This window comes from Lottiidibacillus patelloidae (assembly GCF_002262935.1).
In the GTDB taxonomy this organism is placed as follows: Bacteria; Bacillota; Bacilli; order Bacillales; family SA5d-4; genus Lottiidibacillus; species Lottiidibacillus patelloidae.
In genome coordinates this window covers 1-230,686 of sequence record NZ_NPIA01000002.1, presented here as the reverse complement: position 1 = coordinate 230,686, position 230,686 = coordinate 1, and the positions used below count along the sequence as shown (strand labels likewise).

The following is a 230,686-nucleotide window of genomic DNA, read 5'->3' as shown; positions in this document are numbered from 1 at the left end:
GCCATTGGAATACCGACTGTTGTTGATGCTGTTTCAATTGCTAGTGACAGTATCGATTTTATATTAAAACATTTCGGTAGAGAACTTAGGGAAGGTGACAGACCATCACGTTCCTTAACTCCTGCAGGTATGACCTTTGGAGAAAAAAGAAAGTTGACGGAAGATGACCTACCAGGAGAAGAACAACGTGGTGCCTTTATGGGGATCGTTGGAAAGCTACCTGAGGACGAAAAGAGAAAACTAATTTCTGAAGTACTAGCACCTTTAGGTCATAACTTGATGGTTACACCAAAAGAAGTAGATGTATTCATTGAAGATATGGCAAATGTGATAGCTGAAGGATTAAATGCGGCTTTACACGAGGCAATAAACCAAGATAACACTGGAGCTTATACACATTAAAAAAGCTAAAAATCCCTGTTCTATGCTTGTCTTATTTACATATAAATGATGTAAGGGACAAGCATGAAGGGATGGAATTTACATGAAGAAAAAACGATTACATTTAAGAAATGGTCTACATAGATGGATTGCAATTTTTATTGTTGGAGTTATTTCACTGTTTTTAGTGATTGGTTCACTAACCTCGATAGATGGTAAGTATCGCCTTGGCTCAAGCTCGATCAAACAATGGGCAACAAATTTTTCAGGTGAAACATTAATGTACCTCTTTGGTGCTGAAAATCGATATTTTACACAAGTTTTAGCGGAGGAGACGAAACCACCAGCACTAACAACAGTTTTATTTGAACTTGCCACTAATATTAAGCCAAACGACCCTCGGAGCTTATTAGGAAGAGAACTTCCTGGATTTGCTTTTTTTGATAGTAAAATTATCGTCGCTGGACAAGGGACAGACTACACTACATTACCTATAGAATCTCCGCCACCAATAGAAGACATGCTAATTGAACGGGAAGCATCGATTGATGATGTGGAAGACCCTGAAGACACTCCTATAACACCTCCTAGTAAAACTACTGAAGGTAGAAAAGTTGTTTACATTTATCATACTCATTCACGGGAGTCGTTTTTACCGCATTTACCTGAAGTAAAGAACATTGATCAGGCATACCACTCTGAAGTAAACATTACGTTAGTTGGAGAGCGATTAGGAAAAGAATTTGAGCGCAGAGGAATTGGAGCAATTGTTGAAACGCGAGATATCCAACAAATTGTTAAAGATCAAGGGAAAAAATGGAATCAATCATATGACGTATCAAGATCAATTATTCAAGAAGCAGTGTCTCAAAATTCCGACATAAAATTTATTTTTGATTTACATCGAGATTCACACCGTCGGGACGTAACAACAGTGACGATTGATGGAGAAACATATGCAAGAACGTTTTTCGTTTTAGGTGGAGAAAACGCAAATTATGAAGAAAATGAGCAAATGGCCTTAAAGCTACATGAAATGTTGCAAAAAAAGTATCCAGGCTTAAGTCGTGGCTCTGTCGTTAGGAAAGGTACAGGTGTAAACGGGATATATAACCAAGATATTTCTGATTACTCAATATTAATTGAAATTGGCGGTGTAGATAATTCACTGGAAGAAACATACCGTACAGCAGAAGCGTTAGCAGACATTATTAGTGAGTATTATTGGGAAATTCAGGGTGCATCAAGACAATAAATCAATCCTTAACTGAGGTTATGAACCCTAAAGGGGGCCTTTGCATGACCAGATTTTTAATGAAATGCACATTGTTATTTGCAGTGCTAGTTACAGGAGTCGTTATTGGCTTGCAGCATGCGCAGTCTGGCATTGAAAGACTGCATGATACTGATCGGAACTACAAGATTAAATTGATCAATAATGACTTGAGCAATGAGGAGATGTCTTTCTTAACTGAAAAGCTTTCCTCTAGTGATTTAGAGAAAAAACATAAACAGCTTGAGGATGTAAAAGCATTTAACTTTTTCTCCACACTCGGAACATTCCTCTCAACTACACTAACAAAAATTTTAGACTATATCGTTTCGGCAATATTTAAAGTGGTTGAAAGTATCGTATGAGATAAACTTCCTTTTTCTTGCATTTTTCTTATTTTTCTTTGCCATAAAAGAGAAAAAGGTAGATACATATAGCTTTATTTTAGAAATTTAGTCGATATGTTTTTATCTAGACATTTGCTGTTTTGACAAGGTTTGTAAGCTGGCGGTGTTCTAATGAATAAGGATTTGCATAGGCAATACTGATTTAATGTTGTCTTTATTTTCCTATGCGCAAAATATCTAATGCCAATAATAAAGAACTTTTTCACTACAAAACTCACCGTTTGGTGAGTTTTGTCAACTAGACATCCTTCTTAGAAATTAGTTGAAAGTTTTTAAGGAGGAATAATGTCTTGGAGCCAAGAAAATCTAGAAAGAAAACGAAATCTAAATTAATTATTCGAATTTCTCTTTTAATAACTGCAGTGATTTTTATTTTATCAATTTCTATAGGTGGTTTCTTTTTATACAAAGCGAAAGAAACTTGGAATGAGGTTTATGAGGAGAGAATAAGTAAAGAAGATCCTATTGCACAATTAAGAAAAGAGAAAAATGGAAAAAAAGAGGCGGCAAAAGAAAAACAAAGAGAAAAGCAGCAAGAGACCGAAGATGGGGAGGGCAGTTCTTCTGGTGAAACAGGAGAGGATGCTGTGCCTGCAAGTACTGAAGTCCTTGAAAGGCAAGCATTTACAATCGCACTTTTAGGAGTAGATACGCGAGATAATAATAGCTTTAAAGGTAGAAGTGATACAATTATTGTAGCAGTTCTTAACCCAAGCACGAAGAAAGTGACGTTACTCTCCATTCCGAGGGATTCATATGTGTATATCCCACAAGTGGATAAATATGACAAAATTGCACATGCGCATGCATATGGTCGCGCACCTGGTGCAGTTGAAACATTGGAGAGATTTTTAGATATTCCGATAGATTACTATATATCGATTAACTTCCATGCATTTCGTAGCATAGTAGATGAACTTGGTGGAATTACAATTGATGTTGAAAAAGATATGATTGGGTTAAAGAAAGGTACACAAAAATTAAGTGCTGATCAAGCGCTAAATTACGTCCGGTTTAGATATGACAGTGAAGGCGATTTTGGCCGAAATCGTCGACAACAGCAAATGGTAAAAGCAATTATAGATCAAACGATAGAAGTTAGAAATCCAATGAAAATTTCCTCAATGCTAAACATACTAGGGAAAAACATTCGAACAGATATTAACTTAGATAATTTACTTTATCTCGCATCGGAATTTAATAGTGTACAAGGGCAAAATATTGACTCAATTCTTTTAACAGGAAAATCGTTTTACTACAATAACCGTTCATATGTAGGCATAGCAAATGAAGATCTTGTTAGAGTTAGAAACAAATTAAAAGAGTTGCTATATGTTAAAACTGCAAATTAATTTTTTAAAAAGAGAAAAGTTCACCTTCATGTTCTTATGGGCAAAGATGAATTTTTCTTCTTTTTTTTAGATTTTATTTAACATAAGCTTCCCTTCTGTTAAAATGATATAATGTTATAATACTTTAAATGTTCCCTAATGTAGTAGGAGTGAAAATGATGAATAGAGAAGAAAAGTTAGCACGTCAACAGAAGATTAGAAACTTTTCAATTATTGCCCATATCGATCATGGGAAATCAACGCTAGCTGACCGTATTTTAGAAAAAACAAGTGCATTAACGCAGCGTGAAATGAAGAACCAACTTTTAGATTCAATGGATTTAGAAAGAGAACGAGGAATTACGATTAAATTAAATTCCGTACAATTAAAATATACTGCCAAAAACGGTGAAGAGTACACTTTACATTTAATTGATACGCCTGGACATGTCGACTTTACGTATGAAGTTTCTCGTAGTTTAGCTGCGTGTGAAGGTGCTATTTTAGTTGTTGATGCTGCGCAAGGAATTGAAGCTCAAACGTTAGCAAATGTATATTTAGCACTAGACAATGATCTTGAAGTGATTCCTGTAATAAATAAAATTGACTTACCAAGTGCTGATCCTGAGCGCGTTCGTGGAGAAATTGAAGATGTAATTGGAATTGATGCTTCTGATGCAGTTCTAGCTTCAGCGAAAGCGGGAATCGGAATTGAAGAAATTCTTGAACAAGTTGTTGAATTAGTTCCTCCTCCTGAAGGAGATCCAGATGCACCGCTAAAGGCTCTTATTTTTGATTCACTTTATGATTCTTATCGTGGAGTAGTTACGTACATCCGAGTTGTAGAAGGGTCTGTAAAAGTAGGTCAAAAAATTAAGATGATGGCGACAGGTAAAGTATTTGAAGTAAACGAAATTGGGGTATTCACTCCGAAAGCAACACCACAGGATGTACTTACAGTAGGTGATGTAGGTTACTTAACAGCAGCGATTAAAAACGTTGGTGATACGAGAGTCGGGGATACAATTACATCAGCTAATACCCCTGCTACTGAAGCACTTCCAGGGTATCGTAAAATGAACCCAATGGTATACTGTGGGCTTTATCCAATTGATACAGCAAAATATAACGATCTTCGTGAAGCGTTAGAACGTTTACAGCTGAATGATGCAGCATTGCAATTTGAGCCAGAGACTTCTCAAGCATTAGGATTCGGATTCCGTTGTGGATTTTTAGGTTTACTTCACATGGAGATTATCCAAGAGCGTATCGAACGTGAATTTAATATTGATTTAATTACGACAGCACCGAGTGTAATTTACAATGTCGTCTTAACGAGTCAGGAAGAAGTTACGGTTGATAACCCGTCAAACATGCCTGACCCACAAAAGATTGAATATGTAGAAGAGCCATATGTAAAAGCTTCTGTAATGGTTCCTAACGATTATGTTGGAGCGGTGATGGAGCTTTGTCAAAATAAACGCGGTATCTTCATTGATATGCAATATATGGATGAGCGTCGCGTTAACATCACTTATGAAATTCCTTTAGCAGAAATTGTTTATGACTTCTTTGATCAACTGAAGTCAAGCACAAAAGGATATGCATCGTTTGATTATGAATTAATCGGTTATAAGCAATCTAAATTAGTGAAGATGGATATCTTATTAAATGCGGAACAAGTCGATGCCCTTTCATTTATTGTTCACCGTGATTCAGCATATGAGCGAGGGAAAGTAATTGTTGAAAAGTTGAAAGAGTTAATTCCTCGTCAGCAATTTGAAGTTCCAATTCAGGCTGCAATCGGTCAAAAAATCGTTGCCCGTTCAACAATAAAAGCAATGCGTAAAAATGTACTTGCAAAATGTTATGGTGGAGACATTTCACGTAAACGTAAGTTATTAGAGAAGCAAAAAGAAGGTAAGAAACGTATGAAGACAGTCGGTAGTGTAGAAGTTCCACAAGAAGCATTCATGGCTGTACTTAAAATGGATAATGATACGAAAAAATAAACCGCAAGATTTCTTGCGGTTTTTATCTATGGAAGGAGGAGAAAAAAAGTGCCAGAAGCGATTTATATTCATATCCCTTTTTGCGAACAAATTTGTCATTACTGTGACTTTAATAAAGTGTTTTTAGCTAACCAACCAGTTGAAGAGTATCTGGATGCATTAGAAAAAGAATTAATTGCAACACTGGAGAAAAACCCTCCACAAAAAATAAAGACAATTTTTGTTGGAGGTGGCACACCGACTTCTTTAAATGAACAACAATTAGAAAGATTTTTAAGTATGATTGAACGACACTTACTTCCTTTTGCCACTAGTGACCTAGAATTTACGTTTGAGGCCAATCCTAATAATGGGTTACATTCCAAGTTGAGCATATTAAAACAAGGAAGAGTAAACCGGATAAGCTATGGTGTACAAACGTTTGATAACGAGCTGCTGAAAACAATTGGAAGGACCCATAGGAAGAAAGATGTATTCGAAGCTGTTGAAGAAGCAAAAAAAATTGGCTTCACGAACATTTCAGTCGATTTAATGTTTAGTTTACCTGGACAATCATTTGCACAATTTGAAGAAACGTTAGACACGGCTTTCTCGTTGGATATACCTCATTTCTCTAGCTACTCGTTGCAAGTAGAACCGAAAACAGTGTTTTATAATATGCGCAGAAAAGGGAAACTTGCCTTACCAGCAGAGGATGAAAGTGCGACGATGTTCGAATTATTAATCGATCGCATGAAAGAGCAAGGGTACAAGCAGTATGAAATAAGTAACTTTGCAAAACCTGGCTTTGAAAGTATTCATAATTTAACGTACTGGAACAATGAAGAGTATTATGGCATTGGAGCAGGGGCGCATAGTTATGTAGCCAATAAGCGAAATGCTAATGCGGGGCCTTTAAATAAATATATAAACATGGTCGAGGAGACTGGGTTTGCATATATAGATGTTCACGAAGTGACGAAAAATGAAAGTATGGAAGAAGAGCTATTTCTCGGGCTTCGAAGAGCAAGTGGCGTTTCAAAGAAACATTTTTATAATCGTTATAAAGTTTCTATAGAGAACATTTTTGGTAAACAAATTAATGATTTAAAACAAAGAGGCTTATTACAAGAAACGGATGACTTTATTCAATTAACAAGAGCGGGTTTTCTGTTAGGAAATGAAGTTTTTCAAGAATTTATTGGAATAAGCTAACATGTTGACAAAGGAATATTGTTTTTGTTAATTTATATATAGAATTAGCACTCGCATTTAATGAGTGCTAACAGAGGAGATGAGGGGATGTTAACAGATCGTCAACTTTTTCTTCTCCAAGTAATAATTGATGACTATATCTCGAATGCTCAACCAGTAGGCTCAAGGTCTATTGCGAAAAGGGAAAATGTAAAGTTAAGTCCGGCGACAATCCGAAACGAGATGTCTGATCTAGAAGAATTAGGTTTTTTAGAAAAAACACACAGTTCTTCTGGAAGAGTACCATCTGAAAAAGGCTATCGTTTTTATGTAGACAACTTACTTTCCCCAAAAGCATTAGACAAAAGCGATGTAAAAAATATTAAGTCAGTATTTGCTGAACATATTTATGAGTTTGAACAAGTCATTCAGCAATCTGCACAAATACTATCATCTATTACGAGCTATACGTCAATTCTACTTGGACCAGAAGTGTTTGAAACAAAGCTAAAGCATATGCAAATAATACCTTTGTCGGATGCAACAGCTGTAACGATTTTTGTTACAGACACAGGTCATGTTGAAAAGAAAACCGTATCAATTCCAAAAGGGATTAAGCTTGAAGAGATTGAGAAAGTCGTAAATATTTTGAATCAAAAGTTAAAGGGAGTACCGATTGTTAATTTAAATAATATGATCTTTAAAGAAGTTGCCGAGGTGCTTAAAGTACATCTGCAAAATTACGAAGATATTATGAAATTAATAACAGGCTCTTTCGAAAGCAAAAAACCAGACAAAATATATTATGGCGGTAAAACAAACATTCTATCTCAGCCTGAATTCAATGATATTGAACAAGTTCGAACATTGCTAAATACGATTGAACAACAAGATTTAGTTTATGAATGGCTAAAGCCTAATGCAAACGGAATTATTGTAAATATTGGTCAGGAAAATCAGTTGAAAGAGATGCATAACTGCAGTGTAATAACGGCATCCTATTCGTTAGCAGATCAGCATATGGGAACGATAGCTATTTTAGGACCTACGAGAATGGAATATTCACGAGTTATAAGTTTACTTGAGCTATTTTCAAATGACCTTACAAAACTATTAACCAAAACATACTATCCTAAATAAGATGAGATGGAAGTTCTTTTTCCATCCCATTTCCTATGGTTACATGCTTTTTTAAGGAGGTGAAATTCGTGGAAAATGTAGATAAAACAACAACGAATGACGTGCAAAACAATGATACAGAAGAGGTCACGAATGAAGAGGTTGTTCAGGGTGAAGTAGTTACAGAAGATGAAACTACTGAAGAACTTACAACTGAACAAAAGAAAATAATCGACCTAGAAAGTAAAGTTGATGAACTTAATAATAGAGTTCTAAGAACACAAGCAGATTTTGATAATTATCGCCGCCGTGCCAAAATAGAACAAGAAACGGCTGCTAAATATAGAGCACAATCATTAGTTGAGGAAATTATTCCAGCTTTAGATAATTTTGAACGAGCACTAGCAGTTCAAATCGATAATGAGCAAGGGAAAACATTACTTCAAGGAATGGAAATGGTATATCGCCAGCTTGTTGAAGCTTTGTCAAAAGAAGGGGTAACTGAAATTGAAGCACTTGGGCAACAATTTGATCCCCATATGCATCAAGCAGTGATGCAAGTAGAAGACGAAAGTCATGAATCAAATAGTGTAGTTGAAGTTTTACAAAAAGGGTATAAGTTGAAAGATCGAGTAATTCGACCAGCAATGGTAAAAGTGAATGCATAAATAATAACTACATATAAAAAATGGAGGTAAGATATCATGGGTAAAATTATCGGTATTGACTTAGGAACAACTAACTCATGCGTAGCAGTAATGGAAGGAGGAGAAGCGAAAGTAATTCCTAACCCGGAAGGAAATCGCACGACACCATCTGTTGTTGCATTTAAAAATGGCGAACGTTCTGTAGGTGAAGTAGCAAAACGTCAAGCAATTACAAATCCAAACACAATTATGTCAGTTAAAAGACATATGGGAACTGATTTCAAAGTTGAAGCTGAAGGTAAAGAATATACACCGCAAGAAGTTTCAGCTATTATCCTACAATACTTAAAATCTTATGCAGAAGATTATTTAGGTGAAAAGGTAACAGAAGCTGTTATTACAGTTCCTGCTTACTTTAATGATGCTGAGCGTCAAGCGACTAAAGATGCAGGTAAAATTGCAGGTTTAGATGTAAAACGTATTATTAACGAACCTACTGCTGCAGCTTTAGCTTACGGTTTAGATAAAGAAGATGAAGATGCAACTATTCTTGTATATGACCTTGGTGGTGGTACGTTTGACGTATCTATCCTTGAACTAGGTGATGGATTATTCCAAGTTAAATCTACTGCAGGTGATAACCGCCTAGGTGGGGATGACTTTGACCAAGTTATTATCGATTATTTAGTAGAAGAGTTCAAAAAAGAAAACGGCATTGATTTAGCTAAAGATAAAATGGCGATGCAACGTTTAAAAGATGCAGCTGAAAAAGCGAAAAAAGATTTATCAGGTGTAACACAAACTCAAATCTCTTTACCATTCATCACTGCAGATGCAACTGGACCTAAGCATTTAGAGCTTTCTTTAAGCCGTGCGAAGTTTGAAGCGTTATCTGCTGACTTAGTAAACCGCACATTAGAGCCAACAAAACGCGCATTAAATGATGCTGGATTAAGTGCTAGTGAAATTGATAAAGTTATCTTAGTTGGTGGATCAACTCGTATCCCTGCTGTAGTAGAAGCAATTAAAAACTTATTAGGAAAAGACCCAAGTAAAGGTGTAAACCCTGATGAAGTAGTTGCTGTAGGTGCTGCAATTCAAGGTGGAGTATTAACTGGTGATGTTAAAGACGTAGTATTATTAGACGTTACACCACTTTCTTTAGGAATTGAAACAATGGGTGGCGTATTTACAAAACTTATTGAGCGTAATACAACAATTCCTACAAGTAAGTCTCAAGTGTTCTCTACTGCTGCTGACAATCAGCCTTCAGTAGACATTCATGTTCTTCAAGGTGAGCGTGAAATGGCTGCAGGAAATAAAACGTTAGGAAGATTCCAATTAAATGATATTCCTCCAGCACCACGTGGTGTTCCACAAATCGAAGTAACTTTTGACATTGATGCTAACGGAATCGTTAATGTTCGTGCGAAAGATTTAGGAACGAATAAAGAACAATCAATTACAATTACATCTTCTACTGGATTAAGTGAAGAAGATATCGAAAAAATGGTTCAAGATGCAGAAGCAAATGCTGAAGCAGATAAGAAGTTAAAAGAAGAAGCGGAACTTCGTAATGAAGCGGATCACTTAGTATTCACTACTGAAAAAACTCTAAAAGATTTAGAAGGTAAAGTAGATGAGGAGCAAGTGAACAAAGCTACAGAAGCGAAAGATAAAGTTAAAAAAGCATTAGAAGAAAATAACCTTGAAGAAGTGAAGGCAGCTAAAGAAGAATTACAAACAATTGTTCAAGAGCTTTCTACAAAGCTTTATGAAGAAGCTGCAAAGCAAGCTCAAGCTGCACAAGGTGATGCTCAAGGCGCTGACGCTCAAGCGAAAGATGACAATGTAGTCGACGCTGATTATGAAGAAGTAAACGATAATAAAGAGAAGTAAGATCAATAGATAGTAAAAAAAGTCAAAGTCAGGCCAGCCTTGGCTTTGACTTTTTTCGTTTGATAGTAATGTAAATTGCCGTAGGAAAGCATATGATCCAGCTTCGACTCCTAGCGACTAGTTAACTTCATACTTCTCATTTGCGATAAGTCAACATCAACTCTTTCCACTCGTTGTGTTTCCATTATCTCAATTGAAGTATTCCAGTTCATACGTCACTAAACAGGAGTCTCAGCTTTTCTAATATTGAACCAGCATCAGCAATCAGCGACTAGTAAGTTTCACACTTTTCTTTTACGATAAGTCAACATCGATCATTGAAGTGGTGTCCAGAAAAGGCTCCTATCAACTTGAGAACTTCATACTACTCACTTACGATAAGTCAACATCAAAACGCTATGCTTTTTGTGTTTCCTTTATCTCATTCGTAGTATTCCAGTTCCATCGTTGATGAACAGTCGCCTTTCCTTTTCGATGTTTCCTTTATCTCAATCAAAGTGTTCCAACTTATACGTCGCAAACCGATTGCCTCAGCTTTTCTATTTGTCCAGCTTCGGCAATCAACGGCTATTAATCTTCACACTCCTCATCAGCGATAAGTCTACATCGAATAGTTCCACTATTCGTGTATCCTATATCTCATTCGGAGTGCTCCAGATTATACGTCGTTAAACGATTGCCTCAGCTTTTCTATTTGTCCAGCTTCGGCAATCAACGGCTATTAATCTTCACACTCCTCATCTGCGATAAGTCTACATCGAATAGTTCCACTATTCGTGTATCCTATATCTCATTCGGAGTGCTCCAGATTATACGCCGTTAAACGATTGCCTCAGCTTTTCTATTTGTCCAGCTTCGGCAATCAACGGCTATTAATCTTCACACTCCTCATCTGCGATAAGTCTACATCGAATAGTTCCACTATTCGTGTATCCTATATCTCATTCGGAGTGCTCCAGATTATACGCCGTTAAACGATTGCCTCAGCTTTTCTATCGTGTTATTATAATTTTTATGTGAAGAGATCGGGAGGGAACGACTATATGAGTAAACGAGATTACTATGAGGTTCTCGGTGTAGATAAAAATGCCTCAAAAGATGAAGTGAAAAAGGCATATCGTAAGCTTGCTCGAAAATATCATCCAGATGTTAATAAAGAAGCAGATGCTTCAGATAAATTTAAAGAAGCAACAGAAGCATTTGAAGTGTTAAGCGATCCACAAAAAAAGGCGCAATATGATCAATTCGGTCATACAGATCCAAACCAAGGCTTTGGTGGAGGAGACTTTGGCGGCGGCGGATTCGGTGATATTTTTGATATGTTCTTTGGTGGTGGAGGGCGTCGTAACCCTAATGCACCTCGTCAAGGTTCTGATTTGCAATATACGATGTCCGTATCTTTTGAAGATGCAGTCTTTGGCAAGGAAGTTGAAATCGAAATTCCAAAAGAAGAAGAATGTAAAACGTGTCATGGTTCTGGAGCGAAAAAAGGAACTTCGCCAGAAACATGTTCACATTGTGGTGGCTCAGGTCAGCTAAATGTAGAACAAAATACACCATTTGGTCGTGTTGTAAATCGACGCGTATGTCATCACTGTCAAGGTACAGGGAAGTTTATTAAGGAAAAATGTAATGATTGCCGTGGGGCAGGTAAAGTTAAAGTTAATAAGAAAATCAATATTAAAGTTCCAGCAGGTATCGATGATGGACAACAATTACGAGTTTCTGGACATGGTGAGCCAGGCGTAAATGGTGGACCTGCAGGTGATTTATATGTCGTATTCCATGTAAAACCTCATGAGTTCTTTGAACGTCATGGTGATGATATCTATTGTGAAATGCCTTTAACATTCACTCAGGCAGCGCTTGGTGATGAAATAGAAGTACCTACTTTAACAGGAAAAGTTAAATTAAAAGTTCCGGCAGGTACCCAAACAGGAACTAGCTTCCGCTTAAAAGGGAAGGGTGTTCCAAATGTCCGTGGATATGGTCAAGGCGATCAACATGTTAAAGTAAGAGTGATTACTCCGAAAAAACTTTCAGACGAGCAGCGTGATTTATTAAGAAAGTTAGCAGAACTAAGTGGTAATGATATGCCAGATGAACAAAATGAAAGCATCTTTGCAAAAGTTAAACGTGCATTTAAAGGTTAAGATAGGATAGGAGTTGGTAGTATGAAATGGTCAGAAATTTGTATTCATACGACGCAAGAAGCGGTTGAGCCTGTTTCAAACATTCTTCATGAGGCAGGAGCTAGCGGAGTTGTAATTGAGGACCCGGATGATTTAGTAAAAGAAAGAGATACAACTTTTGGTGAAGTCTACCAACTTGATCCTGATGATTATCCTACAGAAGGTGTAATTTTAAAAGCCTACTTACCAGTCACTAGCTTTTTAGGAGAAACTGTGGAAGAAATCCGTCAATCAATCAACAACCTCATCACTTATAACATTGATATTGGTCGTAACACCGTCTCAATTAGTGAAGTAAATGAAGAAGAATGGGCAACAGCTTGGAAGAAATATTATAAACCTGTTAAGATTTCAGAACACATCACAATTACTCCTACTTGGGAAGATTATAAACCGGTCAAGACAGATGAGTTAATCATTGAATTAGATCCAGGAATGGCTTTTGGCACAGGAACCCATCCAACAACTGTAATGTGTTTACAAGCAATTGAAAAGAAAATATCCGCGGGTGACCATGTCATAGATGTTGGGACTGGCTCGGGTGTATTAAGTATTGCTGCTGCAAAATTAGGTGCACGTCAAGTAGATGCTTATGACTTAGACGAAGTTGCTGTTAAATCTGCAATTCTCAATACAAAACTTAACAAAGTAAAAGAAACTGTAAATGTGAAGCAAAACAATTTGCTAGATAATATTGAAGGCCCAGTAGATATGGTTGTTGCTAACATTTTAGCTGAAGTCATTGTTCGCTTTGTGTCAGATGCTGCATCAATATTAAAGCCAGGTGGAATCTTTATTACTTCTGGTATTATCCAAAGGAAAAAGCAAGAAGTAAAAGATTGTTTGCTTGAAAACGGTTTTAAAATTGAAGAAACAATTCAAATGGAAGATTGGGCAGCATTAATTGCTGTTAAAAAGTAAAATGCAAAGATACTTTGTTGAAAACCAATCTATTCAAAATGAAATAGTGACGATAACTGGCGACGATGTAAAGCATATAGCAAAAGTGATGAGAATGAATGAAGGTGACAAAATTATTTGTTGCAACGAATCAGCTCAAGCGGCAATTTGTGAAATTGAAGAAATTACTAATGCGCATATTACTGCTCGTATTGTAGAATGGGTAAAGGAATCGAGTGAATTACCTGTCAAAGTTACAATTGTTCAAGGACTGCCAAAAGGTGATAAATTAGATTATGTCATGCAAAAAGGAACCGAATTAGGTGCAGTTGCATTTCAACCTTTTTCCGCAAAGCGTTCAGTAGTGAAATGGGATGCTGCAAAAGTTAGTAAGAAAACAGCGCGTTTGCAAAAGATTGTAAAAGAAGCTGCCGAACAATCACATCGTTCAATAGTACCAAAAGTTATGGATGTCATTTCGTTAAAAGAATTATTACTTTTAAGTGAATCTTATGATTATAAATTAGTTGCTTATGAAGAAGAAGCCAAAGCGGGCGAAGTAAAAAAACTTGCGCAAGTTTTGCAAAACATGAAGCAAGGGGAAACTGTATTAGCAGTATTTGGACCAGAAGGTGGTCTTAGTGAAGAGGAAGTTGATCAATTAACTAAGAATGGCTTCACTTCTTGTAGTTTAGGTCCTAGAATCTTAAGGGCTGAAACTGCTCCTTTATATTTACTATCTGCAGTTTCATATCAAACAGAATTGTTGGGGTGATTATTATGCCGACGGTTGCCTTTCATACATTAGGTTGTAAAGTCAATCACTATGAAACAGAAGCAATCTGGCAGTTGTTTCAAAATGAAGGATATGAACGTTCTGATTTTGAAAAATCTGCCGATGTTTATGTTATCAATACATGCACAGTAACGAATACAGGAGATAAAAAAAGTCGTCAAGTAATTAGGCGTGCAATTCGTCGCAACCCTGATGCTGTTATTTGTGTTACAGGTTGTTATGCACAAACTTCTCCTGCTGAAATAATGGCAATACCAGGAGTAGACATTGTCGTTGGGACGCAAGATCGGACAAAGATGCTTGAATACATTGAACAATTTAAGCGTGAACGAGAGCCAATAAATGGTGTTGGCAATATTATGAAAACACGTGTTTACGAAGAGCTAGATGTCCCTTCTTTCACAGATCGTACAAGAGCTTCTCTTAAGATTCAAGAAGGCTGTAATAACTTTTGTACATTTTGTATTATTCCTTGGGCGCGTGGTTTAATGCGTTCACGTGACCCAGAAGATGTGTTAAAACAAGCTCAACAGCTTGTTGATGCAGGTTATAAAGAGATCGTTTTAACAGGTATTCATACAGGTGGTTATGGTGAAGACATGAAGGACTACAATTTAGCTCAATTGTTACGGGATATTGAGTCTAAAGTAGTCGGTTTAAAACGTTTGCGTATTTCATCAATTGAAGCAAGTCAAATTACTGATGAAGTCATTGAAGTATTAAAAGAATCAACGACTGTTGTACGTCATTTACACATACCGATTCAATCAGCTTCCAATAGTGTATTAAAACGTATGCGTCGTAAATATACGATGGAATTCTTTGGCGAAAGACTAGATCGTTTACGTGAAGCATTACCAGATTTAGCAATAACATCTGATGTTATCGTTGGTTTCCCTGGTGAGACGGATGAGGAATTCCAAGAAACGTACGACTTTATTAAAAAGTATAATTTTGCTGAATTACATGTATTCCCATATTCTAAGCGTACAGGAACTCCAGCTGCACGCATGGATGATCAAGTGGATGAGAATGTAAAAAATGACCGAGTTCATCGCTTAATTGAACTTTCAAATCAATTAGCGAAGCAGTATGCTTCAATGTTTGAAGATGAAGTATTGGAAGTAATCCCTGAGGAAAAACTTAAAGAAGGTAACGCTGGTCAGTTAGTCGGATACACTGATAACTATTTAAAAGTAGTATTTAAAGGTGATGAAGACTTAATTGGTGCACTTGTGAAAGTGAAAATAACAAAAGCGGGCTATCCTTACAATGAAGGGCTTTTCGTTCGTTTATTAGAAGACGAGAGAATTGAAAAGATTTCATAAAGTAAGAAATAAAATAGCTGAGACAATGCTCAGATATGTAATCCGAATCATTCTAACTAAAATGGATGTATTCGGATTTTTTATATATATAAAAAATTAACTAATTAAAAATATTTCCCTTTAGTATTATTATGCAATTATGGCAAGAATCAATATAGTGAAAAACGCTCTTCATGTAAAAAATAATAATGCTCGTGGACATTAAGACTTTTCCTTTACTTCAACTAGGCAAACTAAAGGAGATGTTGTAAGTGGCGACGTTAAATATTGAAAAATATATCGATCATACAGCTCTAAAGGCAGATATAAAACACGAAGATATTAAAAAACTTTGTGAAGAAGCTAAGACGTATGGGTTTTATTCTGTTTGTGTCAATCCAACATGGGTGGCTACTTGTCGCGAATTGTTAAAAGGATCCAATGTTGAAATATGTACAGTTATTGGCTTCCCTTTAGGCGCGACAACTCCTGAGACAAAAGCATTTGAAACGAAGAATGCTATTGAAAATGGAGCAACAGAAGTGGATATGGTTATCAATATAGGCGCGTTAAAAGATGGCAACGATCAATTAGTGCTAGACGATATACGAGCAGTTGTTGGAGAAGCGAGAGGAAAAGCGTTAATAAAAGTTATTATTGAGACTTCCCTTTTATCACAAGAAGAAAAAATTCGAGCGTGTCAGCTTTCCGTTCAAGCCGAAGCAGACTATGTAAAAACATCTACAGGATTTTCTACAGGTGGAGCAACTGTCGAGGATATTAAACTTATGCGTGAGGTTGTAGGGCCAGAGATAGGTGTTAAAGCCTCTGGTGGTGTCCGTGATAAGGAATCAGCAGAGGCAATGATAGCTGCTGGAGCAACGCGTATAGGGGCAAGTACAGGTGTTGCCATTATGGAAGGTAAAGTAGCTGTATCTCAATATTAACAAAAACCTTAGTCCAGATTAAAATGGGCTAAGGTTTTTATCGTTTGCACCGTGTAATTTGATAATAAATTTAGAAAATAAATGAATAAATGGAAGAGCTACTACCGTACAAATAACATTGAAAAGTAAACTAGCGTGAGCTAATTGAACATCTGGTATTGCCGTTAAGTATTCTGCTAAGTTTCCTAAAGAGGAAATGAAAGGGTAGAAAATGATTACACCTAGTAAATTTAACCAAATATGTGCATAAGCAACAAGTTTCGCCTCTTTTTTTGTGCCGATGCTAGCAATAAAAGCTGTAATACATGTGCCAATATTAGAGCCTAACATGATGGCAATACCAGCATCAACCGATAATGAATTTTGTTTCAAAAAGCTCATTATTATCCCCGTGGTTGCCGTGCTTGATTGAATTACTGCTGTTACGACAGTTCCAATTCCGATCCCCACATAATGAAGCTCATTGGCATAATTGAAAACAGATGTTACTAATGTTAGCTTTTCAATAGATGAAGCTAGTTGCTCAAACCCTGCCATCGCAACAAAGATGGAGCCAAGCCCAAACATCATACAACCAATGTTAAAAAATACTTGTTTTCTCAACAAAATGAAGAATGCGCCACCGACTAATAATGGAATTACACCATTTGAAATATCAAAAGTAATTATTTCTGTTGTAAATGTTGTACCGATATTTGCACCTAAAATAATCCCTAATGACCTTGGGAATGTTAATAAACCAGTCGCAACCAGTCCAATCGTAATGACCATTACTGCTGAACTGCTTTGTAAAATACCAGTTAATAGTGTACCTGCAACAACCCCCATAAATGGTGAACTAGTAAGGCGAAGTAAGATCTTTTTAATTTTATCTTTCGCTAACATTTCCATTCCGAGTCGCATTACAGTCATACCAAAGATAAAAACAGTTAAATACACAGCAAAAAATGATAGTATTTCGGGCACAATTGTTCACCTCGATACAGTTTATGGACAAGGAATGAAAAGCATGACATTATTTTCAAATAAAGCATTAGAAGGAAAAATAGTTGACCTTATGCCAAAGCATGTATTATAATTTCAAAAGACGTGTTTTGTAATAAAGCACGCTATGCAGTTGATTCGTCGGAGGGAGGGAAAGTAATGTCAAATGAAACGAAAGTACGTAAAAATGAATCGTTAGAAGACGCTCTTCGTCGCTTTAAACGCTCTGTTTCTAAATCCGGTACAATCGCAGAGGTTAGAAAACGTGAGTTCTATGAAAAGCCAAGTGTAAAGCGTAAAAAGAAATCTGAAGCGGCTAGGAAGCGTAAGTTCTAAGAGAGGGTGTTTTAATTGTCTCTTCTTGATAAGTTAAATCAAGATATGAAACAAGCAATGAGAAACAAAGATAAAGACACGTTGTCTGTCATCCGTATGGTAAAAGCTTCTTTGCAAAACGAAGCTTTAAAAAACGGAGCTGACAGTCTCTCAGCAGATGATGAGCTTACTGTCTTAAATCGAGAATTAAAACAAAGAAAAGACTCCCTCCAAGAGTTCCTAAATGCGAATCGTGAAGATTTGGCTGAAAAAGTAAAAACGGAAATTGCCGTTTTACAAGTTTACATGCCAGAGCAACTATCAGAAGAAGAATTATTATCTATAATAAATGATACAATTGCTGAAGTTGGTGCTTCAACTAAGTCTGACTTTGGTAAAGTAATGGGTGCGCTGATGCCGAAAGTTAAAGGTAAAGCAGACGGCTCATTAGTTAATCAGCTAGTAAAACAGCAATTATCGTAACTTATTACACCTTGTCCTAGGACAAGGTGTTTTTGCAATTTCTAAAATAATGGATGTTATTATCTAATCAACGTATAATTATATGTATAACGAAAAATGGAAACCGAGGAGGGGAAGCATGAGAAAAGTAAATCGCTTTTTTATGCTGATTGCATTATCACTTGCATGTTTTAGTGGTATTTCTCAAGTGTTTGGACAAGGGGAAGGCAAGTTAGTGTTTTTTATTCCCGTTGAACAGGAAGTTGAGAGAGGACTTGAAGCTTTTCTAAAGCGTTCGTTAGAAACAGCGAAAGAACGTGGGGCAGACCACATTGTGTTAAATATTGATACGCCAGGTGGTCGTGTAGATGCCGCAGGAAATATAGCTAAAATAATACAAAATAGTAATATACCGATTACCGCTTTTATTGAGAATAAGGCACTTTCTGCAGGAGCATACATAGCATTAAATGCAGATCAAATTGTGATGAAACCAGGTGCTACCATTGGTGCAGCTGGAGTAATTGACTCAGCAGGTAATGCCGCAGATAAAAAGGCGCAATCGGCATGGATTGCTAATATGGAAAGTGCAGCGCAATTAAATAATCGTGATGTTATTTATGCAAAAGCGATGGCAGACCCGGAAATTGATTTACCACAGTATGATGCTCCAAAAGGTAGATATTTAACATTAACTGCAAAAAAAGCATTGGAAGTCGGCTATGCCGAAGCTATTGTTAATGATAATACAGAGCTATTAGCTTTCTTAAAACTTCAAGAAGCAAAAGTAGAAAAGATGGAAGTTTCTTTTGCGGAGAAAATTGCTCGTTTCGTCACTAGCCCTATCGTTATTCCAATATTATTATCGATTGGAAGTTTAGGATTGATTGTTGAATTATATTCGCCAGGCTTTGGAATTCCGGGAACAATGGGATTAACATCATTAGGATTGTTCTTTTATGGTCATCTTGTAGCGGGGTTTGCAGGCTGGGAATCAATGGTATTTTTAGTTGGTGGGATAATATTAATATTACTTGAGTTGTTCCTTCCTGGTGGAATATTAGGGATATTAGGGTTAATTTCAATACTCGCAAGTTTCTTCTTTGCTTCTTATGATTTAGCACATATGGCTATATCATTAGCAATTGCAATAATTTTAACCGTCATTCTAGCTATTGTCCTTTATAAATTCGTCGGGTACAGAGGGACATTAGGAAGAATAATCCTAAAAGATGCGACTTCATCTGAAAAAGGGTATAATTCATATCATCAACGTGATGAACTACTTGGTTCTGTTGGAGTAGCTTTAACCGATTTGAGACCGTCTGGAACAGCTCAATTTGCTGATGAAAGAGTTGATGTTGTATCGGAAGGTACTTATATTTCCAGAGGATCAGAAGTGAAAATTATTAAGCTTGAAGGAGCTCGAATAATTGTTCGCGAAATAAGTAAGGGATAAAGAAAGAGGAGGTTTATTTATGGAAGGATTAGGATTAGGTTTTATTTTCTTAGTTGGAATTATCATCATTGGATTAGCAATTTTATTTACATTCGTTCCAGTGATGCTTTGGATTTCTGCACTAGCTGCTGGGGTTCGGGTTAGTATCTTTACTTTAGTAGGTATGCGCTTACGTCGTGTAATACCAAACCGTGTTATTAACCCATTAATTAAAGCTGTAAAAGCAGGGTTAAACTTAAGTACAAATCAATTAGAGAGTCACTATTTAGCAGGTGGTAATGTAGACCGCGTTGTTAATGCTTTAATCGCTGCTCAACGTGCAAACATTGAACTAAGCTTTGAGCGCTGTGCTGCTATTGATTTAGCTGGTCGTGACGTATTAGAAGCTGTACAAATGAGTGTAAATCCAAAAGTTATTGAAACTCCATTCATCGCTGGTGTTGCGATGGACGGAATTGAAGTAAAAGCAAAAGCTAGAATCACTGTACGTGCAAACATTGAGAGATTAGTCGGTGGTGCTGGTGAAGATACAGTAATCGCACGTGTAGGTGAGGGGATTGTATCGACAATCGGTTCGTCTGACAACCATAAAAAAGTATTAGAAAATCCGGATTTAATCTCTAAAACAGTTTTAGCAAAAGGATTAGATTCAGGAACTGCATTCGAAATTTTATCCATTGATATTGCTGATATTGATATCGGTAAAAATATCGGAGCTGTGTTACAAACAGATCAAGCGGAAGCAGATAAAAACATTGCTCAAGCTAAAGCTGAAGAGCGTCGTGCGATGGCCGTTGCACAAGAACAAGAAATGCGTGCTCGTGTTGAAGAAATGCGCGCAAAAGTTGTGGAAGCAGAGGCAGAAGTACCTCAGGCAATGGCAGAAGCATTGCGTACTGGTAAAATCGGTGTAATGGACTATATGAACATTCAGAACATTATGGCTGATACTGATATGCGTTCGTCAATTAGTAAGTCGACAGAAGACGAAGACGAATAAAAGCAAATAAGAAAGGAGCTTCAATATGGATGCTCTTTTAGAATTTATTTTTAGTAATATCTTCTTTGTCGTAATTATTATTTCTGCCATCTACAGTTTCATACAAAGGTCAGTTGCGGAGGAAGCAAAGCCGAGGCCAACGCCAAAGCGAAAACCGATGCAATTTGAACCTGAAATACCTCAGTATGAAAGAATGACTGAGATGGAAAAAGAGAATGAACGACTTAAAAGAGAGAGCAAGGCAGAAGAACAGGAAGAAAGATTAACACGTTATAACCAATCTAGCAACAACCATAAAATGCAAGGTGTTATTAAACTGAAGGATCCTGTGAAAGAACAAAAGAAAAAACAAATGAAGCAACAAAAACTACACATTTCTAAAAATGAAGTAGTAAAAGGGGTTATTTGGTCAAAGATTTTAGATGAACCCCGTTCAAAAAAACCATATAAATATCGTAATATTAGAGGCTGAACATTTATGTTCAGCTTCTTTTTTTATTTTCATCATCTAACTTTTTTCTAAATAGTGATACATAACAAGGAAACTTCATAGTATGAAAGAGAAGGAAGGAGGTTCTTCCATGCGAAAATGGAGACAAAATATAAAAAAATGGCTTACTAATAAACTTGAGCTTCCTGAAGACGTATTGATGGACTTGCCAAGAATTACAATGATTGGGCAATTACATATATATATTGAAAATCATTATGGTGTACTACAGTTTTCTGATCAAGTTTTACGATTACGTCTCAGACAAGGACATTTGCTAATTAAAGGTAATGGATTTGTGCTGAAAATATTACAACCGGAAGAACTGTTACTTGAAGGAAAAATAGATAACGTTTATTTTGTTGATACTGAATAGCTAAAATATCGGAGGGAGATTATGAAGAACTTTTGGACTCATAAAATGAATGGATACCTTCAACTAAAAGTTGAAGGTTATGGAATAGAGCGATTTATTAACTATTGTTCTCGGAACAATATAATTCTTTGGCACGTAAAGAGAATGGGTAAACAAACAATGATCTGCTTTATAGCGAAAGAAGATGCGTTAAAAATTCGCCCAATTGTTAGACAAGCAGAGTGCAAGGTGCGTTTTCAGAAGAAATTAGGCGCACCATTTTTTATTAAGCGATTGTTTAAACGTAGTGGTCTATTTGCAGGTTTACTTGCATGTATAGTCCTAATGTTTATATTCTCAAATATTATATGGAATATTAATGTACAAGGGGCAAGCCCTGAATTAAATCACCAAATAAGAGTCTCGCTTAATGAGTTAGGAATCAAAAAGGGGAAGTTTCAGTTTTTAATGCCATCTCCAGAAAGAATTCAACAGCTTCTAATGGAAAAAGTTGATGGAGTTACATGGATTGGTGTGAAATTAAATGGGACAACATATCAATTTCAAGTTGTAGAAAAAACGATTCCAAAAGAACAAGAAGAATATGGACCAAGACATATTGTTGCCACTAAAAAAGCAGTTATTTACGACTATTTTGTCGAAGAAGGTAAAATGCTTTTGAAAATAAATGAAGTCGTCGAAAAAGGTCAACGATTAATAACAGGAATTTTAGGGGAAGAGGAGAATACTAAAGTAGTATCGGCAAAAGGAAAGATTTATGGTTTAGTCTGGTACAAATCAGAAGTAACATTACCCCTACACTCGACCTTCACTCTTTTAACAGGAAATGAAGAACTGAAGCATGGGATCGCAGTTAAAGGTTTATATATACCTATCTGGGGTTTCGGGAAAAGTGAATTTGAAAATTATGATACTTTTCAAGAGGAAAAACCTTTCCGATTTTTGAAATGGCAATTGCCAATTTCATATGTGCAACACTCAGTCAAGGAAACGGAAACTGGAAAAAGAGAATACACAGAAGAAGAGGCAGTAAATGTTGCTTTAACAATGGCAAAAGAAGAACTGATGCAAAAATTACCACATGATTCAAAGATCAAGTCAGAGAAAATTTTGCGTCTCATAAATGAGAATGGTAAAGTAAAAGTACTATTTCACTTTACTGTCATCGAAGAAATCGGTAAAGCCCAACCAATTATTCAAGGAGAATGATTACTTTTGTCAGAACAACTTAAAGAAATAACACTCAAAATAGAAGACTCATCAGAAGCAATTGCGTTATTTGGTCCCAATGATGCATTTATAAAAAACATTGAAGAAGCACTTAATGTAGAACTCATTACAAGAGGATCAACTGTATTAGTGAAAACTACGGAAGAAAATGCGGAGGTTGTCGAGGCAATTCTCTCGTCACTTTTATCACTAATTAAAGATGGTATCACCATTACGGGACGCGATGTAATATCGGCTCTTCAATTAGCGAAGAAAGGACAACTGGATAACTTTCTCCAGCTTTACGAAGAAGAGTTAACTGTAACCTCAAAAGGGAAGCCAATTAGACCGAAAACATTAGGTCAACGTCGCTACATTTCTGCTTTAAAAGAGACAGACTTAGTTTTTGGAATTGGTCCTGCGGGTACTGGAAAGACATATTTAGCAGTTGTCATGGCAGTAATAGCTTTAAAAGCTGGCTCTGTCAAACGTATTGTGTTAACAAGACCTGCTGTTGAAGCTGGTGAAAGCTTAGGTTTTTTACCAGGAGACTTACAAGAAAAAGTTGATCCATATTTAAGACCGCTTTATGATGCTCTTCATGATTTATTAGGAGCAGAGCAAACGACAAGATTGATTGAAAGAGGAACAATTGAGATTGCTCCATTAGCATACATGCGTGGAAGAACATTAGATGACTCTTTTGTAATATTAGATGAAGCGCAGAATACTACAGTCGAGCAAATGAAGATGTTTTTAACTCGCTTAGGTTTTGGTTCGAAAATGGTTATTACAGGGGATGAAACACAGATTGACCTTCCTAAAGGGGTTAAATCAGGTTTAATATCTGCTAGCAATACATTGCAGAATGTTAAGGGGATTAACATAATCTACTTAGAAAAGACGGATGTCGTTCGGCACCCTCTTGTCCAAAAGATCATTCATGCTTACGAACAAATGAAAAACTAAAGTAGGTGGATGTATAGATGTTAAATAAATTAGCCTTAAAAAAATTTAAAAGTAAGTTTCAGAAAAAGCCAACTATCCCATACCTTAATTCTTTCTTGTTCTTACTATTAGGGCTTATTATGTATGCATCTATGCTTTCAAACATAATACCTAATTACATGAATGTTTCCATGTATGACAAAGCAACTGAGAATATTTGGTCAGAAATCACTATTGAGGATAAAGAAAAGACGCATGAAAAAAGGCAACTTGCGGCTGAAGAAGTGCCTAATCAATATAAGTTATGGGAAAATTATCGGGATAATCAATTAATAAAATTAACATCTTTATTTGATTATGCCATTGAAATTCGAAAAGATTATGAAACATCCCAATTTCGTACATATGAGGATTTTGTTGAAGAGTTAGCGGGATTTATTCGTAACCAGGTTGAGTTGGATATAAATAGAAGTAGTGTACATATGTTAGTTAACACTCCTGTTGAACAATTACAATTATCACGTGAAATTGCAGCGGCAACATTAAATGACGCAATGAGTGAAAACATAAAAATTGATGATGTAACAGGCGCTAAGCATGATGTTAAAAACAATATATTAAAAACTAATTTAAGTAATGATTTACGTGAAGTGGTCATCCACATTACACAAAGTGCAATTTTAGCCAACTATTATTTTGATTCCGAAAAAACATTATTTGAAAGACAAAAACAAAGGGATGCGGTGGAACCCGTTTTTATTCGAGAGGGTCAGTTAATCGTTGAAAAAGGACAAGTCATCGATGAAAATATTTATCGTCAATTGAAGTTAGTCGGCTTATTGGACAAGCAGTCAAACGCATTGCCTTTTATCGGACTGTTTTTCTTTATCTCATTCTTGCTTTTTGTCATCATTACATTTTACATTAGTGAAGATCAAAAACAAAAGACGCTCGGATTATATGTACTTATCTTTTTCTTATCATTTTTACTTATGAAAGTTACAAGCATTATAAGTTATGATAACGATTTTGGCATTGCCTATATCGTCCCTATAGCAATGGGGACAATGATTACGACAATGTTAATAAGTGAAAGATTAGCTTTAGTTTCTGCAATCATATTTGCCATTTGCGGAAGCATTATCTTTAATTTACAAGCTACTGGAACATTTAACTTTACGCATGGTGTATATATATTATGTAGTTCCCTTGCAGGAATTGTAGTTTTGAGTAAAAGTAATCCGAAAGGTAATATATTTAAAGCGGGGATTTTGATTGGTTTTATTAACGCTTTATTAGCACTTTCTTTTGATTTAATTAAAAATGGACAAACAATTTGGATGGAACTCGGAGCGACAATTACATTTTCATTTCTGTCTGGAATTATTGCCGCGGTCTTAACTATGGGGATATTACCATATTTGGAAGCTGGTTTTGGAATTTTATCCTCAATGAAGTTAATTGACTTGTCAAATCCAAATCACCCCTTATTAAGAAAGTTATTATTAGAAGCGCCAGGAACGTACCATCATAGTATTATGGTGGCAAACCTTTCTGAAAGCGCTAGTGAAGCAATTGGTGCAAATGGATTATTAGCTAGAGTTGGCGCATTTTATCATGACATTGGAAAGGCAAAATGGCCACAATACTTTATTGAAAATCAAATGAATATGGATAATCCTCATGACAAGTTAGCACCGCATCTAAGTAAAAATATTATTACAGGGCATCCAACTGACGGTGTTAAAATGTTACGCAAACATAAAATGCCACAAGAAATAATTGATATAGCCCTACAACACCATGGTACGACTTGTTTAAGGTATTTTTATATTAAGGCAAAAGAAAGCGATGAAACAGTTTTAGAAGCAGATTTTCGTTACCCAGGTCCAAAGCCCCAAGGTAAAGAAGCTGCAGTTATTATGATTTGTGATAGTATTGAAGCAGCGGTCCGCACATTAAAAGAACCGTCTTCAGAAAAAATAGAAACATTGGTGAGAAATATTATTCAGGCTAAGTTAGAAGATGGCCAATTTGATGAATGTAACATTACATTGAAAGAATTAAATATCATATCGCAGACAGTATGTGACCAATTAAAAGGAAATTTCCATTCTCGAATAGCCTATCCAGAAGAAAAAAATAAAAGGGTGAAACAAGCATGAGTACGGACATAAATCTTACAATTGACTTTAACGATGAAACTACTAGCCTTACAGATGATCATTTTAATTTACTACAAGAAGTAATTGAAAAAGCTGCGTTGGCTGAGGAACTTTCTGGCGAACTAGAGTTATCTTTAACGTTTGTTGATGAAAAAACGATTCAACAGTTAAACAAAGAATATCGAGACAAAGATATGCCAACGGATGTTCTTTCCTTTGCATTAGAAGAAATGGAAGAGGACGAAGTTGAAATTATCGGGATAGATCTGCCAAGAGCTTTAGGAGACATTATTATCTCTGTTTCTCATATCCATGATCAAGCGGAAAAATATAATCATTCATTTGAACGCGAATTAGGTTTTTTAGCTTTACATGGCTTCCTGCATTTATTAGGATACGACCACATGACTGAAGAAGATGAGAGAATAATGTTTGGAAAACAGAGAGAGATTTTGGACGAGTATGGACTTAAAAGATAAACAACTTTCTAATGTTCAAAAATTTATTAAAAGCTTTACTTATGCAGTTGCAGGAATAAAACTAGTAGTAAAAGATGAACAAAATATGCGAATCCATCTAGTGGTAAGTGTCGTTGTCTTTGCATTAGCTTACATATTAGCAATCCCTAAACAAGAAATAATTATATTGTTGATCTTAGTAGGCATAATGCTTAGCTTGGAAGCGATGAATACAGCCATTGAAAGAGTTGTTGACCTTGCTACACCTGAATATCATCCACTTGCAAAACAAGCAAAAGATGCCGCTGCTGGAGCGGTATTAATCTTTAGTTTTATAACAATTATTGTTGGGCTCTTGATTTTTTTAAAGCCACTGCTTACAATTATATTCCCTAGCTGAAACGGGATTGGATAAAAGAAAGGTGAATGAATATGAATCAACGACAACTAATAGAAGAAGCAATAAAAGCGAGAGAAAAAGCATATGTACCGTATTCAAAATTTCAAGTTGGTGCTGCATTGTTAGCGAAAGATGGAACCGTTTTCCACGGCTGTAACATTGAAAATGCTGCATACTCGATGTGTATTTGTGCTGAAAGAACAGCGCTAGTTAAAGCGTACTCAGAAGGTGTAAAAGATTTTATTGGTTTAGCAGTTGTAGCTGATGTAAAACGACCTGTACCTCCTTGTGGAGCATGTCGTCAAGTGATTTCAGAACTATGTTCACCAAAAATGGAAGTATATTTGACGAATATGAATGGTGAAGTTCAAACAATTACAGTTGAAGAGTTATTACCAGGAGCATTTTCAGCGGAGGATTTAAACGATGACAAATAAAGACCAATATAAATCTGGTTTTATTTCAATTATTGGGAGACCCAACGTTGGGAAGTCTACTCTTTTAAATAATGTAATCGGGCAAAAGATTGCAATTATGAGTGACAAAGCACAAACGACACGAAATAAAATTCAAGGTGTATATACTGATGATAATGCGCAAATGGTCTTTATCGATACACCAGGTATTCATAAACCTAAGCATAAACTAGGCGATTTTATGATGAAAACGGCATTGAATACTTTAAATGAAGTTGATGTCGTCTTATTTGTTGTTAATGCTACAGAAGGTTTTGGTAAAGGCGAAGAATTTATCGTTGAGCGACTAGCAAATATTAATAATCCAGTCTTTTTAGTAATTAATAAAATAGATCAAATTCACCCTGATAAAATATTATCAATTATTGATGATTACAAAGGGCACTATGATTTTGCTGAAATCATTCCAATTTCAGCATTACAAGGTAACAATGTTAATACATTGTTAACGCAAATACAAAAATATATTCCTGAAGGACCACAATATTATCCAGCTGATCAAGTAACCGATCATCCAGAGCGGTTTATTGTAGCGGAATTAATTCGTGAAAAGGTACTTCATATGACGAGAGAGGAAATTCCTCATTCCATTGCCGTTGTAACTGATTCAATGGAAAAACGTGACACAGGCAATGCTGTCTATATTCAAGCAACAATTATTGTTGAACGATCTTCTCAAAAGGGAATTATTATTGGGAAACAAGGTAGCATGCTTAAAGAAGTAGGGAAGAGAGCTCGTCACGACATTGAAAAGTTATTAGGTTCGAAAGTTTTCTTAGAACTATGGGTGAAAGTGCAAAAGGATTGGCGTAATAAAATGATTCATTTGCGTGATTATGGTTTTAATGAACAAGATTATTAATGGGTGAGGAAATTAGTAAATTTTCCTTAACATGATTTTGACAAACAAGGTCACAATATAAGTAAGGTATCTGCTATAACTTTATAAGAAAGGTGGACTGTAAAATGTTAGATTTCACCTGGAAAGTTTTCAGTATGACAGGGAATATCGATACGTATTTGTTACTGAAGGAATTAGAAACAGATAGTGATTACCAGTCAGAAGAAAGAGAGGAAGCTATAGCTATATCAGAAAATACAACCCATTGACGTTGTTTGCCGCAGTAATGGTGGTGGCGGAACATGATGCTAAAAGCTGAAGGTATCGTAATAAGATCTATTGATTATGGCGAATCAAATAAGATAATTACATTATTTACAAAAGAATTTGGGAAGGTCGGTGTGATGGCTAGAGGTGCTAAAAAACCAAAAAGTCGCCTTGCATCGACGACCCAACTATTTACATGTGGATACTTTTTATTTCAAAAAAGCACAAAATTAGGAACTTTACAACAAGCTGAAGTATTGACTCCTTTAAGAATGATTCAATCAGATATCATTAAAACTGCTTATGCAGCTTATTTTGTAGAGCTGCTTGATAAATGTACTGAAGAGAGAAAAAGCAGTACTGCAATATATGAGTTTCTGTATTACAGTTTAGTTTATTTGAACGAGGGTATCGATGAACAAGTGCTTAAATATATTTTCGAGATGAAAATGTTAATTTTATTAGGGATTCAGCCACATGTCAATGGTTGTAAATCATGTGGGGTACTAGATGAAAAATATTCCTTTTCAATTAAAGAAGGCGGGTTTCTTTGTAAAAGGTGTTCGAGAATTGATCCGCGTACGTTACATATTTCAGAACAAACGGCTAAACTGTTACGTGTTTTTTATTATATTGATATGAAGCGACTTGGCAATGTATCAGTGAAGCAAGAAACGAAGGATGAACTTGAGAAAGTTATCTCAAATTATTATGAAGAATATTCAGGTTTATATTTAAAATCAAAGAAGTTTCTAAATCACTTACACTCTTTTTAATATGAGACATATTGAAGCCTACTTTTGGTAGGCTTTTTATGATTTCAATTTTCAGAAAGTATTATTTAGTATATAATAAATATAGAAGTATTACATACTGTTTGTGTCAGATAGGTGGTGGGAACAATCGAACTTAATCAACGCCAAGAAAAAATTCTAGCAATTGTTAAAGAAAATGGTCCTATAACAGGGGAACATATTGCAGATCAATTAAATTTAACTCGAGCGACGTTACGTCCAGATTTAGCTATACTAACGATGGCAGGTTTTCTTGAAGCAAGACCTCGTGTAGGATATTTTTACACTGGGAAGAACGGGTCACAATTATTATCTGAAAAAGTAAAGAAAATTCGAGTACATGAATATGCTTCACTTCCAGTAGTGGTAAGTGCATCCAATTCAGTTTACGATGCAATATGCACAATGTTTTTAGAGGATGTAGGGACATTATTTGTAATTGATAAGCATAAACATTTAGTTGGTGTTTTATCTCGTAAAGACTTGTTAAGAGCAAGTATGGGAAAACAGGAAATTCATCAAATTCCTGTAAATATAATCATGACCAGAATGCCGAATATTACAGTGTGTAAAAAAGAGGACTTATTAATAGATGTTGCGCTAAAACTAATGGAAAAACAAATCGATTCCATTCCCGTAGTCAAGGAAACTTCTATGGACGATGTGTTCGAAGTAATTGGAAGAGTAACAAAAACAAACATGACAAAAGCATTAGTTGATATCGCTTGTGATAATCTCGATTTACAATAGGGGAGGCGAAAAAGATTAATAATATAGAACGTCCGGTTGTATTTGTATTGTCAGATTCAGTTGGGGAAACTGCTGAATTAGTTGTAAAAGCTGCTGCAAGTCAATTCCATGCAAGTGGAGTTGAGATTAGAAGAATACCTTATGTAGAAGATTTTGCAACGATCAATGAGGTCGTTGAGTTAGCTAAAGAACTACAAGCAATTGTTACATTTACATTAGTTGTACCTGAACTAAGAGAACACTTAATAAACATGTGTGAAAAACATAATATACTTTACGAAGATATCATTGGCCCAATGATTACAAAGATGGAACATGCTTTTCAAAAAAGACCTAAAAACGAGCCAGGGCTTGTCCATAAATTAGATGAAGATTACTTTAAGAAAATAGAAGCTATTGAGTTTGCAGTAAAATACGATGATGGTCGTGATCCTCGAGGAATATTAAAAGCAGATATTATATTAGTTGGTGTGTCACGGACATCGAAAACTCCACTTTCACAATACCTCGCACATAAGAGATTGAAAGTTGCAAATGTTCCTATTGTACCTGAAGTGGAGCCGCCAGAAGAATTATTTTTAGTTCCAAAGGAAAAGTGCTTTGGATTAAAGATAACACCTTCAAAACTAAATGATATACGCAAAGAACGTTTAAAAGCACTTGGTTTAGATGACCATGCTAACTATGCCAATATGAATAGAATTAAAAACGAGCTTGAATATTTTGAAAAAGTAATAGAACGAATTGGTTGTACAGTAGTTGATGTTTCAAATAAAGCGGTTGAAGAAACAGCAAATGTTATTTTAGGTAAATTAAAAAAGTGAATAATAGGAACGCACATATTTCATATGAAAATGTGTGTTTTTTTTTGTGAAAAATCATAGCCAAATGATAAAGATTGTACTATAATAAAAAATTGTGAATTAAAAATATAGTTATTGGGTTAAAATGTTTAAGGAACTCATTAATTCTTCGACATTTTTTTCGTATAATACGAAAGTGTTATTAATGTTTGCAGGGAATACATAAGGGGATGTAGAATAGATAAGTCATGAAAATATTTGTTGATGCAGATTCTTGTCCTGTAAAAGAGGAAATATTATCTATTGGAAAAATGAATAATATGGATGTGATTTTCGTATCATCTTACGCCCACATCTTAACTAATAAAATTGGTGGGAATTGGGTCACTGTTGATTCTGAAAAAGAGGAAGCTGATCTGTACATAGCAAATCACATCTCAAAAGGTGACGTTTTAGTTACACAAGATTATGGTCTATCTGCTTTAGTAATTTCAAAAGGTGTTTCCATTTTGACTCCAAGAGGTAAGAAGATAACCTCTAACAACATTGATCAAATACTTTTTGAAAGGTTTCTCTCAAGTAAACAAAGAAGAGCTGGAGGAAAAGTAAAAGGTCCAAAGGCATTTACTGAAGAGGATAAAAATAATTTTATTTATAATTTGAAAAAAATTGTCGAGATTTGAAGGAAATGATGCTCTAAGCCTAGAAATAATAAAAACCGAAAGAAAAAAGCGGTGAAATGAATTGGTAAATCGTCGTATTCCTGAGGAAGATATCGAAAAAATACGTACCTCAATAGACATTGTTGACATTGTAAGTGAATATGTTCAATTGAAGAAACAAGGAAGAAATTACTTCGGTTTATGTCCGTTTCATGGGGAAAAAAGTCCTTCATTTTCAGTTTCACCAGAAAAACAAATTTATCATTGTTTTGGATGTGGTGCTGGAGGGAATGCATTTTCTTTCATAATGGAACAAGAAGGGTTTTCCTTTACAGAAGCTGTTTTAAAGCTAGCTGATAAAGCACATATTGATATTAATGTGAATGCTAATGAGTTTGAGCAAAAGCCGAAAAAACAAAATAATATGATGGTTGCACATGACATGTTAACAAAATTATACCATCACCTTTTAATTAATACTGAGCAAGGAAAAGAAGCTTATGATTATTTAATTGAAAGAGGGTTTTCAGACGATATTATTAAAAATTTTCAAATCGGTTTTGCTCCAAATTCGTGGGACTTTGTTAGCAACTTCTTACAAAGGCGTGAATTCAACTTAGATGAAATGATAGATGCAGGGCTTTTATCACGAAGTGAAGAGGGAAAAGTTTTTGATCGCTTTAGAAATCGTATTATGTTCCCGATCTGGGATCGCCAAGGAAATACGATTGCATTTGGTGGAAGAACGATTTCCGATGACAAAGTGAAGTACTTAAATAGCCCAGAAACAAAATTATTTCATAAAGGTAATAATCTTTATGCTTTTCACTTGGCTCGGCCACACATACGAAAAAAAGAACAATTACTATTGTTTGAAGGGTATATCGATGTAATAGCAGCAACAAAAGCAGGTTGTGAAAATGCTGTCGCAACATTAGGTACAGCGATTACCCCAGAACAAGCAACTCTAATACGAAGAAATGCTGATAACGTAATCATTTGTTACGATGGCGATAATGCTGGAGTTAACGCAGCGTTTAAAGCAACACAGATGTTAGAGGAAAATGGTTGTTATGTCAAAATTGCTTTATTACCTGATAACCTTGACCCAGATGACTTTATTCGAAAGTATGGTGCTGAAAAATTTAAATCAGAGATTATAAATGCAGCTCGAACTGTAATGGCATTTAAAATGGAATACTTCCGTCGTAGAAAAAACCTTCAAGATGAAGGAGAACGCATGCGTTATATAGAAGAAGTATTAAAAGAGATCAGTAAACTCCCAAAAGCAATAGAGCGAGATCATTATCTTCGCCAAATAGCATCGGAGTTTTCTCTTTCCTTGGATGCATTAAAATCTCAGCAATTTCAAATTTTTAAACAGATGCGCCAAAACAAGGATAACAGGGATTGGAAAAGGAATAATAATGTTAAGACTGTCTTGACAACACAAAAAAAATTATTACCTGCATTTCATAATGCAGAAAGAGTGTTGCTGGCTCGTATGTTACGTGACGCTCATTTAGCATTTAAAGTGCAAGATGAAATTGGTGGAGCATTTAATATTGATGAACATAGTGCAATTGCTGCTAATTTATATGCCTATTTTGAAGAAGGAAATGAACCAGATTTAGGGAAATTTATAAGTAGGCTTGACAACCCAGCGTTACAGAAGATTGTTACTGAGCTCGGTATGTTAACTATTCAGGATGAAATCGATGATGATGAGTTAAATGATTATCTGAAAAAAGTGTTAGATTATCCAAAATGGTTAATGATAGAAGAGAAGGAAAAAGAAAAAAAAGAAGCAGAAAGACAACATAATTTCGTAGAAGCAGCAAAAATAGCCATGGAAGTTCTCGAAATGAGACAGCAACTTAAGAATAGACTCTAAAATACACGTGTAGATTGGAAGGAGGAGAACATATGGCTGAAAAACCGATTCGCTCCAAAGTGGACCCAGATTTAACAATAGATCAGGTGAAAGAACAGATTGTAGAACTTGGGAAAAAACGAACTGTTTTGACATATGAAGAAATTGCAGAAAAATTATCAGTATTCGAACAAGAAACTGATCAAATGGATGAGTTTTACGAATATTTAGGTGAACAGGGTGTTGAACTTATAAATGAAAATGAGGATACTGCACCTAATTTAAAGGAATTACAAAAGAATGAGGAAGAGTTTGATTTAAATGATCTAAGTGTTCCTCCAGGTGTCAAAATTAATGATCCGGTTCGTATGTACTTAAAAGAAATTGGTCGTGTTGATCTCTTATCAGCTAAAGAGGAAATTAGTTTAGCGAAAAGAATTGAAGAAGGTGACGAAGAAGCAAAACGCCGTCTTGCTGAAGCGAACCTTAGACTAGTTGTAAGTATCGCAAAACGATATGTTGGTCGAGGAATGTTATTTTTAGATTTAATTCAAGAAGGTAACATGGGACTAATTAAAGCTGTTGAAAAGTTCGATTATTCAAAAGGATATAAATTTAGTACGTATGCAACTTGGTGGATTCGCCAAGCAATTACACGTGCAATCGCTGACCAAGCAAGAACTATCCGTATTCCAGTTCATATGGTTGAAACGATCAATAAATTAATTCGTGTTCAACGTCAATTACTTCAGGATTTAGGTCGCGAGCCATCTCCAGAAGAAATCGGAAAAGAAATGGAATTAACACCTGAAAAGGTTAGAGAAATATTAAAAATTGCTCAAGAGCCTGTCTCACTTGAAACACCGATTGGTGAGGAAGATGATTCTCACTTAGGTGATTTTATTGAGGACCAAGATGCAACTTCACCTTCTGATGCTGCAGCTTACGAGCTATTAAAAGAGCAACTTGAAGATGTTTTAGATACATTAACAGATCGTGAAGAAAATGTTCTGCGCTTACGATTTGGCTTAGATGATGGTCGTACAAGAACTTTAGAAGAAGTAGGTAAAGTCTTCGGAGTAACTCGTGAACGTATTCGTCAAATTGAAGCAAAAGCATTACGGAAATTAAGACATCCTAGCCGTAGCAAACGCTTAAAAGACTTTTTAGATTGATAAAGGATAGTTTACTTCTTCTTGGAGTAAACTTTTTCTTTTGCTATTGTCATTTATTTTACAGATATAAAATTCCATTTGCAAATAAGCTTAGAAAATTTATTTTTCCTTACGTGAATATTCTGTTTATTTAATTGTAAACGATACTTGAAATGGAAACAACGAGGATATTTTGTCGAATTTTTGTTATTTTAAATAATGAATGATAAAATATATGACAAATATGTGAATTTGTATATTACTCTTTTCTCAACGGGTGTTTTCGAGTAAAATGTAATAGGACATGAATTATTTCTAGCTAGATTGTTTTTACATAAGGAGGAATGAATGATGAAGAACCCATTAGGTCCTTTTGCAATGATTGGTTTATTAGGTATATTATTAGCCATTTCATTATCTGGCGTTGGACTTTACTATGCAGGCCAAGATCATGAAGAAGTACCAGGTGAAAACTTAACTGATCCAGAAGAAATTTACGCAAGTAACTCTTGTATTGCTTGTCACGGTGGAAACTTAGAAGGAGTTTCTGGTCCTAACTTAACTCAAGTTGGAGCTAGTAAGTCAAAAGAAGAAATCCTTGCTATCATTAAAAATGGTGCAGTCGGAATGCCTCCAAATGTTATTGAAGGCGAACAAGCTGAGATTGTTGCTGAATGGTTATCTAATATGAAGTAAGAGAAAGTCTCCATTAACTGGAGACTTTTTTCATTTCATTCTTTTCGTGATAAGGTTAAACTAAAAGTAATTATAAAATATGAAAAATGGTGATATAAATGAATGAAAAAGAACTTTCCAATAGATTAAAACAAGTTGTTAATTACATACCTAAAGGGTCTAGGATAGCTGATATTGGATCAGATCACGCTTATTTACCTTGTTATGCCTACTTACAAGGAATTGCTTCTTTCGCAATCGCAGGGGAAGTAAATGAAGGACCTTTTCAATCAGCTCAAGAACAAGTAAATAAATTAAACTTACAAGATGTCATTTCCGTTCGGAAAGGAAATGGTCTTGAAGTAATTAATAATGGAGAAGTAGATGCTATTACCATTGCAGGAATGGGTGGACCATTAATAGCAAGTATCCTTGAGGAAGGAAAGGATAAGTTAGATTCTGTAAAGAGACTTATTTTACAACCAAATGTTGCAGCAATTTTCATCCGTAAATGGTTAGAAGAAAATAATTGGCGTCTAGTTGCTGAAGATATTCTTGAAGAAGATGGGAAAATTTATGAAATTTTAACTGCTGAACAAGGACAAGACTTAGAGTTATATAAAGAAAACAGAGAAGCCAAATTGCTGTTAGGTCCATTTTTAATGCAAGAGAAGAAGGATACCTTTATAAAAAAATGGAACCAGGAACTAAAGAAATATGAAAATGTAGCAAAACAAATAAAACAAGCTCAAAGTGGAACCGAAGTTGAAACAAAATATGAGGATGTAAGAAATAAAATTGATATGATAAAGGAGGTAATAAAAGAATGAAAAAAGCAAACGGGCATACGATTATTCAAGCCTTCGAAAGGTTTTCACCAAAGCATTTGGCTGAGGAAGGCGATCCGATTGGCCTGCAAATAGGTACTTTAAATAAAGAAATACATAAAGTGATGGTAACTTTAGATATGGTTGAAGATGTTATTGACGAAGCTGTCGAAAAAGAAGTTGATTTAATTATTGCACATCATCCATTAATTTACCGTCCATTAAAGAAAGTTACACCGGCGAATGCGCAAGGAAGAATGGTAGAAAAGTGTATTAAAAATGATATCGCAGTATATGCAGCACATACAAACTTAGACATTACCAATGGTGGTGTCAACGATTTACTAGCTGCTGAATTACAGTTACAACAACTAGAAGTTCTAAGTCCAACGTATGTTGAAAGGATAAAAAAGTTGGCTGTCTACGTACCCAAAGAAGATGCTGAAAAAGTTAGAGAGGCTTTAGGGAATAGTGGAGCTGGTCATATCGGTGATTACAGCCACTGTACGTTCAATTTAGAAGGTGTGGGTACATTCACTCCAAACGAAGGTAGTAATCCTTATATCGGGGAGACTGGCAAGCTTGAGAGCGTAAACGAAGTAAAGGTGGAGACAGTTTTTCCTGAAAGACTACAAAAGAAAGTTGTTAGTGCGATGTTAAAAGCACATCCATATGAAGAAGTTGCATATGATATTTACACCCTTGATATTCCTGGGAAAGAGTATGGTGTTGGTCGCATCGGGTACTTAAGTAATGAAATGACTTTAAAGGAATTTGCTTTATTCGTGAAAGAAAAACTAGCTGTTGATGGAGTTCGAGTAGTTGGTGATTACAACAAAAAGATAAAAAAGGTTGCTGTTTCAGGCGGAGATGGTAATAAGTTTATTTCCAGTGCCTTATTTAAAGGGGCCGACGTCTTCGTAACAGGAGATATTTATTATCACAATGCTCATGATGCGATGATGGAAGGGTTAGCATTGGTGGACCCAGGTCATAATGTTGAGAAAGTAATGAAAAAAGGTGTCAAAAAAGTACTAGACGCTTTTATTGAGGAGAAAAAATATACTACAGAGGTTATCATTTCTGAAGCTAAGACAGACCCATTTTCTTTTCTGTAAAATGAAGTATGCAAATGAAAATAATTTCTAAATTATGGTTCCATCGGGTTTAAATATTAATAAAGTTACATCTAGCTAGCAGAGTAATCCGTAGAGGGATTGGCTCTGCTTTTTTTATCTCAACCTTCTAAAGCCTTTCAAGTTCGTTAGCCTAATTTTTATTAGTAAGAAAATTTAGAAGATATGTTAAAATTAATTAAAGGAATATATTTACTATTCAGCTAAAGGGTACGAATAGTGCAATAAGAATAATAAACGAAAGCAGGAAAGTGGACAAGAGAGAGTGATAAATTACAGCTGGTGTTTTGATTCTAAAAAACAGCTAAATCGATAAACAGGAGGTGTATGATGAGAATTAATAGGGATACAGGTAGGAGCTTTGATTTAGAAAATTTTCTATCCATGCCATTAGTAGCTCATTTATCTACGGTGGCAGAAGATTCACCAAGGGATTCACCAGTATGGTTTTACTGGCAAGATAAAAAAATTTGGATAATTGGAACAGCTTCAGATACATTTCCAGATAGAATAAGGAAGAACTCAAAATGTGCAATTGGAATAGTAAATTTCAAGCCTCATACTGGTCTGTTTTTACATGCAGGATTTAGAGGGACAGCAATTGTCAAGCCTTTTAAAAAGATAATAGCTAATCAGCTACTTTCTCGATATATGGGACCAGAAATTGAAAAATGGGACCCACGCTTTAAAGATTTAGATGATAGTAATGTTTTAATATGTTTTTCACCTGAAACAGTAGTAGTTCGTGACCAATCATATGTTCTTCCTAAAAGTGAACAAAATTAGAATTTCTTATAAGGATATGTACCTTAATGAGCTAACGAGAGCAGTATTGTTGAACAACTGTGTATTACTTCTTTGTATTTTTTCAAGGTATTTAAGGGTTAGGGGAGCGGACATGTCTTGTTATCAAATTAAGAAATTAAAACCTGAAGACTATAATAAGTGCAGTAATATTTGGGATATGGAAAAGAAGCCGAAAATGGCTAAGAGGTTTTATGACGAATTAGTAAGCGGAAACAGAATTACTTTTATTTATTTAGATAATAACGAGTTTATAGGAGAAGGTTCGTTAGTTTTTCAAAACAATGACCCAGATTATACTATTGCAGGTAAACGTATTTATCTATCTCGTATGATTGTTAAAGAAGAATATCGAAATCGTGGAATAGGTAGCATAATTGTTGATTATTTGATTGATTATGCTCAACAACTTGGATATGAGGAAATGACACTTGGTGTAGATACAGATAACATAAATGCAAGACATCTATATAAAAAGAAGGGTTTTACAACTGTATTATATTTTGGCGAGGATGACTACGGTGAATATGTAAAACTTCTAAAGAAATTAAAATAGATTTTCGAAAGTATCGTGATTGCGTGAGTGCCTTGTTCCACTAATGGGGGCACTACTTTTAGAAGGAGTAGTGCTTATATTATTGAAATAATAGAGAAAAGATCTTGAACTATCAGAAGCAGTTTAGTGGAAGAAAAAATTTATTTTCGATTTAAATAGGAGTTGTTATTATTCCAAAAAAGTATATGGTTCTAATTACTATAACTCAACTGATAATATTTAGTGGCATTCCTTTGTTTATAGCAAATCAAGAAAAAAATGCACTTTTAGAGGATACGATTTCATATTTAACAGAAGATGGCTATGATGTAGAATCTGAAGTCGAGGAAATGTACGTTGTAAATGTAGGTCAAGATGAAAAAATATATGCTGTCGTAGCGACCTATAATGATGAACCAAAATTAAATTATTTTTATGCCTATAAGAAAGGTACAAACAAAATAATACAAATCGCTGTTGTCAATATAGGAACCCATCAACCGACAATACATCCAGAAAGTAAGTAGTTTATCTTTCACTAACTAAGTCAATGAGTTAAATGAAGATTAAGGGGATTTGTGTATGAATTGGAAAAAAATTTTCACTTCAAAATTACTGATAGCATTTATTGCTCTATTAATAGTGTTCTTAATAGTAGAAAGAATAGGGTTTTTCAATACAAATACAGGGACAGTTGTTACAGTTTTAGAAGTTAATGAAGATACTATGCTTGTTGAAAATATTCAAAATGAACAATTTATAGTGAAAGTCCCAAAGATTATTACACCGTTACTTATTGAAAATAATGAATATTTTATTGAATATGAGTATTCGAATTGGAGTAAACCTAACCTTGTTTATATACAATATTAGAATAAAGATGAATGAGCATATAGTTTTTCATGGAAATGGAGCGCTCTTTATCTGAAAGTGGAGGATAGACGTTGTTCAGCTAACGAAGCAGTTTGGTGGGAGATTGTAAATGGTATTATGGGAGGTTATTAGGTGAAATATACTTGTCCATGTTGTGGCTATAAAACATTAGATGAAGAACCTCCTGGAACTTATGACATATGTAGTATCTGCTTTTGGGAAGATGATGGAGTTCAATATAATGACCCTGATTATGGCGGTGGTGCAAACACTCCTTCTTTAAGGCAAGCACAGAAAAACTATAACTTATTGGGGGCTTGTGAAGAAAGGTGTATTGAATTTGTAAGGAAACCAAATCAAAATGATATGAAAGACCCTAATTGGAAACCCTTATAGCTTATAAAATTAGCGGGTTGCACTACTTTTAGAAGGAGAAGTGCTTTTTTTATTGAATTAATAGTGAAAGAGATCTTGAACTAACGAAGCAGTTTAGCGGAAGAAAAAATTTAATTTCAACTAAAACTTTCAATAAACGAGTGCAGAAGAGTTCAATAAAAGTTTTTTCTAAGCCAACTGTTCTCTTGATTAGCAAAGAAATAATCCACTCTTCAGAAATAATTGGATGGAAAGCTGAGGATATAGATTGAAAGTATTTGGATATCAAAAAGATAGTGAGAAGTTAATGGAATTAGAAGAGGTTACTTTTCAAACTGATATTAAAGAACTAGATAAAATAATCAAGTTCTTACAGGTTATAAAAGAACAGCATAGTAAAGTAAATGGAGAAGTAGAGTGTCATTCGCATTTTCGTGATTGGGACGACCAATGGAATGATAATTCAACAGATCTAATTGTTGTTACAACAAAAATATAGATAGGAAATCAAAGTATCTATGGAAAAATTAATCTTAAGCTATCGAAGGTAGTATAGTGCAATAATTAATGTAGTTAAAGTGGTGAGGAAATTTGACTCAGTATATTTATATAGCTTCACCAACTAGGTTGCCAAAAGGGTCATTTGGGTCAGAGCCCTCAAATCATGATAAAGACAACTGTTTTAAAAATGATTTGGATTACGAACATCTATTTTTTGAAAGTAACTACGAACCCCAATTAAAACAAAGATTTTCATATAGTTCACACTTCTCATTCGATCATCAAGTGGGAGCTGACGCAAGACAAATTCCTATTAGAGATACTATTAAAGGAACAATGGAAGAAGAAAAGTGCTTAGCTATTTTATATTCGTATCTAAGCGATGCTCTCCATTCAAATGGGGTCCTAGAATACTATACCTGTGTTAATGGTAGAGAGGATTTGCCAACTTCAAAAAGACGAAATGTTAGATGGACAGACATTAATAATCCTTATGATTTGGTCATTAGAGACCGAGAGTTTTGGGTGATTACCTTCTAGGAATATTCAGTTGCTCTTCTTACCTATAGTGAAGCATTATGAGAGGAGAAAAATTCTTTTTGAACTTTTAAGATCAGTTAATACAATAAGGTTAATAAGGAGAGAAAGTTTTGTCTGAAGAGAAGAATAAACTTTATTTAAATATGGTATTTGGATATATAGGAATTTTTTTATTGTCCATTGCTGCATTAAGATATATTTTGATTACAGAAGACGCTGTTGGGCTTTTCCTTATAACATTTAGTGTGATATGTCTTCAGGTTTTTTTTCGGTATGTAGAATCCAAATTGCTTTCTAACAAAAAAGAAAAGTTGGTATTTAATAGCTTTTTTTATTTCGGTATAATAATTATTTTTATAATTGGATTTCTATTAATCCAAAATTCATGAGGTCCACTTATTAAAGTGAAAGTGGCGATGTAACAAATAGACATCGCTTTTCTTCTTCAGCTAACGAAGCAGAATAGTTGAACAGGCTATATTGAGCGAATTTTGTTAGTGACAAGAAAACAGATTGAGTGACGTAAGGAATAATTGTTTTTTTCACTTTGCTACGGGGGTACTTATGAAAACTCACTATTATTTAGGCTGGTTTAACAATTTCTTTCCAGAGAATCTGGGAAGGCTGTTACAGGAGGATATTACTGATAGAAAATCGCTTGCTATGATTAGCTCGAATCCATCTATTTATGAGGATGATGGTTCTACTGAACGCTCGTGGCTTGACCAGGCTGGCATTATGTTTGATGAATATCATGTAATAAATTATCAAGTAAATAAGGAAGATGCCCAAACGAAAATTCAAAATGCTTCAGTCATTTTCTTGTTGGGTGGAAATACTCTTAAACAAAATAGTTTTTTGGTGGAATATGAATTATCGGATTCGATTAAAAAAAGCAGCGCCGTTGTAATGGGAGCAAGCGCTGGTGCAATTAACATGTCAGCTAAATGGTTATGCTCTAAAAACTTAGGATATAACGTTGAAATAAGCTCTGTTTACGACGGAATCGGTCTTGACAATTTTTCCGTCCTATCTCATTTTGATCTTGAAAATAATATTGCATTGGTTCAAAGCGAACTTTCTCTCCTATCGGAAGAAATAAATATTTATGCGTCGAACAAAGATTGCGCTGTACGTGTAAAAGGAGACAAAATTGACGTTTTTGGCGATGTTTTTTTAATTTCCCACTCAAAGATTCAGAAATTGAATGAGACGCTCTAAATGTAGTGAACGATCAGCACTATAAAAGCAACCTATGGAAAATTCGTAGTCGCCTTCAATTTTGGCCAGGTGTCAGTGTGTTAGCTTTTATTACAATTCCTATCGAACTAATACATACTGTCTCTATTTATGTCGGTTGGGGAACGGTAATCTTATACATTTTCAGTCCAACAATCACAGTTTATAATTTGAAGAATAAGAGACCTCAAACCCAACATTTTACTTCTTCCTAAAAGTAATACAAACAGCCATCATGGTCTTAATCAATACATTATTAAATTGCTTAAGGGTTATTTCATTACAGAGGACGTCTTGTTAATAATGAGACGTTTGCTTTTTTCTTATAAAGAGTCTTTGTGAACTAATGTAACTTAAACTAGCGGGTTTGCACTGCTTTATGAAGGAGTAAAGCTTATTTTATTGGGGAAATCGAGAAAAAATCATGAATTAATGAATGCAGTAGAGTTAAATAAAAAAAGGGGGTTATATAGTGTTTCAGCCGAAAACATTATTTTACGCAGGTTTAAAAATTATTGGTGTGCTTGCTATCATTTGGAGTTTAACTCTGATTTTTCCTGTACTTTTTCAATTTTATTCTGTTTATAATCAGCCAAATATGATGCCAGGAAATGATTTAAGCTATTTTCGTTTTTCTCTCATTTTTCAAGTGGTATACCCCATTTTGACATTTATAATTGGAATTTACTTGCTGAGTAACGGTGAAGCTATCGTAAAATTGGCATTTCGCGATTCAAATGAAAAAAGCACAAATGAAATTGGTGTGCTGTTTGTACTATTTATGAAACTTGCAGGGTTGACATTAATAATTTATGCCATTCCAAAAGCGTTTCAGATCTTATCCAATGTCTTATTTGTTTCATCTGTAAATGTCATAGACTCTAGTAATCAAATGAAGTTTATAGTTCAACATTTCGTTACAACAACTATTAGTTTAATTTTCGGATTTTATTTATTAAGAAGCGGGAAAATATTTTATAGACTTGGTTTTTCTAAACAGGAAGACGCTGATGAAGAAATGAAATGGTAATAGGTCTTTTTGTTATTTAGGGATTAACCTAGAAACGACCTTCTTCAAGTAAAAGGGGGGACGATGTATCAATAAGGCATCGCATCTCTTCTTCAACTAACGAATGTAGAGTGGTTAAATATGGAAACGCCAAAAGAAAACCCAAAAGATATATCTTAATGAGGTGTTTTATTGAAGAATTACTTGTATATACTCTTATTTCTTTTGTTATCAGCAGGATGTGCTTCTGAAATTGAAAAATCCTCCCTAAGAACAATTGCTGACTTTTATATTGGAGATTTTAATAATATTAACAGAGTTTTAATTATTGATCAGATATCAGGTGACAGATTAAATGTTACTGACAAAGAAAGTATTGAAGGTTTTCTTTATGCTATTAAGGATGTACAATTCAGTCCTGATAAGTCCCAAAATCAAGGGAAAGGCCTTTATAAAGTGGCATTTTTTGAAAATGATGAGCTGACCTTTACGTTTGAAACATTACGGTTATCACTTGGAATTATGGATGGTGACTATTATTATTCAGAACCAGATATTTTTTTACTAGTTGAAAATTTTTTAAAAGATGAAAGTGTTCAAATTGAAAACGAGAATATATTAATTTATGAAGATATAGAAAAGAGATCCAGGGAATATGATTGGTGGTATTCTTTAAGAAGTGAGCTGCCCCTTGAAAACAAAGAAAAATGGACAAAATAAATAAGAACAGAAAGTAAAACAATTGTAGTCATTTCTGGTGGCTATAAAGGTTGTATTTGTCACGATCTTAAAATCACTAAAATTAGTGAAAGTGAAAGTTTACTTATTATTGATGTTAAATTAGTTCCATTAAATCAAGGTGATGATGCAATGTATACACCTATATCAGTTGTAGAAATCAATGAAGCGAACTTTACTAAAAAAATAATAGTAAATTGGAATAATAATTGAAGAATGTATGAAAGGTTTTATTAAGCTAACGAAGGCAGATTAGTTGAAGGAAAATAATAACCATTAAAACACTTGTGGTAAAATAAGGATATAGTTTGGTGAAATTTTAAGGGAGGATAAGTAATGACTAAGAAGAGAAGCAAATCGTTTGAATGGGCTAAATCCATAATGATTGCAATTGTTTTAGCTTTTATTATTCGCACTTTTTTCTTTACCCCCATAGTTGTTGACGGTGAATCAATGAGTCCTACCCTCCAGGAAGATGACCGTATGATTGTAACCAAAATTAGTAAACCCCAAAGATTTGATATAGTTGTGTTTCAAGCACCAGACGGTAGGGATTACATAAAACGTGTAATCGGACTCCCAGGTGACAGAATTGAGTATAAAAATGATGTTTTATATATAAATGGTAAGGCATATAACGAGCCTTACTTAGAAGAATATAAGAAAAAAATTATTGATGGAACATTAACAGAATCCTTCACTTTAAAGGAAACAGCAGTAGGTAGTTATACTGTGCCTAAAGACTCTTTGTTTGTGATGGGAGATAACAGAAAGTATAGCAAAGACAGCCGTGATATTGGAGCGATACCAATGGAAAAAGTAATAGGGACCACCAATGTTGTTTATTATCCGATAAAAGAAATTAAAATTGTAAATAACTAATTAACGCTTATGCATGAATGATGGAATCAAAAATAATAAAAAGGAGCTTGGATATATCCAAACTCCTTTTTTGCTGTTTTCAAAGCTTGTTTTGCGGTCAAATACCGAAAACATAATACGAAAAAATTTTTTTTATTTAATTTAATTTCTCTTTTACTTTAGGTAAAATTTTATTTAATGCTACTTTTCTTTCAAGTTTCCAAGTGCTTTCATCTTTAGGATCATATTTTTCTAGGAATGCAATTACTTCTTTTGTAATTGGAGTAGGTGTAGATGCACCGGCCGTTACAGCCACCGTTTCGACACCTTTAAGCCACTCAAGGTTCAATTCACTAATATCTGATATTCGGTATGCTGGTCTTCCTGCGATATCAGAAGAAACTTGCGCCAAACGGTTTGAATTGTTACTTCGTGGATCACCCACAACAATTGTTAAGTCAGCATCGACCGCTTGAGTTGCTACTGCTTCTTGGCGAACTTGTGTTGCTAAACAAATTTCATTATGCACTTCTGCATGTGGGTATTTCTCTTTAACTTTATCAATAATGTGGGCTACATCCCACTGACTCATCGTTGTTTGGTTCGTAACAAGTATTTTTTCAGAAGGAATGTCTAATTCTGCTACTTCTTCTGGTGTTTGAATGAGATGAACGATATGAGGGGCAATTCCTATTGCACCTTCAGGCTCAGGGTGTCCCTTTTTTCCGATGTAAACAACATGGTAGCCCTCTTCTTCTTTGTCTCGGATTAGGTCGTGTGTTTTAGTAACATCCGGACAAGTTGCATCAACAACGGATAGGCCTTTTTCTTTAGCTATCCTGCGAACTTCAGGTGAAACTCCGTGAGCAGTGAAAATTACCGTTCCCTTATCAATCTTTTTCAGAAGCTCTACTCGGCTAGAACCGTCTAAGGTAATTATTCCATCTTCTTCAAATGCTTCCGTTACATGAGCGTTATGCACAATCATACCTAAAATGTATATAGGCCTTGGTAAATCTGGGTTTTTAGCAGCTTGTCGCGCTAAAACCATTGCATCAACTACACCGTAACAATATCCCCGTGGGGCAATTTTTACTACTTTCATCTAATACCCCCCAAAAAGAATTAACTAAAAAACTAAAAATATGGTATGGTGTTAATTATAATAGAGAAGGAAAAAGAAAACAATGAAAGTAACAGTTATTAAAAATATAGCTTTGGTGTAGATTCTTTTGTTCGATACCCAGAATGTTTCTTAATAGATTTTTTTTCTGTGTCAGTTACATCTACAGAATTAACTTTTGATTTACCTTTTTGTGAACTGTTTTTAGGATTGCTCCTTTTTGGAGATTTACTTTTGTTTTTATCCGAAGTATTCTCTGCACTGTTCAATTGTTTGAATACGGTAAATAATGCAGGTATATTTTTTACTATAGGCCCGTATTGCTGAACCATTGGTCCGACAGTTTGTGCTACTTTTAGAGCTCCTTGAACATTGTTTAACATACCTTGAATATTCGTAAGGCCACCACCAGCACCAGGCGCACCTCCAGGCAATCCGCCTTTTAAGAGGTTAGATAGAAATCCACCACCTCTAGCACCACCAGCGAATGGACCTCTTGTGGCTGCAGTAGTAGGAAATTGTCCAGGGAAATGTCCTCTCATTGGGATCTGACCTTGAGGAAATGGATTTCTCATTTGGTTTAGAGGAAAACTGGGAATATGGCTAGGTGGAAAATAAGGGTGGGACTGATTTTGGAACAAGATTATCACTCCTTTCGAGAAATTTTGCTTTTTTCTATTTATTAAATTATGCGCTCATATAAAAGCCCGTGTCGCATTAGTATAACAATGGGTTTATACCCAAAGAAAGGTCAGGGATCATATAAATGAAACAATCAAATTTTGAACGCTTTAACCTTAAGCCATTTATTATTGAATCAATTATGGAGCAAGGTTTTAAATTGCCGACAGAAATACAAGAACGCTTAATTCCTTCGATTATGAATGGAACTGACGCTATCGGTAAGTCGCAAACTGGAACAGGTAAGACGTTAGCGTATTTATTACCAATCGTTAATAATATCGACCCAACTATTGCAGAAGTACAAGCTGTAATTACAGCACCAACTAGAGAGTTAGCGAAACAAATTTATGCTGAAATTTTAAAGTTAACAGCTCATGCTCCAGAAGGTGAGAAAATTGAAGCAAGATGTATTGTTGGCGGAACAGATCGTAGTCGTACAATTGGTAAACTTGCTGTACCTCCGCATATTGTAGTAGCTACTCCTGGACGATTAATGGACATCGTTGTAAAAGAGCAAGCTCTTTCAATATTTAAAGCTTCAACATTAGTAGTTGATGAAGCTGATGTTATGTTAGATATGGGATTCATTAATGAAGTCGATCAATTAGCATCAAGAATGAAAGAAGACGTGCAAATGCTTGTCTTCTCTGCAACAATACCTGAAAAGCTACAACCGTTTTTGAAAAAATATATGCAAAATCCTAAGTTTATTGAAGCTAAAGGAGAACAAGCAACTAAACCTAAAATTGAACATGTTATCATTCCTGTTCGTCATAGAGAAAAAATAGACTTGCTTGAGCGCGTGACGAAATCAATTAATCCATATTTTGCTATCGTTTTTACAAACACAAAAAAACAAGCAGATGAAGTGGCAAATGCGTTACAAGAGCGAGGCATTAACGTTGGAAGATTACATGGAAGTTTAACACCGAGACAACGTAACAAGGTGATGAAAGATGTCTTAGATGTAAAAATGCAATACTTAGTTGCTACTGATATTGCTGCTCGTGGAATAGACATTAAAGGTGTTTCCCATATCATTAACTATGAACTACCTGAGGATTTAGATTTTTACATTCACCGTTCTGGTCGAACTGGAAGAGCTGGGGCTGAAGGTATTGCTATAACACTATATGAAATTTCGGACGAGGATGCATTAGCAAGGCTTACTTCTAAAGGAATTAATTTTGCCCATAAAGATATTAAAAATAACGAGTTTATCGAATTGGCTCCTCTTAGAAGAAAGCGTGTTAAGAAAGCTGATGAAAACCAAAAAACCTTTAGTAAATTAAAATCACAACATAAAGTAAAACCTGGTTATAAAAAGAAGCTTAAAAAACAAGCTGAACAAATGGGTCGTAGAAATAAACAAAGATAAACGAAGAAACAGCCTTTCAAAGTGAAAGGCTGTTTTTATATTTTTAGTCTAATGTGCAAAATGTTGTAAGGTTTTACGCCGGTAACCGATTGCTCCGACTTTTCTAGCTTCCGATTCGATGTTAAGATTAGATGGATAATGATAAGGGAGTGTAGGTTTATGTTAAAGTTAGGTTCACACGTATCTATGAGTGGAAAGAAAATGTTATTAGGTTCCAGTGAAGAAGCTGTTTCTTATGGTGCTAATACATTTATGATTTATACAGGAGCTCCTCAAAATACGCGAAGAAAGCCTATTGAGGAATTAAATATTGAAAACGGTATTGCGCATATGAAGGCTAATGGCATTAATGAAATCGTTGTACATGCCCCGTATATTATTAACATTGGGAATTCGATAAAGCCAGAAACGTACGAATTAGGTGTAAACTTCCTGCGAGCAGAAATTGAACGTACAGAAGCATTACAAGTTGCGAAGCAGATTGTTCTTCATCCTGGTGCTCATGTTACAGCTGGTGCTGATGCTGGGATTAAGCAAATTATTGAAGGGTTAAATGAAGTAGTCACAAAAGAGCAACAAGTTCAAATTGCTTTAGAGACAATGGCTGGTAAAGGCAGCGAATGTGGTCGCTCTTTTGAAGAACTTGCAAAGATCATTGATGGCGTAAAATATAATGAAAAAATCTCTGTTTGTTTTGATACTTGCCATACACATGATGCTGGCTATGATATTGTAAATGACTTTGATGGTGTCTTAAATGAGTTTGATAAACTTATTGGCTTAGACCGCTTAAAAGTATTGCATATAAACGACAGTAAAAATATTAAAGGTGCTAGAAAAGACCGTCATGAGAACATTGGCTTTGGTCACATTGGTTTTGATGCACTAAACTATATTGTTCATCATCCACAATTGCAAGATATTCCGAAGATTCTTGAAACACCGTTTGTAGGGGAGGACAAAAATAATAAAAAAGCTCCATATAAACTTGAGATTGAAATGTTGAAGGAAAAATCATTTAATGAAAAGTTACAGGAAACATTGCTAACAGTTTAATTAATTAATTGTTCTAAAATGTTGTTCATTTTTTTTGCAACCGTAGGATTTACTTTACGAGCAATTTCCTTTAGAATTTTCAACCTTTTATTGGTATCGAAAATATCAATGTTATTTTTTCGTAAAACATCTACAATTACTTGTGCTTCTTGTTTCGTTAATGAAACGTTATATTTACTTGCGTATTTTAGTAATTGTTCTAAAGTAGCATTTTGGATTTGATGATTTATTAGTTTTTGCATGATGGGGTTTACCAAATGAATACCTCCTTGAAACAAAAATTCGTTATTACAGGTTATTCACTAGGAAATAAAGAGTGCCCTTAAGGTATCTATTAGTTTGCAAAGAATATTATAGTAAAAAGAATGAACGGAGATGGGCCTATGGTAAGAAAAAAGAAAAAAGAACATAAAAAAGAGAGTACCTTTCATTTAATTTACCGACTATTTATGATTGTGCTAGGTTCTCTTTTAGCTGCTGTAAGTATTGAGTTGTTTTTAATGCCAAACAATATTATTGATGGTGGTATCATTGGTATTTCATTAATTTTAGATTATATTACACCTGAATCGATAACATTCATTAATTTTGGTACTTTAGTCGTCTTTATTAATTTACCATTTATGTATTCAGGTTATAAACAAATTGGGAAGACGTTTGCCTTTTCATCCTTATTTGCGATTGTTTGTTTAGCAATTATTGAAAGTCAATTACATCATTTTAGTCCGTTTGTCGATCAACCAATATTGGCTACTGTTTTTGGTGGGTTAGTATTAGGAACGGGTGTTGGTATTGTTATTCGCCATGGTGGATCATTAGATGGTACAGAAATTTTAAGTATTCTACTTACGAAAAGACTTCCGTTTTCAGTAGGTGAACTTGTTATGTTTATGAACATTTTCATCTTTGGGACGGCAGCATTTGTGTTTGGGGTAGAAGAAGCGATGTATTCTGTAATGACGTATTATATTGCCTTTAAAACAATTGATACTGTCATTCAAGGGTTAGATGAAACAAAAGCTGTTCTTATCGTATCGGATTATTATGAAGAAGTATCTCAGGACATATTGGACCGATTAGGGCGTGGAACAACGAAGTTAAAAGGAAAAGGCGGATATACAGACGCTGAAAAAGAAGTTATATATGCTGTTGTTACAAGACTTGAAGTAACAAAGTTAAAAAATATCGTTTATGATATAGACCCAAATGCTTTTATTACTATTATGAATACACAAGAAACACGTGGAGCAAAATTTAAGTCTTCTATTCATTAAAATATTTAGGACCACCTAGATTAATTATCTAGGTGGTTTTTCCTTTTTGTGGGAGAAAGGTTTGAAAATACTGGATTTTTCATCTTAATTAGTATAAAAAAGGGAGGGATTGGGAACAATGGGGCAATCGGGAAAGATAAAGCATTGTATTGAAGCAATACACTATTGCTTTTGCTTAAATTCCGATGAATATGCCGAAATACCATGTTTGCACTTGGACTGTTATTCATCTAACATAGGCAACGGTGCAAATATAGTTAAGGTTTTTAGAGGAGTGCAAATAAATTATGCTAATTGAAAATATGAAGCAATGGGGCTTAAAGTTAGCTTTATTAGCTGTAATTTTTTCTTTACTAGTTGTCATATCAGTGCAACAAATTAACTTAAATAAAACAGAGAAACAATTATATGTAGCAAAAGAACAAGTTGATTATTTAACTAGTGAAAACGAAATTTTCAAAAATTATCAAGAGATGTTAATTGTAGAACGTGATATGTCACTAATGCAAAATTACTTGGAAGAAAATGCAACAGAAGCTTCGGAGCCATTAAATGGCTATAAAGACTGGTTAAAAAGTCAAAAGCTTTCGGAACATTTTTATGAAGAAAGTGATGGAGAATTTAAGAAGAGCTGGGGGCTATTCTTAGCTCAGGAAGCCAAAAGATATGACATGGATCCATACATTGTTTATGAATTAATAAAAATTGAATCTGGAAATACTTTTGATCCACATTTAGTAGGTCCAGAAACAAAATATGGTCATGCTTATGGGATGACGCAATTTATGAAAAATACTGCACCTTGGATTGCTGGAATGGCTGATTTACCATACAAACACGAAATGCTTTTTGACCCTTATTATTCGATTCAACTAGCGATCGTGTATCTAGACTTCCTGCAAAATAGGTACGGAAACTGGGATAAGGCACTAACTGCTTATAACCGAGGAATTTATGGTTTAGAAGCATATATACAACAGTATGGACATGCAAAAAGCTCTTACGCTGTTAAGATACAAAATGGGGCTAACAAACAAAAATACGTAGCTTATAGCTCAAACTAACTCTTATCATGTGATAAGAGTTTTTCTGTTTTACATTTTTTTTGTTATTATGTATAGTTAGGATTAATTGAACGAGCGGAAACTTAGAATCGTTTCCAAGCGGAGGAATGAAAGTATGGATCAATCAACAAAAGTATTAGAAATATCTAATGTGACTTATCGGTATGATGACCGAAATGTTATCGAAGATGTTTCTTTAACTATTAATAGAGGGGATTTCTTAGGATTAGTGGGACCTAACGGCTCTGGGAAATCAACGTTAATAAAAATTATCCTCGGATTAATTAAGCCTGATAAAGGGACTGTTCTTCTATTTGGAGAAAATCAGGATAAGTTTAAACAATGGCAAAAGATAGGGTACGTATCACAAAAAGCAAACAGTTTTAACAGTGGATTCCCTGCTACAGTATTTGAAGTAGTAGCAATGGGGCTAGTAGGGAAAAAAGGCTTATTCTCTTTTCAAAGCAGTAAAGATAAAAAGTTAATTGATGAAGCAATAGAAACTGTGGGCATGAGTGCATTTAAAAAAAGAAATATTGGAGAACTTTCTGGTGGGCAACAGCAAAGGGTTTTTATTGCTCGAGCTTTAGTAAGTGATCCGGAATTATTAATATTAGATGAACCTACTGTTGGTGTAGACAATCAGCATGTTCAATCATTTTATAAACTTCTTACAAATCTTAATCGTAATAAAGGTATTACATTACTATTAGTATCACATGATGTAGGTGTAATTTCAGAAAAAGTTACTAATGTAGCTTGTATTAATAAAACATTACATTTTCACGGAGACCGAGAGGCATATAAGGAATATGAGAAATCTAATTTATCCTCCTTTTACGGGCACGATGTAAAAGTAATTACTCATGATCATGAGCATGGAGGAATAACAAAATGATTTCAGCATTTTTCACATATGATTTTTTACAAAATGCCTTTATAGTCGGAATCTTAATAGGCTTTTTAGCACCATTAATCGGGACTTTTATTGTTGTAAGACGACTTTCCTTAATCGCAGATGCATTATCACATATAACGTTAGCAGGAATTGCGGGGGGGATGCTTTTGCAGAAAACCTTTTTCCCTTTGCAAGGGATGCAATCACTTCCCCTTTACTTTGGAATGGCCTTTTCTGTAGTCGGATCTGTATTAATCGAAAAATTAAGGTCTATTTATAAGTTTTATCAGGAATTGGCAATACCAATTTTAATGTCTGGTGGTATAGGTTTAAGTGTTATTTTTATTTCTTTATCAGACGGCTTTAATTCTGAACTAATGAATTATTTATTTGGAAGTGTCAATGCCGTTAGTCGCTTAGATGTGTATGTAATATCTTGTATTACATTATTTGTAGTAATAATTATCATTTTACTTTATAAAGAATTAGTATTTTTATCTTTTGATGAAGAGCAAGCGAAAGTTTCGGGTGTTAAAGCAAAAACAATTCATTTCTTGTTTATTGTAATTGTTGCGTTAGTAATTTCTTCCTCCATGAGAATTGTAGGGATTTTACTTGTATCATCATTAATGACATTACCTGTAGCGGCAAGTATTAGAATTGCTAATGGTTTTAAACAATCCATACTATTTTCCATTATCTTTGGAGAGATTGCGGTTATAGGTGGACTTATCTCTGCTTACCACTTGTCTATATCACCAGGTGGAACAATTGTAGTAATCGCAGTATTAATATTACTAGGGTCAATTTTGTGGAGTAAAAGAAAAAAGAAATAAAGAGGGGATTCGAATGAACGTTGAATATGCTTTAGAACAATTGAAAAATAATGGTTTTAAATTAACTGATAAACGTGAATTCATCCTTAATTTATTTGCGGAAAATAAACGCTACATGTCTGCAAAAGAAGTAATGGAATTACTGAAAATGAATATCCCTGGACTAAGTTATGATACGATTTATAGAAACTTAGCACTTTTTACAACACTTAATATTCTTGAATCAACTGATCTTGAAGGGGAGAAGAAATTTCGTCTCACATGCTCCGGGTCTAAGCACCATCATCATTTAATATGTCTAAGTTGCAACAAGACAAAACATGTTGATGAGTGTCCGATGACATCAATTACGTTAAATAGTGATGATTTTGAAATTGTGGATCATAAGTTTGAAATTTATGGATATTGCAAAGAGTGTCAACATAATAGCAAATCTTAACAGGGTTACTCTTCCTCTAAATTGCTAAAAGTAATGATGAGGAGGAGATTACTAATGCCAATCGTAAAATGTAATGTTGCCAACTGCGCCTTTTGGGGTGAAGGGAACAATTGTCAGGCAGATTCAATCCTTGTTGAAATAGATGAGCATGCAAATAACCATGTCAGTATGGATGATAGTGGTAATTTATCTAGTTCAACTGCACATGAAGATGAAGCGGAACATAGTGCTGAAACATGTTGCCATACATTTAAACCAAAGCATTAAAGAAAGAGACACAATTATTGTGTCTCTTTTGCCTTCTTATCTAACCAATTATTAACCCATTCTTTAGCCTCTAGCCAGTTGTTTACCCTTATGACATTTTCCGGAATTGGATCTCGATTGTATGGAGTATCAAATAAAATAACCGGGATGCCGCATTCTTCAGCAATGTCACAGGCATTATCGTGCTTATCCTCAAAGAAAATATCACATTTAAGATTTTTAATAGCACTTACTTTATCATGTTTACCAATTAATTCGACGTGGGAATAAGGTACATTATGTTTTTCTAACCATTCGTGAGTTGCTTCTAATAAATATTTTCTTCGAGCGCTTACAAAGATGAATTCATGTTTATTACTCCACTCAGGGAATATTATTTCAAAATATTTAGCAACTGGAGATTGCCTGCAAATTGTTTCCTCATGCTCATCCATCCATTTCCAAAACTCTTCTTCTGTTATGTTTAAGAGGGGAAGTAATGAGTATTCTTTAATATCATCTAGCGATAAGTTCCTATCGAATGATTTATTTAAATAGGGGATATATGATGTAGGACATGTAACTGTTCCATCGATATCAAACCCAAATTTTACTCTCTTCATTTTTAGTCATTCCTTTCTTTTATCAAATTGTATCATATTAATTAAAATAGAGCTTATTTCCAGTATTAGCAATGTTTAATGAACATATGAACCGTCAGTTTCGTTAATGATAATAATGCTCCTCAAAATCGGAAGGTGAGTGATTCGCTTGAACAACGAGGAACGACGATTAAGACAAGATATTGGAATCGACGAAAGAGATAGTATTAATGAACTTGACGAGGAAATGGCTACAGAAATTGCACCATCTCCAGTCGCTTATAATCGCCCAGTACTACAAAACCCCGAAGAAGAGCGTCCATTGACTGAGAAGGCAGTTGAAACAGGTGATGATGAAGCAGTCGGTGGTAGAGGTATGGGGATATTAGCATTAGTACTTTCAATCCTTTCCCTATTTATGGCTCCAATCATTTTAGGAGCTGCAGGGATAATCATCGGATTTATCGCAAGAAGAAGAGGAGCAGCGGCGCTAGGAGCATGGTCCATTGGTTTAGGTATTCTTTCCATTGTGACAAGATTGTTAATTTCGCCGTTTATATAACAAAAAAAGGAAGCAGATTTGGTGCTGCTTCCTTTTTTGTAGTATTTTTTATTTGTTTTTTTGACTAGCAAAGTATTCTTCAGCAATTTTGTCTATTTCTTTTTTTAATTCTTCGACCATAATAGCTTCTGGTACTTTTCGTACTATTTCACCTTTACGGAATAATAAACCTTCGCCACGTGCGCCAGCTATCCCGATATCAGCTTCACGAGCTTCTCCAGGTCCATTCACAGCACAACCTAATACGGCTACTTTTATCGGCGCTTTGATATGTGCGATATATTCTTCTACTTCATTAGCGATTGACATTAAGTCAATCTCAATTCGTCCACATGTTGGACATGAGATTAATGTTGCGGCATTTGAGATTAAGCCAAATGACTTTAATAATTCGCGAGCAACTTTTACTTCCTCAACTGGATCTGCACTTAAAGAGATTCTTACAGTGTTTCCAATCCCTTTGCTTAAGATAGCTCCTAATCCAGCCGCACTTTTAACTGTACCAGCAAATAGTGTGCCAGATTCTGTAATCCCTAAGTGTAATGGGTAAGAAAATGCTTGTGCTGCCTTTGTATATGCTTCAATAGCTAAATTTACGTCTGAAGCTTTCATAGACACGATAATATCGTGAAAATCAAGGTCCTCTAAAATTTTAATATGATGTAAGGCACTTTCAACCATTCCATCAGCAGTTGGGTAACCGTACTTATCCAAAATTCTCTTTTCTAAGGATCCAGCATTTACACCAATGCGAATAGGGATTCCTTTTTCTTTTGCTGCATTTACTACAGCTTCAACTTTTTCTCTTCTCCCAATATTCCCGGGATTAATACGAATCTTATCTGCTCCACCTTCAATTGCCTTTAAAGCAAGTTTGTAGTCAAAATGAATATCTACAACCAATGGAATGTTTATTTGCTTTTTTATATCTGCGATAGCATTTGCAGCACGTTCATCTGGACATGCAACACGTACAACTTGGCACCCAGCTTCTTCTAAACGCTTAATCTCAGCTACAGTTGCTTCAACATCGTGTGTTTTTGTAGTTGTCATACTTTGGATGATAACTTGATCATTACCACCAATAGTTAAATCTCCAACTTTAACCGGTCTTGTTTTCGTACGGTGTACGATTTCTTTCATGGACAATCGCTCCTTAAAAAAATTCATAGCCTTATTTTATCAACCGGTTCGTTCCTTTAGCAAGAATTATTATTCAACTTTCTTATATATTGGAAATAAATATTTACTGCCAGATTTAATAACGTGAGCTTTTACATTTGGATTCAGAGACTCAAAATCATTAATAACTTGAGACATTGAAGTTGGAAGGGTTCCGTCGTTTAACTTTTCGACTATGGAAAGTACAGTGTCACCATTCAATACAGTAACTTCAACAGAAGGTATTTCGCTTATATTATCAGCATGTACTGGGACTGCATCGTCACTTGCTCTAGCAGGTAATGTACCGACCTTCCAATCAAAGTAACATGAATAGACAATTCCGCAAACGGTTAAAAAAATTAAAAAACGTTTTAACATAATAATTCTCCCTTCAAATAAAGCACAGTTAATAAATCATATGCTTGTCCATAAAAAAAAGAACTAGAAAGGAGAATAAAAATTACTTATGTTGAATATTTATTTCCGAAATGATAAATAGACCATTAAATTACTTAGTAACAAAATTAAAAAAGAAATGAAAGGTGGCAATGCCATTTGTAAAAGGTTAATTAAAGAAAAAAGTAGGACAGTGTTTGTAATTGCAAATGCAGCTATACGCCATGTCACGCGATAAGGAATTTTTGCACGATTCTTATTATACATACTAATCGCAGCAAGAAGAGAAACGCCAAAAAAGAAGAGTGTGACTTGGAATAAATAACTCCCAGTAAAAATTAACAAACCACCCAAGTAAATTAAGGATTGTTGTTGAAGTATAGTTTCGACTATGTCACCTTCACCTAACATAGTATATGGAATAATAATTTCTTTACTTGCAGCATTGATATAAAGTTTGTCATTTAGGAAGGCTAATACATCTTTGTCAGCATATTCATTCATTTCAAGGGAATTTTCTTTTCTTACTACTATTACATTCGTATTATTAGTGACAATTGATTCTTTAGCTTGGATTTCCTCATTGATAACAAATACAGAAGAAAAACTTTCCTTATGAACTTCTAAGCTATCCAATAAATCGAAGACTGCTATTGTTGAATGCAAATAAAGTGAGACGTTAAAGATGAAAGCCAAGATAAATACTTGAATGATTGCCTTGCCTATGGAAAGGAACCTGGTTTTATAAATGGAGCTAGGAGAATAAATGCTTTTAATAAGCATTTTAATATTAATCATGGAAAACGCACCTCCAAAATTCAATTTTACCAATTTAGAGTACCATAAAGTAGATAGTGAATAATATTAATTTTTATAAAAAACTATTGCTAGGAGCGATCGTTCATGTTATATTATTTTCTGTCCCCATCAACTGGAGATGAAAAATAAAGTTAAAATAAGTGTTGACAAAATAGTGCATCTTTGATATATTAACACTTGTCGTTAAAAACCTTATATTGTTTTTCCACAGTAGCTCAGTGGTAGAGCTATCGGCTGTTAACCGATCGGTCGTAGGTTCGAGTCCTACCTGTGGAGCCATTATGGCGGTGTAGCTCAGCTGGCTAGAGCGTACGGTTCATACCCGTGAGGTCGTGGGTTCGACTCCCTCCGCCGCTACCATAATTAAATTGAATATCCTTAATAAGATGGCGGGTGTGGCGAAGTGGTTAACGCATCGGATTGTGGTTCCGACATTCGTGGGTTCGATTCCCATCATTCGCCCCATATCTTAAGGACCCTTAGCTCAGCTGGTTAGAGCTATCGGCTCATAACCGATCGGTCGCAGGTTCGAGTCCTGCAGGGTCCACCATATTATGACGGAGGAATACCCAAGTCCGGCTGAAGGGATCGGTCTTGAAAACCGACAGGGGTGTTAAAGCCCGCGGGGGTTCGAATCCCTCTTCCTCCGCCATACATATTCACGTTTTTAGGAAATTTTCATAAATTAAAACTAAATACTATTACCGCGGGGTGGAGCAGTTCGGTAGCTCGTCGGGCTCATAACCCGAAGGTCGTAGGTTCAAATCCTGCCCCCGCAACCAAAATTATACATACAACCTTTCCGTTTTTGGGAAGGTTTTTTTGTTTTATTTCACCTCTTAAGTATAAATTAAAATGGTTTGTTCACCCTCAAAAATAGTAGTACGAGTAGGCATGGACAGGACATTTAAAGTGTGATTAAATATCAAATAGAATGGAGGAACAGAATGTTATTTAATTCATATGAGTTTATTTTTGTCTTTTTACCGATTGTTTTTATTGTCTACTTTTTATTAAATAAATTAAGTAATTCAATATATTCCAAGGTATGGCTCGTTACATGCTCTCTCTTTTTTTATAGTTGGTGGAATGTTGCTTATTTACCTCTGATAGTAGGTTCATTAATTTTTAACTTTATTGTAGGTACCTTACTAGTAAATGGAAATATTAAACGAAATAAACTATTATTGACTTTTGGGATATTGATAAATGTATTTTTATTAGGATATTTTAAATATGCTGATTTTTTCATCGCTAATATTAATACATTATTTGAAAATGATTACAACTTACTTCACCTAGTATTGCCGTTAGCTATAAGTTTTTTTACATTCCAACAAATCGCTTATCTAGTTGATAGTTATCGTCGTGAATATGACGGTTATAACTTTTTAGACTACTCATTGTTTGTTACTTTTTTTCCACAACTTATAGCTGGTCCAATTGTCCATCATAAAGAGATGATGCCTCAATTTGAAACAAAAGAAAATAAGAAAATTGATCTTAGGAATATTTCATTAGGCATGTTTATCTTTTTTATAGGTTTGTTTAAAAAAGTTGTTATAGCTGATTCTTTTGCAGTATGGGCAACAAAGGGTTTTGATGAACCATATACTTTAACTTTCTTTGAAGGATGGTTAACCTCTTTATCGTATACTATGCAATTATATTTTGATTTTAGCGGTTATTGTGACATGGCGATTGGGGCTGCCCTTTTGTTTAATATTAGACTGCCATTAAATTTTAACTCTCCATATAAATCACTGGATATACAAGATTTTTGGAGAAGGTGGCACATGACTTTAGGTAGATTTTTAACTAAATATTTGTATATTCCTCTAGGTGGAAATCGTCAAGGTGAATTAAGGACTTATGTAAATATATTAACAATATTTTTAATAAGTGGGTTGTGGCATGGTGCTGGCTGGACATTTGTATTTTGGGGTTTCTTACATGGGTTAGCAACAGTAATTCACCGCATATGGAAACGATTTGGTTATACGATGAATAAATACATCGCTTGGTTTATCACATTTAATTTTGTGAATATTGCTTGGGTATTTTTCAGAGCTAATAGTTGGGCAGATGCCGAACGAGTCCTTACAGCAATGATTGGTCTTAATGGATTTAGTTTGCCGGAGATTTATATAACGGTTTTTGAGAAGATCACAACTATTAATGTAGATATTGGAACTACATTTTTCTTAAAAGGTTTAATAGAACCTACAGAAGCTTTTCTTTATACAGCTGTATTTTTACTGGTGGTTGTTTCTACAAAAAATTCATTTGAAAGAATGAACAATTTCAAAGGTACAACAAAAGAAAGCATTTGGTTAGCCATTACAACAGCGATAGCAATAATGTCATTAACTAAAGTGAGTGAATTTCTTTACTTTAATTTTTAATAATTTGGAGTGTAGCTAAAGATGAACTACAAAGTTTTCTTAAAGAAATATTTAATAAGCATTATCGTTTTTTTTCTGTTTTACGCTAGCTTCATTTATATAATTGATCCATTGTCTGTATATAGATTTACAAAGCTTTATGAACAGCAATATTCAACTAATGCTAGGTTTCAATTACCAGGCTTTATAAGAAACACTTCTTTTGATACTATTATTTTAGGTTCATCAATGGGAAGGAACTTTGTGGAAAGCTATGTCGATGAAAAGTTAAATGTTAAATCACTTAACGCATCGATCCCGGGTTCAACTGCTTACGAACAATATTTAGCAGCTAACTTGGCTTTACAAAAGGAAGAAGTAACAAAGGTAATCTGGGAACTTAACCCTTTTGCATTTCAAAGAGAATATGATGATGTTATTGAGACTTTTAATGAATTTCCATTTCATTTATATGATTATAACTTTTTGAATGATTATAAATATTTATTAACACTATATCCTCTAGAAGAATTTACCAACACTATAATTGCAAATATTAGTGATGATAATTCTAACAGAGATAGAGAAATGTTATATAAATTTGGTGAAAATATTGCACCATTGACTAAGGAAAAAATAAAACCATCGAAGCCAATAAAAACGAATAAACAAGTTAGTGATATATATTCAGTTGATACAATGCTAAGTAACTTTGAAAAAAATATAATTAAATTAGTTGAGAATAACCAAGATGTTGAATTTATTTTTTATTATGCTCCTTACGCTATTTCAGTCCAAGTGAGAATTTACAATAAAAATAATGAAAATATTACACATAGGTTGATGTTTAAAGAAGAAACTTACAAATTATTATCAAAGTATAAAAATGTAAAAATATTCGATTTTCAAGATCATAAAGATATAACACATACTATAAGTAACTACATGAAAGACGAAATTCATTATTACATGAGCATCAATGAATATATGATTGACTACTTTGCATCATATAAACCTATTGAATCAATTGATGAATATAAAGAAAAAAACAATAATTTGTTAAACCAAATTTTAAGTTACGATAAGAATGCCTTATCTAATTAAAGTTGATCAATTCGATCAACTTTTTTCTTTGCCTATTGTCAATCATCTTAATTGAACAAAAAGATAAAGTTTGTTAATCTTACATTAAAGAGGCAATTTTACCATTGCTTTTTTACAAAAGAGGAAGAACCTCAAATATACATATAAATTTAAAGGAGGATTTTTAATTATGGCTAAATTTGAATTACCTGCATTATCTTATGCAAAAGACGCTTTAGAGCCTCATATCGATGCTCAAACAATGGAAATCCATCATGGTAAACACCATAACGCTTATGTAACAAACTTAAATGCTGCACTTGAGGGGCATGATGAACTTTCTGGAAAAAGCTTAGAAGAGTTATTAGCTAATAACTTATCAGCTGTACCTGAAAGCATTCGTACTGCAGTACGAAACAATGGTGGTGGACACATGAACCACAGCCTATTTTGGACAGTAATTGGACCAAATGGTGGTGGGGAACCTACTGGAGAACTAGCGGAAGCGATCAATAGCAAGTTCGGTAGCCTTGACAGCTTTAAAGAGGAATTTGCAAAAGCTGCAGCTACTCGTTTTGGATCAGGTTGGGCTTGGTTAGTTGTTAATAATGGAGAGCTAGAAGTAACAAGCACTCCAAACCAAGATAACCCTGTTATGGAAGGTAAAACTGCTATCTTAGGTTTAGATGTTTGGGAACATGCTTACTACTTAAATTACCAAAACCGTCGTCCAGATTACATTGCTGCTTTCTGGAATGTCGTTAATTGGGATGAAGTTTCTAAACTTTACGCTCAAGCAAAATAATATTTTTTTAGGCCAGTTATGCATTATGCATACTGGCCTTTTCTATTTCTCCCCTAGAATAACATTAAAAAGATGTGGCACAATACGGAATAGAAAAGGGGAGACGGAAGCTATGAAGGTTTTAAAAAAAGTCATTGGGAACGTCGAAGTTAATCGCGACTTAATCTTACTTCTCCTAATCGGTGGTTTGTATTCACTAAGCATTGCTTTATCGAATACTTTTGTAAACGTATATTTATGGAAGCAATCCGGCGAATTTAAGGATATAGGTTTATACAATTTAGCAGTTGTAATCATGCAACCATTAACATTTCTCGTCGCTGGCCGATGGGCAAAACATATTGATCGAGTAATTGTTTTGCGACTAGGTGTGATATTTTTATCTATCTTTTTCATAACAGTACTAGCATTAGGAGAGCAAACGAGTACTTATTTACTTTTATTAGGTGGTCTACTAGGAATTGGATTCGGCTTTTACTGGCTCGCGTTTAATGTTTTAACTTTTGAAATAACGGAACCTGAAACGCGCGATTTTTTTAATGGCTTTTTAGGTCTTTTGACTTCATTTGCCGGAATGATTGGACCGATAAGTGCAGGGTTTATTATTTCAAAGATGGAGAAGTTTACTGGATATACAACGATATTTACAATTTCTCTAGCATTATTTTCAGGAGCAGTTATTTTAACATTCTTTTTAAAGAGAAGAGCGGCAAAAGGGACCTTCTCTTTTCGGGCGATTGTTAAGGAGCGACATCATAACTACAATTGGAAAAGTATATGTAATGCTCATTTTTTTCAAGGATACAGAGAAGGAACATTTGTATTTGTCATCGTAGTTTGGGTATTTATTACGACAAATAGTGAACTTGCTTTAGGTACTTTTGGTTTAATTCAATCAGGTGTAGCATTTTTATCATACTATTTAGCTACAAGGTTAATTAAACCAAGATTTCGTAAACGGTCAATTTTTGTTGGTGGGCTTGTTTTATATATCGCAATCACTTTACTAATTTTTAAGCTCTCTTATCCGTTGCTAATTACTTACGCAATTGTTATGTCATTGGCATATCCATTCTTGTATGTACCATATATCTCACTTACATACGATGTAATTGGGAAGAGTTGGAATGCTGCAGAGATGAGAATCGAATACATTGTTGTTAGAGAATTATTTTTAAATGCAGGTAGAATTGTTTCGATTATCTTATTTCTAATAGCGGTTGTTTTCTTTAATGAAAAAATAAGTATCCCTATTTTATTAGTAATCCTTGGGCCAGGGCACTTACTTATTTACTTCAGTGTTCGAAAGATTAATCTTAAAAATGAAAAGAATGAACATACTACGTCTAGTCACAATTTAGCTGAAGGGGAAAATGGCTCAACGACTACTTAACTTCTTTTTGACAGGATTATGTGAAGATGAAATAATATAAGAAAGAGAAATAGGCACCTTACAAAAGGTGTCTTTCCTATTGGAGAGAGGAAGAAGCGAAATGGTTGATAAAAAGAAAAAAAAGAAGGTAGTACTGCCATATCGTTTAAATATATTGTTTTTGCTTGTTTTTTTGTTCTTTTCATTTTTAATATTACGATTAGGTGTAATTCAAATTGTTCAAGGTGAACAATTCTTACAACAAGTAGAACGCTCAGGAGAAGTTATCGTTGAGAATGCAGTGCCACGTGGGAAAATGTATGATCGTAATGGGAAGTTACTTGTAGATAATGATCCATCATATACGATTACGTATACAAAGATGAGTGACCGAGTGAATCAATACGATACACTTGAATTAGCTCAAAAGTTAATTAAGTATATTGATGTATGGGATTATCAAATCAATCGAGTGACGAAAAGAGACAAACAAGACTATTGGATTCTTACTAGAGAAGAAAAAGCAATTGCAAAAATAACGGAAGAAGAAAAAAGCCAATTAAAAAACGATGAAGTATATAAAACAATAATTGAAAGAATTACTGAAGAAGACTTACAGGAAATAACAAGTGATGAGTTGAAATTAATTGCTATTAAACGAGAACTTGATTTCGGGTATGCATATGCACCACAACCGATAAAAAACAACGTTCCTTATCATGAAGTAGCTAGGGTTTCAGAACACTTAGAAGAGCTACCGGGTATTGATATTGAAATGAACTCAGAGGGCACAAGAAGTTACCCTTATGGTAATCAAGTATTAAAGTCATTCTTTGGAAAAGTAAAAGAAATCCCTCAAGAAGAACTGCAATATTATGAAGTTCGTGGCTATGCACGAAATGATTATGTCGGAGTAAGTTTTCTAGAAGAACATTATGAAGACGTATTAAGAGGTCAAAAGGGTAAAGAAATATTTGTTATTGATAAGTCTGGGAAAATATTAGAGAAAAAAGAAACGATACAAGGTAAACGAGGGTTAGATTTAGTTTTAACATTGGATATTGATCTTCAACTAGCTGTGGAACAAGTGTTAGACGAAGAACTTACCAAAGGTATGGCCTATGATAAAAATAAGTTCATGGACTCCGGTTACGTTGTAATGATGAATCCTCAAACAGGTGAAATCCTTGCGTTAGCTGGAAGAGTATACGACGGAAATAACTTTCAAGATGTGGCATTAGGAACAATTACAAAAGCGTTTGAAATGGGTTCAACAGTCAAAGGAGCTACCCTCTTAACGGGATTTGAAACAGGTGTAGTTCGTGCAGGAGAAAAAATTTATGATGCACCAATTAAATTCCCAGATGGAACACCAAAAAAATCATGGAAGAACATGGGTCTTATTAATGATTTTTCTGCCTTAGAGATGTCATCTAATGTGTATATGTATGAAATTGCAATGAGAATTGCCGACTATAATATTAATACGAATGTTCAAAAGGTTAGTAATGCAGAAGCGTATAATACGATGAGAAAGCAATTCCATCAGTTTGGCTTAGGAATAAAAACAGGAATAGATCTACCGATGGAGGCTACTGGTTATGAAGGACCTGTTACAAATGTTACAAAGCTAGTCGATTTCGCAATAGGGCAATATGATACGTATACGCCGTTACAAATGGCGCAGTATGTCTCCACGATTGCAAATGGTGGATATCGCTTAAAACCATATTTAGTGAAAGAAATTAAAGAATCAGGTGCAAATGATGCATTCGAAAAAATTGTGCACCAAACAACGCCAACAGTCTTAAACAAGATAGAAATGGATGAAGAATATATTAAGCGCGTCCAGCATGGATTTTGGTTAGTTGTCAATGGAAAACAGGGCACAGCAAATTACTATTTTAAAGGAAAACAGTATGATTCGGCAGCTAAGACAGGAACGGCCGAAGTATTTGTTCGAGATAAATTAGATGGTTATTATATTAGAAACACTAGTGGCGATTTAATTGAAAGTGTTAATGCTACGATGATTGGCTATGCGCCTTTTGAAAATCCTGAAATTGCTTATGCAGTAGTTGTTCCATATGCAGACGATGGGGCAGTTAACAAATATATTGGAAGCAGAATTTTAGATGTTTACTTTGAATTAAAAGAGAAAAGAGCGGAAAGCATTCCTGTTTCATCTGAGTGATGAGAGGATTGCTTTTTTTGTTTCCCCAAAGCTTTCTTTATTAAGGAAGGGTTTAAAAGGAGGGTCGTTTCAATACGTCGCTGAACAGTCGTCTCAGGTTTTCTTAGTTGATCCAGCTTCGACTCCTAGCGACTAGTTAACTTCATACTTCTCATTTACGATAAGTCAACATCGGTTCGCATAGCGCTCCGTGTTTCCTTTATCTCAATCGAAGTATTCCAGTTCATACGTCGCTGAACAGTCGTCTCAGGTTTTCTTAGTTGATCCAGCTTCGACTCCTAGCGACTAGTTAACTTCATACTTCTCATTTACGATAAGTCAACATCGGTTCGCATAGCGCTCCGTGTTTCCTTTATCTCAATCGAAGTATTCCAGTTCATACGTCGCTGAACAGTCGTCTCAGGTTTTCTTAGTTGATCCAGCTTCGACTCCTAGCGACTAGTTAACTTCATACTTCTCATTTACGATAAGTCAACATCGGTTCGCATAGCGCTCCGTGTTTCCTTTATCTCAATCGAAGTATTCCAGTTCATACGTCGCTGAACAGTCGTCTCAGCTTTTCTTATAAATTTACATAGAATTTACATTCCGTTTATTTCTTGTACATATTAACGGTTTATTCTATTAAGTGTAAGGAAGACTTACATAGTTTCATAGAGGTTTTTTCTTGTTAGAAGTAATAAAAGGAATAAATAAATACTTCTAAACAAAAAATAGCTAATATGAAATTGAAGATTATAATTAAAAACATTTTTCGGAGGGTTTCGACTTATGACGATTAAAAAAGCAATGGTATTCGTTTTTGTAAGTATTTTAACAATTATCGCATCTGCTTGTGGAAATGGCGGTGGGAATAATTTAGAAGGACAAATTAAAATTGACGGTTCTTCAACAGTCTTCCCTATTATGGAAGCTGTAGCAGAAGAATATCTAGCTGAAAACCCACGCGTACGTACAACAGTAGGTGTTTCTGGAACAGGTGGCGGTTTTAAGCGCTTTATCGATGGTGACACAGATCTAAGTAATGCTTCACGTCCGATTAAAACAGAAGAAAAAGAAAAAGCTGCGGCAGCAGGTATTGAATATATGGAATTACAATTGGCATTTGATGGTTTATCAGTAGTTGTAAGTAAAGAAAATGACTTTGTAAAAGATTTAACAATTGAAGAATTAAGAAGAATCTTCCTTACTGAAGGTGGAGTAACAACTTGGCAAGATGTAAGAGCTGAATGGCCTGCAGAAGAAATAAAAATCTTCTCTCCTGGTACAGACTCTGGAACATATGATTATTGGAATGAGGTAATTTTAGAAGATAAAGAAATGCGTCGTGATGCTCAACTAAATGAGAACGATAATAACTTAGTTACTGGTATTGCTGGCGATAAGTATGCAATTGGGTTCTTCGGATACAATTACTACATTGAAAATGCAGATAAATTAAACATTGTAGCTATTGATGCAGGTGAAGGAGCTATTATTCCTACTAATGAAACAATCGAGTCAGGTCAGTATGCACCTCTTTCACGACCACTTTACACGTATGTTAACGTTGCATCACTTCAAGATGAAGCAGTTTATAATTTCGTAATCTTTATGCTTGAGAACGCTGGTGATTTATCTGAAGATGTAAGTTATGTTCGACTACCACAAGAAAAATACGATGAACAAATTCAGAAAATAAAAGAATTACGAAATTAATTAATCACTTACAATTAATGGATTAATGGTAAGGAGACCTACTTCTCCTTACCTTCTCGTGTTTTGAAAGGAGAAATAACATGTCCCAGAAAACGAATAGTGTCTCTGTTAGACAAATGATCCAAAGTAATAAAAAGAATAAAGGGAGCTTAAGAATTATTGAGAGTGTAATGCCAAAACTCTTTCTAACATGTGCCCTTATTTCTATCTTAACTACGTTTGGTATTTTGTTTACATTAATTTTTGAAACAATTACTTTCTTTAAAGAAGTATCTATCATTGAATTTATTACTGGTACACAATGGTTCCCTTTTTCTCATAGCAGTCCATCTTACGGGATTTTACCGTTAATTTCAGGAACGTTGCTTATTACTGTTATTGCAATGCTCGTTGCTATACCAGTTGGACTAGCAGCTGCAATTTACTTAAGCGAATTTGCTACTGATCGAGTAAGGAGAATTATAAAGCCGATTTTAGAAGTTTTAGCTGGAATACCAACGATTGTTTACGGCTTCTTCGCATTAGGTTTTGTAACGCCATTGTTAAAAAACTTCATTCCTGATTTATCAATTTATAATGCATTAAGTGCAGGGATTGTAGTTGGAATTATGATTATCCCAATGGTAGCTTCATTATCTGAGGATGCAATGAGTTCGGTTCCAAATGCTATGCGTGAAGGTGCGCTAGGACTCGGTTCGACAAGACTAGAAGTTTCATTAAAGGTTGTACTACCTGCAGCTTTATCAGGTGTTATTGCTTCCTTTGTTCTTGCCATTTCAAGAGCTATAGGAGAAACAATGATTGTAGCACTTGCGGCTGGTTCAAACCCAATTGCAACAATAGATGTTACACAGTCAATACAAACAATGACTGCTTACATGGTACAAGTTTTTGGTGGTGACGTTGGTTATGGTACAACGCTTTATTACTCTGTTTATGCAGTAGGTATGACATTGTTCTTGTTTACATTCGTTATGAACTTATTGGCTCAATATATTTCTCGTCGCTTTAGAGAGGAGTACTAATATGAAGCATATTGATCAAAATAAATTAAATCAAAAAATGAAAACAAGATTAGTTGTCAATAAGTTTTATAAAGGATTATTTTTCTTAGCGACGATGTTTGGTATTGCTGTTTTAGCAATCTTGATTTATAGAATACTTTCGCAAGGGATAGGGTATTTATCATTAGATTTCTTAATGAACTTCCCATCAAGGCGACCTGAGGATTCGGGAATTTCAGCAGCCCTTGTTGGTTCACTTATGTTAATGGTAGTTGTTATTCCAGTTTCTGTATTATTAGGTGTAGGGACTGCAATTTACTTAGAACAATACGCAGCTAAAAATAGATTTACTAATTTTATACAAACAAATATTCAAAATTTAGCTGGAGTTCCATCAATTGTATTTGGATTATTAGGTCTAACAATATTTGTAAGATACATGTCATTAGGAGACAGTTTGTTAGCCGGTGGATTAACGATGAGTTTACTAATCCTACCTATTATTGTTGTTGCTTCTCAAGAAGCAATTCGAAGTGTGCCAAACAGCTTAAGTGAGGCATCATTTGGAATGGGTGCAACGAAATGGCAAACGATTAGAAGAATAGTGTTACCAGCAGCTATTCCTGGTATTATCACAGGTAGTATTCTCGCATTATCAAGAGCAATTGGTGAGACAGCACCGTTGATCATTATTGGAGCTGCAACCTTTGCACCGTTTTATCCACAATCATTACTTGATCAGTTTACGGCAATGCCAATTCAGATCTTTGGTTGGGTTGCAAAACCTCAAGCAGAATTCCAATATGTTGCTGCAGCAGGTATAATCGTTTTATTAATTATTTTACTTCTAATGAATTCAATCGCAGTATTTATTCGTAATAAATTCCAGAAACGTTACTAGGGGGGAAACCAATGGAAACAGTTATAGCAAAAAACAAAGAAAATAAAAAAAATACACAAGCTAGTAATACAGTTTTTAAAGTGAATGACTTAAACCTTTGGTATGGTGAAGATCACGCCTTAAAAAATATCAATTTGGATATCGATGAAAAAAAGGTTACAGCAATTATCGGGCCTTCTGGTTGTGGTAAATCTACATTTTTAAAAACGATTAATCGTATGGTTGAAATGGTACCGATCGTTAAAACATCTGGTGAAATTTCCTACCGTGGCCGTAATGTATTTGACAAAGATTATAAAGTTGAAGAGCTTCGTACTACTGTAGGAATGGTTTTCCAAAAGCCTAACCCATTCCCTAAGTCAATATATGACAATATTGCTTATGGACCACGTATCCATGGGATTAAAAATAAAAAAACGCTTGATGAAATTGTTGAGAAAAGCTTACGTGGTGCAGCAATTTGGGATGAAGTAAAAGACCGTTTACATGAAAATGCATATGGTTTATCTGGTGGACAACAACAACGTATATGTATTGCACGTTGTTTAGCAATTGAGCCTGATGTTATTTTAATGGATGAACCGACAAGTGCCCTTGATCCAATTTCAACATTAAAAGTAGAAGAATTAGTTAAAGAATTAAAGAAAGATTATAGTATCGTTATTGTCACACACAACATGCAACAGGCAGCAAGAATTTCTGATAAAACGGCCTTCTTTTTAAGCGGAGAAGTAATAGAATATACTGAAACATCTAAATTATTTTCTAATCCTGATGATCAACGAACAGAAGATTATATTACAGGACGTTTTGGATAAAACATAAATTCCAGGAGGACTGCTGACCAATGATTGTACGTGAAGAATTTCAAAGTGACTTGAATGAATTAAAAGAATTAGTTTTAAAACAAGGTGAACTTACAAAGATTGCGTTAAAGCGCTCTGTTGATGCTCTTATCCACCAAAAGCAAGATGTTGCTGAGGAAATTAAATTAGGTGATAATGAAATCGATGATTTAGAAGTAGAAATTAATGAAAAAATCATCTGGATGATAGCTAAACAACAACCAGTAGCAACTGATTTAAGAAGATTAATAACTGCATTAAAAATCGCATCTGAAATTGAACGTAATGCTGATTTTGCAGTCAATATTGCTAAATCTGTTATCCGCATTGGAGATACGCCACTTTATAAGCCTTTAGAGGATATTCCAAAGATGGCTGATGAAGTATTAATTATGTTTGATATGGCGTTAAATGCTTTCAAAAATGAAGATCATAATTTAGCTTTAGAGATGGCAAAAATGGATGATAAAGTTGACGATATGTATGGGAAAATTATTACAGAATTAATGGTTCATATGGCGAAAAATCCTGATATAATTGCTCAAGTATCTGAACTAGCTTTTGTTTGTCGCTATTTAGAACGAGTTGCAGACCATACTACTAATATTGGCGAAAATATCGTTTATTTAATTAAAGGAAAACGTTTCGATTTAAATGAGTAAGCTGAAAAGGCAGCCAATTGGCTGTCCTTTTTTTATGTAAAATAATTGTATCGGTAAGGGAAAGTCAATTGTTAAAACGTTTCGATTTATTTTTGAAATAAAACGGACTATACAAGATGAGGAATAATATGAATGATATAAGTTCAAGTGAAAGAATATACCACGGATATGGACCTAAAAGATCAATTAGGCTTGGATTTACTGGCTTATGAATTAAAAACATATAATTAGAATCCAATACTTTATTTAAAATAAATACTCCAATTGCAAGAATGTTTAAGCCGATAAAGGCGCGAATAAGTGAATGGAAAGTTATTTGATACTTCTCAATCCAAAGCATGTACAAGCAGGTAATGATGATTACTAAATGAGCCATAAAAAATTGAAAGAAACGAAAATGTGGAAAACCAAAGAACAATTCTGGTGTAATCATCGCTACAAAAGCGCCAGTCATGCTCACGAAAAAAGTAAGTTCAAAAATTCGATAACTTTTAGTAATTAACATAAACATACACAAGTATAAAGATAATGAACATAATTGAAATGGTAAGTTTATTGCAACATCCCACTTGTCATTGAGGATATACCAGTATTGGAAGGAAGCCTCACTTAAAAATAACAGTATTAGCAAAAAGTATTGAAAATATCTTTTCGCTGCTAGACTAAATTTATCTTTACTGATGTATAATATTACAATTGTAAAGATAGAAATAGCTATCATTAAGAGGTGTGACAATGAGAACAATTGAAACTGATAATCATCGTAATTAAAATTAAACACGTTCCTCATAAATACCTCCTTTAAATTAAAAATTGTTCACGTGAAGTTCATTGGTAATATTTAGGTATTATTATTTTATCATATGCTAATTCAAAAAAATATAAGCAATAATGTACTTGAAGAAATGCCATCTCTTTGGTATTATTAAAAGGTCCATCCAAGTGATTAGAAATTTTTTATTACATCTAAAATAAAACAAGCTCTAATCTGACTATTATATGACATCCAAGTAAGAATGGAGGCGAAATAAATGCGCGTAAACATTACTTTAGCATGTACAGAAACTGGTGACCGCACTTATATCACTAAAAAGAATAAGCGTAACAACCCAGAGCGTCTTGAGCTTAAAAAATATAGCCCAAGATTAAAAAAACATACGTTACACCGTGAAGTAAAATAACAGTAGGGATCTTTCCTACTGTTTTTTTTACATTTATATATTATTGGAATTTACTACCTTTGCTTTATTAAGAAAACACATGATTATATGCATTTCTTTTGCTCTACAAATCTCTCGCCTCCTGGTGGGTTTTAATTTTCCTATACGTTGCTTTTTAGGAGGTTACTTGTGAAGGAAATAAAAACTAAATATCGTAAATTAATAAAAAAACGTTTAGAACAAATGTCAGATTCTACATATGAAAGCACTTCGAAGAAAATTACTTCACAACTTTTTACAACAGAAGAATGGAAAGAAGCAAATACAATTGGAGTTACAATATCAGTTGGAAGAGAAATAAATACAAAGCATATCATTGAAAAGGCTTGGCAAGAAGGAAAAAAAGTAACGATTCCTCAAGCTTTATGGGAAACAAAGCAATTGCAGTTTCGCTTTATAACTAGCTACAATCAAATTATACAAGCGAGACTAGGATTATTTGAGCCTATTATAGATCAAACAAATGCAGCGATTAAAGAGGAAATTAACCTATTAATAGTACCAGGTTTGTTGTTTAGTATTGACGGGTACCGTATTGGGTATGGTGGTGGCTTTTATGATCGCTATTTGGAAAACTTTTCAGGCAATACTATTTCTTTAAGTTTTGATTTTCAACTTTTAAGTTGGTTGCCTCATGACCGTTATGATATTCCAGTGAAGAAAATAATAACAGATAGAAGGTCTATAATAAATGATTATTGATTATTATCTCATACCTATTTTAATACTTGCAGCGTACATTGGTCACCGTTATCAGATGCTAACAAGACTGGGAGCTGTCGGGACAATTCTTGTAGGATTTTCTGTTTTAATAGGTTTTGGCTATAAGGGAATTTTTCTTTTAGGAGCTTTCTTTATTAGTTCTAGCTTCTGGAGTTCATATAAGAAAGAAAAAAAAGTAAAAGTAGAAGAAAAAATTGAAAAAAGTGCAGGTAGGGATTTCGTTCAAGTAGTAGCAAACGGTGGTCTAGCGGCTGTCTGTGGGTTTTTATATTATTTAACTAAGGACAACTCCCTATTGGCAATTTTCATTGCGAGTATTGCAGCTGCTAATAGCGATACGTGGGCTTCTGAATTAGGAGTGCTAAGTAAGAAGAAGCCATTCTTACTGCTAAGCGGTAAGGAAACAGACCCCGGGACCTCGGGGGCAGTTTCTTCATTAGGGCTTTTGGCATCTCTGGCAGGAGCTTTTTTGATAGCACTATTGGCGATGCTGTTATTTTCTTTACCTATGCCTTACCTTATCTTGTTTACGATTATTGGGTTTATGGGAAGTGTAATTGATACAATTCTGGGAGCTTTGTTACAGCGGAAATTTAAATGTCAAGTATGTGGACTTGAAACAGAAAAGAAGATGCATTGTCATAAAGAGACGGAATTACTTCATGGATTTATTTGGATCTCAAATGATACAGTGAATTTTCTATCAATTTTATTTGCAGGTTTACTAGGCGGTATGGCAGTAGTGTTGTAGGAGGGGAAATATGGAGCGGTATGCTAGGCAAATGTTATTTTCGCCTATAGGAGAAGAGGGGCAAAAAAAGCTTCAGAAATCTAGTGTTCTTATCGTTGGCTGTGGTGCTCTAGGCACTGCAATTGCGAACCATTTAGCTAGGTCTGGGGTAGGCAATATTAATATAGTTGACCGAGACTATGTAGAGTTTAGTAACTTACAACGTCAAATGTTATTCGAAGAAGAAGATGCTATCAATGCCACACCAAAAGCAGTGGCTGCGGAGCATAAACTTAAAAGAATAAATTCGGATATAAAGGTTTCTGGAATCGTTACAGATGTTCATGCAGACAATATTGAAGAGCATATTAGAGGTGTTGATTTAGTATTAGACGGTACTGATAATTTTGAGACACGCTTTTTATTAAATGATGCCTGTTTTAAAAAAGGTATTCCATTTGTATATGGTGGAGCTGTAAGTTCTCGAGGCATGTCCGCAATATTTATTCCAGGTAAGACGCCCTGCTTACGTTGTTATATTTCTAGTGGGGATCAAGTTGGCCAAACTTGTGACACAATCGGAGTGATATCACCGGTTGTTGATATTGTTGCATCATATCAAGCTGTTGAAGCAATGAAGTACTTAATACATAAAGAAACATATAGTAGAAAGGCTATAGTATCACTTGATATCTGGAATAACCATTCCTATGAATTACCATTAACAAAACAAAAAAAAGATTGTCCAACATGTGTAATCAAACAATATCCTGCATTAAAAAGTAATAATGATGATGACAACTATACGGTTTTATGTGGACGGAATACGATACAAATTACGAGTAACAAGACATTAAATTTAAACTCCTTAGAAAGTCAGTTCGGAAAAGAATTCAAGGTAAAGAAAACGCCTTTTTTATTGAGGGTTCATTTAAATGATGAAGAACAATTTGTCATTTTTCCGGATGGGCGTGTGTTAATTCAAGGTACAAAAGATTTAGAAAGAGCGAAACAACTTTTCGGAAATTATTTTCATTAATGGATAAAATGAGTCGATCTCTCAAATAGTAATAGTAAGGAGGGATTTCGATGAGTATGATAGTTCGCCTTTTTATTGTTGCAATTAGTGGATATTTTTTATATCAAAAACGTTATAAAGTTTTAAATGCTTTAATGAGTATTAGGGGGATTAGACAAATTATTGTGTCGTTAACAATGAGAATCCCAGGTGTTCGTGAAAAATTTATCCATCAAGCATTTAGAGCCATGTAATACACGCAGACTTAACTAGGAAACCTTCCTAAAGTATGCAACCTTACTCCTCTCGCCGTTTGGCGAGTTTTTCTTTTTATAATAATATGAAACCAAAGGTGTAGAAAATATGACTAAACTAAATTGGAACATAATATTCTTTGACTTAGATAATACATTATATAGTCATGAAGATGCGTTTCAAGCAGCTATCATTAATTGTTATGAGACAATTTCCCTTAAAAAATTAAAGAAATATGGGATTACAAACCCAGTATCCAGTAAAATATGGTTTAAAATTTTTAAAGTAAACTGCGACAAATATTGGGCTGATTATGAAGAAGGGATTTTAACTAGGCGCAAATATCAACACAAGCGTTACATAAAAACGATGGCTGAATTTGCTTACCCTTTTACAGTAGAGGATGCAGATGAATTTCATTCACATTATGAAAGTATTGTACATACATTTGCAAAGCCTTATAAGGGTGTAAAGTCCCTCTTAAAGAGATTAACAGAGCGAGGAATTATAATAGGAATTATTACAAATGGGAAACAAAGAATTCAATTAAATAAATTAATACACTTGGAATTGTTACAATTTTTCCCGACAGAGCACATCATCATTTCTGAAGGTGTTGGATCAGAGAAACCTAGTAAACATATTTTTGATTTCGTTAGACTAAAATGGAATTACAAGCAAAATAAGCATCTATATATCGGTGACTCATGGGATCAAGATATAGTTGGGGCAATGGAAGCAGGTTGGGAAGCTATTTTTTTAAATAGTAGAAATGAAAAGAGCACGACAAATCATAAGCCAATCTTTGTGGCAGAATCATTTCAAGATATTTATACCTTTTTTAATGATGTGTAGTGAGGTGAGGTAATGTGCAAGGAAATACTGAAAATACCGGGTATGAGAGGCTATTTTGGAAGGTTATAGCTTATTATGTATTAGAAAAAGAATATAGTATTGCTTATACTTCACATGATGAAAAAGAAGTGTGGTTAGAAAGTGAAAATGGCCAAGAGTTGCTCCGCCTCTGCCAAAAAGACTTAATATGGGGAAATGATATTAGGAAGGATATAGAAAACTTTTCACTAGTTTTAGAGGAAATTAGCCGTGGTGCAAGTAAGAGGAAAATAAGATGTAGAACAGTTTATTTTTCAAAAGAAGACCCAGTTCTACAGTATAATGATTCTGTTGATGAAAATAAGTCAAAGGGTTTACAACATTCGCATATCGTCTTTAGTGAGTCAGCTAGTTATGAAGGTTACACACCGCTAATAAGTTTTTTGAACGAGGAAAGTAATGATGGTATTAAACGTTATTTACATTTAATCATTTATGATTTTGAAGCATTTAAAGCGAAGATTTTTGCTGATCAGCGAAGGCGTGAAAAGGAATTTAATGCAATTTTTAATAATGGCAAGCCAATTGCTACGTTTATTCTATTAGCAATAAATGTGATTATGTACTTATTGCTTGAAAAGTTTGGTGGAAGTACAAATATTGAAACACTAGTTTTATTTGGTGCAAAAAACAATCTCTTAATTTTAGAAGGTGAATGGTGGCGTTTTATTACACCAATGTTTTTACACATTGGATTTTTTCACTTAATCATGAATTCCATTGCGTTATATTATTTAGGGATGTTCGTCGAAAAAATGTATGGTACGACTCGCTTTTTATTTATCTATTTCATTGCAGGAATTATTGGTTCATTAGCTAGTTTTGCTTTTAACCCACAAATTTCAGCAGGAGCTTCAGGAGCAATTTTTGGATGTTTTGGAGCTTTATTATACTTTGGCCTTATTAAAAAAGAATTATTTTTTAAAACAATTGGAAAAAACTTATTGTTTATTTTAGCAATTAATTTAATACTCGGTTTTTCAGTTGAAATGATTGATAATAGCGGACATATTGGTGGATTAATAGGAGGTTTCCTCGCTGCTGCGATTGTCCAACTACCTAGTCAACAAGGGCTTCGTAAACGCTTTGTATATGGTATTGCTATCACGCTAGCTGCAAGCATCTTCACTTTTTGGAGCTATAACAATAATATTGAAAATCCGCATCCCCTCACAGTGATGCAGTTATCACAGCAATATATTGATGGAGAACAATATAGTGAAGCGTATGATTTATTAATCTCCCATTATGAACATGGTCAAGAGTTAGATGAATATCAGTTTCTTTTATCATATACGGAAATTCAATTAGGAAAATATTTAGAAGCAATCGAACATTTACAAAATACAATACAGTTAAATAGTAAATTTCATGAGGCACATTTTAATTTAGCACTTGTATATTTAGAAGTTAGTGAGCATAAAAAAGCTCTTTCATCGGCTGAGAAAGCATTACAATTAAATCCCGATGAAGAGAGCTATGAGAACTTATATAATAAATTAAAAGAAGCGACAAATCATTAACCTATTTTTTGAATTAGTTTTACATTTTTACCAGACTTCGTTTCAAATAATATAATAAAATGTGTGCTTTGTTTATCAAGTAGGATTAGAGGAAGGCTGCTCCCAATTGGGGAACTAATAGAGCCATCCTCTTCTTTAATTCCTAGGAAATAATTTTTATAAATTCCTTCCCACAGACCACCAATTGCTTTTTGAGATTGTTTTTTTGTTAAATTCGGCAGGGTTTTGTCATTATAATTAATTAGAGCAGTTAGTGGCATAGCGTAATAATCACTTGCGTTTAAAGCGGACGCTTCAAGTAATTTACCCCAAACATATTGTAATTGCTGTTTCCTTGTATTATCTAAAATGAACTTCCATTCTCTCTCTAGATTCGTTTCAGGAATTTTAAATGCTTCTAATGGGCTTAAAGGTGAATCAATTACATACAAAAAATCATAGCTCATTATTTGACTGCTTTTAATAATGTCATCTGGATAATGGATTTCTGCATGGTGAAAAGTAACGGTTTCATAATAGCTACTATCCTCACCGTTTATTTCTTTCTTTTGCTTAATTGTCGATGCGTTTTCTTTCCACTTTGATAAAGTTGCCGCAAGAATGCCATCTTCAAATACGAATGATAAGTCTTGTCGTAAATAAGCTTTGCGGTCGAGACGAGACTGTGATAAAAATTTAATTGTATATTCATCTTCGTCTTCCTGATCTAACAGATACACGTTTGAAGTAGCCTCGATAAACTGAACATCAGGGTCAATCGGAAAGAATATTAAACTTTCTTCCACTTCTACTTTATCATTGGATAAAAAATAGTAAGTACTGTAACATAAAGTTAAGATACATAGTAATAGTATTGTTATCTTTGTTGCTTTCAAAAGGAATACCTCCTTGGACAGCCTGCTATTTAACGATATGAACAAGCATTAAAAAATATTAATAGAAATCGTTAGGAGTGACTAATTTTATGAGTAAAGAAGTTCAAGATATTGTAACAACTATAAAAAATTTAGTTAATATTCCAAGCCCTTCAGGAAATACAGAAGAAATTATTTCCTATGTGGAATCTTCATTAAGTAATTTTGACTTACAGCTAACGCGAAATCGTAAAGGTGGATTAATTGCGACGATTCGTGGAGAAAATGAAAATGAACATCGCATGTTAACAGCTCATGTTGACACACTTGGCGCGATGGTTAAAGATATAAAACCTGATGGACGTCTAAAACTATCTTTAATTGGTGGGTTTAGATGGAATGCAATTGAAGGTGAATATTGTACCATTGAAACGAGTAGTGGAAAGACATTTACTGGAACAATCCTAATGCATCAAACGTCCGTTCACGTTTACAAAAATGCTGGAGAAGCAAAACGAGATGAAAACAATATGGAGGTAAGAATAGATGCGAAAGTTCACAGGAAAAAAGATGTAGAAGATCTAGGTATCGCAGTTGGCGATTTCGTTTCTTTTGACCCGAGAGTAGAAGTTACGGATACTGGATTTATTAAATCAAGACATCTAGATGACAAAGCGAGTGTCGCTATTTTATTACAACTCATTAAAGATATCCAAACATCAAGTACAAAGCTTCCTTATACAACTCATTTCTTAATTTCAAACAATGAAGAGATTGGTTACGGCGGGAACTCAAATATCCCTGAACAAACGGTGGAATATTTAGCTGTCGATATGGGTGCAATTGGTGATGGGCAAGCGACAGATGAATTTACAGTATCAATTTGCGCTAAAGATTCTGGTGGACCGTATCACAAGAAACTACGTCAACATCTTGTGCAATTAGCAGAAGAAAATGAAATAAAATATAAAGTTGATATTTACCCTTATTATGGTTCAGATGCAACTGCGGCAATTAGAGCGGGGCATGATATTGTCCACGGTTTAATTGGTCCAGGAATTGATGCATCACATGCATATGAGCGTACACACACTGATTCCCTTCATGAAACATATAAACTTCTTAATAAGTATGTAATGTCTGAGATGATTTAGTCACTCTAAGCCTGCCGATTTCGGTAGGTTTTTTTATTTAAGCAATTATTTCAAGTGATGCTATGTTTAAAAGTAAGAATTCTAATGGTAATAGGTATGTTTTACCAAATTAATGACGAAAATGGGAGATGATAAGGAGGGATGACAACGATGGAAGAAAATAATATTCAACACCGGGTTTCGAGTGATATTGATAAAAATATATCCTATTTAAAAGAAAAATTAGGTGTTGAAAAAAGTTTCGATGTCATTCATTTAGATTTGGAATACGCCAATAAAAAAATGGCGATGTTTCTCATAGATGGATTTGCGAAAGATGATATATTACATTATTTAATGAAGCTCTTAGCAGATTTAAGTCCTGAGCAATTAGAGCCTGAACCACTAGAAAAATTATTAAAAACATATCTTCCTTATGTAGAACTTGAAAAGACGGAAGATTTAGATGTCATTGTAAATGGTGTGCTTGCTGGGCCAACAGTTTTATTAGTAGATGGTCTTAGTTATGCAATACTCATCGATGCAAGAACATACCCAGTTCGTGGACCTCAAGAACCAGATATTGAGAGAGTAGTGCGTGGTGCAAGGGACGGTTATGTAGAAACGATTGTTTTTAATACTGCTTTAACGAGAAGACGAGTTAGAGATCCATCTCTACGGATGGAATATATGCAGGTAGGTCGAAGGTCAAAGACGGATATTTGTGTATCTTATATTGAAGATATTGCAGACCCTGATTTAGTGAAAGAAATTAAAGAATCATTGGCAATGATCGATACTGATGGTATACCAATGGCTGAAAAGACAATCGAAGAATTTATAAGTGGTCGCCACTGGAATCCATACCCTGTTGTCAGGTATACAGAACGGCCGGATACAGCTGCAGCCCATTTATTTGAAGGACATGTTATCATCATGGTCGATGGTTCACCAAGTGTATTAATCACGCCTACAACTTTTTGGCATCACTTACAACATGCTGAAGAGTATAGGCAGAAACCGTTAGTTGGAGCATATTTGCGATTAGTTCGTTTTTTCGCAGTCTTCGCATCGATCTTCTTACTACCATTATGGTATTTATTTGCTACAAATCCTGATTTACTTCCGAAGGAATTATCTTATATCGGTGTAAATGATATGGGTGAAATTCCTCTGTTTGTTCAATTCCTAATCATTGAGGTAGGTTTAGATATGTTGAGGATGGCTGCCATACATACACCATCTTCATTAGCGACTGCCCTTGGATTAGTCGCTGCATTAATGGTCGGACAAGTTGCAGTTGAAGTAGGGCTATTAACTAATGAAGTCATATTATATTTTGCGATAGCTGCTATAGGCTCATTTGCAACACCGAGTTATGAATTGAGTTTAGCAAACAGGTTAGTAAGAATAGGGTTGCTAATTATGACAGCAGCGTTCCAAGTTGCCGGCTATGTATTGGGATTCTTATTACTGATGTTGTTACTAACTCGAATGAAATCTTTCAAGACACCATATTTTTGGCCGTTTATTCCATTTTCATACAGGGCGATGAGAGATGTTTTAGTAAGAACACCAATACCGCTTAAAAATAGACGACCAACTGTGCTTCACCCTAAAGATCCTGATCGTTAAAATGACGATGAGGTGAATGAGTGGGATGCAATAATTTTGACGAATATTTTTGTTTAATCTTATCTATATTTGGAATCCGGATCATTCAGTTTGAATCTGAACGATTCGGATTTTTATGTTAAAGTAAGTAGTCTGTCCAATTCCTTATAGAAAAAAAGTTTATTTAGAAACTTTTTTTGGAGTATTTATTTTTTGAACTGCCAATTTTCTACATACTTTTTCATAGTAATTAGTTATACTATCTAAGTGAAAAAAATTAAACATAAGGTGATTTTGTGAAAACTTTTTTTGAAGTACAACAACTATTGAAAAATTATGGAACGATTATATACACAGGTGATAAAGAACTTGATTATCAATTAATGGAAGATGAAATAAGAGAACTATACAATTCTAAACTAATAACTATTGAGCAATTTAAACAAAGTTTACTAATAATCAAAAGTCGAAAAAATAAAGGTGAATAATATGAATGATGTGATTCAAACATTATTGCAACATCGGTCAATTAGGAAATTTGAGAATAGGCTTTTGGATAAAGAGCAAATAGAAGCAATAGTAACGAGTGCACAGGCAGCATCAACGTCAAGTAACGTACAAGCATATGCAATTATTGGGATTACTGATCAATATAAAAAGGAAAGGCTTGCTCAGTTATCTGGAGATCAACCCTATGTTGCAAAAAATGGTCATTTATTTATTTTTTGCGCTGATTTATATCGTCATAAAGTGATTGCAGAGACAGAACAGGTGGATTTTTCAGAAACATTACAATCCACGGAAATGTATACTGTTGCAGTAATTGATGCGGCTTTAGCTGCGCAAAATGCTGCTATTGCAGCGGAGTCTTTAGGGTTGGGGATATGTTATATAGGTGGACTTCGAAATGAACTTTATGAAGTTAGTAAGTTGTTACAAACGCCTGAGCATGTTTTTCCTCTATTTGGACTAGTAGTTGGTTATCCTGCACATACTCCAGAACAAAAACCTCGATTACCTATGTCAGCAATGTACTATGAGGAGCAATATGTACACGATACTCAGAAGGTGCGAACTTCCATCGAACAATATAATGATGAACTAAGAAACTATTATGATAGCAGAGCAAAAAATTCTCGTTTAGATACATGGTCAAAGCAAATTATTCGCAAGATGTCAGTACCTTCTCGAATATATTTAAAGGACTTTTTAAAAAGCAAAGGGTTCCCAATGAAATAAAAAAATATAGTAAAATATCTACTAAAGCAGTTCTATTGTAAACCCTTCAACATATTGTTATAAATGGGTCGCATAAATAGTGTTAAAATTTACCAATAAAAAAATGAAACCTTTTTGAACATAAACTCGTCTAATGATACGAGTAACTATAATACAAGGAAAACGATAAAAAATTAGTTGATAGAAAAAGAGAAAAGAAGTATGATTGTTTTTGTTATTCTTATGAAGAATACAATAGATAAGTTTTCTGCAACACGTGTTACAACAATTAGGAGGAAATGAAATGAAAAATATACATTCTAGATTAGGCCTGTTCTATCTTGTCTCAGTATTATTATGGCTTAAGATGTATCTTGCATATAAAACACAATTTAATCTACCAACTGAATCTTGGACACAAGAGTTTATATTAATAATGAATCCACTAAGTTCTATTATTCTATTTTTGGCATTTAGTTTATTCTTTAGTGAAAATAAACGAGCTCACGTATTATTATTGATAAGTTTATTAAGTACGATATTATTATACGCAAATATTGTTTATTATAGATTCTTTACTGACTTTATTACTATTCCAGTATTATTCCAAACGAGTAATATGGGAGATCTTGGTGATAGTATTTTATCGTTAATTAACGTGTATGATATTTTGTTCTTTATAGATGTAGTAATTATCGGTTATTTTATTTTAACTAAAAAAGTGACTTTAAAACGTGCTAAGTTTGCTGATTCATGGGCAATGTTTGCTGTTGCAATCATCTTATTTGTAGTAAATGTTGGCCTGGCAGAAACAGAACGTCCACAGCTATTAACACGAACATTTGACCGAGAAATGTTAGTTAAAAATATTGGAACATACAATTATCACTTATATGATATTGTTTTACAGTCTAAATCAAAAGCACAACGCGTATTTGCAGATAGCAGTGAAATCGTAGATATTGAAAACTATGTAAAAGCTAACCAAGTTCGTCCAAATGACGATTTATTCGGAATAGCAAAAGGAAAAAACGTAGTACTAATTTCTCTTGAATCAACGCAAAGTTTTGTTATTAACGAAAAGATTAATGGAAAAGAAATAACGCCATTTTTAAATGATTTAATTAAAGATAGTTACTATTTCCCTAATTTCTATCATCAAACATCACAAGGGAAGACATCTGATGCCGAATTTATTGTAGATAACTCTTTATTTGGATTACCTAGTGGTGCGGTATATTTCACACATTCTCAAAACGAATATAAAGCGACACCTGAAATATTAAAGGATGAGGGTTACTATTCAGCATCATTCCATGCGAACAACAAAAGTTTCTGGAATCGTGATATTATGTACCTTACATTGGGATACGATCAATACTTCTCTCAAAGGTATTATGATATTACAGAAGAAAATTCTGTAGGGTGGGGATTAAAAGATATCGACTTCTTTAACCAGTCAGCAGACATTATGAAAGATATTCCGCAACCATTTTATGCTAAATTTATTACTTTAACAAATCATCATCCGTTTAAATTAAGTAAAGAGGAAAGTTATGTAGATCGTTATGATTCTGGAGATGGAACAGTCGACCGTTTCTTCCCAACTGTACGCTATATGGATGAATCAATAAAAATATTTTTCGACCGTTTAAAAGCAGACGGATTATATGAAAACTCTATATTTATCCTTTATGGTGATCATTATGGGATTTCAGAAAACCATAATGACGCGATGGCAAAATGGTTAGATAGAGAAATTACACCATTTGAAACAGTTCAATTACAACGAGTACCTTTTATTGTTCACATTCCTGGTCATAAAGACACAAGAGTTATTGACTCAGTAGGTGGACAAATCGATGTTAAGCCGACAATACTTCATTTGTTAGGTATTGAGACGACGAACGACATTATGTTTGGTACAGATTTATTGGCAGAAAATCGCGAATCGTATGCAGTACTCCGAGATGGCAGCTACATTATGGAAGATTACTTGTTTACAGATAGCAACTGTTATGACAAAGCAACAGGTGAAATAACAGATATTAGTAACTGTGAGCCTTATAGGGAAAAATCTAGACAACACTTACAATATTCCGATCAAATTATTTATGGTGACTTGTTACGTTTTTTAAATAAACCGGAAAATTTTAAATATCAACAATAAATAAAAAGCTTTGGCATATGCCAAAGTTTTTTTTTATTAAAAAATAAAACTTATCAATCTAACTCTCAAATAATACAATGCAGTTATCACGAGTAAAATGAAAGGAATCTGCTATTTTTCCTTTTGTATTACCAAAATACTATTTGTGGGTTTTTATAATAAGAATATCTTTCCTTTTCCATTGCATATATGTAAGTAGTGGAAGGAGTTGAAAGAGAATGTTTGTAAGTGCGTATAGTGGCTCAGATTTTGAATATTATAGTAAAATATTTGAAGTCCCTGAAGAAATTATAGCAGCTTCTAACGGGAACATTAACATGTGGTTTCCTCAAGCAAATAAAATTAAAATTCCAGGTTATATGCCAGCTTATTATCAGACAAAGCATAATGACACGCTACATTCCATCGCAGCTAAGTATAGAATAAATATTAATGCACTTTGTATAGTAAATCGAATCTTTTCAAGCAAATACCTTTATCCAGGACAAATAATCATTATTCCCCGCAAAATAAAAAAACTTATTGTTGATCCAGATGAACCTATCTCTTATGAGAAACTAATGCATTATTTGATGCAATTAACGTATTTATATCCATTTTTATTTACGAGAAACTTAGGTAAATCTGTCCTAGGTAAAGATATACCCGAAGTAATTGTAGGAACTGGTAGAAAAAGAGTTCATATTAATGCCTCCTTTCATGCGAATGAATGGATTACAACTAATGTTCTAATCTATTTTTTAAATGAATATGCACTAGCTTTAGCTAATAATGAAGAAATAAGTGGAAGAAGTGCTTTATCGCTCTTTAAAGAAACGCAGCTTTCGATAACTCCAATGGTGAATCCCGATGGTGTTAATTTAGTGTTATTTGGAGCGCAAGCTGCAGGGCCTTTTTCCTCTTATGTACAACAATTAAATAAAGGGAAAAACTCATATAAAGATTGGAAAGCAAATATTCGTGGTGTCGATTTAAATAATCAATTTCCAGCCGATTGGCATTTAGAAGTACCACGAAAACCACAAGTACCAGCACCTAGAGACTTTCCTGGTTATTTTCCGTTATCTGAACCTGAAGCACTTGTGATGGCTAATGTAACGGCGCATAGTAACTTTGACAGAGTAGTAGCATTACACACGCAGGGCAAAGAGTTTTATTGGGGATATAAAGGACTTGAGCCACCTGAATCCAAAAAGTTAGCAGCTGAATTTTCTCGTGTAAGTGGCTATAAGTCCGTACAAATGATCGATAGTTATGCGGGATATAAGGACTGGTTTATCCAAGTTTGGCGAAAGCCTGGTTTTACCATTGAATTAGGTGAAGGTGTGAATCCATTGCCATTAAGTCAATTTGATGAAATTTATGAAGATACAAAAGGAATTTTAGCTGCTAGTTTATATATGTAAAGGTTGTCATATTTTTCAAACACTGTCATACTATTAGTAGATGAATATTTAAGACTAGGGGTACCTATGTAGGTAGGTTGAGAAAAAGTCCACTGACTTTTACCCTATGAACCTGATCTGGATCATACCAGCGTAGGGAAGTCGGACTTGTGCTATGCTATTTTCATAGAAAAATAGATAGGCATATTTAGTAAAAATCGCTTTCCGCTTATGGAGGGCGGTTTTTTTATGGAAAAAGGGGGAGAAAAAAGTGGAATTTTCGTTATATGCCATTACTGGAGAGGAATTTCATCAAGGAAGAGACCTCGTGGAAGTGATGGAAGAAGCAATTTTAGGCGGTGTTGATATTATCCAGTTACGTGATAAGAATAGTAGCAAAAATGAAATCTTAGAAAAAGCAAAAAAACTTCGTGTATTAACAGAAAAATATAACGTGCCATTCATCGTAAATGACCACATTGATATCGCAATCGCTGTTGGTGCCGATGGAGTTCATCTTGGGCAAGGTGACTTACCTTTACTGGAAGCTAGAAAGATACTAGGAAACGATAAAATAATCGGTATTAGCACACATCATATAAGTGAAGCACGAAAAGCAGAGAGAGATGGTGCAGATTATATCGGAGTAGGGCCAGTTTTTCCGACGAAAAGTAAAAAAGACGTAGTCGATCCTGTAACGACAAGATATGTCCGCCAAGTTGCGAGTGAGATATCGATTCCATTCGTAGCGATTGGTGGAATAAAAGTTCATAATGTGGAAGAAGTTTTGCAAGCAGGAGCTACAAGAATTTGTGCAATAAGTGAAATTGTTGGTAGTACAACTGTCAAAGAAACGTGTGAGCAATTCATAGATAAAATTGCTAAATATAAAGGAGTAAACCAATGAATGTCACGATAAATGGAGAAAAGAAGGTTGTAACAGCACTTACTATTTCGGAACTTTTAGAAGAATTACAGCTAAACCCTGGTTTAATTGTTATTGAAATTGATGGCGAAATCATTGACCGTAGCAATTGGAACGAAGAACTAATTAAAGAGGATATAAATATTGAAATTGTTCATTTTGTCGGAGGTGGATGATCATGAATAAAAATAGACTAGTAATCGGAGAAACGGAATTAAAGTCTAGATTATTTTTAGGTACAGGAAGATATCCGAATCCATACATACAAGAAAAAGCGATTGAAGCTTCGGGTGCGGATGTTCTTACATTTGCCTTAAGAAGAGTAAATTTAAATGCCCCAAATGAAGACGCAATTTTACAGCATTTTGAAGGGAAACAGTTTACTTATTTACCTAATACATCTGGTGCAAAAAATGCTGAAGAAGCAATTCGTATTGCAAGATTAGCTCGGGCTTCAGGATTAAGTAATTGGATTAAAGTTGAAATAAGTGTATCAGAAAAGACGTTGCTCCCAGACCCTATTGAAACATTAAAAACAACAGAGCAATTAGCAAATGAAGGGTTTGTCGTTTTACCTTATACATCAGACGATCCGGTTCTATGTAAAAGATTAGAAGAAGCCGGGGCTGCAGCTGTCATGCCAGGTGGATCACCGATAGGAACCGGACTTGGAATCTTAAACCCATATAACATTTCCTTAATTGTTGAAGAGGCCAATGTCCCAATTATAGTCGATGCAGGGCTAGGTAGTGCAAGAGACGTTGTAGAAGCAATGCAACTCGGAGTTGATGGAGTTTTGTTAAATACAGCCGTTGCCAAAGCAAAAGACCCAGTAAAAATGGCAGAGGCAATGAAACTTGCAATAGAAGCAGGTCGGTTATCTTATATGGCTGGAAGAATTGCCAAAAAAAGGTATGCGACTGCAAGTAGTGGATTGGAAAGTTTAACGTTAAATGAATAGAGAGTGTGTGGGTGATGAGTAAGAAAATTATTGTTATCGGTGCAGGAGTAATCGGACTTTCTACTGCACTTGAATGTCAAATGCGTGGGCATGAAGTGATTCTCTTAGAAAAAGGAAAATGTGGTGGGCAAGCCTCTGGTGCTGCGGCCGGATTACTAGCACCTTTCTCTGAAATTGAAGAAGACCCTGATGATTTTTTTACACTTTGTCTATCAAGTTTACGTCTTTTTTCTAAATGGAAAGATCTTGTAATGACAGAATCAAATCATTCATTCGAATATACAACAAGTGGTACCGTACATGCCTATTTTCATGAAGCTGACATGTTAAAAATAGAAATGCGCATGAATTGGCAGAAAAAATTTCAAGTGAAAGCAGAAAAACTAACAGCTAAACAAATTCGAACATTGGAACCGTCTCTTTCCCAAGATGCAGTTGCAGGTTTATATTATCCAGAAGAAAGTCATCTTTATGCACCAGATTACTTAATCGCCTTGGAGAAGGCATGTGAAAACATCGGGGTTACTATTCACGAGAACTGTGGAAAAGTAATGCTAGAAAATGAGCTGGAAAGGTGCACTGTAAAAGATGAACATGGTAATCGATATAGTGGCGACATCATTGTTCTTTGTTCAGGTGCATGGTCAAATGAATGGGAAAAATATCTGAATCTAGCAATCCCAGTTTTTCCGATAAGAGGGCAAATTTGTGCGTATGATCAATTAGACAAACACTTAAATCACATTGTCTATACGAGTCAAGGCTACCTCGTCTCAAAAGCAAACAATACGCTAGTTTGTGGTGCTTCTGAAGATATAGCGGGGTTTAATACAGCTCCTACAATTAAAGGAATTGAACGTTTGAAAAATTGGAACTCTCAGGTATTACCGATGTTAAGAAGCAAGGCACCATTTTCCAAATGGGCAGGATTAAGACCTGCAACACAAGATGGTTTTCCTTTTATTGGCCACCATCCTAACTCGGAAAATTTTATTTTTGCTTGTGGTCATTATAGAAATGGGATTTTACTTAGCCCGATAACTGCTAACATTGTAGCAGATTTAGTTGAAGGAAAAAAATCTGTTGTTCCTCTAGAAGCTTTTGCACCTGATAGGTTTACATATTAAAAAGGAGTGATTCAGAAATGAAAGCAAAGGCATTAACTATTGCAGGATCCGATAGTGGTGGCGGAGCAGGAATTCAAGCTGATATAAAAACATTTCAAGAAAGAGATGTTTTTGGTATGAGTGCAATAACAGCAATAACAGCTCAAAATACCTTAGGAGTACATGGTGTTTATCCCCAAACATTAGAAGCTATAGAGAAACAAATAGATGTTGTTCTAAGTGATATTGGGGCAGACTCTGTTAAAACTGGTATGCTTTTTTCAAAAGAAATTATTGAATTAGTATCTCGATTATTAAAAGATTATAAAGTAGAAAATATTGTTGTTGACCCGGTTATGATCGCAAAAGGTGGGGCAAAATTGTTACAAGACGAGGCAATTGAAGCTTTAAAGAAACATTTGCTCCCACAAGCTACAGTAATTACACCAAACCTTCCTGAAGCGTGTGCAATACTTGGTTGGAGCGACATTAATTCTACTGAGGCAATGGAAGAAGCGGCATTAGAACTATATAAGTTAGGTGCTAAAAACGTCGTTGTAAAAGGTGGTCATCTAAATCACGAGCAATCTATTGACATATTATTTGATGGAAAAACTTACTCATACTATACTAATAACAGAATAAATACAAAACATACCCATGGTACAGGGTGTACGTTTGCTGCAGCAATTACTGCCGAACTTGCAAAAGGAAACTCTGTTTCTGAGGCAGTTTCAACTGCTAAATCATTCATTACTTCTGCGATTTCAGAAGGGCTTGCTATTGGAAAAGGTATAGGACCAACAAATCATGGGGCTTACAGAAAAGAACTTACTCGTTAAGGAGGACTATATATGGCCATTGTCGATGTTACAATTATTCCGATAGGAACTAAAGGGGCTAGCGTTAGTGATTATGTCGCAAATATGCAAAACTTTTTAGAAGAAAACAAGGAAAAGTATAAGATAACATATCAGTTAACTCCGATGAACACATTAATTGAAGGAGAGTTAGATGATTTATTTTCAGTAGTAAGAGCGATGCATGAACTTCCCTTTCTAAAAGGGATTGATCGCGTGGCAACGAATATTCGAATAGATGATCGTCGTGATAAAAGAGCTACTTTGGAAAGTAAAATGGAAAGTGTTCATAAAAAAATCCATCAATGATTGACTCATTGATGGACTTTTTTCGTTTTTAGTGAGGGCCAGGAACACCTGGGCCACTATGAGTAACTAAACTAATAATCGTCATTACTGTGAACCAACCGAAAACAATAAATGATAATCCAGCAAATCCAACTGCTAAAAAGTTCTTTCTTTTTAGTTCGCGGAAAACAGCAATTAAACATACGATTGTAATTAATGCACTAATAATAATAAAAGGCACGATGCAATACCTCCCTTTTACGTTCGGAAATTTTTTTTATTTTGTCCGTTTTTGTTTGAAGTTATCCTTAATTATGTAACTTCGAGGTTGTTCAATACGTATCCATTTTAAATCTTTTTGAAACATTTGTCGAGTAGTACTTTACGTAATAAAGATAATTTCAACTTCGTAAGCCAACTTATATTTTTCAATAAGTGTAGATAATTTTTTATCAACAAAATAAATAGGTTGGTCATAAGCATTTTCGACAGCAATTAAGTGTTCTTCAATCTGAAAAAGAGCCATTTTTATATTATCTTTATGTTCGCTTCTAATGGTAAACCCTCGCACCATGTCATCATATAAATAATGATTTGCTTTAGGTGAAACAAATCCATAGTCACTAAATGTACTCTTCAAAATGGGTGCTTGTAATTGAATTAGAGTATATGTTTCTTCCATTTCACTTTCGATACTTTCCATATCGGTGAACCTTTTAAAAATTAGTAACTCATCATCACGGTCAAAAATATTACTAATTTGAGATTCACTTTCTTCTGGTAAAACGCCACCGTACCTTTTTTCCACGAAACTCACGACCCTTTATCTTTATTTTCATCTTATATAAAGTGTAAAATAGAAAGTAATCAATCGCAATGGAGGATTTTATCATGATTAAATGGGAAAGAATGCCTTTAGGTCCAATTGAAACAAATTGTTATATCGTCTGGAATGAAGGAAATAAAAATGAAGCATTAATTATTGATCCAGGTGGTGATGCTAATAAGCTAAGCCAATGGATAGAAAGTAATACAATTCAACCGATAGCAATCCTTTTAACACACACACATTTTGATCACATCGGGGCAGTGGATGATATTCGCAAGAAATATTCCATCCCAGTTTACGTTCATAAAGAGGAGGAACATTGGCTCAATAATCCTGAAATGAATGGTTCAGCGAAATACCCTATGATTCCAGACCTTTTTGTAAATAAAGCTGACAAAATAATAGCTGGCGAGAAAAAAATGACGATTGGAAGCTTTACATTCGAAGTACTAGAGACACCAGGTCATTCACCAGGTAGCATATCATTTTACTTTGAAGAAGCATCAATTGTATTTTCAGGTGATGCATTATTTTTAGGTAGTATCGGTAGAACGGATTTGTTTGGAGGCAATCATCAACAGTTGTTACATTCCATCCATAATAAACTGTTACCTTTACCTGAAGAAACAAAAGTAGCTTCTGGTCACGGAAATCTTACAACAATTGCAAGAGAAATGGATAGTAATCCATTCTTAAATGGTTTTTAAACTATGGAAGTGATGGAACAAAAAATAAAATCTTTAATACAAAAAGATCCTAAACAGTGCATTAGCTATGCAACATTCATTCAAACTGCATTGTACGATAACGAAGCAGGCTACTATATGAAAGAAAAGCAGAAAATCGGAAAATCAGGGGATTTTTATACGAGTACTAACGTTCATGGCATTTTTGCAAAAGTCATTGCCAAAGCGTTTATTGAAGTTTTTGAGAAGGAAAGCATTTCTAAAGTAATTTGTGAAATTGGTGCAGGTACTGGAAAGTTCGCGGCTACTGTTTTAGAAGAAATAAAACATACAAATGAAGCACTTTTTCATGAACTAACGTATATCATCATTGAAAGTAGCCCCTATCATCGTAAAGAGCAGCAGAAAATACTACCAATGGAAAAGGTCATGCAATTTGCTTCACTCGAAGAAGCCAAAGTAAGTAAACCAAACATGAACGGAATCATTTTTTCTAATGAACTTTTTGATGCCTTTCCTGTGCATGTAGTCGAGCAAGGTGATCTATTAGAAGAAATCTTTGTTTCGCTAAATGAAGAAGGGAAGTTAATGGAGACAAAAGAAGTTTGTACAGACGACAAGATTCTTAAATGGCTCAAAATATATTACGGTAAGCTCAACAATGGACAAAGGTTAGAAATTCCTTTAGCGATGACTTCTTATATGGCAGATCTTTGTGATTGGCTGGACAAAGGAACAATATTTACAATTGATTATGGCTATACGAATGCAGAGTGGGGACAAAGACAGCATCGAAATGGAAGTTTAAGAGGATTTTCAAACCATACGCTAATTGATAATCCTTTAACAACGCCAGGAGAAATGGACTTAACAACACACATTCACTTCGATGCCTTAAAAGAAGTTGGACAAAATCAAGGCTTGAAAAATGTATTGTTTTTACCGCAAGATCAATTTTTACTAGCTGCTGGCATACTAACTTACTTGCAAAATAATGCAAACACGGATCCATTTTCTCCTATAAGTAGACAAAATAGAGCAATTAGACAATTTATTACTGCCGGAGGGATTTCATCTTCATTTCGAGTTCTTGTCCAATCGAAAAAGATGAACCAGGAAGAAAAGTGGAGTTTTGTCAAAAATGCAAATAGTTATTAAAATAACTAAAAAGACGATCAAGCAAAATGTTTTTGCTCGATCGTCTTTTTGTTTTAGTGAGATCCTCCACCAACAGGCATTACAAAGATTGTATAATACGTAAATCCAACCATAAACAAGGTTAAATAAGCTCCAAAAATGTAGATGTAAACGCGCTCAGACAAGTTTAAATATCCTAGTGATACGAAAGTTACAGTTTGTGCGAAGAATAATACTGCAAAACCTTCCATATTTCCTACGTATGCCATTACAGCGATAACACCAGTCCAAAAACCTAATACACGAAACATACGATCCATATGTAAGTCCCTCCCTTACTCGTTTATAACAATACTATTATAAATCCCAATTACTAATATGTAAACGATTAGAGGTGTCAAAATTATGTCTAATTTGTAAAAATGGCTGGGCTAGCAGGATTCGAACCTACGCATGACGGAGTCAAAGTCCGTTGCCTTACCGCTTGGCTATAGCCCAATAACAGTTATTATTATAAGCCTTTATAAAATTTCTATGCAATAAATGATTAATTTTTTTAAAAGTGTGGGTATAGATATATACACTGTTTGAAAGCGAGGTGATTCATTGTCTTATGTTGAGGAATCAGTAGAGCTACTGGTTAACAAAGCAATATACCTGAGTGCTTCTGATTTACACATCATTCCTAAACGCGATCATTATGCAATCAAATTTCGTGTTGATGGTGACCTTTTTATGGATAATCCTCTTCCGAAGAAGAAAGCAGAAAAGATGATTGCACATTTAAAGTTTCTTGCTCGGATGGATATTGGCGAAAAACGACTCCCACAAGCAGGTTCAATGCAAATTAAGTTGAATAGTGGAGCTTACTTCTTAAGATTATCAACCCTTCCGACACGTGGAGAAGAAAGTTTAGTCATTCGGTTTCACCCCAAAATTATTCCGAGGGAAATAAGGGAATTAGTCTTATTTGAAAATAGCTATTTGAGGTTGACAAAACTAATAAATAATCCACATGGGTTAATTATTCTTTGTGGGCCAACAGGGAGTGGGAAAACAACGCTTCTCTATTCAATGCTTCAAGATCTTTATGAAATGGAACAAAAACATATTGTAACAATCGAAGATCCGGTTGAAACAGAAAGTGACTGCTTTACACAAGTTGAAATTAATGAAAAGGCAGGTATAACTTATGAAAGTATTATAAAAGCGTTATTGCGCCACAACCCTGACATTATTATGGTTGGTGAGATTAGGGATGCAAAAACAGCTAAAGCAGCAATTCGTGCGAGTATGTCAGGGCAACTCGTATTCACTACGATGCATGCAAATGATACAGCTAGCTGTATTAAAAGGTTTGCTGAATTTGGTATTAGTAACTTTGACTTACAGCAATCACTCATTGGAATAATTGCGCAGCGTTTAGTAAAACTACATTGTCCATTTTGTGAAGAAAACTGTCATCCATTGTGTAAGGTCCATCGAAAGTTACGACGTTCTGGAATCGTGGAAATATTGGCTGGGGAAGCATTAACTAATAATTTAATGAAAACAAATAAAAGTAAATATAAAAAATTAAAACATGAGTTGTGCAAAGGAATTGCATTAGGATATATTCCTGAAGAAAACTACTACCAAATAATTGGAGAAGGCTAATGAAAACAGAGGAAATGGCAATATTCTTGGATAGAATAGGTACGATGTTACAAAAGGGCTATTCGTTATATGAAGCCATTGAGCTATATGGGATTTTAGAGAATGAAAAAATAAGAAAATGTACGAATGAAATGCTTGTGCTCTTAAAACAAGGAGAACCACTTTATATTGTCTTAAAATATTTCCACTTTCCAAACATGATCTTGGCCTTACTATATTTCTCGGAAAAACATGGGAATATGGCTTTTAGCTTAATAGAAAGTGGAAGAATGTTAACTGAAAAAACGAAGAATACGAATGCTGTAAAACGACAGCTAAAATACCCATTATTTTTACTAACTTTTCTATTAATAGTATTAATGATAGTAACAAAGCAACTGTTACCGCAATTTCAACATTTGTTTCAATCGCTTAACTATGAAGCTCCAAAAAATTTACAACTTATGCTCGTTGGTATTAAGACCTTACCTTACTTGTTTGTTAGCTGTTTCATTGTAATCTTAATTGTTTACATGGTTTTCAAAGTAAATAAACAAAGAATGAAACTGGAGATCTTTTTTAAATTTCCAATTATAAGTAAGTACTTAAGACGATTTACTACGCAATTTTTCAGTCTCCATTTAAGTTGTCTGTTAGCGAGTGGGATTTCTTTAAAAGATTGTTTTTCGATTTTTTCAAAGCAACAATACGTTTTATTCATCGCGAATGAAACCGAAAGAATAAATAAACGGTTAAAAAACGGTGAAAAAATTGAGGATGCCATTATTTCTAGCAATTTTTTTGAGAAAGAACTGGCAAAAGTTATAAGTCACGGACAAGCAAATAGTAAGCTTCCTGAGGATTTGTTGCAATATAGCAATTTGTTACAAGAGGACTTGCAAAAAGCAATGAATAAAGGAATTAGTTTGTTACAACCTCTAGCTTTTTTAATTATTGGTTTTGTTATCTGTTCACTATTTGTAACCGTTATCTTACCTGTATTCCAAATGGTACAAGCAATATAAAATAAAGGAAGGGATATGTATGTTAAAGAAAGAAAAAGGCTTTACGTTAGTTGAGATGTTAATTGTATTAATGATTATGACGACCTTGTTACTTATTGCAATGCCTAGCATTGATAAAAATAATAGTGTAGTTAATGGGAAAAGTTGTGAAGCGATGAAAAGCTTAGTGGAAGGGCAAGCAGAAACATTTGCAGTAGAAACGGGAGCTAAACCAACGATTATTGGTGACCTTGCAGGTTATATTAGTGAAATTGAAGCAACTGATCAAGAGTTGTTATGCCCAGGAGAGCAACAGAAAATAGTAATTGATAGTCAAGGTGAGATAGTCATTGAAAATATTGCAGCAGGCTCATAATTCTAAGGGAGTATCTTTCTTTGAATTACTTCTCGTTTTAGCGATGATCGGAGCGATGGCAAGTTTTGTGCTCATTGAGTTGACTCCTATACAAGATGTAAAGGAATCGGAATACTTCCTGGAGCAATTATCAAATGACCTACAATATCTTCAGCAATACGCCATTACAAATCAATCTTCCGTTCATGTACAGTTTAATAAAGAAGGACACAAATACTTTGCGTATATAGATAACGTTTATGAGCCTTTTTTTAGTCGGAGATTTTCCAAGAATTTAGAATTAGATTATGGAACGCTCGGAAATTATTTTATCTATTACCCGTCTGGTAATATTACAAAGTCTGGTACGTTGTTTATTCATACTAATAGGAAAAGATTTCGCATTGTCTTTTTTCTAGGTAAAGGAAGGTTCTATGCCGAACAATTGTAAAGGGTTTTCAATGTTAGACGCTTTGTTAGGGTTAAGCATTTTATCTTTATTCTTTACGTTTGCCCTCCCCAGCATAAATGCATTAATTAAAGAAAGAAAACATGTTTCAGAAAGTATGTATGTTGTCACAACATTACACAACGACCTACAAGAAAATATATATGAGGATAGTAACTCGTTTAATGATTCTGCAGTCATTTTTACACCAAATAAAAAAGAATTACGAATAACGAGGCAAAAAAATAATCATAAAATAAAAGTTTGTATTAATTGGGCAATTACAGAGAAACGGTTTAAGGAGCTTTGTTTATATGGTTTTGAAGCAAACTAAAGGGTTTACCCTTTTAGAAATGTTAATCTCATTCTCCTGCTTTTTAGTATTAATATCATTGTTACCGATTATCATTAATGGAATGCATATACCTAAACATTTAACTGGAAATTGGCTAAAACCAATGGAAGTACATTTGTTTTTTGAGCAAGTTGGGTTAGAATTAAGGCAAACAAGGAGCTTGACTAATCAGTGGGGAAGACTCTTGCTAACGAAAGATGATGGAAGTGTAGTTACAATAGAAAGATATGGAAATTATATAAGAAGAAGAGTGAATAACAAAGGACATGATGTCATGCTTACAAATGTTAAAAGTATGACTTTTCGAATTGTATCTAATGGTGTTGAAATTCAAGTGACTGGATTAAACGGCAGTAAGTATCAGAAACGAATTTCTCTAACTCCGTACAGGGAGAGTTAGACATGAGAAATGAACATGGTTTTATTACTCCGTTTGCTTTAGCAATAGTATTAATATTCACCGTGTACTGCTCTTACCAACTACAATTATTAAAAAGTGAACAACTTTTTTTAAATGAAATGGAAAAGATGATTGTACTTGAAACGTTGATGCAAAGAGGGATTGTTGATATTATTTCTGAAATAAATACAAGACCGTCACAGTCGTTTTCAGGAACGTTTACTTATGAAGATGGTCAGGTAAATTACAATATTTCTTTTGAAAATGAAAGCATGTATGTTGTCACAATGTCGGTAGCCATTGTAAGTGGGACGGTAAGAAATGCAACGTTTCATTATGATAATATACAAAAGACTGTTATTGAATGGCAGGAGGCAAATGTAAGTGAAAGCATTGTATCTTACGGGATTTATGGGAGTAGGAAAAACTACTGTTGGTCAGTTGATAAGTCATAAATTAAACATTCCTTTTATAGACCTTGACCAACAAATAGAACGAACAACCAATACCTCAATCCCGACCCTTTTTTCTACTATTGGAGAAAATGGATTTCGGAAACTAGAAACCGAAGAGCTTTTCCGAACTCAAAAAAACAATATTGTTATTGCTACAGGTGGAGGAATAGTCGAAAAGCAAGCAAATCGTGAATTTATGAAGAAAAACGGGACTATAATATATCTACATCATTCATCTTTTGAAAAATTATATAAACGAATTAAAGAGGATCAAAATAGACCTATATCCTATTCTAAAACTGCTCAAGATGTTGAAAAGTTATATCATTCTCGATTACCATATTACAAAGATGGGAGCATTACGCTGGACACTAAGGACAAGTCTGAAATTCAAGTATCAGAAGAAATATTAAAATTGTTGACTAAGATCGCCGTTATTTGAGAATGCTAAGTACAAAGCATACAAAAATGGTGGTGGATGTTTATGTCAACAAATGATTACGTGAAGTTCGTTACACAACAAATTGTGAGTTATATAGATCAACCAAAAGTACAAAGAAAAGCAGAGAAAAAAGCGAAAAAAGAAAATAAACCATCTTTAAAATATCATTGGTTTGGGATGATCCCACTTGCACTTTCGCTCATGTTCAAGAAAAAATAAAGTCCATGCCTAGTTGCATGGACTTATTTTATTGCATTTGGAGATAAATAAAACAACCCACCGTTAATTACTTCAACATTGATCCGCGGTTCATATTGCTCTTTAATAGCAGATTTCTCGTTATAAAACGTTTCCGGTTTTTCTTCCACATCTTCATAAAAATGATTTAATAATTGTTGATCTTCATTCCAACGTTCTTTGGCACTTTCTACCCAGCTTAAGTCATCATTTTCAATCATCTCTGTAATAACCTTTTTCAACCGATTTAAACCGCTTTGATGCTTAATTAAAGGTGCTAGTGTAAAACAGAAATCAGGAATTTTTGGGGTTAATGATAAATCAGTAATTTTATGATGGAATTCTTCGACAATGCTTCCGTTAATTAAATTTAATCCTAGCGAAATAATATTGTCCTTCCTGCGATCACAAATATAGGAGATTTTTGCGTTTACTTCAATCCAAGGGTGTAAAGGGGTTTTTAGTTCCCCTTTAATATTCTCGTATAAACGGATATAGCCACCCATTTCTTTTGCTGCTTTAAATATTTGATGAAGTCTTGGTGAACCAAAGTGAATAAACTCACCATTTATTCCTTCAGGAGCGTTTTTGTTGTCAGTTACTAATGTCAATTTCATTGGATTCGGATTACCACCCGTTTTTTCAAGGTAATGCCAATAAAAAGGACGATTCATTAACATTTTATCCATTTCAATAGAAAGCTGTACTGTCATATAACTGTCATTTTTATCGACGATGGCACAATCCGTACTTGTGAAAAAACGTTCTAAATAATTATAAATTTTTTCCTGCTGCATAAGGCATCTCCTCAGTCAGTTGATTAGTATCCTCATGTAAAATAGAAGTTAGATTATCCATTTTAATTTTTATTTCGCCAGAGCTATCTGATGTATCAAAAATCTCTTTAATATGCATTTCAATATTTCCGATTTTGATTTTTGTAAGTATTTCATCGAGATTTCCGATTACACGCTCAAACATATTAATCTTTTCATAAAGAAGTTTTAAAACGTGTTCTTCAACAGTATCTTTTGTTGCAAAATTATAAATGTGTACATCCTTTTCTTGTCCAAGACGATGGATTCTACCAATTCGTTGTTCTAAGCGCATCGGATTCCAAGGTAAGTCATAGTTAATGACATGATGGCAAAATTGTAAGTTGATACCTTCACCGCCAGCTTCCGTTGCTATTAGAACTTGCGCATGGTCTTTAAATAATTGTCTCATCCAATCCTTTTTACTTCTTTTAAAGCCACCACGAAAAGGAACGGACGATATCCCGTGTTGCTTTAAGTACCATTGTAAGTAATATTGAGTTGCACGGTATTCAGTAAAGATAATGACTTTATCATTAATGTTCTGAATAAGTTCCAATGCTTTTTCAGCTTTTGAATTGCGACTAACATTTTCAATCATCTTGATAAGTTCGAGTATTTCTCCTTGTGCAGCTTCATTTAGCTCTCGCTTCTCTAACATATTTTTTAATGTTAAATAAGCAGCTTCTCTACTACTACAAACTTCGCGCTGCAGTGTAATCGTTGAAAATGATCCGCCGAAATTTTCTTGATTTCTCCGGTATTTTGAAATAGCATCATATAATAGTCTTTCCTCATTATTAAATTCAATAGGGACAGTTTTAACAACTCGTTTCGTCCATTCAATACCAGTATCTTCTCGTCTATTCCGAACCATCACTTTATTTATTAACTGCCTTAACTGTGAATCACTATCTTCTGAACTTTGTTTATTTGCAAATAGTTCTTCAAACTTCTCTTCATTACCTAAATGTCCTGGCTTTAATAAAGAAACTAAGTTGAAAATCTCTTCCATTTTATTTTGTACAGGTGTTGCAGTTAACAATAAACAAAACTTCTTTTTTAATTGTTGGATAAATTCATAGTTTTTCGTTTTTTTATTTTTTAACTTATGAGCCTCATCAATAATGATAAAGTCATAATCTTGTTGCAAAATAATGTCACGGTGTGGATTCCGTTTTGCTGTATCAATTGAAGAGACTACTACATCACATTGCTCCCAAACGTAAGACTTCTTTTGAGGAATTGCCGGAATGTGAAATTTATCATTTAATTCACTACACCATTGCATAACTAAAGAAGCAGGTACTAAAATTAGTATTTTCTTGGCTAATCCACGAATCATATATTCTTTTAAGATTAATCCAGCTTCAATTGTTTTTCCTAAACCAACTTCATCAGCTAAGATTGCTTTTCCGTTCATTTTTTCACAAACGGTTTTTGCTACTTCAAGTTGGTGTGGAAGTGGTTGAAAGTTTGCTAAATATTCTGGTGCTAGTAAACCATAAAAATCAGAAATGCTTGTTTGCTCCTCTGTTTCGAGTGCGAGATTATACAATTCCCATGAAGTCCACGGGCCATCTTGTTCAATTTTTGATAAAAGATTTTCTTCCCAAGATGAATCAAACGAAATGTCGACCATCACAATGTTCCTTTCTTAGAAAAATGTATATTGCCATAACATTACAAAAAATGATAGGATTAATTTTGAAAATGTTACTATTAGTATGAGAATATTTGAAGAGATTATAAGTTTTATTTTATACAATTGAATGAAAAGGCGAATGAAAATAAGGGGAGAGACTACAAATGTAGCGCCGAAGGAGCAAACAAAGATTATTCTTGTGAATCTCTCAGGCAAAAAGACTCTTATTGGACGCAACTCTGGAGAGCGTTGAAGTACTAGAACTACTACTTTAACCACCAAAGAGGAAACTCCTACTACTTTTATGCAGTACTATGGAGGAAAACTTTCAGGTCAAAAGGACAGAGAATACATGGAATAGCGGTATTCTCTGTCTTTTTAGTATGCGAAAGAAAAAAGGAGGAAATAAAATGTCAGATTTAATGCGCACACCTTTATTTAATGTTTATAAAGAGTACGGTGGAAAAACAATAGATTTTGGTGGATGGGATTTACCAGTTCAATTTTCTAGTATTAAAGAAGAGCATGAAGCTGTACGAAGCGCAGCGGGACTTTTTGATGTTTCACATATGGGTGAAATTGAAGTCAAAGGACCTGAAGCACTTACATATTTACAAAAGATGATGACAAACGATGTTTCTAAGCTAAAAGATGGCGGTGCACAATACACTGCGATGTGCTATGAAAATGGTGGGACTGTCGATGACCTCCTAGTATATAGAAAATCTGAGAATGATTATTTATTAGTTGTAAATGCAGCTAATATTGCCAAAGATTTTGATTGGTTACAATCACATGTGACGGAAGATGTAACCGTTACCAATGTTTCTGATAACGTAGCTCAATTAGCTTTACAAGGTCCGAAAGCCGAACAGACTTTGCAAAAGCTAACAGACTATGATTTAAGCACTATCCGTTTCTTTAAATTTGCTGAAGGTGTAGAAATTGCTGGTAAGAAAGCACTGGTTTCTCGCACTGGATACACTGGGGAAGATGGGTTTGAAATTTATTGTAATAACGAAGACGCAATTGCTCTTTGGAACGCTATTCTTGAAGCTGGTAAAGAAGATGGAGTGCTTCCAATCGGTTTAGGTGCACGTGATACACTTCGCTTTGAAGCGAATTTAGCTCTTTACGGACAAGAATTGTCTGCGAACATCTCGCCTCTTGAAGCGGGAATTGGTTTTGCTGTAAAGGTAGATAAAGAAATACCTTTCATCGGTCAAGAAGTGCTAAAAAAGCAAAAAGAAGAAGGAACACCGCGTAAAATCGTCGGTCTTGAAATGATTGAAAAAGGTATTCCGAGAACTGGTTATGAAGTATTTGTTAATGGTGAAAAGATTGGTGAAGTAACAACTGGTACACAATCACCGACGTTAGGAAAGAACATCGGACTTGCTATAATCGATAGCAAGCATGCTGAGTTAGATAACGAAGTAGAAGTACAAGTACGTAAACGTCGCTTAAAAGCAAAAATTGTTCCAACACCATTTTATAAAAGACCACGCAACTAATTTAATTGCCTAATGAGAAAGGGGTAAAGCTATGAAGCATCGTTATTTACCAATGACAGAAACTGACGAAAAACAAATGCTAGAAACAATTGGAGCTAATTCAATTGATGAACTATTTTCAGATATTCCTAAAGAGGTAAAATTTAAAGGGAGTCTTAATATTAGAGAAGCTGCATCTGAAAGTGATTTAATTAAAGAACTTTCTGCACTTGCTAATAAAAACGTAAATACGAAAGAGTATGCATCATTTTTAGGTGCGGGAGTTTACGATCATTACATCCCAACGATTGTTGATCACGTAATCTCAAGATCAGAATTTTATACAGCTTATACGCCTTACCAACCTGAAATTTCACAAGGGGAATTACAAGCAATTTTTGAATTCCAATCGATGATTTGTGAATTGACTGGAATGGAAGTTGCAAACTCTTCTATGTATGATGGGGGAACAGCTTTAGCTGAAGCAGCGTCTTTAAGCTATGGTCATACAAGAAAAACGAAAATTATCGTATCTAAAGGGGTCAACCCACAATCAAGAGCAGTGCTTAAAACATATGCAAAAGGTTTTAACCTTGAAGTGGTGGAAATTGATACTCCAAATGGAATGACTGATATAGAGCAGCTAAAAGCAGAAGTGGATGATAATACAGCTAGTGTAATCATTCAATACCCTAACTTCTTTGGTCAAGTTGAACCATTGAAAGAATTAGAAGAAATCATTCACGCGCAAAAAGCTTTATTCGTTGTTTCAAGTAATCCTTTAGCTTTAGGGCTATTACAGCCACCTGGTAAGTTCGGTGCAGATATTTGTATCGGTGATGCACAACCATTTGGTATTCCTGCACAATACGGTGGACCTCATTGTGGTTACTTTGCCGTTTCTAAAAAATTAATGCGTAAAGTTCCTGGCCGTTTAGTTGGGCAAACAAAAGATGAAAATGGCGTACGTGGATTTGTTTTAACGCTTCAAGCACGTGAGCAACATATTCGTCGTGAAAAAGCTACTTCGAATATCTGTTCAAACCAAGCGTTAAATGCGTTAGCAGCTTCTGTCGCAATGACAGCTATTGGTAAACGTGGCGTAAGAGAAATGGCAGCGCAAAACATTCAACGTGCAAATTATGCGAAAAAGAAATTACAAGAGCATGGTATCCCTGCTATCTTTAACGGACCAAGCTTTAATGAGTTTGTCGTAAAATTAAATGCTCCGATTGAAGAGGTAAATAAGAAGCTACTTGAAAAAGGTATTATTGGTGGTTACAACGTAGGTAATGATTACCCTGAGTTAGAGAACCATATGCTAATTGCAGTAACTGAACTTCGTACGAAGGAAGAAATAGATACACTTGCGAAAGAATTGGGGGATTACAATGCATAAAAAAGATCAACCACTCATTTTTGAACTTAGCAAAGAAGGCCGTGGAGGATACAGCCTTCCTGTAATGGATATCCCTACTGAAAATATTGATGACTTATTACCAAGTGAATACATTCGCGAGGAAGCGCCTGAACTTCCTGAAGTGGACGAATTACAAATCATGCGTCATTACACTGCTTTATCTAACCGTAACCATGGTGTTGACTCAGGATTCTATCCTTTAGGGTCTTGTACGATGAAATACAATCCAAAAGTAAATGAATTTGTTGCTCGTATCCCAGGATTTGCACACATTCACCCTTCACAACCAGTTGAAACAGTGCAAGGTGCATTAGAGTTAATGCATGAATTGCAAACGTCTCTTGAAGAGATAACTGGTATGGATACGGTAACACTTCAACCTGCAGCTGGTGCCCATGGAGAGTGGACTGGATTAATGATGATCCGTGCTTACCATGAAGCAAATGGTGATGATAAGCGAACAAAGGTAATCGTACCAGATTCAGCACACGGGACAAACCCAGCATCTGCAACTGTAGCAGGATTTGACACAATCACAGTTAAATCGAATGAACAAGGACTAGTTGACTTAGAAGATTTACGACGTGTAGTTGGGGAAGATACTGCAGCATTAATGCTTACGAATCCGAACACATTAGGGTTGTTCGAAGAAAATATTTTAGAAATGGCAAAAATCGTTCACGAAGCTGGCGGTAAGCTTTACTATGACGGAGCGAATATGAATGCAATTTTAGGAACAGCTCGTCCTGGAGATATGGGCTTTGATGTCGTTCACTTAAATCTTCATAAAACATTTACTGGCCCTCACGGTGGTGGTGGACCTGGTTCAGGACCTGTAGGAGTAGCAAAAGACTTAGTTCCTTACTTACCGAAACCAGTTGTAATAAAGCGAGATGGTATGTACTTATTAGATCATGACCGTCCACAATCGATCGGCCGAGTAAAACCTTATTTCGGAAACTTTGGCATTAACGTTCGTGCCTACACGTACATTCGTACAATGGGTCCTGATGGACTTAAGTTAGTATCTGATTATGCAGTATTAAATGCAAACTACATGTTTGCACGTTTAAAGCCATTCTATGATGCGCCATTTGACCGTTATTGCAAGCATGAGTTTGTATTAAGTGGAAGACGTCAAAAGAAGCTTGGCGTTCGTACGCTTGATATTGCAAAACGCTTACTTGATTTTGGTTACCATCCGCCAACAATCTACTTCCCACTAAATGTTGAGGAATGTATTATGATTGAGCCAACGGAAACAGAGGCAAAAGAAACGTTAGACGAATTCTGTGACGCGATGATTCAAATTGCGAAAGAAGCGGAAGAAACACCAGAGATCGTACAAGAAGCACCTCACAATACAGTTGTTTCTCGTATGGATGAAACATTAGCTGCAAGAAAGCCGATATTACGTTATCAAAAAGAAGCACAATAGTGAATTTGAAAAAGAGCTTTGAGAATAATCTCAAAGCTCTTTTATACTTTATTTTAATCATTCTTCCTTTTAATTTTCTTATATTCTACTAAATCTACTTTAATATCATTAACCTCTCTAATGGTCTTTCTATTTTCGGGACGAGTATTTGGAGCGGTAATTTTAAGCGTAACTATATCGTATGTAGTGTTTTCAAGTTCACCAACACGTAACATTAATTCAATCTCAAACCAACCACCTAATGTTGTAGTTGTCGAATGTATTAATGAAATATCAACAATGTTATAAACCTCAACTGTTGTCTTTTTTCCATAGTGTTCTTTAACTATTTCATGCAGTTTTGGTGATAATAAAGCAATTAAAACATCTTCTGGTGTGTAGTAAATAGGAACTTTTTCTTTTATATTTGCCTGATTCTCTTCCATTGCAACTACTTGCTTTATTGAAAAACAAAACAGCATACTGACTATAAAAAGCAAAAAATACTTTAAAAATAACTTTCTGTTCAAATGGTATCAAACCTTTCAGTTAACAAAATGTTATTTTAGTATTTGCTATACATGGTTTATCATTCCAATAAAAAAAGCAGCACATTAACATGCACTGCCGAATAAGAAGTATTATTTCTTTTTAATTTTTCCTGTCCATTTTCTAAAACCACCTTGTAAGTGGCAAAGCGTCTCATAGCCGTTACGCTTTAAAAGTGCTGCTGCTCGCATACTGCGATTACCGCTTGCGCAATACAAGTAAACAGGCTTGTCTTTTCTTAATTCAATTAATCGCATTTTTAATTGTGATAAAGGGATGTTTCTTGCGCCTAAAATATGACCTGCTTCATATTCTTGTGGCTCACGTACATCAATTAGCTGTACTTTTCTTAAGTTTTCTTTAAATTCATCTTCTGTTAATGTTTGCAAATAACGTGGTTTAAAAATAACTTTTGTAATTAGAAAATATACTAGTAAACCGACGATAATAGCAATGATCCATTCTAACATTGCTTACACTCCTTTATTATTCCAATAATACATATACCATATCTATTATAAATTGCCATGTGAAAATTGGCAAAGGAAAATCAAATCTTTGATTTTTTATAGCAGTTTGATAAACTTAGTACGACGTTACAATGAAATGAAAGAGGCTTACTATGACAAAAGAAAAATGGATGTTTATTGACTCAGGTAATTGCGACCCAGCATTTAATATGGCTTTAGACGAAGCATTACTAGAATGGAATAGCAAAGGAGAAATCCCTCCAGTTATTCGTTTTTATGGTTGGAATCCAGCAACACTTTCCATCGGATATTTTCAACGTGCAGAAAAAGAAATAAATTTTGATATGGTGAACAAATATGGATTAGGTTTTGTAAGACGTCCTACTGGTGGTAGAGGTGTGTTACATGATAAAGAACTTACATATAGTGTAATTGTTTCAGAAGATCATCCAGAAATGCCGAAAACCGTTACAGAAGCATACCGCGTAATCTCTCAAGGGATTTTGGAAGGCTTCATTAACCTTGGTTTAGATGCATATTTTGCAATACCACAAACAGAACTTGAAAAGCAGGGCCTAAAAGACCCACGTTCCTCTGTATGCTTTGATGCCCCTTCCTGGTATGAATTAGTTGTCGAAGGTCGAAAAGTGGCAGGAAGTGCACAAACAAGGCAAAAGGGAGTAATCTTGCAACATGGTTCAATATTACTAGATATAGATGAAGATATGCTGTTCGATTGTTTCATCTTTAAAAGTGAGCGAATTCGTCAACGGATGCAAGAAAACTTCAAAAAGAAGGCAGTAGCAATAAATGCTCTTCGTTCGCCTGTGACTGTTGAAGAAGCGAAAGTAGCTTTTAAAGAAGGGTTTGAAAAAGGATTAAATATAGAATTAATCCCATATTCATTAACAGATGAGCAATTGAAGCAAGTGAACCAAATTGCAGAGAAATATAGAAGTGAAGAATGGAATTATAAACGCTAAATTCAAAATAACAAATATTACAATGGTTAATCATTCAAAGATTTTACAACCATTTCAACGTCTAGGAATTTTGCCTAGGCGTTTTTTATTTATCAATTTTTCAATCCTTGTATTTTTTCAAGATTATTAAATACCATTATTATCCTTGGGAATACTCTATTATTTAGCAAATTCTATTATTTTATAATATTGACAAAATTTATTTTATATGCACCAATATCAACATATAGTAATTTTGTATTAAATGTAACACAATATATTGATATTAGATTTAATAGTTGTTATCATATAGGAAAGTTTTCCAATATTCTAATTGGAAAATTAATAGATTTTGGGGAGGAATATATATTGCCAGTTGTTACGTCAGCGAACATGTCAATTAACTTGGAAAAGCTAAATGAGGATATTGCCTATTTTCCACAAGTACACCCAATAACAGAAGATATGAAGATAACTCATGAAGGTGTATCACGCTTAGTTATGCTTGACCGATATTCTTTTAAAGATACTGAAAAGAAAACATTAAAAGTTGGAGATTTTGTTGTATTAACTGTAAAAGAAGACCCAAAATTTCCTGCAAGAGGTTTAGGATTTATAACTGAAGTTGACAAAGAAAATTACAAAGTAAAAGTGCAAGTAGATGAGGAATATCGAGGTGTTTTAGAAGGTGAAGCGGCTGGGACTGGCATCATTACTAAGTCTATTAATGTTGTTGATAAGCCACTAGAAATTTTTTATGAACAAATTGCTAAACGGAATGCAAGAGGCTTAGCAAAAGTAGAGTCAGATCCTGTGAAAAGAAAAGAGATAGAAGAACGTTTCTATAACCAACTTGCATCATTAAATTTTGTCCCTGCTGGTAGAGTTTTATATGGAGCAGGTGCAGAAAAGGACGTTACTTTTTTTAATTGTTACGTGATGCCTTATGTAAAAGATTCACGTGAAGGGATTTCTGACCACCGTAAAAAAGTAATGGAAATAATGAGTCGTGGTGGGGGAGTTGGAACAAATGGGTCGACACTCCGTCCAAGAAATACGTTAGCTAAAGGTGTGAATGGAAAGAGCTCGGGTTCAGTCTCCTGGCTAGATGACATCGCGCAATTGACTCATCTAGTTGAGCAGGGCGGGTCCCGTTAATACCATGGCGGGAGTAAAATCTTGTGAATTGCTGGAACACCCTAAAGCTTCATTTACTACAACGTAGCTGGTGACAGCAAGCGTGAATGTTTGAAAAACAATGAAGATAAGAAATGGGCAATCAGCAGCGAAGCACCTTTGGAAACAAAGGTGAACGTTCAACGACTATCAAAATCTCCTACACTAAACACGAATAAAGGATGTGAATAACATGGAGAAAGTAGACCATAAAAAGCGGAGACGGTTTTATGGGGCGCAAGACAAGGAAGAGTTTCTTAAAAGATTTTTAGAACTATACGAGCAAGGGTTAAGCCAAAATGATATTAGTAGAAAAGTTAATATTCCTAGAGGAACTATTATATGCCCATGGAACTCTTAAATTAGATCGAAAATATAAGAAATTTACTTCCTTGATGATATAGTCTGAACTCATGTGAAAGCATGAGAGATAGGCAGAAATGACCTATCCCCATTAGTAATAATGGAGTAACAAAAAGCGTGGGGCACAAATGTTAATGCTAAACGTAACAGCACCAGACATCTTGGAATTTATCATTAGTAAGATGCAAAATCCTAACATTTTACGTTTCTTAATAAATAATACAGAAGATGAAGAAATTAAAAGACTTGCGAAGGACAAGCTAAAATTCACGCCACTTTCAGAGGTAGAAAGAACAATTTTTCAAGGGATAATTAATTTGAAAGACCACCCAGGACAAGGTGGATTTACAGAACAAGCAATAGCAGAAGCAGAGAAAAAATTAGCAGATGGTGGTATATATGGAGTTCATCGCCCGGAATTTTTATCAGGAGCCAATATATCTGTATGTATTACGAAAGAGTTTATGGACGCTGTTGAAAATGATGATGACTTCCCTCTACAATTTCCAGATGTAGAAAGTTATTCGAAAGACGAAATGGCATTTTATAATGAAAAATGGCATGAAGTTGGCGATGTTCGCGAATGGGCGAAAATGGGTATGAAAGTAAAAACGTACCGCTACGTGAAAGCACGTGAACTATGGGATTTAATTAATGTATGTGCGACATATAGCGCCGAACCTGGCATTTTCTTCGTCGATAATGCCAATGAAATGACCAATGCAAAAGCATATGGACAAAAAGTTGTTGCGACGAATCCGTGTGGTAAAGTAGCTTAGTTTGCCTCACGTAAAAAACTGCGGAATGAAGCGGGAAGGCTGAAACGCTAATCCGAACCGAAGGCTAGAATTAAAATACTAGTCAGGGGCAACGCATAGATGGTGAACCTCAATGTGAGAATATAATCCATCCACGAGGCCGCAGCATTACAATTAGTAATGATAAGGTATGCTGAACTTGCGGGAATACCAACCGTAAGAACTATCAGATAAAAAGCTGATAGGATAACAATATTGGAACAACCTCTAGCACCATATTCTGTATGTAACTTAGCTGCAATCAATTTAGCAAATGTAGCAAACAAACAAACAAAAACAGTAGATTTCAACAAACTAAAAGAAATCGTTGAAGTTGGTGTGAAAATGCAGGATAACGTCATTGACGCAACTCCCTATTTTTTAGAGGAAAATAAAAAGCAAGCACTTGGAGAACGTCGTGTAGGACTTGGAATAATGGGACTTCATGACTTGTTAATCTATTGTGAAACAGTTTATGGGTCAAACGAAGGTAACGAGTTAATCGATAAAGTCTTTGAAACAATTGCTACGACTGCTTATCGAACTTCAATTGAACTAGCAAAGGAAAAAGGAAGTTTTCCATTCTTAGTGGGAAAAACAGAAGAGGAAACAACAAAGCTTCGCTTGAAATTCATTAACACTGGATTTATGAAAAAGATGCCTGAAGATATTAGGCAAGATATATTAAAATATGGCATTCGAAATTCGCACTTATTAACCGTCGCTCCCACTGGATCCACTGGGACTTTGATCGGAGTTTCCACCGGTTTAGAGCCTTACTTTGCATTCCAATATTTCAGAAGCGGTCGTTTAGGAAAATTTATCGAAGTAAATGCACCAATTGTTGATGAATACTTAAAAAATAATCTCGACAAATCAATTGAGACATTACCTGAATGGTTCGTTTCGGCAATGGAACTTTCCCCTGAAGCACATGCTGATGTGCAATGTGTCATTCAAAGGTGGATTGATAGCTCCATAAGTAAAACTGTTAATGCACCAAAAGGGTATGCCGTTGAACAAGTACAAGCTGTTTATGAGAGATTGTATAAAGGAGGGGCAAAAGGTGGAACAGTATATGTTGACGGAAGTCGTGATGCACAAGTACTATCGCTAACAGCAGAAGAAAATTATCTTCAAGAAGAATTTCAACTAGAAGATAAAGAAAATGTACATGTAGCAATAATAGAAACAATTGCCCCATTAGAGGACACTTCGATAACTATCGGCTCTGAAGTAGGAAACGTTTGTCCGATATGTCGCAAAGGTAGTGTGAAAGAAATCGGTGGATGTAACACTTGTTCGAACTGTAATGCACAATTAAAATGTGGACTTTAATCATAAAAGGAAGATGCAAATTATGCATCTTCCGTTTTTTTTTCGAAAAATGTACAAACTAAACGTAAGGAGGTGAACAAATGAAGCCTTTTGTTCCGCAATTAGTCTATATTGAGCCGAAAGCATTGGAATATCCCCTTGGGCTTGAACTCAAAGAAAAATTTGAGAAAATGGGTATGGAGATCCGTGAGACGACGTCCCATAATCAAGTTCGAAACATACCAGGTGACAATGACTTGCAAAAGTATCGAAATGCGAAATCAACGCTTGTAGTTGGCATACGCAAAACATTAAAGTTTGATACGTCCAAGCCATCAGCAGAGTATGCCATACCACTAGCTACAGGCTGTATGGGCCACTGTCATTATTGTTATTTGCAAACAACGTTAGGTAGTAAGCCGTACATTCGTGCCTATGTAAATGTCGATGATATTTTTGAACAAGCACAAAAATATATGGATGAACGTGCCCCAGAAATAACAAGGTTTGAAGCATCGTGTACGTCAGATATTGTTGGGATTGATCATTTAACGCATACATTAAAGAAAACGATAGAATTTATCGGGAAATCAGAATATGGTCATTTGCGATTCACGACAAAATATGAACATGTTGATCATTTATTGGATGCTGACCATCGTGGAAAAACGAGATTTCGCTTTTCTATCAATTCTGATTATGTTGCCAAAAACTTTGAACCTGGTACATCAACGATTGAAGAGAGAATTAATGCTGCAGTAAAAGTTGTCGAAGCAGGTTATCCTTTAGGGTTTGTACTTGCCCCGTTATATCTTCATGAGAACTGGCAGGAAGGCTACTTAGAAATGTTTAAGAAATTAGATGAAAAGGTTCCAGAAAAATACCGCAAAGATATTACGTTTGAATTAATTCAACATCGCTATACAAAGCCAGCGAAAAAGGTTATTGAAAAGCGCTACCCTAAATCGAAGTTAGAAATGGATGAAGAAAAAAGAAGGTACAAATGGGGAAGGTATGGGATTGGAAAATATATTTATCCAAAAGATGAAGAAGCAGAATTAAGATCAACGATTGAAAAATACATTGAAAATTATTTTCCTGAGTCACGAGTAGAATATTTTACGTAAGTTTTCCCGTTTGCTTGTCACTCATAATAAAACTGGTGTATGATGGTAAGTATCTATTAAAAGTACGGGGAGAGAAAGCCATGCCGACACCGAGTATGGAAGATTACATCGAACAAATATACTTACTTATTGAAGAGAAAGGTTATGCTCGAGTATCTGACATAGCTGAAGCACTTAAAGTCCATCCGTCATCAGTTACAAAGATGGTTCAAAAATTAGATAAAGATGATTATTTAATTTATGAAAAATATAGAGGGTTAATCTTAACGCCAAAGGGAAAAAAGGTTGGGAAAAGGCTCGTTGATCGACACGAGTTATTAGAACAATTTCTGCGAGTCATTGGCGTTGATGAGAAACATATTTATGAAGATGTCGAAGGAATCGAACATCACCTTAGTTGGGATGCAATAGACCGGATTGGTGACTTAGTTCAATTTTTTGAAGATGAACAGTCACGTGTTGAAGCATTAAAAGAAATACAAAAAAATAAAAGTGAAGATTAGCAACCATTTGATGGTTGCTTTTTTTGGTCTAATTTTATCTCCTACTCATTAAAGTAGTATAGAGAGGAGGAGTCCAGATGAAAATTAATGGTGTTTTCTCCGGAGGAGGCATAAAAGCAATTGCTCTATTAGGTGCGTTAGAAGAAGTCGAGAAACGAGGCTTTACATTTAATAAAGTTGCTGGAACAAGTGCTGGTGCAATTATTGCATCATTAATAATGGCCGGATATACGACAGATGAAATTAAAAAATTATTGCTAGAAACGAAATTTACAAAATTGTTGGATACGCGAAAATCAATTTTTTCCTACTCAGTTTTAAAATGGATCAGTATTTATTGGCGCTTAGGTTTATACCGGGGAGATGCGTTAGAGAAGTGGTTAGAAAATATTCTAGCTAAAAAAGGAATAAAGACATTTGGTGACATAAAACAAGGAAAACTAAGAATTATAGCTTCTGACCTTTCAAAGGGAAGAATTATGGTTTTGCCAGATGACTTAGAGGATTATGGATTTTTACCTGAAAAGTTCTCTGTTGCTAGAGCTGTTAGGATGAGTAGTTCGCTACCTTATTTCTTTGAGCCGATAAAGTTGCACACGAATGAAGGAGAAAATCGAATTATCGTCGATGGCGGAGTATTAAGTAATTTTCCAATATGGTTGTTTGAGGAGCAGAATGGTGAAAAGTACCCAACAATCGGATTCCGCTTAAGCCCGTCATTGGAAAACGTGGCAAGTCGTAAAATAAAGAATGCATTTGAATTATATGGTGCATTATTTGATACGATGAAAGATGCTCATGATGCCAGACATATCGCTACATCTCATGAAAAGAACATTATCTTTATTCCTGTTAAGGATGTTGTTACGACTGAATTTAATATTACAAATGACCAAAAAGAAAAACTTTTACAGCTTGGAAAGAAATGTGCTGAAAAGTTTTTTAAAAGGTGGATTTATTAAAAATGGAGCAGCGAATTACACTGCTCCATTTTTCTTTTTATCTTTTTTTCCGTCAATGACAGTCAAATGTGTTCTTTTTCGTTTCGCTTTTTTTAGATTACTTTTTCCATGCATTTTTTTAGATTGTTTGACAGCTTGACGATATTTGCTACCGAGTCTATTGCCAGTTCCAGTTCTGTTTTGAATAAAGCGAAATAGGGTAAAAAGTACAATAGACGAGACAACAATGATACCTAAATACATAAAAAGTGAACTTGGATTTGTTATGAGTATATTAATTAAGCCAATTCCAGCTAATGCTAATATTATTAATACTATTGGGTTTTTTCTTAAGTTACCCAAAATATTGACCTCCTTAGCTGTTTTATACTGCCTTTTCATCCCTTAATTCATTCTCAAGGCTTAACATTTTGTTAAAAGAAGCGATTGCTACTTCAACTTGGTCATCATCAGGTTTTTTTGTAGTTAAGAGCTGTAACCATAGTCCAGGATATCCGATAAAACGTAATACTGGAACTTCTCTTAACTTATTAGTCAGTTGAAGAAACTCAAATGCTACTCCTAACACAACAGGTATTAGTGCAACACGATATGCTAGCCTTACTAACAATGGATCTGAAGGAACAAATAAATAAATGAAAATACCAACAATGACAGTAAATAAGATAAAGCTACTTCCACAGCGATAATGTAATCTAGATTGGTTTTGAACATTTTTAATAGTTAAAGGAACTTTTGCTTCATAAGCGTTAATTACCATGTGCTCTGCACCATGATATTGGAAAACACGTTTAATTAACGGTGTTAACGATATAAAGTAAATGTAACCGAGTAAAAATATGAACTTAATTGCACCTTCCACTAAGTTTTGTGCGATGTGTCCCGAGAAAATATCTATCGGTTTAAGTGTGTGTGCCACGATTGCAGGAAGACCAGTAAAAACGAGTTTAGCAAAAATGAAAGAAATGATTCCAATAAAAGCTGCACCAAAGATCAATGTCATTTTTGATTGCTTTTGTTCTGCGAATACTTTCTCTTCTTCTTTTGGATCAACATCATAGCGGTCGCTAGCAAATGTTAAATGTTTCGATCCGATAGCACTTGCTTCAACGATAGCAACTAGCCCTCGTAAAAAAGGAACTTTTTTTAATTTATTTAAAACTGGTCGTTCTTGTTTCTCTTGTGTGAAATAATCGATGGAATTATCTTTGCGGCGAATAGCTGAAACAGTGCAATGTTTCCCATTAAACATTACTCCTTCAACGATTGCCTGGCCACCATATGCTGACTGTTTTTTGTTTGTCATGTTTAGCACCAACCTATTCTTTGTATAACTTAACTCTATTTTACAAAAAATAACGCTAAACCTCTACCGTGATTATGAGCAATGACAACATTTTATCCAAAAAAGAGCTCATTTAGACCTCTATTAAAGGATAAAATAAAAAATAAAAAAATAGGTGGTTATAAAAATGGCAAAAGAAAAACTAGAACAAAATCAGCAAGAACAACCAATGTCACCACTTGTAAAAGCAATGATAACTGGAGTAGTAGGAGGAATTTTTTGGAGTTTACTCGGTTATGTTGCTTACATATTTAGCTTTACTAAGCTTGGTCCAGCATTAGTTTTGCAACCGTGGGCTGTTGGTGACTGGAAGACAGGAGTTTTAGGCCAATTTATCGGAATAGTTGCCATCGGAGTATTATCCATTCCAGTTGCACTAATTTATAAAGGCCTATTTTCAAAGATTGAAGGCATGTGGTTAGGAATCGTTTATGGTGTTGGATTATGGGCGCTCGTTTTCTTCATTTTCAATCCACTATTTCAAGATCTGAAATCTGTAAAAGAGCTTGGATGGTCCACAAATATTACAACAATATGTTTATATATTTTATATGGAGTTTTTATCGGATATTCCATTTCTTTTGATTATAAAGAAATGAATCGTGAGAAATCGTCAGAAATGTATTCAAATTAACTGCTCTTATGGTAGAATGTTCAAGGAACATTCTATTTTTTTAAGGAATAGGTGCAGATGAAAATACTAGTAATAAATGGACCAAATTTAAACAAACTAGGTCATCGTGATCAGCAAGTTTACGGAACGAAATCTTTTGAGCAACTACTCGAAAAGATACATTCTTTTGCGGATGTTAACGATTTTGAAGTAGTATGTAAACAGTCCAATTACGAAGGACAAATAATTGATTGGTTGCAAGAAAGTGAAATCTTTGATGGGGTTGTCTTGAATGCAGGAGCATTTACTCATTATAGCTATGCAATAAGAGACGCTATAGCTGATACGCAAGTACCTGTCATTGAAGTTCATATCTCAAATGTACATAATCGAGAGGGATTTAGACACCAATCAGTTCTTGCTCCCGTGACGAATGGGCAAATTACAGGCTTAGGATTTCAAAGTTATACTTTAGCTTGTTTAGCTATTAAAAATATCGTTGAGGGGGATTAATCATGGGGAAATTAGAAAGAATTCGTGATAAGTTTAAAGAATACGGCATTGATGGACTTTTAATTACTAGTGGCTACAATCGTCGTTATGCAACTGGGTTTACAGGTACTGCAGGAGTTGTATTAATTTCAGAAAAAGAAGCGAAGTTTATTACTGACTTCCGTTATATTGATCAAGCAAAAGAACAAGCAACAGAATTTGAAATTGTTCAACATACTGGCCCTATCATTGATGAAGTTGGGAAAGAAGCAGCAGCAATGGGTATCACTAAGTTAGGTTTTGAACAAGACCATATGACATTTAGTGTTTATCGTGCTTATGAAAAGGCAATTAATGGGACGCTTATTCCTATTTCTCAATTAGTTGAAAAGCTACGAATGATTAAAGATGCAGACGAGCTTAAAACGTTACAAGAAGCAACAGAAATTGCAGATGCAGCGTTTGATCACATCTTAACTTACATAAAACCAGGAATTAGTGAACTTGATGTTTCCAATGAATTAGAGTTCTTCATGAGAAAACAAGGGGCTATTTCTTCATCATTTGATATTATTGTAGCTTCTGGGTATCGTTCAGCACTACCACACGGTGTAGCGTCTGATAAAATCATTGAAACTGGAGAGTTTGTAACGTTAGACTTTGGTGCGTACTATAAAGGGTACTGCTCAGATATTACACGTACTATTTCAGTTGGTGAGCCTGGAGAAGAATTACGTAAAATTTACGATGTAGTTCTACAAGCGCAATTAAAAGGTATGGCTGGTATTAAACCAGGTATTACAGGGATTCAAGCAGATGCATTAACTAGAGATCACATTAAAGCAGCTGGATATGGGGAATATTTCGGACACTCGACTGGTCATGGTATCGGTTTAGAAGTACACGAAGGACCAGGACTATCATTTAAGTCTGAAACTGTTCTTCAACCAGGAATGGTAGTTACTGTAGAACCTGGTATTTACATTTCAGGTTTAGGTGGCGTCCGTATTGAAGATGATACAGTGGTAACTGAAACGGGAAATAAATCATTATCTCACTCAACAAAAGAGTTAATTATTTTATAATTTTATAACATCTATTTGTTTTGCAAAGACTAGGAGGAAAATACATGGTATCAGTAAATGATTTTCGTACAGGATTAACAATTGAGGTAGACGGTGGAATTTGGCAAGTGTTAGAATTCCAACACGTAAAGCCAGGAAAAGGAGCAGCATTTGTACGCTCTAAACTACGTAACTTACGTACAGGTTCAATCCAAGAAAAAACGTTCCGAGGCGGAGAAAAAGTTTCAAAAGCTCGTATTGAAAACCGCAAAATGCAGTACCTATATGCTAGTGGTGACACACATGCATTTATGGACTTAAACTCATATGAGCAAATTGAATTACCAGCTGCTCAAATTGAACATGAATTAAAGTATTTAAAGGAAAACATGGAAGTAGCTATCATGACATATGAAGGTGAAACATTAGGGGTTGAACTTCCTAAATCTGTTGAACTTCAAGTAACAGAAACGGAGCCAGGAATTAAAGGTGATACTGCTTCTGGTGGTACAAAGCCAGCTACACTTGAAACTGGTTTAATTGTACAAGTTCCTTTCTTCATAAACGAAGGGGAAACACTAATTATTAATACGACTGAAGGAAAATACGTTTCACGCGCTCAGTCTTAAAAGTTAATTGCAAAAGATGGCTTATGCCATCTTTTTTTTGACCCAAAAAAATATTCTGCAAAAGCTCGCCAATTCGGCGAGCTTTTTTAATGCTTTCATTTCTAAAAAATAATGTCCAAGCATATGGTGAAGTGAGGTGAATGAAATGAAAAAATGGCTTTCACATATTGAACCTACAATTTTATCAATGGCAGGGTTACGCCTATTATCGGGATTAATAGAATTTTCAGCTGCAATTGTCATGCTTCTATTAAATGATGTTAAAAAAGCGTTAGCGATAAACGCAATATTAGCTACGATTGGACCTGTCATCTTTCTTTTAACGATGACGTTAGGGTTAATTTATATGGCAGATGAACTCTCGTTTCAAAAGCTCTTCTTTATAGCTTCAGGAGTAGGTTTAATTTTAATAGGTTTGTACAGATAACACGTCATAAAATGTCCAAGCTAGCATACGAATGAAATAACGAGGTGAAATATCATGAAACATATCCTATCAATACTGCCACCTTCGATTAAAGCTTGTATCGAAAATTGCAGTCAAAAAGATTTAATAGAGGAGATACGGGTTAGAATTGATCATCCATTAGAATTAATTATTAGTGGAATGCCAAAATACCCTCTTGTGAATAACAAGCCTTATATTGCAAGCCATGACGATGGCATTCATCTACTGAATCACCTTAGTCAATTTTCACTTTATACATTAGATGAAGAGTTAAAAAAGGGTTACATCACCATTAAAGGTGGACATCGAGTTGGCTTAGCAGGAAAGGTAATCACAGAAAATGGCTTTGTCAAAGCAATAAGGGAGATTAGCTCATTTAATATTCGGATAGCAAAGCAAATAATCGGCATAGCGAATAAATACTTGCCTTTTTTATATGAACGACAATGGCAAAATACTTTACTTATAGGTCCTCCGAAAACTGGTAAAACAACGCTCCTAAGGGATATTGCAAGGGTTATCAGTGAAGGGATTCCAGAAAGAAAAATAGCGTCTGAAAAGGTAGGAATTGTTGATGAGCGTTCAGAAATTGCCGGAAGTGTGAAAGGGGTACCGCAACATAATTTAGGACATCGAGTCGATGTTTTAGATGCTTGCCCTAAAGCAGAAGGAATGATGATGCTTATACGTTCAATGAGCCCTGACGTCATTATTGTTGATGAAATAGGAAGAAAAGAAGATTGTGATGCAATCATTGAAGCAATTCATGCAGGGGTGAAAATAATTGTAACGGCTCACGGGAAAAACACAGATGAAGTTATGAATCGGCCAACCTTAAAACCTCTGTTTCAAGATAAAGTTTTTCAACGCTATTTTGAGTTAGGAGATACAAAAAAACCAGGTTATGTAACGAATGTGAAGGATCAGCAATTACGTGATTTATCACTTTCCTTAAACGAGCCAAAGGTGTTGGTGAAACGATGAAAATACTTGGAGCACTAATTATTTTGATAGCGACAACATTAATTGGCTTTTCCTTTGCAAATCGCTTAAGTAACAGACCGAAGCAGCTTAGGCATCTAAAATACGCTCTGCAAACGTTAGAGGCAGAAATCATGTTCGGTCATGTTCCGTTGAAAGAGGCTAGTAATCGCTTAGCTGCGCAAGTTCCGAAACCAATCGCAACTATTTTCTTATTATTTTCTAGCTCATTGGAAGAGGAAAGTACAAATGTAAAGATAGCGTGGGAAAAAACACTAATAAAAGCTTGGCCAGAAACAGCATTAGGAAAGCCTGAATTTGAAATTTTAATGCAGTTTGGTGCAACGTTAGGACAGCATGATCGAGTGCAGCAGCAAAAGCAAATCCGCTTAACGCTCTCGCACTTAGAAAGAGAAGAAGCGGATGCAAGAGATGCTCAAGCTAGGCACGAAAAAATGCTAAAAAGCTTAGGTGTTTTATCAGGTTTACTAATAATCGTTCTATTAATGTGACAGTGAATGGAGGAGCAATAGATGGACATCACTACAGTTTTTCAAATTGCAGGACTCGGGATTGTGTTAGCTATGATTGCAACGGTCTTAAAAGCAGCTGATAAAAATGAGTTTGTTCAATGGATAACGTTAATCGGGTTTATTTTTGTGTTATTCAAAGTGGCAACATTATTGGAAGACTTATTTCAAAAAATTCAATCCGTCTTTTTGTTTAGCGGATAAAAGGAGGTAGCGGTCATCGATATTGTACAAATAGTTGGTATAGGGTTGATCGCCACTTTCCTAGCATTAATTTTAAATGACCAAAAGCCAATGTTCGCTTTTATGCTAACTGTGTTTGTCGGAGCATTTATTTTTTTATTTTTAATCGATCAAATAGTCGCCGTCATTGTCATGCTAGAACGGATAGCGGTAAATGCGAACATAAATGATTTATATATTAAAACAATCTTGAAAATAATCGGCATCGCATATATTGCAGAATTTGGTGCACAAATCACAAAGGACGCTGGACAAGCAGCGATTTCGGCAAAGATTGAACTGGCTGGCAAAATCTTAATATTAGTGATGGCGATACCAATATTAACAGTAATAATTGAAACGGTTTTGAAGTTAATACCACAGTAATTGGGGAGGGGAAGACAAGCTTATGAATGGTCGAGAACTACTATTTGGACTTTTAGTTGCAGCGTTATTCACACTATTATTTTCTTCGCCTGTACAAGCTAGTACCCCCCACAAGCTCGTCAGTGAACAACTTTCTAATTTAGGAATAGATGAAGTGAAACAATATTGGGACGATGTGATGACGAAGTATGGAGGTTTCCTTCCGGAAAGTCAAAAAGGAACATTTTATGAATTTGTTAGTGGCGAAAAAAAGTTTTCAATCAAAGCTTGGTTTCAAGGTGTACTTAGCTACTTATTCCATGAAATATTAGCAAATGGAAAATTACTGGGCACTTTAATCTTTTTAACTGTTTTTAGTGCAATATTGCAATCATTTCAAAACGCATTCGAACGCCACTCTATTAGTAAAATTGCTTATGCAATAATCTATATGGTCATTATCATTTTAGCATTAAATAGTTTCCACGTAGCCATATCATACGCATTAACGGCCATTACCAATATGATGAGTTTTATTATTGCCTTAGTGCCATTAATACTCGCTTTAATGGCTTCAACTGGAAATGTAATATCTGTTGCCTTCTTTCATCCATTAATCATTTTTCTAGTAAATATGAGTGGATTATTAATTAAAAATTTTGTTTTTCCTCTCCTTTTTCTTTCGGCAATATTAAGCATCGTTAGTACATTAACCGAGCATTACAAAGTTACGCAGTTGGCACAATTGTTAAGAAATATAAGTATCGGTGCTTTAGGTGTATTTATCACTATCTTTCTTGGAGTTTTGTCAGTCCAAGGGGCGACAACAGCGGTTGCCGATGGGATCACCATTCGAACTGCAAAGTTTGTAACAGGAAACTTCATTCCTGTAATTGGAAGAATGTTCACAGAAGCTACTGACACTGTATTAAGTGCATCAATACTGCTTAAAAACACAATTGGGTTAATCGGAGTTTCAATTTTAATCTTGATTGCTGCATTTCCTGCAATTAAAGTCTTATCTCTAGCAATTATTTATAAGCTAGCTGCAGCGATCCTACAACCATTAGGAGCAGGGCCAATCATCGATTGCTTAAGCATCATTAGTAAAAGTGTAATATATATTTTTGCCGCATTAGCTATCGTTTCCCTCATGTTCTTCCTAACAATAACAATAATTATTTCAGCAGGAAATGTCGCCATAATGATGCGTTAATCATAGTTCCGATGAAAGGAAGTGTATAGATGGCTTTTTTAACGAGCTGGATTTCAAATATTATTTTGTTTGTTCTGTTAGCTGTAGTACTTGAACTTTTACTTCCTAATTCTGTGCTCCAGCGCTATGTAAAAATGGTGATTGGACTATTATTAATCGTAATTATTTTATCGCCACTTTTAAAATTTGTAACGGAAGATTTTGAAAAAGTCCTTGCTTCAATGAGCATTTCGAACAACCAAGAAGAAAAAAAGATAGAAAATTTAATAGAAAGTAAGAAAAAAGAAATACAAGCCTCACAACATGCATATATTTTAAAACAAATGGCTGTCCATATGAAAACAGCATCTGAAGAGGAGTTGATGGAGAAGTATGGTTTAGTAATCTCTGACATTCATTTAACAGTTGATGAAAATGATCAAGGTATTTCTGATGAAGTTACGCAAGTTCAAGTTTTCTTAAGTGACCAGCTTGATAATGAGCAAGTGGCGGTTGAGGTAGTAAAGCGAGTAGAAATAGATACTTCAAAACCGAAGAAACAGGAAACGAATGAACCTGATTTGAAAGCGGAGGAAATACAGGAGCTCCTCGCATATCGCTGGGGAATAAGTAGTGAAAAAATTGTCATCTCGGTAGAAAGGGGGCGAAAGTAAAAATGAAAGACTTAATTTTTAAGAATGGTAAGCTGCATCCCTATTTTGTAGTAGTAGTTTTAATAGGAGCTGGCTTAATGATCATATCCAACATGTACAGTACTGGAAATGATGATTATATAAACACACTAAATGACGAGCCAGATGTTGCTGCTTTCGGGCAAAAATCAACCCCTACGACGATGGCTGATTATGAAGATCATTACGAAAACCAGTTGCGAGAGATTCTTGAAGAAGCGGTAGGTATTTCAGATGTATCGGTAATGATCAACTTGGATGCTACTGAAACAAAAATACATGAATTTAATATGAAGCAGCAAACGCAAAATACAGATGAGACAGACAGTCAAAATGGAAAGCGTAAAGTAAAGGATGTTTCCAATGATAAGCAGGTTGTCATTATTAGGGTTGGCGATAAGGAAATGCCAGTTGTTGTAAAGACAGAAAAACCTGTTGTCAGAGGTGTCATTATAGTTGCCAAAGGTGCAGATAACATTCAAGTCAAACAGTGGATCGTTGAAGCTGTTACAAGAGTCTTAAATGTACCTGCGCATAAAGTATCAGTATTGCCTAAAAAATAAGGGGGAATTTTAAATGGTATTAAAAAAACAAACAGTATGGTTATTAACAATGTTAAGTTTAATTATTGTTTTATCTGTATTTTACATTTCTTCACCAGAACCAATGAACTACTCTGGGGATGTTAACGAAAATGGGGAAAATGCTACAAACAATGAGAATGATGGAACAGTTATTTCTGATATGACTCGAGATGATACGTTTATTGCTTTAGAAATGGCAAGAGAAGAAAAGAGAAGCAAAATGGAAGCTGATTACATGGCAGTTATTGTATCAGCAGATGTAACGGCTGAAGCTAAAAGTGAAGCATATGCAAAATTACAAGAGTTAAATGAACTTGCAGCAAATGAAGGAATGTTGGAAGAGTTAATCCGTATCCAAGGGTATGATGATGTAATCGTAACTACAACTGGAAATCGAGCTAATATTTTAGTGAAGGCAAGTGAACATACTAAAAAGGATGCAGCAGCAATTATGCTTCTAGGTATGGAGCAACTTGGTGAAGATATGACTGTTATGGTTGAGTTCTTACCAAATAATTAGTAAATGAAAGAGCCTGTGTCACAAGTACCAGGCACCTCATTAAACGTGAGGTGCCTGGATTCTTGTTTTCTCAGCATCTTTTTTAGTAGTAATAATATTTTTTACTTATCTTTCATCGTCAGTTGCACGATTAATTGCATCTGCAGTTTTGTCTACTGCGTTCATTGCTGCGCTTTCAACTTTTTCAACTGCATTTTCAACGCTATCAAACATTGCATCTGCCCCGTCTTTAATTGATTTAGCAGTTTTCGTTACAGCTCTTTGTGTATCGTTTCTGTTAGGCAAAGTTACCCACCTCCTAAATATCTTTAGTTTTAGTATTTGGGGAAAAAGAAAAAGTATTCTTCCGGTAATACAATTCATAATAGAAAATCTTAATTTTCCTACTATTCAATTTCGGATTGTTATGTTAAAATTTTTAATTGTTTAGTACCTGTTACTAATAAGAGGTATAATTTTGTTTAAGTTAGCAGAGTAAAATGCTATAATGAATTTGAGAGTAATATTAGGTTTAAAAGGAGTGTAAGTCATGTTAAAAATCCAAGAAATTCGTGAACTTATTAAATTGGTAGACCAATCATCAATTAGTGACTTTGAATATGAACATGCTGGTTCAAAAATTACAATGAAAAAGAATGAAGTTGTTAGCGGACAAGTAGTTACTACTGCACCTGCAGTTCAACATGAACCAGTGCATACGCCTGCAGCTGTACAAGTACAAACTCCAGCACCAGCTCAAACAGAGACTAAGCCGGAAGCAAAAGAAAAAGAAATTGACGAAAATTTACATAAAATTGTTTCACCAATGGTAGGAACATTCTATGCAGCGTCTTCTCCTGATACAGATAATTACGTAAAAGTAGGCGACAAAGTAAAGAATGATACAGTTGTTTGTATCGTTGAAGCAATGAAGTTATTCAATGAAATTGAAGCAGAAGTTAAAGGTGAGATCGTTGAGATTTTAGTTGAAAATGGTCAACTTGTAGAATATGGTCAACCTTTATTTTTAGTAAAGCCAGAATAATAGGGGCGAAAAGTGATGATAAAAAAGTTATTAGTTGCAAATAGAGGAGAAATAGCAGTAAGAATCATTCGTGCGTGTAAAGACCTTGGAGTGGAAACTGTTGCAGTATTTTCTGAGGCAGATAAAGATTCGTTACACGTTCGTTTAGCAGATGAAGCATATTGTATCGGGCCTACAGCATCTAAAGATAGTTACTTAAATTTCACTAACATTATGAGTGTAGCTACATTAACGGAAGTAGACGCCATTCACCCTGGATATGGATTTTTAGCAGAGAATGCTGACTTTGCTGAAATTTGTGCAGAATGTAATATTACGTTTGTTGGTCCAAGTCCAGAGGCAATTTCGAAAATGGGAACAAAAGATGTCGCACGTAAAACGATGGAGGACGCAGGAGTGCCAATCGTTCCTGGTTCCAAAGGTATCGTAAAAGATGTCAATGATGCGATTGAAGTTGCAGAGCAAATCGGTTATCCTGTAATTATTAAAGCTACTGCTGGTGGTGGTGGTAAAGGAATCCGTGTTGCACGAACAAAAGAAGACTTGATAAAAGGTGTTACGATCACACAAACAGAAGCAGCCACTGCATTTGGAAATCCTGGTGTATACTTAGAGAAGTATATCGAAGACTTCAGACATGTTGAAATTCAAGTACTTGCTGATAACTACGGAAATACAATCCATTTAGGTGAGCGTGATTGTTCAATTCAGCGCCGCTTACAAAAGTTATTAGAAGAAACTCCTTCTCCTGCGTTAACGAGTGAAATCCGTGAAGAAATGGGTGATGCAGCTGTTAAGGCTGCACAAGCAGTTAATTATAGCGGAGCGGGTACTGTTGAATTTATCTTTGATCATAATAATGGTAACTTCTATTTCATGGAAATGAATACTCGAATTCAAGTAGAGCATCCTGTAACGGAAATGGTAACAGGTATCGATTTGATTAAACATCAAATAAAAATTGCTGGCGGGGAAAAACTAGAAGTAAAACAAGAAGATGTGAAATTCAATGGATGGTCAATCGAATGTAGAATAAATGCCGAAAATCCAGATAAGAATTTTATGCCTTCTGCTGGAACAGTTGAAATGTACTTACCACCAGGTGGTCCAGGTGTCCGAGTTGACTCTGCTGTTTATCCTGGTTATAAAATTCCTCCTTTCTACGACTCAATGGTAGCAAAAATTATTACACATGGAGACACGAGAGAAGAAGCTATTGCTCGTATGAAGCGAGCATTAAGTGAATTTATTATTGAAGGTGTTCATACGACAGTTCCTTTCCACTTACGATTATTAGAACATGAGAGTTTTGTTTCAGGAGACTTTAATACAAAGTTTTTAGAGATTCACGATTTAACGAAAAAATAGGTGGTGAAGTAGTAATGGAAAATCATACATTAGAAATGAACGAACATACTTCATTAGGAAAAGTTGAAATTGCTCCTGAAGTAATTGAAGTTATCGCAAGTATTGCTGCAGCTGAAGTTCAAGGAGTTGCAGAACTTCGTGGAAACTTTGCCTCTGGAGTTGCAGAGCGCCTTGGCCGTAAGGTTCATAGAAAAGGTGTTAAAGTAGAACTTAAAGAGGATGGAATTGAAATCGATATTGAGATTGTTGTTCTTTACGGTAACTCAATTCCAGAAGTAGGTAAGCAAGTACAAGATAATATTCGTTCTCAAATGCTTACAATGACAGCTTTAGAGCCAAAAAATATTAATATTAGTATCGTTGGAATTCAATTTAAAAAAGACGAACTAATCGAAGAATAAAAGTCAAAGGGGGTAACCCCTTTGATTTTTTTCATTTTTAAGAATAAAACATTTATAAGTAGTTTATATAGGTTTATATAGGATAAAAAAATAAGATATGCTATTATTTTGTAATGTAGGCAATATGAATGAAGGAGAAGAACAATGAAAAGAAGAGAGGCACGTGAAAAAGCGTTACAAGCTTTATTCCAAATAGATGTAAGTGACACAGAACGCACAGAAGCAATGACTAACGTAATGGAAGATGCGCAAATAGACGAATTTCTAGAAAAACTAGTCTATGGTACGACAGATCACTTAGAAGAAATTGATGCTCTAATTGAAAAACACCTAGAAAAATGGTCGATTGATCGATTAGGTAATATTGATAGAGCTGTATTAAGACTTGCAGTGTATGAAATGAAATTTGAAAAAGATATACCAAGAAATGTTGTATATAACGAAGCGATTGAAATAGCAAAAACGTTTGGTGGGGAAGAATCAGGACGTTTTGTAAATGGTGTTTTGACGAAAGTCTCTCAATCCTTCTAATTGTACGATTGGAGGAGAAAGAATGGCTGATAAAATTATAGATGGAAAACTATTGGCAAGCCAAATACGCCTGACAATTAAAGAAGATGTCAATAAACTAATTGATAATGGGGTTACTCCTGGCTTATCAATGATATTAGTTGGGGATAATGCAGCATCACGTACTTATGTAAGAGCAAAAAGAAAAGCATGTGAAGAATTAGGCATTAATTCTGTAATCACAGAATTTCCGGAAGATATTACGGAAGAAAAATTATTAGCTGAAATTGAGCGATTGAACAAGGAAACTTCTGTTCACGGTATACTTGTGCAGCTACCACTTCCAAAACATATCTCAGTGCAAGCTGTAATTGAGAGGATTTCTCCAAGTAAAGACGTTGATGGCTTCCACCCAATAAATGTTGGTAAATTAACTTTAGGACAGGAAGGTTTTATTCCGTGTACCCCAATTGGGATATTAGCAATGTTAAAGTCAAAAAATATAGCTGTCGCTGGAAAACATGTTGTTGTCATCGGAAGAAGTAATATAGTCGGAAAACCAGTTGGCCAATTACTATTAAAAGAGAATGCGACAGTTACTTATTGCCATTCTCAATCGGAAAATATAAAACAAATTACACAGCTAGCTGATATATTAATTGTTGCTGTTGGCCAGCCAAAATTAATTACAAAAGAATATATTAAAGAAGGTGCTGTTGTCATCGATGTCGGTGTAAATAGACTTTCGGACGGAAAATTATGTGGAGATGTAGATTTTACTGAAGCCAAGCATTTAGCTTCCTACATTACGCCAGTTCCTGGTGGGGTTGGACCAATGACAATCACTATGCTTTTATACAACACGGTAAAAGCAGCAAACGAGCTTTATAAAAATAACAACGAATAATGGAGTGGTCTGCTTTGAATAGTAATAATAATCTAATGTCAGTCACTTCATTAAATCGTTTTATTAAAAGAAAATTTGAAAGTGATGACTTACTACAAAATGTCTGGATTAAAGGTGAGCTATCAAACTTTAAAAGACACTCCAGTGGTCACATGTATTTCACCTTAAAAGATGAGAAATCACGTATTCAAGCAGTTATGTTCGCTGGTGTTAATCGCTATTTGAAGTTTCAACCAGAAAGCGGAATGAAAGTTCTCATACGAGGAACGATTGATGTATACGAACCTAATGGGCAATACCAGTTGTATGCAAAAGAAATGCAACCTGATGGTATTGGTAACTTATATTTAGCATATGAAGAGCTGAAAAAAACACTACAAGCAAAAGGGTATTTTTCTCCTGAAAACAAAAAGCCACTGCCAAGATTTCCACAGAGGATTGGAATAGTTACTTCACCAACAGGAGCTGCTGTTCGTGATATTATTACTACGGTTCGTAGAAGATATCCAGTTGTAAAAACAACGATCTTTCCGGTTTTAGTTCAAGGACCATCTGCACCTAATTCTATCGCTAAAGCGATTGATAAAGCTAATGAGCAAAACGAAGTGGACTTATTAATTGTTGGTCGTGGTGGTGGATCGATTGAAGAGCTATGGGCATTTAACGAGAAGGTTGTAGCTGAAAGTATTTTTGCATCACAACTTCCTATTATTTCAGCTGTTGGACATGAAACAGATTTTACGATTGCTGACTTTGTCTCAGATGTTCGCGCGCCAACACCGACTGCTGCAGCAGAATTAGCAGTTCCGCATATTGCTGAACTATTAGAACGAATTAATCAGCGAAAAACGAGACTTAACCGGGCAATGAACGAGCGTTATCAAGGGGAAAAAGAACGGCTCTTACATTTACAGCGTTCTTATGCGTTTAGATATCCGAAGAAACTTGTTGCACAAAAAGAGGAGCAATTAGACCGGCTAACCGAATCGTTACATAAAGAAAGTATTCGCCTTTTTGAAAAAAAGCGTGAAAAACTAGTGTATTTGCAAAAAAATCTTCAAAGCCAACACCCGAAAGAAAAGCTCATGAAAGCATTTGACACATATAAACATACTGTAACTAACTTACAAAAAAATATGCAATCGATTCATAAAGATAAAACATATCTCTTTAAACAAAAGTTATCTGAGCTCAATGCTTATAACCCGTTAGCTGTCATGGAAAGAGGATATAGCATTGTATACTCTGAACAAAAAGAATTAGTGAAGTCAATGAAACAAGTCCAATTAGGCGATAAAGTAAATATCCAATTAAAAGATGGTAATTTAGATTGTCAAGTTTGGGGTATGGAGGAGAGTGACAAGAATGAGTAAGGAAAATGAAAAGGAAATAACTTCTTTTGAGAAAGCAATGGAACAGCTAGAAGTTATCGTGGAAAAACTTGAGGCTGGTGACGTACCGTTAGAAAAAGCGATATCACTTTACCAAGAAGGTATGAAACTTTCAACAATTTGTCATGATAAATTAAAAACAGTTGAAACACAGCTTGATGAAATCTTACAAGAAGATGGGGAGCGAAAGCCATTTGTCATTCAGGAGGATGAATAAATTGCCTGATGTAGACGTCTTATCCTATATTTCTGAAACAAGAAAAAATTTTGAAAAAGAGTTAGAAAACTATGTTAATGACTTAAAGTGCCCATCATTAATTAAAGATGCGATGTTGTATTCGTTAAAAGCAGGTGGGAAAAGGCTAAGGCCAATTTTAATGATTGCCACTGTGGAAGCGTTCGGAATCGCTAGTAAACGTGCCTTTGCAGTTGCAAGTGCACTAGAAATGATACATACATATTCTTTAATACACGATGATTTACCAGCAATGGATGACGATGACATGCGCCGAGGTAATCCAACAAACCATAAAGTGTTTGGTGAAGCGAATGCAATTTTAGCAGGGGATGCTTTAAATACGTTGAGCTTTGAGGTTATCGCATCGATTACTGATCCAAAAGTTACTGCTGAGATGAAAGTCGAGTTAATAAAAGAATTAGCTCGAGCTGCTGGTGCTGAAGGAATGGTCGGTGGACAAGTAGCAGACCTCCAAGGTGAAGGAAAACAGCTTTCGCTTGAAGATTTAGAATATATCCATACACATAAGACGGGTAAATTATTAGTTTATGCGGTTATGGCTGGAGCTATTTTGGCAAATGCATCCCCGGAAGATAAGGAAAACTTACGGAAATTTGCGGAACATTTAGGACTAGCTTTTCAAATCCAAGATGATATTTTAGATATCGAAGGTGATGAAAGTAAAATAGGTAAACCAGTTGGTAGTGATGTCCAAAATGAAAAGAGCACATATCCGAAATTATTGACACTTGCTGGTGCGAAAGATAAATTACAATATCACGTATCGTTTGCACAACAATACTTAAATAAATGCTCGGCAGATACAACACAATTAAATAATTTAACAGAATATGTGATGAATCGAGATCATTAACCATCTAATACCTTAATTAGGTAGTATCAAGGCATTGAGAAAATACATAAAATATGCTAAGATAAGGTTACTCTTATTTAGGATGGTGCAGTATTCTAGTCAGTCTCCCGTTCTTGAAGGCAGGCCTAAAAATCTGCCAAAGGGCACATCGATGAAGTTCCTTGTGTCGGCTTAGGGCGCCCAGCCTTGGGTCGATGCTGGGAGTTAAGGTTGTAGGGCGATCCACAAAGGCATGTGGGCGTTGACCCTGCTTCCGCGGAGGCCCATTCTTGTCGCGTAAATGTAAATGCATTGCGTGATGAAATGGGGTATGAACCTGGTGTAGTGAACTAATGGGAGTTTACAGCCAGCGTAGCCTGCCTTGCGTGGAGTCGAGGGGATTATAGTCAACGAAAAATAAGGAGCTAGGCCGGCTACTTATTTTTTAATCTATATGAAATCTACTCTGCAAAAGAGGCTAGGGAATGGTTCAGGACTGTTGAGGAAAACTCCTAGACTGCTCGAGTGACATTTAAAGAGGATTGGAGTACGGACTAAGTGGTAATCTAGTCTAGCGTTTGGTGACAGCGCTAAGTCGGGGTTAAAGGGAAACCTCCAAGGTGGCGACACTTTGGACACCGGCTGGGAAAACCTACTGGACCTAAGCCGTAGTTTTTACTCTTTAAATGACCATCCTTACATATTTCGTTTAAAATTAGATAGGTGATTATAGATAAAATGAAGGATTCTTTAAGAAAGTCAATAAACTGGAGTTTAGGAATTGCCGTTATCACGCTTGTGTTAGCGGCTATTTTTTCAATTATATCAACAGCTATTCTAAGTGGAGTTACATGGGCTGCTGGAATGGCGATTGTTTTACTTATTGTCCTAATGGGTATCTTTTTTGATATTATAGGGGTTGCAGCCACAGCTGCAAATGAAGTGCCGTTTCATGCAATGGCATCTGAACGAGTAAAAGGGGCAAAACAATCTATACTAGTAACTAGAAATGCTGACAAGGTTGCCAGCTTTTGTAACGATGTTATTGGTGATATTTCCGGGATCGTAAGTGGAACAGCTGCTGCTGCAGTTGTCGTTGAGCTTGCGAGACAATTAGGACAAAGTGATAATGGAGTATTCCAATTCGTCATTGCAGTAACTTTTACAAGTATTGTAGCAGCACTTACAGTAGGTGGAAAAGCATTTGGAAAATCTTTAGCAATTCAATATTCAACAGAAATCATTTTCCAAGTTGGTAGGTTTATTTATGTCATTGAAAATAAACTTAAAATAAATTTATTTACAAAAAAACGTAAACGTTCTAAACGGAATGGTAAATGAAAGTGAGGAATGGCGATGGATCTCAATTCCATTAAAAACCCACAAGATATTAAAAATTACACAAAAGAAGAGCTAATCGATTTAGCAAGCGAAATTAGAACGTTCCTAATTGAGAAGCTCTCTGTAACAGGTGGGCATTTAGGACCTAATTTAGGTGTAGTTGAACTTACAATTGCATTACACAAACTATTTGATAGCCCGAAAGACAAATTTATTTGGGATGTAGGGCATCAAGCTTATGTACATAAAATATTAACAGGTCGCGCTGATCAATTCGATACATTAAGACAATATAAAGGATTATGTGGATTCCCAAAAATGATTGAGAGTGAACATGATGTTTGGGAAACTGGACATAGTTCTACCTCTTTATCTGCAGCAATGGGAATGGCAGCTGCTAGAGACTTGATGGGGACAGACGATAAAGTTATTCCAATCATTGGTGATGGTGCATTAACAGGTGGTATGGCTTTAGAAGCACTAAATCACATTGGTCATGAACAAACTGATATGATCGTAATTTTAAATGACAATGAAATGTCGATTGCTCCAAATGTTGGAGCACTACATTCTGTTTTAGGGCGTTTACGTACAGCAGGAAAGTATAAGAAAGCGAAAGAAGAGCTTGAAGGATTATTGATGAAGATCCCAGCTTTTGGTGGTAAAATCGCTGCTACTGCAGAAAAATTAAAAGATACACTAAAATACATGTTAGTATCAGGAATTTTCTTTGAGGAACTTGGCTTTACGTATCTTGGACCTGTAAATGGCCATGATATGGATGATTTAATTGAGACCCTTTCCTATGCGAAAAAGACAAAAGGTCCAGTCATTGTACATGTACTTACGAAAAAAGGTAAAGGGTTTAAGTCAGCTGAGAATGATGAAATAGGTACTTGGCATGGTGTAGGACCATATAAAATTGAATCTGGGGAACAAGTTAAGCCGAAAGCAGCTGCACCTGGATATAGTAAAACAGTGAGTGATACACTAATCAAAATAGCAAAGACGAATGAAAAGATTGCAGTTATTACACCAGCAATGACTGTTGGGTCAAAGCTAGAAGGCTTTGGCAAAGAGTTCCCGAAACGACTTTTTGATGTAGGTATTGCCGAACAACATGCCACGACAATGGCAGGTGGTATGGCTACACAAGGAATGAAACCTGTTTTATCTATCTACTCAACCTTTTTACAACGTGGTTACGATCAAGTTGTCCACGATATTTGCAGACAAAATTTAAATGTTTTCTTTGCAATTGACCGAGCAGGTTTAGTAGGTGCTGATGGGGAAACACATCAAGGAGTTTTTGATGTAGCATTCTTAAGACATATCCCTAATATGGTAGTTATGATGCCAAAAGATGAAAATGAATGTCAACACATGGTATATACTGCTTCGCAATATAATGAAGGTCCAATAGCAGTGCGTTATCCACGTGGAAATGGAATCGGCATACCAATGGACGATCAATTGAAAGAAATACCGATTGGCTCATGGGAAGTCATTGAAGAAGGTACAGATATTGCAATTTTAACGTTTAGTCAAAATATGATTCAAATGGCTCTAAAAGCGCATGAAAAGTTAAAGCAAGTTGGAATATCAGCCAATATCGTAAATGCGAGGTTTATTAAACCTTTAGATGAGGCTATGTTAACTGATATTGCAAAAGCAAAAATGCCTATCATTACATTAGAAGAGGCAGCACTTCAAGGTGGGTTTGGAAGTAGCGTCCTAGAATTTATGCAAGAAAATGGTTTTTATGATACTGTCGTAGATCGTATGGGAATACCTGATCGTTTTATTGAACACGGTAGTGTAAACCAACTTCTTGAAGAAATTGGGCTTACGAGTAATGATCTTGTTGAGCGAGCAGAAAAACTACTCCCGAAAAAAAGACAAAGGGCATAAAAAGTATGAGTAAAAAAGAAAGAGTCGATGTGTTGCTTGTTGAACGTGGATTAATTGAGACTCGTGAAAAAGCGAAACGCGCCATTATGGCGGGAATTGTTTATAGTGACCAAGAAAGAATGGACAAACCAGGTGTAAAAATAGATGAAAATACGCCACTGCATATAAAAGGGTTGGTCATGCCTTATGTTGGACGTGGTGGATTTAAACTAGAAAAAGCGTTACAAACCTTTGATTTTTCGGTTGAAGGAAAAACTGGAGTTGACATCGGCTCATCTACAGGAGGTTTTACAGATTGTGCCTTGCAAAATGGTGCGAAAACAATGTACGCCATTGATGTTGGGTATAATCAGCTTGCTTGGAAACTTAGGAATGATCAGCGAGTAGTCGTCATGGAACGCACGAATTTTCGATATGTTGAAGAAGATTCCTTTTCGAAAGGACTACCTGAGTTTGCTACAATTGATGTTTCTTTCATTTCACTTCGATTGATCTTACCTGTCTTGAAGAAAGTGATTAAAGACAATGGGGATGTAATCGCATTAGTTAAGCCACAATTCGAAGCAGGAAAAGATGAAGTAGGGAAAAAAGGAATTGTACGAGATAAAAAAGTACACATGCAAGTGTTGGAGCAAATGATTGCTTTTGCATTGCAAATTGGCTTTGATGTTAAGAACTTAAGTTTTTCACCAATTACTGGTGGTGAAGGAAACATTGAGTTCTTACTCCATTTACAAGCCTCAAATGCCGATCTTGGTAAAAATTTAATGCAAATAGAAGTGAAAGAGATTGTGGAAACAGCACATCAATCACTTAAGAAAAAGGATAACTAAATTAGTTGTCCTTTTTCATTAGGAAGAAAAAAATGTACAAGCTATTCTAAATCAGATAAGATTATTTACATACAATGCTTTTCTTAATGTGTGAAAGAATTAAAATTAGGGAATGTAACTATTACAAGGTCAAAATAATTCATTGTACATTTAGAGAGAATAATTACAAGGTGTGATTAATAAATGTTAACGGAATTATCCATTAAAAATTTTGCGATTATTGATTCTCTCCAAGTTTCATTTGAAAGTGGACTTACTGTGTTAACAGGTGAAACTGGAGCAGGAAAATCAATTATTATTGATGCGATAGGTTTATTAATAGGTGGTAGAGGCTCTTCTGAATTTGTCCGCTTTGGCAAAGAGAGGGCGGAATTAGAAGGACTTTTCACCATTCATAAAGGCCATTACATACATGATGTTGCTGAGGAATATGGCATTGAAATAACAGATGACATGGTTATTTTACGTAGAGATATTTCAGCAAATGGAAAAAGTGTATGCCGTGTAAACGGGAAAATGGTTACAATATCAGCATTAAAGCAAGTTGGTTCAATGCTAATTGATGTGCACGGACAACATGAAAATCAAATGTTAATGAATGATGAAAATCACATCTTATTACTTGACCAATATGGTTCAAATAATGTCTCAACAGAATTAAGCTCATATCGTCATATTTATTCGGATTACAAAAATATAAATGAAAAACTTAAGCAACTTACTCATGATGACCAACAAATGGCACAAAGAGTCGATTTATTGCAATTTCAAATTAATGAAATTGAAAAAGCTAACTTAATGCCGAATGAAGATGAACAATTAATGGAAGAAAAGCAAAAGCTTCTTAACTTTGAAAAGCTTCATACAGCATTGCAAGTTAGTTACGATGCGCTTACATCTGATGGTCAAGGTTTAGATGCGATTGGAATTGCAATGAGACATTTAGAGGATGTATCTCAAATGGATGAAAAGCTAAAAGATTTTTCGGAAATTGTTTCAAGTGCTTTTTATCAAATTCAAGAAACAACATATTCAATACGTGACTATTATGACACATTAGAATACGATGAAAGTCGTTTAAATGAAATAGAAGCACGTTTAAATGAGATTTATGTCTTAAAAAGAAAGTATGGAAAAGATGTTCAAGAAATTCTTCAATATTGTGACTCGATAAAAGAAGAATTAGATACATTAACAAATCATGAAGAACATTTAATTCAATTGCAAAAAGAATTATCTACAGTAACAAATAAACTTTTTGCAAGTGGTAAGAAATTATCAAAACTAAGGCAGCAAGTTGCTGACCAGCTTAAAAATGCAATAATGAAAGAACTAAAAGATCTTCATATGGACAAAGCTATAATAGAAATAGCATTCGACAATAATGAGTCGCAAACGGTTGAATCCGTTCACTTTGCGAAAAATGGAATTGATAAGATTGAGTTTTTAATTTCAACAAACCCTGGTGAACCTGTAAAACCATTGGCGAAAGTAGCTTCTGGTGGGGAGATTTCAAGAATAATGTTAGCGTTAAAAACAATATTCTCTCAACATCAAGGACTTACTTCAATTATATTTGATGAAGTTGATACTGGAGTAAGCGGAAGAGTAGCTCAAGCAATTGCCGAAAAGATAAGTAAATTATCGAGTGGGTCACAAGTATTGTGTATAACACATCTTCCGCAAGTAGCAGCAATGTCAGATACACATCTTTATATTTCGAAACATGAAAAAGAAGATAGAACATATACAAAAATCACATCGTTAAATGAAGAAGAAAAAATTAAAGAAATCGGTCGTATGATATCTGGAGTAGAAGTAACCCAACTTACGAAAGAACATGCGCGTGAATTATTACAATTGGCAAATAAATTAAAAGCCAGTTCATGAAAAGCTATCCAATTAAGGATAGCTTTTTTCCTTAATATCGGTTATAAATACAGACCAGTAAGGAGAAATTATTATTACAAGCCATTAAAAGCAAGCGTGTGGGTTGGAAGCGAGGAGAGTGAATAGTTTGAACATGGAAATTGTGAGAAGAAGCATAGGTGCATTCCTCCTTGTATTCTTAATTGGCTTAGGCTTTGCTAAACCGGTTCATGAATATTTGGCGTTACCTACTCAGTTAATACTCTTACAGGGACAAAACACAGGGTTTCAAACATCATTACCAGTCTTTGCGAACAGCGATTCGAATACCAATGAGGAAATCATGACATTATCAAGAAATGCAAATGATTTTATAGTACAGGGTAACGAAACAGGCGACTCAAACATGCTACTTGAAATCGCAGATTTTCCAGTGAAAAAAGTTGGCGTAAAAGTTCTGCCCGATATGAAAGTAATTCCAGGTGGCCAATCCATTGGGGTAAAGCTAAATTCGGTTGGAGTCTTAGTAGTCGGACATCATTTAGTTGATACAGAAAAAGGGAAAAAATCTCCTGGAGAACTTGCCAATATTAAAGTTGGAGATATCATCATTGAAATTAATGGTGACAAAATTGAGGAAATGAAAGATTTATCTGATTACGTCCAAGAAGCAGGAATTCGTGAAAAACCTCTTCAAATTAAAGTTTTAAGAGACAATGATAAGTTTACAACAGAGTTATTACCGTTAAAAGACAAGAACGATCAATCCTATCGCCTTGGGTTATATATTAGAGATTCGGCAGCTGGAATTGGTACATTAACTTTTTACCACCCGGAATCGAAGAAATATGGCGCATTAGGACATGTAATATCAGATATGGATACGAAAAAACCAATCGTTGTCCATGATGGACAAATTGTCCGTTCTGAAGTTACTTCCATTGATAAAGGGAGTAATGGAAATCCAGGTGAAAAAATTGCACGTTTCTTTAGCGATCGTGACCAACTTGGAACAATAACGAAAAATAGTCCTTTTGGAATTTATGGAGAATTACAAGACCATATTGAAAATAAAATTATGGATGAGCCATTACCGATTGCACTCTCGCATGAAGTGGAACAAGGTCCAGCTAAAATTTTAACGGTTGTTAAAGGTGATAAAGTACAAGAGTACGACATCGAAGTGATTACATCGACACCTCAAAAATTCCCTGCAACTAAAGGAATGATAATAAAAATTACTGATAAAGAACTATTAGATAAGACTGGTGGAATTGTGCAAGGGATGAGCGGGAGCCCAATTATCCAAAATGGGAAGATTATTGGAGCTGTGACACATGTATTTGTAAATGATCCAACATCAGGGTATGGTTGTCATATTGAATGGATGTTACATGAAGCAGGAATTAACATCTATGAAAAAGAAAATGACAAAAAACGAAAAGTGAGTTAACGCTCATTTTTCGTTTTTTTATTTGTTGTGTAAACGCCTTATCCGTAATACAATAAAAGTAACAAAGATTATTCGACAAACAGGATTGAAAAAAGAGGAATGTGGTCGAATTTAAGAGTATCCATTAGTAAATTAAAGAAAATGTTATTTTTTTAAGGATTTATTTTAAAAATTAAAAGGAATTGAAATGATGTTGTCGAAATTATCTATAAAGAAAATATTTTAGGGGGATTTATGGTGAATAAAATCAAAGTATGTTTAGCTGATGATAATCGGGAATTGGTACATTTACTCGAGGAATATTTATCTAGTCAAGATGATATTGAAATTTTAGGTGTCGCGCATAATGGGAAAGAATGTTTATCATTATTAGATGACTACGAGCCAGATGTTTTATTATTAGATATAATTATGCCTCATTTAGATGGACTGGCAGTACTTGAACATGTAAGAAAACAGGATAGAAAACAGCCAAACGTAATTATGCTTACAGCTTTTGGTCAAGAAGATGTAACAAAAAAAGCAGTTGATCTAGGTGCTTCTTACTTTGTATTAAAGCCATTTGATATGGAAAGTTTAGCTAGCCAAATTCGTCAAGTTGCTGGTGGTGCGCCATCCATGTTAAAGTCAAACGGTAATGGAATGCAATATCAAGCAAAACCAAAAAAGATGGATTTAAGTGCAAATATCACTTCAATTATCCATGAAATTGGGGTACCTGCTCACATTAAAGGTTATATGTATTTACGTGAAGCAATTTCAATGGTATACAATGATATTGAGTTACTTGGTTCGATCACAAAAGTGTTATATCCTGATATAGCTAAGAAATTTAACACGACAGCTTCCCGTGTCGAAAGAGCAATTCGTCATGCAATTGAAGTTGCTTGGTCACGAGGAAATATAGATTCTATTTCAAGTCTCTTTGGCTACACTGTAAGTATGTCTAAAGCGAAACCAACAAACAGTGAATTCATCGCAATGGTTGCCGATAAACTTCGCCTTGAACATCGGGCTTCATAAGAAAGTAAGAATTAAAAATTTTAAAAGAAAAATAAAAGCCATTGAACAGAGTATATCTTGTTCAGTGGCTTTTTCTTAATCTGGGATTATAATCCAATTTCTTGCGATTTGATCAAGATCTAAATAATCAATTAAAAAAAGATTTAAAACATACTGTTCATCTTCAGTTAATGATTCGTTATTATTTATTTTATCTCTAAAGTAAACATACACTTTTGATGCATTTTCCTGGTCCCAAAAAATTGGTTTTTTCGTCTTCATTAACTCTTCTTCCATCTTTATTAAGAACCAATGTTTTTGCATAGTATTTAAGACGTCTGAAACAATAAACAAATCTTTCTTTTCTTCGAGACTATTGTTGTAATCATAAGTTGTCTTAAAAAAATTTACACATTGATAAGTAATAAAAAGGAGAAGTATTATTGCTACTAGTGTAATGTTTGCTAAATATAAGGAAAATACAATACAACCACCGAGAGTTATAAATAAACTAGATAAAATAATTGCGTCCCTATATGAAGATCTATAGCTTTCTATCAATTTAATTCACCTCCACTAGTTATTATTGGCAAAATTAAATAAAATAAAACGATATAGAATAATATAGTTTCGCAAGGATATAAACGTTAAAGAAAAGGCCAAAGATAGGTTGTATCTTTAGCCTTTTTTTGCTTCATCTAATTATTATTTAATTGTTCAATTACCCCATCCCATAATTCAATGCGAGATTGGAGTGCGCCTATTGCTATTTCTTCTGCTTCTTTTAATTTTTCAGGGTCATCTTCACATAATGAATAAAGTAACTTCTCTGCTAATGGGCCGTGATCATCCCCATCTAATTCGATATGATGACTTAAGTAATATTGCATCCACTTTGCATTTTCACCGCGTGATTTTAATTCGTCTAACAATAATTGGAACATATCAGGAATTAAGTCCTCACGACCAAAAAAGAATGCAGCTGCAACTTCGTGGGGTTTCCCGTTCATCGCAATCGATATACTGAAATTCACAAAGTTCTTCACAGAAGCTGGCAAACTTAGGTTATTTAATGCGTCGCTAACTTGCTCACCAGCTTTAATGCGCGTAATAAAGGTAGTAATAGGAGTAGTATCAGCATTAACTTCATCCATCGCTTTTAAGTACAATTCAAAATGACTTATATAGCCGCCTTCACCATCACTATCTGTTTCTTCTTCAATCACAATCTCATTAATGAACCTTCCATATTGAGCATTTTTTGCAGGGGTCCAAGGGACTGTTACACAAGTTAAGTCTTGTTGTAATCGTTTTAGTAAGCTCATAAAATCCCAAACAGCAAATACGTGATGACTCATGAGCGTTTTTATTTTATTAGAGTCGTTCATTTCCTTATAAATAGGATGATGCAAAAGTTTCTCTCTAACTTCAGATATTTTATTAAAATTCAATTGACTCATATTTTTAAAAACCTCCTGTAATTTTCATGGTTGTCCATTTTATAGAGTACCAAGAACACTAATAAAAATCCAATTTTTTACAAATAGGCAAAAGATTTAAAATTTTCTAAAAAGTTGTCCTATTTTCTATAAATATGTGATATAGTGTTAGTGTAATTATTAATTAATACCAGGTACTAAAAGTTTAAGGGGGAAATAACATGGACAAATCAACACAAAGTCGTGAGCAATGGAATTCACGTCTAGGATTTATCCTTGCAGCAATGGGTTCTGCTGTAGGGTTAGGAAACATCTGGAAATTTGCTTATGTTACAGGTGAAAACGGTGGAGCAGCATTTATTTTAATTTACTTAGCGTGTGTATTCTTAATTGGTGTTCCGATTATCTTAGCCGAGTTCACAATTGGACGTCGTGCACAAAGTGATGCAGTTGGCTCATTCCAAAAGTTAGCTCCAAATAAACCATGGGAAATTGGTGGGTTTTTAGGAGTAATTGCAGCATTTATCATTTTATCATTCTATTCTGTTATCGCTGGTTGGGTATTAAAGTATGTTTGGTCATACATTACTGGTGGTTTATGGTCTACTCCTGAATCTGGATTCGGAGGATATTTCGGAGAATTCATCAGTGGAACATACTGGCCTTTATTCTGGCACTTATTATTCATGGTAATGACTGTCGGTGTTGTAGTAGTTGGAATTAAAAAAGGTATAGAAAAAGCAAACTTAATCTTAATGCCTGCATTAGGTGTTTTAATTGTTTTATTAGCTGTATACAGCTTAACTTTAGGTGGAGCTAAAGAAGGTTTAAGCTTTATCTTTAGTCCAGACTGGTCTGCATTTGCTGATCCAAAAGTATACTTGGCAGCACTAGGTCAAGCATTCTTCTCACTTTCATTAGGTATGGGTGCTTTAATCACTTACGGTAGTTACCTTTCTAAGAAAGAAAAATTACCAAGTGCAACGGTTAGTGTTGCATCTTTAGATACTGGTTTTGCAATCGTAGCTGGTATTATGATTTTCCCAGCAATCTTCGCATTCGGATTAGCTCCAGATGCTGGACCGGGATTAATTTTCATCGTATTACCTGAAATCTTCGCTAAAATTGGTGGATTTGGTATTGTTGTTGGACTATTATTCTTCCTATTAGTTGCAGCAGCTGCATTATCTTCTGCAATCTCATTATTAGAAGTAGCAGTAGCATTCTTCATGAGAAAGTATGAGTGGTCTCGTAAAAAGGCAACAATTATTTTAGGTGTAGTTATTTACTTAATTGGTGTTCCTTCAGCGTTAAGCCAAGGTGGACCGTTAAGTGGTAAGAGCTTCTTATTTGGTTTACCTGTATTAGATGGTCTAGCAATGCTATCTGATATCTTACTTCCTATCGGTGGTTTAGTAATCGCACTATTCGTAGGTTGGGGATGGAAGAAAGCAGATGCTCTTGCAGAATCAGACATGAAAGAAGGATTCCTTGCTTCATTATGGATCTTCTTATTACGTTACGTAGCTCCTGTATCAATCGCAATCATCATTTTAAATGCAACTGGATTATTATCTGCAATCTTAGGTGCATTTGGAATTGAATTTTAATTAAAAACAGCTCAATCAAAAAAACTGTTGGCATCTGCCAACAGTTTTTTTATGTATATATTTATTTAAATAAAAAGGTAAGTACCACTATTATTGAACAACTGACACCGGCGAATAAAAAACAATTATTTATCAACTCATAAAATTTTGTTTGTGCTTCTTCCATAGAAGAATCCATTTTTGGAGCATGAATGATCATTTCATCATCTTTCTTTAACGTATTCCTTACCATAAAATAACCCCCTCTAAAGCTTGTCCAATCATTTGTACTAAGTTATGAGGAGGGAGGTAGATTTAGAACAATAAAAAAACCACCTATTGGCGGTTTCTTGATGGTTTAAATCTCACATCATTATTTATCTTCCTTTTTCTCCATGCTTCCTTGTTCGGCTTCCATTAACTTTTGCATTAAAATATGTTTTGGCATATGCATTAGTTGTTCAAGGGGTACATTTAATTTCTTCGCTAATTCAATAGCTGTATCTGCAGAAATTTGCAATGGGTTCATTATTTCTCTCCTCCATTCTTTTGAAAGCGTTTTTGAACATTGTTTCTTTTGCGGTCTCTATGAAAAATAAATCCGGCGACAAAGCTTAAGCCTATTACAAACATAATAAATCCTACGACAAATTGAATCCAAAGAACTGGAAACAGTGGTGCTAAAACACCAAATAGCGTGTCACGCATTAACTTTATTCCATAGCCGGCCATAACGCCAGGGATGACAATTATTAATAAAGCAATTACTCGTTGCATATACATCGGTCCTTTCAACTTTACATTTTCATTTTAGCGAAAATAGTGACTATTGTCTATTTGGCAACATTACAAAACTTTAGTATGATAGTAGTGTGCAAAACTTTGCAGGTGGGAGATAAAAATGAAAAAAGTTATTATAGTTGGTGCAGGAAAAGGCGGACAAGCATTGCTTCGTATTTTTAAATCAACAAAGATAATGGAAGTAGTTGCGATTATCGATAAAGACCCATTAGCTCCTGGAATGCAGCTTGCTAAACAATACGGAATTCAAACTGGGGAGCATTGGTCAGACTTTTTATCTGATGAAATCGATGCGATTTTTGAAGCTACAGGTGATGATGCTGTATTCCAAGTATTATTGCAAAATCGTAGTAAAAAAACAGTATTGATACCTGGATCTGTTGCTTCAATAATATTTAGTTTAATTGAAGAAAAAGAAGAATTAATACAGCGTTTTAAAAAACAATCTTATAAACAGGACTTAATATTAAACTCTACGCACGATGCGATGATTGCAATTGATAAAGATTTAAATATCACATTATTTAATAAAGTGGCTGAAAAATTAACTGGTTTAAGAAGTGAAGATGTTCTTGGGAAAAATATTAATTTATACATGCCATCAAGTCAGTTACCCCGTATTATTTTTACAGGGAAACCAGAAATAAATAAAGAGCAAGTGTTAGAAAACGGGAAAAAAGTGATTACAACACGAATCCCAATGGTAAGTGAATTAAATGAAAGAATCGGTGCTTTTTCCGTTTTTAAAGATATTACAGAAGTCAAGTATTTAGCTGAAGAATTAACAAACTTAAAAGAAGTACAAACGCTCCTTCAGGCAATTATTAAATCTTCAGAAGAGGCAATCTCAGTCGTTGATGAAGATGGTAAAGGGATTATGATTAATCCGGCCTACACGAGATTAACGGGATTGTCTGAAGATGATGTAATTGGTAAGCCGGCAACAGCGGATATAGCAGAAGGAAAAAGTATGCATATGCAAGTGTTAAAAACGAAAACCGCTGTTCGTGGTGCAAGAATGAAAGTAGGTCCTAGTCACAAAGATGTCCTTGTAAATGTAGCGCCAATTGTCGTTGATGAAAAAGTTAAAGGTAGTGTTGGAGTAATTCATGATGTATCAGAAATTCATCAACTTACAAATGAACTTCAACGAGCAAGGCAAATTATTCGTACACTCGAAGCTAAATATACTTTTGACGACATAATAGGAAAATCAGAAGAATTTAATGTTTCGCTGAAACAAGCACAATTGGGCGCGCAAACTCCAGCAACAGTTTTACTGCGAGGAGAATCTGGAACTGGGAAAGAGCTATTTGCTCATGCAATACATAATGCTAGTAATCGAAAATATAAAAAGTTTTACCGTGTAAATTGTGCAGCAATATCTGAATCGTTATTAGAAAGTGAATTATTTGGTTATGAAGAAGGCGCATTTTCTGGAGCGAAAAGAGGAGGTAAACGGGGTTTATTTGAAGAATCCGATGGTGGTAGTATTTTCCTTGATGAAATCGGTGAATTATCTGTAAACACTCAAGCAAAGCTATTAAGAGTATTACAGGAAGGGGAAATCGTTCGAGTTGGTGGTGTTAAACCAATCCAAATTGATGTTCGGGTTATCGCTGCAACGAATGTTAATTTAGAGAAAAAAATTGCTGACAAAGAATTTAGAGAAGATTTATATTATCGACTAAATCGAATGCCGATTCAAATTCCCCCTTTACGAAAGCGAATTTCTGACATTCCTGATTTATGTAAGCATCTCATTACAAAAATAAACCAAGATTACGGCCGAAATGTTGAAAGAGTATCGGATGCAGCGCTTCTGCATTTACAAAGGTATCATTGGCCTGGTAACGTTCGTGAGCTTGAAAATGTCCTTGGTAGAGCAGTTATCTTTATGCCTTTCAATGAAAATGTTATTGATATTGGTCATATTGAATCTTTTTTATTAAATGAAGTTGGTAAAAATGAGAATACTAAAGAGATAAAATTTGTCGAAGGAAAAAGCCTCTCGAGTTTAGTTGAAAAATTTGAAAGAAATATCCTTGAAGAAGCTTTGATAAAACATGAAGGTAACAAAACCGCTACTGCTAAAGCATTAGGATTATCCATTCGAAATTTATATTATAAACTTGAAAAATATAACATTGAAAAAAGTGACCTGCAATAAATTGCATACAACGCAATATTTTGCATCACTTTAAAATGCAAAACCTTTAAAACTTGCCATTTTAAACTTGGCACGATTCTTGCATATATAATATTGGGGACGAAAGGACTGAAGAGATGAAACTACAGAATTTAATAGCAGCAAAATCTAAAGTTCAGAAAAAAATTGCTGTTGCTGCCGCTGAAGATCAAGAAGTGATTGAAGCTATAGCTTCTGCATTAAAACTTGATCTGGCATCGTTCATCCTTTATGGAGATGAAACGAAAATTAAGGCTCTCTTATCTGAACATTCGATAACTGAAAATGAGAAAGTCACAATCACCCACACATCAGGTGCCAATGAAGCCGCTACAGAAGCTGTAAAGGCTGTTAGTTCTGGAGAAGCTGATGTTTTAATGAAAGGGATGGTCCCGACTGCCACGTTATTAAAAGCTGTGCTTAATAAAGAGTACGGATTGAGAACTGGTAATGTACTTTCACACGTAGCTGTTTTTGAGGTTGAAGGGTATGACCGCTTTACAATTGTTACGGATGCAGCTATGAATATAGCCCCTGATTTGAAGCAGAAAGTTCAAATTACAAAAAATGCAGTGCAAATTGCGAGAGCAATCGGGATTGAAACGCCAAAAGTTGCTCCAATAGCTGCTGTTGAAGTTGTTAATCCAGATATGCAAGCTACTTTAGATGCTGCTGCGCTTACACAAATGAACCAAAGAGGGCAATTGAAAGATTGTATCGTCGATGGTCCACTTGCACTTGATAATGCGGTTTCCTTAGAAGCTGCAAAGCATAAAGGCATTACTAGTGACGTAGCAGGAAAAGCTGATATTTTGTTAGTACCTACAATTGAAGTTGGTAATGTGTTATACAAATCACTTATATATTTTGCAAATGCAAAAGTAGGTGCTGTAATTGCTGGAGCTAAAGCCCCAATTGTATTAACATCACGTTCAGATTCAGCAGAAAGTAAGTTAAATTCGTTAATTTTAGCAGTATGTTCTGCAAATTAAATATAAAGGATTATAGGGAGGATTTTTAAAATGGAATTATTTAAATACATGGAGACTTATGATTATGAGCAAGTTGTAGTTTGTCAAGATAAGGAATCTGGTCTAAAAGCAATTATTGCAATTCATGATACAACGCTAGGACCAGCTTTAGGTGGTACGAGAATGTGGACGTATGAGTCTGAAGCTGCAGCATTTGAAGATGCACTTCGTTTAGCAAAAGGTATGACATATAAAAATGCAGCTGCTGGTTTAAACTTAGGTGGAGGGAAAACTGTAATTATTGGTGATCCACGTAAAGATAAAAATGAGGCTTTATTCCGTGCATTTGGACGTTATATTCAAGGGTTAAATGGTCGTTATATTACTGCTGAGGACGTAGGTACAACTGTAGCTGATATGGATTTAATTCATGAAGAAACACAATATGTAACAGGTGTATCACCTGCATTTGGTTCATCTGGAAACCCTTCTCCTGTAACTGCTTTTGGCGTTTATCGTGGAATGAAAGCGGCAGCAAAAGAAGCATTTGGTACAGATTCACTAGAAGGAAAAGTAATTGCTGTTCAAGGAGTAGGTAATGTTGCGTATAACCTTTGCCGCCATTTACATGAAGAAGGAGCAAAGCTTATCGTTACAGATATTAATAAAGAAGCAGTAAATCGTGCTGTAGAAGAGTTCGGTGCTAAAGCTGTTGATATTAATGATATTTATAGTGTTGATTGTGACATCTATGCACCATGTGCCCTTGGTGCAACAGTTAACGACGATACTATTCCACAATTAAAAGCAAAAGTAATTGCTGGTGCAGCAAATAACCAATTAAAAGATACAAAACATGGTGATTTAATTCATGAAATGGGTATCGTATACGCGCCGGATTATGTAATCAATGCTGGTGGAGTAATTAACGTTGCTGACGAGCTTTATGGTTACAATGCAGAACGTGCAATGAAAAAAGTAGAACTAATTTATGATAATGTAGCAAAAGTAATTGAAATTTCAAAACGCGATGGTATCCCTACATATGTGGCTGCTGACCGTATGGCTGAAGAGCGCATTGAAACAATGCGTAAATCTCGTAGCACATTCTTACAAAACGGTCGTCACATTTTAGGTCACCGCCGCTAAAAAAATAAACGTTTGGAGGTTTGAATCTTGCATCCTAAAGAATATCGCATACTTGTCTTAAACCCAGGTTCAACTTCAACAAAAATAGGTGTCTTTGATAATGAACGGTGTGTTTTCGAAAAAACATTAAGACATGATACAAATGAAATTAACGCTTTTAATTCAATTATTGAACAATATGAGTTTAGAAAAAACACAATATTGGAAGCTTTAGATCATGAAGGAATAAACATTACTAAACTTAGTGCTGTAGTAGGTCGTGGTGGTCTTTTGAGACCAATTGAAGGTGGAACTTATGAAGTAAATGATGACATGCTAACGGACCTGCGAAATGGTTATTCAGGTGAACATGCATCGAACTTAGGTGGAATAATAGCTTATGAAATTGCCCAAGGCCTTCATATTCCATCTTTCATTGTCGACCCTGTAGTTGTTGATGAAATGGATCAAATTGCTAGGTTTTCTGGAGTGCCTGAAATTGAAAGAAAAAGTATTTTTCACGCATTAAACCAAAAGGCTGTAGCAAGACGTGTTGCAAAATCGTTAAATAAAAATTATCACGAATGCCGTTTTATTGTTACCCATATGGGTGGTGGTATCACAGTAGGTGTTCATAACAATGGCCGAGTAGTCGATGTAAATAATGGTTTACACGGTGAAGGCCCATTTTCTCCTGAACGTGCAGGGACTGTTCCGATTGGTGATTTAGTTTCGATGTGCTTCTCAGGTGAGTATTACAGAGATGAAGTAATGAAAAAGCTAGTAGGTAACGCAGGACTAGTTGCTTATTTAGGTACAAATGATGCGGTGAAGGTAGAAAAGATGATAGAAGATGGCGATGAAAAAGCGAAAATCGTTTATGATTCTATGTCTTATCAAATTGCCAAAGAGATTGGTTCGGCTGCAACTGTACTAAAAGGAAATGTTGATGCGATTATAATTACAGGTGGATTAGCATACGGGAAAGAATTCGTTAAGACGATTTCAGATCGAGTCGATTGGATAGCTGATGTAATTGTTCAACCAGGAGAAAACGAACTTCAAGCACTTGCTGAAGGAGGACTTCGCGTTCTAACTGGAGAAGAAAAAGCAAAGGTCTATCCAAACGAAAAATCATTTTCAAGTAAAGAAATTCCTGTAAATTAACTAGAAGGAGTTGTCATCATGGCTAAAGAATATGATCTAGTCATACTTGGTGCGGGTACTGGTGGATATGTTGCTGCAATCCGTGCCTCACAATTAGGACTTAAAGTAGCTGTAGTTGAAAAAGGAGAACTTGGTGGGACTTGTTTACACCGAGGATGTATTCCAAGTAAGGCGCTACTTAGAAGTGCTGAAGTATTTGCTACAGCGAAACGAGGAGAAGAATTCGGTGTAATGGCAAAAGAAGTAGTTTTAGACTTCTTAAAAGTGCAAGAACGTAAACGCAGCATTGTTGACCAACTGCACAAAGGTGTACAGCACTTAATGAAAAAAGGGAAAATTGATGTATTCGAAGGTTATGGTCGAATTTTAGGACCAAGCATTTTTTCACCTACACCAGGTACTATATCTGTTGAATTCGCAAATGGTGAAGAAAATGAAATGCTTGTACCTAAAAATGTACTAATCGCAACAGGATCTCGTCCTCGTACGCTACCTGGATTAGAAATTGATGGCGAACTAGTTCTGACTTCTGACGAAGCGTTAAACATTGAAGAACTTCCAAATTCATTTATCATCGTTGGTGGCGGTGTAATCGGAATTGAATGGGCTTCTATGTTCGTAGATTTTGGTTTAGAAGTGACGGTATTAGAATATGCTGACCGTATTTTACCTACTGAAGACATCGATGTTTCGAAAGAAATGCAGCGCTTATTAAAGAAAAAGGGCGTTAAAGTTGTTACTGGTGCGAAAGTTCTTCCAGAGACAATTAAGAAAGATACTGGCGTTTCTATTAACGCAGAGCATAAAGGTGAAGAAAAAACATTTACTGCTGACAAAATGTTAGTATCCGTAGGCCGTCAAGCGAATGTTGAGGACATTGGCTTACAAAATACAAGTGTTAAAGTTGAACGTGGTGTTATTCAGACAAATGAATTCTACCAAACAGGCGATTCGCATATATACGCTATTGGTGATGTAATCGGTGGTATGCAATTAGCACATGTTGCTTCTCACGAAGGAATGGTGGCAGTTGAGCATATGGCAGACCAAAATCCAGACCCAATTGATTACAAAATGATTTCCGCTTGTGTTTATAGTGCACCTGAAATTGCAAGTGTTGGATATCGTGAACATGAAGCGAAAGAAGCAGGTTTCAAAGTGAAAACTGGAAAATTTGCTTTCCGTGCAATTGGTAAAGCACTCGTTTATGGTGAGTCTGACGGTTTTGTAAAATTAGTTGTTGATGAGGAAACAGATGATTTACTAGGTGTTCACATGATTGGGCCACATGTCACAGACATGATCTCTGAAGCTGGGCTTGCGAGAGTATTAGACGCAACTCCTTGGGAAATTGCGCATACGATTCACCCTCACCCAACGTTAGCTGAAGCAATTGGTGAAGCTGCTCTTGCTGTTGATGGCAAGGCAATTCATTCATAATATAGATTGTATTTTTAAGTAGAAAAGGGAGGTAATGTTATGACGGAAAATCGTCACAAAACATTAGGTTTATCTGATGAGCAAGTGTTAAAAATGTATGAAACAATGTTAATGGCTAGAAAAATTGACGAGCGCATGTGGTTACTAAATCGTGCAGGTAAGATTCCTTTCGTTATTTCTTGCCAAGGTCAAGAAGCTGCCCAAGTTGGAGCTGCCTTTGCATTAGATCGTGAAAAAGATTATGTATTACCGTATTACCGCGACATGGGCGTTGTATTAACGTTCGGAATGACTGCTAAAGATTTAATGCTTTCAGGATTTGCAAAAGCAGAAGACCCTAACTCTGGTGGTCGTCAAATGCCTGGTCACTTCGGTCAAAAGAAAAACCGCATTGTAACAGGATCTTCTCCAGTTACAACACAAGTACCACATGCAGTAGGAATTGCACTTGGTGGGAAAATGGAAAAGAAAGACTTAGTTACATTTGTTACATTCGGTGAAGGTTCTTCTAACCAAGGAGACTTCCATGAGGGTGCAAACTTTGCTGGAGTACATAAATTACCAGTAATTTTCATGTGTGAAAATAATAAATATGCAATCTCAATTCCAGTCGAAAAACAACTAGCTTGTAAGAGTGTAGCTGACCGTGCAATTGGTTATGGCATGCCTGGATTCTCTATTGATGGAAATGACCCACTTGCTGTCTATGAAGCAGTTAAAGCAGCTGCTGAACGTGGACGTAATGGCGAAGGTCCAACTTTAATTGAGACTGTATCGTATCGTTTAACGCCTCACTCAAGTGATGATGACGACAGTGTATATCGTTCTAAAGAAGAAGTTGCTGAAGCAAAAGCGAAAGATTCTATCTTTACATTTGCTACTTACTTACGAGAAGTTGGAGTATTAACTGAAGAAAAAGAAAATGAAATTAATGAACGCATTGCAAAGGAAGTTGATGAAGCTACTGACTATGCAGAAAATGCACCATACGCAGAAGCTGAAAGTGCAATGAAGCACGTTTATGCAGAATAGGGGGAAAACGAAATGCCAGTAATGTCTTATATCGAAGCGATAACATTAGCTATGAAAGAAGAAATGGAACGCGATGAAAAAGTATTTGTAGTAGGAGAAGACGTTGGTAAACGTGGTGGAGTTTTCCGTGCTACAGACGGTCTTTATGCACAATTTGGTGAAGAACGTGTAATTGATGCTCCTTTAGCTGAGTCAGCAATTGCTGGTGTTGGTATTGGAGCTGCAATGTACGGCATGCGTCCAATTGCTGAAATGCAATTTGCTGATTTTATCATGCCAGCAGTTAACCAAATTATTTCTGAAGCAGCACGTATCCGTTACCGTTCAAATAATGATTGGACTTGTCCGATTACAATCCGTGCACCTTATGGTGGTGGTGTCCACGGTGCATTATATCACTCACAATCAGTTGAAGCAGTTTTTGCTAACCAACCAGGATTAAAAATTGTTATGCCTTCAACGCCATATGAAGCAAAAGGATTATTAAAAGCTGCAATTCGTGACGAAGATCCAGTTTTATTCTTTGAGCATAAAAGAGCTTATCGTCTAATTAAAGGTGAAGTGTCAACGGATGATTATGTGTTACCAATTGGGAAAGCTGATGTAAAACGTGAAGGTGAAGATGTAACTGTAATTACATACGGTCTTGCAGTTCACTTTGCTCTACAAGCTGCGGAAAAGCTTGAAAAAGAAGGTATTTCAACACACATTTTAGATTTACGTACAATTTATCCGTTAGATAAAGAGGCAATTATTGAAGCAGCTAAAAAGACAGGGAAAGTCTTATTAGTAACAGAAGATAACTTAGAAGGAAGTATTATCGGAGAAGTTTCTGCGATTATCGGTGAAAACTGTCTATTTGACCTTGACGCGCCGATTAAGCGTTTAGCAGGTCCTGATGTTCCGGCAATGCCTTATGCTCCAACGATGGAGAAATTCTTCATGATCAATCCGGAAAAAGTTGAGAATGCAATTCGCGAATTAGCTGAATTTTAATTTTCTTCATTTAGTCAATTCAGAGGAGGTTTAACGAATGGGGCTTGAAAATATTACAATGCCACAGCTTGGTGAGAGTGTTACCGAAGGAACGATTGGTAAATGGCTCGTTCAAGTTGGAGATACTGTAAAAAAATATGATCCATTAGCTGAAGTAACAACAGATAAAGTAAATGCTGAAATTCCATCCTCTTTCACAGGGGTTGTTAAAGAAATCATTGCAGGTGAAGGTGAAACGCTAGCTGTCGGAGAACTTGTCTGTGTGATTGAAACAGAAGGTGAAGGTGGAGGATCTGCGGAAGCAACTCCTGCAACAAAACCTGCTTCTAAAGAAGAGGCAACGAATGTTCCTGCTGCATCTGGAGATGATTCAATGAAACGAAGATATTCTCCAGCAGTATTACGTATGGCACAAGAAAACGATATTGACTTAGAACAAGTAAATGGTTCAGGTAAAGGTGGACGTATTACACGTAAAGATATTTTAGCTGTCATTGAAAGCGGAAATATCCCGAAAGCTGGAGACGCAAAACCTGCTAGTCAAGCAGCTTCATCAAGTCAACCTGAGACGACTCAAGCACCTGCACCATCAGCACCTAAAGCACAACCAGTTAACGTGCCGACAATGCCTGGTGATGTTGAAATCCCTGTTACAAACGTACGTAAAGCAATTGCGAGCAACATGTTACGTAGTAAACATGAAATTCCACATGCTTGGATGATGATTGAAGTAGACGTAACGGATTTAGTTGCATACCGAAATACAATTAAAGGCGACTTTAAGAAGAAGGAAGGATACAACATTACTTTCCTACCATTCTTTATTAAAGCAATTGTTGAAGCATTAAAAGAATATCCTCAAATCAACTCTACTTGGCAAGGGGATAAAATCATTCAAAAGAAAGATATCAATATCTCAATGGCTGCAGCTACTGAGGACTCTTTATATGTTCCTGTTATTAAACATGCGGACGAGAAGAGCATAAAAGGTATTGCTCGCGATGTGAATGATTTAGCACTTAAAGTACGTACTGGTAAATTAGCGGCTGACGATATGCAAGGTGGTACGTTTACTGTTAATAACACTGGTTCCTTTGGATCAGTTGCATCAATGGGAATTATTAACTACCCACAAGCAGCTATTCTTCAAGTAGAATCAATTGTGAAAAAGCCAGTGTACTTAGAAAATGGAATGTTTGGACCTCGTGACATGGTAAACTTATGTTTATCTTTAGATCACCGCGTATTAGATGGATTAATCTGTGGGAAGTTCTTAGCGCGTGTTAAAGCAATTTTAGAAGGTATGAATAAAGATACAATTTCAATTTATTAAGAAAAAGAGAAAATGCAAAAACCCACTCGTATGAGTGGGTTTTTGCTGTTGGAAGGATGAGTAATAATTACTTCTCTTTTCTAGTAATATCACATATGAGAAAGGGGTTGATTGTGGTATCTTAACAACACAATCAAGAAAGGCCGCAGATACATGAATGTAAGTTCACCACGCTCACATCCATGTACATATTTCTATACCCTCTAGTTTTAATACTTAAACATATTTTTTAAAAAAATATGAGGTAAGAGAATATAGAAAATTTTTGGCTTACTAAGCCGATGTCCCAATGCAACACCTTGACATGAATGTAAGTTCACCACGCTCACATCCATGTACATATTTCTATACCCTTTTAGTTTTAATAACTAAACATATTTTTTAAATTTTTTTAAAAAAATTTATGTAGTTAGAAAACATACTTTTTGCATTTCGCAAATATATAGGTAAAATAGAAAAGAAGAAGTAAAGAAAGGAAGTTATCACATGAATTTTAATCTTTTTACAGATGTCGTCCAAGTCGCTCGCCAAGAAGCTGAGGCTGGAGGCTTTACTCAATTAAAAACAGCTGAAGAAGTAGAAAATGCATTTGCAAAAAAGGGAACAACACTTGTTTTAGTTAACTCTGTATGTGGTTGTGCTGGTGGAATTGCGAGACCTGCAGCTGCTTATGCCGTGAATCATGATAAAAAGCCAGATCAACTTGTTACAGTGTTTGCTGGCCAAGATAAAGAAGCAACAGCGAAAGCTCGTGAATACTTCAAAGGATACGCACCATCTTCCCCTTCTTTTGCTTTACTTAAAGATGGCGAAATTAAAACAATGGTTGAACGTCACGAAATTGAAGGCTATGAAGGAATGGACGTTGTAAGAAAACTACAAGCTGCTTTTGATGAATATTGTGAATAAGTAAGCGAAAATTAGCAAAAACAGATATCGCCTAGGCGGTATCTGTTTTCTTTTTCACATAAATGTTGTTTTGATTACTTTTATTATCTCATTTCGTCACTAATTTCTTTTAAGTATTCATTTTTCTGTTTCATTTGCTTTAACAATATAATTTTCAACTTTCTATAAATAAATCATAAGAACAGTGTAATCGTGCAAAATAACTAGTAGAGGTGACTGACGATGTTATTTAGCAAAGTATTTCATTTGTTCATTGCCCTTACACTTGTCTCGCCAATTTGGCCTATAGGGGAAAACCCAATGGTTGGAGACCCGTTTATTATTGTCAACAAAACGTCAAATGAGTTAGCATTTATTGATGATGGAAAGATAAAAAATGTTTTTAAAGTTTCTACTGGTGTCGCGGTGGACTTAACTCCTGAAGGAAAATTTACGATTACAGTGAAAGCAAAAAATCCGTATTATAGAAAGAAAGATATACCAGGTGGAGCTAAGGAAAACCCGTTAGGTACAAGATGGATTGGATTTGATGCGAAAGGAACGGATGGCAGGATATTTGGCATTCATGGTAATAATAATCCAGCCTTCATAGGTAAATACGTAACGCAAGGGTGCGTAAGAATGTATGAAGAAGATGTGCAATATCTTTATGATCACATCCGTTTAGGAACAAAAGTAGTAATTACTCATTCTGAAGATAACTTTTGGGAGTTAGGAAAGAAATATGGGGCTATAAAATAAAACAAGCTGGCATGAGAATAAAACTCACTGCCAGCTTGTCTAATTTTTTTTAGAAGAATGACATGCTTCCAAGACCCATTAATAATGTAGAAATTAACATTGTTGCAATCATAATGTAAACAAAAATCTTCATCGTTTTTCCTGACATATATATCCCTCCTAAAGAACCAATAAATATATTTTATCGCGAATTTTCTGAATGAACAACTGGTAAAGACAAGGAATCATCGTTACAATTGAAATTAAGGAAGAAAAAGCAGGAAAATCAGCATTCGACAAAGAAATACATTAAGTGATAGGAAGAAGAGAAATTTGGAGGTCAGCATGATGAAAAAGGATGAAAACTTTCAAAAGCAGTATGAAGAGTGGCTAGAAAACACAAACAAACTAATTGAAAAATATCCAGAAAAGAAAGCACAATTTACGACTAGTTCAGAAATTCCAGTTGAGCGTCTTTACACTCCTGACAATGTCGATGAAACTTATATGGAACAGTTAGGATTTCCTGGGCAATACCCTTATACAAGAGGGATTCGTCCAACGATGTATCGTGCAAGAAATTGGACGATGAGACAGTATGCAGGCTTCGGATCAGCAGAAGAGACAAATAAAAGATTTCGCTACTTATTAGAACAGGGGCAAACAGGTCTTTCGGTTGCTTTCGATTTACCAACACAAATTGGCTATGACTCAGATGATAGTATGGCAAAAGGAGAAGTTGGTAAAGTTGGGGTTGCGATTGACTCACTCGAAGATATGGAAGCGCTTTTAAAAGAAATTCCGTTAGATAAAGTTTCAACTTCAATGACAATTAACGCACCGGCTGCAGTCTTATTAGCAATGTATATTGCTGTAGGTGAAAAACAAGGTGTTTCGAAAGATAAAATTTCAGGAACAATTCAAAATGATATTTTAAAAGAGTATATTGCTAGAGGTACATATATTTTCCCGCCAAAACCTTCAATGCGATTAATAACAGATATATTTGCCTATTGCGCGCAAGAAGTACCAAAATGGAATACGATTAGTATTTCTGGCTATCATATTCGCGAAGCTGGCTCTACGGCAGCGCAAGAACTAGCATTTACTATCGCTAATGGTGTTGCATATGTTGAAGCGGCTTTACAAGCAGGATTATCTATCGATAAATTTGCACCAAGACTAGCATTTTTCTTTAATGCACATAATCAATTCTTTGAAGAAGTTGCGAAATTCCGCGCTGCAAGAAGAATTTGGGCAAAAATTATGAAAGAAAAATTTGGAGCAAAAGACGAGAAAAGCTGGCAACTTCGATTCCACACGCAAACTGGAGGCTCTACGCTAACAGCGCAGCAACCAGATAATAACATTGTCCGTGTCGCGATGCAGGCATTATCAGCTGTTCTAGGTGGAACGCAAAGCTTACACACTAATTCACGAGATGAAGCGCTAGCATTACCGACAGAGGAATCAGCACGTATTGCCCTTCGAACACAACAGATTATTGCCAATGAAAGCGGGGTAGCTGATACAGTCGATCCGCTAGGTGGGTCATACTATGTCGAAGCATTAACTGATGAAATCGAAAAGAAAGTAAATGATTACTTAAATAAAATTGAAGACTTAGGCGGTGCTGTGGCAGCAATCGAAGCTGGATTCATGCAAAGAGAAATTCAACATGCTGCTTATGAAACGCAAAAAGCAATTGAAAGTGGAGAAGAAATTGTCGTCGGGATGAACTCATTTAAAATGGAGAATGAGCCGCAACCAGAGTTGCTTCGTGTTGATCCTTCACTTGGTGAGAAGCAAACAGAGAAACTTCTACTATTAAAAGAGAAAAGAAATAACGAGGAAGTTAGTTCTGCGCTACAAGCGTTAGAAGCTGCAGCAAAAGGATCTGAAAATTTAATGCCGTATATCATTGATTGTGTTAAAAAATATTGTACAATAGGTGAAATTTGTGGTGTCCTCAGACAACAATTCGGAGAGTACCAAGGAGTATAATGGGGGAATGAATATGCCAAAGAAAATAAGAGTATTAGTAGCCAAGCCTGGGCTTGATGGTCATGATAGAGGTGCACTAATAATTGCACAATCTTTAAGAGATAGTGGTATGGAAGTCATTTATACAGGATTAAGGCAAACACCAGAACAAATCGTAGCTTCAGCAATTCAAGAAGATGTTGATGTCATCGGTTTATCTTGTTTATCTGGTGCACATAACGAATTATTTCCAGAAGTAGTCCGCTTGCTAGAAGAGCGTGATGCGTCGGATATTATTGTTATTGGTGGTGGAGTAATTCCTTGGGAGGACATTCCGTTCTTAGAGGAAAAGGGGATTAGAAAGGTATTTACACCTGGAACTCCGACAGATGAAATTGCAGTTTACATTAACGGCTTATACAATAAGTCTGAAAGCCATTGGGAAGAGCCAAAAAAGATTGACCATATTGGAATTGCAGTTAAATCAATTGAAGAAGCATTACCTTTTTATGTGAATACGTTAAAATTAAAGCTAGAACAAATTGAAGAGGTAACTAGCGAACAAGTAAAAGTAGCTTTTTTACGAATTGGCGAATCTCGTCTTGAATTACTTGAACCACTATCGCAAGAAAGCCCAATCGCAACATTTATCGAAAAGCGTGGTGAAGGTATTCACCATGTCGCATTAGGTGTTGACCAAATCGAAGACCGCATTGCTTATTTAAAGGAAAGTGGCATCAACATGATTCATGATGAGCCAAAAATTGGTGCAGGCGGAGCAAATATTGCTTTCCTACATCCAAAATCCTCTGGGGGCGTTCTTTATGAGCTATGTGAAAAGAGCGGGAAAAAGGAGGAGAACTAATGGATATTTTTGATGATATTTATGGTTTATATGATAAACGTCGTGAAGTGGAACAAGGTGGCGGTGACGACCGCATTGATAAGCAACATGAAAAAGGGAAGCTAACAGCTCGAGAACGTATAGATCTCTTATTAGATAAAGGGACTTTCGTTGAATTAAACCCATTTATCGAACATCGTTGCAATGATTTCGGACTCCAAGGCAAAAAAGCACCTGGTGAGGGTGTTGTAACAGGTTATGGAAAAGTAAATGGTCGTCCTGTTTACTTATTTGCACAAGATTTTACGGTATTTGGCGGTGCGCTTGGAGAAATGCATGCACAAAAAATTGCCAATGTTATGGATCTAGCCGCAAAAAATGGTGCGCCTTTTATTGGCTTAAATGATTCTGGAGGAGCGAGAATACAAGAAGGTGTTCTTTCACTTGATGGTTATGGTCATATTTTTTACCGAAACTCAATCTATTCTGGTGTAATCCCGCAAATTTCGGTTATTATGGGGCCATGTGCAGGAGGAGCAGTTTATTCTCCAGCTATTACAGATTTCGTTTTCATGGTTGAAAAGACGAGTCAAATGTTTATCACTGGACCAAAAGTTATTGAGACAGTAACAGGTGAGAAAATATCCTCTGAAGATTTAGGAGGAGCGAAAGTACATAGTTCAATTAGTGGAAACGCACACTTTACTGCGGAGTCTGAAGAAGAAGTATTGAAAGAAGTACGTAAGTTAATTAGTTATTTACCACAAAATAATGAAGAAAAAGCGCCAATTATCGATAATGATGAAGATGATTACCGCCCAGATTTAACGGAAGTTGTGCCTGTTGATGGTTTACGTCCATATGATGTGCGCAATGTCATCCGTGAGGTAGTTGATAAAGATTCATTTATGGAAGTGCAAGAAGACTTCGCTAAAAATATCGTTATTGGATTTGCCAGAGTTAAAGGAGAAGTTGTCGGTTTAATATGTAACCAACCAAAAGTAATGGCTGGCGGATTAGATATTAATTCATCGGACAAACTTTCACGTTTCATCCGTTTCTGTGATTCATTTAACATTCCTTTAATTACTTTTGAAGATGTGACAGGCTTTTTCCCTGGTATTAAACAAGAACATGGTGGTATTATACGTCATGGTGCTAAAATTTTATATGCATACTCAGAAGCAACTGTACCGAAACTTACAGTAATTACGAGAAAAGCATATGGCGGTGCGTATGTGGCATTGAATAGTAAATCAATTGGTGCTGATTTAGTGTTCGCTTGGCCGAATGCTGAAATTGCTGTAATGGGTCCTCAAGGAGCAGCAAATATTATTTTTGCTAAAGAAATTGCTGAGAGTGACAACCCAGAACAAACGCGCCAAGAGAAAATTGAAGAATATCGTGAGAAGTTTGCAAACCCTTACGTTGCTGCAGCTGGTGGAATGGTCGATGACGTCATTGATCCACGAGAGACAAGAATAAAAATTATTCAAGGACTTGAAATGCTGCGAAACAAAAAAGAAGACAGACCGAAGAAGAAACACGGGAATATCCCACTGTAAAAAAGGAGTGCTAATAATGATCAACAAAGATCGTATCGTTAATGAATTTCTTGAGTTAGTTCAAGTTGATTCTGAAACGAAACATGAAGCGGAAATAGCAAAAGTTTTAACTAAAAAATTTACTGACCTAGGTGTACATGTATTTGAAGATGATACGATGGATGTAACAGGACATGGTGCTGGGAACTTAATTTGTACACTAGAAGGTACAAAAGAAGGAGTAGACACAATCTACTTTACTTCCCATATGGATACAGTAGTTCCTGGTAACGGTATCAAACCTTCCATAAAAGATGGTTATATTGTTACTGATGGCACGACAATTTTAGGGGCTGACGATAAAGCCGGTTTAGCTGCAATGCTTGAAGCAATTAAAGTTTTAAAAGAACAAAACATTGCTCATGGAAAAATTGAATTTATCATTACAGTAGGTGAAGAGTCAGGTTTAGTAGGTGCAAAAGCGCTAGATCCTTCTAAAATTACTGCTAAATTCGGCTATGCATTAGATAGTGATGGAAAAGTTGGTGACATTATTACCGCTGCTCCAACACAAGCGAAAGTAATCGCTACTGTTCATGGCAAAACAGCCCACGCTGGCGTAGCTCCTGAAAAAGGAATATCTGCAATTACGGTAGCTGCAAAAGCAATTTCGAAAATGCCACTAGGACGAATTGATGAAGAAACGACTGCAAATATCGGTCGCTTTGAAGGTGGTACACAAACGAACATCGTCTGCGATCATGTGAGCATTTTAGCCGAAGCACGTTCTTTAATACCTGAAAAGATGGAAGCGCAAGTACAAAAGATGAAAGATGCTTTTGAACAAACGGCGCAAAGTATGGGAACGAAAGCAGACGTTGAAGTGAAAGTGATGTATCCTGGGTTTAAATTTGCTGAAGGTGACCATGTCGTAGAAGTTGCTAAGAAAGCAGTTGCTAATATAGGTAGACCTGCAAGATTATTACATAGTGGTGGCGGAAGTGATGCCAACGTAATTGCAGGACACGGTGTACCAACAGTAAACCTTGCAGTAGGTTATGAAGAAATTCATACGACAAATGAGCGTATGCCAATAGAAGAATTAGAAAAAACAGCTGAGTTAGTTGTTGCAGTCATAAAAGAAGTAAGTAATTCATAGTAAATATTGTGAAGCGTATATGATTAATTCATATACGCTTTTTTCTTTCGTAGAAAACTGGAAAAATTTGCAACGAATTTCAAGTTTGATGCGTCAAATAAATAGGATAAATTTTATACACTTTTTTAATTGAGGAGATGATACCTTGAAAAAATTAGGTTTATTTTTATTGCTTATCTCATTTGTCTTTATAGTAGCGGCTTGCAATGATACAAAACATAATGAAGAATCCCAACCACAACAGGACCAACTTGATCAAACTGATACAAAAACGCTCGAAAAGGAGCTAGAAGACTTAAATGAAGAACTTGCGCATAAGGATGAAGAATTAATTGAAATGCAAAATGAAATAGATAATTTAAAAGTACACGAAAATTACATGAAAGAAGAATTAGATTTCTATAAAAAGTTTGCAGAAAAAGCTGTTGCAATGATGTCAGAGAAAGAACTTACACAACTATCGTCAGATCATTGGACGTATATGTTAGTAGTAAATAACGAGGTAATACCAAATGACGGTAATATAACTGCAAATGCTGGTGAAGTTTCCATTACACTTTCTGAAAAACAGAAACCATTTTTCTTAGTTCCAATTGAATATATTGAAAAAAGTAAAATAAGTGGAAATTATCTGGATCATATATTCGAACTTAATGAAAAAGCAGATGCAGTACATCATGGTTCTGGAACAATTGTTGATAGTGTCTTGTATGTATTTGATAATTTGGAGAAAGGCGACGTCATAACATTTACAGTTTCAGATGAATTACGCGATAGACTTGGATTAGCGACAAATAAAATTACAATAACAATTAAATAGTTCCTCATTAATAAAAATCTACTTATCTAGGTAGATTTTTTTCTTGTAAATTACTATTAAAGGAATATCTAATTCTTTGTTAGACGATACTAAAAGTAGCTACTGAATGTTGCTCTTCTGTTTTAGTAACATCTTTAGTTTTCGGTGGCATATGGCTTTTCAATCTAAAAATTGAAAGGAGGAAACCGAATGACAAATCGAAATGATAATCGCAACCAATCACAATCAGGTGGAAAAGCAGATACAGAATTTGGTTCAGAAGCAAACATGAGTAAAAAAGCACGTAAGAAAGCAGCAAGAGAAAAAAGAAAAAATGGATAGTGGTTGCCGAAAAAAAACATTTCTTCACGCGAAGGAGTGTTTTTTTGTGGAAAAATATTTTTATATTTACATAAGTTACCTATTAGTGTAAAATTACACATAAAGGAGGAAAGGTTACATATGAATAAAGGGACATTTATTAAGTTAATATCAGAAAATATGAAGCTAGTGAGAACAGAACAAAATATCTCACAAGATAAAATGGGTGAAATTTTAGGAATTTCAAAAAAAACTCTAGTGCAAATCGAAAAGGGAAGAACATACGCCAATTGGACGACTGTTGTTGCTTTTTGTTTATTATTTAATCGAAGTAAACTTTTGAATGCAATCATTGGAGATAATCCTGTAGAATTTGTCCAATTAATTTCTAACAATAGTAATGGTTCACCAAAAGATAAAACGTTAGGTGGAAAAGTTTGGTGGAAAGAAATTGAGATGAAAGGGAATTATCGCTTACAACAAAACTTAATTAGCCATCATTACCGTATTTTAGATAAAGAAGATTTTCGTTGGTATAGCTCATTTGATAAAGAGAAGATAATGTTTCGTTTTAATGAGTTGGTAAAAGGGACTATGGATGAATAGAGAAGATCGTTGTAAAAAAGATATACAAACAAACTCTAGTATCACAAAAATTAATTAAGGATGATATAAAATGAAGAAAAAAATGATATTAGTATTAATTAGTGTGGCTAGTTTAGTAGCTTTTTTGCTTATTTTTATGACAATGGTGTTCCCGTTCTCATTCCTTAGTTTTAATAAAAGTTATACGTATGAAGCGGATGCTGTAATCGTAGAAATTCATAATACAAATCTTAAGCAACTTAAAAGAAATGAAATCAGATTTATAAAAGAAGGTTTAACTAAAGAGCGCATACAATACATACTCCAAACATTTGAACAGGAATGGCTTACTAGTAGAGATGCTGTAAAGTTCACTAACTCAGATACCGAAAGTATATTAAACAACGTGAAAGAAACTAGAAATATATTATTAGACATAGGTTTACACCCAGATTTTCCTGCAAAAGGTGGAGAGCAATTAAAGGATTTGATTAATAGTTTACAAGTATTAGAAGATGAAATAGATAATCTCCATAATAGCAAATCCAGTCTTTCCATAAAAACGTTAAACTTATCGTTTCAAAATCTTCATAAGAGTTTTACAAGTACTTTAACGAATTTTGAAACATTTATAGAGACTATGGACAATTTATTAGAGGGCGATTTTTAATTTATTAAATTTTTTTAAAAAGGAGGTTTATAATGTACTCGAAACATATTAGGAAACAGATTTTTGAAGAAGAAATCTTAAAGTTAGAATCTAACAATTACATTTCGGAAGTTGAAAAAGAATCGTTGTTAAGTAGATATTCTACTTATTATTCTGAGCGTAAGAGAGTAGAAATTGAAGGAGAAGAAAAGGCAAGAGCAAGTGTTGTTCAAAAAGAGAGGGAAATGATTCTAAGACGGAAAGCGCTAGAAGAAGAACAATACAAGAAGCTCCAAACGAAAATAAAAACCCCTGAACAAATAAGAGAGAGAAATATTACGTGGATGTTAGTTTTAGGTACTTTGCTACTATTATTAGGTGGTTTAGTTTTAGCGACTAACAATTGGGATGAAATGACACCATTATTAAAAACGTTAAGTATTGGTTTTGTTTCTGGATTATTTTATAGTCTGCATTTATTCACTGGAAAAAAATTAAAAATTGCCAAAACAGCTTTTGCTTTTTTAACATTAGGTAGTTTATTTATACCAATTACCATCATAAGTGCAGGTTATTTTGAATTATTTGGACATTGGTTCTCACTTGCTGGGGCAGGAAAGTATTTATATCTAGCTATAGGATTAGGGGTTACTTTGCCCGTATATTTTAAACATGGAATGAGTACACAATCTCGTTTTTATGTATGGCTAAGTTATATTTCCTTAAGTTTAACTGTAGCTTTCTTCATTGCAAGCTTTTATCCAAGTAAAGATATATTTTATATTTCAGTTCTTTTATTTAATGTAGTTTTACTAGTAGTTCATCGTAAGCTGAAAGACAAGAAAAATATTTTCGCAAAGGACTTACCTTTATACGCACAGGGAAATTTAGCGTTGAGTACATTATTACTTTTTACGGTATTTTATAATGAAGATGCCTTTTTTGGAATAAATGTAATCTTGACTGCAATGATCTACTTATTTGTTTTATTTTCAAGTAAACGTCATGAAAACCATTATGTTTTTACGGTACTCTTTATTTATGGTGCATATATGGTCATTGAGAACACAGCATTACAAGTGTTTGACTTAGCATTACTTTCATCTTTTGGTTTTCTCTTTGTCGGATTGGCTAATAAACAGATAGACGAGAATTTGAAAAAATTATTGAACTATACGAGTGCCTTTGTTTCATTATTCGCTTTCATTTTTGTAACAGGGAAAGCAATTCTTTTTTACGATGAATATACAACACTATTATTAGCGGTCAGCTACTTACTATTATCACTTAATTATGGTTTCTTAGCGCATATCCTTAAGAAGAAACTATTCAATTACACGGCAGTTTTCTTTTTAACATTGACCGGTGTACAACTATTATGGCAACTTGATAAAATCATAACTTTGCATGTCACACCAATTGGTTATGTATTACTTGGAGTAATTTTGTATATTGTTCTTTATGTTTATAATCAATGGGAACTCACGATGGCATTTAAATTTCCATCACTAGTTCTATCATTAATAACGATGGTAGTTGGTATTTATAATCTTTATATATATGGATATTGGACAGTGGTCATTGCTTCCCTTCTATTATTTGCATTGGTCACATTCAAAGTTGCAGCTGAATTTGTAAAAGTGAAAGAGTATTTCTATTTTATAAGCGCATTAAGCATTTACAGCGCTTTAATAGTGTTGTATCCATTATCTTTAGATCATTTCGTGTCGTACACGAAGTTGATACCATTTCATGGGCATCTAATATTTGTGTCTTTAATCGGTGTGGGTGTAAGTTTTGGTTTGAGGAATTTAAATGTAAATGAGCTTACCAATTCACTAAACTGGCTAGGACTCATCCTTTACAGCTTCTCGTTAGTATTACTAATAAATGATATTTTAACAATGAATTTGATGGTGCCTTTATACCTCGCAATTGGTACGTATTTAACTGCCAGGATGGGCCATCTTACTAAAATTAATGCATTTTATTATATAAGTAGTGTTGCCTTTGCAGTTGGCTATGTTACTCTAATGGTCTTTAATTTCAGATTTAGCGTTGATAGTGGCTTTGCGTTTTTTATCATTGGTCCAATTTTACTACTTATTGTATCTCGCATATACAAGCAGGAATATTTTGTTATGTCGCAACTAAATACGTTTGGAATTTTTGCTATAACACTTCTAACATTTGAAAATACATTGCTTTTAATAATCATTAGTGCAATCATTATCTATTGCTTTACTATTATTAATAAACCGTTACTAAAAGTTATCTACTTATATGTAAGTCTTACGATGTTACCGATTATTTTATACTCAACTAAAGTCAGTTTTGCTATCACTGACAGTTTCTACCATGTTCCTTTTATTTTCTTCATAAGTAGTATTGTTTTCTTTATACTAAGTTACTATTTACGAACTTGGGCAAAACTAGTGTTATTTTATTCGCTAGTATTCTCAGGTATTGGCTTATCATTACACTTTGTTAGTCCAATAGAAGAAACAACTTTTACGCTGATTACTCTGTTCTTTTATATAATATTAACAATTTCGATGACGATATATGCAAAACTCGATCTTCTTGCATTGATTCCATTACTCATATCTATAGGCTTTGCTGAAAAGCTATCTGGCTTCTATAGTTTTTCTGAAGAACATGAATTAATAACGTATACAGTTTTATTTTTCGCAATCACATTGATAGGTCAAAAATTATATAAAAAGTTGTTTACTGAAAAATTCATTGATATGTTCGCCGTGGTTGGTTTTGTTTATTTAGCATTCATATATCATTTAGTTGCTAAATTCGAAATGCACATCATTGTTGAACTACTTCCGAGTATGCTTATTGTTTATTACTTTTACTCACAAATTAATAGACTAGATGGTTTAAGTAGTAAAGTTGTTAAAACAATTACTTATGTAAGTGTATTGGTACCGTATTACAAAATACTTTCTTATATTGCTGTTCCAAAATTGTTAGAAATGGAAGCTATTGTTTTGCCGTGGATAGTGTTACTGATTTTCTTTTCAATGAAGACATGGAAAGAAAAAGAGAAAGAAATGAACATTATTCAGTGGTTCGGTTTAATTATTACAGCAGGATTTATTGTCCAAGATGCTTTAGCTTCTAATACCATTTATGATGCATTTATTATTGGGATATTGTCTTTATCAGCTATATTTTACGGTTTCTCTAAGAAGTTAAAGTCCTACTTTATAATTGGAAGTGTTGTTTTATTACTAACAATACTTATACAAACGAAGCCATTTTGGGGCAATATGCCTTGGTGGATTTATCTCATAGTAGCAGGTAGCCTATTAATAGGGGTAGGAAGTTATCACGAGTGGAAGAAACAAAGAGGTGATACTCAAAAAGAACCTAAGTGGAAAGCTATCTGGAAAAAGTGGAAGTAATGAAATAATGAGTTATATACAATATGTTCAGGGGGGATATAAATGAAAAAGTTTAGCCTTTGGCTATCGGTTTTTAGTATTTTGATATGTATATTTAATGCCATAGGTTTAGATGACAAAAACCTGCTATTATTCTTATCAAGCCCTCATTTAATGTTTTTGGAAGATTATTCACATTACATTCGTAAAATAGATAACTATACACTTCAAATGATTATCTTGTATTTAATTAACATTTTTGGGTGGTTTTTAATTGGCGCTTTAATCGACATAATAATATTAAAATTAAAGCGCTTTTCTCTCAAAAAAGGAGGAAAAAATACATGTCAGTAATAATGATTTTTTTTACTCTTGTAATAGGTTTAGTTATGTTAATACTTGGGTTGGTAACAAAGAAGAAATGGTTAAAAATACTATCAATCTTTCCACTTGCTATATTTTTGTATCATATTGTACGACTTCTTGGATTTTTATTTCAATAAAGCAAATAATCTATATATATGTAAATAAATCTAAAAAACGATTACTTAATAGTAGTCGTTTTTTATTTGTTTTAATATAATCTGGCAAACTTTTATAAAATATTGAATTTTTTAGTGCAAAGTGATACTCTTAATCTAGCGAATAGATGAAAGCGTTTGCATTGGTATTTCACTATTTATATTGTTCAAAAATAATTTTTTTTGCAACTCTGTGCAAACGCTTTCACAATATATCTACATATTAAAGGAGGAAGTAACATTGAAGAGAAAAAACCTTAAATCCCTTTCACTTCTAATGATTTTCACATTAATCATTCAGATGTTTGCAGGGTCTGTTCCATTTGCATCTGCTTCGCCAGATGAAGGGAGAAACGTAGTTCTTGTAGGTGATTTACAAAGTGAGTTAGGTAACGAAAATGATTGGGATCCTGCATCAACTGTTACTAAAATGGACTATCTTGGTAACGGTTTTTACAAGTTCACTGGAACTCTACCACAAGGTGACTATGAATATAAAGTTGCCATTGGGAGTTGGGATGAAAGCTATGGTCGAGATGGAGGAAACATTCCATTATCTCTAACTGCTGACAGTGAAGTTACTTTTTATTACAATGATACAACCAATCAAATTGCTGACTCTACGCATTACAATGCTATAGCTGATGAAAAGCAACCAAGGCTAGTTGGTGACTTACAATTAGCAATGGGGATAGGTGAAAGCAATTGGTCGCCAGAAACCGCTTCTGCTTTTCTAACTGACGATAATTATGATAATGAATACACGTTTACTGGTGAAGTACCTGCTGGTGATTATCAATTTAAAATTGTATTAGGAAACAATTGGGATGAAGCATATCCCTCTGGAAACTATAGTTTATCTGTTTCAGAAACAGCTTTCATAACATTCAAATTTAATTACGATACGAAAGAAGTTTCTACCACTGCAGTAACAGAACAAGAGGAAACTGCAACTAGAAAGGTTGTTTTAGTTGGAAGTTTACAAGATGAGCTTGGTCATACAGGGGAATGGGACCCAGCAGCTACTGCAACGCAAATGACTCATATCGGAGATAACTTTTATACATTTACGGGTACATTACCCGCTGGTAGCTATGAATACAAAGTTGCTATTGGTGAATCATGGGATGAAAACTATGGTGTTGGTGGTGCAAGCGGTGGGAATTATACTTTAGCATTAGAATCCGAAACAGAAGTTACGTTTTACTACCATGATGAGACGAATGCGATTGCAGATTCTACGCATTATTCAATGATATCTCCAGAAAACACACCACGAGTAGTAGGTGACATTCAACCAGATATTAATGCTGGTGGCGAGTGGTCTCCAGGAGAATCTACTGCTCTTTTAACAGATTATGACTTTAATAATGTTTATACTTTTACAACAGTTATTCCACAAGGAAACCATGAATTTAAAATCGTATTAGGAAATGCCTGGGAAAATACGGAGGCATACCCTTCTGATAACTTTAAATTAAATGTACTTGAAGATGCAGAAGTTACAATTTCTTTTAATTACGAAACGAAAGAAGTAGTAACAGATTATAATCCAGGTGGATCAGATAGTGCTGTCAATCAAGACAAGCTTTTCCATGACACATGGCAAGCTGCATACCGCCAACCATTTGGAGCAATTGCTGTTGGTGAAACTGTTACATTACGATTAGAAGCGAAAAAAGATGACTTAACTAGAGCAAATCTTTATGTGAAGAACTATCTTTCTGGCGATTCAACAATGATAAACATGGAATATGCTGGATGGATGGAAGTTGAAGGAAAGGGAAAGGTAGAATTTTGGGAAGCAACTTTTACTCCACAAGCGAAAGGTGTTCATGGCTACAAATTCATCGTTGGTGATAATGAAGCTGTCGCAGAGTATGGAGAAGATGCCATGGAAGGTGCAACAGGAAAAGCTTCCGATAATAATGCAGGTTTATTCCAACTAACTGTTTTTGATCCAACATTTAAAACACCAGATTGGATGAAGGAATCTGTTGTTTATCAAATCTTCCCTGATCGTTTTTACAACGGAAATGTTGAGAATGATGACAATAAAGAGTATGCAAGAGGTTTTCAACCAATCGAAAAGCCAGAAAGCTGGTCAAGTTTACCTGACAATCCTCGAATTGGTGAGAAAAAACCAGAGCAATATACAGGTGATGGCGAATGGAGTAATGACTTTTATGGTGGAGATATCGCTGGAATACACCAAAAGTTGAACTACATTCAATCTCTTGGTGTAAATACAATCTACTTAAATCCTATTGCCCACGCTGCTTCAAACCATAAGTATGATGCGACTGATTTTAAGGCAATTGACCCAATGTTTGGCTCGCCAGAAGAATTTGACGCATTTACGAAAGAGTTAAAAAATCGTGGAATGCACTTAATTTTAGATGGTGTATTTAATCACGTAGCAGATGATTCGATATACTTTGATCGTTATGGAAAATACGATACGATTGGTGCTTATGAATATTGGGCACAAATTTACGACTTAATGAACGAAAATGGATTATCAGAAGAAGATGCAAAACAGCAAGTTGAAACGAAATTACTAGGTGAAGGGCAACATTTTTCATCTTATGGTTTCCACAATTGGTTTAATATTGAGAATAAAAAAATAGATGTTGGTCTACCAACAGAACGCTATAGCTACCAAGCTTGGTGGGGATTTGATAGTTTACCAGAGATAAAGTCAATTCAAGGAAATGTAGTTGATTATGGTTCAGAACTAAATAACGAAGCATTTGCTAACTACATTATGTATGAAGAAGACTCCGTAGCGAAAAGCTGGTTAACTCGCGGTGGATCGGGCTGGCGTTTAGACGTTGCCAATGAAGTGGACATGGAATTTTGGAGAGAGTTCCGACAAGAGTTAAAAGGTGATTCTTATAACAAAGGTGTAACTCTTCAAGACGGAGAACAGCCTTTAATTCTCGGAGAAATTTGGGATGATGCTTCAAAGTATTTCCTAGGAGATCAATATGACTCTGTAATGAACTACCGTTTTGAACGTGCAATTATGAATTACTTAAAAAATGGTAATGCAATGCAAGCGGAACAACAATTAAAAGCTGTTCAGGAAGATTATCCAGCTGAAGCGTTTTATGCATTAATGAACTTAATGGGGTCACATGATACACCAAGAGCAGTTTACTTACTTGGTAATGGCTCAGATGCATTTGAACGTGCAGAGTGGGATACAAATTATGACCATGATTTAGGTGTTCAAAGATTAAAGTTAGCCTCTATAATTCAAATGGGTTATGCAGGTGCTCCGACAATTTATTATGGTGATGAAGCTGGAGTTACAGGATCTAAAGACCCAGATGATCGTCGTACGTATCCTTGGGGTAACGAAGATCTAAGCTTAATTTCACATTACCAAGAAATTGGAAAAGTGCGTGAAGATAATCAAAATCTATTTGCATATGGAGAATTAACTCACGCTTATGCAGATGGAGATGTACTAGCGTACATTCGTACAAATGAAGAAAAAGCAGCAATAATCGCTATTAATAGAGGGAACGATGAGCAAACATTTACAGTGAAAGTGAAAGATATCATTGCAAATGGGGTATCTTTAACAGATGCTTTACATTCAAGCTATAGTTCAGTAACTGCTAATGGTGAAATTGAAATTACTGTTCCAGCAATGACAGGGCGCATGTTAATTTCTAATTCTTTAACTGAAACTGTCGCTGTAGTAACTGCTCTTACAGCTAATGAAGGATCAAAAACAGTAACACTTACTTGGGAAGGAAATGCAGCTGAATATGCGATTTACCAATCAAATATTCAAGGAGCACTTTACACGAAAATTGGTACAACAACAGAAAAGACGTATACAGTAAATGATCTTGAAAATGGTCGTACGTATTTCTATGCAGTAACGGCGATTGATAGTAATGGTAATGAATCTGTTAAAACCGAAACGGATGCAGTTGTGCCACATTATGATTTATCAACTGCGTGGTTAGGAAATTTAACGCAAATAGAAGATAGTACACTGGATCTTTCTAAATCGTACTCAACGCAAGCTGAGCTTTGGATTGGTGGTGCCACTGAAGCAGGTCAAGCGGAAGGTATTATTGCAGAGCTTGAGGTTAAGCTGGCAGAAGATGCAAATTGGAAAACGTATGATGCAGTATACACAGGTCAAGCAGGTAATAACAATGTATTTACAGGTACATTCTTGCCTCTAACTGTTGGCACTTATGAATATCGCATCGGTGTATCATCTGACTTAGGTGAAACTTGGATTTATACGAATGTTAATGCTGTCACGTTAACTCAAGATACGATTGATACAAACCCTCCTGCTGAACAAGTTGAGCTTGCTCAGCCAGTGCAAGAATCAGGGCAAGTTAATTTAACTTGGGAATTAGTTGGTAGTGATGACCCACACTTAATTACAATTTTGAGAGACGGTAGTATTCTTGCAACGTTATCTGATGTATCATCTACAACATACCGCGACTATCATGTTGAAAACGGTAAAACGTATGAATATACAGTAGCTGTTTATGACAAAGCAGGAAACAAAGTTGAATCAAATACAGTAACTGTTACACCAGACATTGTGATGGTTGAAGTAACATTTAAAGTAAATGCACCAAGTTATACGGCACTTTCGGAAACAATTACAATTCCAAACAGCTTAAATGGCTGGAACACAGGTGCGTGGGAAATGTCTCGTAATGGTGCAGTAACAGCTGATTGGGAATATACAGTTGAGGTGCAAGAAGGTACTGAAATTACGTATAAGTATGTAAAGGGTGGTTCTTGGGACCAAGAAGGTCTCGCAGATCACACTAGAAATGATCAAACAGACGATGACGTAAGTTACTATGGATATGGTGCAATTGGTACTGATTTAAAAGTAGTTGTCCAAAACCAAGGTAATAACAAAATGGTCGTTCAAGATTACTTATTACGATGGATTGATATGCCATTAGTAATTGATTCTCCAGAAAATAATGCAACAGTAAGTGAAGAGCAAGAAACGATTGAAATTAAAGGTAATGCAATAAAAGGTGGAGTTCTAACAATTGCTGGTGAAGAAGTTGCAATTAATAATGATATGTCATTTAGCCATTTTGTCACACTTGTTGAAGGACAAAATGATATTCAAATTACAATTGAGCCTTCGGAAGAGAGTAAACAGACGATCTTTAATAATGATGGTGGGGCGATTGGTAAAAATACTAAGGCTTACACATTAACAATCTATCGTGGTGAAAATATTGATGATGAAAACAGTGATGACGAAGGTGACCAAGGCGAGGATTCTGAAGACGATAAGTCTAAAAAAGAAAAGGTAAAAGAAACAAAACCGAAAGTTAAAAATGGAAAAGCTTCAATCGAAACTTCGGTAATTGAAGAATTAGACCAGGATGGAACACTAATTGTTAACTTAGAAAAAGAAAAAGTTGTTGCGATTGAGTTAACTTCTGACCAAGCAAAATTAATTATAGAAAAAGCAATCACGATTAAAATTGCAAATGAAGATATGTTCTTATTCATCCCTGCAGCTAATCTGCCAGATAGTGCAGTATCATTGAATGTTGAAAGATTAAAAGATATTGAAGGTGCAAGCAGTAATGTGTATGACTTTACTGTTAAGGCTGGTAATACAACTTACCATGAATTCAACACGCCAATGACAATTGTATTCAAAGTAGATAAAGTAACAAATGAAGAAAATGTAAAAGTATACTACTACAACTATGAGAAGAAAGAATGGGAGCTTATCGGTGGAACGTATCAAGATGGATATGTAACAGTCGATACCGACCATTTTAGTACATTTGCTGCATTTGAATTATCTATTAGTGAAGATGTAAAAGATATCCCTGCACCAAAAACTGGTGAGAAATTACCAAACACTGCAACAATGACGTATAACTTAGTATTGTTCGGATTGTTGTTATTTGTAACAGGTGGGGTAATAATCACCTTGCAACGTCGTAGAAAAGTAGAAGCTTAATCTAAATAATTACAAGACCAAACCCTTTGTCGGTTTGGTCTTTTTTAAGTAAATGAAGGTCATGGTGTAAAAGTTAGGGGTTTAGAAGGAGAGTAATAATGTTTTGTAGAAATTTATATATAACATAAAAGGGAAATTTTGTTATAAAGGGAGAGTGGTGAAAAATGAAAGATTGGCTATTTTCTTTACCTGATATTGCCATAATTACAATGATATCTGGTTTTTTATTGCTTGGAATATATTTAACATTCAAGTCTATTAAGACATTAAAAACGAATCGTTCCAATAGAAAAATCGTCCTTTTAATCCCATTCGTTTTTCATATTATCAATATATTTCTTATTGATGAACTTCTAACTGTAGATCCTAGTACTTCTTCCGGAAATGGGAATCCAGCAATACCATATGTTTTTATATCATTAACCTTGCTTATCACTTTTTGCATTATCGTTTTCTATAAAACAAGGGAAGTATTGCAAGATAAATCTAACTTAAGTAAGAAATCCATTGTTTTAGTAGCATCATTAATTTTTTGCTTTGTAGCCATCTACTTTCAAATGGACTTCGTCTCTTACGTTAATGAGAAACTATATTACCCTATGGGCGACTGGTGGAACTGGTGGAAAGATATCCACCTAAATAATTTATATCTTAACGTTTATACTTTTTTATTCGGTCTAAGTATGGCAATTGCAATTGCTAGCGCTTTAAGTTTATTAAGACCTGAGAATTAATCATTGTTTCAAATTACTAAGGATGGAAATCTATTAAGTAAGGTGACACTTGATGAAAAAGGGAACATAATAGAATTAGTTGAATTTTAGTATTGCCACCATTTTGGTGGCTTTTCTACTTGAGGAGGAAGACATAATGGACGTCGTATTTAAAACGAACAATAAAGTATTTAATTACCGAGTTGCAGGAATTTTAATGAAGGATGATCATGTATTATTACATCGGGCTGCGACCGATACAATCTGGTCACTTCCTGGTGGAAGGGTTGAAATGGGCGAAGAAGCAGCAATAAGTTTACAAAGAGAATTTCGTGAAGAATTAGATATAGAGACTACAATCGATAGATTGGTATGGGTTGCCGAAAACTTCTTTGAATACGCAGAACAGGATATTCATGAAGTAGGTTTTTATTATATCCTCACTTCTAATGAACTACCATTTAGACAAGACCCTTTTTATGGTGTTGAAGGTGAAAGATTAGTCTTTAAATGGACGCCAATAAAAGAACTTAGGAATGTTGCGCTTTACCCAGAATTTTTAAGAACATCAATAGCCGAAATGCCAATACATACAGAACATTTGGTAGTAAACCAGAAGTAGAAAGGAAGCAAAAATAAAAATATAGTGTAAAACTTATAAATGAAAGGGTGGAAGACAATCGAAAAGAATCTAGGTGAAGTATATCTAAGAGTTGTCCAAGAAAGATATAAAGGTCTAAAAAATCTTGGCGATAAAGCAATAAATCAATTATCTGATGAGGATATGAAATGGGCTTACAATGAAGAGTCAAATTGTGTCGCAGTTATTGTAAAACATATGAGTGGTAATATGGTATCAAGGTGGACCGATTTTTTAACGTCTGATGGTGAGAAATCCTATCGAAATCGTGACCAAGAATTTCATGACAATATATCTTCAAAAGAAGAACTTATGAATGTTTGGGAAATAGGCTGGAAAACTCTTTTCGATACATTATCTAGTCTAAAAGAACAAGATTTATTAAAGATTATTACCATTCGTGGAGAAGAACATTTAGTAATAGATGCAATTGAAAGGCAACTGGCTCATTATGCTTATCATGTAGGGCAAATAGTTTACATTGGAAAATTGGTAAAAGGTGATAAATGGGAATCACTTAGTATCCCAAAAGGACAATCCGAAGACTATTTACAACAAATGCTAGATAAGCACCAGTCTTAGTTCACAAAAGAATATGAAGCTATTAAGAGGTGTTAATTTGAATAAATTTAGCGTTGAAATAGAAACAGAAAGGCTAATTATTAGACCTTTACAAAAAGATGATTATCTAAGTTGGATAACACAATTTGGGAATAGAATGCCATCACAGCACAAATACGATGAAGGTAAAATAGATATGAGTATTTGTTCAGAAAAATGGTTTGTTGATTTGATAGAGAAACATCAACAGATGGCTTTAGATGATAAAGTATATGTCTTTGGTATTTTCCGAAAAGAAGATAATGCTCATTTAGGAGCAATAGACTTCTCTACAATTTTAAGAGAAGAATATCAATGGGCGAGATTTGGCTATACAATTCATAACCAATTTTGGAGAAAGGGTTATGGTCGGGAAGCTGTAAATGCAGCACTTCAACTTGGTTTTGAAGAGCTTAAATACCATCGCATTGAGGCTCATATTAATATTGATAACATCCCTTCTATTAAGTTAGCAGAAAGTATTGGTATGAAATTTGAATGTATTAGAAAAGGGTTTATCTATGAGTTTGATGAATGGGCTGATAATCTAATTTATTATATTAATTCAAAATAAATGTTTTTTGATTTAGATAGTTTTTGTTGAGGTGATTTTCATTCTTTTTCATTATCATTATTGGAATCTTCGTGTGAAGTTCTTCGAGATTTCAGCTAGAAAGAGGTAACTTATGAACAAGGTTAAAGGTTACATCGTTAACGATTCAGTACTTGAAAGTTGGAACAAAAAGTTTGTACCAGATTTTGATTTATTTTTCTTTGCGGAAAACCATGAGTATGTAGAAACGGAACTTTTTACATTTAGCATAAAAAATGACTTCTCTCTAGATGACAGAACGTCATTTGTCACATGGGGAATTAGTGATAAAGCAAAGTTTTATGCAAAAATACATAACGATGATTTCCTGAAATTATCAAAAGAAAATCAAAAAGAAATAATTAAACAGCAATGGGTACTCGGTAGAGGTGTGCTCTTTAAAGAGAGTGAATTATTATTACTCTTGAAAAATAATAGTAATGAGAACTTAAAAACGCTTGAAGTATTGAAAGACTATTCTATTGAAGAAGACGCGATAAATGAGAAAATATTCATATTACAAGGTCATACTTGGAAGCGGCTATCCCCTTTAATAAGAAAAAGTATTTTATTAAACTATGCAGACTTGTGGGTTAATGATAATGCTGTCTTTCATAATCTGAAGCAATCGGAGCAAGATTCATTGAGTAAGGAGTACCCTCATCTCATCCCGTTTATTGATCACTTTCCTAGTCGAAATGGTCCTAACTGCTTTGCATCAGTAATTGCAGTTGTAACTGGTGATTTAAATCATATGAATGATTGGATGCAGTCTGAACAATTTATAAAACTATTAAAGCAACATAATTATTTAAAAACTATTACCACTAACTATAAAAAACAAGACGTCTTAGTTTGGAAAAATCAAAATGGCACTCCAGTTCACGCTGCCTTCCTGTTGAATGATAAATTGTCTTTTAATAAGCATGGACAAACAATGTTTAATCCGTGGCAAGTGCTTCCGACAAGTGATGTAATTAAATCATGGAACAATGATGGGTTTCAACTTGAGGTTTTTCGAAGAGAGTTTAATTAGTTGTGCTATATTTCAGGGGGAGGAAATAAGGCATTTTTTATGGAATTATTAAAGAAGACTCATCTCTTTGAAAGATCATTTTCCAAGTTTATTAGTTAATCAAAAATATTTACATAAATAAGAGCTATAGTTTGGAGAGAAGTCAATGCAATATTTTATTGGAATCGTTCCGCCGGATAATTATAAAGAACAAATTATTAAATTTCAAAAAAAGTGGAAGGGCAATACGCTTCCGGATTTAGTTGAACCACATATCACTCTAAAGGCACAAGGTGGTTTAACAGCAGATGAAAGATGGATAAATCAAGTTAAGATAGTTTGTTCTAACTTCCCATCATTTAAAGTTGCAATAGATAAACCAATGTTCTTTGGTGATGAAATCTTATATTTAAGTGCAAACTCTAATGAATTGAAGGAATTGCATGAACAGCTAGTACAAGTTATCTCACCATCAAAGGATTTAATAAAAAAATATTTCGAACTTGATGACTTTGTCCCACATATGACATTAGCAAAAACGTATTACGGCTTATCAAGCGAAGACCTTAAGGAAATGGCTAAGATGGCAGAGGAAGAATTGAGTCCATATCCAACTTATGAAGTCAATTTTATTCGAATTTATGTTGAAAATAGTAAATTGAAGAAATATGAAACATATTTGGATATTCCTTTAAAGGATTAAAATTATTTATCTCTGTCAAGTCGCCATAGTGGCGGCTTTTTTACTGATATAGGGAAGGTAAAGGCAAATAATAATAGAACTAATATATATGGTGAGGTTTTTATACTTTTCAACTAACTTAGAGGAGCTACAGATGATTATAAATAATGATGAAATTAAAATTGTAATTGGTGCGGGTCAATATAATAACAATCCAGGTTGGATACAGACACAAGAAAATGAATTAAATCTACTAAACGAAAAAAGTTGGAAAGATAAATATAAGGAAAACAGTATTTCAGCTATTCTAGCAGAACATGTATGGGAGCACCTAACTTATGAAGAAGGTGTCCAAGCAGCAAAGATTTGCTACAAGTTTTTAAAGCCTTCAGGATATATTCGGTGCGCAGTGCCTGATGGTTACTTCCGAAATGAAGAATACCAAATTATTGTTCGAGTAGGCGGTCCTGGTCCTAAAGACCATCCTGCAGCAAGTCATAAAATCGTTCATAATTATAAAACGTTAACTGAGATGTTTGAAGAAGCAGGCTTTGAAGTAAAGATGCTGGAATATTTTGATGAAGCAGGAGACTTTCATGAAAACACCTGGGACGGAAAAGAGGGTGTGATTTTCCGCTCGAAAAAGTTTGACCCAAGAAATCAAGAGGAGCTTCTCTTTCCTTCGATCATTATAGATGCGGTAAAAAAGTAAATTAGAAGCAGAAAAAAATAGTTTTAATAAGGTGGTTACTATGAACGCATATTTTTTAGCAGATAAATTTAATAACTTTGCTAATAATGAATGTAGAGCATCGAGCGATTTGTATGAATTCCTCTCATTTAAAATAGCTGAAGAAGAACAATTACTGAACTTAGCTGCAAATGCTAGGGAAGGCCAACCTGTTCCTAATTTATTTTTAGGTGCAGTTCATTATTTGTTACTTCAGGGCAAAGACCATGGGTTAAAAGATTATTTTCCAAGCATTACAGAAAATCCAAAACCATACGAGAAATCATTTCCTTATTTTAAAGATTTTTGTCATCAATACGAAAAAGAAATAATTTCTATTCTCCAAACAAAACTAGTGCAAACGAATGAAGTTAGACGTTGCTCCTATCTTTACCCAACATTTGGCTATATTTATGAACAAATTAAAAAGCCATTAGCATTAATTGAAATTGGAACAAGTGCTGGCCTCCAGTTATTTTGGGATAAATATCATTATTCTTATGAGGGAATTGAGGCTACTTTTGGTGAAAAGGATTCAGAAGTTCTAATTTCATCTGAAATAAAAGGAAATAATATTCCATCTTTCCCTAAGAATAGCCCGCCAGTTGCATCAAGAATTGGACTCGATCTACATGTTAATGACTTATCCATTGATGAAAATTATTTTTGGTTAAATGCACTAATATGGCCTGAACACTTCGAAAGGAGAGAGTTATTTAAAAAAGCAGCTAACTATGTTAGAAAAAACACTCTTACTTTGATTGAAGGTGATGGCGTACAATTGCTGCCAGAGCTAGTGAGCCAAATTTCAAAAGATTATGCGGTTTGTGTTTTTCATACGCATGTAGCAAATCAAATGCCAAAGGAAACAAAAGAAAAACTATTTGCAGAAATAGAGGAACTGGGGAAAGGGAGAGATATCTTTCACATTTATAACAACATGAAAGATAGAGACCTTCATCTCGACTATTATATTGATGGTAAAGAGAATTTTAAAGTAGTCGGACAAACAGATGGTCATGGAAGATGGTTCACTTGGCAAATGTAGACTTGAAAAAGGGAGAAAATGATTTGTGTGTGGGATTAGAAAACAAACATAAAGAAAGAGATATAAATTTACCAAGGTATCGACAATCATTAATTAATGCGATAGAAAAAGACCTACTAAATGATGAGAATATCATAGCAATATATTACGGAGGTTCAATAGGGAATGGGGACACAGACTTATATTCGGATATTGACCTTCGTATCGTTGTTATAAAAGAAAATTTTGAGGAATATCGATTAAATAAAAAGAATAGAGCTAAAAGATGGGGAAATGTTTTATATTATGAGGATTACCATTGGGCTTCACATAGTGTCGCTCACTTTGAAGGGTTTATAAAAGTGGATAGTTTCTACTATACAATGAATGACCTACAACCATCTATTTGGCTACAAAACATAAAAATTGTTCATGATCCTAAAGGTATTATGAAGTCTATTTTAGATAAATCAAAAAGATTGTCTTATCAACCGACTATTGAAGAGTTTGAGAGTTGGCAATCGAAATTTTTCGCACATGCTCATGAAGTATATCGAGGTGTCATGAGAGGAGAACTATTTTATGCACTAAATTACTTAGATGCGTTGAGGCTAGCAATAGTCAAAGGGTGGTACATGGAATTAGGAATACAACCAAATAATCCTGGTTATTGGGCGAAAATAGAAGGTGTAAGAAGTCCGTTAGAAGATTGGCAGTTATCACTTTTGGAAGATTGGTATAGTGAAAAAAAACCGAGTGCTATATTAGATGTAATAAAAAAGATGTTGCCAGAATTCAGAAAAACTAATAAACGGTTATGCAAGAAGCTTAAGGCAGAGGAAAACACAGAACTTATTGACAAAATATTTAACCTTATTTTATAGGAAAAGGTGAGATTGGTTATTATCATTACAACTATTTTTGAGGAGATGTTATTATGAATTCTACTAAAAGCTACTTTTTATATGCACTCTTGTTGTTTACGACTCTACTTTTCATATCCCATATTGATTACAGATTAGAAGTAATTGCAAGTGAACAATACAATTTTTGGGAATGGCTTACAATTACGCAATTTCTCTATATTTCTATCGGTGTAGTACTTGCGATTCCTCATCTTATTAAGAATAGAAAGGAAAAAAGTATGTGGAAGATTGATTACAAAAAGTTACTACTCTTTGGCCTACCTTCAATGTATCTAACTTTCTCATTCACACTTCATGTTTACTTTAAAATTCCATATTATATAATGATAACTTCTTCGTTATTTAAGATAGCAGCAATCTTATTAGGGTATATAGTTGCTACTAGTTTCTATAAAGTTAACAGCTGGGATTAAATGCTTTTTTTAGATGAAAATCCCTCATTGCGTTTAAAATTGGAGTGAGTAAATGACGATTGTTATACTGATATTACTACTTTTATCTTGGGTATTTCTTCACCTTTTCACAAAAAACAATCTATCGATCTTAGGTTTTACACCTGTCAGGAAGCGGTTAATTCAATTAATAATAGGTTTTTTCATATATGGTCTAATTTGTGCGTCATTGCAATTTATAGATTCATTATTATTCTCTCATATTGAATGGAAATTAAATCCTGAAATAACCATTAATGATATATTTGCCCTTTTATGGGGATACTAAATCTGTACTATTCGAAGAATTACTTTTTAGAGGTGCGCTTTTATATATTCTCGTTCAAAAGTTAGGAGCTAGAAATGGAATTATTTTATCGTCTCTTTGCTTTGGAGTCTACCACTGGTACACATATGGTGTATTTGGAAATTTTGCAATAATGGCTTTTGTTCTTATTATGACTGCTATCCCAGGGCTAGTATTTGCGTATGCCTTTGTAAAAACGAAATCTATGGCTTTAGCAATTGGATTACATTTAGGATGGAACTTTACGAATAATTCTATCTTTGCAAATGGTTCATGGAGTGATTATTACATTTTAATCCCTCAAGTCCCGCAAACAGGAATAGAAACAATGCCTCACCTAGCGGGAATGCCTATTAATTACTTATTTAATGTTCTGTTAGCTAATATTATGCTTCCATTACTTACATACTTAGTATTGAAATACTACTATTCGCAGAGCAAAGACAAATAGAAAAAATAAATAACAGTTTTTGTTAGCGCATGGCTTACGCCTTGCGTTTTTTGCGTCTTTATAGGTTGGTTTTATATGATAAAATCAAAATATAATTTATGGAGGTTTAAAAATGATTATTGATCAATCAGCTAATGCAATTGAAAAGGTTCTAAGTAAGGAACCTTCAGTAAAGTTAGAGCGACTGTATAACTATGTTTCAAAAATACAAAAGCAAATTAGAGCTAGTGCAAGTGCTGTCATTGTTATCCAAAAAAATAAAGTAATTGGAGAATGGTATGAAGGTCATGATCCATTAACAGGCAACGTAATTAATGAAAAATCAAGATTCAATGTATTTTCTACGAGAAAAAGCTACATTGGATTAGTCGTAGCTTTTCTTCTTAAAGAAAAAAAGATAAAAGATATTGATGATTTTGTAACCGATTACATAGATAATCTTGATCAAGACCTTTTACAAGGTGTTACTATTCGTCATCTCGTTACCCACACCCATGGGTTAGATATTGAAGGTGGAAAGATAATTAAGAATGCTCCTGCTGGAACGGTTTGGGACTATAATGATGGAGGATTGACTTTATTATATAAGATTGTTTCAAAAACTTCAGGATCAACAGTAAATCAAATTCTTCAAGATAATGTTTTTACCCCGCTTCATTTTAAGGAAACAGGGTGGGAATCTTCTTATCTACCTACTCTAGTTGCAGATGTATTTGAATCGTCGGAAAAGCCAAAAGTGAGATTAGAAGATAATACAGGATTTGACCGTAATTTGTTTGTTAGTGCGAGAGAACTTGCACATTGGGGCTATTTAAATCTAAACAAAGGTAAGATTGCCAATCGACAAGTATTACCTAGGGAATTATTTGATGAAACTACTTCAATTCAAACACCGAAAGATATGAAAAATATTCCTCAAAACGGCTTTTTCTGGTTTTTAAACGAAAACGGCTTTGCTGAAAGTGAATTAGGAGAAGACTTGCCATTAAATGCTTTTCAAATTTTAGGAGCGTCAGGATGTGCTTGTTTAGTAATCCCAGAATATGATGCTGTTGCTGTCCGAATGTACAACAAAATAGGCAATCCGCCTGGATACGATTATTTAAGGGATATAAAAGACTTTGGAAATTTAGTTAATGAAATATTAATAAAAGGTGAGTAAATGAGAAAAACAAATATTCTTCCATGGACAGATAAATGGGCAAAATCATACGAACTCGAAGCTAATAAACTGAAACAAATTTTTAGAGATGAAATAATAGAAATTTTTCATATTGGTAGTACTTCTATACCAACAATAGGATATGCTAAACCAATTATTGATATCTTAATTGTAGTAAAAGAGATAGATAAGGTTGATTTTTATAATGAAAAAATGCGTCTTGAAGGATATGAACCAAAAGGAGAATATGGTATTGAAGGAAGAAGATATTTTCCTAAGAGTAATAATGAACACACACAACATCGCACACATCACGTTCATATTTTCCAAGTAGGACATGGTGCAATAAAAGGTCACTTAAATTTTAAAGAATATCTTTTGCTCCACCCTAAAAGAGCAAAAGCGTATGGCGATTTAAAAATAGCATTAGCAAAACAATTCCCTGACAATCATTACGACTATCAAGAAGGGAAACAAGAGTTTGTTGAAGAATTGGTGAAAGAAGCAAGAGATTGGGCAAAAAAAATTAAATAATAACTCTTTCATTATGCAAAGAAAACCTATTGGAAAGAGAGATCAAAATGGAAAAAACAACTTACCCTTCAAAATGGAATTTAGATTCAATTTTTACCGGAGGAAGCGATTCTTCTACATTACATTTGCACCTTACATTAATAAAAAAGGATTTAAATCTATTAAATGATAAAATACATAATTTACTAAGTCCCCGTACAAAGGAAAATACCTATCATTTAAATGACGTGATTCAATATATTAATAAGCTACGATTACATATCACCGAGGCGAAGTCGTATATTACTTGTTTGCATGCTCAAGACGTAAAAGATAATAAAGCATCTTTGCTTAAGGGAGAAATCTCTACTCTTAGTTCACAATTTTTATCCACAATACAGGAGTTTCAAAATGTAATTGGGACATTTGAAAAGGATCATTGGAGAAACATGCTAGATTCTGATGAACTAAGAGAATATAGATTTGTTCTAAATGAATGGCGAGAGAATACTGGAATTCAACTTAATGAAGAAGTAGAAAGAATTATTACATCACTAATGGATGATGGGTATCATGCTTGGGGGCAAATGTATAACTTATTGGTTGGAAGTATTAGAGTAAAATTTACTTTAAATGGAGTAGAAGAGGAATATACAGTAGGACAAGCCTTGAATTTTCGCTCACACCCGGATGAAACAGTTCGCCAGGAATCTCATGATGCGTTACTAAAAGGCTGGCAAGATACTGAAGATGTCATTGGAGAAACTCTTAACAATATCGTAGGTTTTCGGCTGCAAGTAGATAAAAAGCGTGGCCGCACAAATGAACTACAGGAACCGTTGAAAGCAAATCGGATGAAACAAGAAACATTAAATGTTATGTGGAACGTAGTAGAGAAGAATAAGCAACCGTTTACTGATTATTTAGATCATAAAGCTAGTTTACTAGGCAAAGGAAAAATGCAAGCTTATGACTTTTGGGCTCCAACAAACAAGAGTACTCAAAAGATAAGTTACCAAGAAGGTATAGATTTTATTTTAAAACATTTTGGGAAATTTGGTAGGGAATTAGAAAGCTTTGCTCGTCAGGCTTTTATGAATGGTTGGGTGGAAGCAGAAAATCGACCAAACAAATCTCCTGTAGCTTTTTGTGCAAGTTTTCCTCTTTCGGGACAATCAAGGGTTATCATGACTTATGGGGAAACGATAACTAACATATTAACATTAACGCATGAATTAGGGCATGCATTCCATAATTATGCTATGAAAACTGTTGATGGAATTAACAAGCAATATCCTCTTTGCTTTGCAGAAACGGCATCTTTTTTTACAGAGTTAATCATATTAAATGCTTCCTTGGAAACTGCGGAAAGTTCAGAAGAAAAGTTGTTTTTACTAGATGAAAAATTAAAACGAAGCGTAATGAATTTTATGAACATCCATTCTAGATATTTATTTGAAAGAAAGATATACAAGGAGCGAGAGAAAGGTTTAGTTTCTTCAGCTCGCATGAATGCTCTCATGGATGAAGCGTTAATGGAAGGGTATGCTGGTTCAATTGAAGGGATTCCTGAAAATCTTTGGGCGTCAATTCCGCATTTTTATTTAACAAGTTCACCATTTTACAATTTCCCTTATACATTTGGCTATTTATTTTCAATATGTATATATGCAACTGCAAAAGAAGAAGGGAAAGACTTTGAGAAAAAGTACCTTTCTTTGCTACGTGACACAGGTAAAATATCAGTTGAAGATTTAGTAATGAAACATTTAGGAGAAGATATCACACAGGAAGCTTTTTGGGAAAAGGGAATGAAATTATGTGTTAAAGATGTGGAGGAGTTTATTCGACTAAGTAAAAATTTAAAATAGCCAGGTCCTAGTAATGATTAGAGCCTAATTTATAATAGTGAGGTAAATTATGACAACATCGTTTATATTCGATATGGATGGGACCCTTTTTCAGACGAATAAAATATTAGAAGTATCGCTTGAGGATACTTTTAAATATTTAAGATCGATAGAATTATGGGAAAAGGAAACGCCAATTGATAAATACCGCAAAATTATGGGAGTGCCTCTACCCATCGTTTGGGAAACGCTATTACCAAATCATTCAAACGAAATTAGGGTTAAAGCAAACGAAATTTTTCATGAAAAATTAATAGTGAATATTAAAAGTGGCAATGGTGCGTTATATCCTAATGTTAAAACTATTTTTAAATACATAAAATCACAGAACTGCTCTATTTTCATTGCAAGCAATGGTCAAACGGAATATTTGAATGCAATAGTAAATCATTACAATTTAGATAAATGGGTTAAAGAAACATATAGTATTCAACATGTAAATTCTTTAAACAAGGCAGATTTAGTTAATGAAATTATAAAAAAATATGAAATTAAAAATGGTGCTGTAATTGGGGACAGGCTTTCAGATATCAATGCTGCAAAAGAAAATAATTTACTAGCAGTGGGGTGTAGATTTGATTTTGCACAAGAAGAAGAGCTCAAACAAGCCAATCTTGTAATTGATAATCTACTAGATTTAAAGGAACTCATTATAAAAACAAGCTAAATAAATCAAATATTCAGGGAGGATACTCAATTGAATCAATTGAAAGAAAATGGCTACCAGTTCCTCGATTTTATAACAATAAATGATGAAGAATTGGAATGTTACAAGCCATTAGCAGGCTCTTTTGCAGTTATCCAATGCACCGGAAGATTCCTTCTTTGTTATAACGTGTGGCGTCAGCAATGGGAAATACCAGCTGGTCGTAGAGAAGAAAGTGAAACTCCAAAAGAATGTGCAATTAGAGAACTTTATGAAGAAACTGGACAAATAGTATCCAATATGATTTTTAAAGGTTTAGTAAAAGTACAAAACAAAACAACTAGAGCTATTAAATTTAATCCAGTGTACTATGCCGAGATCGAAAAACTGCAACCGTTTGTTGAAAATGAGGAAACTTCGAAAATATTGCTCTGGGATTTAAAAGAGGAAATAGGATCAATCGATATGGTGGATATAAACATATTTGAATATTTATAGAATCTTTAAATAGTAGATAAAGGAGGTTTGCGCAATGAACCAAGCTCCAGTCATAAAAGGGGAGAATGTTTTGTTAAGGCAGCCAATTGATAGTGATGTGGAAGACTTTTTGAAAGTTGAAGTTAATGAAGAATTAGTCCGCATGTATGGTGGTAATACGAAAAAGATGACTGCTAAAACACTTGAACGAGCACAACAATATGTTGAATCTATTCGTTCAAGAAAAATTGCATGGTGTATAGAGTATGAAGGACGATTAATTGGTTCGGCAAGATTAACAGTGAATGAAGAAGATAACCGCGCAAGATATGCCGTTGGTATATTTGATCCTTCAGTCTGGAGTAAAGGATTAGGAACAGAAATTACACAGTTAGTGCTTCAGTATGCGTTTGAAGAGTTAGAGTTGCATCGAGTCGATTTACGAGTGTTGGAATATAATAAACGTGCCATTAGATGCTATGAAAAATGTGGCTTCATTCAAGAAGGGATTGAACGAGAAGGCGCATTAATTGAAGGAAAATATGAAACAGACGTATTCATGAGCATTTTAGATCGAGAGTATTTTGAAAAAAAGGTGAAAAAGGAATGACGAATTAGTAAGGAGAGTTAGCATGGAAGAAAAACCTAAAGTATTAATTGTAGGTACTTTTCATATGGAATCAACACGTGATCTGTATCAAACGGATATTGATAATATGTTTTCAGAACAACGTCAAATGGAAATTAACCAAATCGTTACGTCATTAAAAGAGTTCAAACCAACGAAAGTAACTGTTGAAATCGATAAAAAGAATAATGAAAAGTTAAATAAAGAATTTTTGGATTATAGGAATGGAAAGATAAATTTACAAAGTAATGAAGTTCACCAATTAGGGTTTAGGGTTGCCGAGCAATTAGGGCATAATAAGATCTATGCAATTGATTGGTTGGACGAAACGGTTGAGAACAGATCGCTTGGGGAAGTATTAGAATGGGCGAGGAAGAATCTACCTGAACTTTACCAAGAAATCACTGAGAAGTACTTTAAGAAATTTTCCACTTTTTCAGAAATAGGCAATAAAAGTATCGTAGATGTTTTCAAAGAGATTAACAAAACAGAATTAATTAAAAAATTGCATGAAGCATACTTAGCTGTTGCAAGGATAGCCGATGATTCTAACTATGTAGGTATTGACTGGGTTAGTTGGTGGTATCAAAGAAATCTAATTATCTATGCAAATCTAGCTGCCATAGCAACCTCAAAGTCAGATCGAACGCTCTTAATTATTGGCGCAAGTCACGTCCATTTAGTTGCTCAATTTTTAAGGGAAAGTGGTAAGTTTGAAGTAGAAGAATTACATCATTATTTATCGTAAATGTTGAGGGGTTTTTATATGGAACAGCGTAAATTAGTATTATTTATCGCAACAAGCTTAGACGGATATATCGCTAGAAATGATGATTCATTAGATTGGCTATATAAAATTGAAGGTGAAGGTGACAACGGTTATTTTACCTTCTATGAGAATATAGATACAGTGATCATGGGGAGAAAAACGTACGACTGGATATTGAAACAGGAGCTAGAAGAATTTCCATATAAAAATAAAGAATGTTATGTTTTTTCAAGAACACCACAAGAAAATAATGCAAACGTAACATTTAGTAACGCCGAACCAAAAGAATTAATAAAAAGACTTAAAACCGAAAAAGGGAAGAATATATGGCTTGTTGGTGGCGGAGAATTACTTCATGCATTCCTTAATGAACAACTAGTAGATGAACTTATTATTACGGTTGCACCAACGATCATTGGCGAAGGAATCCCACTATTTAAAGAAGGGGTTTGCGAATCTGAATTTACTTTATTAGGTATGAAACAATATAACCAATTTGCAGAGTTGCATTACAAACTCAAAAAAGGACAGTAGTTGTATCTGTCCTTTTAATCAACAACATTATTAAATTTCACGTACCGTATTTATTAATTAATATTAGTTCCCTTCGTAAAAGACAATTTCATCAACATTATTTAGCCATTTTCTAGCTTCAGAACCATCAGGATTTGCAATCCATAGTGTTCTACCCCTATCATTAATTGATATTCCTCTTCTCCATGTTAGCTTGTCAATTGATTTGACATAGACTGGTTCATAATCACCATAACCTTTCGGTGGTTCAGTAATTTTGACTTGCTGATTCGTTTCAATATTTATAGCGTATAACGACGGTAAAGGATGTTTACTAAAGTCATTTGACCAAGGTTTTTCCTGTACCCGCGATGTAACAATTGTCTTATTTGTTATCCAATCAAAATCAAGGTCAGCAAAGTTTTCTGGAGTGAAAGAAACAGGCATTTCTTTCACTTTTAAGTCTTTGTTTGTAAATCCAAAAACAATTCTTCCTCCCCCAGCAATGAAAGCAAGTGTATCAGTAGATGGTGCCCATTTCGGCTTCCCAACACCGAAAATGATCTCATCTATTACCTTAAAGTGCTTCCCATCACTAGTGACTACGCAAAGCATATTTCCATCCATCGACATTGAAGCGGTTGGAATTGCGACAAATGATAGCCATTTCCCAGAAGGTGAAAAGGTCATATCACCTGCAAATACTGCCAAACCCTTTATATCACCAAATCCAACTGCACTTGGAAGCTTTAAAAATAATTCAGCTTCTCCAAGTAAAACTTCTTCATAATTTTCACTAATTTCTTTCTTATAAAGCGTTGCCCCTGTCCATCCTTTAGGTGTTAAGTTTCCTGAAGTAGATAGAATAAAACCACTCCCATCGGGAAACCAAGCATAACTACTTACGCCGGTAGCAATATTATAAAAGCGCGTGAGGTTTGAAATGTTTAGTGTTGGACCGAAGTTAAAAGATACAACATTTTTCGTTGGGGACCATTTGGGGCTATATCCATTATGGAAGATTTGTTTCACTTTTTCTGTTTCTAGATGGTAAACATTAATCGTAACGTCTTGTTTATCGATTTGTTGGAATTTTACTGGAACCCGTTCACTGTAAACAATCCACTTCCCATCATGTGACCACTGAGGGCTGCCAACAACTGTACCACCTTTTGTAATCTGCTTTTCTTCATTATTTATTAACAAAAACAAGTTGCCATCCCTAATAAAAACTGCTTTCGCTATATGTTTAGCGTTTGCGTCTGTAAGAGAAGGAGCCATAAACAAAATAAAAACTAGGAAAATAAGCACTTTCGAATACAGCATTCAAAATGTCTCCTTTCAGAATTCCTGTTATACGTAATATCTTTCATACTCTAATTTTTATGTACTGGAAGGATATGGATAGTTTATGTAGAAATAAAATCTATACAGATAAAATAGGAGGAAATAAGTTGAAAAGAAAATGTGAGTTAATTTTAATAAGTTTAATGATGGTAAGTTTTTTAGTAGGATGTAACGATGATAAAAGTGTAAATGATCACTATGTTTCCATTCAATTGGAAGAAACGTTATTTAATGAAGATTACGAAGCTTTTAAGGGTATGTTGAAAGAAGACTTTCAAAATAAAGAAGAAACATATAAAAAGTTAAAAGGCATTGTTAAAGATTCAAAGGCTGCTCAATTTACAAAAATGGAAATAATCGAATACGATAATGGAGAAATGGTTTTAGTCTACTTAACTGTCGAAGATGACGATATTAAAATATCTGATGTTAAGGTTATTCCAGAAGAACTGACAGAGACTTTTAAAGGTTTAATCAAACAAAACTAAAACGTGAAAGTACCTTTGTGTTGTTATATCACACAAAGGTACTTTTTTTATTATCAATATGCTTGTACAAGGCAAATGACTTATAATAAGATAAGAGACTTTAAGAATATATTCTAGGAGCGTTTTATGAATAAGTCTGAAAAACCGAAAATTATATTACATATCGATATGAATAGCTTTTATGCTTCAGTTGAAGCGGCACACAATCCTGATTTAAGAGGGAAGCCTCTAGCTATTGCAGGTAATGTAGAAGAACGCCGTGGAATCATAGTTACTTGCAGCTATGAAGCGAGGGCAAAAGGTGTCAAAGCGACAATGCCATTATGGCAAGCAAAGAAGTTATGTCCAAACCTTTTTGTGATGCCGCCTAATCATGCGAAGTATCGCAGAATGGCTGACAGGATGTTTGAACTTCTACGCTCATATACACCGTTAGTTGAACCTGTTTCAATCGATGAAGGATATGTTGATATAACCGATGTAGAGGTAAATGGCTCTTATTTAGCTTTCGTAAAAACTATCCAACAGAACATTCTATCTACTTTAAACCTACCATCTAGCATTGGAATTGCTCCGAATAAATTTTTAGCAAAAATGGCATCAGACATGAAAAAACCTATGGGCATTACTATCTTAAGAAAGAGGGATGTCCCGAAAGTGTTATGGCCGCTCCAAGTTGGCGAAATGCACGGTATTGGAAAAAAATCTGCTGAGAAGTTAAATAAAATAAAGATTTATACCATTAAAGATTTAGCCCATGCAGATTCCATTACGCTTGAAAAAGCAATTGGAATTAATGGTATACGGTTAAAAGAGCGTGCAAATGGGATAGACAATCGCCCAGTTGATCCAGAAGCTGCAAATGAATGGAAAAGTATCGGTAACTCAACTACATTAAGAGCGGATACAGTGAATATGACGACAATACAAAATACAATAAAACGATTGAGTGAAAGTGTTGCGAGAAGAATGCAACGAAAAAAGGTGGTTGCTTCTACAATACAATTAACGATTCGCTATGGGAAAAATCGTAAAACAATCACGAGAAGTATGACAGAAGAAAATGCTGTTGAACATATGGAGGAGCTATATGAACGTGCGCTTTTCTTATTTGAAAAAAACTGGAGTGGCGATCCAATAAGGCTTATTGGAGTAGCGGTACAAAATGTAATAGATAAAAAGGAAACATTTAAACAGTTAGATTTATTTTCATCAAATAAAAAAGACGAAAAGAAAACTAAGTTTCATGAAACGTTAAGTAACTTACAACAAAAATTTGGCCAAGATATCGTATTTAAAGGAAAGAAAGATCTAGAATAACCTTATTAATTGAAGTTTTTAAAAATCCATATATTGTATAATTTATAAACTTATATAGGAGTTGGCGACTTGGAAATTAGACAAGCAGTAGAAATGATGAAAAATGAGATTGGTAAAGTTATTTATGGAAAAGAAGATATCGTAGAATTATTGATGAATGCTTTAATTAATCGCGGACATGTTTTATTAGAAAGTGTACCTGGAACAGGGAAAACGATGCTTGCACGCAGCTTAGCGAAAACAATCGATGGAGATTTTAAACGTGTACAATTTACACCCGATGTTCTACCTAGTGATGTTTCGGGAATTCAATTTTTCCACCCACAAAAACAAGAGTTTCAGCTAAGACCAGGACCTGTTATGACAAATATTTTACTTGCAGATGAAATTAATCGTGCAACTCCGAGAACACAAGCAAGTTTACTGGAAGTAATGGAAGAGCGCCAAGTAACGATTGATGGGGAAACGCTTCCATTACCTAATCCATTTATCGTAGTCGCTACACAAAATCCTATAGAAGCACAACAAGGTACGTTTCCTTTGCCAGAAGCGCAAATGGACCGCTTTTTTATGCAACTTGACTTAGGTTATCCGAATTTGGAACAAGAAAAAGAAATGATGCAAAAGTATCGAAAAGAAGAACCTTTTAAACAACTTTTATCGATTTTTTCGAAAGAAGATATTTTATCTCTACAAGAACAGGTGAAAGAAGTTACTCTTTCAGAAGTTATTGAAGATTACTTATTAGCGATCGTTGATAAAACGAGAAAGTCTGACGAAATTCAGTTAGGTGTGAGCCCACGTGGTACGCTTGCATTAATGAAAGCCGCACAAGCAAAAGCACTAATGGAAGGTAGAAGTTTTGTCATACCTGAAGATATTAAATTTGTCGCACCATATGTTTTAACACACCGAATTGTTTTATCAATTGAAGGTGAAATGAAATTTACAAAACATGGTGTAATTAAAGAACTGTTAGAAACTGTAGAAGTACCAGTTGAAATTGGAGACCGAGCGTAAATGAAATGGAGATTAGTTTCTGAGCAAACAGGCTTTTTAGATTTACTATCGATACTCTCGATTTTTCTCGGTTTATTTTTTCTAATAAATAATGCCTTTCAATTCGGATTTGTTATCCTGTTATTTATAATCTATTACTTTGCAAGTAAATTTTATTTAAAGCACGTAGCTGATTTTTTAGAGTTGGAAAATGAAAAGCAAAAAGTGAGACTCTATCCAAATGACACGTCCTCTATTACATTAACTTTTAGCCAAAAAGGTATTTTACCAATTATGAATGGTCAGTTAGAGTTTGAACTCGCGAGTAATGTAGGTACATCTTTACATACGTTCGATAAACAAAAAGATTATGCAGTTTATAAAATGCCAATTCATTTATCAAAGCGAACAAAACAGAAGATAAACTTTGATGTCATTGCAAAAGAAAGATGCGTAGCAAGGATAAAAAATATAACGCTACGGGTGCAAAGTTTATTCGGAATCGGTTCTGTCGTTTATGAATTTAAAGATCCATTTTTCACAGAAATTATCGTCTATCCGACACTTGAGAATGTAAAAGGTTTAGAAACAATTCGTTCTACCCACCAAGGTGTGAATCCATATCGGTCATCGCTTTATGAAGATTTGACAATGCAAGTTGGAACGAGGCAATATTCGGAGCAAGATCCTTTTAATCGCATAAATTGGAAAGCTTCTGCGAAAACAAATGAACTTCAAACGAAAGTGTTCGAAAAAACGACTGATTTATCATGGACAATCATGTTAAATGTGACGGAATATAAGTCAAGATATTCTATTAATATTATGGAAGATATTGAAGGTGCTATTAGTCAGTTAGCCTATATGGCTCAAGTTGCTACTCACCTAAACATACCTTTCTCTTTATCAATTAATTTTGGTACATATGGTGACAACCCATTCCTTAGTATAGAAAAAGGTGAAGGGAAAGAGCACCTTGCAAAAGCGCTTGAATTTCTTGCGTACGTTTCAACGAAGCAGGCACCGATTCCGATGCGTTTTTTATTGACGCAATTAGATCGTAAGTCACTAGTAATGCCGATAGTCTTTTTAATTGGGGAAGTATCAGATAAAGAGATTAGTATTTATGATAAGTGGAAGAAAAAAGGAACTGCATTGTATCAAATAAGAAATGGTGCAGTGCAGAAAAGTGTAATGCCGATTATAAATGAAAGGAGCATAAGTAAATGAAAAAATATGCATTCGTTCATTTTACTATGGAGTTCCTTTTCATTTATCAGCTGCTAGCTTTTTATACTTTGGCAGAAAAAAATGCTCTACCAGAAGTATTTCCATTTTTTTTAGTAGCACTGTCAGGTACGATCATTTATTTTGTGCTTCATAAATGGGACCATGAATATATGCCTTATGTGTTTAGTGCAGTATCTTTAATAGGTCTTATATTAGTTGCATTGATAGTAGGATATCCTTTCCCCATTGGAGCAGCTTTAGCCTTAGTAATTAGCTTTCGCTTATTTTCATCATTGCAGAGCTTAGACGATGATAAAGATGGCCCTCTGCTAGTATTAACGACAATTGTTGCACTAGGCCAGTACTTTATTTTTGCTAGTTATTTATACTCGGATTGGTTTGTATTATTTATTTTTGTGCAATTTTTATTAATAGTAGTAAAGAAAATGATTCAACATTTACAAGTGCATGCTAATAAAAAAGCGTCTTCATGGCAATTAACGATATTACTAACTTTGATAGGTACATCTATACTTGCTGTTGCTTTTTTACCTGCATTTCGTTACATCATTCATAAAATTTTAATCTTTGGTGGGTGGTTATTCTTCTCGGTTTTATATCCGATATTAATGTGGTTATACAGCCTTATTCCATTGAAAGACGAAGAAAAAATAGAAGAAGAGAAGGATGAATCTAATGTACCGCCTGATTCTATGCAAGACGACAATGTTGACTTACCTAGTACTGATGTAGACCCTGTTATTTCAAACTTTGATCCTCAATATATCTTATATGTATTGATAGGTGCCGCTTTACTAACATTTATTTTATATGTCATATATAAAGGCAAAAACGGCATGCTTCCAGCCACATTGTCAGGATTTTTTACACGGGAAGAATTCGTTAATGAAAAAGATCAAAAGCCACTTTTTAGATCTAATAATAGCAAACCGCCAGTCAACAAAACGAGAAGACTATTTTTTAACTTTGAAAAAAAGCTCATGCAAACTGTAATGGCAAGAACTCCATCGAAAACAATAGAGGAGTGGTTCGGACATCTTGAAGGAGCTGACGAACATAAAGCAATTGTAATGAGGCTATATCAAAAGGTTCGTTATGGAAATGAAGACCTTTCTGATGCAGAGTTTGCACAATATAAACAATCGTTCAAGCAATTGCAGAAAGTAAAATATGAAAAGCACAAAGCTGATAAACTAAAAGACAAACTTTCATTACGCGCTAAAAGAAAAGAAGTTAATGATAAACATTATTGGCGTAATTCATAATTCTAGAACAAGGCACACTTCGGTGTGTTTTTCTTATGGACGTATTCCCTAAAAATTTCTTTTTTAATTAGGACATCTGTCTATACACCTCATATAACAACACATATGTTATTAATGTAAGTTATCCTTCAATGAAGGAGGTGCTTTTATGCATTACGGAAGCTATGGTGGCTATGGCTACGGTGGTTACGGGTGCGGCGGACATGGAGCTGGAAGAGGCTTCGCTTTAATCGTCGTATTATTTATCTTGTTAATTATCGTTGGAGCGGCTTGCTTGAAATAATAGTAAAGTAAAAAAAGGTGGGAAGTCCCACCTTTTTTTAATACTCAATTTCTTCGAAATCTTTTGGCTGTGGTTGAGCCTTTTCTACATAAGATTGTTTTGCATTTTGCGCATTATTTTTTGCGACACTAGCTAATTGTTCTTTGTCATTTTTATTGTTTCTTTGCTTTTTGTTCGACATTTTCACCACTCCTTTACGTATAGGTTTGGCGAAAATTCAAATTTAATACAGCCTAAAGATGCTTATCATACTTTCCGATCTATTATGAAAATAGCTACTGCTATTAATTTATCTAAATCATATGCAAGAAAAAACAAGCTTTCAGGCATCGTATTTATTTTATCACTAATGTATTTCATAGAAAGCTCAGAGCTCCTTTCTTACAGTTGTTACTATATAATATGTAATTTCTAGGATTTGGGGAGCAAAAAGAACTTCTGATGTTGATAAAACAGGAATGTCATAAATGTAATTATTATTCTTGTGTTTTTGTAACTGCAACCCTGCCATAGACCATTTATTTTTGTCAGATAATTTAGGATATATGTTAAAATTAAATAAAGGAAAATATTTATCAATTGGATACCAAAAGTCAGGTAGCTGTGACAAAGTTTCATGAAAAAAAGACGTCTAGTAAATTTGATAAAAAGCAGCAACTTGAAAAAATACGTACGGAGTATTTGAAAAAGAAGCAATAACAAACAGATAAATAATATGTATGAAAACATAAGATGAAGAGTTTTGATGTATATATGTTAATTCGGTGTAACTTTGTGAAGTGTTACCCTTAAATAAACGTGTGCACTACTTCAAGAAGGAGTAGTGTTTTTTTTATTGAATAAATAGTGAAAGAGATCATCTTGAACAAACGAATCATGTGAGTTGAATAATCAAAGTTATTTGTAGTAATGAGAGTGGAGGTGAAAAGAATGAATAACAAAATCAAAGTAGTTAGTATAGCAATCTTATCAATGCTAGTGATTTATTCAATTTGGTTTACCTTCCCTAAACAACATACTAAAACGTTACAAGGAATATCATATCAATTAGGTAATGAAGAAGCTCTACAGGAAGTAACCATTTCTATTGATGGAGAAGTTAAGCGGGGCCTGTTTGCAAAGAAAACTTTTGAAGGAACTTTAGAGATTCAAGGCGAAGAGTTACCAGTTCCAATAGGAGAAAGAAATATTACTATTAAATTCAATGAAAACGGTCAGGGCATAATTGTATATGCTGGATTTAGCGATGGGGAACCATATACATATTATTATGGTAGTATCTTCGCAAATGATGATTTTACAAAAGTAACTATTTTAAAAGGGTCTTGGCATGCAAAGGATGGAAATATGATTACTGCACCTGCTAAAAACTATACAGAAGCACTTAATATTTCAAACGAATTGATGAAAAACTTTTTGAGAAACCCACTTAAATAATAATGAACAAGCCGGAAGCTCACTTGTAGTTAATTCTTCGAAAGCTAAAAATACAAAGAGTATATTATCGTGTTTAGCTTTCTTTAATAAGGATATTTAATAAGTTACGATAGCTTTTTTGGAATTGAAGTGAGGGGGGGGATTATGTGCGACCGAAATTATTAGTAACATGGTTATTTTATTATGATAACTGTTGCTTGTTCAATAAATGACACAAATGTTGAAGAACAATTTATGAAACTAGTTCCTTTTCCTAAATCCATCAATATTCTTCATATTGATGATTATAAAGGTGGTAAAGTTATTTTATATATATTTCAATAAAGTAAATTGAAGTGGTAGTTTAGGGGGATTAATTTGTGTTTGGTATATTTCTAATTTTATCAGGGGGGTATTCAAAGCAGATAAAGCCTGAGACAAGGAAGAGCATCGTAAGAAACGATGCTCTTTTTAGTGATATAAAGTAGGAATTTTTATGTTTTTTTCCTCTTTTAAGGAAACATGCAATTGGAGATTTTTATTAATAGATGCGAAAAAGACGTCATTAAGTTTATGAATTCCTTGGGTTGCTAACTGTTGCTTTAGCCATAATTCTGTAACGTTATATTCCTTTAATACTTTTGTGAATACTTCCCCTTCAATTATCACAGGTAATGCAATCATAGAAGAACTTTGATATTTTCCGATATCCTCTAGAGTCGTTTCCCGCTTTTCTGATTTTTTCAGTACACTAATATTACCTGATGATTCAATAATTGCCGTTTCTATTTCGCTTACATCAAATATATTTTTTTCCCGTAACATTTGCAGAACATTATCGATGGAATATCTAATTTTTTTTAAGTTTCCATTTAATATTTTTCCATCTTGAATGACAACAGTTGGTTCAAAAGTGATTAACCTACCAATATTTCTTCTTGAAATCTTTAACTTTGCAACAAATCGTTGAAGTAAACCAATTGCAATAATTGCCACTACTGTAGGTATATGTTTTATTTCCGGATCTGCTATATCTGCACCAACTACGGAACCAAGGGTGAGGATGATAAGCAAGTCAAAAACAGGTAGCTGTGCAATAGAACGCTTTCCCATATAGATAGTTACAAACAACAATAATGGTAATATGGTAACAATTCGACCAATTACGAGTAATGAGTCCTTAATTAGTTCAGGCATTGTTCCAAACTCCTTTAAAGGGATACTTATTCTTCTACCTTATCCATTTTTTGAGAAATATAATCGTATTAATAATAGTAAGTAGGAATTAACTAGATTAATATGTATTCTTATTCGGCAATGAGAAACGCTCTTTTTAGTTGAAAGTAATCTTTAGACATTGTTCAACAGAAAAAAAGGAAATACAAGAAAAAGGAAATTTAAATATCACGTCGAAACAAATAGTGTAATGAGATTATCAAACTAGAGGAATTTACATAAATCAAGAAAATGGTATCTAAGGGGGATTTAAAATGGCGAATCAAATGATTTCGAAGGTAGAAGGAAACGTGCTTATTTTAGAACGTGAATTTGATGCACCTAAAGAACTTTTATTCAAAGCGTTTTCAGAAGAAGATAATCTGAAAAAATGGTGGGGGCCGCGTGGTTGGACGTTAACCGTATGTAATTTGAATTTTCAAGAAGATGGCACTTGGCATTATTGCATGAAGTGTATTGATGAAAACCAAAAAGATTTTTTTGGATTTGAATCTTGGGGTAAGGGAGTTTACCAAGAGATTATTCAAGATGAGAAAATTAGTTATATTGATCATTTTTCAGATGCTGAAGGTAATGTAGGTATTAATGGGATGCCTTCAACGCAAATTACAATATCTTTTGAAGAACATGATGGAAAGACAAAGTTAATAAATCGTGCAGTTTATCCTTCTGGTGAAGCTTTAAATACAGTGATTGGAATGGGAATTGAAAAAGGCATGACAGAAACTTGGGACAAATTAGAAGAGCATTTATCTGCAATTAAATAGCTATAAAATGAAGCTGATGATGAAAGATTACTGTTGTACTGCAAGCGGGCAATTTAGTTTAGGCGTCGAAAATTAGATTTTGAAAAAGTTTTTTTCAGGCACTTTCTCAAGCAGAAGTGCTCTTTTTGTTTAAAAGATAAAAAATTTTTTTGAAAGAAAGAGAGCAAAATAATTGATTTGATATATGTAAATTATATTAAGTTATTAGCGAACATTGTAAGGGATGGTGTAATAGATTGAAGATTCAACAATGCAGGAAATTCGCTATTTGGATAAGCTCATGGATGAGTTAGTAAAGGGAAAAGTTATGGAGAAAATATTACGTTAGTAATCTTTAAACCTTCCCAATGGATATTATGGGCTACTTCGCACCTTTCTTACATATAGCATCCGTTATATTAGTTTAAGAAAGGCGAAGGGAGATTTGACATGAAAATTAAGCTAAGCGTTGTACTAATTTTATTAGGTGCATTTTTTCTTATAACAGGATGTAGTGACTCAGTTTCAAGTTTTGAGGAGGGATTTTTTACTGATACGAAAGGTTCATATAGTTTTGTCTTAATTGCTAATGAAGGAGAATTAGCCAAGGTAGAAGAGAAATGGACTAATATTACATCTAATCAAATAAAAAGGTTGAAAAATGAAAATCCCAATAATGACTATCGTATAGTTGTTCATGATCTTTCTTTTAAGGAAATTCAAAAAATACTAAAAAGACATGGGATGGAAAATAAGAAATATACAGTACTTGTGTATGAATTGGATAATGTTATTTTTAAATCTACAAGTATTGAAGAATATGAGCGTTTTGTTAATGAGTTTTAAACATCTTATTAAATAGAACAAAATAAAAGCACTAGAATTCTTCTACTTAAAGTACATGTTTTTTAAAATAAAAAATGAAAAGTACTAATATAATTGAAATATGAGACAGTGTTATTTTACTATGTGGGTTTAGATAATAATAGGAGGCTGATTGAAATTAGAAAAATATCAAAGTTCTTGGGGATAACCGGTGGTATTTTTAGTATTTTTCTATGGTTAAGTCTAAATTTTTATAATCCTTACTCAAATCCAAATGAGATTGAACCTGTATTAACGACGTTTTTTATGTTGTTTCTCCCTGCTCTTTTAGCAATCGCTGCTTCTTTTTCTCCTAAACCATCGCTGATGTTATTAGCGTTCCTATGGTCCTTGCCATTCAGTATATATTTTGTTCTTTCTCCAGGTGTTTTTGCTTTATTTGGTGCTACTTGTATGTGTTATTTCATTAGTTTTATTTTTTATATCATTTCTCCAAAGATAATAGCTCAATAAACTTTCTGAATAAATATATCTTAAGTTCATGGTCCTTTTTTAACTTATTATCTTTAACTAGAAATTATTATTTCCTCTTCATAAATTATGGTTAAATAGGAAACCTAGTATGAAGGGAGTGAGCGCTGTATGAGAAAAAAGTGTATGCTGACTTTTACAATTCTTCTTTTTATGAATCTAGATCAGGTTCATGCGATTGAGCGTGTCGTTGTAGCTAGTGCACCGTCTGAAACTGCTCAACGAAATGTTTACTTGATGGCAGATAAGAAAACATGGATGGATTATGAAAACTTTGTTATCCAAATTGGAGATTTAGATGGTACTTTATATCATTTCCCAGATTGGTACCATGGAAAATACGAGCCTAAATTGATTGTAGAGGATGTAAGTGGTGACCAGCTTGATGATATTGTTATTGTATTAAATAGTGCGGGTATACCTAATTTTCCGGATAACGACTTACATGTTTTAAATTTTAACGAGAAACAAGGATTTCAAGAAGTTAAAATAGAATCATTTCATAAAACACAAAAAAATATTCAAACAAAAGTAAAACTAGAGAAAAGCAATAATATAGTTACCATTCACATTGAAGATAAAAGCTATTCTATTAATATTACTGAATATAATAAAATAAATCCTCGTGAACCATTTAATATTGCATATGTTTTTACGGATTATTATGTAAAAAATGGCATGCTAGTTGGAGCTATTCCGATATATATTACTACTGATACTGTTACGGGAAGTATAATAGGTTACCTTAAACTTGAGTATAAATGGAATGCTAAAGCTCAAGAGTATGGTGTAAATCAAATAATCTTTATAAAGAAAGATGACAAATTATTTGCATATGAAATGAAGAAGTAGAAAAGGGGCGTATTTGAATGCCTGTTTACATAGCTTTTTTAAGAGGTATTAATGTAGGTGGACACAATAAAATAAAAATGGCAGAATTAAAAAACTCGCTTCAAACTTTAGGTCTACAAAACATAAAGACATACATACAAAGTGGGAACGTAATATTTGAGTCAAAGGATTCTGAAGTGGCACTGCAAGAAAGAATTCAAACAAAGATCAAAGACGACTTTGAGATAACCAGCACAGTTGTAATTCGAACTGCTGACCAATTACACCAACTTGTTAGTAAAGCTCCATTTTCTGAGCAGGAGATTACAGAAGCAACAACATCCGCAAAAGGGGAATGTCTGCATGTAGCTATGCTGCCCGAAAGCCCTAAGGAGTCTAATGCGACTAAGTTTTTGGTATATACAAATGAAAAGGAACGATGTGTAATAGATGGGAGAGATGTCTATCTTTTATTCTATGAAAGCATTCGAAATTCCAAATTACATAACAATTTGAAATTACTTGAAGTACCCGCAACGGTTCGTAATTGGAGAACGCTAAATAAAATCTTACTAATAATCAAAGATTACGAAGAAAATAAAGGTCAAAAATAAAAGCAGTGGAATCTCATCAGAGAGATCCACTGCTTTTTATATGTTCTTATCATAGTCACAAGGTTATTGGCTACATGTTACTTGCCATTTTTTTTTCGCTAACACTGTGGCTTTCTATAAACTTAATAGCAATTTCGTTGAATTTTTTCGCTTTCTCAATATTACAAACATGCCCACTTTGTTCAATAATTTCAATTGAAGCATGCTTTTCAGTAGCGACAGATTTCAGTACTGGAGCTAAAAACATATGGTCTTCTCGTCCCATAATATAAAGTTTCGGTATCGCAACTTTTTGCTTTAGCGCTTGCTCATGAAGCGTTTCAACCTCTGATGTCGTTCTAAACCAGCGAATGAACTCTTTTTTACCGACTTTCTTTGCAAGGCTAGTAAATACTTTCCTTGATCTTTTGTGATTATTTTTTGGCATTAATACAAAAGCAAATAATCGATATAAGAACATATAAGGAAGGAAATACTTAGTTAAATTACCTAATAAAATTAGTAATTTTCCTTTTTTGTTAAATGAAGGAATTGCTCCACCTTGTGTCATCGATAAAATTCGCTCAGGAGCGTGAATACAAATAGAATTGATAATTATTGATCCAAGAGATATTCCGAGAAAATGAGCTTTTTTTATTGATAAGTGGTCTAACACTTCAATAATATCGCTGCCAATTAACTGATACGTATATTTTTCATTGCCATTACCTACGTTTTTGGATTGTCCATGACCTCTTAAATCAATAAGTAAGAGGTTAAAATGTTTTTTAAAAGCTTTAAGTTGTTTATACCAAATTGATGAACTTCCTCCAGCTCCGTGTATAAATACAACCCAATCAGCATTGGAATGTTCTTCATAAGTTTTATAATAAAGCATAGTGCTTCACCTGCTTTTTCTTGTATTGTCGAAGAATGTCTATTCTATTCTAACGTATTTTTATGAAAATGAACATACATGTCTTTTTACCAGTTTAAAGTTCATGGTATGATGAGGGAATAAAAGTTGTGATAAAGGTGGAATCACTTTGAGTAATTTAAAACAAGAAGTAGAACGTGCATTATTAGTCGGTTGTCAGAGAAATCGTGATGACGTTGAACGATTTACATATTCAATGGAAGAATTAAAAGCCCTAACAGAAACAGCGCAAGCAGAAGTTGTTATGATGACAACACAAAAGAGAGATCGAGTGGATTCTGCTACATATATTGGTAAAGGAAAAGTCGAGGAAATTGTTGCTTTAGTTGAGGAGCTTGAAGTTGATTTAGTCATTTTTAATGATGAACTATCTCCTAGTCAAATGAGGAACTTATCTTCAGCAATTGATGCAAGAATTATTGATCGCACGCAGCTTATATTAGATATTTTTGCTCAACGTGCAAGATCTAAAGAAGGAAAGCTACAAGTAGAGTTAGCGCAGCTTAAATATATGTTGCCACGCCTACTAGGTCAAGGTACTGCTTTATCAAGACTTGGCGGAGGTATCGGAACAAGAGGTCCTGGGGAAACAAAGCTTGAATCAGACAGAAGACATATTCGTAAACGAATTAATGAAATTGATGGGCAATTACAAACGATTGTTAATCACAGAGAGCGTTATCGCCAAAGAAGGAAACTTAACCAAGTTTTTCACGTATCTGTTGTCGGTTATACAAATGCTGGTAAGTCAACAATCTTTAATAGAGTAACGGAAAGCGATACGTATGAAATGGATCAATTATTTGCTACGCTTGATCCGACGACAAGGAAGCTTAGTTTACCTAGTGGATTAAACGTGTTGATGACAGATACAGTTGGCTTTATTCAAGATTTGCCTACATCACTTGTTGCTGCGTTCAGATCAACGCTTGAAGAAGTAAAGGAAGCAGATTTAATTTTGCATGTTGTTGATGGTTCTAATCTAGATTATATGAACCATGAAAGCACTGTTTATAAATTATTAGAAGACTTGGATGCAAAGCAAATCCCGATATTAACAGCCTATAATAAAAAAGATTTGTTTACAGATGATTTTACACCGATTGCAAAAACACCTGTAATAACGATGAGTGCATTTAATGAAGCCGATTTAAAGGCGTTGTTGGAAAAAATAGAAATGCTGTTGACAGAACAAATGTCATCGTTTGAAGTCTTCCTTCCAAGCGATCAAGGAAAATTGTTATCTCAATTAAAGCAAGAAGCAATTTTACAAAAGGTTGATTATTTGGATGATGAGGAAGTGTATCATTGTAAAGGGTATATTAATCCAAATACAGCGATGCATGATCAGCTAAAACAATATCGTAAGGAAACGGAATAAAGGGGAAAAGTTATGTTTGAAAATAGTCAACAAGGAAAACGACTTCACGAAATTGTGAAACTAACAGAGGAAAAAATTGCTCCAATTAAAAATGAGATAGATAATATTGTGGAACAAAACCAATATAACGTTTTAAAAAGTTTTCAAAAAAACCAAGTAAGTGACTTTCACTTTAATCCTTCAACAGGATATGGATACGACGATTCAGGACGTGACACGCTTGAAAGAGTGTATGCTGATGTATTCAAAGCAGAAGCAGGCCTAGTGCGGCCCCAAATCATTTCAGGAACGCATGCCATTACTATTTCGTTGTTTGGTGTATTAAGGCCAGGGGATGAATTAATTTATATTACAGGAAAACCTTACGATACACTTGATGAGATTGTTGGGATACGTGGAGAAAATAATGGTTCATTAAAAGATTTTGGAATCTCATATCGCCATATTGACTTACTAGAAAATGGGCGTGTGGATTTTGATTCAGTAAAAGATTCCATAAATGAAAAGACAAAAATGATTGCAATCCAACGTTCGAAAGGTTATGCAGACCGACCGTCGTTTACGATTGACCAAATCGAAGAGATGATCAGCTTTGTAAAACAAATAAAAAGCGATGTGATTGTTTTTGTTGATAATTGTTATGGAGAATTCGTAGAAAAGAAAGAGCCAATAGAAGTTGGAGCAGATTTAATGGCAGGTTCCCTTATTAAAAACCCTGGCGGGGGACTTGCAAAAATTGGTGGCTATATCGTTGGTAAAAAGGATTTAGTTGAGTTGTGTGCTTATCGCCTCACAGCGCCAGGTATTGGTAGTGAAGCAGGAGCATCATTATATAGTTTACTAGAAATGTATCAAGGATTATTTTTAGCACCCCATGTCGTTGGCCAAGCTTTAAAAGGTGCCGTATTTAGTTCTGCGCTTTTAGAAGAAGTTGGGTTGCAAACAACACCTAATTGGGATGCAAAACGAACAGATTTAATTCAAGCAGTGCGTTTTGAAGATAAAGATAAAATGATTGCATTTTGCCAAGCTATACAATTTGCATCTCCGATAAATTCACACGTAACACCTTACCCAAACTACATGCCTGGTTATGAAGATGACGTTATCATGGCTGCGGGGACATTTATCCAAGGCGCGAGCTTAGAGCTTACTGCAGATGGTCCAATTCGTCCTCCTTATTTAGCATTTGTGCAAGGTGGATTAACTTATGAACATGTGAAAATCGCTATTGTTACTGCACTGCAGCATCTTGTGAAAAAAGAATTAATAACATTATAAAGGAGGGACTTGCTCTGAAGAGTGAAGTGAAATTAGTAAAACCTTCTATAGAATATAAAGATAGTTATTTAGCTTTTTATAACGAATGGATTGAAAGTGGAGAAGATATTGTACCGTGGGTTGTTGAAAGAAATCCTACGAACTTTGAGGATATGCTACTATGGTTATCCGAATCTGAAGTTGAAGATAACTTACCTGAAAATTATGTTCCTCACTCTACCTATTGGTTAATTAATGAAGAAAAGAAGGTTGTTGCAGCAGTGAACATTCGCCACCGACTAAATGAAAGGTTGCGGATTGCCGGAGGCCACATCGGCTATGGTGTTTGTCCTTCTCAACGTAGAAAAGGTTATGCAACGAGATTATTAAACTTAGCATTGCAAAAAACGAAAGAACTTTCTATAGAAGAAGTTCTAGTATGTTGTGATAAAGAAAACATTGCATCAGAACGGACGATCATTAACAATGGTGGAAAATTCAAAAATGAAATCGTCGAACCTAATGGAAATGTTGTAAGACGGTTTTGGATAAAAAGCTAATATAGCGAGTGAGAGGTAATTTAACCTTTCACTCGTGTTTTTTTATAACGAAGAAAATGTATTTTGAAATAATTCCCTAAAATTGTAAGTAGTTTTTATTAAAATGTAGCAAAGAAAATTTTTAAATTCTGTACTAATTACAAGGAGTGTTAATAATATATGAATGGTAAGTTGTGTATTAGTTTAAAGTTCATGATAAAAGCTTTTCTCTCTTGTAATTGACCTATATTTTGCTCTTAGCTTTAACTGCTATGCTCTTACTAATTTCTGTTTATACAGGAGGAAGATCGATATGATGAGAAAGAAATTAATTTCTGCATTGATTGTGCTAGCATTAGCTTTTTCGTTTATTGCTAGTACAACAAGTACTGCAAATGGGAATGGGAAGGGTAGTGGAAACGGAAATCTAGATCCTTTTTCAATGCAGGTGATTGCACTGGCAGGAGAAGTTGGAACAGATGTTTATATTAAAGTATCAAATGAATTAGAAGGTTATGAGTTACCAAATGAACTAAAAAAAGTGCAACTGAAGTATATCGTAAATGGGGAAACAATTACTCATAATGTAAAAGGTATTGCGCTTTCGAATGGGCTTTATGAAGTAGCGTCATTGACAGACTTATTTGCTTATGAAGAATTGCATGCAAAGATTCATATTGATGATGACCAAACAGGAGTTAAAAAAGTATTAAAAGGTTCTACAACAGTGTTATTACGTCCCGACGTTGAAGTTGGGGAAATTGAAGTACCTGAAGGAATAAAAGCTGGTGAAACGTTTAATATTAGTTTCCAAGTATCGGAGATTAATGGTGATATAGGTGGTTCAACATTAGTTTCAGTTATGCATGGTGAGAATCTTCTTTATTCAACGATAGTTCAAGTCCCTAAAGGTGAGGGTGTAAATGTAACAATTCCTTTAACATTTGGTGATCCCGGTATGTATGATTTAACAGTAACTGCATCTGATTTGTATAATGAAGATTTAGCTGTAAATATTGCTGATTATGATACTACAAACAATATTAATACTAAAACAATAGAAGTGTTATCAAGTACTGAGCCAATCTTTTTTAAAGCTATGTACTCCTATATAGAAATGGATTATGTAGCTCATGATCATTCTGACTATATCCAAGAGTTTTTTTATATAAAATTTTATGATAATGCATCTAGTTTTGATGGAGGAGATGCATTTGATTTAACTAGAGGATCATTACAAGTGAAAGTTGAAGCGGATACTGGATTCTCCAAAGAGTGGCAATTTGATTTGAGTGAACTTGCAGCGTTTGCACAAGAAACAGGAGCATCACACTATGTAGTAGATAATAACTATGTGTGGAATAAAATCTACTATTTTGAAGATTATAATGATATTAATACAGGTGAGTGGATACAACAACGATATATATATAATAATTTTTTTACATTTTATGGAGAAGAAAGTAGTGTCCATTTTCAATATTGGGTAGATGATTTAGATACTGCGGATTCTATTTATATAGAAGCAAAACTAACGAACGAGAATGGCGATACATGGTCAATTGCAAAAGATATTATATTAGATGCAACTGAAACGTATTATTTTGAAGGATACCATTATTTGGGGTATTATTATTACAAAGCTAAATGGTATAAAGTAACTGGACTGACGTTATAAGTATGTGTGGCCTGTTAAATATTAACAGGTCATTTTTATATTAGTAAGATATATTCGTTCATATTTAGCATTTCTCATGGTTAAACACAATTAAAAATATGAAAAAATACCTATTTTTAAAATTCATGTTAGAAAAGCTAACATTTGTTTGACATTTTTTATAACATGGCATAGAATGGAAATATGTAAAGGAGGTTATGTTAATGAGTAGTACACGTCGTGATATGCCGTTATTCCCCATGGGGATTGTAATGCAGTTAACAGAATTGACAGCCCGGCAAATTCGTTATTATGAAGAGCATAACTTAATTCAACCAGCTAGAACTGATGGGAACCGTCGCCTATTTTCTTTCAATGATGTCGACAAGTTGTTAGAAATAAAAGAGCTCCTTGATCAAGGGCTAAACATGGCAGGAATTACTAAGGTGTTTAATATGAAGGAAACTGAGGCACAATTAGTGCAGCAAAAGCTTTCTGATAAGACTCCTAGTGAAAAAGATCTCCACGATATATTGAAGAAGCAGCTTCCACAAGCAGGACGCTTTGGAAAGACTTCTTTAATACAAGGGGAGTTATCAAGGTTCTTCCATTAAACATGTTGTTTAAGTGTAATTAAATATAAGAAAATTTAAAGGAGAGATTACAGTGTCAAAGTATTCAAGAGAAGATATTTTAAAAAGTGTAAAAGAGGATAACGTTCGTTTTATTCGCCTTCAATTTACAGATTTATTAGGAACAATTAAAAATGTGGAAGTTCCTGTATCGCAAATTGAAAAAGCATTAGACAATAAAATGACATTTGACGGATCATCTATCGAAGGTTTCGTAAGAATTGAAGAGTCAGATATGTTATTATATCCAGATTTAGATACTTGGGTAGTATTCCCTTGGACATCAGAAAAAGGTAAAGTTGCTCGTTTAATCTGTGATGTTTACATGCCAGATGGAACTCCATTTGCTGGTGACCCTCGTGCAATCTTAAAGAAAATGTTAAAAGAAGCGAATGATTTAGGATTTAACAGCTTTAACATTGGACCAGAGCCAGAGTTTTTCTTATTTAAAAATGATGAAAAAGGTGAACCTACGTTAGAGTTAAATGATAAAGGTGGATATTTTGACCTTGCTCCAACAGATTTAGGGGAAAATTGCCGCCGTGATATCGTACTTGAGCTTGAAGATATGGGCTTTGAAATTGAAGCTTCTCACCATGAAGTTGCTCCAGGGCAACATGAAATTGACTTCAAATATGCAGATGTTGTAAAAGCTTGTGATGATATTCAAACGTTTAAATTAGTAGTTAAAACGATTGCTCGTCAACATGGATTACATGCAACGTTCATGCCAAAACCATTATTCGGTGTAAATGGATCAGGAATGCATGCTAACATGTCTCTATTTAAAGATGGCGAAAATGCATTTTACGATGAAAAATCAAAAGATGGTTTAAGTGAAACAGCAATGAACTTTATTGCCGGAATCATTAAACATGCTAGAGGGTTTACAGCTATTGCAAATCCAACAGTTAACTCTTATAAGCGTTTAGTACCAGGATACGAAGCACCTTGCTATGTTGCATGGTCAATGCAAAACCGTAGTCCACTAATCCGTATTCCTGCAGCACGTGGTATGAGTACTCGTGTTGAGGTTAGAAGTGTAGACCCTTCTGCTAACCCATACTTAGCAATGGCGGCACTTTTAGCAGCTGGACTTGATGGTATTAAAAATAAAATGACTCCTCCAGCGCCAGTTGATCGTAACATCTATGTTATGAATAAGAAAGAGCGTATGGATGCAGGAATCCTTGACTTACCAGCGACTTTAAAAGATGCTTTAGATCGTTTCCTAGAAGACGAAGTAATAACTAAAGCGTTAGGTGATCACGCTGTTGAACACTTTATTGAAGCAAAAGAAATTGAGTGGGATATGTTCCGTACACAAGTTCACCCTTGGGAGAGAGAGCAATATCTTACAACTTACTAAAAAATTAATCCACCACTTATATAAGTGGTGGATTTTCTTATTTATTAGAACAAAAAATACCTTGACCCAAGCGCTGGATCAAGGCTAGGCTAGTTTAATGGACAGTTCTAAATACTCCAATAACTTTTCCTAAAATGGTTACATGCTTTAATAGAATAGGCTCAAGCGCCTCATTTTCCGGTTGTAAGCGGAAGTGATCTTTTTCTTTGTAAAAGCGTTTAACAGTAGCCTCGTCTTCCTCGGTCATCGCAACAACAATTTCTCCGTTCAAAGCTGTACTTTGACTGCGAACGATTACTTTATCCCCATCAAATATACCAGCATCTATCATACTATCACCTTGAACAACGAGAATGAAAACTTTATCATTCCCAACTAGTGAATCTGGTAAGGGGAAATACTCATCGACATTTTCAATTGCGGTGATTGGTTGCCCAGCAGTTACTTTACCTATGATAGGAACACTTACTGTCCCAGCAGCTTCCTGTCTTGCTGAAAATTGATCTTCTTCCCCTAAAATCTCAATTGCACGAGGTTTTGTTGGGTCTCTACGAATATATCCCTTTTTCTCCAGACGTGAAAGGTGTCCATGGACTGTTGAACTTGAAGCAAGTCCTACAGCTTCACCTATTTCTCGTACACTTGGCGGATATCCACGTTTGCTTACTTCATCTTTTATGTACTCTAGTATTTCTTGTTGTCGCTTTGAGAGTTTCGTCATATTCCACCTCGGAAATTCTGTAATTTTCTAAATTATAGCATGCGTATTTTTAAAATACAAACATAAGTTCGTTTTTCTTGTTGACAAGAACAGTTGTTCGTATTAATATATATTTAAAGAGCGAACATACATTCTGTACGAGGTGAATATATATGGAAAACACAGTAAAAGAAAATGAATATGAAAAACCAGCATACTCTTATCCAATTTTACTAATAGTTACAGTATTATTAATTATGTTTTCAAGCGTCGATCGTTCTGAAACAGTAACAAATAGTGAAAAGGTTACACCTAACAATTCAATCTCTTCAAATGAGAGCATAAATTACGATACTTCTTCTGTTTATTTTGTTAAAGCGGAGAGAAATTAAACAAATATGAAAGCGATTATCTATTGTAGAGTTAGTACTAACAAAGAGGAACAAACTACATCAATACATAGACAAGAACTTGAACTGAGAAAACTTGCTGAAAACTATAACTTTGAAGTTGTAAAAGTTATTTCCGAACGTGCTAGTGGTTATGAAGTAGATCGAGATGGAATTTACGAATGTTTACAACTGTTTAAAGAAGAACAAGCGGATACATTACTTATACAAGATGAAACTAGACTTGGAAGAGGTAATGCAAAAATTGCAATTCTCCACGTTTTAAATAAATATAAAGTTTCAATATATACTGTTACGAGTAATGACGGTCTTATGCTTTCCGAAGCTGATTCAATGGTTTTGGAAATAGTAAGTATTGTAGAAGAGTATCAGCGTAAACTCCACAATATGAAAATTAGGCGTGGTGTGAAAAAAGCGATAGAGGATGGTTTTAACCCCCATGACAATTTGAAAAATCAGGGGACGAATGCAGGAAGAGAGAAAAAAGAATTACCAATAAATGAAATTGTTAGCCTCCGTGAACGAGGGTTAACATTTGCAGAAATAGCAGCGGCACTAAGAGGATTTGGTTACGATGTCTCAAAGGCAACCGTTCATCGGAGATACCAACAATACATTAATGATAGAGATCTCCAAGCGAACCCCTTGTCATAGCAATAAAATTTCGCTATTATGTGTTTATGCTATTGAAAAGGAGTAGATCCTATGCTTTCTAAAGATAAAATTGCTCGAATTAATGAGCTTTCAAATAAAGCAAAAAATGAAGGACTTACATTAAAAGAACAAAAGGAACAAAAAAATCTGCGCCAAGAATATCTAGAAACTTTTCGTGGATCATTTAAAAACCACCTGAAATCTATAAAGGTAGAAGAAGAAGAAGGTAATGATGTAACACCTCAAAAAATTAAAAATATTAGAAACACTCATTAATGAACATAGGACATGTTCAATTGGAATAAAAGTCTATTAAACAGTATTTGCTGTTTATTAGGCTTTTTCTTTTGCACAACACAAATCCTATTTGCGTATTCTGTTATATAACAAAAAATAGAAGAGGGGTGCAAGGCTTGGCTTTTACCATTTCTAAAAGAGCTATTGAGTTATATAGAGAAGAGATGGGATTAAAAAAAGGAGATTCAATCCGATTGTTTGTCCGCTATTTAGGAGCTAGTGATAGTGGGTTCTCTTTAGGTATAGCAAAAGATAACCCTGAAGAGGAAGACTATATTCAAAATTATGATGGAATAGTATTTTTTGTTAGACCGAATGACCATTGGTTCGTCGTGGATATGACATTAGATTACGACCCTGAAAAAGATATTATTATTGCTGAATTTCCATCTTTAGATTAATTAAAAAAAGGCCGAAATTGGCCTTTTTCTGTTTCTTATATATAAAACAAACTAAAACACGAACAATAAATAAGTTTAATTAAAAATCGTTCGAATTATTCGTTGACTGGATATGTCTTCCTTTGCTATAGTTGTAATGTGAGATTTAAAGAGTTGTACAACTATTGGAGGGGTACGAATGGAAACGAACTATGATGTAATTGTTGTTGGAGCAGGCCCAGCGGGAATCTTTACTTGTTATGAATTATCTTTAAAAATGCCAAATGCCAACATTTTGTTAATAGATAAAGGACATGATATTCATAGAAGACATTGTCCTATTTTAGAGAAAAAAATACAAAAATGTCCACCGCCAGCTGGAAAGAAAGACTTTTCAGGATGTCTTCCAGCATGTTCGATAACGAATGGATTTGGGGGAGCAGGAGCTTATTCTGATGGTAAGTTTAACATTACAAGTGAGTTCGGAGGTTGGATGACAGATTATTTACCGTCATCTCAAGTTGTTGACTTAATTAAATATGTTGACCAAATAAACTTAAATCACGGTGCAACGGAAACAATTACAGATCCTTTGACAGAAGAAGTTCGTGATATTGAAAGAAGAGGATATGCAGCAGGACTGAAATTATTGCGTGCGCAAGTTCGCCACCTCGGAACGGAACAAAATCTTGAGATCTTAAAAGATATCAATACGTACTTAAAAGAGAAAATTGAAATGCGCTTTAAAACAGAAGTTGAAGATTTAATGACAGAAAAAATAGATGGGCAACACAAGATAAATGGTGTTGTACTAAAGAATGGTGAAGAATTAACAGCTAAGAAAGTTGTCATTGTTCCTGGACGTGATGGTTCTACTTGGTTAGCGTCACTATTAAAAAAGCGAAGAATTTCTATGATTAATAATCAAGTTGATATTGGTGTTCGTGTAGAAACATCAAATATTGTGATGGAAGAAATAAACAAACATTTATATGAAGGCAAATTTATTTTTAATACATCTGTTGGAACGCAAGTAAGAACATTTTGTAGTAATCCTTCAGGTCATGTAGTCGTTGAAAACCATTCTGGAATAATGCTTGCGAATGGTCATGCGTATAAAGACCCTAATTTAGGTAGTGGAAATACGAACTTTGCCCTTTTAGTGTCACATCGTTTCTCAGAGCCGTTTGATAAACCGAACGAGTTTGCTCATGAAGTGTCTCGATTAGCCAATAGTTTATCGAGTGGTGGAGTTATTGTTCAAAAGTATGGTGATATTTTAAAAGGAAGAAGATCGACAGAAAAAAGAATTAAAGAAGGATTTTTAGAGCCGACACTTAATGAAGCAGTTCCAGGCGATTTAGGGCTTGTTCTTCCATACAATACGATGAAAAGTTTAATTGAAATGACAGAAGCATTAGATAAAGTTTCTCCTGGATTGGCTTCTGAACATACGCTATTTTACGGAGTGGAAGCTAAGTTTTATTCAGCTAGACCGAAACTTACAAGTGAATTTGAAACGGAAATTTCAGGGTTGTATGTAGGTGGAGATGGTGCAGGAATTACGAGAGGTCTAGCCCAAGCTAGTGCTTGTGGCGTTTGGATAGCGCAAAATATTATTGCGAAATTACTGAAAGATGAAGCAGCCTAAGTGTTGTATTTGACATTATCACATAAAAGGTTTCGGATTTCCGAAGCCTTTTTTATTTTGAAAATGTAATTCCTAATTAAGTTGCATAAATTGGAATGAATGATGCAAAAGGGTATACAATATGTATGAAGGTTTTTCGCTTGTATATCAACAATGTAAAGTATATGATGTACACGGAAGGTTTACCTTTAAATTTAATGCAAGTGAAAGGATGTTTATTCAATGTCAATTGAACAATTAGCTATTAATTCAATTCGAACATTATCTATTGATGCGATTGAAAAAGCAAATTCTGGTCACCCAGGTATGCCAATGGGTGCAGCACCAATGGCTTATACACTTTGGACAAAATATATGAAGCACAACCCAGAAAATCCACAATGGTTTAACCGCGATCGTTTTGTATTATCTGCAGGACACGGTTCTATGCTCTTATACAGCTTATTACATTTATCAGGTTACGACTTATCAATGGATGATATTAAACAATTCCGTCAATGGGATAGTAAAACGCCAGGACATCCTGAGTTCGGTCATACACCAGGCGTAGAAGCAACTACTGGTCCATTAGGACAAGGTATCTCAATGGCTGTCGGAATGGCGATGGCAGAAAGACATTTAGCAGCAACTTATAATAAAGATGGTTTTGACGTAGTTAATCATTATACATATAGCATCTGCGGTGACGGAGATTTAATGGAAGGAATCTCGCATGAAGCTGCTTCACTTGCCGGACACCTACAACTAGGTCGTCTTATAGTGCTTTATGATTCAAACGATATTTCGTTAGACGGAGATCTCCATTTATCGATGTCAGAAAACGTAGAACAACGTTTTAAAGCCTATGATTGGCAAGTTATTCGTGTGGAAGATGGAAATAACATTGAAGAATTAACAAATGCATTAGAAGCAGCACGAGCTGAGTTAACAAAGCCAACACTAATCGAGGTTAAAACAACAATAGGGTATGGTTCACCAAATAAAAGTGGAAAGTCAGCATCACACGGTTCGCCACTAGGTAGTGATGAAGTTGCCTTAACGAAAGGGCATTACGAATGGTCATTTGATCAAGACTTCCATGTTCCAGATGAAGTTTATCGTCATTTTGAAGAAACAGTAAAAACAGTTGGACAAAATGCTGAAGATGAGTGGAATAGTTTATTTTCTAAATATAAAGAAGCTCACCCACAGTTAGCTGAGCAATTACAAACGGCAATTAACGGTGAGTTACCTGAAGGTTGGGATAAAGACCTTCCTAAATATGAAGTTGGGAAATCGATTGCTAGTCGCTCATCATCTGGAGAAACAATTAATGCAATCGCAAAAACAGTTCCTTCATTCTTTGGTGGATCTGCAGACCTTGCAGGTTCAAACAAAACATTAATGAAAGATGCTGGTGACTTTAGTCGCAATGATTTTGCTGGCCGAAACATTTGGTTTGGAGTAAGAGAATTTGCAATGGGTGCAGCACTAAACGGTATGGCACTACATGGTGGACTAAATGTATTTGGTGGAACATTCTTTGTTTTCTCTGATTACTTACGCCCTGCAATTCGTTTAGCAGCATTAATGGGGTTACCAGTAACTTATGTGTTAACACATGATAGTGTAGCTGTAGGGGAAGATGGCCCAACACATGAGCCAGTTGAGCAACTGTCTGCTCTAAGAGCAATGCCAAACCTTTCGATTATACGTCCTGCTGATGGAAATGAATCAGTTGCTGCCTGGAAATTAGCATTAGAGAGTAAAAATACTCCTACTGCACTTGTCTTAACAAGACAGAACCTCCCTACATTAGAAGGAACAGCTGAAAATGCCTATGAAGGTGTTAGCCGCGGTGCATACGTAATTTCTCAGTCGAAAGGAACACCTGATGCGCTTCTATTAGCTTCTGGTTCTGAAGTAAGTTTAGCAGTTGAAGCACAAAAAGCATTAGCAGCAGAAAACATTGATGTATCTGTTGTAAGTATGCCTTCATGGGATCGTTTTGAAGCCCAAGATACTGCTTATAAAGAAAGTGTCCTGCCATCTGCGGTAAAAGCACGATTAGGAATTGAAATGGGTTCATCGTTCGGCTTCCATAAATATGTAGGGTTAGACGGAGATGTACTTGCAATTGATCGCTTTGGAGCTTCAGCCCCTGGTGAGACGATCATTAAAGAATTTGGATTTACAACAGAAAACGTAGTTTCTAAAGTGAAATCTTTACTAAATAGGTAATTTATTATTGTCCCCCTATAAATAATAGGGGGATTTTTTCATTCGACAAAACTAGTGTCTTCTTTCTCCACCCTTAGACAATCATTTTTGTCATATTCCGATATACTAGTTGCAACTGAGTAGTATAGGAGGGTAATACAGATGAGGCGCTATCATATATATTTAATTAAAGAGGAATTTGCAGAGCACTTTTTTGGACAAGAACATAAATTATTTGATTTATTTAGTGAGGCAAGAATTAGTTCACCACATTCGGAAGTTGCAAAAAGACAATCCTCCTTTGTTATAGGAAAAATTGATACGATATCTGTAAACCATTTAATAATGAAAAATTTAAAACGTAAAAGTGATTATTCTGTGTTAGGCAATGCTCACGTTTTATATGGAGATGCACCCAAAAACTTTGCAAAGTGCACGGTCAAAGAAAATGTCATCGAACTTGAAGCATCAGGTAGTTTTGAAGCAGAAACAACGTTCTTTGAAACCTTGAGAAAACATACCTCATTTTTTCTTGCGATGGACTATGAACACGAACGGTATGGCTGGTTAAACCCTATCAAACAAAGAACATATATGTAAGAAGATAAATTTTGTTGTAATCTAACATACGATTTAGTACACTAAGTTGTAGACAACATGAAGGAGGAAATAGTTATGCTTTGGATTATTTTAACTGGTGTACTTAGCTTAATTGCTGGTATTGCACTAGGATTTTTTATTGCACGTAAATACATGATGAGTTACTTAGAAAAGAACCCACCAATTAATGAAAATATGCTTCGTGTAATGATGATGCAAATGGGACAAAAGCCTTCACAAAAGAAGATCAATCAAATGATGAAGGCAATGAGCGCACAAATGAAAAAGTAATAGTTAGAAAGGACACTCTTAAATTAGAGTGTCCTTTCTTTTTTTGTTATAATATGTCAAACAGGAGAGTGATGATAGGTGGAAGTGACGTTAAAAGATATTGAACAAATAGACGCGAGATCGCAATTAATCATTGATGTTCGTTCACCTAAAGAATATGAAGAATTTCACATTCCAGAAGCAATTAACATCCCGATTTTCTCAGATGAAGAACGAGCAAAGATAGGTACTATTTATAAACGAGTAGGAGAAGAAGATGCGAAAGAGTTAGGTTTACAACTATTTGCTCCTAAATTACCTGGATTTTATAAGCAATTAAGAGACTTACTTATAGAGACGGCGAAGAATGAAGTTCTATTCTATTGCGCACGTGGTGGAATGAGAAGTAGAAGTTTCGTGGTGACTATGGCAATGATGGGTCTACCATGCACACAACTTAGAGGTGGAATCCGGGCGTTCCGTCAAGAAATCATTGCTAAATTAAAGAAACAAGAAAACCGTTCGAGATCGTTTATTGTACTTAACGGGTATACTGGTTCAAGAAAAACCGACCTACTACAATCTCTAAAAAAGCTAGGATATCCTGTACTAGATTTAGAAGGATTAGCTGGTCACCGCGGTTCCATATTTGGCCAAATAGGTATGAAACCCAATTCCCAAAAAACGTTTGAAATGCTGCTTGTACAAGAATTAGAGAAGTTAAAAGATGCTCAATATATACTAATTGAAGGTGAGAGTAAGCGAATTGGTAAAGTGGTTATTCCTAATTTTATCTTACAAGGAAAAGTAGTAGGAGAACAAATTCTAATATCTTATCCACTTGAAAAACGAGTCGAAAATATTTATACCATATATGATCCTAGTAAATATAAAACAAATATTGATGAAGCGTTAGGCCACTTAGAAAAAAGACTCAATCAACCAATAAGAGAGAAAATTTTGTCTGCTAAACAAAACGGAGACTATAAACTTATATATAAAATACTAATGGCAGATTATTATGATCAAAGATATGAGTATCAAATACAGCAAATGAAAAATAAGCAGCATGTGATAGAAATGTCTTCGTTAAACGAAGGTCTAGAAAAACTAACACAATTTTTAACTACTCAACTTAAAAAAACTTCGTAAAGGTAATGGGGGATACAACAATGGTAGAACATAAACTTTTTACGATGACAGTGATAGAGAATGATGGACACATACTATTAATGAAGCGACCTTCTGAAAAAGGTTATCCAGGTTATCTTGCACCTGGAGGGAAAGTGGATTTCCCTGAAAGTATACTAGATTGTGCCATTCGAGAAGTGAAGGAAGAAACAGGTTTACTTGTTAGTAATCTTGTTTATAAAGGGATAGATGAATACGTTAATGAGCAAGGAAATGTTCGTTATATGGTATTTAATTATTGGACAAACTCTTTTAGTGGCAAGCTTCTAGACAATCCTCCAGAGGGCGAATTGGAATGGGTAGCAAAAGAAAATGCTACTAGTTTACCAATGCAAGATTGGTTTAAACAAAGACTGCCATACTTTTTTAAAGAAGGTACGTTTGAGATTCACGTGAAATGGAACGAAGAAAAAAAGAAGATTGATGAAACCTTAATTAGAGCAACATAAAACACGGGTTATACCGTGTTTTTTTCTGCAGGAAAAATTTATTAATAATTTACATATTTTTATTGTTTCCGCTTTCAGTTCTCTGCTACTATTAATCTAGGATTAAAAATTCGTAAGTCGAAATAAAAATGCATCAAGGGAGGTAGCTACATATGCGAGTGTTTCTCGATTTAATGTGGTATTTTAAGCAAGCCAAATGGCGGTATTTATCGGGTATTTTTATTTTAGCAATTGTATCATTTTTAGAGCTAATCCCACCTAAAGTTGTCGGGGTGGTTGTTGATTTAATTCAAGGCAATACCGTTGAAGAAAAAGGAATCTTAATTAAAACTTTTCTTTTCATTATCGGTGAAAATGCACTGACAGAAGTGACATTAATGAAACTTATTGGCATTTTACTATTCACAGGTTTCGCATTATATGGATTACGTTTTGTATGGCGTATTATGATTTTTGGATCAGCTCACCGCTTATCTAGATTATTACGAAACAGGCTATATGAACATTTTACAAACATGTCGCCTAATTTCTATCAAAAGCGCCGTATTGGGGACTTAATGGCACATTCGACAAATGACTTAGTAGCTATCCAAATGACTGCCGGAGCAGGAGTGTTAACATTAGTTGACTCAATTACACTTGGAAGCTTTGTCTTAATCGCAATGGCGACAACGATAAGTTGGAAGCTAACATTAATTGCATTAATTCCGATGCCGTTCATGGCACTTGCAACGAAACTTTATGGTTCGATGTTACATAAGCGTTTCCATAAAGCTCAGGAGGCTTTTTCAAGTTTAAATGATAAAGTACAAGAAAGTATTTCAGGTGTACGTGTCATTAAAACGTTCGGTCAAGAAGATGAAGATATCGAAGCTTTTCGTAAGGAATCAGATGACGTTGTGGCGAAAAATGTATCTGTTGCTAAAGTAGATTCTTTATTTGATCCAACGATTTCATTAATTGTCGGACTGTCGTTCTTTTTAGCTATTACTTTTGGAGCGCGCTTTGTCGTAAACGGAGAAATGACGTTAGGAGAACTAACTTCCTTTACTATTTATTTAGGACTTTTAATCTGGCCAATGCTTGCATTCGGTTGGTTATTTAATATTGTTGAGCGTGGTAGAGCTTCTTATGACCGAGTATCATCACTATTAAAAGTGAAAAAAGATATAGTAGATAAAGAAGATGCAATTGATGAAAAGCCAACTGGTGACATCGAATATAACATTTCATCCTTCTTATATCCAAACACAGAAGAAAGTGCGTTAACGAATATCAAATTCTCTCTTAAGCGTGGACAAACAGTTGGTATTGTCGGTAAAACAGGTAGTGGAAAAACGACACTTCTAAAATTATTAACTCGTGAATTTGATATTACTAATGGAACAATCTCTATCGGTGATGAAAAAATTACAGATTACACAATGAATGGACTTAGAAGTGCATTAGGGTATGTGCCACAAGATCACTTTTTATTTTCTGCAACAATAGCGGAAAACATTGCTTTTGCAAAGCCTGAAGCAAATAGGAAACAAGTAATTAATGCTGCGAAGCTTGCGAATATCCATGAAGATATCCTCCGTTTTGAGAACGGATATGAAACAACAGTTGGAGAACGCGGTGTTACATTATCAGGAGGACAAAAGCAGCGTATATCCATCGCACGAGCATTGATGATGGAACCAGAAATTTTAATGTTAGATGATTCATTATCAGCAGTCGATGCGAAAACGGAAGAACAAATATTAACTGCACTTCGCAATAATCGTCAAGGAAAAACTACTTTCATAACAGCGCATCGATTAAGTGCAATCGAACATGCTGACTTAATCCTTGTTCTTGATGAAGGAAAGATTGTTCAACGAGGTTCACATATGGACCTTATGAATGAAGAAGGTTGGTACAAAAAGATGTATAACCGTCAGCAGCTAGAGTCAGAAGTAGAGCAAGGAGGGGCGACAGATGAAAAGTAAATTGCAAAAACTCTCTATTGAACAACGTGGTATTTTAGTGAGACTTCTTCGCTACTCACTCTCTCATAAAAAAGCATTATCGATAGCTTTTGTACTATTGTTCTTAAGTACTGCTGGGCAAATTATTGGACCGATACTAATTAAGATCTTTTTAGATGATTATTTAACACCGAGGAACTTTCCTTATGAGCCCTTGCTCTATTTAGCTATCGGTTATTTAGGGTTACACTTACTTTCTGTCGTGTTTAACTATTATCAAAAAGTAATGTTCCAAAAAATTGCACTGAAAATCGTCCAACAATTAAGAATAGACGTATTTTCAAAAGTTCAAAGACTTGGCTTGAAGTTTTTTGACAAAACTCCAGGTGGAAGCCTAGTGTCGCGCATTACAAACGATACGGAAGCGATTAAAGAAATGTTCGTTAGCGTTATGTCGACGTTTGTGCAAAGTGGTGTTTTCTTAATCGGTATTTTCATCGGAATGTTCTACTTAAATGTAAATTTAGCATTATTCTGCTTATTACTAATCCCAATTATTTTTACCATTATGGTGATGTATCGCTACTTTAGTTCAAAGTACTATAGCCAAATGCGTGAAAAGCTTAGCCAACTAAATGCTAAAATAAGTGAGTCTTTGCAAGGGATGACAATTATTCAAGTATTTAGACAAGAAAAGCGTCTTCGAAAAGAATTTGCCAAGATAAATGACGACCACTTCGGAGCGGCTATTAAAAATATGAAACTTGATGGATTATTACTCCGTCCAGCAGTTGATCTCGTTTGGATTTTCTCGTTAATTTTAGTGCTTTACTATTTTGGAATGACTTCTTTAACATCAGCTGTTGAAATCGGAGTGTTATACGCTTTTATTAACTATTTAGAGCGTTTCTTTGAACCTGTTAATCGTATGATGCAACAATTATCTATTTTCCAACAAGCAATTGTTGCCGGTGGGCGTGTTTTTCACTTATTAGATGAAACAGAAAATGCACCAACTATTCAAAAAGAGTTTCAGGATGAAAAGAATAAAGCATCCATTACAGACGGGAAAATTGAATTTAAGGATGTTTCCTTTTCATATGATGGAAGAAACGATGTCTTAAAAAATATTACCTTTACGGCAAATCCAGGGGAGACAGTTGCCCTCGTTGGTCATACTGGATCAGGTAAAAGTTCCATCATAAACCTTTTAATGCGCTTCTACGCGATTAATCGGGGCGAAATAAAAATCGACGGTCAACCATTAATGACTTATGAAGATGAAGAGCTTCGTACAAAAATGGGACTTGTCCTTCAAGATCCTTTTCTTTTCGTTGGGGATATTAAACAAAATATTAGGTTGTATAATGAAGACATTACAGATGAAGATGTGATTCGTGCAGCTAAGTTTGTTCAAGCTGATAAGTTTATTGAAAAGCTTCCTAATGGTTATGAAGAAAAAGTTGGAGAACGTGGTTCGACGTTTTCAAGTGGGCAGCGTCAGCTAGTTTCATTTGCAAGAACGATGGCTATAAATCCTAAAATTTTAGTTTTAGATGAAGCAACCGCTAGTATCGATACAGAAACAGAAGAATTAATCCAAGTAGCACTTAATAAAATGCGAAAAGGTCGTACTACAATTGCGATCGCGCATCGTTTATCTACCATTCAAGATGCAGATCAAATTTTAGTTTTGCATCAAGGGGAAATTGTGGAACGTGGAAACCACCAAGAACTTCTTGCTCACAAAGGTTTATATTACAAAATGTATTTATTGCAACAAGGGCAAGTTACAGATAAAGTAAGTGCAAACCAATAATAAGATGTAAAGCGTTGAATCTGAATAAGGTTTAACGCTTTTCTTTGATACAAACATTAAAGTATTAGTAAAATATAAAACAAGTACAAGTTTTGGAGTGGGATAGGTGATCATGGAAAATAAGATAGTTCTAGCTTTAAAAGGGGTTATTATACATAAAGGAAAAGTCTTAATTGTAAAAAGAAGCACGAATGCGCATGTTGGAGGTGGAACGTGGGAGTGTGTTGGTGGAAAATTAGAGTTCGGTGAAGGTTTAGAAGAGGCATTAATAAGAGAAGCTGAGGAAGAAATTGGAGTAAAGATTACTGTTGGCAGACTATTATATGCAACGACATTTCATACAAGTGAAAATAGACAAGTTGTCATTATGACATATTTATGTGAGTGTAAGAGTAATCGGGTTTCTTTATCAAATGAACACTCAGATTATTGTTGGGCGACAAAGGAAGAGCTAAAACAGTTACTACCAGATAATATTATTTCTGATTTTGAGACGAATGGTATCTTTCAGATGAAAGAGTTGATTTAGATTAATAAACGTAAAACAACGCTTAGTACGTACTAAGCGTTGTTAATATATTACAGAATTAATTTTCGGATGAAGCAGATTGATAAGTATTTATTATTTCGTCTAATTCTTCACTAATTTTTAACACTTCTGGAGAAGAAACACCATAAGAAATAATGGAATCGACAAGCTCACGTCTCTTTTCTTCAATTTTATCTTCAAGACTTTTTTTCATCGTTTACCATCCTTTCCATAATTAGTTATTCGTAATGAATAATTTGTTTTTGTAGGACAAGTTAATAAAAGTGAGGTTATTTTTTTGAAAGAGCAATTATTCGAACTATTAGTTACATATAAAGAATTCGCCATTATTATAAGTATTACTGTAAACATTATCATTGCACTTTTGGCTATAGTACCATCAGTATTCATTACCGCAGTGAATGTGACATTTTTCGGCTTTTGGGAAGGGATGTGGATCTCGTTTATAGGTGAAGCAGTTGGTGCTGTTATTGCTTTTCTTGCATACAGGAAAGGTTTTAACATTTTTTCTGTTAAAAGTCAGTTGAAACATCCAAAGGTCAAATTACTTTTATCAGCGAAGGGGAAAGATGCTTTTATCCTCATTTTATGGCTTCGCCTTTTACCGTTTATGCCTTCTGGATTAGTTACAATGTTTGCTGCGTTAGGTGAAGTATCGTTAGTAACCTATTTTCTAGCAAGTTCACTTGGGAAGTTTCCAGCAACTTTGCTCGAGGCATACTCGATGAATGAAGTGATAAGTTTTTCTGCTGAGGGGAAAGTAATTTTAGGAATTGTGTTAGTAATTTTTATGATTTACTACTTTAGAAAGAAGCAGATGAATTGACATAAAATACTATACGGGGGTATAGTATATATAAAGAGCGTTAGAAAGGGTTGGTACGATGAACCGAAAACATAGTCTCCAATCAGATGAAGATAAGCAGCTTGTCTTAAATCGACTTAAGCGTGTCGAAGGTCAAGTAAGAGGTATTCAAAAAATGGTTGAGGAAGACCGTTACTGTGTCGATATTTTAGTACAAATGTCAGCGATCAATGCAGCTTTAAAAAAAGTAGGCTTTCACTTAATGGAAAAGCATACACATCATTGTGTTGCAAATGCAATTAAAGAAGGAAATGGTGATGCCTCAATTGACGAACTGATGAAGGTTATTCAACAGTTTTCAAAGTAAAGGGGGAGCACAATGAAAAAACAAATTACTTTAGATATTACTGGAATGACATGTGCAGCATGTTCAACGAGAATTGAGAAAGTGTTGAATAAGCAAGATGGAATCGATGCAACAGTCAACCTCCCATTAGAAAAAGCAACAATTAGTTTTGAAGATGAGAAATTTTCAGAGCAGGAAATAATAAATAAGATTGAGAAAATTGGCTATGGTGTCAAAGAAGAAAAGCTTGAATTAACTATCACTGGAATGACATGTGCTGCATGTTCAGCAAGAATTGAAAAAGTTCTTAATAAAATTTCAGGAGTAGAAGCAACCGTAAACCTGACAACAGAAACGGCGACAGTAAAGTATCTTTCAGGTGTAAGCACACAAGAAGAAATTATTACGAAAATCAATAACATTGGATACCAAGCTGAATTAAAAACAGATAATAAAGGAAAGTCCCAGAAGAAAGAAGTGGAATTGCAAGAGAAAAAAAGAACATTACTCTTATCCATCTTTTTGTCATTACCTCTTTTATATACGATGATTGCTCATATGCCGTTTGATACTGGGTTACCGATGCCTGCACTTTTAATGAATCCTTGGTTCCAGTTATTATTTGCTACTCCGGTCCAATTTTATATCGGTGCACCTTTTTATAGAGGAGCATATAAAAACTTAAGATCAAAAAGTGCAAACATGGACGTTCTAGTAGCGCTTGGGACATCAGCAGCCTATTTTTATAGCTTGAGTGAATCGATTCGCACGATATTTGATCCAAGCTACATGCCACATTTATACTTCGAAACAAGTGCGGTGTTAATTACATTAATTTTATTGGGTAAATATTTTGAAACCCTAGCAAAAGGTAGGACGACAGCAGCAATTTCTAAGCTTGCAGAGCTACAAGTGAAAGAAGCGACAGTTTTTCGCGAAAATAGCTTTGTGAAAGTTCCTCTTGAAGAAGTGAAAGCAGGCGACCGCCTATTAGTTAAACCAGGAGAGAAAATTCCTGTTGATGGAATGATAGTAAAAGGTCGAACTGCCATCGATGAATCGATGATTACAGGTGAGTCTATTCCAGTTGATAAAAAATTAAATGATCACGTAATTGGTTCTACAATTAATAAAAATGGCTCCATTGAAGTTAAAGCAACAAAAGTAGGAAAAGATACAGTACTCGCAAGTATAATCAAAATTGTTGAAGATGCCCAAGGTTCGAAAGCACCGATTCAACGTTTAGCAGATACGATATCAGGGTATTTCGTTCCTGTAGTTGTGGCGATTGCAATTGCTACTTTTATTACGTGGTTTTTCTTCCTTACACCTGGTGATTTACCGGGAGCAATTAAAATTGCTATTGCAGTTTTAGTTATTGCTTGCCCTTGTGCATTAGGATTAGCAACTCCAACATCAATTATGGTTGGTACAGGAAAAGGTGCGGAGCACGGAGTCTTATTTAAAGGCGGCGAATATTTAGAAACGACACATAAAGTGAACGCTGTTGTGCTGGATAAGACAGGTACGATTACAAAAGGAAAACCTGAAGTGACTGATATAGAGTTAATTAACGAAAAAGCACTTCCATACATTATTGCTGCTGAAGCTTCATCTGAACATCCACTTGCAGAGGCAATTGTTAACTATGGACGTAAACAAAATGTAGAGGAAAAGGAAATTGAATCTTTTGAAGCAGTACCAGGTCATGGAATAATAGCGAGAGCAGACGAACAGACTATTTTGGCTGGTACTAGGAAGCTAATGGCTGAACACTCTGTTGATATATCTTTTTACACGCAGAAAGTTGAAGCGTTAGAAAATGAAGGTAAAACAGTAATGCTTTTTGCAATAGATGGGAAAATGGCAGCAATTATTGCAGTAGCAGATACGATTAAAGATGAAGCAAAGCAAACGATACAAAAACTTAAAGACGAAAATATTGAAGTATATATGTTAACTGGTGATAATAAACGTACGGCAAATGAACTTGCTAAACAAGCTGGTATCGATCATGTTTTTGCTGAAGTACTCCCAGATGAAAAAGCAAAAAAGGTAGAAGAATTACAAAAACAAGGTAAAATAGTAGCGATGGTCGGTGATGGTGTCAATGATGCGCCAGCCTTAGCTACTGCTGACATAGGTATTGCTATTGGGACAGGTACGGATGTTGCCATTGAAGCGGCAGATATAACACTTGTTGGTGGAAAGTTAGATCACTTGCCAAAAGCAATCAAGCTAAGCCGTTTAACAATGAAAAATATTAAACAAAACTTATTTTGGGCTTTAGCTTATAATTCGGCAGGAATTCCAATTGCCGCAGCAGGCTTGCTTGAACCATGGATAGCAGGTCTTGCGATGGCATTTAGTTCCGTTTCTGTCGTAGCAAATGCATTACGTTTGAAACGTGTACAATTATAAGTTTTAATATATTGGAAGGGGTGTATTTAAATGGAAAAAATTACGTTAAATGTGAGTGGTATGAGTTGTGGACATTGTGAAAATGCTGTAAAAACTGCATTATCTAGTTTAGATGGGGTAGCTGCAGTAACTGTTTCGTTAAAAGAAGGAAAAGTGGATGTTGAATATGCAGCAGATAAAGTTTCAGCAGCACAAATGAAAACTGCTATTGAAGACCAAGGTTACGACGTTGCATAAAAAAGAGGTTGAGGAACTACTCCTCAACCTTTTCTAATTAATCACCATTATTAGTGTATAGATAATGGAACCTACACTTACAGCAATATAAATTTTTCCTAACATTTTTGGAGTGTTGTGAGTTGATTTTAATACATATAAACCACTTAATAATAAAGCGATTATAGCAACAACAAGTAGGAGCCAGTCCACGATTACTGCCTCTTGTTTAGAAATTGCTTGAAAACTTAAGAATAATTGCGGGAAGAATAAAATAATTGGAGCGTAAAAAGGTAAATGACTTTTTTGTAAAAAATTCAATAGTGATTCCTCCAATAAGTAAATTGTAATATATCTTAATAGTAGGTAATTTACTGAATTTTTGCAATAAAAAACAATAAAGCAATAATATATGTTCTCAAAAAACGATATGGTAAACTTAAGTGGAGTATTATAAAGGAGAGAGTAATATGGCAGATTTAGCTGACTTAAATATTTTAATTGCATTTGGTGCAGGCTTTTTATCGTTCATTTCACCATGCTGTTTACCATTGTATCCCGCTTTTTTATCATACATAACCGGTGTATCAGTAAGTGAGCTCAAGGAAGAGCACGCGTTTCTACAAAAAAGAGCGATGCTACATACACTATTTTTTCTCCTTGGATTTACAATAATCTTTTTAGTGTTAGGTTTTTCAACTACACTTATAGGTGAATTATTTGTAAAATATCAGAGCTTCCTCCAAAAAATTGGTGCAATATTAATGGTGTTTTTTGGTTTCGTCATTATAGGGTTTATTAAACCAAACTTTTTAATGAAAGATAAGAAATTCACTTTTAAAAGCCGTCCAACAGGGTACATTGGTTCTTTACTTATTGGCCTAGGATTTGCTGCAGGGTGGACACCATGTACCGGTCCGATTTTAGTAGCAGTAATGTCACTGAGTTTAACCAATCCTGAAGCGGGTCTTTTATATATGGGTGCCTATAGCTTAGGATTTGCTGTCCCATTTTTTATCCTAGCCTTCTTTATTGGAAAGTTAAATTGGATTAAAAAACATAGTTTGTTGATTATGAAAATTGGCGGTTATACAATGATTGTGATGGGGATTTTCCTTTACTTTAACTGGCTCTCAAAAATAACATCATTTTTAATTACTAATTTCTTTAATGGATTTCAAGGGTTTTAATTACTTCAAAGAAAGAAGAGGTGTAAACGGTGAAACAATTTCGTACAAATGATTTAATTTTGAAAACGACTACAACAATTATTGCATTTGTGATATTAGCATTCTCAATTTATCTATTTTTGGCTGGGCACAATGCCCCTGGTGGAGGTTTTATTGGTGGTTTAATGACTGCAGCTGCAATCGTTTTACTTTACATTGCATTTGGAATAGGTACAATGGCTAGAGTGTTTAAATGGAGTTCAACAACATTGATTGCTGTTGGATTATTGACAGCAATTGCTACAGGGATAGGATCATTTTTATTTAAACAACCATTTTTAAGTCATACGTTCGGTCATTTTCATTTACCATTTGTAGGCGATTTTGAACTTGCTACAGCAATGTTGTTTGATTTAGGCGTTTATTTTACAGTTATTGGTGTTACGATGACAATTATTTTAACAATTGCTGATGACCAAAATGAAGAAAAGAGTGAGCTCGGTTAATAACCGTGCCCACTCTTTTTTAATAATGATTAAAAGACCCCGTCATGAATTCAACTATTTTCCATCTATTATCTTGTTTTTCTAATTGTAAAAACCCATGCATTCGTAAAGTAGTTGCATGGATAATATTATCTTTTTGACCTTCTTCATGCATTAACATGATATTATTCATGTCAAAGTAAACGTAAGCAACATTATCAACTATTTTTTTAGTTTCAATTTCAAAAATTTCTAGTTCTGACAATGAAATATTTTCCAGTGTGTCGTTAAACCTCTCATACAATTCTTCGGAGAGTGCAATTTTCAAATTTTTATCATCGCCACTAGCATAAGCCTCCAAAAAAATCTTCACTGTATTCTCGGGTGTATCCGTACTAAAATAATTGTTATAAACAGTAAAGCCGATAATAATTGCTATCGTAGCAATTAAGACTTGTTTCCACTTTGCGTCAAAAAATTTCATGAAAAGACCCCTATCTATATTGATTATTAATTGATAGTATACCATTTACTAGAAAACTATTGTTAATTTTGGTATATTTTTCTTTTATTTTGAAAAAATACTAGTATTATTTAATATATTGTAAAGTGAAAATTTTTTCGAACTAAGCTATAATGTAAAGGTTAGAAATGTATTGTTAAAGGATGATTTCTTTGTATATAGCAACAACAATTATTGCTTTATTTATGGGGTTGATCGTAATGTTTGTTCGAATGCGATCCGCTAAAAAGCCGACAAATGCAAAAAAAATTATATTACCACCATTTTTTATGGCAACAGGATTTTTTATGTTTACCGTTCCGATTTTTCATATTGAATTAAGTTATGCAGTTGCAGCCTTTATACTTGGCAATTTATTTTCCTTGTTTTTAATTAAATCGTCATCTTTTATTGAAAAAGACGGAGATATTTATATGGAACGTTCTAAAGTATTTATGTTTATTATTTTAGGACTAATTATTATTAGGTTAGTGTTGAAGACTTACATTAATCAATATATTACATTATATGAAACAAGTAGTCTGTTTTTTATTGTCGCTTTCGGAATGCTCTTGCCATGGCGGCTTTCTATGTATGCCACTTATAAAAAAATGATAAATAATATAAATTAAAAAAGGAAGAACTAATCCCATAATGGAACTAGTTCTTTCTTTTTTTAAAACAGCTCTTTATAAGGAGCAATATCAATATTTTTCTTGTTTAACGTCTTTAGTAAAAATTTATGATCGCGCTTAGGCGTTGCGATTATATATCCTCTAACTACATGATCTTCTGTTATTGCTGTAGCATTTTCTTCTAACGCTAGTTCACCAATTTTTGATCCAATTTTTTGCTTTGCGATATCGCGGAATAATGGAGGAACTGGTTCAACTAAATCGTTTAATAGCGCTTTTTGCTCATCAGTCCATAAATGCAAACTTTTTTCTATGTAATACTCTTGCCAATCGATTATAGATTTTCCGTCTTCTTTCGGCAATCTTTTCAGGAATTTTCTAAACATAAAATATCCACCGACAGCAAACATGAACAGTAGGAAAAATACCCAAAATAATATAAACCAACGAAATAATTCTGCCATTTCTTTGCACCTCTTTGATACTTGTCCACACCATATTATCATACTTTTCATTTAGAGGCACAATCAATTTAATTTTAACGGTTATTATCGGTCTTCAACGGGAATTTCTACTGGAACATCGAATAAATGCACCCAAAAAATTGCCATAAAAAATGAAATGACATATGCAATTAATGGATGTTTATGAAAAAGACGAAGCATTGGAAACATAGTGAAGTCAAAGAAAATGGACCAACCTAGTGTCCATCCATATTGATATTCAATGCGATTGGTTAGCACATAGATGTATTCAAATCCACCATAAATTGCTACCCAGATAAGAATATGCTTGGCAATTTTAATATAACCTTTTCCTTCAGGATACTTTGCTAAAAACAATAATGCGGTCGCTGGGAATACAATAAATGTATATAACATTTCCACCATTGTATGATTTGCTAGTGGTTCTGAATGAAACCTCCATAAAAAGTGATTCGCTGTAAGGAAGTTGTAAAGTAGATTACCTAAGGCAAAGTACATCATTGTTGTATGATATTTTTGCCAATCTCTCCAGACGCCTCTTTTCCATACAGCAATAATACAAACTAGTGCTACTGTAATATGCATATCTACCGTTCCTTTAAAGTGTCATTAGTATTTATATTATTTTCCATTTTCTTGGAAGCATACATGAAATCTAAAAAATAGAATCCAGGGGAAGCATTCTATTTAAAAAATGAAACTTTTTTTAAACTGATACGACTATAAATATGAAAATATAATATTAGTGGGAATTATGTCTAAACTTGTAACATCAACACTAGTTTTAGCGAAGCTATTCCCATGAGGTATATTATTAATCATAATGAACTTGAAGGTGCTCAGGAAAAACGACATAGGGGAGAAGGTTTCAACATGTATATGCAAAGAGTAATTGTAGTAGAGGCAAATAAAGAACCTTATTTGTTGGAAATAGAAAATAACTTTTCAGAAATGCAAAATCTAGTAAAAGGATCTTTAAATTTTCAGTACTTAGCAAATGGATATTTTGTAATCCATCATACAGGTTGTAATAAAGAGTTCTGCTATCCTAACTATGAATTGCACGGTACTTTACTTATTACAAAAGGACTGGAAAATATAGACGAGTCAGGAATATCAGGTATATCCTTACAAGAATCAGAGCATGTAATTAAAACTTTAATTCATCTAAAAGAAGCAAACTTTCCGATTGCATATTTACCAAGTGCTTTAAGTGAAAAATTGAATAAAATCTCATAAAAGCATTCATATTGAATGCTTTTTGTTATAATATGCCAGAATATTTCAAAAATACGACAAACTTCGCATGAAATCTGTTATAATAAAACAATCTAAATCGTTGTATATTAATTATATTCTTGCATGTAATGACAGGAGAGTTCCATCATGAAAGAAAAAAGTCCAACAACTCACAATTTAAAAGATATATTTGAATCTTTATTAGAGAATAACGTTATTTCTCTATTTCTTTTAAATGATAATGGGATCATTCAAAATTATAATGAAAACGCTTCCTTGCAAGTGGGCTTTGATTTGAGCAAATATAAAAGTAAAAGTTTTCATTTGTTATTTGATCAGGACTCACAAGATAAAGTGAAAAAGCAATTTAATAATTTCTTGAAAGGTAGGTTTGAGAGAAACATAGTTGAATTGGATGATTCGGAAGGAAAGACTCAGTTTCAACTTAGTTTTTCTATTGCGGAATTTAATGGAGAAAAGTATGGCGTTTACGGGTTGTTATCACAAGTTGATGAGGAAGAAATGCCTACTTATAACCATATCGTAAATGATGTAATCAATGAGCTCGATGTATCTATTTGGGCAGCTGATTATCGAACAAAAAAATATTTGCATGTCTCACACGGTTCGGAAAAAGTTTATGGCTATACATCCGAACAATTTTATAATGACCCTCTATTATGGGCTAAAGTAATCTATCCAGAAGATTTACCAAAAGTAGATCAAGGGCAAAAACAACTTAGACTTGGAAAAGCTATTGATAATGAATACCGAATATACCATGCAAATGGTGAAATTCGATGGATCTCAGATAAAGTTATTCCGAAACTTGATACTAATGGAAATATTATGCAGTACATGGGAATAATTAAGGATATTACTCATCAAAAAAATGCCGAGCAACGACTTGCGGAAAGTGAGCAAAAGTTTAGATCTTTATATGAATATAACCCATTCTCTGTCTATACTCTTGACACAAACGGTAATTTCATAGATGGAAATAAAGCAAGTGAAACAATGGTTGGGTACAGAAAAGAGGATTTAATTGGACAATCTTTTCTGCCATTAATGGCTGAAAACTCCAAAAAGAAAGCATTACATTATTTTCAAGAAGTGTTAAAAGGTGAAGCGCAAAATTATGTCGTTGATGCAGTACACAAAAATGGTAGTCATATTAAATTGAACATTACGAATATCCCAGTAATCGTTAACGGGAAAATTATTGGTGTTCACGGTATAGCAAAAGACCTTTCAACTTTACAGGAATCAGAAGAAAAATATCGAAATCTTGTTGAACAGTCATTAGTTGGAGTTTATATCATTCAGGATGGAAAGTTTGTGTTTTCAAACCAAACGCTTTTGGAGATTTTTGGTTATAAAAGTGTAATAGGAAAAACTGCAATTGAAGTGATCCATGAAGATGATCGGAATAGAATTGCAGAAAATATGCAGAGAAGATTAGATGGGGAAATAGTGCCTTCTACTGAAGCTAAAGCTCTAAAGGCGGATGGAACAGTTTTTCATATTGAGTTGCTAGGCACAAAGACGACTTATAATGGAAAGCCAGCTGTAACTGGGATGGTACTTGATGTTACTCAAAGAAAAGTAATGGAAGGTACTCTTACCGAACGTGAACAACAGTTGTTAGCTAAAGAAGAAAGATTTAAATCATTAATTCAATATTCAGCTGATATTGTTAAAGTGCTTGATGGAAATGGGGTAATTACTTACATTGGCCCCACGGTGGAAAACTTAACAGAAAAATCAGTTTATGATTATATCGGAAAAAGTCATTTCGACTTTGTTCACAAAGACGATGTTAACGTGGCTAAACAAAATTTCCAAAGAGTACTTAAAAGTGTTAACATTCCTATAAAATTTGAAATACGAGTCATGTTAACAAGCAAGCGCTATTATCATTGTGAAGTTACAGCAGTTAATCGCTTAAAAGACCCTAGTGTGAACGGCATTGTTTACAACTTTAAAGATATAACAGAGCAAAAGTATGCTCAACAAAAAATTCATCATTTGGCATATCATGACGACTTAACAGGTTTACCTAATAGAAGGTATCTACTAGAAAATTTGAAAGAATACATTAGCGAAGCATGTGAGGATTGCAAGCAATTTTCAATATTATTTTTTGATATTGATGGATTTAAATTTATTAACGACTCATTAGGACACTTTTCCGGAGATGAATTACTAATTCAAGTATCTGAGCGACTACTAGAAGCAATTTCGCCATATGGTTTTGTTGCTAGAAATGGCGGAGATGAATTTACTGTAGTTATTAAAAATAGTACACAAGAAAGTACTGAACATTTTGCAAAGACGATATTAGAATTATTTAAAAAGCCATTTAACCTGAATAATTACGATTTTATTGTAACAGTGAGTATTGGTGTAGCAGTATATCCAAAAGCCGGGGAGTCAGTGCAAACGTTGTTAAAAAATGCTGATATTGCGATGTATCAAGCAAAAGAAGATGGGAAAAATCAATATAAAATTTATACGGCATCAATGGAACAAATGGCTATGAAGACATTTACATTGCGTAATGATTTAAGAAAAGCACTACAAAATGAAGAGTTTTCTATACATTATCAGCCAAGAATTGATGTTAATTCCAACGATATTATTGGTGCAGAGGCCTTACTCCGTTGGAAGCACCCTGAATTCGGTTTTATTTCGCCAACTGAATTTATTCCATTAGCAGAAGAAACTGGTTTAATTATTCCGATAAGCAACTGGGTGCTTGAAGAAGTTTGTAATCACCACCGCCAATGGATACAAAGTGGAATGAACAAAATTAAAGTTTCGGTCAATTTCTCAGCCTTACAGTTTTTACAGAAAGATTTATTGCAAACAATTATTAATATTTTTACTCGTACTAAAATGGATCCCAATTTAATAGAAATTGAAATTACAGAAAGTGTCGTTATGGAACATAAGGATACTGTGCTTGCAACAATTGAGAAAATGAAAGCAATGGGTATTCAAATTGCTATTGATGATTTTGGGACTGGTTATTCTTCTATTAGTTATTTAAAGAAATTTAAAATTGATACGTTGAAAATTGACCGTTCATTTATTAAAGCTATTCCATCAGATGTTGACTCAGTTGAGTTAACGAATGCTACGATTCAATTAGCGCAATCTCTTGGATTAGCTATTGTCGGTGAAGGTGTCGAAACTTTGGAGCAACTTATTACTTTAAAAGATTCTGGTTGTCAAGAAGTACAAGGATTTCTCTTTAGCAAACCAGTTCCAGAGAAGGACTTCAAAATAATGCTTAATAATAAAGTTTGTTTACCACAAACATAAAAAGCGCTAATTTTAGCGCTTTTTTATATAGAGATATGCGAGCTTATACGTCGCTAAGCGTGCGCCTCGCTTTTCTATATTTGATCCAGCTTCAGCTCCCAACGCCTACAATTCTTCACACTTTTTATTTACGATAAGTCTACATTGAGCAGTGATGTGGTGTCTAGAAAAGGCTCCTATCAACTTGAGAACTTCATACTACTCACTTACGATAAGTCAACATCAAAACGCTCCGCTTTTTGTGTTTCCTTTATC

250 protein-coding genes, 7 tRNA genes, 4 pseudogenes and 3 riboswitches (1 of these 264 cut by a window edge) are annotated in these 230,686 nt (G+C 34.6%); of the genes and pseudogenes, 224 read left to right on the top strand and 37 right to left on the bottom strand.

Annotation, left to right across the window (positions count from 1 at the left end):
- The 14 genes from gpr to deoC all read left to right on the top strand — a co-directional run.
- On the top strand, positions 1-402 hold the end of the coding sequence (gpr, locus tag CIB95_RS05195) for a GPR endopeptidase (RefSeq protein WP_094922829.1). Its footprint begins 705 nt before the window's first position; the window shows 402 of its 1,107 coding nt (coding positions 706-1,107); its start codon lies beyond the left edge, outside the window; it ends in the stop codon at positions 400-402.
- 82 nt (positions 403-484) lie between these two features.
- Positions 485-1,636 carry a stage II sporulation protein P gene (spoIIP, locus tag CIB95_RS05190; RefSeq protein ID WP_094922827.1) on the top strand — a complete coding sequence of 384 codons (1,152 nt, stop codon included), beginning with the start codon at positions 485-487 and terminating at the stop codon, positions 1,634-1,636.
- Between the two features lie 44 nt (positions 1,637-1,680).
- A complete protein-coding gene (locus tag CIB95_RS05185; protein WP_094922824.1) occupies positions 1,681-2,019 on the top strand; it encodes a DUF3679 domain-containing protein in 339 nt (112 codons plus the stop codon).
- Between the two features lie 332 nt (positions 2,020-2,351).
- A complete protein-coding gene (locus tag CIB95_RS05180) occupies positions 2,352-3,413 on the top strand; it encodes an LCP family protein (protein ID WP_094922821.1) in 1,062 nt (353 codons plus the stop codon).
- A 158-nt stretch (positions 3,414-3,571) separates the two neighbouring features.
- On the top strand, positions 3,572-5,404 hold the full coding sequence (gene lepA, locus CIB95_RS05175; RefSeq protein WP_408607194.1) for a translation elongation factor 4: 1,833 nt from the start codon (positions 3,572-3,574) through the stop codon (positions 5,402-5,404).
- Between the two features lie 48 nt (positions 5,405-5,452).
- Entirely contained in the window at positions 5,453-6,598 is a 1,146-nt protein-coding gene (gene hemW, locus CIB95_RS05170; protein ID WP_094922816.1) for a radical SAM family heme chaperone HemW, read from the top strand.
- Positions 6,599-6,685: 87 nt separating this feature from the next.
- On the top strand, positions 6,686-7,717 hold the full coding sequence (gene hrcA, locus CIB95_RS05165; RefSeq protein ID WP_094922813.1) for a heat-inducible transcriptional repressor HrcA: 1,032 nt from the start codon (positions 6,686-6,688) through the stop codon (positions 7,715-7,717).
- A 35-nt stretch (positions 7,718-7,752) separates the two neighbouring features.
- Positions 7,753-8,364: a nucleotide exchange factor GrpE gene (gene grpE, locus CIB95_RS05160; RefSeq protein ID WP_094922811.1), complete on the top strand. Its 612-nt coding sequence runs from the start codon at positions 7,753-7,755 to the stop codon at positions 8,362-8,364.
- A 36-nt stretch (positions 8,365-8,400) separates the two neighbouring features.
- On the top strand, positions 8,401-10,242 hold the full coding sequence (gene dnaK, locus CIB95_RS05155; RefSeq protein ID WP_094922808.1) for a molecular chaperone DnaK: 1,842 nt from the start codon (positions 8,401-8,403) through the stop codon (positions 10,240-10,242).
- 1,043 nt (positions 10,243-11,285) lie between these two features.
- Entirely contained in the window at positions 11,286-12,395 is a 1,110-nt protein-coding gene (gene dnaJ, locus CIB95_RS05150; RefSeq protein WP_094922805.1) for a molecular chaperone DnaJ, read from the top strand.
- 21 nt (positions 12,396-12,416) lie between these two features.
- The gene (prmA, locus tag CIB95_RS05145; RefSeq protein WP_094922802.1) at positions 12,417-13,355 is read left to right on the top strand and encodes a 50S ribosomal protein L11 methyltransferase; all 939 of its coding nucleotides are present in this window, start codon (positions 12,417-12,419) and stop codon (positions 13,353-13,355) included.
- 1 nt (position 13,356) lies between these two features.
- On the top strand, positions 13,357-14,109 hold the full coding sequence (locus CIB95_RS05140; RefSeq protein WP_094923426.1) for a 16S rRNA (uracil(1498)-N(3))-methyltransferase: 753 nt from the start codon (positions 13,357-13,359) through the stop codon (positions 14,107-14,109).
- Between the two features lie 5 nt (positions 14,110-14,114).
- Positions 14,115-15,458: a tRNA (N(6)-L-threonylcarbamoyladenosine(37)-C(2))-methylthiotransferase MtaB gene (gene mtaB, locus CIB95_RS05135; RefSeq protein ID WP_094922799.1), complete on the top strand. Its 1,344-nt coding sequence runs from the start codon at positions 14,115-14,117 to the stop codon at positions 15,456-15,458.
- Positions 15,459-15,709: 251 nt separating this feature from the next.
- Positions 15,710-16,384, top strand: coding sequence for a deoxyribose-phosphate aldolase (gene deoC / locus CIB95_RS05130; RefSeq protein ID WP_094922796.1), 675 nt, complete (start codon positions 15,710-15,712; stop codon positions 16,382-16,384).
- A gap of 18 nt (positions 16,385-16,402) precedes the next feature.
- Here the strand turns inward: deoC and CIB95_RS05125 are convergent, their stop codons facing one another.
- The gene (locus CIB95_RS05125) at positions 16,403-17,350 is read right to left on the bottom strand and encodes a Na/Pi symporter (protein WP_094922793.1); all 948 of its coding nucleotides are present in this window, start codon (positions 17,348-17,350) and stop codon (positions 16,403-16,405) included.
- Between the two features lie 177 nt (positions 17,351-17,527).
- On the opposite strand from CIB95_RS05125, the gene rpsU reads away from it, so the two are divergent.
- From rpsU to lepB, 34 genes are all read left to right on the top strand, one after another.
- Positions 17,528-17,704 (top strand): 30S ribosomal protein S21, encoded by a 177-nt coding sequence (gene rpsU, locus CIB95_RS05120; RefSeq protein WP_094922790.1) that lies wholly within the window; start codon positions 17,528-17,530, stop codon positions 17,702-17,704.
- 15 nt (positions 17,705-17,719) lie between these two features.
- Entirely contained in the window at positions 17,720-18,166 is a 447-nt protein-coding gene (locus tag CIB95_RS05115; RefSeq protein ID WP_094922788.1) for a GatB/YqeY domain-containing protein, read from the top strand.
- A gap of 118 nt (positions 18,167-18,284) precedes the next feature.
- Positions 18,285-19,604, top strand: coding sequence for an NfeD family protein (locus CIB95_RS05110; RefSeq protein ID WP_094922785.1), 1,320 nt, complete (start codon positions 18,285-18,287; stop codon positions 19,602-19,604).
- A 19-nt stretch (positions 19,605-19,623) separates the two neighbouring features.
- The gene (gene floA, locus CIB95_RS05105) at positions 19,624-20,604 is read left to right on the top strand and encodes a flotillin-like protein FloA (protein WP_094922783.1); all 981 of its coding nucleotides are present in this window, start codon (positions 19,624-19,626) and stop codon (positions 20,602-20,604) included.
- Positions 20,605-20,629: 25 nt separating this feature from the next.
- A complete protein-coding gene (locus CIB95_RS05100) occupies positions 20,630-21,076 on the top strand; it encodes a hypothetical protein (RefSeq protein WP_094922780.1) in 447 nt (148 codons plus the stop codon).
- A gap of 109 nt (positions 21,077-21,185) precedes the next feature.
- Positions 21,186-21,470: a sporulation protein YqfC gene (gene yqfC / locus CIB95_RS05095; RefSeq protein WP_094922777.1), complete on the top strand. Its 285-nt coding sequence runs from the start codon at positions 21,186-21,188 to the stop codon at positions 21,468-21,470.
- Between the two features lie 21 nt (positions 21,471-21,491).
- On the top strand, positions 21,492-22,679 hold the full coding sequence (gene yqfD, locus CIB95_RS05090; RefSeq protein WP_094922775.1) for a sporulation protein YqfD: 1,188 nt from the start codon (positions 21,492-21,494) through the stop codon (positions 22,677-22,679).
- Positions 22,680-22,685: 6 nt separating this feature from the next.
- Positions 22,686-23,648, top strand: coding sequence for a PhoH family protein (locus tag CIB95_RS05085; RefSeq protein ID WP_094922773.1), 963 nt, complete (start codon positions 22,686-22,688; stop codon positions 23,646-23,648).
- A gap of 17 nt (positions 23,649-23,665) precedes the next feature.
- Entirely contained in the window at positions 23,666-25,792 is a 2,127-nt protein-coding gene (locus CIB95_RS05080; RefSeq protein ID WP_094922771.1) for an HD family phosphohydrolase, read from the top strand.
- An 8-nt stretch (positions 25,793-25,800) separates the two neighbouring features.
- On the top strand, positions 25,801-26,271 hold the full coding sequence (gene ybeY, locus CIB95_RS05075) for an rRNA maturation RNase YbeY (protein WP_094923424.1): 471 nt from the start codon (positions 25,801-25,803) through the stop codon (positions 26,269-26,271).
- Positions 26,255-26,650: a diacylglycerol kinase family protein gene (locus CIB95_RS05070; protein WP_094922769.1), complete on the top strand. Its 396-nt coding sequence runs from the start codon at positions 26,255-26,257 to the stop codon at positions 26,648-26,650. The genes ybeY and CIB95_RS05070 overlap by 17 nt, the downstream gene beginning before the upstream one ends.
- Before the next feature lie 32 nt (positions 26,651-26,682).
- Positions 26,683-27,087 (top strand): cytidine deaminase, encoded by a 405-nt coding sequence (locus CIB95_RS05065; protein WP_094922766.1) that lies wholly within the window; start codon positions 26,683-26,685, stop codon positions 27,085-27,087.
- Positions 27,077-27,988 (top strand): GTPase Era, encoded by a 912-nt coding sequence (gene era / locus CIB95_RS05060; protein ID WP_094922763.1) that lies wholly within the window; start codon positions 27,077-27,079, stop codon positions 27,986-27,988. The genes CIB95_RS05065 and era overlap by 11 nt, the downstream gene beginning before the upstream one ends.
- A 104-nt stretch (positions 27,989-28,092) precedes the next feature.
- Positions 28,093-28,236, top strand: coding sequence for a YqzL family protein (locus CIB95_RS05055; protein WP_094922760.1), 144 nt, complete (start codon positions 28,093-28,095; stop codon positions 28,234-28,236).
- A gap of 33 nt (positions 28,237-28,269) precedes the next feature.
- A complete protein-coding gene (gene recO, locus CIB95_RS05050) occupies positions 28,270-29,010 on the top strand; it encodes a DNA repair protein RecO (protein WP_094922757.1) in 741 nt (246 codons plus the stop codon).
- A 114-nt stretch (positions 29,011-29,124) separates the two neighbouring features.
- A complete protein-coding gene (locus CIB95_RS05045; protein WP_094922754.1) occupies positions 29,125-29,778 on the top strand; it encodes a helix-turn-helix transcriptional regulator in 654 nt (217 codons plus the stop codon).
- A 23-nt stretch (positions 29,779-29,801) separates the two neighbouring features.
- Complete coding sequence (locus CIB95_RS05040) at positions 29,802-30,602, top strand: pyruvate, water dikinase regulatory protein (protein WP_094922751.1); 801 nt, start codon at positions 29,802-29,804, stop codon at positions 30,600-30,602.
- Between the two features lie 227 nt (positions 30,603-30,829).
- Positions 30,830-31,264 (top strand): YaiI/YqxD family protein, encoded by a 435-nt coding sequence (locus CIB95_RS05035; RefSeq protein WP_094922748.1) that lies wholly within the window; start codon positions 30,830-30,832, stop codon positions 31,262-31,264.
- A gap of 61 nt (positions 31,265-31,325) precedes the next feature.
- The gene (gene dnaG / locus CIB95_RS05030; protein ID WP_094922745.1) at positions 31,326-33,137 is read left to right on the top strand and encodes a DNA primase; all 1,812 of its coding nucleotides are present in this window, start codon (positions 31,326-31,328) and stop codon (positions 33,135-33,137) included.
- 32 nt (positions 33,138-33,169) lie between these two features.
- Complete coding sequence (gene rpoD, locus CIB95_RS05025; RefSeq protein ID WP_094922742.1) at positions 33,170-34,291, top strand: RNA polymerase sigma factor RpoD; 1,122 nt, start codon at positions 33,170-33,172, stop codon at positions 34,289-34,291.
- Positions 34,292-34,618: 327 nt separating this feature from the next.
- Complete coding sequence (locus CIB95_RS05020; protein ID WP_094922739.1) at positions 34,619-34,966, top strand: c-type cytochrome; 348 nt, start codon at positions 34,619-34,621, stop codon at positions 34,964-34,966.
- Positions 34,967-35,064: 98 nt separating this feature from the next.
- Positions 35,065-35,775 carry a tRNA (adenine(22)-N(1))-methyltransferase gene (locus CIB95_RS05015; RefSeq protein ID WP_094922736.1) on the top strand — a complete coding sequence of 237 codons (711 nt, stop codon included), beginning with the start codon at positions 35,065-35,067 and terminating at the stop codon, positions 35,773-35,775.
- Complete coding sequence (locus CIB95_RS05010; RefSeq protein ID WP_094922733.1) at positions 35,772-36,890, top strand: Nif3-like dinuclear metal center hexameric protein; 1,119 nt, start codon at positions 35,772-35,774, stop codon at positions 36,888-36,890. The genes CIB95_RS05015 and CIB95_RS05010 overlap by 4 nt, the downstream gene beginning before the upstream one ends.
- 345 nt (positions 36,891-37,235) lie before the next feature.
- Positions 37,236-37,694 carry a pyridoxamine 5'-phosphate oxidase family protein gene (locus CIB95_RS05005; RefSeq protein ID WP_233143915.1) on the top strand — a complete coding sequence of 153 codons (459 nt, stop codon included), beginning with the start codon at positions 37,236-37,238 and terminating at the stop codon, positions 37,692-37,694.
- Between the two features lie 112 nt (positions 37,695-37,806).
- Positions 37,807-38,268 (top strand): GNAT family N-acetyltransferase, encoded by a 462-nt coding sequence (locus CIB95_RS05000; protein ID WP_094922731.1) that lies wholly within the window; start codon positions 37,807-37,809, stop codon positions 38,266-38,268.
- Between the two features lie 233 nt (positions 38,269-38,501).
- On the top strand, positions 38,502-38,774 hold the full coding sequence (locus CIB95_RS04995) for a hypothetical protein (RefSeq protein ID WP_094922728.1): 273 nt from the start codon (positions 38,502-38,504) through the stop codon (positions 38,772-38,774).
- Positions 38,775-38,829: 55 nt separating this feature from the next.
- Complete coding sequence (locus CIB95_RS04990; RefSeq protein WP_094922726.1) at positions 38,830-39,120, top strand: hypothetical protein; 291 nt, start codon at positions 38,830-38,832, stop codon at positions 39,118-39,120.
- 132 nt (positions 39,121-39,252) lie between these two features.
- On the top strand, positions 39,253-39,516 hold the full coding sequence (locus CIB95_RS04985) for a CPCC family cysteine-rich protein (protein ID WP_094922724.1): 264 nt from the start codon (positions 39,253-39,255) through the stop codon (positions 39,514-39,516).
- Between the two features lie 247 nt (positions 39,517-39,763).
- Positions 39,764-39,994, top strand: a complete 231-nt coding sequence (locus tag CIB95_RS04980) for a hypothetical protein (protein ID WP_094922722.1) — start codon at positions 39,764-39,766, stop codon at positions 39,992-39,994.
- Positions 39,995-40,086: 92 nt separating this feature from the next.
- Entirely contained in the window at positions 40,087-40,536 is a 450-nt protein-coding gene (locus CIB95_RS04975) for a hypothetical protein (RefSeq protein WP_094922719.1), read from the top strand.
- A 564-nt stretch (positions 40,537-41,100) separates the two neighbouring features.
- Positions 41,101-41,757, top strand: coding sequence for a Type 1 glutamine amidotransferase-like domain-containing protein (locus CIB95_RS04965; RefSeq protein ID WP_094922713.1), 657 nt, complete (start codon positions 41,101-41,103; stop codon positions 41,755-41,757).
- A 490-nt stretch (positions 41,758-42,247) separates the two neighbouring features.
- On the top strand, positions 42,248-42,805 hold the full coding sequence (locus tag CIB95_RS04960; RefSeq protein WP_094922710.1) for a hypothetical protein: 558 nt from the start codon (positions 42,248-42,250) through the stop codon (positions 42,803-42,805).
- A gap of 171 nt (positions 42,806-42,976) precedes the next feature.
- The gene (locus tag CIB95_RS04955; RefSeq protein WP_094922707.1) at positions 42,977-43,504 is read left to right on the top strand and encodes a hypothetical protein; all 528 of its coding nucleotides are present in this window, start codon (positions 42,977-42,979) and stop codon (positions 43,502-43,504) included.
- Between the two features lie 354 nt (positions 43,505-43,858).
- Positions 43,859-44,404, top strand: coding sequence for a signal peptidase I (gene lepB / locus CIB95_RS04950; protein ID WP_094922704.1), 546 nt, complete (start codon positions 43,859-43,861; stop codon positions 44,402-44,404).
- 136 nt (positions 44,405-44,540) lie between these two features.
- Here lepB and CIB95_RS04945 read toward each other — a convergent pair whose 3' ends face one another.
- Entirely contained in the window at positions 44,541-45,488 is a 948-nt protein-coding gene (locus CIB95_RS04945; protein ID WP_094922702.1) for a 4-hydroxy-3-methylbut-2-enyl diphosphate reductase, read from the bottom strand.
- Between the two features lie 98 nt (positions 45,489-45,586).
- Positions 45,587-46,048 carry a VrrA/YqfQ family protein gene (vrrA, locus tag CIB95_RS04940; RefSeq protein WP_158217564.1) on the bottom strand — a complete coding sequence of 154 codons (462 nt, stop codon included), beginning with the start codon at positions 46,046-46,048 and terminating at the stop codon, positions 45,587-45,589.
- Positions 46,049-46,272: 224 nt separating this feature from the next.
- Between vrrA and CIB95_RS04935 the strand changes: the two genes are divergently transcribed.
- Entirely contained in the window at positions 46,273-47,568 is a 1,296-nt protein-coding gene (locus CIB95_RS04935; protein ID WP_094922696.1) for a DEAD/DEAH box helicase, read from the top strand.
- A gap of 159 nt (positions 47,569-47,727) precedes the next feature.
- Positions 47,728-48,624: a deoxyribonuclease IV gene (locus tag CIB95_RS04930; protein WP_094922693.1), complete on the top strand. Its 897-nt coding sequence runs from the start codon at positions 47,728-47,730 to the stop codon at positions 48,622-48,624.
- On the opposite strand, the gene CIB95_RS04925 is transcribed toward CIB95_RS04930, so the two are convergent.
- On the bottom strand, positions 48,621-48,881 hold the full coding sequence (locus tag CIB95_RS04925) for a DUF2624 family protein (protein ID WP_094922691.1): 261 nt from the start codon (positions 48,879-48,881) through the stop codon (positions 48,621-48,623). The two genes, CIB95_RS04930 and CIB95_RS04925, sit on opposite strands and share 4 nt — an antisense overlap.
- A 126-nt stretch (positions 48,882-49,007) precedes the next feature.
- Between CIB95_RS04925 and CIB95_RS04920 the strand changes: the two genes are divergently transcribed.
- From CIB95_RS04920 to CIB95_RS04895, 6 genes are all read left to right on the top strand, one after another.
- On the top strand, positions 49,008-49,898 hold the full coding sequence (locus CIB95_RS04920) for a YitT family protein (RefSeq protein WP_094922688.1): 891 nt from the start codon (positions 49,008-49,010) through the stop codon (positions 49,896-49,898).
- A 287-nt stretch (positions 49,899-50,185) separates the two neighbouring features.
- Positions 50,186-50,962 carry a lytic transglycosylase domain-containing protein gene (locus tag CIB95_RS04915; protein ID WP_233143913.1) on the top strand — a complete coding sequence of 259 codons (777 nt, stop codon included), beginning with the start codon at positions 50,186-50,188 and terminating at the stop codon, positions 50,960-50,962.
- 115 nt (positions 50,963-51,077) lie between these two features.
- Positions 51,078-51,860, top strand: coding sequence for a metal ABC transporter ATP-binding protein (locus CIB95_RS04910; RefSeq protein WP_094922685.1), 783 nt, complete (start codon positions 51,078-51,080; stop codon positions 51,858-51,860).
- Positions 51,857-52,696, top strand: coding sequence for a metal ABC transporter permease (locus tag CIB95_RS04905; RefSeq protein ID WP_094922682.1), 840 nt, complete (start codon positions 51,857-51,859; stop codon positions 52,694-52,696). Before CIB95_RS04910 ends, CIB95_RS04905 begins: the two co-directional genes overlap by 4 nt.
- A 13-nt stretch (positions 52,697-52,709) precedes the next feature.
- Positions 52,710-53,135: a Fur family transcriptional regulator gene (locus tag CIB95_RS04900; protein WP_094922679.1), complete on the top strand. Its 426-nt coding sequence runs from the start codon at positions 52,710-52,712 to the stop codon at positions 53,133-53,135.
- A gap of 54 nt (positions 53,136-53,189) precedes the next feature.
- Positions 53,190-53,402, top strand: a complete 213-nt coding sequence (locus tag CIB95_RS04895) for a DUF1540 domain-containing protein (RefSeq protein WP_094922676.1) — start codon at positions 53,190-53,192, stop codon at positions 53,400-53,402.
- 14 nt (positions 53,403-53,416) lie between these two features.
- On the opposite strand, the gene CIB95_RS04890 is transcribed toward CIB95_RS04895, so the two are convergent.
- Positions 53,417-54,004 carry a hypothetical protein gene (locus CIB95_RS04890; protein WP_094922673.1) on the bottom strand — a complete coding sequence of 196 codons (588 nt, stop codon included), beginning with the start codon at positions 54,002-54,004 and terminating at the stop codon, positions 53,417-53,419.
- 148 nt (positions 54,005-54,152) lie between these two features.
- On the opposite strand from CIB95_RS04890, the gene CIB95_RS16410 reads away from it, so the two are divergent.
- Entirely contained in the window at positions 54,153-54,545 is a 393-nt protein-coding gene (locus CIB95_RS16410) for a hypothetical protein (protein WP_094922670.1), read from the top strand.
- A gap of 48 nt (positions 54,546-54,593) precedes the next feature.
- Here CIB95_RS16410 and ispG read toward each other — a convergent pair whose 3' ends face one another.
- The 3 genes from ispG to CIB95_RS04870 form a co-directional block, all read right to left on the bottom strand.
- Positions 54,594-55,679 (bottom strand): flavodoxin-dependent (E)-4-hydroxy-3-methylbut-2-enyl-diphosphate synthase, encoded by a 1,086-nt coding sequence (ispG, locus tag CIB95_RS04880; RefSeq protein WP_198949166.1) that lies wholly within the window; start codon positions 55,677-55,679, stop codon positions 54,594-54,596.
- 78 nt (positions 55,680-55,757) lie between these two features.
- Positions 55,758-56,087, bottom strand: coding sequence for a hypothetical protein (locus tag CIB95_RS04875; protein ID WP_094922665.1), 330 nt, complete (start codon positions 56,085-56,087; stop codon positions 55,758-55,760).
- A gap of 99 nt (positions 56,088-56,186) precedes the next feature.
- Complete coding sequence (locus CIB95_RS04870; RefSeq protein WP_094922662.1) at positions 56,187-56,903, bottom strand: DUF1189 family protein; 717 nt, start codon at positions 56,901-56,903, stop codon at positions 56,187-56,189.
- A 225-nt stretch (positions 56,904-57,128) separates the two neighbouring features.
- Between CIB95_RS04870 and CIB95_RS04865 the strand changes: the two genes are divergently transcribed.
- The 16 genes from CIB95_RS04865 to phoU all read left to right on the top strand — a co-directional run bounded on the left by CIB95_RS04865 (position 57,129) and on the right by phoU (position 69,872).
- Positions 57,129-57,203, top strand: a tRNA-Asn gene (locus tag CIB95_RS04865).
- A 4-nt stretch (positions 57,204-57,207) separates the two neighbouring features.
- Positions 57,208-57,284 (top strand) — tRNA-Met (locus CIB95_RS04860).
- A gap of 29 nt (positions 57,285-57,313) precedes the next feature.
- Positions 57,314-57,389 (top strand) — tRNA-His (locus CIB95_RS04855).
- 8 nt (positions 57,390-57,397) lie between these two features.
- A tRNA-Ile gene (locus tag CIB95_RS04850) sits at positions 57,398-57,474 on the top strand.
- A gap of 9 nt (positions 57,475-57,483) precedes the next feature.
- Positions 57,484-57,576, top strand: a tRNA-Ser gene (locus CIB95_RS04845).
- Between the two features lie 53 nt (positions 57,577-57,629).
- Positions 57,630-57,706 (top strand) — tRNA-Met (locus CIB95_RS04840).
- A 165-nt stretch (positions 57,707-57,871) separates the two neighbouring features.
- The gene (locus CIB95_RS04835) at positions 57,872-59,329 is read left to right on the top strand and encodes an MBOAT family O-acyltransferase (protein WP_094922659.1); all 1,458 of its coding nucleotides are present in this window, start codon (positions 57,872-57,874) and stop codon (positions 59,327-59,329) included.
- Positions 59,330-59,350: 21 nt separating this feature from the next.
- Complete coding sequence (locus tag CIB95_RS04830; RefSeq protein ID WP_094922656.1) at positions 59,351-60,412, top strand: hypothetical protein; 1,062 nt, start codon at positions 59,351-59,353, stop codon at positions 60,410-60,412.
- Positions 60,413-60,581: 169 nt separating this feature from the next.
- Positions 60,582-61,196: a superoxide dismutase gene (locus CIB95_RS04825; protein ID WP_094922653.1), complete on the top strand. Its 615-nt coding sequence runs from the start codon at positions 60,582-60,584 to the stop codon at positions 61,194-61,196.
- A 112-nt stretch (positions 61,197-61,308) separates the two neighbouring features.
- Positions 61,309-62,589 (top strand): MFS transporter, encoded by a 1,281-nt coding sequence (locus CIB95_RS04820; RefSeq protein ID WP_094922651.1) that lies wholly within the window; start codon positions 61,309-61,311, stop codon positions 62,587-62,589.
- A 100-nt stretch (positions 62,590-62,689) separates the two neighbouring features.
- Entirely contained in the window at positions 62,690-64,762 is a 2,073-nt protein-coding gene (locus tag CIB95_RS04815) for a peptidoglycan D,D-transpeptidase FtsI family protein (protein WP_094922648.1), read from the top strand.
- A 771-nt stretch (positions 64,763-65,533) separates the two neighbouring features.
- A complete protein-coding gene (locus CIB95_RS04810; protein ID WP_094922646.1) occupies positions 65,534-66,460 on the top strand; it encodes a PstS family phosphate ABC transporter substrate-binding protein in 927 nt (308 codons plus the stop codon).
- Between the two features lie 80 nt (positions 66,461-66,540).
- Complete coding sequence (pstC, locus tag CIB95_RS04805; RefSeq protein ID WP_094922643.1) at positions 66,541-67,485, top strand: phosphate ABC transporter permease subunit PstC; 945 nt, start codon at positions 66,541-66,543, stop codon at positions 67,483-67,485.
- A 1-nt stretch (position 67,486) separates the two neighbouring features.
- Positions 67,487-68,365, top strand: coding sequence for a phosphate ABC transporter permease PstA (gene pstA, locus CIB95_RS04800; protein ID WP_094922640.1), 879 nt, complete (start codon positions 67,487-67,489; stop codon positions 68,363-68,365).
- Between the two features lie 11 nt (positions 68,366-68,376).
- The gene (pstB, locus tag CIB95_RS04795; RefSeq protein WP_094922637.1) at positions 68,377-69,183 is read left to right on the top strand and encodes a phosphate ABC transporter ATP-binding protein PstB; all 807 of its coding nucleotides are present in this window, start codon (positions 68,377-68,379) and stop codon (positions 69,181-69,183) included.
- A gap of 29 nt (positions 69,184-69,212) precedes the next feature.
- A complete protein-coding gene (phoU, locus tag CIB95_RS04790) occupies positions 69,213-69,872 on the top strand; it encodes a phosphate signaling complex protein PhoU (protein ID WP_094922634.1) in 660 nt (219 codons plus the stop codon).
- Between the two features lie 64 nt (positions 69,873-69,936).
- On the opposite strand, the gene CIB95_RS04785 is transcribed toward phoU, so the two are convergent.
- Entirely contained in the window at positions 69,937-70,662 is a 726-nt protein-coding gene (locus tag CIB95_RS04785; RefSeq protein WP_094922632.1) for a YwaF family protein, read from the bottom strand.
- Positions 70,663-70,903: 241 nt separating this feature from the next.
- On the opposite strand from CIB95_RS04785, the gene rpmG reads away from it, so the two are divergent.
- The 7 genes from rpmG (at position 70,904) to CIB95_RS04750 (ending at position 76,235) form a co-directional block, all read left to right on the top strand.
- Entirely contained in the window at positions 70,904-71,053 is a 150-nt protein-coding gene (gene rpmG / locus CIB95_RS04780) for a 50S ribosomal protein L33 (RefSeq protein ID WP_094922629.1), read from the top strand.
- Between the two features lie 168 nt (positions 71,054-71,221).
- Positions 71,222-71,794: a 5-formyltetrahydrofolate cyclo-ligase gene (locus CIB95_RS04775; protein WP_094922626.1), complete on the top strand. Its 573-nt coding sequence runs from the start codon at positions 71,222-71,224 to the stop codon at positions 71,792-71,794.
- Positions 71,784-72,566, top strand: a complete 783-nt coding sequence (locus tag CIB95_RS04770; protein ID WP_094922624.1) for a DUF92 domain-containing protein — start codon at positions 71,784-71,786, stop codon at positions 72,564-72,566. The genes CIB95_RS04775 and CIB95_RS04770 overlap by 11 nt, the downstream gene beginning before the upstream one ends.
- 10 nt (positions 72,567-72,576) lie before the next feature.
- The gene (locus tag CIB95_RS04765) at positions 72,577-73,584 is read left to right on the top strand and encodes a ThiF family adenylyltransferase (protein ID WP_094922621.1); all 1,008 of its coding nucleotides are present in this window, start codon (positions 72,577-72,579) and stop codon (positions 73,582-73,584) included.
- Between the two features lie 50 nt (positions 73,585-73,634).
- On the top strand, positions 73,635-73,817 hold the full coding sequence (locus CIB95_RS04760; RefSeq protein ID WP_094922619.1) for a hypothetical protein: 183 nt from the start codon (positions 73,635-73,637) through the stop codon (positions 73,815-73,817).
- A 109-nt stretch (positions 73,818-73,926) separates the two neighbouring features.
- Complete coding sequence (locus CIB95_RS04755; RefSeq protein ID WP_094922616.1) at positions 73,927-74,673, top strand: HAD family hydrolase; 747 nt, start codon at positions 73,927-73,929, stop codon at positions 74,671-74,673.
- A 14-nt stretch (positions 74,674-74,687) separates the two neighbouring features.
- Positions 74,688-76,235 carry a rhomboid family intramembrane serine protease gene (locus tag CIB95_RS04750; RefSeq protein ID WP_094922613.1) on the top strand — a complete coding sequence of 516 codons (1,548 nt, stop codon included), beginning with the start codon at positions 74,688-74,690 and terminating at the stop codon, positions 76,233-76,235.
- On the opposite strand, the gene CIB95_RS04745 is transcribed toward CIB95_RS04750, so the two are convergent.
- Positions 76,232-77,110, bottom strand: coding sequence for a hypothetical protein (locus CIB95_RS04745; protein ID WP_094922610.1), 879 nt, complete (start codon positions 77,108-77,110; stop codon positions 76,232-76,234). The genes CIB95_RS04750 and CIB95_RS04745 overlap by 4 nt on opposite strands.
- A gap of 89 nt (positions 77,111-77,199) precedes the next feature.
- On the opposite strand from CIB95_RS04745, the gene CIB95_RS04740 reads away from it, so the two are divergent.
- The 12 genes from CIB95_RS04740 to CIB95_RS04685 all read left to right on the top strand — a co-directional run bounded on the left by CIB95_RS04740 (position 77,200) and on the right by CIB95_RS04685 (position 88,770).
- Positions 77,200-78,243: a M42 family metallopeptidase gene (locus CIB95_RS04740; protein WP_094922607.1), complete on the top strand. Its 1,044-nt coding sequence runs from the start codon at positions 77,200-77,202 to the stop codon at positions 78,241-78,243.
- Between the two features lie 150 nt (positions 78,244-78,393).
- Positions 78,394-79,857 carry a spore germination protein gene (locus tag CIB95_RS04735; protein ID WP_094922604.1) on the top strand — a complete coding sequence of 488 codons (1,464 nt, stop codon included), beginning with the start codon at positions 78,394-78,396 and terminating at the stop codon, positions 79,855-79,857.
- 275 nt (positions 79,858-80,132) lie between these two features.
- A complete protein-coding gene (locus tag CIB95_RS04730) occupies positions 80,133-80,324 on the top strand; it encodes a YqgQ family protein (RefSeq protein ID WP_094922602.1) in 192 nt (63 codons plus the stop codon).
- A 1-nt stretch (position 80,325) separates the two neighbouring features.
- Positions 80,326-81,075: an oxygen-insensitive NADPH nitroreductase gene (nfsA, locus tag CIB95_RS04725; RefSeq protein WP_094922599.1), complete on the top strand. Its 750-nt coding sequence runs from the start codon at positions 80,326-80,328 to the stop codon at positions 81,073-81,075.
- Between the two features lie 283 nt (positions 81,076-81,358).
- Positions 81,359-83,224 (top strand): LTA synthase family protein, encoded by a 1,866-nt coding sequence (locus tag CIB95_RS04720; protein ID WP_094922596.1) that lies wholly within the window; start codon positions 81,359-81,361, stop codon positions 83,222-83,224.
- Positions 83,225-83,442: 218 nt separating this feature from the next.
- A complete protein-coding gene (locus CIB95_RS04715) occupies positions 83,443-84,630 on the top strand; it encodes a M14 family metallopeptidase (protein WP_094922593.1) in 1,188 nt (395 codons plus the stop codon).
- A 46-nt stretch (positions 84,631-84,676) separates the two neighbouring features.
- A riboswitch (TPP riboswitch) is annotated at positions 84,677-84,786 on the top strand.
- A 94-nt stretch (positions 84,787-84,880) separates the two neighbouring features.
- Positions 84,881-85,516: a thiamine phosphate synthase gene (gene thiE / locus CIB95_RS04710; RefSeq protein ID WP_094922590.1), complete on the top strand. Its 636-nt coding sequence runs from the start codon at positions 84,881-84,883 to the stop codon at positions 85,514-85,516.
- Entirely contained in the window at positions 85,513-85,710 is a 198-nt protein-coding gene (thiS, locus tag CIB95_RS04705; protein ID WP_094922588.1) for a sulfur carrier protein ThiS, read from the top strand. Before thiE ends, thiS begins: the two co-directional genes overlap by 4 nt.
- A gap of 2 nt (positions 85,711-85,712) precedes the next feature.
- A complete protein-coding gene (locus CIB95_RS04700) occupies positions 85,713-86,495 on the top strand; it encodes a thiazole synthase (RefSeq protein ID WP_094922586.1) in 783 nt (260 codons plus the stop codon).
- Between the two features lie 14 nt (positions 86,496-86,509).
- The gene (gene thiO, locus CIB95_RS04695) at positions 86,510-87,622 is read left to right on the top strand and encodes a glycine oxidase ThiO (protein WP_094922583.1); all 1,113 of its coding nucleotides are present in this window, start codon (positions 86,510-86,512) and stop codon (positions 87,620-87,622) included.
- Positions 87,623-87,639: 17 nt separating this feature from the next.
- Positions 87,640-88,443, top strand: coding sequence for a bifunctional hydroxymethylpyrimidine kinase/phosphomethylpyrimidine kinase (thiD, locus tag CIB95_RS04690; RefSeq protein ID WP_094922580.1), 804 nt, complete (start codon positions 87,640-87,642; stop codon positions 88,441-88,443).
- A 12-nt stretch (positions 88,444-88,455) separates the two neighbouring features.
- A complete protein-coding gene (locus CIB95_RS04685; RefSeq protein WP_094922577.1) occupies positions 88,456-88,770 on the top strand; it encodes an MTH1187 family thiamine-binding protein in 315 nt (104 codons plus the stop codon).
- 28 nt (positions 88,771-88,798) lie between these two features.
- On the opposite strand, the gene CIB95_RS04680 is transcribed toward CIB95_RS04685, so the two are convergent.
- Positions 88,799-88,990, bottom strand: a complete 192-nt coding sequence (locus tag CIB95_RS04680) for a DUF2759 domain-containing protein (protein WP_094922575.1) — start codon at positions 88,988-88,990, stop codon at positions 88,799-88,801.
- A gap of 141 nt (positions 88,991-89,131) precedes the next feature.
- Positions 89,132-89,557: a hypothetical protein gene (locus CIB95_RS04675; RefSeq protein ID WP_094922572.1), complete on the bottom strand. Its 426-nt coding sequence runs from the start codon at positions 89,555-89,557 to the stop codon at positions 89,132-89,134.
- Positions 89,558-89,643: 86 nt separating this feature from the next.
- On the opposite strand from CIB95_RS04675, the gene CIB95_RS04670 reads away from it, so the two are divergent.
- The gene (locus CIB95_RS04670; protein WP_094923417.1) at positions 89,644-90,285 is read left to right on the top strand and encodes an MBL fold metallo-hydrolase; all 642 of its coding nucleotides are present in this window, start codon (positions 89,644-89,646) and stop codon (positions 90,283-90,285) included.
- A 12-nt stretch (positions 90,286-90,297) separates the two neighbouring features.
- Positions 90,298-91,422 (top strand): class I SAM-dependent methyltransferase, encoded by a 1,125-nt coding sequence (locus CIB95_RS04665; protein WP_233143909.1) that lies wholly within the window; start codon positions 90,298-90,300, stop codon positions 91,420-91,422.
- Between the two features lie 53 nt (positions 91,423-91,475).
- Here the strand turns inward: CIB95_RS04665 and CIB95_RS04660 are convergent, their stop codons facing one another.
- Together CIB95_RS04660 and CIB95_RS04655 are read right to left on the bottom strand one after the other, a co-directional pair.
- Entirely contained in the window at positions 91,476-91,721 is a 246-nt protein-coding gene (locus tag CIB95_RS04660) for a DUF2626 domain-containing protein (RefSeq protein ID WP_094922567.1), read from the bottom strand.
- Between the two features lie 103 nt (positions 91,722-91,824).
- A tRNA-Gln gene (locus CIB95_RS04655) sits at positions 91,825-91,899 on the bottom strand.
- Positions 91,900-92,007: 108 nt separating this feature from the next.
- On the opposite strand from CIB95_RS04655, the gene comGA reads away from it, so the two are divergent.
- Genes comGA through CIB95_RS04610 form a run of 9 tightly spaced genes read left to right on the top strand, consistent with a single transcriptional unit; the run spans position 92,008 to position 96,714 of the window.
- Positions 92,008-93,057 (top strand): competence type IV pilus ATPase ComGA, encoded by a 1,050-nt coding sequence (gene comGA, locus CIB95_RS04650; protein ID WP_094922564.1) that lies wholly within the window; start codon positions 92,008-92,010, stop codon positions 93,055-93,057.
- Complete coding sequence (gene comGB, locus CIB95_RS04645; RefSeq protein WP_094922562.1) at positions 93,057-94,061, top strand: competence type IV pilus assembly protein ComGB; 1,005 nt, start codon at positions 93,057-93,059, stop codon at positions 94,059-94,061. Before comGA ends, comGB begins: the two co-directional genes overlap by 1 nt.
- Positions 94,062-94,080: 19 nt before the next feature.
- Positions 94,081-94,416 (top strand): competence type IV pilus major pilin ComGC, encoded by a 336-nt coding sequence (locus tag CIB95_RS04640; protein WP_094922559.1) that lies wholly within the window; start codon positions 94,081-94,083, stop codon positions 94,414-94,416.
- Positions 94,391-94,846 (top strand): competence type IV pilus minor pilin ComGD, encoded by a 456-nt coding sequence (gene comGD, locus CIB95_RS04635; RefSeq protein WP_094922556.1) that lies wholly within the window; start codon positions 94,391-94,393, stop codon positions 94,844-94,846. The genes CIB95_RS04640 and comGD overlap by 26 nt, the downstream gene beginning before the upstream one ends.
- Positions 94,830-95,177, top strand: coding sequence for a hypothetical protein (locus tag CIB95_RS04630; protein WP_094922554.1), 348 nt, complete (start codon positions 94,830-94,832; stop codon positions 95,175-95,177). The genes comGD and CIB95_RS04630 overlap by 17 nt, the downstream gene beginning before the upstream one ends.
- Positions 95,158-95,598, top strand: coding sequence for a competence type IV pilus minor pilin ComGF (gene comGF / locus CIB95_RS04625; protein ID WP_094922552.1), 441 nt, complete (start codon positions 95,158-95,160; stop codon positions 95,596-95,598). Before CIB95_RS04630 ends, comGF begins: the two co-directional genes overlap by 20 nt.
- A 2-nt stretch (positions 95,599-95,600) precedes the next feature.
- A complete protein-coding gene (gene comGG / locus CIB95_RS04620) occupies positions 95,601-96,053 on the top strand; it encodes a competence type IV pilus minor pilin ComGG (RefSeq protein WP_094922550.1) in 453 nt (150 codons plus the stop codon).
- Complete coding sequence (locus tag CIB95_RS04615) at positions 95,983-96,495, top strand: shikimate kinase (protein WP_094922547.1); 513 nt, start codon at positions 95,983-95,985, stop codon at positions 96,493-96,495. Before comGG ends, CIB95_RS04615 begins: the two co-directional genes overlap by 71 nt.
- 42 nt (positions 96,496-96,537) lie before the next feature.
- Positions 96,538-96,714: a YqzE family protein gene (locus CIB95_RS04610; RefSeq protein ID WP_094922544.1), complete on the top strand. Its 177-nt coding sequence runs from the start codon at positions 96,538-96,540 to the stop codon at positions 96,712-96,714.
- A gap of 23 nt (positions 96,715-96,737) precedes the next feature.
- Here CIB95_RS04610 and CIB95_RS04605 read toward each other — a convergent pair whose 3' ends face one another.
- Positions 96,738-97,529, bottom strand: a complete 792-nt coding sequence (locus CIB95_RS04605) for a YqhG family protein (RefSeq protein WP_094922541.1) — start codon at positions 97,527-97,529, stop codon at positions 96,738-96,740.
- Positions 97,507-99,192, bottom strand: coding sequence for a DEAD/DEAH box helicase (locus CIB95_RS04600; RefSeq protein WP_094922538.1), 1,686 nt, complete (start codon positions 99,190-99,192; stop codon positions 97,507-97,509). The genes CIB95_RS04605 and CIB95_RS04600 overlap by 23 nt, the downstream gene beginning before the upstream one ends.
- A 139-nt stretch (positions 99,193-99,331) precedes the next feature.
- Positions 99,332-99,426: riboswitch (glycine riboswitch) on the top strand.
- A gap of 3 nt (positions 99,427-99,429) precedes the next feature.
- A riboswitch (glycine riboswitch) is annotated at positions 99,430-99,539 on the top strand.
- Between the two features lie 63 nt (positions 99,540-99,602).
- Between CIB95_RS04600 and gcvT the strand changes: the two genes are divergently transcribed.
- Genes gcvT through gcvPB form a run of 3 tightly spaced genes read left to right on the top strand, consistent with a single transcriptional unit; the run spans position 99,603 to position 103,543 of the window.
- A complete protein-coding gene (gene gcvT, locus CIB95_RS04595; RefSeq protein ID WP_094922535.1) occupies positions 99,603-100,706 on the top strand; it encodes a glycine cleavage system aminomethyltransferase GcvT in 1,104 nt (367 codons plus the stop codon).
- A gap of 31 nt (positions 100,707-100,737) precedes the next feature.
- Positions 100,738-102,084, top strand: coding sequence for an aminomethyl-transferring glycine dehydrogenase subunit GcvPA (gene gcvPA, locus CIB95_RS04590; protein ID WP_094922533.1), 1,347 nt, complete (start codon positions 100,738-100,740; stop codon positions 102,082-102,084).
- Complete coding sequence (gene gcvPB, locus CIB95_RS04585; RefSeq protein WP_094922530.1) at positions 102,077-103,543, top strand: aminomethyl-transferring glycine dehydrogenase subunit GcvPB; 1,467 nt, start codon at positions 102,077-102,079, stop codon at positions 103,541-103,543. The genes gcvPA and gcvPB overlap by 8 nt, the downstream gene beginning before the upstream one ends.
- A 53-nt stretch (positions 103,544-103,596) precedes the next feature.
- On the opposite strand, the gene CIB95_RS04580 is transcribed toward gcvPB, so the two are convergent.
- Positions 103,597-103,968, bottom strand: coding sequence for a DUF3888 domain-containing protein (locus CIB95_RS04580; protein WP_158217563.1), 372 nt, complete (start codon positions 103,966-103,968; stop codon positions 103,597-103,599).
- Between the two features lie 195 nt (positions 103,969-104,163).
- Positions 104,164-104,541 carry a rhodanese-like domain-containing protein gene (locus CIB95_RS04575; protein ID WP_094922524.1) on the bottom strand — a complete coding sequence of 126 codons (378 nt, stop codon included), beginning with the start codon at positions 104,539-104,541 and terminating at the stop codon, positions 104,164-104,166.
- A 152-nt stretch (positions 104,542-104,693) separates the two neighbouring features.
- On the opposite strand from CIB95_RS04575, the gene CIB95_RS04570 reads away from it, so the two are divergent.
- From CIB95_RS04570 to CIB95_RS04540, 8 genes and pseudogenes are all read left to right on the top strand, one after another.
- Complete coding sequence (locus CIB95_RS04570) at positions 104,694-105,524, top strand: lipoate--protein ligase family protein (protein ID WP_094922521.1); 831 nt, start codon at positions 104,694-104,696, stop codon at positions 105,522-105,524.
- Positions 105,525-105,896: 372 nt separating this feature from the next.
- Positions 105,897-106,658, top strand: a pseudogene (locus CIB95_RS04565) (ribonucleotide reductase N-terminal alpha domain-containing protein); the annotation flags it as partial.
- Positions 106,659-106,872: 214 nt separating this feature from the next.
- Positions 106,873-107,040 carry a hypothetical protein gene (locus tag CIB95_RS16180; protein ID WP_158217562.1) on the top strand — a complete coding sequence of 56 codons (168 nt, stop codon included), beginning with the start codon at positions 106,873-106,875 and terminating at the stop codon, positions 107,038-107,040.
- A gap of 115 nt (positions 107,041-107,155) precedes the next feature.
- Positions 107,156-107,812, top strand: a pseudogene (locus CIB95_RS04560) (vitamin B12-dependent ribonucleotide reductase); the annotation flags it as partial.
- Between the two features lie 246 nt (positions 107,813-108,058).
- Positions 108,059-109,177, top strand: a pseudogene (locus tag CIB95_RS04555) (vitamin B12-dependent ribonucleotide reductase); the annotation flags it as partial.
- A gap of 80 nt (positions 109,178-109,257) precedes the next feature.
- Positions 109,258-110,283: a spore photoproduct lyase gene (gene splB, locus CIB95_RS04550; protein ID WP_094922513.1), complete on the top strand. Its 1,026-nt coding sequence runs from the start codon at positions 109,258-109,260 to the stop codon at positions 110,281-110,283.
- Between the two features lie 80 nt (positions 110,284-110,363).
- The gene (gene mntR, locus CIB95_RS04545; RefSeq protein WP_094922510.1) at positions 110,364-110,786 is read left to right on the top strand and encodes a transcriptional regulator MntR; all 423 of its coding nucleotides are present in this window, start codon (positions 110,364-110,366) and stop codon (positions 110,784-110,786) included.
- Between the two features lie 77 nt (positions 110,787-110,863).
- A complete protein-coding gene (locus tag CIB95_RS04540) occupies positions 110,864-111,748 on the top strand; it encodes a patatin-like phospholipase family protein (RefSeq protein ID WP_094922507.1) in 885 nt (294 codons plus the stop codon).
- A 15-nt stretch (positions 111,749-111,763) separates the two neighbouring features.
- Here the strand turns inward: CIB95_RS04540 and CIB95_RS04535 are convergent, their stop codons facing one another.
- The gene (locus tag CIB95_RS04535; protein ID WP_233143906.1) at positions 111,764-112,090 is read right to left on the bottom strand and encodes an SA1362 family protein; all 327 of its coding nucleotides are present in this window, start codon (positions 112,088-112,090) and stop codon (positions 111,764-111,766) included.
- A gap of 22 nt (positions 112,091-112,112) precedes the next feature.
- Positions 112,113-113,054, bottom strand: coding sequence for a DUF1385 domain-containing protein (locus CIB95_RS04530; protein ID WP_094922504.1), 942 nt, complete (start codon positions 113,052-113,054; stop codon positions 112,113-112,115).
- Between the two features lie 166 nt (positions 113,055-113,220).
- Between CIB95_RS04530 and CIB95_RS04525 the strand changes: the two genes are divergently transcribed.
- The 13 genes from CIB95_RS04525 (at position 113,221) to CIB95_RS04465 (ending at position 121,429) form a co-directional block, all read left to right on the top strand.
- The gene (locus tag CIB95_RS04525) at positions 113,221-113,727 is read left to right on the top strand and encodes a YqhR family membrane protein (RefSeq protein ID WP_094922502.1); all 507 of its coding nucleotides are present in this window, start codon (positions 113,221-113,223) and stop codon (positions 113,725-113,727) included.
- 57 nt (positions 113,728-113,784) lie between these two features.
- Complete coding sequence (aroQ, locus tag CIB95_RS04520; protein WP_094922499.1) at positions 113,785-114,219, top strand: type II 3-dehydroquinate dehydratase; 435 nt, start codon at positions 113,785-113,787, stop codon at positions 114,217-114,219.
- Positions 114,220-114,221: 2 nt separating this feature from the next.
- Positions 114,222-115,283 (top strand): M24 family metallopeptidase, encoded by a 1,062-nt coding sequence (locus tag CIB95_RS04515; RefSeq protein ID WP_094922496.1) that lies wholly within the window; start codon positions 114,222-114,224, stop codon positions 115,281-115,283.
- A 44-nt stretch (positions 115,284-115,327) separates the two neighbouring features.
- Positions 115,328-115,891 carry an elongation factor P gene (gene efp / locus CIB95_RS04510; protein ID WP_094922494.1) on the top strand — a complete coding sequence of 188 codons (564 nt, stop codon included), beginning with the start codon at positions 115,328-115,330 and terminating at the stop codon, positions 115,889-115,891.
- Positions 115,892-116,036: 145 nt separating this feature from the next.
- The gene (locus tag CIB95_RS04505) at positions 116,037-116,318 is read left to right on the top strand and encodes a YqhV family protein (RefSeq protein WP_094922491.1); all 282 of its coding nucleotides are present in this window, start codon (positions 116,037-116,039) and stop codon (positions 116,316-116,318) included.
- A gap of 54 nt (positions 116,319-116,372) precedes the next feature.
- The gene (gene spoIIIAA / locus CIB95_RS04500) at positions 116,373-117,323 is read left to right on the top strand and encodes a stage III sporulation protein AA (protein ID WP_094922488.1); all 951 of its coding nucleotides are present in this window, start codon (positions 116,373-116,375) and stop codon (positions 117,321-117,323) included.
- Complete coding sequence (gene spoIIIAB, locus CIB95_RS04495; RefSeq protein WP_094922486.1) at positions 117,320-117,832, top strand: stage III sporulation protein SpoIIIAB; 513 nt, start codon at positions 117,320-117,322, stop codon at positions 117,830-117,832. Before spoIIIAA ends, spoIIIAB begins: the two co-directional genes overlap by 4 nt.
- A 21-nt stretch (positions 117,833-117,853) precedes the next feature.
- Positions 117,854-118,054 (top strand): stage III sporulation protein AC, encoded by a 201-nt coding sequence (spoIIIAC, locus tag CIB95_RS04490; RefSeq protein ID WP_094922483.1) that lies wholly within the window; start codon positions 117,854-117,856, stop codon positions 118,052-118,054.
- 15 nt (positions 118,055-118,069) lie between these two features.
- Positions 118,070-118,459: a stage III sporulation protein AD gene (gene spoIIIAD / locus CIB95_RS04485; RefSeq protein WP_269844968.1), complete on the top strand. Its 390-nt coding sequence runs from the start codon at positions 118,070-118,072 to the stop codon at positions 118,457-118,459.
- A gap of 22 nt (positions 118,460-118,481) precedes the next feature.
- Positions 118,482-119,654 carry a stage III sporulation protein AE gene (gene spoIIIAE / locus CIB95_RS04480; RefSeq protein ID WP_094922478.1) on the top strand — a complete coding sequence of 391 codons (1,173 nt, stop codon included), beginning with the start codon at positions 118,482-118,484 and terminating at the stop codon, positions 119,652-119,654.
- 29 nt (positions 119,655-119,683) lie between these two features.
- Entirely contained in the window at positions 119,684-120,307 is a 624-nt protein-coding gene (gene spoIIIAF / locus CIB95_RS04475) for a stage III sporulation protein AF (protein WP_094922476.1), read from the top strand.
- A 2-nt stretch (positions 120,308-120,309) separates the two neighbouring features.
- Positions 120,310-120,888 (top strand): stage III sporulation protein AG, encoded by a 579-nt coding sequence (gene spoIIIAG / locus CIB95_RS04470; protein WP_094922473.1) that lies wholly within the window; start codon positions 120,310-120,312, stop codon positions 120,886-120,888.
- 13 nt (positions 120,889-120,901) lie between these two features.
- Positions 120,902-121,429, top strand: coding sequence for a SpoIIIAH-like family protein (locus CIB95_RS04465; protein ID WP_094922470.1), 528 nt, complete (start codon positions 120,902-120,904; stop codon positions 121,427-121,429).
- Positions 121,430-121,534: 105 nt separating this feature from the next.
- On the opposite strand, the gene CIB95_RS04460 is transcribed toward CIB95_RS04465, so the two are convergent.
- The gene (locus CIB95_RS04460) at positions 121,535-121,714 is read right to left on the bottom strand and encodes a hypothetical protein (protein ID WP_094922468.1); all 180 of its coding nucleotides are present in this window, start codon (positions 121,712-121,714) and stop codon (positions 121,535-121,537) included.
- Positions 121,715-121,958: 244 nt separating this feature from the next.
- Between CIB95_RS04460 and accB the strand changes: the two genes are divergently transcribed.
- The 14 genes from accB (at position 121,959) to spo0A (ending at position 136,551) form a co-directional block, all read left to right on the top strand.
- Positions 121,959-122,453: an acetyl-CoA carboxylase biotin carboxyl carrier protein gene (gene accB, locus CIB95_RS04455; RefSeq protein ID WP_094922465.1), complete on the top strand. Its 495-nt coding sequence runs from the start codon at positions 121,959-121,961 to the stop codon at positions 122,451-122,453.
- Between the two features lie 15 nt (positions 122,454-122,468).
- Positions 122,469-123,821, top strand: a complete 1,353-nt coding sequence (gene accC / locus CIB95_RS04450; RefSeq protein WP_094922463.1) for an acetyl-CoA carboxylase biotin carboxylase subunit — start codon at positions 122,469-122,471, stop codon at positions 123,819-123,821.
- 14 nt (positions 123,822-123,835) lie between these two features.
- On the top strand, positions 123,836-124,222 hold the full coding sequence (locus CIB95_RS04445) for an Asp23/Gls24 family envelope stress response protein (RefSeq protein WP_094922460.1): 387 nt from the start codon (positions 123,836-123,838) through the stop codon (positions 124,220-124,222).
- Positions 124,223-124,366: 144 nt separating this feature from the next.
- Positions 124,367-124,753, top strand: a complete 387-nt coding sequence (gene nusB / locus CIB95_RS04440) for a transcription antitermination factor NusB (protein ID WP_094922458.1) — start codon at positions 124,367-124,369, stop codon at positions 124,751-124,753.
- A gap of 22 nt (positions 124,754-124,775) precedes the next feature.
- Complete coding sequence (gene folD, locus CIB95_RS04435; RefSeq protein ID WP_094922455.1) at positions 124,776-125,639, top strand: bifunctional methylenetetrahydrofolate dehydrogenase/methenyltetrahydrofolate cyclohydrolase FolD; 864 nt, start codon at positions 124,776-124,778, stop codon at positions 125,637-125,639.
- Between the two features lie 35 nt (positions 125,640-125,674).
- Complete coding sequence (xseA, locus tag CIB95_RS04430; RefSeq protein WP_094923409.1) at positions 125,675-127,012, top strand: exodeoxyribonuclease VII large subunit; 1,338 nt, start codon at positions 125,675-125,677, stop codon at positions 127,010-127,012.
- Positions 127,005-127,247: an exodeoxyribonuclease VII small subunit gene (gene xseB / locus CIB95_RS04425; RefSeq protein WP_094922453.1), complete on the top strand. Its 243-nt coding sequence runs from the start codon at positions 127,005-127,007 to the stop codon at positions 127,245-127,247. Before xseA ends, xseB begins: the two co-directional genes overlap by 8 nt.
- 1 nt (position 127,248) lies before the next feature.
- Positions 127,249-128,142, top strand: a complete 894-nt coding sequence (locus CIB95_RS04420) for a polyprenyl synthetase family protein (RefSeq protein WP_408607189.1) — start codon at positions 127,249-127,251, stop codon at positions 128,140-128,142.
- Positions 128,143-128,859: 717 nt separating this feature from the next.
- Positions 128,860-129,462 carry a CNNM metal transporter family protein gene (locus CIB95_RS04415; protein ID WP_094922447.1) on the top strand — a complete coding sequence of 201 codons (603 nt, stop codon included), beginning with the start codon at positions 128,860-128,862 and terminating at the stop codon, positions 129,460-129,462.
- A gap of 15 nt (positions 129,463-129,477) precedes the next feature.
- Positions 129,478-131,373, top strand: coding sequence for a 1-deoxy-D-xylulose-5-phosphate synthase (dxs, locus tag CIB95_RS04410; protein WP_094922444.1), 1,896 nt, complete (start codon positions 129,478-129,480; stop codon positions 131,371-131,373).
- Positions 131,374-131,378: 5 nt separating this feature from the next.
- The gene (locus tag CIB95_RS04405; protein ID WP_094922442.1) at positions 131,379-132,206 is read left to right on the top strand and encodes a TlyA family RNA methyltransferase; all 828 of its coding nucleotides are present in this window, start codon (positions 131,379-131,381) and stop codon (positions 132,204-132,206) included.
- 183 nt (positions 132,207-132,389) lie between these two features.
- On the top strand, positions 132,390-134,096 hold the full coding sequence (recN, locus tag CIB95_RS04400; RefSeq protein WP_094922439.1) for a DNA repair protein RecN: 1,707 nt from the start codon (positions 132,390-132,392) through the stop codon (positions 134,094-134,096).
- A gap of 127 nt (positions 134,097-134,223) precedes the next feature.
- Positions 134,224-135,528: a SpoIVB peptidase gene (gene spoIVB / locus CIB95_RS04395; protein ID WP_094922437.1), complete on the top strand. Its 1,305-nt coding sequence runs from the start codon at positions 134,224-134,226 to the stop codon at positions 135,526-135,528.
- A 237-nt stretch (positions 135,529-135,765) separates the two neighbouring features.
- Positions 135,766-136,551: a sporulation transcription factor Spo0A gene (gene spo0A / locus CIB95_RS04390; protein ID WP_094922435.1), complete on the top strand. Its 786-nt coding sequence runs from the start codon at positions 135,766-135,768 to the stop codon at positions 136,549-136,551.
- Positions 136,552-136,626: 75 nt separating this feature from the next.
- On the opposite strand, the gene CIB95_RS04385 is transcribed toward spo0A, so the two are convergent.
- Positions 136,627-137,091 (bottom strand): hypothetical protein, encoded by a 465-nt coding sequence (locus tag CIB95_RS04385; protein WP_094922434.1) that lies wholly within the window; start codon positions 137,089-137,091, stop codon positions 136,627-136,629.
- A 137-nt stretch (positions 137,092-137,228) separates the two neighbouring features.
- Positions 137,229-137,990, bottom strand: a complete 762-nt coding sequence (locus CIB95_RS04380; RefSeq protein WP_094922433.1) for a DUF3050 domain-containing protein — start codon at positions 137,988-137,990, stop codon at positions 137,229-137,231.
- A gap of 200 nt (positions 137,991-138,190) precedes the next feature.
- Between CIB95_RS04380 and CIB95_RS04375 the strand changes: the two genes are divergently transcribed.
- On the top strand, positions 138,191-139,579 hold the full coding sequence (locus CIB95_RS04375) for a sodium-dependent transporter (protein WP_094922431.1): 1,389 nt from the start codon (positions 138,191-138,193) through the stop codon (positions 139,577-139,579).
- A gap of 61 nt (positions 139,580-139,640) precedes the next feature.
- Here CIB95_RS04375 and CIB95_RS16175 read toward each other — a convergent pair whose 3' ends face one another.
- From CIB95_RS16175 to CIB95_RS04365, 3 genes are all read right to left on the bottom strand, one after another.
- Entirely contained in the window at positions 139,641-139,811 is a 171-nt protein-coding gene (locus CIB95_RS16175; protein ID WP_158217561.1) for a hypothetical protein, read from the bottom strand.
- A 120-nt stretch (positions 139,812-139,931) separates the two neighbouring features.
- Positions 139,932-140,087, bottom strand: coding sequence for a YycC family protein (locus CIB95_RS04370; protein ID WP_094922427.1), 156 nt, complete (start codon positions 140,085-140,087; stop codon positions 139,932-139,934).
- Complete coding sequence (locus CIB95_RS04365) at positions 140,087-140,335, bottom strand: DUF2627 domain-containing protein (protein ID WP_094922425.1); 249 nt, start codon at positions 140,333-140,335, stop codon at positions 140,087-140,089. The genes CIB95_RS04370 and CIB95_RS04365 overlap by 1 nt, the downstream gene beginning before the upstream one ends.
- 124 nt (positions 140,336-140,459) lie before the next feature.
- Between CIB95_RS04365 and CIB95_RS04360 the strand changes: the two genes are divergently transcribed.
- The 10 genes from CIB95_RS04360 to CIB95_RS04315 all read left to right on the top strand — a co-directional run bounded on the left by CIB95_RS04360 (position 140,460) and on the right by CIB95_RS04315 (position 152,264).
- Positions 140,460-142,529, top strand: coding sequence for a sigma 54-interacting transcriptional regulator (locus CIB95_RS04360; protein ID WP_094922422.1), 2,070 nt, complete (start codon positions 140,460-140,462; stop codon positions 142,527-142,529).
- A gap of 116 nt (positions 142,530-142,645) precedes the next feature.
- Positions 142,646-143,539: a phosphate butyryltransferase gene (gene yqiS, locus CIB95_RS04355; RefSeq protein WP_094922419.1), complete on the top strand. Its 894-nt coding sequence runs from the start codon at positions 142,646-142,648 to the stop codon at positions 143,537-143,539.
- A gap of 30 nt (positions 143,540-143,569) precedes the next feature.
- On the top strand, positions 143,570-144,667 hold the full coding sequence (bcd, locus tag CIB95_RS04350) for a branched-chain amino acid dehydrogenase (protein ID WP_094922416.1): 1,098 nt from the start codon (positions 143,570-143,572) through the stop codon (positions 144,665-144,667).
- A gap of 27 nt (positions 144,668-144,694) precedes the next feature.
- Entirely contained in the window at positions 144,695-145,813 is a 1,119-nt protein-coding gene (gene buk, locus CIB95_RS04345; RefSeq protein ID WP_094922413.1) for a butyrate kinase, read from the top strand.
- An 18-nt stretch (positions 145,814-145,831) separates the two neighbouring features.
- Positions 145,832-147,253, top strand: a complete 1,422-nt coding sequence (gene lpdA, locus CIB95_RS04340) for a dihydrolipoyl dehydrogenase (protein WP_094922410.1) — start codon at positions 145,832-145,834, stop codon at positions 147,251-147,253.
- Positions 147,254-147,292: 39 nt separating this feature from the next.
- A complete protein-coding gene (locus CIB95_RS04335; protein ID WP_094922407.1) occupies positions 147,293-148,285 on the top strand; it encodes a thiamine pyrophosphate-dependent dehydrogenase E1 component subunit alpha in 993 nt (330 codons plus the stop codon).
- A 12-nt stretch (positions 148,286-148,297) separates the two neighbouring features.
- The gene (locus tag CIB95_RS04330) at positions 148,298-149,281 is read left to right on the top strand and encodes an alpha-ketoacid dehydrogenase subunit beta (RefSeq protein ID WP_094922404.1); all 984 of its coding nucleotides are present in this window, start codon (positions 148,298-148,300) and stop codon (positions 149,279-149,281) included.
- A 37-nt stretch (positions 149,282-149,318) separates the two neighbouring features.
- Entirely contained in the window at positions 149,319-150,614 is a 1,296-nt protein-coding gene (locus tag CIB95_RS04325; RefSeq protein WP_094922401.1) for a dihydrolipoamide acetyltransferase family protein, read from the top strand.
- A 486-nt stretch (positions 150,615-151,100) separates the two neighbouring features.
- A complete protein-coding gene (locus tag CIB95_RS04320; RefSeq protein WP_094922398.1) occupies positions 151,101-151,523 on the top strand; it encodes a BrxA/BrxB family bacilliredoxin in 423 nt (140 codons plus the stop codon).
- A 222-nt stretch (positions 151,524-151,745) separates the two neighbouring features.
- The gene (locus CIB95_RS04315) at positions 151,746-152,264 is read left to right on the top strand and encodes a L,D-transpeptidase (RefSeq protein ID WP_094922395.1); all 519 of its coding nucleotides are present in this window, start codon (positions 151,746-151,748) and stop codon (positions 152,262-152,264) included.
- A 49-nt stretch (positions 152,265-152,313) separates the two neighbouring features.
- Here the strand turns inward: CIB95_RS04315 and prli42 are convergent, their stop codons facing one another.
- The gene (gene prli42 / locus CIB95_RS16170; protein WP_158217560.1) at positions 152,314-152,412 is read right to left on the bottom strand and encodes a stressosome-associated protein Prli42; all 99 of its coding nucleotides are present in this window, start codon (positions 152,410-152,412) and stop codon (positions 152,314-152,316) included.
- A gap of 179 nt (positions 152,413-152,591) precedes the next feature.
- On the opposite strand from prli42, the gene CIB95_RS04310 reads away from it, so the two are divergent.
- The 31 genes from CIB95_RS04310 (at position 152,592) to CIB95_RS04165 (ending at position 184,794) form a co-directional block, all read left to right on the top strand.
- Complete coding sequence (locus tag CIB95_RS04310) at positions 152,592-154,247, top strand: acyl-CoA mutase large subunit family protein (RefSeq protein ID WP_094922392.1); 1,656 nt, start codon at positions 152,592-152,594, stop codon at positions 154,245-154,247.
- 13 nt (positions 154,248-154,260) lie between these two features.
- Positions 154,261-155,091 carry a methylmalonyl-CoA epimerase gene (gene mce / locus CIB95_RS04305; protein ID WP_094922389.1) on the top strand — a complete coding sequence of 277 codons (831 nt, stop codon included), beginning with the start codon at positions 154,261-154,263 and terminating at the stop codon, positions 155,089-155,091.
- Complete coding sequence (locus tag CIB95_RS04300; RefSeq protein ID WP_094922387.1) at positions 155,091-156,635, top strand: acyl-CoA carboxylase subunit beta; 1,545 nt, start codon at positions 155,091-155,093, stop codon at positions 156,633-156,635. Before mce ends, CIB95_RS04300 begins: the two co-directional genes overlap by 1 nt.
- A gap of 16 nt (positions 156,636-156,651) precedes the next feature.
- Positions 156,652-157,773, top strand: a complete 1,122-nt coding sequence (locus CIB95_RS04295) for a tripeptidase T (RefSeq protein ID WP_094922384.1) — start codon at positions 156,652-156,654, stop codon at positions 157,771-157,773.
- A 145-nt stretch (positions 157,774-157,918) separates the two neighbouring features.
- Positions 157,919-158,593, top strand: a complete 675-nt coding sequence (locus CIB95_RS04290; RefSeq protein WP_094922381.1) for a hypothetical protein — start codon at positions 157,919-157,921, stop codon at positions 158,591-158,593.
- Between the two features lie 189 nt (positions 158,594-158,782).
- Positions 158,783-158,914, top strand: a complete 132-nt coding sequence (locus tag CIB95_RS16490) for a hypothetical protein (RefSeq protein ID WP_269844960.1) — start codon at positions 158,783-158,785, stop codon at positions 158,912-158,914.
- A gap of 120 nt (positions 158,915-159,034) precedes the next feature.
- Positions 159,035-159,499, top strand: a complete 465-nt coding sequence (locus CIB95_RS04285; RefSeq protein ID WP_094922378.1) for a helix-turn-helix transcriptional regulator — start codon at positions 159,035-159,037, stop codon at positions 159,497-159,499.
- A gap of 70 nt (positions 159,500-159,569) precedes the next feature.
- Positions 159,570-160,148 (top strand): hypothetical protein, encoded by a 579-nt coding sequence (locus CIB95_RS04280; protein WP_094922376.1) that lies wholly within the window; start codon positions 159,570-159,572, stop codon positions 160,146-160,148.
- A gap of 32 nt (positions 160,149-160,180) precedes the next feature.
- Positions 160,181-163,546, top strand: a complete 3,366-nt coding sequence (locus CIB95_RS04275; RefSeq protein WP_094922373.1) for a DUF2157 domain-containing protein — start codon at positions 160,181-160,183, stop codon at positions 163,544-163,546.
- Positions 163,547-163,588: 42 nt separating this feature from the next.
- The gene (locus tag CIB95_RS04270; RefSeq protein ID WP_094922370.1) at positions 163,589-163,879 is read left to right on the top strand and encodes a hypothetical protein; all 291 of its coding nucleotides are present in this window, start codon (positions 163,589-163,591) and stop codon (positions 163,877-163,879) included.
- Positions 163,880-164,287: 408 nt separating this feature from the next.
- Positions 164,288-170,041: a pullulanase X25 domain-containing protein gene (locus tag CIB95_RS04265; protein ID WP_142296465.1), complete on the top strand. Its 5,754-nt coding sequence runs from the start codon at positions 164,288-164,290 to the stop codon at positions 170,039-170,041.
- A 164-nt stretch (positions 170,042-170,205) separates the two neighbouring features.
- Positions 170,206-170,775, top strand: coding sequence for a hypothetical protein (locus tag CIB95_RS04260; RefSeq protein ID WP_094922368.1), 570 nt, complete (start codon positions 170,206-170,208; stop codon positions 170,773-170,775).
- 136 nt (positions 170,776-170,911) lie between these two features.
- On the top strand, positions 170,912-171,376 hold the full coding sequence (locus tag CIB95_RS04255) for an NUDIX hydrolase (protein WP_094922365.1): 465 nt from the start codon (positions 170,912-170,914) through the stop codon (positions 171,374-171,376).
- Between the two features lie 39 nt (positions 171,377-171,415).
- Positions 171,416-171,976: a DUF1572 family protein gene (locus CIB95_RS04250; RefSeq protein ID WP_094922362.1), complete on the top strand. Its 561-nt coding sequence runs from the start codon at positions 171,416-171,418 to the stop codon at positions 171,974-171,976.
- A 13-nt stretch (positions 171,977-171,989) separates the two neighbouring features.
- Entirely contained in the window at positions 171,990-172,568 is a 579-nt protein-coding gene (locus CIB95_RS04245; protein WP_094922359.1) for a GNAT family N-acetyltransferase, read from the top strand.
- A 112-nt stretch (positions 172,569-172,680) separates the two neighbouring features.
- Positions 172,681-173,622 carry a hypothetical protein gene (locus tag CIB95_RS04240; RefSeq protein WP_094922356.1) on the top strand — a complete coding sequence of 314 codons (942 nt, stop codon included), beginning with the start codon at positions 172,681-172,683 and terminating at the stop codon, positions 173,620-173,622.
- 145 nt (positions 173,623-173,767) lie between these two features.
- Positions 173,768-174,304 carry a 2'-5' RNA ligase family protein gene (locus CIB95_RS04235; RefSeq protein WP_094922354.1) on the top strand — a complete coding sequence of 179 codons (537 nt, stop codon included), beginning with the start codon at positions 173,768-173,770 and terminating at the stop codon, positions 174,302-174,304.
- A 133-nt stretch (positions 174,305-174,437) separates the two neighbouring features.
- Positions 174,438-174,995 carry a class I SAM-dependent methyltransferase gene (locus CIB95_RS04230; RefSeq protein WP_094922351.1) on the top strand — a complete coding sequence of 186 codons (558 nt, stop codon included), beginning with the start codon at positions 174,438-174,440 and terminating at the stop codon, positions 174,993-174,995.
- A gap of 40 nt (positions 174,996-175,035) precedes the next feature.
- Entirely contained in the window at positions 175,036-176,061 is a 1,026-nt protein-coding gene (locus CIB95_RS04225) for a DUF2332 domain-containing protein (RefSeq protein WP_094922349.1), read from the top strand.
- The gene (locus CIB95_RS04220) at positions 176,049-176,924 is read left to right on the top strand and encodes an aminoglycoside 6-adenylyltransferase (protein ID WP_233143902.1); all 876 of its coding nucleotides are present in this window, start codon (positions 176,049-176,051) and stop codon (positions 176,922-176,924) included. The genes CIB95_RS04225 and CIB95_RS04220 overlap by 13 nt, the downstream gene beginning before the upstream one ends.
- Positions 176,925-176,977: 53 nt before the next feature.
- Positions 176,978-177,379: a hypothetical protein gene (locus CIB95_RS04215; protein WP_094922346.1), complete on the top strand. Its 402-nt coding sequence runs from the start codon at positions 176,978-176,980 to the stop codon at positions 177,377-177,379.
- 52 nt (positions 177,380-177,431) lie between these two features.
- On the top strand, positions 177,432-177,686 hold the full coding sequence (locus CIB95_RS04210) for a hypothetical protein (RefSeq protein ID WP_094922343.1): 255 nt from the start codon (positions 177,432-177,434) through the stop codon (positions 177,684-177,686).
- Positions 177,655-178,155 (top strand): CPBP family intramembrane glutamic endopeptidase, encoded by a 501-nt coding sequence (locus CIB95_RS04205; protein ID WP_094922341.1) that lies wholly within the window; start codon positions 177,655-177,657, stop codon positions 178,153-178,155. The genes CIB95_RS04210 and CIB95_RS04205 overlap by 32 nt, the downstream gene beginning before the upstream one ends.
- A gap of 112 nt (positions 178,156-178,267) precedes the next feature.
- Positions 178,268-179,317: a serine hydrolase domain-containing protein gene (locus tag CIB95_RS04200; protein WP_094922338.1), complete on the top strand. Its 1,050-nt coding sequence runs from the start codon at positions 178,268-178,270 to the stop codon at positions 179,315-179,317.
- Positions 179,318-179,851 carry a GrpB family protein gene (locus CIB95_RS04195; RefSeq protein WP_094922335.1) on the top strand — a complete coding sequence of 178 codons (534 nt, stop codon included), beginning with the start codon at positions 179,318-179,320 and terminating at the stop codon, positions 179,849-179,851. It begins immediately after the preceding gene.
- A gap of 47 nt (positions 179,852-179,898) precedes the next feature.
- Positions 179,899-181,701 (top strand): M3 family oligoendopeptidase, encoded by a 1,803-nt coding sequence (locus CIB95_RS04190; RefSeq protein WP_094922332.1) that lies wholly within the window; start codon positions 179,899-179,901, stop codon positions 181,699-181,701.
- Positions 181,702-181,750: 49 nt separating this feature from the next.
- Positions 181,751-182,407, top strand: a complete 657-nt coding sequence (locus CIB95_RS04185; RefSeq protein ID WP_094922329.1) for an HAD hydrolase-like protein — start codon at positions 181,751-181,753, stop codon at positions 182,405-182,407.
- A gap of 30 nt (positions 182,408-182,437) precedes the next feature.
- Positions 182,438-182,884, top strand: a complete 447-nt coding sequence (locus CIB95_RS04180; RefSeq protein ID WP_094922326.1) for an NUDIX domain-containing protein — start codon at positions 182,438-182,440, stop codon at positions 182,882-182,884.
- Between the two features lie 34 nt (positions 182,885-182,918).
- Positions 182,919-183,473: a GNAT family N-acetyltransferase gene (locus CIB95_RS04175; protein ID WP_094922323.1), complete on the top strand. Its 555-nt coding sequence runs from the start codon at positions 182,919-182,921 to the stop codon at positions 183,471-183,473.
- A gap of 22 nt (positions 183,474-183,495) precedes the next feature.
- Positions 183,496-184,239 (top strand): DUF5694 domain-containing protein, encoded by a 744-nt coding sequence (locus CIB95_RS04170; protein ID WP_094922321.1) that lies wholly within the window; start codon positions 183,496-183,498, stop codon positions 184,237-184,239.
- An 18-nt stretch (positions 184,240-184,257) separates the two neighbouring features.
- Positions 184,258-184,794, top strand: coding sequence for a dihydrofolate reductase family protein (locus CIB95_RS04165; protein ID WP_094922318.1), 537 nt, complete (start codon positions 184,258-184,260; stop codon positions 184,792-184,794).
- A gap of 63 nt (positions 184,795-184,857) precedes the next feature.
- Here CIB95_RS04165 and CIB95_RS04160 read toward each other — a convergent pair whose 3' ends face one another.
- A complete protein-coding gene (locus tag CIB95_RS04160; RefSeq protein ID WP_094922315.1) occupies positions 184,858-186,099 on the bottom strand; it encodes a hypothetical protein in 1,242 nt (413 codons plus the stop codon).
- A gap of 128 nt (positions 186,100-186,227) precedes the next feature.
- Here CIB95_RS04160 and CIB95_RS04155 point away from each other — a divergent pair, with 128 nt between their 5' ends.
- The 6 genes from CIB95_RS04155 (at position 186,228) to CIB95_RS04130 (ending at position 191,726) form a co-directional block, all read left to right on the top strand.
- Positions 186,228-186,608 (top strand): hypothetical protein, encoded by a 381-nt coding sequence (locus CIB95_RS04155; protein ID WP_094922313.1) that lies wholly within the window; start codon positions 186,228-186,230, stop codon positions 186,606-186,608.
- A 126-nt stretch (positions 186,609-186,734) separates the two neighbouring features.
- Positions 186,735-187,928, top strand: coding sequence for a DNA polymerase IV (locus tag CIB95_RS04150; RefSeq protein ID WP_094922310.1), 1,194 nt, complete (start codon positions 186,735-186,737; stop codon positions 187,926-187,928).
- Positions 187,929-187,997: 69 nt separating this feature from the next.
- Complete coding sequence (locus tag CIB95_RS04145) at positions 187,998-188,948, top strand: AAA family ATPase (protein ID WP_408607187.1); 951 nt, start codon at positions 187,998-188,000, stop codon at positions 188,946-188,948.
- Positions 188,949-190,157: a DUF58 domain-containing protein gene (locus CIB95_RS04140; protein WP_094922307.1), complete on the top strand. Its 1,209-nt coding sequence runs from the start codon at positions 188,949-188,951 to the stop codon at positions 190,155-190,157. It abuts the gene before it with no gap.
- Complete coding sequence (locus CIB95_RS04135) at positions 190,154-191,443, top strand: hypothetical protein (protein WP_094922304.1); 1,290 nt, start codon at positions 190,154-190,156, stop codon at positions 191,441-191,443. Before CIB95_RS04140 ends, CIB95_RS04135 begins: the two co-directional genes overlap by 4 nt.
- A gap of 148 nt (positions 191,444-191,591) precedes the next feature.
- Entirely contained in the window at positions 191,592-191,726 is a 135-nt protein-coding gene (locus CIB95_RS04130; protein WP_094922301.1) for a YjcZ family sporulation protein, read from the top strand.
- A 37-nt stretch (positions 191,727-191,763) separates the two neighbouring features.
- On the opposite strand, the gene CIB95_RS16165 is transcribed toward CIB95_RS04130, so the two are convergent.
- Positions 191,764-191,907 carry a hypothetical protein gene (locus tag CIB95_RS16165; protein ID WP_158217559.1) on the bottom strand — a complete coding sequence of 48 codons (144 nt, stop codon included), beginning with the start codon at positions 191,905-191,907 and terminating at the stop codon, positions 191,764-191,766.
- Between the two features lie 749 nt (positions 191,908-192,656).
- On the opposite strand from CIB95_RS16165, the gene CIB95_RS04120 reads away from it, so the two are divergent.
- On the top strand, positions 192,657-193,163 hold the full coding sequence (locus CIB95_RS04120; protein ID WP_094922295.1) for a hypothetical protein: 507 nt from the start codon (positions 192,657-192,659) through the stop codon (positions 193,161-193,163).
- Positions 193,164-193,346: 183 nt separating this feature from the next.
- The gene (locus CIB95_RS16160; protein WP_158217558.1) at positions 193,347-193,487 is read left to right on the top strand and encodes a hypothetical protein; all 141 of its coding nucleotides are present in this window, start codon (positions 193,347-193,349) and stop codon (positions 193,485-193,487) included.
- 126 nt (positions 193,488-193,613) lie between these two features.
- Here CIB95_RS16160 and CIB95_RS04115 read toward each other — a convergent pair whose 3' ends face one another.
- Positions 193,614-194,339: a DUF421 domain-containing protein gene (locus CIB95_RS04115; protein WP_094922292.1), complete on the bottom strand. Its 726-nt coding sequence runs from the start codon at positions 194,337-194,339 to the stop codon at positions 193,614-193,616.
- Positions 194,340-194,632: 293 nt separating this feature from the next.
- On the opposite strand from CIB95_RS04115, the gene CIB95_RS04110 reads away from it, so the two are divergent.
- The 5 genes and pseudogenes from CIB95_RS04110 to CIB95_RS04085 all read left to right on the top strand — a co-directional run bounded on the left by CIB95_RS04110 (position 194,633) and on the right by CIB95_RS04085 (position 197,925).
- A complete protein-coding gene (locus CIB95_RS04110) occupies positions 194,633-195,145 on the top strand; it encodes an SRPBCC domain-containing protein (RefSeq protein ID WP_094922290.1) in 513 nt (170 codons plus the stop codon).
- A gap of 235 nt (positions 195,146-195,380) precedes the next feature.
- Positions 195,381-195,473 (top strand): annotated as a pseudogene (locus tag CIB95_RS04105) (DUF2200 family protein); the annotation flags it as partial.
- 101 nt (positions 195,474-195,574) lie between these two features.
- The gene (locus tag CIB95_RS04100) at positions 195,575-195,970 is read left to right on the top strand and encodes a hypothetical protein (protein WP_094922287.1); all 396 of its coding nucleotides are present in this window, start codon (positions 195,575-195,577) and stop codon (positions 195,968-195,970) included.
- 621 nt (positions 195,971-196,591) lie between these two features.
- Positions 196,592-197,332, top strand: coding sequence for a hypothetical protein (locus CIB95_RS04090; protein WP_094922282.1), 741 nt, complete (start codon positions 196,592-196,594; stop codon positions 197,330-197,332).
- 17 nt (positions 197,333-197,349) lie between these two features.
- Complete coding sequence (locus CIB95_RS04085) at positions 197,350-197,925, top strand: DUF1697 domain-containing protein (protein ID WP_094922279.1); 576 nt, start codon at positions 197,350-197,352, stop codon at positions 197,923-197,925.
- Between the two features lie 70 nt (positions 197,926-197,995).
- Here CIB95_RS04085 and CIB95_RS04080 read toward each other — a convergent pair whose 3' ends face one another.
- Positions 197,996-198,802 (bottom strand): alpha/beta fold hydrolase, encoded by an 807-nt coding sequence (locus CIB95_RS04080; RefSeq protein WP_094922277.1) that lies wholly within the window; start codon positions 198,800-198,802, stop codon positions 197,996-197,998.
- A 148-nt stretch (positions 198,803-198,950) separates the two neighbouring features.
- Here CIB95_RS04080 and hflX point away from each other — a divergent pair, with 148 nt between their 5' ends.
- The 6 genes from hflX to glnA all read left to right on the top strand — a co-directional run bounded on the left by hflX (position 198,951) and on the right by glnA (position 205,679).
- Positions 198,951-200,222 (top strand): GTPase HflX, encoded by a 1,272-nt coding sequence (gene hflX, locus CIB95_RS04075; protein WP_094922274.1) that lies wholly within the window; start codon positions 198,951-198,953, stop codon positions 200,220-200,222.
- A 12-nt stretch (positions 200,223-200,234) separates the two neighbouring features.
- Positions 200,235-201,503, top strand: coding sequence for a methionine gamma-lyase family protein (locus CIB95_RS04070; RefSeq protein WP_094922271.1), 1,269 nt, complete (start codon positions 200,235-200,237; stop codon positions 201,501-201,503).
- A 14-nt stretch (positions 201,504-201,517) separates the two neighbouring features.
- Positions 201,518-202,042 (top strand): GNAT family N-acetyltransferase, encoded by a 525-nt coding sequence (locus tag CIB95_RS04065; protein WP_094922269.1) that lies wholly within the window; start codon positions 201,518-201,520, stop codon positions 202,040-202,042.
- Between the two features lie 292 nt (positions 202,043-202,334).
- A complete protein-coding gene (locus tag CIB95_RS04060; RefSeq protein WP_094922266.1) occupies positions 202,335-203,699 on the top strand; it encodes a hypothetical protein in 1,365 nt (454 codons plus the stop codon).
- A 203-nt stretch (positions 203,700-203,902) separates the two neighbouring features.
- Positions 203,903-204,292, top strand: a complete 390-nt coding sequence (locus CIB95_RS04055) for a MerR family transcriptional regulator (protein WP_094922263.1) — start codon at positions 203,903-203,905, stop codon at positions 204,290-204,292.
- 52 nt (positions 204,293-204,344) lie between these two features.
- The gene (gene glnA, locus CIB95_RS04050) at positions 204,345-205,679 is read left to right on the top strand and encodes a type I glutamate--ammonia ligase (RefSeq protein WP_094922260.1); all 1,335 of its coding nucleotides are present in this window, start codon (positions 204,345-204,347) and stop codon (positions 205,677-205,679) included.
- Positions 205,680-205,773: 94 nt separating this feature from the next.
- Here glnA and lexA read toward each other — a convergent pair whose 3' ends face one another.
- The gene (lexA, locus tag CIB95_RS04045; RefSeq protein WP_094922257.1) at positions 205,774-206,400 is read right to left on the bottom strand and encodes a transcriptional repressor LexA; all 627 of its coding nucleotides are present in this window, start codon (positions 206,398-206,400) and stop codon (positions 205,774-205,776) included.
- 152 nt (positions 206,401-206,552) lie between these two features.
- On the opposite strand from lexA, the gene CIB95_RS04040 reads away from it, so the two are divergent.
- The 13 genes from CIB95_RS04040 to CIB95_RS03980 all read left to right on the top strand — a co-directional run bounded on the left by CIB95_RS04040 (position 206,553) and on the right by CIB95_RS03980 (position 218,780).
- Positions 206,553-206,771, top strand: coding sequence for a hypothetical protein (locus CIB95_RS04040; protein ID WP_094922254.1), 219 nt, complete (start codon positions 206,553-206,555; stop codon positions 206,769-206,771).
- A gap of 6 nt (positions 206,772-206,777) precedes the next feature.
- Positions 206,778-207,443, top strand: a complete 666-nt coding sequence (locus CIB95_RS04035) for a YneB family resolvase-like protein (protein WP_094922251.1) — start codon at positions 206,778-206,780, stop codon at positions 207,441-207,443.
- A gap of 51 nt (positions 207,444-207,494) precedes the next feature.
- Positions 207,495-207,719: a DUF896 domain-containing protein gene (locus tag CIB95_RS04030; RefSeq protein WP_094922248.1), complete on the top strand. Its 225-nt coding sequence runs from the start codon at positions 207,495-207,497 to the stop codon at positions 207,717-207,719.
- Positions 207,720-207,856: 137 nt separating this feature from the next.
- Complete coding sequence (locus tag CIB95_RS04025) at positions 207,857-208,141, top strand: HesB/YadR/YfhF family protein (protein WP_094922245.1); 285 nt, start codon at positions 207,857-207,859, stop codon at positions 208,139-208,141.
- 178 nt (positions 208,142-208,319) lie between these two features.
- Positions 208,320-209,771, top strand: a complete 1,452-nt coding sequence (locus CIB95_RS04020; protein WP_094922242.1) for an NAD(P)/FAD-dependent oxidoreductase — start codon at positions 208,320-208,322, stop codon at positions 209,769-209,771.
- A gap of 222 nt (positions 209,772-209,993) precedes the next feature.
- Positions 209,994-211,991, top strand: coding sequence for a transketolase (tkt, locus tag CIB95_RS04015; protein ID WP_094922240.1), 1,998 nt, complete (start codon positions 209,994-209,996; stop codon positions 211,989-211,991).
- A gap of 141 nt (positions 211,992-212,132) precedes the next feature.
- Positions 212,133-212,570, top strand: coding sequence for a sporulation inhibitor of replication protein SirA (sirA, locus tag CIB95_RS04010; RefSeq protein WP_094922237.1), 438 nt, complete (start codon positions 212,133-212,135; stop codon positions 212,568-212,570).
- Positions 212,571-212,645: 75 nt separating this feature from the next.
- Complete coding sequence (locus CIB95_RS04005) at positions 212,646-212,861, top strand: YneF family protein (RefSeq protein ID WP_142296464.1); 216 nt, start codon at positions 212,646-212,648, stop codon at positions 212,859-212,861.
- Between the two features lie 78 nt (positions 212,862-212,939).
- Complete coding sequence (gene mnmH, locus CIB95_RS04000; protein WP_094922232.1) at positions 212,940-213,992, top strand: tRNA 2-selenouridine(34) synthase MnmH; 1,053 nt, start codon at positions 212,940-212,942, stop codon at positions 213,990-213,992.
- A 20-nt stretch (positions 213,993-214,012) separates the two neighbouring features.
- Positions 214,013-214,480, top strand: coding sequence for an 8-oxo-dGTP diphosphatase (locus CIB95_RS03995; protein WP_233143900.1), 468 nt, complete (start codon positions 214,013-214,015; stop codon positions 214,478-214,480).
- A gap of 152 nt (positions 214,481-214,632) precedes the next feature.
- On the top strand, positions 214,633-216,453 hold the full coding sequence (locus CIB95_RS03990; RefSeq protein WP_094922226.1) for an ABC transporter transmembrane domain-containing protein: 1,821 nt from the start codon (positions 214,633-214,635) through the stop codon (positions 216,451-216,453).
- A complete protein-coding gene (locus tag CIB95_RS03985) occupies positions 216,443-218,251 on the top strand; it encodes an ABC transporter ATP-binding protein (protein WP_094922224.1) in 1,809 nt (602 codons plus the stop codon). The genes CIB95_RS03990 and CIB95_RS03985 overlap by 11 nt, the downstream gene beginning before the upstream one ends.
- A gap of 112 nt (positions 218,252-218,363) precedes the next feature.
- A complete protein-coding gene (locus tag CIB95_RS03980; protein ID WP_198949164.1) occupies positions 218,364-218,780 on the top strand; it encodes an NUDIX hydrolase in 417 nt (138 codons plus the stop codon).
- A 58-nt stretch (positions 218,781-218,838) separates the two neighbouring features.
- On the opposite strand, the gene CIB95_RS03975 is transcribed toward CIB95_RS03980, so the two are convergent.
- The gene (locus tag CIB95_RS03975) at positions 218,839-218,994 is read right to left on the bottom strand and encodes an aspartyl-phosphate phosphatase Spo0E family protein (protein WP_094922219.1); all 156 of its coding nucleotides are present in this window, start codon (positions 218,992-218,994) and stop codon (positions 218,839-218,841) included.
- Positions 218,995-219,078: 84 nt separating this feature from the next.
- On the opposite strand from CIB95_RS03975, the gene CIB95_RS03970 reads away from it, so the two are divergent.
- The 4 genes from CIB95_RS03970 to copZ are packed head-to-tail and all read left to right on the top strand — an operon-like array spanning position 219,079 to position 222,610.
- On the top strand, positions 219,079-219,627 hold the full coding sequence (locus CIB95_RS03970; protein ID WP_094922216.1) for a TVP38/TMEM64 family protein: 549 nt from the start codon (positions 219,079-219,081) through the stop codon (positions 219,625-219,627).
- A gap of 58 nt (positions 219,628-219,685) precedes the next feature.
- On the top strand, positions 219,686-219,973 hold the full coding sequence (locus CIB95_RS03965; protein WP_094922213.1) for a metal-sensing transcriptional repressor: 288 nt from the start codon (positions 219,686-219,688) through the stop codon (positions 219,971-219,973).
- 12 nt (positions 219,974-219,985) lie between these two features.
- Positions 219,986-222,373 carry a heavy metal translocating P-type ATPase gene (locus CIB95_RS03960; RefSeq protein ID WP_094922210.1) on the top strand — a complete coding sequence of 796 codons (2,388 nt, stop codon included), beginning with the start codon at positions 219,986-219,988 and terminating at the stop codon, positions 222,371-222,373.
- A gap of 30 nt (positions 222,374-222,403) precedes the next feature.
- Positions 222,404-222,610: a copper chaperone CopZ gene (gene copZ / locus CIB95_RS03955; protein WP_094922208.1), complete on the top strand. Its 207-nt coding sequence runs from the start codon at positions 222,404-222,406 to the stop codon at positions 222,608-222,610.
- Positions 222,611-222,643: 33 nt separating this feature from the next.
- On the opposite strand, the gene CIB95_RS03950 is transcribed toward copZ, so the two are convergent.
- Positions 222,644-222,910: a hypothetical protein gene (locus CIB95_RS03950; RefSeq protein ID WP_094922205.1), complete on the bottom strand. Its 267-nt coding sequence runs from the start codon at positions 222,908-222,910 to the stop codon at positions 222,644-222,646.
- A gap of 149 nt (positions 222,911-223,059) precedes the next feature.
- Here CIB95_RS03950 and CIB95_RS03945 point away from each other — a divergent pair, with 149 nt between their 5' ends.
- Positions 223,060-223,779, top strand: coding sequence for a cytochrome c biogenesis CcdA family protein (locus tag CIB95_RS03945; protein WP_094922202.1), 720 nt, complete (start codon positions 223,060-223,062; stop codon positions 223,777-223,779).
- A 29-nt stretch (positions 223,780-223,808) separates the two neighbouring features.
- A complete protein-coding gene (locus CIB95_RS03940) occupies positions 223,809-224,264 on the top strand; it encodes a Na(+)/H(+) antiporter subunit B (RefSeq protein WP_094922199.1) in 456 nt (151 codons plus the stop codon).
- Positions 224,265-224,283: 19 nt separating this feature from the next.
- On the opposite strand, the gene CIB95_RS03935 is transcribed toward CIB95_RS03940, so the two are convergent.
- Complete coding sequence (locus tag CIB95_RS03935; protein ID WP_094922197.1) at positions 224,284-224,727, bottom strand: hypothetical protein; 444 nt, start codon at positions 224,725-224,727, stop codon at positions 224,284-224,286.
- 182 nt (positions 224,728-224,909) lie between these two features.
- On the opposite strand from CIB95_RS03935, the gene CIB95_RS03930 reads away from it, so the two are divergent.
- Positions 224,910-225,377 (top strand): CcdC family protein, encoded by a 468-nt coding sequence (locus CIB95_RS03930; protein WP_332892812.1) that lies wholly within the window; start codon positions 224,910-224,912, stop codon positions 225,375-225,377.
- A 44-nt stretch (positions 225,378-225,421) separates the two neighbouring features.
- Here CIB95_RS03930 and CIB95_RS03925 read toward each other — a convergent pair whose 3' ends face one another.
- Both CIB95_RS03925 and CIB95_RS03920 read right to left on the bottom strand, forming a co-directional pair.
- Positions 225,422-225,844 carry a DUF2621 domain-containing protein gene (locus tag CIB95_RS03925; RefSeq protein WP_094922191.1) on the bottom strand — a complete coding sequence of 141 codons (423 nt, stop codon included), beginning with the start codon at positions 225,842-225,844 and terminating at the stop codon, positions 225,422-225,424.
- Between the two features lie 84 nt (positions 225,845-225,928).
- Positions 225,929-226,450 carry a CBO0543 family protein gene (locus CIB95_RS03920; protein ID WP_094922188.1) on the bottom strand — a complete coding sequence of 174 codons (522 nt, stop codon included), beginning with the start codon at positions 226,448-226,450 and terminating at the stop codon, positions 225,929-225,931.
- Positions 226,451-226,738: 288 nt separating this feature from the next.
- Here CIB95_RS03920 and CIB95_RS03915 point away from each other — a divergent pair, with 288 nt between their 5' ends.
- Positions 226,739-227,104, top strand: coding sequence for a hypothetical protein (locus CIB95_RS03915; protein WP_094922185.1), 366 nt, complete (start codon positions 226,739-226,741; stop codon positions 227,102-227,104).
- Positions 227,105-227,251: 147 nt separating this feature from the next.
- Positions 227,252-230,431, top strand: coding sequence for a PAS domain S-box protein (locus CIB95_RS03910; protein ID WP_094922183.1), 3,180 nt, complete (start codon positions 227,252-227,254; stop codon positions 230,429-230,431).
- Positions 230,432-230,686 lie beyond the last annotated feature (255 nt).

Coding starts and splice junctions, on each gene's coding strand:
- spoIIP (WP_094922827.1), top strand. CDS start 485: ATGAAGAAAAAACGATTACATTTAAGAAATGGTCTACATAGATGGATT.
- CIB95_RS05185 (WP_094922824.1), top strand. CDS start 1,681: ATGACCAGATTTTTAATGAAATGCACATTGTTATTTGCAGTGCTAGTT.
- lepA (WP_408607194.1), top strand. CDS start 3,572: ATGAATAGAGAAGAAAAGTTAGCACGTCAACAGAAGATTAGAAACTTT.
- hrcA (WP_094922813.1), top strand. CDS start 6,686: ATGTTAACAGATCGTCAACTTTTTCTTCTCCAAGTAATAATTGATGAC.
- grpE (WP_094922811.1), top strand. CDS start 7,753: ATGGTTACATGCTTTTTTAAGGAGGTGAAATTCGTGGAAAATGTAGAT.
- dnaK (WP_094922808.1), top strand. CDS start 8,401: ATGGGTAAAATTATCGGTATTGACTTAGGAACAACTAACTCATGCGTA.
- dnaJ (WP_094922805.1), top strand. CDS start 11,286: ATGAGTAAACGAGATTACTATGAGGTTCTCGGTGTAGATAAAAATGCC.
- prmA (WP_094922802.1), top strand. CDS start 12,417: ATGAAATGGTCAGAAATTTGTATTCATACGACGCAAGAAGCGGTTGAG.
- CIB95_RS05140 (WP_094923426.1), top strand. CDS start 13,357: ATGCAAAGATACTTTGTTGAAAACCAATCTATTCAAAATGAAATAGTG.
- mtaB (WP_094922799.1), top strand. CDS start 14,115: ATGCCGACGGTTGCCTTTCATACATTAGGTTGTAAAGTCAATCACTAT.
- rpsU (WP_094922790.1), top strand. CDS start 17,528: ATGTCAAATGAAACGAAAGTACGTAAAAATGAATCGTTAGAAGACGCT.
- CIB95_RS05110 (WP_094922785.1), top strand. CDS start 18,285: ATGAGAAAAGTAAATCGCTTTTTTATGCTGATTGCATTATCACTTGCA.
- floA (WP_094922783.1), top strand. CDS start 19,624: ATGGAAGGATTAGGATTAGGTTTTATTTTCTTAGTTGGAATTATCATC.
- CIB95_RS05100 (WP_094922780.1), top strand. CDS start 20,630: ATGGATGCTCTTTTAGAATTTATTTTTAGTAATATCTTCTTTGTCGTA.
- yqfC (WP_094922777.1), top strand. CDS start 21,186: ATGCGAAAATGGAGACAAAATATAAAAAAATGGCTTACTAATAAACTT.
- yqfD (WP_094922775.1), top strand. CDS start 21,492: ATGAAGAACTTTTGGACTCATAAAATGAATGGATACCTTCAACTAAAA.
- CIB95_RS05080 (WP_094922771.1), top strand. CDS start 23,666: ATGTTAAATAAATTAGCCTTAAAAAAATTTAAAAGTAAGTTTCAGAAA.
- CIB95_RS05070 (WP_094922769.1), top strand. CDS start 26,255: ATGGACTTAAAAGATAAACAACTTTCTAATGTTCAAAAATTTATTAAA.
- CIB95_RS05065 (WP_094922766.1), top strand. CDS start 26,683: ATGAATCAACGACAACTAATAGAAGAAGCAATAAAAGCGAGAGAAAAA.
- era (WP_094922763.1), top strand. CDS start 27,077: ATGACAAATAAAGACCAATATAAATCTGGTTTTATTTCAATTATTGGG.
- CIB95_RS05055 (WP_094922760.1), top strand. CDS start 28,093: ATGTTAGATTTCACCTGGAAAGTTTTCAGTATGACAGGGAATATCGAT.
- recO (WP_094922757.1), top strand. CDS start 28,270: ATGATGCTAAAAGCTGAAGGTATCGTAATAAGATCTATTGATTATGGC.
- CIB95_RS05035 (WP_094922748.1), top strand. CDS start 30,830: ATGAAAATATTTGTTGATGCAGATTCTTGTCCTGTAAAAGAGGAAATA.
- rpoD (WP_094922742.1), top strand. CDS start 33,170: ATGGCTGAAAAACCGATTCGCTCCAAAGTGGACCCAGATTTAACAATA.
- CIB95_RS05020 (WP_094922739.1), top strand. CDS start 34,619: ATGATGAAGAACCCATTAGGTCCTTTTGCAATGATTGGTTTATTAGGT.
- CIB95_RS05015 (WP_094922736.1), top strand. CDS start 35,065: ATGAATGAAAAAGAACTTTCCAATAGATTAAAACAAGTTGTTAATTAC.
- CIB95_RS05010 (WP_094922733.1), top strand. CDS start 35,772: ATGAAAAAAGCAAACGGGCATACGATTATTCAAGCCTTCGAAAGGTTT.
- CIB95_RS05005 (WP_233143915.1), top strand. CDS start 37,236: ATGATGAGAATTAATAGGGATACAGGTAGGAGCTTTGATTTAGAAAAT.
- CIB95_RS05000 (WP_094922731.1), top strand. CDS start 37,807: ATGTCTTGTTATCAAATTAAGAAATTAAAACCTGAAGACTATAATAAG.
- CIB95_RS04990 (WP_094922726.1), top strand. CDS start 38,830: ATGAATTGGAAAAAAATTTTCACTTCAAAATTACTGATAGCATTTATT.
- CIB95_RS04965 (WP_094922713.1), top strand. CDS start 41,101: ATGAAAACTCACTATTATTTAGGCTGGTTTAACAATTTCTTTCCAGAG.
- lepB (WP_094922704.1), top strand. CDS start 43,859: ATGACTAAGAAGAGAAGCAAATCGTTTGAATGGGCTAAATCCATAATG.
- CIB95_RS04945 (WP_094922702.1), bottom strand. CDS start 45,488: ATGAAAGTAGTAAAAATTGCCCCACGGGGATATTGTTACGGTGTAGTT.
- vrrA (WP_158217564.1), bottom strand. CDS start 46,048: ATGAGAGGACATTTCCCTGGACAATTTCCTACTACTGCAGCCACAAGA.
- CIB95_RS04935 (WP_094922696.1), top strand. CDS start 46,273: ATGAAACAATCAAATTTTGAACGCTTTAACCTTAAGCCATTTATTATT.
- CIB95_RS04930 (WP_094922693.1), top strand. CDS start 47,728: ATGTTAAAGTTAGGTTCACACGTATCTATGAGTGGAAAGAAAATGTTA.
- CIB95_RS04920 (WP_094922688.1), top strand. CDS start 49,008: ATGGTAAGAAAAAAGAAAAAAGAACATAAAAAAGAGAGTACCTTTCAT.
- CIB95_RS04915 (WP_233143913.1), top strand. CDS start 50,186: ATGCTAATTGAAAATATGAAGCAATGGGGCTTAAAGTTAGCTTTATTA.
- CIB95_RS04910 (WP_094922685.1), top strand. CDS start 51,078: ATGGATCAATCAACAAAAGTATTAGAAATATCTAATGTGACTTATCGG.
- CIB95_RS04905 (WP_094922682.1), top strand. CDS start 51,857: ATGATTTCAGCATTTTTCACATATGATTTTTTACAAAATGCCTTTATA.
- CIB95_RS04900 (WP_094922679.1), top strand. CDS start 52,710: ATGAACGTTGAATATGCTTTAGAACAATTGAAAAATAATGGTTTTAAA.
- CIB95_RS04895 (WP_094922676.1), top strand. CDS start 53,190: ATGCCAATCGTAAAATGTAATGTTGCCAACTGCGCCTTTTGGGGTGAA.
- CIB95_RS04890 (WP_094922673.1), bottom strand. CDS start 54,004: ATGAAGAGAGTAAAATTTGGGTTTGATATCGATGGAACAGTTACATGT.
- CIB95_RS04875 (WP_094922665.1), bottom strand. CDS start 56,087: ATGTTAAAACGTTTTTTAATTTTTTTAACCGTTTGCGGAATTGTCTAT.
- CIB95_RS04870 (WP_094922662.1), bottom strand. CDS start 56,903: ATGATTAATATTAAAATGCTTATTAAAAGCATTTATTCTCCTAGCTCC.
- CIB95_RS04835 (WP_094922659.1), top strand. CDS start 57,872: ATGTTATTTAATTCATATGAGTTTATTTTTGTCTTTTTACCGATTGTT.
- CIB95_RS04830 (WP_094922656.1), top strand. CDS start 59,351: ATGAACTACAAAGTTTTCTTAAAGAAATATTTAATAAGCATTATCGTT.
- CIB95_RS04825 (WP_094922653.1), top strand. CDS start 60,582: ATGGCTAAATTTGAATTACCTGCATTATCTTATGCAAAAGACGCTTTA.
- CIB95_RS04820 (WP_094922651.1), top strand. CDS start 61,309: ATGAAGGTTTTAAAAAAAGTCATTGGGAACGTCGAAGTTAATCGCGAC.
- CIB95_RS04815 (WP_094922648.1), top strand. CDS start 62,690: ATGGTTGATAAAAAGAAAAAAAAGAAGGTAGTACTGCCATATCGTTTA.
- CIB95_RS04810 (WP_094922646.1), top strand. CDS start 65,534: ATGACGATTAAAAAAGCAATGGTATTCGTTTTTGTAAGTATTTTAACA.
- pstC (WP_094922643.1), top strand. CDS start 66,541: ATGTCCCAGAAAACGAATAGTGTCTCTGTTAGACAAATGATCCAAAGT.
- pstA (WP_094922640.1), top strand. CDS start 67,487: ATGAAGCATATTGATCAAAATAAATTAAATCAAAAAATGAAAACAAGA.
- pstB (WP_094922637.1), top strand. CDS start 68,377: ATGGAAACAGTTATAGCAAAAAACAAAGAAAATAAAAAAAATACACAA.
- phoU (WP_094922634.1), top strand. CDS start 69,213: ATGATTGTACGTGAAGAATTTCAAAGTGACTTGAATGAATTAAAAGAA.
- CIB95_RS04785 (WP_094922632.1), bottom strand. CDS start 70,662: ATGAGGAACGTGTTTAATTTTAATTACGATGATTATCAGTTTCAATTG.
- rpmG (WP_094922629.1), top strand. CDS start 70,904: ATGCGCGTAAACATTACTTTAGCATGTACAGAAACTGGTGACCGCACT.
- CIB95_RS04770 (WP_094922624.1), top strand. CDS start 71,784: ATGATTATTGATTATTATCTCATACCTATTTTAATACTTGCAGCGTAC.
- CIB95_RS04765 (WP_094922621.1), top strand. CDS start 72,577: ATGGAGCGGTATGCTAGGCAAATGTTATTTTCGCCTATAGGAGAAGAG.
- CIB95_RS04760 (WP_094922619.1), top strand. CDS start 73,635: ATGAGTATGATAGTTCGCCTTTTTATTGTTGCAATTAGTGGATATTTT.
- CIB95_RS04755 (WP_094922616.1), top strand. CDS start 73,927: ATGACTAAACTAAATTGGAACATAATATTCTTTGACTTAGATAATACA.
- CIB95_RS04740 (WP_094922607.1), top strand. CDS start 77,200: ATGAGTAAAGAAGTTCAAGATATTGTAACAACTATAAAAAATTTAGTT.
- CIB95_RS04735 (WP_094922604.1), top strand. CDS start 78,394: ATGGAAGAAAATAATATTCAACACCGGGTTTCGAGTGATATTGATAAA.
- nfsA (WP_094922599.1), top strand. CDS start 80,326: ATGAATGATGTGATTCAAACATTATTGCAACATCGGTCAATTAGGAAA.
- CIB95_RS04720 (WP_094922596.1), top strand. CDS start 81,359: ATGAAAAATATACATTCTAGATTAGGCCTGTTCTATCTTGTCTCAGTA.
- CIB95_RS04715 (WP_094922593.1), top strand. CDS start 83,443: ATGTTTGTAAGTGCGTATAGTGGCTCAGATTTTGAATATTATAGTAAA.
- thiS (WP_094922588.1), top strand. CDS start 85,513: ATGAATGTCACGATAAATGGAGAAAAGAAGGTTGTAACAGCACTTACT.
- CIB95_RS04700 (WP_094922586.1), top strand. CDS start 85,713: ATGAATAAAAATAGACTAGTAATCGGAGAAACGGAATTAAAGTCTAGA.
- thiO (WP_094922583.1), top strand. CDS start 86,510: ATGAGTAAGAAAATTATTGTTATCGGTGCAGGAGTAATCGGACTTTCT.
- thiD (WP_094922580.1), top strand. CDS start 87,640: ATGAAAGCAAAGGCATTAACTATTGCAGGATCCGATAGTGGTGGCGGA.
- CIB95_RS04685 (WP_094922577.1), top strand. CDS start 88,456: ATGGCCATTGTCGATGTTACAATTATTCCGATAGGAACTAAAGGGGCT.
- CIB95_RS04665 (WP_233143909.1), top strand. CDS start 90,298: ATGGAACAAAAAATAAAATCTTTAATACAAAAAGATCCTAAACAGTGC.
- CIB95_RS04660 (WP_094922567.1), bottom strand. CDS start 91,721: ATGGATCGTATGTTTCGTGTATTAGGTTTTTGGACTGGTGTTATCGCT.
- comGB (WP_094922562.1), top strand. CDS start 93,057: ATGAAAACAGAGGAAATGGCAATATTCTTGGATAGAATAGGTACGATG.
- CIB95_RS04640 (WP_094922559.1), top strand. CDS start 94,081: ATGTTAAAGAAAGAAAAAGGCTTTACGTTAGTTGAGATGTTAATTGTA.
- CIB95_RS04630 (WP_094922554.1), top strand. CDS start 94,830: ATGCCGAACAATTGTAAAGGGTTTTCAATGTTAGACGCTTTGTTAGGG.
- comGF (WP_094922552.1), top strand. CDS start 95,158: ATGGTTTTGAAGCAAACTAAAGGGTTTACCCTTTTAGAAATGTTAATC.
- comGG (WP_094922550.1), top strand. CDS start 95,601: ATGAGAAATGAACATGGTTTTATTACTCCGTTTGCTTTAGCAATAGTA.
- CIB95_RS04610 (WP_094922544.1), top strand. CDS start 96,538: ATGTCAACAAATGATTACGTGAAGTTCGTTACACAACAAATTGTGAGT.
- CIB95_RS04605 (WP_094922541.1), bottom strand. CDS start 97,529: ATGCAGCAGGAAAAAATTTATAATTATTTAGAACGTTTTTTCACAAGT.
- gcvT (WP_094922535.1), top strand. CDS start 99,603: ATGTCAGATTTAATGCGCACACCTTTATTTAATGTTTATAAAGAGTAC.
- gcvPA (WP_094922533.1), top strand. CDS start 100,738: ATGAAGCATCGTTATTTACCAATGACAGAAACTGACGAAAAACAAATG.
- gcvPB (WP_094922530.1), top strand. CDS start 102,077: ATGCATAAAAAAGATCAACCACTCATTTTTGAACTTAGCAAAGAAGGC.
- CIB95_RS04580 (WP_158217563.1), bottom strand. CDS start 103,968: ATGGAAGAGAATCAGGCAAATATAAAAGAAAAAGTTCCTATTTACTAC.
- CIB95_RS04575 (WP_094922524.1), bottom strand. CDS start 104,541: ATGTTAGAATGGATCATTGCTATTATCGTCGGTTTACTAGTATATTTT.
- CIB95_RS04570 (WP_094922521.1), top strand. CDS start 104,694: ATGACAAAAGAAAAATGGATGTTTATTGACTCAGGTAATTGCGACCCA.
- CIB95_RS16180 (WP_158217562.1), top strand. CDS start 106,873: ATGGAGAAAGTAGACCATAAAAAGCGGAGACGGTTTTATGGGGCGCAA.
- splB (WP_094922513.1), top strand. CDS start 109,258: ATGAAGCCTTTTGTTCCGCAATTAGTCTATATTGAGCCGAAAGCATTG.
- mntR (WP_094922510.1), top strand. CDS start 110,364: ATGCCGACACCGAGTATGGAAGATTACATCGAACAAATATACTTACTT.
- CIB95_RS04540 (WP_094922507.1), top strand. CDS start 110,864: ATGAAAATTAATGGTGTTTTCTCCGGAGGAGGCATAAAAGCAATTGCT.
- CIB95_RS04530 (WP_094922504.1), bottom strand. CDS start 113,054: ATGACAAACAAAAAACAGTCAGCATATGGTGGCCAGGCAATCGTTGAA.
- CIB95_RS04525 (WP_094922502.1), top strand. CDS start 113,221: ATGGCAAAAGAAAAACTAGAACAAAATCAGCAAGAACAACCAATGTCA.
- aroQ (WP_094922499.1), top strand. CDS start 113,785: ATGAAAATACTAGTAATAAATGGACCAAATTTAAACAAACTAGGTCAT.
- CIB95_RS04515 (WP_094922496.1), top strand. CDS start 114,222: ATGGGGAAATTAGAAAGAATTCGTGATAAGTTTAAAGAATACGGCATT.
- efp (WP_094922494.1), top strand. CDS start 115,328: ATGGTATCAGTAAATGATTTTCGTACAGGATTAACAATTGAGGTAGAC.
- CIB95_RS04505 (WP_094922491.1), top strand. CDS start 116,037: ATGAAAAAATGGCTTTCACATATTGAACCTACAATTTTATCAATGGCA.
- spoIIIAA (WP_094922488.1), top strand. CDS start 116,373: ATGAAACATATCCTATCAATACTGCCACCTTCGATTAAAGCTTGTATC.
- spoIIIAB (WP_094922486.1), top strand. CDS start 117,320: ATGAAAATACTTGGAGCACTAATTATTTTGATAGCGACAACATTAATT.
- spoIIIAC (WP_094922483.1), top strand. CDS start 117,854: ATGGACATCACTACAGTTTTTCAAATTGCAGGACTCGGGATTGTGTTA.
- spoIIIAE (WP_094922478.1), top strand. CDS start 118,482: ATGAATGGTCGAGAACTACTATTTGGACTTTTAGTTGCAGCGTTATTC.
- spoIIIAF (WP_094922476.1), top strand. CDS start 119,684: ATGGCTTTTTTAACGAGCTGGATTTCAAATATTATTTTGTTTGTTCTG.
- spoIIIAG (WP_094922473.1), top strand. CDS start 120,310: ATGAAAGACTTAATTTTTAAGAATGGTAAGCTGCATCCCTATTTTGTA.
- CIB95_RS04465 (WP_094922470.1), top strand. CDS start 120,902: ATGGTATTAAAAAAACAAACAGTATGGTTATTAACAATGTTAAGTTTA.
- accB (WP_094922465.1), top strand. CDS start 121,959: ATGTTAAAAATCCAAGAAATTCGTGAACTTATTAAATTGGTAGACCAA.
- accC (WP_094922463.1), top strand. CDS start 122,469: ATGATAAAAAAGTTATTAGTTGCAAATAGAGGAGAAATAGCAGTAAGA.
- CIB95_RS04445 (WP_094922460.1), top strand. CDS start 123,836: ATGGAAAATCATACATTAGAAATGAACGAACATACTTCATTAGGAAAA.
- nusB (WP_094922458.1), top strand. CDS start 124,367: ATGAAAAGAAGAGAGGCACGTGAAAAAGCGTTACAAGCTTTATTCCAA.
- folD (WP_094922455.1), top strand. CDS start 124,776: ATGGCTGATAAAATTATAGATGGAAAACTATTGGCAAGCCAAATACGC.
- xseA (WP_094923409.1), top strand. CDS start 125,675: ATGTCAGTCACTTCATTAAATCGTTTTATTAAAAGAAAATTTGAAAGT.
- xseB (WP_094922453.1), top strand. CDS start 127,005: ATGAGTAAGGAAAATGAAAAGGAAATAACTTCTTTTGAGAAAGCAATG.
- CIB95_RS04415 (WP_094922447.1), top strand. CDS start 128,860: ATGAAGGATTCTTTAAGAAAGTCAATAAACTGGAGTTTAGGAATTGCC.
- dxs (WP_094922444.1), top strand. CDS start 129,478: ATGGATCTCAATTCCATTAAAAACCCACAAGATATTAAAAATTACACA.
- CIB95_RS04405 (WP_094922442.1), top strand. CDS start 131,379: ATGAGTAAAAAAGAAAGAGTCGATGTGTTGCTTGTTGAACGTGGATTA.
- recN (WP_094922439.1), top strand. CDS start 132,390: ATGTTAACGGAATTATCCATTAAAAATTTTGCGATTATTGATTCTCTC.
- CIB95_RS04380 (WP_094922433.1), bottom strand. CDS start 137,990: ATGAGTCAATTGAATTTTAATAAAATATCTGAAGTTAGAGAGAAACTT.
- CIB95_RS04375 (WP_094922431.1), top strand. CDS start 138,191: ATGGACAAATCAACACAAAGTCGTGAGCAATGGAATTCACGTCTAGGA.
- CIB95_RS16175 (WP_158217561.1), bottom strand. CDS start 139,811: ATGGTAAGGAATACGTTAAAGAAAGATGATGAAATGATCATTCATGCT.
- CIB95_RS04370 (WP_094922427.1), bottom strand. CDS start 140,087: ATGAACCCATTGCAAATTTCTGCAGATACAGCTATTGAATTAGCGAAG.
- CIB95_RS04365 (WP_094922425.1), bottom strand. CDS start 140,335: ATGCAACGAGTAATTGCTTTATTAATAATTGTCATCCCTGGCGTTATG.
- CIB95_RS04360 (WP_094922422.1), top strand. CDS start 140,460: ATGAAAAAAGTTATTATAGTTGGTGCAGGAAAAGGCGGACAAGCATTG.
- yqiS (WP_094922419.1), top strand. CDS start 142,646: ATGAAACTACAGAATTTAATAGCAGCAAAATCTAAAGTTCAGAAAAAA.
- bcd (WP_094922416.1), top strand. CDS start 143,570: ATGGAATTATTTAAATACATGGAGACTTATGATTATGAGCAAGTTGTA.
- lpdA (WP_094922410.1), top strand. CDS start 145,832: ATGGCTAAAGAATATGATCTAGTCATACTTGGTGCGGGTACTGGTGGA.
- CIB95_RS04335 (WP_094922407.1), top strand. CDS start 147,293: ATGACGGAAAATCGTCACAAAACATTAGGTTTATCTGATGAGCAAGTG.
- CIB95_RS04330 (WP_094922404.1), top strand. CDS start 148,298: ATGCCAGTAATGTCTTATATCGAAGCGATAACATTAGCTATGAAAGAA.
- CIB95_RS04325 (WP_094922401.1), top strand. CDS start 149,319: ATGGGGCTTGAAAATATTACAATGCCACAGCTTGGTGAGAGTGTTACC.
- CIB95_RS04320 (WP_094922398.1), top strand. CDS start 151,101: ATGAATTTTAATCTTTTTACAGATGTCGTCCAAGTCGCTCGCCAAGAA.
- CIB95_RS04315 (WP_094922395.1), top strand. CDS start 151,746: ATGTTATTTAGCAAAGTATTTCATTTGTTCATTGCCCTTACACTTGTC.
- prli42 (WP_158217560.1), bottom strand. CDS start 152,412: ATGTCAGGAAAAACGATGAAGATTTTTGTTTACATTATGATTGCAACA.
- CIB95_RS04310 (WP_094922392.1), top strand. CDS start 152,592: ATGAAAAAGGATGAAAACTTTCAAAAGCAGTATGAAGAGTGGCTAGAA.
- mce (WP_094922389.1), top strand. CDS start 154,261: ATGCCAAAGAAAATAAGAGTATTAGTAGCCAAGCCTGGGCTTGATGGT.
- CIB95_RS04300 (WP_094922387.1), top strand. CDS start 155,091: ATGGATATTTTTGATGATATTTATGGTTTATATGATAAACGTCGTGAA.
- CIB95_RS04295 (WP_094922384.1), top strand. CDS start 156,652: ATGATCAACAAAGATCGTATCGTTAATGAATTTCTTGAGTTAGTTCAA.
- CIB95_RS16490 (WP_269844960.1), top strand. CDS start 158,783: ATGACAAATCGAAATGATAATCGCAACCAATCACAATCAGGTGGAAAA.
- CIB95_RS04285 (WP_094922378.1), top strand. CDS start 159,035: ATGAATAAAGGGACATTTATTAAGTTAATATCAGAAAATATGAAGCTA.
- CIB95_RS04280 (WP_094922376.1), top strand. CDS start 159,570: ATGAAGAAAAAAATGATATTAGTATTAATTAGTGTGGCTAGTTTAGTA.
- CIB95_RS04275 (WP_094922373.1), top strand. CDS start 160,181: ATGTACTCGAAACATATTAGGAAACAGATTTTTGAAGAAGAAATCTTA.
- CIB95_RS04270 (WP_094922370.1), top strand. CDS start 163,589: ATGAAAAAGTTTAGCCTTTGGCTATCGGTTTTTAGTATTTTGATATGT.
- CIB95_RS04260 (WP_094922368.1), top strand. CDS start 170,206: ATGAAAGATTGGCTATTTTCTTTACCTGATATTGCCATAATTACAATG.
- CIB95_RS04255 (WP_094922365.1), top strand. CDS start 170,912: ATGGACGTCGTATTTAAAACGAACAATAAAGTATTTAATTACCGAGTT.
- CIB95_RS04250 (WP_094922362.1), top strand. CDS start 171,416: ATGAAAGGGTGGAAGACAATCGAAAAGAATCTAGGTGAAGTATATCTA.
- CIB95_RS04245 (WP_094922359.1), top strand. CDS start 171,990: ATGAAGCTATTAAGAGGTGTTAATTTGAATAAATTTAGCGTTGAAATA.
- CIB95_RS04240 (WP_094922356.1), top strand. CDS start 172,681: ATGAACAAGGTTAAAGGTTACATCGTTAACGATTCAGTACTTGAAAGT.
- CIB95_RS04235 (WP_094922354.1), top strand. CDS start 173,768: ATGCAATATTTTATTGGAATCGTTCCGCCGGATAATTATAAAGAACAA.
- CIB95_RS04230 (WP_094922351.1), top strand. CDS start 174,438: ATGATTATAAATAATGATGAAATTAAAATTGTAATTGGTGCGGGTCAA.
- CIB95_RS04225 (WP_094922349.1), top strand. CDS start 175,036: ATGAACGCATATTTTTTAGCAGATAAATTTAATAACTTTGCTAATAAT.
- CIB95_RS04215 (WP_094922346.1), top strand. CDS start 176,978: ATGAATTCTACTAAAAGCTACTTTTTATATGCACTCTTGTTGTTTACG.
- CIB95_RS04210 (WP_094922343.1), top strand. CDS start 177,432: ATGACGATTGTTATACTGATATTACTACTTTTATCTTGGGTATTTCTT.
- CIB95_RS04205 (WP_094922341.1), top strand. CDS start 177,655: ATGATATATTTGCCCTTTTATGGGGATACTAAATCTGTACTATTCGAA.
- CIB95_RS04200 (WP_094922338.1), top strand. CDS start 178,268: ATGATTATTGATCAATCAGCTAATGCAATTGAAAAGGTTCTAAGTAAG.
- CIB95_RS04195 (WP_094922335.1), top strand. CDS start 179,318: ATGAGAAAAACAAATATTCTTCCATGGACAGATAAATGGGCAAAATCA.
- CIB95_RS04190 (WP_094922332.1), top strand. CDS start 179,899: ATGGAAAAAACAACTTACCCTTCAAAATGGAATTTAGATTCAATTTTT.
- CIB95_RS04185 (WP_094922329.1), top strand. CDS start 181,751: ATGACAACATCGTTTATATTCGATATGGATGGGACCCTTTTTCAGACG.
- CIB95_RS04175 (WP_094922323.1), top strand. CDS start 182,919: ATGAACCAAGCTCCAGTCATAAAAGGGGAGAATGTTTTGTTAAGGCAG.
- CIB95_RS04170 (WP_094922321.1), top strand. CDS start 183,496: ATGGAAGAAAAACCTAAAGTATTAATTGTAGGTACTTTTCATATGGAA.
- CIB95_RS04165 (WP_094922318.1), top strand. CDS start 184,258: ATGGAACAGCGTAAATTAGTATTATTTATCGCAACAAGCTTAGACGGA.
- CIB95_RS04160 (WP_094922315.1), bottom strand. CDS start 186,099: ATGCTGTATTCGAAAGTGCTTATTTTCCTAGTTTTTATTTTGTTTATG.
- CIB95_RS04150 (WP_094922310.1), top strand. CDS start 186,735: ATGAATAAGTCTGAAAAACCGAAAATTATATTACATATCGATATGAAT.
- CIB95_RS04140 (WP_094922307.1), top strand. CDS start 188,949: ATGAAATGGAGATTAGTTTCTGAGCAAACAGGCTTTTTAGATTTACTA.
- CIB95_RS04135 (WP_094922304.1), top strand. CDS start 190,154: ATGAAAAAATATGCATTCGTTCATTTTACTATGGAGTTCCTTTTCATT.
- CIB95_RS04130 (WP_094922301.1), top strand. CDS start 191,592: ATGCATTACGGAAGCTATGGTGGCTATGGCTACGGTGGTTACGGGTGC.
- CIB95_RS16165 (WP_158217559.1), bottom strand. CDS start 191,907: ATGTCGAACAAAAAGCAAAGAAACAATAAAAATGACAAAGAACAATTA.
- CIB95_RS04120 (WP_094922295.1), top strand. CDS start 192,657: ATGAATAACAAAATCAAAGTAGTTAGTATAGCAATCTTATCAATGCTA.
- CIB95_RS16160 (WP_158217558.1), top strand. CDS start 193,347: ATGATAACTGTTGCTTGTTCAATAAATGACACAAATGTTGAAGAACAA.
- CIB95_RS04115 (WP_094922292.1), bottom strand. CDS start 194,339: ATGCCTGAACTAATTAAGGACTCATTACTCGTAATTGGTCGAATTGTT.
- CIB95_RS04110 (WP_094922290.1), top strand. CDS start 194,633: ATGGCGAATCAAATGATTTCGAAGGTAGAAGGAAACGTGCTTATTTTA.
- CIB95_RS04100 (WP_094922287.1), top strand. CDS start 195,575: ATGAAAATTAAGCTAAGCGTTGTACTAATTTTATTAGGTGCATTTTTT.
- CIB95_RS04090 (WP_094922282.1), top strand. CDS start 196,592: ATGAGAAAAAAGTGTATGCTGACTTTTACAATTCTTCTTTTTATGAAT.
- CIB95_RS04085 (WP_094922279.1), top strand. CDS start 197,350: ATGCCTGTTTACATAGCTTTTTTAAGAGGTATTAATGTAGGTGGACAC.
- CIB95_RS04080 (WP_094922277.1), bottom strand. CDS start 198,802: ATGCTTTATTATAAAACTTATGAAGAACATTCCAATGCTGATTGGGTT.
- CIB95_RS04070 (WP_094922271.1), top strand. CDS start 200,235: ATGTTTGAAAATAGTCAACAAGGAAAACGACTTCACGAAATTGTGAAA.
- CIB95_RS04060 (WP_094922266.1), top strand. CDS start 202,335: ATGATGAGAAAGAAATTAATTTCTGCATTGATTGTGCTAGCATTAGCT.
- CIB95_RS04055 (WP_094922263.1), top strand. CDS start 203,903: ATGAGTAGTACACGTCGTGATATGCCGTTATTCCCCATGGGGATTGTA.
- lexA (WP_094922257.1), bottom strand. CDS start 206,400: ATGACGAAACTCTCAAAGCGACAACAAGAAATACTAGAGTACATAAAA.
- CIB95_RS04040 (WP_094922254.1), top strand. CDS start 206,553: ATGGAAAACACAGTAAAAGAAAATGAATATGAAAAACCAGCATACTCT.
- CIB95_RS04035 (WP_094922251.1), top strand. CDS start 206,778: ATGAAAGCGATTATCTATTGTAGAGTTAGTACTAACAAAGAGGAACAA.
- CIB95_RS04030 (WP_094922248.1), top strand. CDS start 207,495: ATGCTTTCTAAAGATAAAATTGCTCGAATTAATGAGCTTTCAAATAAA.
- CIB95_RS04020 (WP_094922242.1), top strand. CDS start 208,320: ATGGAAACGAACTATGATGTAATTGTTGTTGGAGCAGGCCCAGCGGGA.
- tkt (WP_094922240.1), top strand. CDS start 209,994: ATGTCAATTGAACAATTAGCTATTAATTCAATTCGAACATTATCTATT.
- sirA (WP_094922237.1), top strand. CDS start 212,133: ATGAGGCGCTATCATATATATTTAATTAAAGAGGAATTTGCAGAGCAC.
- CIB95_RS04005 (WP_142296464.1), top strand. CDS start 212,646: ATGCTTTGGATTATTTTAACTGGTGTACTTAGCTTAATTGCTGGTATT.
- CIB95_RS03995 (WP_233143900.1), top strand. CDS start 214,013: ATGGTAGAACATAAACTTTTTACGATGACAGTGATAGAGAATGATGGA.
- CIB95_RS03990 (WP_094922226.1), top strand. CDS start 214,633: ATGCGAGTGTTTCTCGATTTAATGTGGTATTTTAAGCAAGCCAAATGG.
- CIB95_RS03985 (WP_094922224.1), top strand. CDS start 216,443: ATGAAAAGTAAATTGCAAAAACTCTCTATTGAACAACGTGGTATTTTA.
- CIB95_RS03980 (WP_198949164.1), top strand. CDS start 218,364: ATGGAAAATAAGATAGTTCTAGCTTTAAAAGGGGTTATTATACATAAA.
- CIB95_RS03975 (WP_094922219.1), bottom strand. CDS start 218,994: ATGAAAAAAAGTCTTGAAGATAAAATTGAAGAAAAGAGACGTGAGCTT.
- CIB95_RS03965 (WP_094922213.1), top strand. CDS start 219,686: ATGAACCGAAAACATAGTCTCCAATCAGATGAAGATAAGCAGCTTGTC.
- CIB95_RS03960 (WP_094922210.1), top strand. CDS start 219,986: ATGAAAAAACAAATTACTTTAGATATTACTGGAATGACATGTGCAGCA.
- copZ (WP_094922208.1), top strand. CDS start 222,404: ATGGAAAAAATTACGTTAAATGTGAGTGGTATGAGTTGTGGACATTGT.
- CIB95_RS03945 (WP_094922202.1), top strand. CDS start 223,060: ATGGCAGATTTAGCTGACTTAAATATTTTAATTGCATTTGGTGCAGGC.
- CIB95_RS03935 (WP_094922197.1), bottom strand. CDS start 224,727: ATGAAATTTTTTGACGCAAAGTGGAAACAAGTCTTAATTGCTACGATA.
- CIB95_RS03930 (WP_332892812.1), top strand. CDS start 224,910: ATGATTTCTTTGTATATAGCAACAACAATTATTGCTTTATTTATGGGG.
- CIB95_RS03925 (WP_094922191.1), bottom strand. CDS start 225,844: ATGGCAGAATTATTTCGTTGGTTTATATTATTTTGGGTATTTTTCCTA.
- CIB95_RS03920 (WP_094922188.1), bottom strand. CDS start 226,450: ATGCATATTACAGTAGCACTAGTTTGTATTATTGCTGTATGGAAAAGA.
- CIB95_RS03915 (WP_094922185.1), top strand. CDS start 226,739: ATGTATATGCAAAGAGTAATTGTAGTAGAGGCAAATAAAGAACCTTAT.
- CIB95_RS03910 (WP_094922183.1), top strand. CDS start 227,252: ATGAAAGAAAAAAGTCCAACAACTCACAATTTAAAAGATATATTTGAA.